Source organism: Halobaculum sp. XH14 (assembly GCF_032116555.1).
In the GTDB taxonomy this organism is placed as follows: Archaea; Halobacteriota; Halobacteria; order Halobacteriales; family Haloferacaceae; genus Halorarum; species Halorarum halobium.
The window spans coordinates 670,792-890,350 of the sequence record NZ_CP134949.1; the positions used below are offsets into that span (position 1 = coordinate 670,792).

Here is a 219,559-nt window from a genome sequence, read left to right on the forward strand (position 1 = left end):
GCGTTCCGGGTCGAGGAGTCGTGGTTCCGGCCGACGGGACGGCTCGCGTTCGGCCTCGTCCGCTCGGACACGTTCGGCCTAGGGGTGTACGAGGACGGCGAGCGCGTCTCATTCGAGGGCGTCACGACCGACGTGATGAGCGAACACGACAAGGGCGGCTACTCGCAGGCCCGGTTCGAACGGATCCGGGACGAACAGATCGACGAGCACCTCGACCGCTGTCGGGAACTGCTGGCCGACGTGGACGCGGAGCGGGTCGTCCTCGTCGGCGAGCGCACGGTGCTGACCGAGGTGCGCGAGCACGCCGACCACACCGCCGGGAGCGACGCGACCGGCGACCCCGAGGACGCGCTCGCGGACGCCTTCGAGGACTTCTGGACCGCGACGCTGCGGCTGCTCTGAGGCGATCGGGCGTCACGAACGGGCGTCGGGATCGGCCCAGGCCCCAACCGGATCGCCCCCACATTTACGGGGCGAAGCCGGGAGCGTCCACCATGGAGAAGACCGTGTTCAGGCGGGAAAACCGCGAGGACGACGCGGTGGCGGCGACGGCCGTCCGCACCTGCCACGCCGACCACGACCACGTCCAGTTCGACGGCTTCGTCGCGCCGGGCGAGACGCCGAGAGCCCAGGCGGACCGGGCGCTCTCGTTCGCGGATCGGTTCCTCCGCGAGTACTGCGACGGGAGCCTGGCGGACGTGACGATGATCCGCCACTACGTCCGCGAGGACCTGCTGCCCGAGGCGGAGTTCGAGATCGGCGAGGCCTGCCGCGAGCACTTCTCGCCGCCCGAACTCCCGGGGACCGTGATGGTCGGCGTGAGCGACGTGGTCGGCGGCGACCACGCGGTGAAGATCGAACTCGAGGCGCGGATCCCCCACGAGCGCGGCGAGACGGAGGTGGTGGAACTGCCGCCGCCGCCGGGCTACACGAACAGTGCCGAACGGATCGAGTGACGGCGGACGTCGTTCACGACGGCGCTGGGAGGACTCCTTGGTCCGCGCGCGTGACGCGAACTCGTGAAACTCCGTCCTCCAGATACGCTCACCGTGAGATCGTGTACAGCGACTGTGCCGACAGAACGAGCAGTATTACTGCGATTCCAAGTTCGACTCCGACACCGACGATTCCGGTGGAGAAGGCGGCCACGACGAGGAAAAGCCCGTACAACATCGCCGCCCCGGTCGCTAGAATCAGCAGGACTTCGCCCATCGCCTCCGCCGAGAACGTCGTGGTGTCGTCGGTCATCCGGTAGCTCTCCCGGATATCGACCCAAATATTTAGCGGCTCGTAACGGATACGAACCGACGTCACGTCGCCCGTCCCGCCCACGGCCACCTGATTCTCGCACCCGTGGTTGCTTCGAGGGGCCGGAACCATCGGGGCCCCTAGCAGGAGCAGTAGTACTCGCGGTCGGTGAACTCGGTCTCGACCAGCCGAGCAGCCGGGTCCGGGTCGGACGGCCGATACACGCCGGTCGTGAGGTCACTCCCGTCCTCGAAGGCGCCCGAAACCAGGCTCGCCCAGTCGTCGGTCGAGAGCACGTCCCAGAACGCCGGGTCGGTCGCACACAGTTCGAGGTAGTCGCGGAGGTACACCCAGCGCGCGTCGCCGACGCCGTCCCCGGCCTCGCCCGCGCGGGCGACGTCCAGTTCGTACTCGGCGTCCGTCACCGCGGCGTAGGCGGCCATCGGCAGGTTCGCGCCCGCGGCGACGGGCAGCGAGATCCACTTCCAGGGCCGGGTGTTGATGTCGAGGAGGACGTACTGCTCGCGCTCCGCGTCGTAGACGAACTCCGCCTCGCTGATGCCGTGATAGTCGGTTTCGGCGAGCACCGAGAGCGCGCGGTCGCGGACCGCGGGTTCCGCGACCGTCTCCACCAGACACGAGGTGCCGAACTGACGGGGGAAGCGGACCGCGGCGTTGCCGACGACCGCGAGCGCGTCGTCCACGCCCGAGGGCGGGACGTACGAGGCGAGCGACGTGTCAGCGCCGGTCTCCACGGGCACCTTCTCCTGGAGGAGCACCGTCGCGCCGGCGTCCTCGGCGGCGGCGACGGTCTCGTCGAGTTCGGCGCGCGAGTCGACCTCGACGACGTTCGTGCCGAACGCCTCCTCGAACTTCCGCTTGTGCGCGGGTTTGACGACGAGCGGGAACCCGAGCGCCTCGACGACCGCCTCGGCGGGCGTCTCGGAGAGCCGGTACGTCTCGGGGTAGGGGACGCCGAGTTCCTCACAGAGGCGGTAGAGGTTGTCCTTGTCCAGCACGCGCTCGATGCCCTCGTGGTCCGAGAACGGGAGCCTGACGCCCTCGGGTTCGGTCCGGGCGAACCCGCGGACCCAGTCGTCCATGCACGCGAACGCGACGCAGTCGATTCCCGCAGCTTCGACGACGCGCTCGACGTCCTCGCGGAACCCGTCCATGTCGTCGAGCGGGTAGGTTACCTCGCCCGCGAAGTCGATCGTCCCGGAGGGCCAGGCGACGCCCGAGCCGGTGCGGTCGAGCGCGATCACGGGGACGCCGTGGGCGTCGAGCGCGCGGGCGACGCTCACGCCGGTGACGTGGGCGTTGGCGACGAGCGCGGGCGGCCCGTCGAACGACGCCGATTCGAGGGCTTCGATCAGCGCGTCGGTGTCGTGGAACGCGTCTGCCATCGATTGCTCTATTGTGGTTACGGGGAAAGACCCACGCTAGTCGGTCGTCTCTGCCGTCGCCGATGACGCCGTGTTCTCTAATTTCTTCGTGCGTGATTCTCCGTGGACTACCGTTATGGTGGCCGCGAAAGCCCCCGCTGCTCTCGGCTCGCGCGCCTCGCTGCGCTCCTCGTCGCTCACTGCGTTCGCTCCTGCGGTGCTTGCGTCGTCGTGCTTCCCCGAGAGCAGCGGCCCCTTTCAGTCCCACCCGCCGATTAGTCGACCGAGCGTCGTTCCCCCGACTACCGCACGTACCGCCGTCGGTAGTCCGTCGAGGCGTCCGCCCGTCCGGCCGACGGTGACGCTGGCAGCAGGGGTGCGGTCGGCGCCTGCTTGCGGCTGGCGGTCACGCGAGCGGAGCGAGGGTGACGTCACGGGACCGGAGGTCCCGGGTAACGCGTGACGCGAGCCCCCCTTGTGGGGCGAGCACTCGCGCGCGAGGGATGAGCACCGGAGCGAGCTTGCGAGCGAGGAGCGCAAGCGGTTGGGGAGGGCGAGGCCCTCCTCGGTCAAGCAGTGGTGGTCAGCCTGACCGGACAAGCAACGGCTGTGATCTGGAGTCGATATCAGAGCGCGTCGCTTAACCCGACCCGACCCCTGAGGAACCCACATGAGCGAACTCCCCGGGCGAGTCGGCCGCGCCCTCCGGGACCACGACGCGTTCGTCGACGACCCGGACGAGCACGGGGCCGACGAGGTTCCGAACACGAGCACCCCGTTCGACGCCAGCGTCGCCGTCGCGGAGCGCGAGGACGGTCGCGTCGAGTTCGACGTCACCGTGGGCGTCCCGACCATCGACGCCGTCGCCGAGGAGCACGTCGCCGACGTGGTCGCGGACGGCTGGTACGAGACGTTCGAGCGTCGGATCCACGACGTCGGCGACGTCACGGCCGCCGGCCACGAGCTCTCCCCGAGCGTCGTCCGCGAGGACGGCGTCGTCGTCGTCTCGGCCGCCTTCGCGGATCTGAACGAGCGCCGGAGCGTGAACGACGCCGCCGCAGTCGTCGACTTCGTTGAGGGAACCTACGTCCAGGGCGTCATCCCCGGCTACGAGTACGGCGAGCCGGTGACGAGCCTCATCGGCAGGGCGCGGGCCGCGGCCGGCAGCGACGGGGCCTGATCAGTCGTCCATCGCGTCCGCGAGCGTTCGTTCGATGAACGCCGCCTTCCGGCGGGTGTACGCCTCGCGGTCGTCGGGGAACTCGTCCGCGAGGTCGCGCTTCAGCGACTCGTAGGCGGCTGCGACGTGGGGATGCTCGCGGAGGTGATCGCGGAACGCCAGTTTCTCCCGCCGGTACTCGCTGCCGGCCTCCGTCAACGAGAGGTAGTGCGTCCGGTCCTCGGGCGGTCCCTTCGCCAGGAACACCCGCCCCGCGACGTCGTCCGGGCGGCGCTCGTAGCCGTTCGCCTCCAGGGTCGCCACGAGTTCTGCGACGGCCCCGACGTCGGGCACCGTGGCGAGCACGTCCACGACCGGTTTCGCCGCCAGCCCCTCGACCGCCGTGCTGCCGACGTGGTCGAACCGGATCACCGACTCCCCGACGAGGTCGCGGAGCCTCGCGACCTCACGTTCGTAGGCGCGACGCCACGCCGGCGTCCACTCGCGGAGTTCGACCGTGCCGCGCGCGAGTCCGACCATGTCCCCGAAACCCGGCTCGTGAGGAAAAGCGGTTCGACGCGTCAGCCCATGGCGATGTACGTCTTCGTGTCCTCGACGCCCGCGATCTGGAGGACGCCGTCGGCGGTGACGGCCTTCACCTGGCTCGGGCCGTCCACGCGGACCTTGACGACGAAGTCCACGTCGCCCGCGACGATGTGTGCCGCCTCGACGCCCTCGAGCGATTCGATCGCCTCCTTCACCCGGTCGGCGTCGCCCGTGTTCGCCTTCACCATGACGTAGGCCGTGACGCTCACGGCTCGGCCCCCGCCGCCGTCGTGATCGCGTCGGCGGCGTCCTCGCCGACGAGCAGCTGGCGAACGTCGTCGAGCACCGCGAAGTCCGCGAGGACGGCCAGGCGGTCACCCTCCTCCAGCGAGTCGTCCGCGAGCGGGATGCCCATCGGCTCGTCCTTCTTGCCGAACGCGAGGACGCGGGCCTCCGAGGGGAGCGCCACCTCGCTGAGCGAGTACCCCTTCATCGGCGATTCCGCCGTCACGGTGACCAGGAGCACCTGGAGGTGCTCGGCGATGTCGGCGATGGCCTGGATGTTGCCACCCAGCAGGGCGTTCTTCGCGCCGATGGCCCCCAGCCGCTCGGGGTAGACGATCTCGTCCACCTCGTCGGCGTACTTCTGGTAGATCTCCTCGCGGTAGTCCTCGTCGATGCGCATGACCGTCCGACAGCCGTGGTGTTTGGCGATCATGCAGGCCGCGAAGTTCGCGTTCAGATCGCCCGTGAGCGCGCCGACCGCGTCGGCGGCCGCCACGCCGGCCTCGACGAGCGTCCCCTCCCGCGACCCGTCGCCCTCGTACACCTCGAAGCCGTCCGTCCGGGCCCGTGCCGCCCGGTCCGCGTCGCGTTCGACGATCACCACCTCGTGGCCCTCCTCGCGCAGCACGCGCGCCGTGCGCAACCCGACCCGTCCCGAGCCGATGACGATGAAGCGCATGACACGTGTTATGACGGCACAGGGGATAACTGTACCCCCGAGCCGGGGGAAGGTTTTTAGCCATGTCAACCGATGTCACACCATGGTCCACGCGTTCGTGATGGTGAAAGCCGGGGCCGGCGAGGCCGAGTCCGTCGCGGGGCAGGTCCGGGGGCTCGCGTCCGTCGCCGAGGCCCACGTCGTCGCCGGCGAGTACGACGTCATCGCCGAGGTCGACGCCGAGGAGGTGTACGGCGTGCTCGACGCGGTCGCCAGCGGCGTCCAGAGCCTCGCGGGCGTCAGCGACACGAAGACGTACGTCTCGATGGACGAGTAGCGGTCGGTTCGAGGAGCATGGCGGCCGGTTCGATGGACGAGTAGCCGACGCCCGATCGAGGAATCGGGATCGTCCCGGTCGGGGCTACCGGTCCAGCTCGTACGGGTCGTGCTCGTCCACGAACGCCCGGAGCTCCGCCCGCTGCCGTTCGAGTTCGGGCGGGAGCTCCTCGTAGGCCGCATCGAACACGTCCTCCGGCTCGGGTCGCGGCACCGATTCGGCCAGGTCGACCGCGTCGGCGAGCTCCTCGTTCGCCTCGTCGATCGTCTCGTCGACGAACGACTGGCCGACGATTCCCTGCTCCCGGCACCACTCCGCGAAGCGCTCGACGGGATCGCGCTTTCGCCACTCGGGCAGGTCCGGGTCCTCCTCCCGGTAGGCCGAGGGGTCGTCCGCGGTCGTGTGTGCGCCGCGGCGGTACGTGAGCGCTTCCACCAGCACCGGCTCGCCGTCACGGGCCGTCTCCAGCGCGTCGGCGACGGTCTCCCGAACGGCCAGCGGGTCGTTGCCGTCCACCTGGATGCCGTCGAAGCCGTACGCCCCGGCCTTGACGGCGATGGACTCGCTGGCCGTCTGTTTCTCGCGCGGGAGCGAGATGGCCCACGCGTTGTTCTCACAGAAGAACACCGTCGGCGCGTCGAACACGCCCGCGAAGTTCAGCCCCTCGTGGAAGTCGCCCTCGGAGGTCGCGCCGTCGCCGAAACAGACGAGCGAGGCGTAGTCCTCGTCCTCGTAGTTGGCCGCCATGCCCGCGCCGGCGGCGTGGGGGATCTGGGAGGCGATGGGGACCGCCTGCGGGAAGACGGGAATCTCGTGGTCCGAGTGGTACTCGGGGAAGCCGCGCCGGAACAGCAGGATGTCGCTCATCGGCACGCCGCGGGCGATCTGGAGCGCGTTCGAGCGGTAGGTGGGGAACAGCCAGTCGTCCTCGGCCATCGCGTGTGCCGCGCCGATCTGTGCGGCCTCCTGGCCGGTGAACGGCGGGTAGCCGCTCATCCACCCGCGGCGCTGGAGCGCCAGCGCCCGCTCGTCGAAGCGGCGCGTCCGCAGCATGTCGGTCAGCGCCGCGCGGGCGTCCTCGGCGTCGAACGGCGTCTCGGCGAGTCCCCGCTCGCCGATGATTCGGTTCATATCGAGCCGTGTTCGGCCTCCATGATAAAGTGGGGCGGAAAGGCTCGCTACGGGGGCGGGACTCGGTCCCGACTCCGACAGGTCGAAGTCCGCGACCCGCCAAGCGGGGGTATGGCAACGGTCCTCGCGCTCGCGCTGACGCTCGTGGTGGTCGCGCTCCACACGCTGCTCACGGCGGTCATGGCGCGGTTCTTCCGCATCCGGCTCCACACCGAGTGGGGGTGGGTGCTCTACACGCTGGTCGTCATCCCGTTCGTGCTCACGGCGACGACGCTCGTCTCCGGCATCGTCATCCCGCAGGTGTTCTCCTCCGTGGCGGTGCTGCTGGCGGTGATGGTCGGCCTGCCGCTCTCGCTCGGGTTCACCGTCGAACTGCTGTACGTCCCGCCGCCCGAGGAGTACGAACTGCCGGACTCGACCGACTAATCCGCCGGGGCCGCCGTCGCTGTCGGTGACGGGGCCGCCGTCCGCGTCGGCGACGACGGGGTCCCCGCCGCGGACCCGCTCCGGTTCCCGCCCGCCCGGGTCGCCCACGCCGGCCGCGGCGCCGTCGTGTTCCCGACGTCGGTCACGCGGAACGTCAGGACCTGCCGGGCCGTCCCCTCGCCCACGGTCACCTCGGAGACGATGACGTAGGAGCGAACGACGCCCGAGGGCGCGACAGAGACGACGGCGGTCGCGTTCCGGCCCGCCGTCAGCCCGGTCCCGTTCGCCGGCGGACCCGTGCCGTCGAGCACGGTCACCAGTTCGGTCCCCCGGCGCTCCTGCCCGGTGACCGAGAGGTTCCAGCCGTCGAGTCGCGGGAACAGCAGGCTCTCGCCGGTCTCGTCGGTCGGCGCGAACACGGGCGGTCCGCTCGCCGCGTACGAGTACCGGACCGTCCCGTTCGCCCGGGCCCGGCGGACCGCGGTCTCGTCGCCGTTCGTCCACAGGGTGAGCGTCCGGGGAGCCGCGTCGCCGTCGAACCGCTCGCCGGTCGTCCGGAAGGAGTAGCGGAGTCGAGGGCCGGAACTCCGGGTCACCGTCCGCGAGGTCGCGAGGACGGTCCCGTCGGCCGCCCGCACCGTCCGGTTCGTCCGGACCGTGACCGAGTCGTCCCGGAGCGCGCCCTCGTGGGCGGCCGCCAGCGTCTCCACGTTCACGCCGTCGCCCGACACGCCCGGGGGGTAGTCCCGGGTCGGCGTGGGCGACGCCGTCGGCGACGGCGTCCCCTGCAGGGCGGGCGCGACGGTTCGCGCGCCGCCGTCGTCCGGGCCGACGACGCCGCTACAGCCCGACAGAACCAGCAGCAACGCGACCGCGACCGCGGGCGTGCGGCCCATGTCTCCCCGTTTCGGGGCGCTCACCATAAGGTTCGTCCGGCGGCACGACCGGCCGCTCGTCCCGGTTACCGCTCGGCGAGCAGGTCGCCGACGACGCGTTCGACGGAGTCGAGCACCCGTTCCGGCGAGCGTGAGGCGTCGATGCGGACGAACCGCTCCGGCTCGGAGTCGATGAGCCGCTCGTAGTTCTCCCGGACGCTCTCGAGGAACTCGGCGCGCTCGAACTTGTTCGTCGCCCCGGCGCGGGCGGCGGCGGTCTCGGGGTCGAGATCGAAGTACAGCGTCGCGTCCGGCTCGCGGGTAAACGCCTGATGGACGCCGCGGACGTACTCCAGCGGGCGCTGGACGTCGGTGTCGGCGAGGCTCGCGCCCTGGTAGGCGTATCGGGAGTCGGTGAAGCGATCCGAGATCACGACGCCGCCGTCGGCGAGTGCGGGCCGCACGACCCGCGAGAGGTGGTCCGCGTGATCGGCCGTAAAGAGGAACAGTTCCGCGAGCGGGTCGGCCCGGTCCTCGCTCTCGGAGCGGCGGACGGCCTCCCCGTACCACGAGTCGGTCGGCTCGTGCGTGAACGTCACCTCGGGGCGAACGTCGTGGAGCGCCTCCCACGCGGTCGTCTTGCCGCTCCCGTCGAGCCCCTCGAGCGTGATGAGCATTCGTGTTCGGGGGTGTCGGCCACGGGCTTTACCGTTTGCGTGTCGCCCGTGCCGGAGCTTGCGTGTCCGAACGGCCGGGAATCCGGACGCGTCGTCCCCGGCGGTTCGACCGGCGGCGGTGGCGGGTCAGCGGGCGGCGGTGGCGGGTCAGCGGGCGTCGCCGGTCGAAACCGCGGCTCCCTCGTTCCGCGCGCGGACGACCGACACGTCGCCGCCGACGCCGGCGGCGTCCAGCGCGCGGTGGCCGGCCTCGCGGGCCGGCTCCGCGTGCTCGGCGTCGGTGACGCCGTAGACGGTCGGGCCCCACGAGGACTGGCCGGCCCCGAAGACGGCGGTGGCGTCGCGGAGCGCCGCGACCACGTCGCCGACCGGCGGGCGGTAGACGCCGCCCTGCTCGTCCGCGAACCACGCGCCGTTGAGCCGGCCGATTTCGCCGACCGCGCTTCCGAACCGCTCGGCCGAGCCCTCCGCGAGCGCGGGGAGCAGCCGCCGCTGCACGACGCCGGCGACGCGATCGGCCACGTCGGGGTCGGCGTTCTCGATCACGGCCCGCATCGAGTCGTCCTCCCTGCCGTCCGCCCGGCCCGGGTCGGCCTCGGGAACCACGAGCAGGAAACGCCAGTCGTCGGGGACCGCGTGGCGCGCGGCGACCGCCGGAACGGTCCAGTCCCCGTCGTCGGGACGGTCGGTGGTGAACCGCTCGGTCGGGTGGCCGGCGTCGAGGACGAACCCGCCGGACTCGAAGGCGGCGACGCCGACGCCCGAGCGGCCACCGCGGCCCAGCGCCGGGGAACGCTCGCGGACCCTCGCGTCGCGGCCGTACACCCCGGCGACGGCCGACAGGACCGCGAGCGAGAGCTGCGTCCCGCTCCCGAGGCCCATGTGGCGCGGGAGCGTCTCCGCGACGTCGACGTCGACGCCGGGCAGGTCGAGGAGGTCACAGACCCGGGCGGCACACCGGCGGGCGACCGGGTGCTCACAGCGGACCGCGTCGGCGGGCCGCGCGGTGAGGCGGACGCCCGGCTCGTCGAGCGCGACCCCGGCCGCGCCGTACAGCCGCTCGCCGGCGAGGCTGAGGTTGCCGAACCCGAAGTGGAGGCGGGCACCCGTCTCGACGTCGACGCCCTCGTCCGGTGCCATCGCCGGGGAGTCGGCCCCGTACCCGCCTGTCGGTTTCGACACCGGCGGAATCGGACGCTACCGCGGCCAGCCGAGGGCCCGGCGACCGCAAAGCCCTTTCAGGGTGGCCACCGGATCGTAACCAGATGGTGTACGATGCGGTCGTGTTCGACAACGACGGCGTGCTCGTCGGGCGGACGAGCTACGACGTGCTCCACGAGGCCGCGTGGGACGCCTTCGACGCCCTCTCGGTCGCGGACCCGGACCCCGACCACGTCGAGTCGATGGTCGTCGGCGTCACCCCCGAGGGGGTCGAGTCCGTCTGTTCGGCCTACGACCTCTCGCCCGCGGAGTTCTGGACGGCCCGCGACCGCACCGCGTTCGAGGCCCAGCGCCGCGAGGTCCGGGCGGGCCGGAAGTCGCTGTACGACGACGTCGACGTGCTCCGCGACATCGCCGCGCCGCTGGGCATCGTCTCGTCGAACCAGCAGGAGACGGTCGATTTCATGCTGGACCACTTCGGCGTCTCGGACCTGTTCGGTGCGGCCTACGGCCGTGAGCCGACCCTGGAGAGCCTGACCCGCAAGAAGCCGAACAGCCACTACATCGACCGCGCGCTGGGGGACCTGGACGCGGAGACGGCCCTGTTCGTCGGCGACAACGAGTCGGACCTGCGGGCGGCCGACAACGCCGGGATCGACTCGGCGTTCATCCGCCGCCCGCACCGCGAGGAGTACGACCTGTCGGTCACGCCGACCTACGACGTGCAGGACCTCCACGACGTCGCCGCGCTCTGTCGGTGAGCCGGGACGGGGGTCGGCGCAGGCGCGGAGCGGCGAGCACCACGGTGCGAGCGTAAGTAGCGCGAGTGTAACGAGCGCGAGCAGCGCGGAGGGGGGCACCGAGTCGAGCGCCGCGCGGCCGTTCGGGGCGTGCGTCACGCCGGCCGAGACGATGCCGACGGAACCGGGTCCCGATGGGGGACAAGCGTTTCACCCGGCGCCGCCTACACCCGAGCATGAGCGAACAGGAGCCGAAACCCGACCTCCCGAACACCGACAAGGAGTGGCGAGAGCGACTGACCGACGCGGAGTACAAGATCCTCCGCGAGCGCGGGACCGAGGCGCGCTTCTCCGGCGAGCACGTCGACCGCGACGACGAGGGCGTCTACACCTGTGCGGCCTGCGGGACGGTGCTGTTCGACTCGTCCACCAAGTACGACGCCGGCTGTGGCTGGCCGAGCTTCTACGCGGCCGAGGACTCGGCGGTGACGTTCGAGGAGGACGACCGCCACGGGATGACCCGCGTCGAGGTCAGCTGTGGCACCTGCGACGGCCACCTCGGGCACGTGTTCGAGGACGGTCCGGAGCCGACCGGCGAGCGCTTCTGCATCAACTCGGTCGCGCTGGACTTCGAACCGGACGGGAGCGAGGAGTAGCGGGCTCGGTCGGTCCGGGCCGAATCAGTGCGTCAACACGAGCAGCCGCTCGGCCGTCCGCGCGAGACAGATGGGCCCGCCCGGCGCGCCCTCGAACGTCACCTCGTCGTCGTCGGTGACGAACAGGCGCTCGAACGGCCGGTCGCAGGCGGGACACGCCAGCCCGTCCCGGTTGTCGAGCGTCATCGACCCGGCGTCCTGCCGCCGCAGTTTCAGCTTCGCGCGGTAGTCGTGGACGTCGAAGCCGTCCGAGAGGTCGAGCCGGTCCATACCGGTCGCTGCCGGGCGGCGTTGAAATACGTGGCGGGCCGGGAGTCAGCGGTGAGAACGAGCGACCGAGCGCCGGGAACCGAACCGCGATACGACCCGGATCAGGCCGGTCGAGCGAACGCGAGCGTGCCCGAGACGTTGTGGACGTAGGCGTTCACCACGTCGCCCTCCTGTGCGCCCGAGACGAACACGGTGAACTTCCCCTTCTCCGCGACGCCGTCGCCCTTCCGCCCGGTGCCGGTGATCTTCAGTTCGTACGTCTTCCCCTCCTCGATGTCGGGGCCGGCCGCCTGGCGCGACGCCGACCCGGAGCGCTTCTCGACCGGCCGGAACGCGCCACAGGCCTGACAGCGGAGCATGTCGATGCCGTCCTCGGTCTTGAGCACGGTGTCGGGCAGGCCACACTCCGAGCAGGTGACGAACTCGGCGACGTACTCGTCGATGGCGGCCTCGAAGTCGGCGACCGAGAACGAGCCGTTGTAGCGGGCGACGCCGTTCTCGAACTGGCCGTTCGTCCCCAGGTCGCGCTGGATGGAGCGGTGGACGTGCTCGGCGTCACGCGAGAGCGCGTCGGCGATGGCGTCGAGGTTGGTGAGGCGGGTGAACGCCCCGTCCGTCTGGCCCTCGGGATCCGGCACGTCGAGCCGGTCCCCGCCCTCGGCGGGCGATTCGGGCAGCGACTCGTAGGCTCGGTCGAGCGCAGAATCGTAGTTCATGCACGGGGTAAGGGAGTTCCCGCGTAAATGGATTCCGAGACAGGCGTCAACATGGTCCGAGCGGTTCCGGGACCGTCCGTATCCACGAGCCGAAGCCGACGGCCGGAACCGGCGGCAGAAGCCGACGACCAGCGGTCGAAGCCGACGCTCGAATCCGGCAGCCGGACAGATCGCTCGAATCGAGCGCCAGTGTCGAGCGGTGTGTCACCGACGACCACGCCGCGGTCGGGTAGAAATCCTTTCCACAGACGGCCGCCGAGTGCGGTCAATGAGCTACAAGGTCGGCCTCGTGGGGAAGCCCTCGGTGGGGAAATCCAGCTTCTTCAACGCGGCCACGATGAACGACGTGCCCGAGGGGGCCTACCCGTTCACGACCATCGACCCGAGCGTGGGGGAAGCGTACGTCGGCATCGACTGTGCGGCCCCGGAGTTCGACGAGGAGTGCGAGCCGAACCACGGCTTCTGTACCGGCGACACGCGGTTCGTGCCCGTCAAACTCGTCGACGTCGCCGGGCTCATCCCCGGCGCACACGAGGGGAAGGGGCTGGGCAACCAGTTCCTCACCGACCTGAACGAGGCGGACGTGCTCGTCCACGTCGTCGACTTCTCGGGCACGACGGACATCGAGGGCGAGCCGACCGAGGGCCACGACCCGCGCGAAGACGTCGACTTCCTCGCGGACGAACTCGACCAGTGGTACCTGGGAATCCTGGAGAAGGGTATCGAGAAGTACGGCTCCATGTACGAGGGGCCGAACCCGGGGGACGAGATCAAACTCGAGGAGGTGCTCGCGGAGCAGTTGAGCGCGTTCAGGACGAACAAGGACGAGATCAAGCAGGTCGTGCTCTCGCTCGGTCTCGAACTCGACCCCGAAGGCTGGGACGACGACGACCGGTTCGAGCTCGCGCGGGAGCTGCGAACGCGGACGAAACCGATGATCGTCGCGGCGAACAAGATGGACACGCCCGAGGCGCGGGCGAACTACGAGGCGATCACCGCCGACCCCGAGTACGACCACCTCACGGTGATTCCGACCAGCGCCCACGCCGAGCGGTCGCTGAAGAACGCGGCCGAGTCCGGCGTCGTGGAGTACACCCAGGGAGAAAGCGAGTTCGACGTCGTCGGCGACGTCTCCGAGGAGCAGGCCGCCGGCCTGGAGGCCATCCGCGAGTTCGTGACCGAGTTCGGCGGCACGGGCGTCCAGGCGGCCATCGAGACCGCGCTGTTCGAGGAGCTCGACGCGAAGGCCGTCTTCCCGGGCACCGCGAACGGCGACTGGTCGAAGGGACCGTTCCGCGACTGCTTCATCCTTCCCGGCCACGCGACCGCCGAGGAGTTCGCGTACCACCTCCACTCGGACATCGGGGACGGCTTCCTCCACGGCATCGACTGCCGGAGCCGGCGGCAGGTCGGCGCGGACGCGGAGCTCGATCACCGTGCCGTCCTCGAGGTCGTGACGACCGGGTGAGCCCGGCCGTGTGGGGCCGGAAGCCGTGTCCCGGCCACGGGCTTCATTACACAGTGAGCCGTAGTCGCCTCCAGTGGGTCACTCGCTAGCGACGCGATAGGACGGTCGCTGGCACGCTTCCAGGAATGACAGGTTCGATCCGGGTGCTCTACGTCGACGGCGATGGGGACGCGGCCGAGACGGCGTCCGAGTCTCTCGAACGCGAGTCCGGGGAGTGTTCCGTCCGGACGCGGGCAACGGCCGCGGACGCGCTCGCCGCCGCCCTCGAGCGGCCGCCCGACTGTCTCGTCACGGACGCCGAACTGCCCGACTGCGACGGGCTGTCGTTGCTCGAACGGGTTCGGCGCGAGGTCGGCGACGTGCCGGGCATCCTCTTCACGGACGATGCCCCCGAGGCCGTCGTCCGGACGGCGCTCGGGGCGGAGGGAACGGATTTCGTCTCGCGGTCCGGGCCCGCGGCGATGCCAGCCCTGGCGGACCGGATCGAGGGGCTGGGGGAAACTCGGCGGACGATGGCGGGGTTACAGCAACGGGAGGCACACGCTCGGGCGCTGACCGAGGCCGCCTCGGACGTGATCGTCACGATCGACGAGGGGAGCGAGATCACGTCCGTCAACCGGGCCGGGCCGTCGAGGACGTGTTCGGCTACGAGCCGGCGGAGCTGGTCGGAAGCCAGCTCACCCGACTGATGTCGGACGAACTCGCCGAGCGACACCTCGAGGCGGTCGGTCGCTACCTCCTCACGGGCCAGCGGACGGTCGACTGGGAGTACGTCGAGCTTCCCGGCCAGCACAGGGACGGCCACGGGGTGCCCCTGGCCGTCTCCTTCGGCGAGTTCGAACACGGGGGCGAGCCGTCGCGCCGATCAGTCCGTCGGTGCGACCGGCACCAAGTACTCGAATTCGGTGTCGGGCTCGCCGTCGTACCCCTCGCCGTATCGCTCGAACTCCGGCCCCTCCGCCCGGTCGTACGCCGCGCCGGGCAGCCACTCCCCGTGGATCTCGTCGATCCGTGCCCGGAGGTCGGCGAGGGTGATCGAAAACACGGCGTACCGGCGCGCCGGCAGGTCCACCGACGCCATCCCGTCGGGGACCTCGGCGTCGGCATCGGCGGCCACGCCGGCCAGATACGTCACCCTCCCCGACGACTCCTCGAACGCGGTACAGACGCCGAAGAACTCCTCCGCGTCGGCCAGCGCCGCGAACTCGCCGGTCCACCCGTCGAGCGCGTCCCAGAGCTCCCCGATCTCGCCGTCCTCGACGGCTCCCTCGTACTGGTGTCCGACGACGGTGAACGCGTCCTTCGACTCGATCGCTGGGTCGTCCATGTGGACGAGTCGCGCGGGGGGGACAAGAGCCTCCGCCAGCCGGGGTGAAACTGAACGCGGCGACCTGGCCGCCCGGTTCGGTCGACCGTGAACCGTCATTCGTCGCGGGTCCCGCCGGCCAGGTAGTGCCGGGTCCGGTCCCGCGTGGACTCGGCGACCTTGACGAATTCGACGACGCGGGACCCGCCCTCGCCACGGTCGACCGCCGTCTCGAGCGTCAGCGACTGCCCCTCGAGGTGCTCGAGCAGCGCGTCGACGGTGAGCGGCGTCCGATCAGCCTTTACGCGTCACGGACGTGAGTGCACCCGTGAATTCTCACGAGGTCCGTCGCCAGTGGGCCGACCGGTCCGGCGAGTACTCGCCGGCGTACTACGCTCACTACGGGCCGGACGGCTCGAGCGAGTCGGTTCGGGCGACGCTCGCTCGGTTCCTGGACCGGGACGCGTCGATCCTCGAACTCGGCTGCAGTTCCGGCCGTCACCTCTCGCACCTGTACGACCACGGGTTCGAGAACCTGACCGGAATCGAGGTCAACGACGCCGCCTTCGAGGTGATGCGGGAGACCTACCCGGAGGTCGCCGCGGCGGGGACGTTCTTCCCGGAAGCCATCGAGGACGTCGTCGGCGAGTTCGAGGACGGGCGGTTCGACGCCGTCTACTCCGTGGAGACGCTCCAGCACATCCACCCGGACGCCGAGTGGGTGTTCGCGGAACTGGCCCGGATCACCGACGACCTCGTCGTCACGGTCGAAAACGAGGGCGACCGCGAGCGAGACGGGAACGGCGACCCCGAGGTGAACTACGTCAACGACGAGTTCCCCCTGTACTACCGCGACTGGAACCGCGTCTTCACCGACCTGGGCCTCGTCGAGGTCGACGTCTCGCAGGGGTCGAGAGACACCGCCCGGACGTTCCGGCAGTCGCGGGACTGATTCGGTCGCCGATTGTCACGGCCGCTGGGGCGTCTCGATCGTCCTCGAAAACTTGGCCCTTCGTCTTTCGGTTGGAACGTGGCCTCGGTGCTTTCGGCGACTCCGGCCGGCACGAAGGAAGTTCACGGCGCTGCTGGGAACTCGGGGGATGAAACAGTTCGTCCGCCGGTACAGCCGTGGGGACGTACCGAGCGAGCCGATGGACGTCTCACCGACGTCGAACGGAGCCCAGCGGGAGGAACCCGCGGACTGCATGTGGCCACTGGCTCGTACGAGCACACGCCTCCGGGCCGTCAGATCACCGATGCAGCAACTGCGTGGACATCGTGAGGGTGAACGTCCTCCACTGTCTCTTTCAGTAGTTCTATTGACGTCGAATTGTAACCGATCTGTTACTGATGAGACGGCGAAATTTCCTTCGGACCGGGTTCGCTGTCGGGTTGGCAGCGACGTTGGCGGGCTGTTCGAACAACTCAGGAGACGGTGCTGGAACAGGTACGCCAACCGGGACGGAACATGATGGTGCCACGGAGATAGATTCACCGGACGACGACACAACGACTGCAGAGGAAACAGAGGGCGACCCGGAAGTCGACAGACCGGCCAACTACCGATGGGATATGAACCCGGCCCGGAACGAGGAGATCCGAAGCCGACTGGGTCAGTACGTCGAGGGAAGCGTTGGCAGCGTCGTACAGGATCATCCGGCTTTCGAGTTTTCCACTGATAGAGAAGCAGATGACCAGGCTGTCGACTTTGAAGGCTTGAAACTGTACCGAGACGCCACGTTCGACCTGATGGCAGAAGAGGGACTTAATAGAATCATTGACGATGATGGCGGTAGGCCTGTCCCTCTTGAAGAAAGGGTGCAAGCCTTCGTCGATGAAGATCTATTCACAGATGCCAAAACAGGTCAATACTTCGTACAGCACGATTTAGAAGCACCTTCGCAGTATGATGCGGAGGGATGGTTGAATGCGGAAACAGTAGCGGACTCACTTGACTACGGACACAACCTTCTAGTGACCGTTGTAGATGAACCTGGTAAGCGGACTCCTGATACTGTGCAAAATAACGCGGTTGCGATAAGAGAAGCGTACAAGCGGCATCACGACTTCGATGTTCTCGCCTGGGGCACAATGATGGGTAGCGCTACTAGAGAAGGCATCGTCGACCCTACGGGGCTTCTGTATTCTCCCGATGACGATACTCTCAGGAACTTCAACTTCGATACATTCGAAGGTAATGGAGAAGACTCCCTACAGATGCATGCACCTATCGAGGAGTGGGAGGTCTTAAACGGTGAAAGTCGCTGGTCTGAGAGTCCTGGCGGCGATCAACGGTACCATCCCTTACTCTTCCATCAGGGATGGGCTGTAAGCGGTCAGGCATCAGACTTTGGGGAGGCAAAAGGCGTAGCTGCAGGAGCAATAAGAAGTATAGCAACTGGCCCTACCAGAGAAAGTCTTATAGAAGGTGAAGGAAGTAATTATTCGATGACGACCGGGATGACTGAGCAGTTAAGTCGGACTTTGTTCGAGTACAATAGTAATGATGCTGAGTTTGAATATGTGTGGAATCTTGCAAGCGTAATTGAAACTGTAAACCGGAAGGATGGGAACTACATCTTCGATACCGCTGATCAGGATGATGATTACAGCGGCTTCTTTGATGGTGGCTTCGCAGTCTACGAAGTAGAAGACGACTCACTGGTCAACGAGGTCTGGCAAGACGAAGCAGGTCAGTACGACAACTTCGGCCAGGTCTATGACAAAGTCGAGGCTGCCTGAAGGGCCCGGTCACTGCGACAGTATTGGACATTCAACCGGAAAATAATATTGCAGACACCTCTAATTCGATTACCGGACGTTATAGGACGAATAGTGGTCCTATAGTCGTCGGCCTCGGCACTCATACAGTGTCGAAGTATCACCAAACGAATAAAAGGTTTTGAGCCGGTTATAGATACATGGCGGTGCGGAGGCGATGAATCATGACGGACAATGACGAGTATGCGAAACTTTCTGAAGACCGGTGCGCGGTAAAGATCTACCCCGAGAAAGAGGTCGCGGAGCAGTGGAGTGACGAGGCAGACAACCAGGATATCTCCCTATCCCGTTACCTGCAGAACCTGATCCACGAGGCACGGTCCTACCGACAACACGGACTGGTGCAGACTGACGGAAGCCAGAGGCGTGTTCAGGAACTGGAGGAAGAGGTCGAAGCTCTTCGCAACCGGTTGGAGCAGAAGGAAGCTGAATCTGCGGAAGCAGTCAGCTTTGACCCGGAGACGTTGAAGCGGGAAGTCCTGACGGACCAGTACCAGTCCTTAGAGGAGGTTCTACAGACGATCGTAGAGTCCGGGATCCTGAATGATGTTTTGCTGGGGCCTGTGGAAAACCAGCTGTACTTCCTCGCGGCTCAAAACGAGGTACAGTACGAGCGTGGCTGGGGATGGAAACTCTCTGAAGAAGAATCCGGGGGTGCTGCATAGATGGCCTCTGGCAAGTACGATGTCCTGCTGGACGCAGATGAGTGGGAGAGGAGGGTCTTCGAGAACAAGCACAAGTGCATCAATGACTGGCTTCGCAGCAAAGACTCTACGAACAAGTCGAGTTCACGTCGAACGCTGAACTCGTATAGCAGGACTGCGGCCAGGTTCTTCCACGAGTTCTTCCCGGAGGTGCATCCTTCCGATGTGACGGTTGGGGACGTCGAGGAATACGTTCTGGACTTGAACGATAGGGATGTAGCGCAGAACACGAAGAGGAGGTACATCGAATCGTTGTCTGCGTTCTATACCTGGGCGATGAAGCGGCCACGGTTCGAAGATATCACAGGTAATCCTGCAGCTGTGGTGTTAGAGGAGATTCCGAAGAAGAAACGGCCTCGTCCGGAGACCGCGACATGGGAGAACGGCCGTGAGATTATCCGGAATATCCCTGATCCCAGGGACAAGGCTGCGGCTATCCTGATGGCGAAGACCGGTGCCCGTGTCCGTGAAGTCCTGACTGTGAAGGAAGAGGACTTGATGCTTGAAGACGGGTTCATACGGTTCACCGACAGGAAGGGCGGTCATGAAACCGTAAATCCGTTAGACGGTGAAAGCATTCAGGCCATCCGCCGGTTGCAAGCGGTCTCCTCGGATGACTCGGTGTACCTGTTCACAGGTATCCACGGAGGCAGGGTGAAACGAGAACGGATTAGACGTGAGATACGCCGAGCAGCAGTGAAAGCGGGAGTCATGGAGCATGAGGAGGAGGATCGGTGGCACCACAAGTTCACGCCGCACTACTACAGGACGATCTTCACGTCCTTAATGCGGAATAACGGGATGCCGGACCATTTCACCCGGTATCTCCGTGGCGACGGTGACCGGGAAGTCATGGATCTGTATACGAAGATTCCCAGGGACCAAGTCCGGGACGAATACTTGGATCTCATCAAACCACTCAACCTGTACGCCAGGACTGACGGAGGTGAGAATCACAGCTGACGAAGCACGAGATCTCAGAATTTACGGATCAAACCGGGGAACTGGTAGGAGCTACACTTCTGCTTTCCCCGGAAGAGACTCGGGAGCTGAAGGAAGAAGGCACGGTAGAGATCGAGTTGGATCAGTGAAGCCCTGGTTTAGATGATTTTGGGGCCGGTGTGACCGTCGACGTGAAGCCGTCCGTCCTTGATTCCGAAGGTATGCTCACCTGGTTCAGAGATATCGTAAGGGAAGACGGCGAACCGGATTCTGTAAAGTTGGACATCCTCGGTGTCGCCGAAGATGTGTGTATCGAGGTCGGGCTTGATGTACGGGTTGCGGACCGGTAGAAGCCGGGCCTCTGCAGATCTTCTTGCTGCGTTGATGGTGAGGCTTTGGATCAGTATGAGATCCAGGTTCAGGTAGTCGCCGGGATTTTCTCTTAGTTCCTTCAGCGTCAGGTGGTAGTAGGTATCGTCGCCAGCGGCCAGGAAGCTGTGGGTTCCGACGACCGCTACGTTGTATTGAAGCGGGTCTTCTCTTGTCTCCAGTTGGCTGGATGCTCCTCGAAGGGTGCTGCGGATCTTGTTCTGGATCAGTTCCTGGCCGTAGAAATCTGGGCTGAACTGGATGCGTGCGGCGCTGCCGGGTGCAGATGGTAGACGGGTGACCTCTGCCCGCATGTCTTGAGGAGACTTGTAGAGGATGTCGTAGGCGGCATTGTGGGAACTGTCCTTGATGGATTCGTAGAACTCCTCGACCTTGTCGTGGGCTGTTGGGAAGAATCCGTCTGAGTCGTAGAAGTTCTTGGCCTTGACCTGGAGTTGGTAGGTCTTTTCCTCGTACTCTACGAGGATGTCGACGTCGCCACTGTCGACGTCTGGTTCGATCTCGATATCCCCTGGGTCTACGACTCCTTGGTCGACGATGGCCTTCGCTGTCCTTAGCTGGGACTCGAAACCGACCTTCTGCCCTCTGTCGCCGTGTTCGATTGCGTGGTTGATTAGGCCTTGACCCTGTTCGGAGAACTGGACTCCCCTCTCCTCGAGAGTGCTTTTCAACCGCTGGATTTCGAGGGAAGAGGGGATCACTGATTCTCTCTATTACCTTCGGTCAAATAAGAGAACTGCAGATAGGGTAGACGAACAGGCAACGTTTGAAGGAGACGGCCTGAGTTGGCCAGTGATATGAGAGTCCGAGAGTTCTACTGCGATACCTGTGATTTCTGGATGCCTGGTGGTTTCGGGGAGTATCGGTATGTCATCACGGACGACGGGGAGCGGGAGAAGCTGCTGCATCCCGGTGAGGGTTTGCAGATCCGGAAGGTGTTGGGAGAGGACGCCTCTGACGAGTTGATTGAGGAGCGGACGGGTTACATGGTGTACTATGCTTGCAGGGATTGTGCTGCTGTCTTCGAGCTGGAGCGGGAGGAAGATGAGGAGCTCTGCCCGGAGTGTGGCAGTGGGGACGTGACCTCGGAAAACGACCTGGTTGGCGAGTCTTGTCCAAGCTGTGGAGAGGGAACCTTTGTCGACGAGACTACCGGTATAGCTTGAGGAGTAGGATTGCTGGTCGTGCTCGAATCTGGAAAACCGTGGAGCCAGCCTCGGAACTGGACGCCTTATGACAACTGTTTTACAACCGGAGAAACTCGATTCTTTATAAAGGGTTTAATCTGGTTCAAGACGGTCGTAATGAAGGGAGATACCTGGCCGTACGTAGAGAGATGTCCTCGAACCGTATTGATTCCGGAAGTTCGGGTCTGGCGATCTCTCGCTTCAGAGGGGTTTCGTTATATTCTGTGTGAAGTTAGCGGTGTTTGTGCCGCGCGACCCTAGGGGTGAAGCTGGAAATTCCCCTCCGCTACATTTGTCAAACGGGTTAAACTTTATCGTCCTCCAGGCCCTGTACCTTTCTCGGCATGACCGCCAACTACCGAACGGAGGCAGTCGGTGATAGCTTCGTAGAAGCGTATGCAGATGCATCTGACCTGTGGCTCCGGCACCGGCCACAATCCCTGACAGTGCGAGTAACCGACCCTGTTTCAGAATGGAGTGCTGTTCCCAGCGACCGAGATACCCAGCTCGATACCTGGCGGCAGGCACTCCGACTCGGTGACCAGTTCAGCACTATCGAGGATGTCTCACTCAGCAAGACGTCGCCGCTTACCGGCGGTGACACCGTAGCCCACTGGGTCGAGGATCGTGTGATCGAGCAACTGGACGGAGGATACTGGGGGCAGAGCGGGGAAGCGATCGAAGAGTGCATCGACCAGGGCCTGAAGGGATATCCCGGTAATCGAAGGAACGCTCTAATCGCCAATCTGTTCGATGAAAGCGACCGGCAGAAAGCGATGAAGGCACCGAAGGTGAAGGGACTGCCCTGCGTCAGCCACCTACAGTTCACGACGGACTTCGGGACGCTCGGCCTCTGCACGACACTCCGCAGCCAGTACTTCGGCCTGAAAGGGCTGGGGAACCTCGTGGCATCAGGTGCTCTCCTGGCATACGCTGCACGGCAGGCTGACTACGAGGTAGGCGAGGTACGCGAAGAGATCCACAACGTCACGACTCACGACGAGGAGAACGTCCGGAAGATCTACCGAAAGCTCCAGGATGCTGAGCAGGAGGATGAACTTGTCGAGGCTTGACCTTGAAAAAGGTCGCCTCCCTCAATAGAAGGTAGGAATGGAACTGGGCCTGATCTCGGACGTTCACGCGAACCTGCCGGCGTTGGAAGCAGTATTCGAGGATATGCCGGAGAGTGTAGACGAAGTCGCTTGTCTCGGTGACGTCGTCGGATACAATCCCTACCCTGTGGAGTGCGTGGACCAGGTCCAGGAAGAATGTAGCTACGTGCTGCAGGGGAACCATGACCGAGAGATCAGGAACCCAAGTTACGGCAGTAATCAGCAAGCGGTGAAAGGTTTGCAGCTGGCCGAGGATAGGATGGAAGAAGAGGATATCGAGTATCTATTGGAGTTGCCGGAGACGCAAGAACTCGCGGACGGGGATATCTTGGCGGCTCACAGCCACCCAGAGAACACTGACGAGTACGTGTTCCCCAGCGGTTTCTCCGATATCGAGAGATATCTGGACAGCTACGATGCTGTGGTCCTTGGGCATACCCATCTACAAGCCGTGGAACAGTTCGAGGAAGGCGTGGTCTTGAATCCGGGTAGTGTCGGGCAGCCACGGGACGAGGCCACGGCGGCCTACGCTGTATTGGATACTGAGTCGTGGGAGACTGAGCTTGGCCGGACGAGTTACGATATCTGGAGGGTAGTCGAGGAGATCGAGAAGACTGGTTTGCCGCCGGGGACTGGTGACAGGCTTCTTCCTGAGAGCCGTGGACAGTCCCAGGGCCGAGGCGGCGGTAATCCTTGGAGTACTGGTGGACGTCGACGCTGAACCCTGGTACTTCTACACCTTGTCGGGCATCGGGTTCCCGGTTTCTCGACACCAGCGGACGCGGCATTCCAGGCTGCAGAAGAAGAGCTGTTCCCCACTGACGATTGCATAATACCAGTGAGCTTTGTCCAAGTCTCGTCTCTGGCCGCACCACTGGCAGTCACTAATTGTCTCGTCCTTCACATCGCAGTAAACGGTTTATTGGAGCAAAAGGTTAACTACAGGCTATGAGTGATGCTGAGGCACTGGAGGAGTTGGCGGCAGCGATATATCATGTTCAGAAAGCAGAGAGCAAGGCTGAGACAGAGTTAGTGGCTAATATGCTGGAGAACTCGCTGGATGACCTGGATGATCAGGCCCGAGAGATCCTAACGGTAATCGGTGAACAGGAGTACCAGAAAGGGAGGCTGTAAGGATGGGTCGTTTAGCTTGTAAAGTCGTGGAGGCTGTACTCGAGGAGTGTGAGAGGCGGGGAATCGAACTGAGCGATCTGCCTCTTTCTGAAGATGTTGAGGATGATTTGGATTCTTCTTAAAAAGTTCTGAGCCGCATTACAGCTCGCGGTGGTAGCTGAATCGATTTACGAGAAGCTCAACGACTCCAATATTGCTGTAGTACGGGTCGCGTCCCATTTGCTGTAGAAGCGTTCGAGGCTGGGTTTCTTCCGGGAAATCGTGAGGACAGCAGTTACCAGCTTACGGAGGAGCATACGAACGTCGACCTGCCCTCTGGATTCATGGATAATGATTACGAGGACCCGGATCTGGACAGGTTGCTTGAGAAGTTCCATGAACGGGAGCCACGAGTCGCGGTGATCGGAGACGCCTACACCAGGGAAGAGGCGGAGAAGTACCAAGATACCATCGACGACCTCGCTGACGAGTACCCGTACCGGCGTTTCATCGTTGCGCCAAAGTGCGAGGCAGCTTTCGAGGTCCTGGATGCCGAGACTACGACTCTGGGTTATGCGAACGGGAAGAGTTCGGTGCAGGCAGAAGACTTGGGGCCAGTGAAGTTCCGTGGATGGAACGTACATATCCTGGGCGGCAATCCTATCGACGCTTATGAGGCTATGCAGTCATTGACTCAGCCAACTCTGGACGGTCGAGAGCCGGCGAACATCGTTGGATATGACTGGAATGGGCCGCTGCGGATGGCCTACTGGGAGTATTGGACGCCAGATGGTTGGCAGGACAACGGGCACTTGACACCTCGGGAAACAGCCCGTAGATCGTACCAGGAAATCAAGCAGTACCTGCAGGAGAAAGATGTGTGGCCGGAGACTGAGCCTCGGGAACTGTACGGTGAGGCTGTAGAGGAACCGGACTTTGACATCTTCATGGACAAGGGTGGAGACCCGATTCCGTCGCGTGAAGCCTTGGAGACTTCGTACGTCCGTGAGTACGAGGAGAAAGGCACGCTGGCGTTTGAGTCAGAGTCGCAGATGAAGTTTATCGAGTACCGGGAAGGCTTGACACCGGTCGGCTGAACTGTTTTAAACACGGGATTCGGATATTTTCTACAATGGCGCTGAACGAGTTCGACCAAGACCAAATGGAACACTTCGAGTGGATCAGCGACGAGCTGTATGATTCACTGGAGTCAGGGGAGGATGTGGAGATCCGTGTCCGCCCTGGTTACGATGATGCGCCGCGTCAGTACGACCTGCAGAGGATTCTCGATCCGAGGATGGAACGGTTCCAGGAGTCCAGCAGTGAAGCTGTCGACGACCTGTACGAGTTTGTCGACGACTTCTTTGGCGAGACTCAGTACGTGGACTGGACGACTGTAGCGTTCGATGAGTTGGAGCAGAGAGGCGAGGAGTTTTTCGAGTACGATGACGGCAGCGAGCTACATATTGAGGTATATGAGCCAAGAGAAGACGGCCATGATATTCTACGTCTCTAGTTTCTTTTCTGCGTGGATTTTCATGAGATCCCAGTTGTTCTTCAGGTAGTCGTAGAGTTCGTCGTCGCCATCGTTCAGTGCTTGATGGGTTGCTTCTTCGATGTTCCGCCAGACCTCGTAGAAATACTCAGTGTCATCTCTCTGGTGCTGTGCTTCCGCGATCTCCTCAAGGATCTGTTTCCGGGCTTCTTTGATTTCGTCTTCACTGGATTCAGGGGCGAAGATTGTGGTATACGGGGGACGCATTTTTCTCCGTGTCTGCTTATCGAGCCTATTGACCAAAATAGTTATTGTAGTATATGGTTTACTGTGCTATTGGCGATACTGGTATGAACGGTAGTTTGCCTGAGGCCGGTCGAGAAGGTATCGAGCAACTGGAGAACGGGAACGTGGTTCAGGCGCGGAATGAGTTTGCCCGTCTCCACGTCAAGGCAGGGATGAAGAAGCAGGGTGTACTGAAGACGGATACTGATGAGAGTTACTGGGAACGAGTGGAGGACTTGGCGGAGGAGGCTACACAGATTCTCCACAACGTGGGAGACGCTGCGGAGGCGTTGAAACGGTTGGAGGAGTTGTTTGAGGGCCGTGTTTTCGACAGTTCTGCGATCACCTACCAGGGCGGTGTCGGTGAGGCGGAGAAGACTGTCTCGGAGTCTGATACGGATGAGGTGGTGCAGGATCGTATCGAGTTCTTGGAGGAGGAGATTAAGCGGTCGCAGGAGGACTTGATGGAGTTGAAGGAGGAGCTCGACGAACTCCGTGACGAGTGAGTGATGCGGGGTTCTTCGCCTGAGCCGCTGCGTAGTGCTGTGGAGAAACTGGAGGAAGGTGATTTTCAAGGGGCGAAGGAGGAGTTTGAGCAGGTCCGGCAGCAAGCTGAATTGAAAAACGAGGGAGTGTTGGAGAGAAGGTCGGGGGAGGAGTACTGGAGAGGTATTGGTGAAGCAGCTGAGGAAGCTGTCCGTGTCATCGAGGTCTTAGGAAGCTCTGAGGAGGCGTTGAACCGGTTAGAGAATGTTGTTAGGAGTGCGGACCCTGATTCCGGTGTTTCCTACAAGCCAGGTGTAGGTGAGGAGGAGAGGACGTTGGATCATCAGTCTACGGACGAGGTTATCCAGAATCGTATCGAGTTCCTCGAGGAGGAGATTGAGAACTCTGACGAGGAATTACCGGGGTTACGCCGGGAGTTAGATGAGCTTCGAGACTACCAAGAAGAGTGAAATCGACGGGTTCTATTCGGTCTCCAGTAGTTCATCGATCTCCCAGAAGTCCATTGTCTCGTCCTGTTCTTCGTCGTAGAGTGCGACTGCTTTCACGCCTTCTTCCGGCTTCGTGTAGAGCAGGTCATATCGTTCATCGTTGCCGGTGTCGATGGAGAAGTAGGGCATGGTGCTGCCTTTGACTTCGTGACTGTAATCGCCGGCTTGGTCTTCAAGGATGGATCTGACTTTTTCGAGCGGCAGATTCACGGGGAAGATGTAGTCGCCGTCGTTGAGTTTGATAGAGCCGCCGAGTGGCTCGCTCAGGGTTTTGTCGTATTCTACACGTCCTATACACAGTCACCTATCCGGGTTCTTCTCAATGGTATTTTTATTCAATTTGGTCGAAGTCGCGGTTTCCGCATTTGGGACAGATACCCATGTCGTCCGGTTCTTTGTTGCCGCATTCGCTGCACTCCTTCATCTGAAATCATCTCCCTCCACGAAGTCGATAAACCTGGCTCGTTCACCTGGACCGGATCAGGTCGTCTCCCCTGCAGGAGTTGCACAAGCCGAACATTGTAACGTTGTCACAGCCTTTCCGGACGCATTCCCGCATCTCTAACCACCTTCCAGCCAGTCGTTCCAGTCTGATTGTCCGTCGACGTCCGGTACATCCAGGTCCGGTTCTCTGTAGGAACGTACTGAGGATTGCCGTGACTCAGTATCTTGGTTCCGGGTTTCTTCGTAGAACTCGGCCTCTTCCTTCAACCAGGCCATTTGCTCCCCGATTCCGGAGAAGTCCTGCTCCTGGAATGGGAACCGGGTTTCCCAGGGAAACGGTTCGAACACATCGTTCTCTTTGAGAGGGTCGACGTAGTCGTCGCCGGCGAGTACGATTAATCGGCGGCAGTGCGGATTCTCTTCGGGAAACCCTGATTTCATGCCGAGCCAGGAAGCGAGTCCGTAGTGAACGCGGCGGGTCCAGAAGTCGAGCCGGTCGTTGTAGAGTGGTTCGTCCCAGGGATAGCTGGTGTGTTGGTAGGCTTCTGGTTCGACTGGTGCTGGTTCTCCTTCCAGGTCTCCTATGGTGGTGTTGTAGGGTTCTGTTTCGAGGCTGGGCCAGAGTACGTCGTGTTCGGCGGAGAGTATCGCCCAAGGCGTGGTCCCTTCCGGGGCGTCTTCCCCGATTTGTGACCGGGCCTCTGCGTATCGCTTCTTCAGCTGGAAGTACGTCGACGTGTAGAGATCCTCGGCAGGTACGGGTTCATTCTGTTTCTGCTGGCCGCAGCCAACCAAGACGTAGGTGCCGTCCTCGATCTACGAATCACCTTCTCCGGGTTCGAGTGCTTCCCCAGCTTCTTCGATCGTGGCCGGGAAGATCATCAGATCCGGGTTTTCCTCCAAGGCGGTGTCGATACAGTCCTCGTGGCTTTGGATGTAGTCGGGGACTCCAGAGTAGACGAATTTCAGGACTGGTTCTTCAAGATCTGTACCGGTGTAGAGTTCTGCGATGTAGTAGCCGTCGACCTCTCTGCCGTCTACTATGACCGGTGATTCTCACCTTGATTGAGTAAATGTAACCCGAAGAGAGTCGCCGCGACTCCTCCAAAATATGCCAGTAAAACCACATCCATACAGCTGAACGTCACTCTGTATCACCTTCCAGTATCTCCGACACTGGCTCCAGGTCGGCCTCTTCCCGTGCCCGGTCGACGTTTTCCAAACTCGTTGACGGTCCGGCGGAGAGGAAGACTGCTTTCTTCGCTTCGAAGTACAGATCCTCCGGGATGTCGTAGTCGTCGAGGATGTCCTCGATCAGTTCTTCCTGCTTGTCCTCGTGGAGATAATGCCGTAGGTAGGTTGGCGGATCGTCTCTGACTGCGTCACCTGGGTCCAGGCTGCTGTAGTCGAGGCCGGGAGTGGCTTCTTCGTAGAGTGTGTCGAGTATTTCAAAGTAGGCGTCTTCCCATTCATCCTGTACGTCGTCGAGGTTCACAGGGAAGGATCACCTTCGCCTTTCTGGGGTATGTAGTAGGGTTCGTTGCCGCTGAACTTCTCGACACGCTCCAGGTCAACCTCTTCCTCGACGTACTGGTCGATGGCTTCCTCCGCTGCTTCCAATGTGATCGCTCCTGATCTGCCGCCGAGTTGCTCTGGGTCCGTCCTGTAGAGTGCGTCGAGGCATGGCCCGTAGCCGTACTTGTTCATGATTCCGGCGCGGCTGCTCCACGGACCTTTCAGAGTGACTTCTTCTCCGTCGACGGTTTCGATCTCGTAGTGGCGTCCGTTGTACCCGTCTTGTTGGCCACCGTCCCAGGCGAAGAACTGGACGTAACCCGAGTCGTGTTCAGCGTACCATAGCCCCTGTTCCTCGCTGCCTTCAAACTCGAGGTCGCTGGTGTCGGGGATTTCGTCGACGTATAGTATGAGTCGTGGGTCGTTTCCGAAGTCTTCCTTCCAGTCGATTTCAGCGTCTTCTAACTCGATTGTGTATCACCTTAGAGAGTTTTTGGTTGCAGATTTGTCTCGTCAGCTTTTACGACAATCACTCCCGTTGCTATTCTGGGTGCTGTATAGTATGTGGGCAAAACCCGGAAATTTACCTGCTCTCCCTCTTCAAAGTCATCAGGGTTCTGAGTCAAGACTATATACACCTTAGAATAACCGAAAATCCAGTCTGGAGTGCCTCTGATAAGTCTCTTTTTCCAAAGTGAATCTGGTTCTGCATCTACTATAACCCTAATCGCAGACCAGTCAGTATCATGCAAGCACTGAGTAGCCGGATAGTGAATAACCTCCTTGTTTTCTATGACTTGGCCGATCTTACCTTCTATCTCTTTGATCCCAACTCCTTTAGTCAGATCTACCACCTTCTGATTCAAGTTCTTCCTGTAGGATTTGCCGTCCGTGTGTACCGAGGTTGAACGCGGCCTGCTCCACCAGCTTCCGAGCTCCCTCGTCCTCATCGCTATTGTCAAAGTCGAGTTCTTTCTTGAGGTCGGCCAGCCAGAGATGGAACTCCGGCTTGGTCACGAGGTCGGAGGTGCTGAGGATTTCTAGGTCTTCGTCGAGCTGGGTGTCGTCCTCGTTGTAGCTGAGAACGGTTTCTCTCCCGTTTGCAGGTGTGTAGACGGTGTGTTCGTAGGCCGTGACCTGCAGCCAGACTTCTTCTTCCGGCTCCGGTTCTTCCGTTGGGTCTGCCTGGATATCTTCCGGGACTGATAGTTTGATGTATTCGGTGACGTCGAAGTCGGACTTGTCTTGGAAGAACTGAATGTCTTCCCTGCACTCCTTGCAGAAGTCGTCGTCGGAGCAGGACTGGCACATATCCACCATCCTGGCTACGACTGATTTCGTCTCTTCCTCCATCGTCATCACTGGTCGTTCTCACCTGCGGTGACTTCCTCGGCTTTCTCAAGAATATCTTCGAGTTCTTCTCGATCTATACCGATGATATCGTCCGGTATGAACTCGTTGTCACCAGTCTTCGGTCCCTGGTGTATCTGGATGTTGCCGTCGCCATAGATCAGGGCTCTGGTGATCATAGGTTCCCCTTGGAAATTTCCCTCAAACGCTATCGCTTGCTCGTAGTCGTCGTAGTCGCCTTCGCTCACTCTGTATCACCTGTTGTCCTCCTCGTTCCCTACGACGTACATTATCCGTCCGAGTGCCTCGGGAAGTGGTGAGGAGGTGTCTTGGTTCAGCTGCCAGTGGTCTACTTCGGATTCTACCTCGGCTTTCTCTATGAGGCCGCCTTTGACCAGGGTATCCCACCGGTCGTAGAGTGCGTCTTTGGAGACTCCGGCTTTCTCTGCCAGCGTGGTCTTGTTGTACTTGATTTTCGGGTTTTCAAGCAGTAGTTTTGCGATTTTCAGCGTCACCGAGTCCAGTATGTCGTCGGCATCTACACGTTCTTGAGTCTCTTCTGTCATATACTACTACCTGCGAAAACGACTTTTTAATATCTAATCCACAACCGAATCCAGACGATAGAATCTGCCCAAAGCTTATGCGGGAACCCGGAAAACGTCAGCAGTAAGACCGGAAAGAATGTCTGGAAGCTTGCCCGAAGACCTCTGGCAAACCGGGAAGTTCGCTGTTGGATACTACCGAGGAGACAAAACCAGCCTGATCTCCCGGGGGATCGACGCCGTATCTCCCCTACTGCTAATCCTGGTTGTGGCCTTCGGTATAGGGCACTATCACGGGATTGTATCTGCAGCTGACCTCCTCCGTGTTCTCGGAGTCACCGCACTAATCGGGGCAATCGACCTGACCTTGATCCTCGATCTTTCGATCATTCTCGACTTCCTTATCGGCGACATCTTCGGCCTGGTCGGCCTTAGAAATCTGCTGACCGGTTTGGCGGCTCTAGGGCTTGGAGGTCCTGTGGTGAACTACTTCCGGGCTCTGCGTAACCAGTAACGCGGTCTTTTCTGACCCAAACAGTTTCACGGCTCTACACAAGGGATTAGCTGTATGCATAGGCGCACGTTCCTCAAGGGGGCATTATCGGCCTTTGCTATCCCGAGTCTTTCTCTCAGTGTTGCTGCCGAGCCCTCCACTCCGAGCATCAGTCAGACCGATCTCTCTCAGTATGGATGGAAAGTCACGGATCCGACCCCGACCATTCCTTCGTTCAGCGATAGTGGTCGCAAGGAGGATGTTCAGAAGACATCGTGGGGCCTGAATGCATTTCACGGAACCAATCTCCCCGGTAAGATAGAAGAGGCAACTCCGTTGGAAGATGTGGATCCTCTCAAGCACATCTGGACCACTCACGTTACAACAACGGATGAGGATACGAAGCAGGTGTGGACGGGAAGTGAATCAGGGGAAGCAGCCGCCAGTATCGACGGGACGACGGAAGCTGCATTCGAGAAGTACGTTACTGAGTCGGTTCTTCAGGGAGAGATGGAGTTCCGTGGAGAGTTCCACCGTAAAGCAGCTAAACAGGGAACGACGGGGCTCCTTGGTCAAATCCCGACCTTTGGCCCTCTAATCGCCCAGTTGACGTCCTGGGTTTGGGATATGAAGACTTCAGTAACGACAGCTACCGAGGATACAGCACATATCTCGCAGTACTACTTCAGTGTCCCACTAACTGCGATCTCATCTGATGCGGAGAGCAAAGTTGACGAGGAGGTTTCACTGGATTACCGAGGAATCTACATCGACTGGTTCACAGATGATAACGAGTTCTACGCAGCTGGCGGAGTCTATCCTCAGAGCATGGAACACATGAACGTGCGATTGTCTGAGGCATTCGATTCTGGCATGGTCGATATCGATCTCGGGATTGACCCGGAAATCCAGATGGAGACGAGTAGAGGATTTGAGAAGGAGGTTCTTGATCTTCTAAGGAAGGTTGGTTGATCAGGATAAGACCAGCTAAGGGAGATACACTGAGTGGTCCTCCGGGTCGGTTGATTCGAGATCGTAGGATGGGAGACCGTCGAAAAACTCTTCGATAACTGGGATTAGGTGGTGGAAGTCAGTTATCAGAGTGTGCATCATTTCGTTCGGATCCTGGTTCTCGACTTCGTATCCCCAGAAGTCCTCAGGCGGGATATCGAATTTGCCCACTGACTGGTGGGTGATCGTCATGTCGAAGTCGCTGATGTAGTTGTCTTCGACCTCGAACGTGTAGCTTCGGTGGCTGCTAATCCCGGTAGAAAATTTGAAATCAGGGGTGTCGTCCGTTGTCCGGTAGTCTATGCAGCTCCATCTGTTGATATCGGAGCTGTCGTCAATCTTGAACGTGACTCTCAACCCGTTACTGTCTTCCTCTGAGTTTCCGCTGGCAGCCTTCACAGTTTGAACCTTCCACGGATGATCCTCGTATTCCTGCAGACGAGCCTTCAGATCAGGTACAGAATCCAGTGCTTCTCGGTACTCGGAATGCGTGGTATAGTACTGGCTGAAGAACCCGTCATCTTCGTCCGGGTCGTAGTCGTCTGGTTTGAGACCGTCGGGCTGCCAGTCCTCCAGTAACTGCTCTACTTCGTCGTCAAAACTGGGCTCATCCGACATCTCCTCAAGAAGTTTTTCTACCGACGGTACAGTTCCGCCGCCCGATTCAGGCGTGGTAGATCCGCCGGTATCGTCGCTGAACTCTTCTCGAAGCTCTTTGACCCGGGACTGATACTGACCCCTGTAGTCCTCCGTAAGATCGAGGATTGTCTCAATGTCATCCGTTGTGAGATCCGGACCTGCGACCTCTCGGAGATCATCGAAGTCAAGGTCTGAAGCATCTCCTTGAGGCCCGGAGTTTTCTGTCCAGTGCAGATCGACGTCGAAGAGCGTCCAAGTCAGGTGCTTGGGAACATTGACACCGCCGTCATCCCCTGGTTTTATCGGTTCATATCCCAGTTCTCGATAGATCTCTTCCGTCACTTCGGGTGTCTGTAACGGGAGAGGGTGACTTAAGCCGGAGACGTGTGCATGGACGTAGTAACCGTCTTTGTCGTTGGAATCAGCATATTCCTTTAGAACCGGCATAAGAAGCTGTTGTCAGGACCCATCATATAGTCCTCGTTCTCATCAAACAGAGATTGAGATTTTAGGGAGGACGGGTATCTTATATCGGCTAAACCGGTTCCACAGCAGGTTTCTATAGGTCCAGGGTTTCTTCGAGGAGCCTGATGCAGTAGATCACGGCGACATCAGACGCCCAGTTCACCTCGTTGAAGATGCTGTGAACGAGTTGACGGCCCTTCTCTAATTCAGATGCTGGACGCCGCTCCGTATACCTGACTCCGTCAATCGTCGTGCAGCTGGGAAGACTGGGCGAGGTCTTGGGAACCTGGTAGGCCGGTGCCTCCTCCATCTCGAACTCGCCCATGTTCTCGGTTTCCTGTGTCGTCGTGATTTCTTCTCTCTGCCGGACCTCGTCGATCCGGTCGTACAGGTCCAGGATGTAGTCTTCGCTGCTGTCGTTGAACATGACGACGCTCTCGGCGTTGTGGAACTGCAGTAGGTTCAGGTCGTCAATGACCTCCTCGTCTTTGATCAGGACTTGCCTCTTGGAGTTGTGGTCGAACCTGTAGACATCCCAGTCGTAGAGGAGCAGGATATGGTTCTGGTCGATAGGGCAGTAGATCTGGAGGCCGCGGTTGCCCATGCCTGCAGGAACCAGACCGAGTTGGTGTTTGTACTGGGGGATGTCGAGGACCATCGGGGCGTCGGAGATGATGAACTCCTGGTCGGTGACGTTGCACAGCATCACTCCATGGAGGTCTTTGATCCCGATGTAGCCGAAGATACCCTGGGCGATTAGGAAGTGGTGTACGCCGAGGAGCTGATGTTCAACCAGTTTCTCTTTCTTCTCTTCCTCATTGAACTCGTCTTCCCACTCGATCCGGTCCTCGTACCTGCCGGCTTCCATGTCGTCTTCGACGGCGTCTTTCAGGAAGTCGTAGCCCTGTTTGATATCCTCCTTTGTCGCCCGGCTTCTGGTTCTTTGAGTGGTGATGAAGGAGAGCAAGAGGTCGATACGTTGCTGGGAGAGATCAGTCAAGTCGTCTCCATCTCGGAGCTCGTTGAATGGATGTGCGTGGTGGCCGTCGAGGTTTGCCAGCTCGTCTTCTACGACGGGAGGGTTTCCGTAGAAGTAGTTTCGGGAGCAGACGTTGTCAGTGGTATCTGGAAATATATTTCCGGCAGATAGCGGTAGAACGTTGAGTTTTCCGTCTGTGGCCCAGGCACGGAGGTAGTGCTTGGGGACGTAGTGCTGGTTTTTCCTCTCCGGCATCCTCTTACGTCCCAGGTAGCGATTCGGGCGTTAAAGAGGTTTCAACGGGAGACGAAGTCGTTCGGTTCGAGATCCGTCATCCCGTGTAGGCTTTCGGTGTTGCCTTCAAGCAGGATTTCTCGTAGAAGTCGTTGGAGGAGTATGAGGAGGGCGTTGTAGTCCCGGCTGATCTCTGTAGTGGTGACGCTGGATCCTCCGTGGATGACGTGGTTCCGGGCAGGGCACCAGAAGTATTCTGGGGTGATGTCGTCGCGTCCGTAGATGTCGTCTCCATATTTGGTTATGAGGCTGCCGTTTTCCGGGATCAGGTCCTGGTACTCTACTCCGACTCCATTAACCAGGCCGCTTATCATGTCGGCAGTAGCGCCTGGGTCTTGCTCTAGGTACCTGTCGGCAAGCATCTCGACTGCTATACAGAGGTTTGTGAACTTGACGTCGACCGGCCGGTTCGGATCGAGTGAGTCGGCGTAGAAGCCGTGGATTTTCTTGAGTTCGAGGGATTCCTGTTTTTCTCGGAAGTGGTCGTAGGCCCGGTCCAGGAATAAGGGGAGTTCTTGCCCCACCATGAGCAGAAGATTCCCTGATTTGCAGCATCCTCCGACGTTGCCGTGTAGGCTGCGGATCCTGACGTAGCCCGGCTGATTTGAGTTTTCTTCCCTGATTTCGAGCTTCGAGTGGGAGGGCAGCGTTCCCTGTATGTAGGTGGAAAGCCAGGTGACTTCGTTCAGTAGCCCTTCGGTGACCGTGCCAACTCGGTCCAGGCCTCCGTAGATTCCGCTGATAGATACATCAAGTTGAACGGTGCGGACCAGGTTCTGGTAGTTCTGGATAGAGTTGACCCGAGTAGTATAGTCGGGTAGGGGTCTAACGGAAATGCTCCAGTCTGCTGTGTTTCCGCTTCCGGCCCGCCATCCCGTTCTTTCGATGAGGTCAACTCTGTCGTCAGGATCGGAAAAGCGAGGAGTACCCTTGTACTGGAATCCGAGGACGTCAGCTGTAAGATTTACTTCTTCCCCTTCGATGACCCGGTCTTCACTACTGCAGATTTCGACGACAGAGGGGTTCAGGGAGAGTAGTTCGTCTGCGAAGCAGAACAGGTCGCTGACGATTACTTGTTCGCCTTGTTCAGTGGTTCCCGTGACCTCTGGGTAGATTCCTGTTTCCAGTCCTTCCGTTTCTAAGCCCATTCTGGAGGTTTCGAGGTTGAGTTGGCCACCTTCGGATAGGGAGATCTCAACAGGCAGGGTCTCGTCTTCAACCTCTAATTCGGCCTGTCGTTGGAAGATTATCGCATGGTTGTCGACGAAATCCTGGGACGGTTCCATTCTATATACTGGTGCGATAGATGGACATGGGTGAAGACTCTTCGGTAGATTAGGCTTCGATGGTCATTTGTCTCCGAACCATTCTTCGTTGTTTTCGTGGATGCGGTCGTTGACCTCTCGGATTTCCTCGTTGTGGTCCTCAATTTGCTCAGCTGCGTTCATCATCTCCTCGAACGCTTTCCTTGGGTCGTCGCGGATCTCCTCGGGGTCGTGGAACACCCAGTCTCCAAACTCGGAGAAATCCTCGGCGCTCAACTCCTCCAAGTCTCTTTGACTGGGTTCTATGCTCTCGAGAAATTCCTCGATGTCGACTGTGGGCAGCGGCCCGTCTCCTCCTGGTGACTGGATTTCTTGCCGGAGTTCGAGGACGGTTTTCTCAGATTCTTCGAGCTCCTGCTGGAGGAACTGGATGCGGTCATGCAGGTAGTCAATGTACTCCTTGGTTTCCTGGTCGAGATCTTCTTCACTCATTCTCTGAGTTGGCTGTGTAGTTCTTCGAGGCCGCCGTCTTCCTCTTGGAGCCGTTTGATCATGTCCAGTAATTCGGTACGGGAGTACATTTCATCGCGCTCCCCTTCGAACTGGTATTCCATGCCGTGACCGGTCAACTGGACGTATCGAAGTTCTTTGTCTTCCTGTTTTTCCACGTCGGCTGCTGGTTCCAGCTTTGAGTCGGAGCCCATATATTCGCCATATGGTACACTGTTCTAAAGGGTTTATCCTCGCTTACCCTGAGGGTTTCCTTAGGGTGTCGAAGGCTTCTACTGGCAGGCTTTTTCTGGAGACCATGTCAATCGCCGAGTATGGCTAAGTGTCCGTATTGCGGGGAAGATGCTGATAGAGGTGATTTCTTCCAACCGGTTAATGCGTGGGACGTCGATGAACGGTATGACACGGATGCTGGAAGCTTTTTCCTGGTGTGTTGCCCCAGTTGTGACTCTGTTCTCGGTGGCTCCCACGACGCAGTGGACGACAGCTACCTCTGATCTTGGAGTTCTTCCCAGGCTTCTGCTCGGAGCTTGTTCTCCAGTTCTTTGGTGTCCACGCCGGCATCTTCCATCCGCTGCAAGGTTTCCTCTTCTTCCTCTTCCAGTTCGGCCAGTCGGTCCTGGAAGTCTTCAAGAACCTGGTCCACGTGCTGCTTCTCCTCGCGGACTTCGTTGACGAAGAACTCCCCCAGGACAGTCAGTTCGTAGGTTTGATCGGAGTCGGTAGGCCGGTAGACGAGTCCGGCGTCGATCAACCGTTCAATGTTTTTCTGGAGGCCGGACCGTGTCATCCCGAGTTCGTCGGTGAGCTGGGAGACAGACTCGCCTTCGTCAAGTTGTAGAATAACAGCTAACCGTGCCTCGTTGCCGAGGGATTTGTAGACTTCAGCTAAGTCCTCCCAGGTAGCCTTGTCGCGTTCGCTCACTGCCTCGAAACTATCCACGACTCCTATTTATAAAGTAGGGCTCTGAGAGTGGTTGAGTAGATAGTTAACTACGCCAAAACGCTTATTGTATCGTGGAGTAAATAACCGGGTTAGAGGCGACTGGAAAAGCCATGCTCGAAAAAATTGGCCACGCCCTCGGCCTGTCCCACGAGAAGCGGCACGGCGAGAACGAAGTGGAGAAATGGAAACGCCTGAAGGATGAAGAATCCGACTTCTTCGACGCCCACTGGGACTCGGAAATGCTGGACACCCAGTACGAACGAGAAACAGTCAAAGAAGACATCAGGCACCGTAAACACGACCTGAAAAAACTGAAAACCCAGATCCGGAACCACTGGCGGACCTACCAGGACCGGTTGGAAACAGCCCGTGACAGCGACGAAGGTATCGACGAGCTGGAGGCGAAGACGAAGGCAAAACAGGCGAAGAAAGCTGCCAAGGACAAGGAACAGCTGTACAAACTGCTGTGGATGGAGCTGTCGGCGTTGAAGAACGCACTGCGGAAGGACGGCCAGATCCGTATCCTTGGTGGGGACACCTACAAGGTCGCGTTCTCCGACGTCGACAACGCAGCGGTTGAGCAGATGGCGGAGGAGCATCGTTCCCTTCTTCGTCGGCGGAGGATGAAGGTGGAAGAGTTCAAGGAAGGTATCGACCGGACTGAAGCTGAAGACGTGCACATCGACTTCAGCGACATCGAGAAGGATGCTGCTGAACTCGAGATGGAGGACATGGACGTGGATATCTTCGTCGAGTCCGAGACCCCGGAGATAGAAGCAGGAGAAACCGAGTGGGATTGAAGCAAAGCCATGAGTGATGACGTGAGCGAGTTATCTGAGGCGGAGTTGGCGGAGAAGATCCTGGAGTCAGCTGAGGCATCGGATGAGATGACTGCCCGTGTTCCGTGCCGGGAGTGCGGCCATACATTCGAGTTCGACATGGAGAACGTGTTCGAGTACGTCCTACGGAAGAAGTACGGGATGCGATCGAAGGACCTGGAGAAGAGGAGGGAGTGATGGACCGGGTTCGAGACAACCTGTTTTTCGGAGATATCTACGACGCGGCTGACCACGAGTACTATCGGGAGAACGAGATCGACGCGGTGGTGAAGCTTTGTGGCATTAACCCTGTTCCAGAGTATCCGGACCATGTCGAGGTCGTGGATATGCGGATGCCGGACAGTGAGGAGAACGAGTTGGAGGAGGTTGCCAAGGCGGTTGATCTTATCGTGAAGAAGTTGGAGCGTGGGCAGACGGTTTTCGTTCACTGTGCTGCAGGTCAGAGTCGTTCAGTCACCGTTGCGGCTGCTGTTCATGCTATCTTGGAGAAAACTGGTTTTGACCAGGGTTTGGATAGGATTCGGGAGCTCCGGGATGTGCAGCCCCACCCGAAACTGCAGGAAAATGGCGTCAGCATTGTCCAGGTCTTCAACGGGGAAACGGATTCTTAGATGTATTCTGCGAGGCTGGAGTCGCCGGAGCTGCTACTGGAATTGCTGAAATCCTTGCCTTGGCTCAACGTGTAGTCCAGGCTCTTCCATTTCTCGGATTGGTGCTTCTTCAGGTCGTTGTCACTGACCTCTTTTTCGACGTCATAGTAGTTGAGGTCGACGGGCACTGGTTTCCGGTTGCCGTGCTGGACCACGGCTTGACCGACGTCCAGGTTCTGGATGTACCGTTTCTGGATCTCGGTCAGCTTCATCGACTCCGCTATCGATTTGAACTGCTTCCAGTCTTTCATCGGGAGCAGCATCTTGGTCCCAGTGTTGGCCTTCAGTGAGTCAGTGAGCTTGGTGGCTTCCTGGTCAGCGGCCATGATCCCGAGTCCGAACTCTCGTGCCCGCGCAGTCAGGTCGTCAATCTCCGGGATGCCAGCTGCGTCTGATTGTTCTTTCTTGTAACTGAACGCTTGCTTCGCCTCGTCCCAGATCAGGAGTAGCTGGAGCTGGCCGTTCCGAGACCCGTTTTGGAACATGTATTCGTAGAGCCAGGCGAACAGGATTTCCTGGATGAAGTTCTGGATATCACGGTTCAAGCCGCCGAACTCAAAGACGACCACGTTCCGCTTCATGAGTTCGGGAAGGCTGTATCCTTGGCTGCAGTCGAAGATCGGTCCGGTTACCGTGGTCATCGGCTCCAACCTGTTGAGGACGGTGTCGCGGTAGTTCGACTCTTTTCGTACGAAGTTGACCTTGTCTGATTTGATGAGGGCTTCCAGGTCGTGGAGACTTGGGTACGGCGGGGATCTGTCTCTGAATAGGTCGTATTCTTTGTAGAGTTCGGTGACATGGCTGAGGATGTAGTTCTTTGACCCTGAGAGTAGGTCTCCTGCGTGGCTGTAGATCTCGCTGAATACCATTGCCCACCGCAGCAGTCCGACGTTTTCCGGTGGCTGCAATGGGTTGAACCTGAGTTTGTTCCAGGGGATTACGAGGACGTCCGTGGTTTCGTGGATGAGGTGGCGGTAGTCTCTTTTCCGGTCGAAGATCCAGCAGGGGGTGGAGATCTGGTCGAGGATGTTGTAGTGGTTCGTGGTTTTCCCGGTTCCCGTGGCTCCTACTGTGAGCAGGTGCCGGGTGAGTTCGTCTTCCTTGATGGCGTACGTACGTCCTTCACCCACTGTCTCTCCAAGGATCACGGGGCGGTCAGTGTAGGAGACGTTGGGTGTCTCGCCGTTGAACGGGTATTCCTGGTAGCTCTGGATGAATACGTGAAGCCTCTGCTTGACCGCTTTCTTGACCCGGGGATTCTCTGCTACTGTGGCTTTCTGCAGCAGTTGCTTTGCCTTCGGATGATCCTGGATCCCAAGTCTTTCCAATTGCTGCTCAAGTGTTGAGAGGTCTTTCATCGAGAATCAGCTGCCGGGATAGAGTGGATTCTCGCAGGGAGATTTATCAATATAAGTTCAACAAGCTGCAGTGTGGAGCAGGGTTTCGATCGAGGCGACTACGGCAAGGTATTGAAGGCGATTAAGAAGAAGCACATCTGCCCGATATGCAGCAAGGCTTGGGACAGTCAGAAGAAGGCAGTGGAGAAGTTCTTTGAGAATCACAGTGTCGACGAACTCGAGTCCAGATAATCTTCTGAGAACCGATCGACAAGCGCGTCGTAGCCTTCGTCTTCCAGTATCTCTATGGCTGTCTCTTTGTGCCAGATCGGGTTGTAAGGCTCTTCTATCCTGTATTGTGGGCCGTAGTGGTCGCTGATGTAGAGGCCGAATGGGACGTCTTCGTGGTTGTCGAGGTATTCGTGGTCGCAGATGTACCTCTCGTGGATATTGTATTGGTCGCGGTCGATCCAGTCGTTCCAAACTATGTCATCGATCAGCTGTTCTTCGAGGGTGCGGCCGAACTCGTCGGTGTGGTCTTCCCCAATTCCAGGATCACCATTCTATCTGGTCGGCTGACTCCGCGAGTTCGGTCATGTCGTGGCTGTACCCCTCGGGTAGAGTGTATCCTCCGTCAGGAGCGAATTGATCAAGGCCAGACTGCTCTGTTTTGACTTCGACCCCTTCCATCTCCTTTGCGTCGAGTTTGATCTTGTACAGGCCGGCGCTTTCGTATCGGTCCTGTTCTTCGGGATTGCTCTCCATGAGGTTCTCCATCATCCTCTCGGCTTCTTCCATGGAGTCGTGGGCGATGTCGGCGGAATCGCCGTTCACCATCTTGTCGGAGATATAGTTCCCGTTCTCGTCTCTCCAAGCCCAGAAGTATTTCCGCGGTCGGCCTCCGTCAGTCATCAGATCGGTTTCTTCGAGATCTCCAAGTTCATCTTCCAGTTCCTCTATCCGGAGATCGTAGTGAGCGAGAGGAGCGTAGTTGAACAGGCCGTACTTCATCTCACCGTCTCGGGAAGCGTCGAGGAATAGCCAGTGTGGTTTCCTGAACTCGACGTATTCCTCGGTCTCGATTTTCTCCTGCTCCAGTTCTTGGATTTCCTGCTCGATTTCCAGTTCCTCAGTAAATGGTTCTGAAGCGTCTGAAATCTATGAGATCACCCTACGCCTCGATCTCGTATTCCTGCATGAGTTCTCGGACGGTTTCGCGTTCTCCTTCCCAGTACTCCTCGGCGTCAGGATCCTCGATCAGTTCGTTGGCACGGCTACGTACTGCGTTTTCTCCGAGGATGTCTGGATGGGGTATGCCTTCTCCGTATTCCAGGATTCCAGCTGCCTGCTCAAATCCTGTATCCAGCTGGTACTGCGGGATGTCGTCTTCTGCGAGATGTGTTAGAGCGTAGGTTGCTGCGTTGTAGGTCTCGTACAGGGACGGATTCTCTGGGTCGTCGACTTCCTCCTGGACAGCAGTAATCAGGTCCGGTGTCGGGTTCTCCAGGTAACGATCTATCCCGGTGTCTTGCAGAACCAGCAGGGCTTCATCCTGGTTCATCAGGGTCCGGTCCTGTGCCTGTTCGAGCCTATTTTCGACTTCATCGATTCCCTCGATCGCAGAATCTACTGCGTGTATTGCCAGTCCTGGTTGGAACTCCTCCTCGTGAGTCTGTTCGTAGGTCTGATCAGCTACGAACGCCATCATACCGTTGCTGCAGACCTGCCGCATCGCCCCGTTCTCGTACTTGACGCCGTGGAAACCACTGTGACCGGACCGTACTCGGAGATCTGTTTCGATTACGTCGCCGGGCTGTGGCTCTACAGTCTGGTCGAGCCCAATCCGGGCGCTCATCTTGTGAACGGTCGGGGATAGGTTGACTCTGCCGCTGGGTTCGATATCTTCCTCCCTTTGTTCGATCCCGGTTCTGACGGCGTCGAGTATGTCGCCGTACTGGATTACGTTGTAGAAGTCTTCGTTGCTGGAGACGATGCCTGTTAGTCGGCCGTCGTCGGTCCAGAGACTGTCTCGGTAGGATGCTTCTTGCCATTCATCGAGGTCTTCGTGGTGTCCGAAGACTTTCTGGCGTTCTACTTCGGGTATTTCGTCTTCTATGAGTTTTTCAAGTTCGTAGGAGTCGTCAAATCTGAGTGTGTCGCCTCTTGGAATAGAGATTCACCTGCTAACTCCTGTTTTCTCTGTGTCATTTTTATAAGTAGGTTTTCCACAATGCGTGTTATGGTCCACCGGAGGATACTGGATTTTCTAAGCGATCACAAGTACCTGTCCGCAGGAGGCGGATTTCTCATTGTTCTACTGGTTCTCGCCGGACTCTCTGTATTCTACACTCAAGGAAGCGTAGTCGGATCTACTCCTCTGGTATTCGATGAGTGCCCGGTCAACCAGGAATACGATATTTCTGGTTGCTCTGCTTCTACCACCAACTGGCTTGACGACTCCAAGATAAACGATCCTACGCAGGTGTTCTGGGTCAAAGTCGATGACGTGGACTACAAAGGCGAATTGATGACGCCGTACGTCCCTCTTCTCTACTACAATGGTTTCAGGACGGAGACTGAGGACAGGATAAGCGATATCGGGATTGATGAAGTCGACAGCTCTCCTGCAGTGCTCTCGGGTTTGAGGAAAGGCTCTACCTGTGAATTAACAGCTGACCTTGCCCCGAGTGATGGAGGGAATGTCAAGTACCGTAGTCCGTCCGGCGAAGTGACTTGGGCAGAATATCAGGAGGACTACGAGGACATGGATTCCGACGATGTTCATACGAGCAAGATGATGAGCCGTGCCACTGTTTCAGCTGAAGCAATCAAAGTCACTGAAGGCGATGTCTTCTGCGCCTTCAACGCCAGTGAACTAATCGAATCAGGGTTGAACGTGGACGGAGAGTTCCTCGAGTACGGCGGCGATCCACTGGACTGGCATCACGCCAGTATCGCCGTAGATTTCGAGGTCGACAAAGATGGAGACGGCGTAATCCAGGATCAATGTCCGAACACACCAGGATTGAAGTCGAAGAACGGTTGTCCGAACGAGGAAGTCGTCGTTGATTCTATTGAGGGTCCTCGAAACATTACAGTCGGAAAATCAGTCAACTACACTGTCAACTTGGTGAACCCGGATAACGACGACCTCAGTATATCTTGGAGCAACGGCGAATCCGGGAGATATGCAATTTACCGGTTCAATTCTACCGGTGAGAGAACTGTCACGGTTTCGGTCAGCGACGGCTTCACATCTGTCTCTGAATCAGTCCAGGTCAACGTGAGGAAGAAGTCAATCATCGAGTCGATTCTCGGGTTCTTCGATGGTCTATGGAGCATCCTTCTCTACGGAGGTTGAAGGAACAGTGATTGAGGTTTTCCAGCAGCACCAGGCTTTCTGGCTACTGGTTTTCTTTGTCCTGTTTCTCGTCACCGCGTTCTACGTCGTACAGGGATTGAAGAAGATAGGAGCGGCTCTGTTCGGTTAAACCGGGCTGTAGACCTGGCTCTCATTCCCGTAACGCTCCACAGTCTCTTTCTGCAGAATGTTTGTCTCCAGTAGTTGGTCGAGGACGCGCTGGGTCTTACTGGATCCAAACGGTGCGTCATCTTCCCGGTAGCATTTCGACTTGGATGGTCTCTCGTCGTTTTCCTCTATGTACCGGCGGATGAACTCCAGTAACTGCTGCTCGTCACTGGACAAATCGCTGCCCTGGTCCTCTGTTTCTGGCTCGGAGTTTTCTTCGACTGTATCGACTTCTTTGAGATCTGGTGTGGAGGCGGTAAATCGGTCCTGTAACCGGTCGATCTGGTTCTGTGTCGGCGCGGTTGGCAGGGTGAATGCTTGACGGACTTCGACGCGGAGCTTCGGATAGTCTCGGGACTGGATGATTGCCTCGCCGGTAGCCAGGTCCTGGATCTCTCTTCCGTCGTCGAGGAACTTGGAGGCGTAGTCGAAGTACTCGCCGTGAAGGAACACGGACACCGTGTTTTCCCGGACGTGCTTGTGGTTCCGGTTGAAGTCCATCGGGCTCTGGGAGACGATGACGACGTGGACTCCGAACTTCCGGGCTTCGCGTACCAGGTCTTGGATGGCGTCGGCGGCAGCTCCTTTTGTGAAATTGTGTGCCTCTTCCAGGAAGACGAACAAGGGGGTATCTCGTCGGTCGATCTTGGCGAGCTCGGTGAACACCTTGTTGACGAACTCTTGCTTCTCATCGTCGTCCAGGTCTTTCAGCGTGGCTGCGTTCACCCCGGAGAACAATTCGTGGATGTCGTCCGGCTTGTCGAGCAGCTGGTCGCCGCCGATCCAGTACTGGTCAGCTGCAAGTCCTACGCCTTCGTCGTGATCCGGGTTCGGCAGGGAAACACCGACTTCCTCAGTGTCTGATGGCGAGATCGAGAGGACGTCGTAACCGAGTGACGCGATATTTTCCAGGAGAACCCGCTTCAGGTAGCTCTTTCCAGAACCAGTTTCTCCGGTGATGTAGTAGTGCGGCAGCTCTGCCGGATCGAATCCGACGACCTGGTTAGTCCCGGTCAGGGTGCCGATCATCGGCCCTGTGTTCGGAACCTCTTCTGCGTACGCCACGGTCTCGGCTTTCAATCCTTGAAGCACGGAGCTGACCGCGCGTGCCGGAGTCGCCTTCGACCGTTCAACCGTGGACTCCCCGACCTCGACGTCCCGCAACGCAACCGCCATGTACTGCTCGGCAGAACTCCGGCGAAGATCCTTCAACGACTCCCCGAGGTCGTCGTCGACCTGATCCAATAGTTGCTCGAAGCCATCCGGGTTCAACAAGCCGGTATGCTCTAACCGGTTGAAGACTCGTGGCTCCTCGAGTTCCTCGACGTGCAACTTGAACTTCGGACCCTGCAGGACTTGCTTCACCTTCCTCCGATGCAGGTCGAAGACTTCGTCGACGTGCCTCTCCGCTGCCTCACCGACCCGGTCTTCCGGGATGACTTCGGGATCGGTGGAGAACTGGAACAGGTAGGCCAGTGAGACACCGTTAGCCCGCCACTGCTCCACGGCCTGTTTCTTCTCCTCCAGCGTCTCCAGGATCTGCTGAAGCCGGCTCTCGGCCTGCTGAAGCTCTCCTCGGACCTCGTCCTGTTCTGCTGCATCACCGCTTCCAAACTACTTACAGAGTTCCTGACCGCGACCGAGACCGACTCCTGCCGGTCCCGAAGCTCCTGTGCCTGTCGCTGCAGACGTCCGGCCTCTGCCAGGAGTTCAGCTACTTCGTCGTGCTCGTCGAGGACTTGGACCGAGGTCGTGTCGCAGTAGTCGACGCTGAGGGAGAAGCTGGGGAACGTGTTGGCGAGGTACTTGTTGAGTTTGCCGAGGTTGCGGTCCCACATCTCCTGGCCTTCCTCGTCCTGCTTCACCAAGCGGTACGTCTTCGATGCCCGGACCAGGAACCGGTCCTCTACCAGGTGCGTGACCTCTACCGTGGCCTGGTTGTCCGTATCCCAGAAAAACTCGGTGCAGGGTTCGACCTCTGTACTGCCGATTTTAACAAGTTCCATGGCTTTTCACAGGTCGTCTCTCTGGAACCGGCGGGGACTGTATGGACAGCCATCCCGAGGAACGCCACCAGGCTTCCACGTCCTCTTCCCGCTACTCCACTCCTTGATGCCTTTAATCGGACCGCTGCACACCGGTTTCTGCTTGCCGTCCTCCGGGTCAGGCCGCTTGAACAGGACACACGCATAGTGGACGACCTGGTCGCCCAGCATAGCGTGTTTCGAGCACGGGCACTTGATCGCCGCCCGGTCCTCATCGAGAAGGAACTGGCCTTCCTTGATGGCTTTCTTTGCCACGTCCTTCTTCGACATGTCCGAAACGTCTACTTCGTTGACGTCGCTGTCCGTGTCATCGTCGCTGATCAGGTCTTCGAGGTCGATGTCGATTTCTTCAAGTCCCATAGTTCCGAGTCACTCCTTGAGTTGGTCGTCAATCTCGTTCTCTGTCTCTTCCAACCAGTCAGGGCCGCTGACCGAGCCGCTGCTGTCGCTGAAGGTGCTGCCTTCATCCAGCAAGCCCTCGCCGCCGAAGAACCCGTCCTGGTCGTTGTCTTCGTCGCTGTCGTCACTGCTTTGCAGCGTATCCAGCAGCTGGATTACTACCTTCCAGTCCTGCCGGATCTGGTCGCGTTGCTGCTTCGCCTCCTGGAGCTGCAGCTTCTTCTCCTGCTTCTCCTCCTTCAACTCGTACTCCAGTTCATCCATTTCCTCGCTGTGCCGGAGCTCCCGCTTCTCGATCCCCCGATCGAACTCCACGTCTTCATCGACGTCGACGAGGCAGTCCCCGCAGTACGTGCCGTCCTTCAATCCGTGGCCGGTCGTACAACTGGGGCAGAGCAGCGTGCCGCAGGCATCACACCGTGACTGGCAGCGGTGACACGTCTCCGTTCCGCAGACGGAGCACGTTCCTGAGAGCTGGTTGGGTTCGTCAGCTTCAGCAAGTACGTGCTGGCATGACGGGCATTCCGGGCGTTTCTGGACTGTGACGGAGAACTGGCTGCCGTCTTCCAGGACGAAGTTGTGCGTCTCGTCTTTTACGAAGCCGTCGCCGGGTTTGAACGGTTTGACGACGGTCGCTTCCTTCGTCTCCATGTCGAGACGGGAGCCGTCGCTGGCTTCCAGGTCTGGTTCGACTGGCTCCAGATCTATGTCGAGGTCGACGCCGAACTCGTCGGCCAGGTCTTCGAGGTTCGAGCTCACAGAGCATCACCTCCTGCGCTTCCGCCGATGCCGCCGTCACCGGCACCGCCGCTGCTTCCTCCGCTGCCAGACCCGCCGGAGCCTCCTGCATCTCCACCGGAGCTGCCGCCGTCCATGCCGTAGCCGGAGGGACCGGTAGGTCCGAGATCACCGGCATCTGCCGTAGAGACGTCACCGCTGTACGCTGCGGCGTCGGAAGCTGCTTCAGCCGCAGAACTACCTGAAGCACCGTTACCGTCTCCACTGTCGCCGGCAGGAGAGACGTTCCCGTCAGCGTCGGCCTCTAAGCCGTGGGCTTCCACAGCGTCACTCATTTTCGCCCAGCCAGGGTTCTGCTCCGCAATCTTGGCAACGGCCTCAGTCTCTCCGCTGGCGTCGACCAGACCCGGGTCGTTGAGGACGTCGGAGAAGATGTAGGGATTGTCTGAGGACCTGTTTGCGATCTTCTCCGGTGACTGGCCTTTGTACGAGGACTGTCGGGCAAGCTTCGACACGTCGTCCCCACGCGCCAATTTTCTCTTCCGGTGACTGAACTTCCGCTCCTCTTTCTCCTCTTCCGGCAACCCGTCGAAGTCGACGAGTTCGGGTCCGTCGCCGGTCAGCAGGAGGTATCGTTCTCCGACCGCTCGGACTAGGTTCTTCCCGGCGTCCATCAGCTGCCGCAGAGCGTCGATGACGCCGTCGACCTCCAGGTCGTCACGGGTTTCAGGGTGTTCTGGGTTCACCATGGTTTCACATACTTTCGGCTATCGCGTCAGCAACCTCATCCAGCTGGTCGAAGAACCCCTTCTTCCGCCTACGGCTCGAAGATGACTTTGAACTCGCCGTCTTCTTTTTCTGGACGGAGAAGCCCTGGCTATGGCTGGTCTTGGAATCCACCATCCACTTTTCCATGATGTTGTGCCAGCTCCAGCCGCTGCTGGTCTCCTTGATGTAGTCACCGGTCAAACTGGAGCGATCCCCGACGTAACTGCTCCACTCTGCATCCGCGATAAGGTACGGATCTCCGTTGATCCGTGTCCATGCCATCTTGCCAGGTCGCCAGCCAAACAATTCGTCGTATGCTTCCCGGAGCCGGTCTGTTCCTGTGTCAGTGTCTTCGGGGATCCGGACCTGGGGGAGCAGATGGCAATTCTTGTCGCCCATGTGTTCAACGAGGATGATCCTGACGTCGAACCCAGCTGCTACGAACAGGTTGGAGAGGAGAACGGTCTGATCTTCACAGTCGCCGCTTAGACGGTCCAGCATCTCCGACGCCAGAGGCACCGAACTCCCGCTTCTGTGGTAGTCGACTTCGTCGGCTACGAGCTTGTGTAGGACAGCGACGTATTTCGTCCAGTTTGGCTGGGTGGTGGAGAAGCGGTTGTCGATGTCCTCGGTGATGTACTGGTATTCGCCTTTCCTGATTTTCCGGGTATAGTCCTTCATCGTGCTGGGTTCGTTGGTTTCGCGGTTGGTTCGCCTGTGGCTGGACGGTCTGTTGTTGTCGACGTTGTCGAGCAGTTGCGTCAATTTTCTTCGGTCGTTGGGCACGGGTTGATCCACCTCTCGGATTGTCGGTTGCTACGTGGCTTCGTCGGTTAACTTTTTGGTTAACTGTACCTATAGGTTAATGGAGCAGTGTCTATCTGTCTTGTAGCGAAACTTTATCGCCGAGACGGTGATAATCGCTGTCAGGAGCCAGCTAAGGAATAAAGACAGATTTCCTATATGAAACAGAAACGAGTCTCTCCAACCCGTGTAGAAGTCCGGGAACCTGAGAAACGATCCGGCGGTGAATACTACCCCTTGCCACTGCCTGATGAAATCGAGTTACTGGAAATCGACCAAGGGGACACGGTTGTACTGGAACTGGTCGAAGAAGAGGTCCAGGGCAAATCCATCCGGTACATCCAAGGACACAGTGGGGAGGCTCCTCGGAACCAAATGACTGTTAGACGGCAGTCTGGATGTTCTCCGGAGCTGTTCATACAGTGTCCTGCCGCTTTCTCCGGTGAACACGGGTCACCGCCGTTCAACGAACTAGGGAAAGGTGATCGGCTTGTTGTCGAGGTCCTTGTCGATGAGGGAGAGTTCCGGATTTACGGCTACGACGATTACCGATATCGGTTCCAACAGCTTTCAGAGGATGATGGTCCGCCACCGGAGCTGCCGCTGGCAATTCCTTTGATCGCCTCTAACAACGACGGATACACGGATTTGTCCGGTGAGAAAGAGGGCCAGGAGTTCGAGATCGTGCCTTTCCACGGCCAAGATGAGGTTTTTGTGGAGCTTGGGGAGGAGATGGGTAAACAGGATTTGATGCGCGGCAATCGGTTTCGCGGTATCCCTAATCTGCTTCGGGCAGCTGGAGAACGGACGGGAATACCTGAAAGATCTGTCGACAAGATCGAGATATACTGGGACTCAGAAGACGTTTCGATGAATCCTGACGGCGAGAAAATCTACGAGGAACATGACACAGATTCTGCGAAAGTGGTGCTTCCGGAGCAGGGTTCGTATTTGATTATAGTTGAAGCCGGTGAGGACTCAGGGAGTCATTGGCTTGCAGCGGACCCAAATATTGCGCTGACTGATCCAATCAGAGACAAATGGAGTGCTTTCCTGTTCGAGGACTCGGAAGAGTTGCAGGCTCCGAAGATCTACATCCCAGTTCCGAGAACGGGTAAAGGTCACTGGGATACTTACTGAATTAGTCTTCCCCAGTGGAAATCAGAGGGTGTTCTATCTCTGGTTCACCTGGGCAGAACACCCCGTGGTTCACCCCTGTATCAGTCCGGGCAGCATACCGTGCGTGAATCACGGGACGGCGGCAGGTTTCAGGTTAGAGCACCCCCACGGGAAAATTGGGTCAGGCAGGGGAGAAAAGGTAGGTCGTAACTGAGAGAAAAGAGCAGCTGAGTTGAAGAAAAAAGAGAGGGAAAATGTGGGCGCGGAGAAAGTCAGCGGTGCGGCTGACGATACATCTCTAATTTCCGCTGGTACTCATCCCAGTCGCTTTCCTGAATCAATTCCTCGTCCTCATCCTCGTACTCCACATCTTCCTCGTAGCTTCCCCATCCGAAACTGGAGTAGACTGAGTCGCTTCGGTCGGTGACTATCTGAGGTTCCATGTGGAACTGGTCGGCTTTCTTGATTTTCTGGTCGATCTGGTAGACGGTTTCTTCCTCGGGTTCGCTGTATCTGAGGTTCTCCCATCCAAATGCTGAGTCCAGGCGGTGTCCTACAGTTGCTCCCGCGAGTTCTCCTGTGTCTTTGATCCGGGCAAATTGGAATCTGCTGCCATCTCTGAAGTAGTAGAGGTCGCCTTTGTAGTCGTATAGGAAGACTGAGACGCTGCCAGAGGTGTTCTTCAAGGAGTTTTGAACCGCGTTCACTGTATCGCGGTCTTTCCGTTTGTAGATGTCTCTCAGGAGTTGGTAGCTGTCGGCTCTCCCATCCTTGAAGTGGTTTTCCGGTGTGACTGAGCCGTTATGGACGAGAACGTTCTCCCGGTGCTTGAACGGGTGACTGTTCTTGAAGCAGACCGCGCCTTGAGTCGCTAAACGAAGGTGTAGGACGATAAAACGGCTGTCCTTGTATCTCTCCACGATTTCTTCGATGTCCTCGAAGCCGAGTTGTTCTTCGCTCTTGTAGACTTCTCTGTCTTCATTGAATACTCCGAATCCGTCGCTGTTTCTCGGCGCGGCTTCATGGACGGCGACGTGGAGCAGTCGGATTAGGTTGGAGGTTTTGATTGTTCCTGTGGGGTTGTGTAGGAAGAAGATTTCACACATTGTAGTTCACCTGTTCTTGAATTGTAGAGTTGTAGCTGGTTTCTGAGCTGTTTTGAATTGATTCTGCTGTAAGTTCGGCTTCTAAAGTGTCGTTGTAGAGTCCTTGACGTAGGTATGAGTTGATCGATGTCGTCACTATATTGACCGCGTTCATCACGTCTTCTGCTGACTGCATGGCGGGGAATAGCCGGAACTCGATGGTGTCGTATTTCCCTTTCATAAACGTGATTCTCCGGTATTTCTGCCTCCGGCTCTTTAGCTGACTGTCTATCATCCAGCTATTCTCTAACGGGCGGCAGTAGTACCCGTAAGTGGAATCCGGGTCAAATGGATGGAGGTCTTCGTTTCTCACCCGTTTTCTGAGTCGTGGACAGGTGTCCCAGAGGTCTGAGTCCTTGAGGCGGTCGATAAACCAGTTATGGAACTTGAGGGATGCGAGTCGGTAGTAATCTCGGTCGTTGTTCAATGAGACGTGGATATGCAGTCCCATTGAGGCGTTTATCTCCGAGATTATCTCGTATAACTGGTTTAGAGAGCCTTCGAGCCTGTTTTGCCCGTCTGGGTAACTGAGCGGTTCGGAGACGTATTCGATGCGTTTTGCGTGGGGTTTTTCGGTTCTTAGAGAGCCGTCGTGTACGGAGTTGAAGTAGGGTATTGCCCGTTCTGTCGGGGTTGTGCGGTCGTCAATGCCGCACTCTACTTCTACTCCTATTTGGTCTATCCATAGTCCTGAAATCGTTTGTCACCTATACCAACACTGTGATGTTATCTTTAAAAAAGTATAATCATAGTGACTATTTGAGGTGAAACAACCGTACAATGCCCGACACACTACAACAATACCGGGAAACTGAGATGGATGAGGACGGGATATTCCGCGCCCTTGTCCAGCGACAAAAATCAGGGAAACTCAAACTCTACATAGAAGGATCAGAAGAACTCGAAGACTTCTTCCAGACCGAAGAAACCGAGCAATCCAGTCAATGGAAGAGCGGAGACAGTTACCACGATTATTACCTTCGACAGTACGAGAGAAACGGTGAATCCGACCTTGCCGAGTATTTCAGCGACAAGCACGACAAGTTCGGCAGTGACTACGTGCAGAGCGGGAAGATAAACGTTGGACTGCTACGCACCGTTGGACTGAGCGAAGGAGTTGTTTTCCAGATTCCAGAAACGTACTCCGAGGAGACCCTCAAGGAGTCGGTAGAATCCTTGAAGACTGTTATCGAAGAGATTTATGAGGAGTTCATCAGACCGATGAACGTCACCACTCAGATTTCCATTCAGGAGTTCTAACTGCACCCCTTCCCATTTTCCCCTCTTTCTTTCTCTTTTTCGCGCCCTATTTTTTCTGAACCGCCGTACTTGTTGCCGCCCCTGTTTTCCCCGGAGAGTTTGTTCCTGTTTGAGCCTTTGCGCGTATCCGCGTACACGCACCCGTGAGAAGGTCGCCGGAATCACGCACCGCATCAGCATAATGCATATAAAGATAATTCGGTCAACCCTTTCCCAGGTGAACTACCAATTACATCCGAACAAGAACGCGAGATCGAATCTATACTCAAGAAATTCCCATTCCACGGCAGAGACACAGACCGCCAAGTCACCGTGCTATCCTCATACCTGGTAGAGGCACTCGGCAACAACAAGACCGACACAGCCGAAGAACTCGAGGTGGATAGGAACACGGTGAACAAGATCGAAAAATCTTGGAACAGTCTGTCCCTATCTGAGAAATTGAAGCTGATCGACTTCCTCCGCAGGGAGGTTGCCGAGAGACACTTCACAGATCTAGAGGCAGTGTCCGTTGATTCGGGGACCGGCGGCCAGACCGCATAACTATCATTATTAATTATGTGGTAATATAGACAACACTTATTTAAAAGAAAGTTGTCATATATACCACTGTGGAAACCATGAGTACAACAAGCTCAGACGCAACTGGAGTGGCGAACCGAAGCGCCGTAGACGAATCTAAAGGAAAACCAGAAGTAGAACCTGGCAACCGGGATATTCAACCAGTAATAGACGAAAACCAGGACAACCACGTCAACGAGGAAGCCGTCATCCAAAAAGCCAGCAGAACACTCGGATTCATCCGATACCCTCGTAGGTGAGAATCAGTAGTGGATGAGGTCAACGAGATACTGGAAGGCCCAGCTAAACACGAGGACAAAGGAATCGCGGCACGGCTAACCTACGACCAGGAGACAGACTCCTACAGAGTCGAATACAGCCCGCTTCTGGAGAACGGAGAAATCACCGAGGAGTGGATCGTATTCGGCGGCACTGTCGGATACAACGACTCTGTCTACAGTAGTGAAGAAGCGGCCCACGAGTTCTATGATCAGCTGGAAAACCTGGGACAAGACGAGATCCTGGACGAGCTCGCAGTAGGTGAAGAGTAGATGGAAGCAGTACGCGAGATTCTCGAAGCCGAAGGCACCAGCGTAGAGGAAATGGACATCAACGAGTCCTACAGCTACGACGGCGGAGAAGCCTTCAACGACCTGGCCATCGAGAAAGTCTACGACAACGTTCTCAGCGTCGAACAGCACTACACGCAGCGGATGGACCGTATGAGCGACCCAGAAGTCAGGTTCGACGTATCCGATCCGGAGGACTGGACGCCGATAGAATATACTCAGCACCCGGCAATTTACCAGAGAGACGAGGACGGGCTCGAGATGGACGACTTCCTACGGAAGTGGGACAAGAATCTACAAAACCAATTCCCAGCTGACGAAGTCACAGAAGGAGGCGGTAGACAGTGAGTGAAGACGGCTATCTAAGAGTTGGATGCAAGAACCACGGAATCATAGACACAGAGATCAGGGATGAGGAGAAGGCCAAAAAAATCCGAGAAGAACACGTCGAGGAAAACGACTGCTTTGATTCGGAGGTACAGATACAGGATTTAGGATTCTACGACCACTCAAAGAGAAAACCGGATGATGGCAGTGCTGAAGAAGCAGAGGAAAGACTAAACGAGATTCTTGGAGAAGGTGAGAATCGGTAGTGGGAGAAGCTACTGTAGATTATCTTGGCTGGCATCTTGAGGACCGTGGCCCGGCTACCGAATTGTTCCACGACCTCCACGGATTCGACAACGATATCCCCGACCTTGATGCGACAGAGTTCGAGGATCTGTACCGTGAAGTCCGGGAGCTGGAGGAAGAGCCGGAGGATTTGGAGCAGCTCTGGGCGGAGTGGAATCGTGGCAGCGGCCAGGAATCACAGGAGTTCCTGGAGATGCGGTACTGCGAGCCCTGCGACACCTACCAGATCGGCAGCGACCAAGCAATTCAGCACGCCGCAGATAACCACGGATACGATCCGTTCAACGAGGTAGGTGAACCGGACTACGTCCACGGTATCCGGTCGATGTCAGTCGGTGACGTCGTCGAGATGGGCGACACGTACTACATGGCCGCCTCGATCGGCTGGGAAGAACTCGAAGTAGGAGGTGAGAATCCGGAGTGAACCTGACAGAGAAGGAGTGGCTATTGGACTACATAGCTGGAGTCATGGTTTTACTCGGGATTATTTACGCTGCTATTCAGAAGGATTGGACGGTTACGCTCACCTGCGTGAATCTCCTTATGTGGATTGTAATCGCTCATCTACGTCTGCAGGAGGTGCAGCTCTATCGATGATAAGTGGTGAGGAGCAGAAAGCCGTGGAGAAGATGTTTGACCCAGATAAGTTGTTCCAGGAGCAACTGTTCTTCAAGTCATTTAGAGTCCGGACTATCAACACCCGTCACCTGGTCAAGGAGAAGCACAGAGAGGAACGGAAGTACCCGGAAGATTCGAGCGATAAAACTGTGTACACGTCGTTATGCGGCCAGGAAACCTCTACCGGGTCTATACATTCTCTGAAGGAGTTGGCGGGCTGTGAAAACTCCACGATACGTAACCCGCAGTTCGTGAAGGTCTGCAACCGATGCAAGGAGATATTCGAGTCCAAGACGGACAGAGATCCGAGGGAAGACATAGAGAAATACAATGGAGGTGAGTCTCCGCAGTGAGTCTTGTAGACGACATCCTCTCGGAGTATTCGTTGACTCGGGAGATTGCGGAGGACTACGTTGACGCGATCGTTCGGATGAATCAGAAGGATACTGCAGAAGCAGCTGGTGTGTCGAAGGAGACGATTCGGAAGTACAAGAACAAGTTCAAGGAGATGAAGGCGACTGAGAGAGCTTTTCTGATCTCCAAGTTGATGCGGGAGCGATCCCAGAAGGAGTTCGTTCGTTAGAGGGGGTAACACCCCTTGGAGATTCTTTGATGGTTAGTTCTGGGTAGGGATTTAGGAGGCCCTACCCTTTCGACTGGAAAACGGGATCTGGCGAGAGTTCCTGGATATTACGCCGCTATAATTTTGACTGAGTTCGATGATGTGGGAATTGACTGATATGACCTATGTACTATACTACAATTCACTGTTATACTGAGTATGTTAGTATATTATAGAGTTCCACTCGAAAGGGTAGGGGGCTTCCTCTTCCACTCGAACGATTCTCCACTTGAAGCACGGGAAGGGATGGGATATAAAAAAGATATTACATAAACCACAACCAAGGTGAAGAAAAGTGGGAGAAGACTCGAAAACAGAACTGAAACAGGAAGACTTCGGACTCTTCCAAGACAACAACGACAGCAAAATCTTCGCAGACATCGATATCCTCGACCCTGATAGGATTCCTGGTCCCGACGAGTTCGTAGAGAGAAAAGAGGAGATGCAGACCATAGCGTCCGGCCTGCGTCACATGATTAACGGGAACTCCGGGAGGAACATGATGATAACCGGGGACACCGGGCTCGGGAAAACGATGTGTGCCCGGATAACCGTCAACGAACTCTCCCGGAATATGGACGAGCACCAGAACTTCCGGCACGAATACTTCAACGACCTCGAGTCGGAGAGAGACACGTTACAGAAGCTATCCCGTGCCTTGGAACTTGTTCCCGAGAAGAAGACGGAGCCATACCAAGGGACAAATCTCTCCTTCTACTACGACCTACTCGTTGAGAAATTGAAGCAGGAGGAGATCTACCTCGTCATTACTTTCGACGAAGTCGACCGGTTGATGTCGAACAAGAAGGAGGGGAAGCCGGCGAGTCACGGGAACTCAATGCTAAAACAGCTGTTAGAGGTGAGGAAGAAATTGAAGAACTCCGATGCAGAGGCAGGGTTAACTCTGATCTGTATCACCAACGATTCCAGCGTTCCCGGAGATCTCTCGTCCAAAGTCAAGGACCGCTTCGGGAGAGAGGGACTTCACTTCTCAAGCTACAACGCCCTCCAGCTGAGGAACATCCTTGAGAAAAGGGCGGAGAAGGCTTTCCAGCCTGGTGTAGTTGATAGCGGGGCAATCTTCGCCACGGCTTCCCTGGTGGCTCGTGATAGTGCTTCAGCCAGAAGAGCGATTGAACTCTTGCGGAAAGCAGGTGAACTGGCTGATGAGAACGGAGACGGTGAAATAAGGAAAGAGGATCACGTCGATCCGGCACACGAGGCCCTGGAAACGAACGAAATTCTGGAGGCGATCAAAAGTCTGCCGAAGCACAACAAGATCACTCTGTACGCCATTATAGCGAATTACTCTGGAGGCAAGCTCGCAACCGGCGATGTCTACGAGAATTACAAGGAGATCTGCAGGAAGCGGGCTGACCTTTCAGAGAGTGAGATGCTGTCTCAGAGATCGATCAGTGAACACATCAAGAAGATGGATATGCAAGGTATCATCCAGGCCAAGACGGTGTCCAAGGGAAGGTATGGCCGGACGCGTGAGATAACTATCAATTTCAGTGAGTCCACACGCCAAGATTTGATGGAGCATCTCCATGAGGAAAACCTGTACCTGGCTCCGGACTCGATGGCTGCAGAGCCCACCTGAAACAGGGGTGGGTCGGCCTTGATTTCAATTGAATCTTTAAAATCGAGTATTCCTCAACACGATTCCATGATTAGACACGGGGTGGTATCGAATCGCAAATCTGTCGGAGGTATCTGACCGACCCCACCGTGTAGATTCTATCCAGTCCTGGTTTCTGAAAGCAGTTGCAAATCGATGGTCTGCCGAGAAGATGGCCGACCATCTCACCGAATATACTGACGACGACTTCTCACCTCGAACTGTTAGACGAGCCTTGAAAGGACTCTCCGGGCAGAAACAGAACGTCCCGAAGAAGTACCACTCCGAGCAACGCTTCCTGAAGCCGATCCAGGAACACCCGGACAACGCAGTCAACTACGCCCTGACCGACGAAGGACGGGCGGTGGTCCGGGAAGTTGACGTGCCCCTGAATCTGTCGACGGTCGGGGATGATGTCGGTGGGTTCGGTGAGGTGGAGTCGCCAGAGGTTCGTCCGCATAAGTGCTGGTGGCGTGAGGAGGTTCGCCGGAAGGAGGGGGATGCGCCTGGTGACTTGGATTGGGGTGATCGGAAGGCGATTCTCGCTGAGAAGGATATCGGCTGGGAGTCGGTGGAGAAGGAGTTGCCGCATCGGGAGCAGTCGGAGCGGGGTCAATTGGTTCACTTCAAGTCGGTGCGGTTGATCTTGTTCGAGAACTCGGTTCTGGTTCGGTACAGCTTGCCGTCAAGCGAGAGGGATGTTTTCGATGTCCTGGATGAGTGGTGGAATACTCGGCAGGAGGCGGTGGATTGGCTGGAGTCCGTGTTCCCGGTGAAGGTCAGGAGTTCTCCGTTGGATGTGTCGATGCCGTTGTCGACGCAGGAGTGGGGTGATGTCCGGAACGAGTTTGCGGAGTGGATCCAGGAGAATCCCGAGTTCCAGGACGACTCACCAAACTCCCTTTTTGAGGTGAAGAACGACGAAGGGGAGCGAGTCTTCCACGTCGACACCAGTCCAGAAGACGGCCTGGGTAACGACGTAGCGGAGGGGGAGTTTCCGCATAGCCAGTTCGGTGCCGGGCACATCACGAATATGAAGCAGGCGGTGAAGTGGCTGGCCTGTCTCGGTGTGAAGCCCCAGGATTTTACTGCGGCTCAGTGGACCCGAAGCAACAGGGATGAACTGCAGAAGGTTGTTGAACTGGATGCAGAAGAACTTGAGAGCCGGGTCGAAGACGTCGAGGATTCTGTCGATGGTCTCCAGGACGACATCAGTTCGTTGGAGAGTCAGGTGACTCGGCTGGACGGGAAGGTCGACGGGGTATCGGAGGGTTTGCAGCAGAACCGGGAGTGGATCAGCGATGTCGAAGAACGTGTGGATGATGCTGTAGGCCGTGTCGACGGCACTCGGAGAGAGTTCTCCCAGTTGAAGGATGACGTCAACACGGACATCGAATCCCTGGAGGACAAGATCGGTGAGGAGGTTGAGTCGACACGGCAACTGGTCCGGGAGGAAGTCGGCGGTGTGGAGTCACAGGTCGAAAGTATGGAGGACGAGTTGGGGACGGTCAGAGGCACGGTCACGGATTTGACGTTGACGACGTCGGAGCTTCAGTCGGCGATTGAGAAGCGGGGAGAGCGGCTGGACAGGCAGAACCAGAAAATGATTGAAGAATTGCAGCGGCTTCGACGGCTTCAGGAGAGATCCGTTGTCGACAGGGTTCGGGATACAGCTGAAGACCTGGCAGAAGTAGGTAGATCTGCAGTCAAGTCCGCGAAGGAAGCATTGACTTCTGTTCTGTGAGCTACGATAGACTGTCGATTATCTTGTCCCGCATTTCTGTCGTCCGTGTGGGTGCGTCCGGGTACTTTGCCCGGTAGTCCTCGACGTCGTCTACTTCGCCGGTGCAGTTCTGGCTCTGGAGGTGGCCTTTCTCGATCGTTTCGAGTTCTTCGCCGCACTCTCGACACTTGATGGGGCTGGGAGCGTATTTCGTGTCGGTCATCGTTCTTCTCTGGTTCTCGTGCGGGAATGATGATAAATACGCGGGTGACTCGAAGGGCTGAGAGATGGATTAGTCCTGTTCTTGGTCTATAGGAATCTCTTCGTCAATCTCGGGATCCTGGTGGGCGAACTTATTTTTCAGGTAGACGAGGGTCAACCGGGTTATCGGCTCCAGTTTGTCCTTGTTGGAGATCATATCTCCTTTATCTCCGGTTACGACAGTGTCGATGAGGTACCTATCTTTCAGGTCCATTGCGTCGGTTAGGACCTCTGCGTCAGGGGAATATTCATCTTCATCGCCGTCGATTATCCTGCTCATCTGGGAGCAGGGCGTGGAGTAGTCCTTGTCGTCTCGGCGGCGACGGATTTTGACCCGTTGCCGTACCTCGTCTTTCCGGTCGATAGCGGTGCTGTTGATCCGGTTGATGAGTTTGTTTAGAGAGTCTTCGACGTCGTCTAAGGTGCAGCTTTGATCGAGTTCTTTCTCGAAGTAGTTCTCGACCTTGTGCTTGATTTGGTCCTCTACATCGAATTTGTCGATGAAGACTTCGGAAACCGAGTCTGGATCCAGGTCCTCCTCATCCTTGGTCTTGAGCTCGAGGTAGGTGAAGCGTTTCCGTTTCCGGAGCTTCCGCTTTTCCTTGCCGATGACGCCGTCTTCCTTTGACCAGTCGAGGGGTTCGCCGTCTCTCGGTCCGTGGCCGACGTTGACGCAGTATTCGTAGAGAACAGTGTTGCCGGCGTACAGAGTGTTTTCTGACGCCATGAGGCGGCGGGTATGGTCTTGCCACCGGTTGTGCAGAAAGGTGTATCCGACAAGGACGTTCGTGTCTACGTAGTAGCTCGCCATTCCTCAGTCTGCGTTAACCTCTGTAAAGTCCAGTTGAGACGTCATCACTGTATCTGCTGCTTCGACTAAGTGGTCGCTCTCGTCCTCGATGTATAAGTGTTCGCGCTCCTGCTCATGGAGCTCGTTTCTAAAGTACTGCTTCCGGTTCTCCAGGTCGCCTATCCCCAGTTCTCGCTGGATTTCTTCCTTGGAGAGGCCGGTGTCGATATCGACTGCAAGTTCCAGGGTGAAGAGGGACCAGAAGATTTCGACCAGTTCTTCGATGTCTCCGAGAGTGGTTTCTGGGTCGTTGAGGCGGTTGCTGAGGAGGTCGTACCAGAGGTAGAGGTCGTTTACGTACTGCGGGTATTCGTCTTCGGGGAAGGCGTCGATGAACTCGTTGACGTATCGGTGGATTTCGTCCCGTTCAAAGCTTGTCTCGTCGTCGTCTTTCTTGTAGAGCTGCCACTGGACGAAGTCATCCAGTTTCCGGTATTTTCTCTGGGCGTCGTATGGTGCGTCCTCCTCGTACATTCTGTCCGTGAGTCCCTCCGTCCCGATATCATCGTGGTCCTCGAGTACGTATCTGGTGGCGTCTCTGATGATGTTTTCTTGCCGTGTAGTCAGTGAGAGGTCGTCTGTTCTCTTGGAGCAGAGGACTTCTGACTCCTCCTCGTCGTATTGGATCGTGACAGGACTATTCTGGGTGACGGTCATCGTCCCGAATTTGTACCAGAAGTAGGGGAGGTCGAAGTCACATCCGAGGTCGTTGATTTTCTTCTCGATGAAGTACGTGGTTTTGTGGAACGTCTTTGCGTCCATCGAACTGGATCTTCCAAATTCGTCGAAAAGGATGGCGGCGACGTCTCCCAGGTCAATATCACTGGGATCCTCTAAGCTCATTACTGACCGCTCTGAGCGCAAATTACTTGTAGTTTGCCTACATGAGGCGGCGTTCTCTTAAAAGACCCAAACGAACTTATCACTTCGACGCCGTTCTACGGTCAACTTCAGTAATGTTTCGCAACCACGAGGGCGGGCGTGAGGCAAGCCACCATCACGGCGAACTCTACAAGGATCTTGTCCGCAGGTACTGGGAGGCCCGTGAATACAATGTTGTCGCGGACTCGAAGGACGACAGCATCACGTCCGACCTGATTATCAGGCGGGCTCATGAACACGGGAACCAAGATCTGTGGATCGAGACGAAGGACACGAAGCTGACTCGGACCAATCCGGATTTCCTGGCCGAGTTTGCCCGGTACATGATCGAGTATCAGGAAATTTCTGCGGAACACCGGTTCGACCTGCATATTTTCGTCCGGTATCTCCGGGCTCCGGAGAAGTGGGAGCGGATTTTCAAGGTGGTCAAGCAGAAGGATGAGGCTGTAAAGGACTTCTATCAGCGGGTCCAGGATGATGCGGATCTGGACGAGGCTGAGGAAGACAAGTTCAACAGCTACCCTTACGAGGATTTTGACCACTTCGTTACAGAGGTCACAACTGTCCATCAGATGTCGCCTGCGAAGGTCCAGCAGGCTACGGAGGAGTTGGAACGCAGTGACCGGTACGAGCACGACACCTTCACCGAGGAAAGGGAACCGATCAACAAGCGAGAGGAGCTGAGACCGAACTTCGCGGAGATAAACAGTCCGCCAGAGAACATCTATATCGGGGACGTGGACGTTCCGAACTTCTTCCAGGGAGTTACGAACCTGATTGAGGATACGGAGGCAGTCCGGTTCCGGTCGAACAAGGTATTCAGCTTGCTGCCTCCCGAGGATTTCCCGGATTACGTGGAGTCGGTCGTGGAGATGGATACGGTTTCAGCTGAGTCTTTCGAGGACTGGGCTAAGGACGAAGAGAACACAGATCTGGCTTCGTCCTTGCTGACTCGGGAGATCTGCAGGCAGACCGTGGAGAACCACGAGTTGGACGACTGTGTGGCGTTCCGGTACCGTGGCGACTACTACCTGATGTTCGAGCACGGACCTCTAGAGAAAGAGGTCGAGAAAGTTCGGGGTCAGCAGGTTTCCCGGGTTTTCAGTGATGCCTCTTCCAGGTTTGTTCGTCACCGGACTGCCCAGCTGAACGTCCGGCGTTTGAACGACGACTACTTCCTCTTCGTATTGATCAAGGACCACTTTACGGACAACGGAGAGCACATGACCTTGATCAGAGGTGAGAGAAAGGGAAGTCTCCACGATAATTTCCCGCAGCACCGGTACAACAACAGTCAGACGTACAGCAGGTATAACCACTGGCGGAAGATCCTGGGAATCCACAACCGGGCGAAGGATACCAGTGGTCAGATAATCGGGTTCCGACGTATCACTGAGATCTCGATCGGGAAGCGTCCCGCCGGGACACGGGAGGCAATCGATACTCGGGACACTGATTCGGTTCAGCAGAAACTGGGTGATCACAATGACTGATTTCGATGCACGGTGGCTGGGCGAGCCGTCTCTGAAGTTCGGAGATGGTGAAGCGAAGGATCCTCGCGCCGGCCTGCTGAAACACGGGCCGTGGTCGCCTGGGGAAGGCAACAACCACAACGATATCTATGTCGGGTTCATCGGGACCAGTCACTCCATCAGCGCGGTCAAGCGGTTGTTCACTGAGATGGAGACGGTGATCCCCCGGGAGGAGGAAGAACCTCAAAGGCACAAGCCTCCGTTCCCGGCCCTGGGCACCGACTCTGCCTTCCGTGCCAGCTTCACGATGCTGGACAGGTGGACGTGGGAGATGCCGCCGAGCGACGTCAAACTCGTTACTGACGAGCCCACGACTGACCAGAGCGTAGAGACTCTGCTTGACTTAATGGAGATCTATATCAAGGATCTTTCCGGGGATGACCCGCCTCCGAACGTACTTGTTATTTCGCTGCCGGAGGAGATCGAGGAAGCCTGTACTCACCCGGACAAGAGCAAGGAGAAGATGAAAGCGGGGGACACTGACTTCCACGACCGGATTAAGACGTTCGGCCTCGAGTATGACGTCCCCACCCAGCTGATTCGACCGAGTTCTCTCCGGTTCGATGACGATGAGGGACAGGAGAAGGCCGAGGTTGCCTGGAATCTCGCCGTGGCGATGCTCTACAAGTCACGTGAGGGCCATCCCTGGAAGCTGGGGCACCTGGAGAACGACACCTGCTACGCCGGGATCTCATTCTACCGTGTGCGGCACGGCGATAAGAGCCAGACACGGGCTTCACTCGCCCAGGTTTTCCTGGGCACCGGGGAGAGCTTCGTGCTTCGCGGCGGCCAAGCAATTAGAGACGAGTCAACAGGAAACAACCACTTGACCGAGGACAGTGCGGAGGAGATTGTCGGGCAGATCCTTGACCAGTACAAGAGGAAGCGTCGAGGAGCCGAGCCCAGCAGGTTCGTGCTTCACAAGACTTCCCGGTTCAAGCCCGGTGAACGAGAAGGGTTCAAACGAGGGGCTGGAGACATCGACAAACTGGACTTCGTCACGGTGCGCGACGGCGACCCAGTCAGGCTGTACAGTTCAGGGAATTACCCGCCGCTTCGTGGGACAGTAGTCACTCCGAAAGGCGAGGACAAACACTACCTCTACACACAGGGCTACACTCCGGCCATTCAGACGTATCCAGGTCCTCGCATCCCGGCCCCGATCACCGTTGAGCCAGATCCGGAGGAATGCCACAGCTCGTACGACGAGATATGTGAGGAGATTCTCTCGTTCACGAAGCTGGACTGGAACACGTCCGACTTTTCGAAAAAGAAGCCGGTCACGATCCGTGTGGCGCAGGCTGTCGGCGCGATCCTTGCAGAGGCCGACAAACGGGGAATCACGGTCAAACCGCAGTACTACTATTATATGTAACGTCCCGGGCGGTTACTGTGCATGAACCTTTACCACGTCTACCTGTCTCAGAGCAGTTATGCAACTGACGCCGGATAATGTTCAGAAGTTCGTTGATGGTGTGATGGAGTATTACGGTGAGAAGACGCTTCTTGGAGACGCCACGTATGTCGACGATTACGGTTCTGCGAATATCCCTTTGGAGAGACGCCGCGTGAGTCCTAAGCTGAAGGTGAAGCAGTTCGATCGGGGCATCGCAGCTGAGCAGGTGAAGAGGGATGTCGACGATATCACTTCCTTCGAGCAGGACAAACTGCTGAACTGGTTGGAAGCCGAGGCGGATGTGAAGGAGCAGGTGGATGGCTCAGAGTTCTCGAAGGACTTGATGAAGAAGACGTTGAAGCCGTTGAGCAGTCCTGTCCATGTGCTTCTACCTGATGAGATGGAGTACAGGTTGCGAGTGAACAACGATTCGTATATCCGAGGGAATGATAAGATCCCGATTACCTGGTTCACGTCAAGCCAGTTCGACCAGACCGGGTTCGTGTTGGATCGTGGTGCCCGGGTCCTGCAGAAAAGGCAGGGTGACGACCCAATCGTCGACAGTTCGCTGAATGTAGGTGCACTGCCGAAGGACAACAGCGGAAACGGATTGACCCTCAAGCTGCTGGACGACAAGAAAGGTGACCTGGAGGCAGTGATCCAGTCTGAGTTCACCGAGCTTCGGAAATCCGACCGGTACGATTCGGTGTGTCTCTTGGATCTTCCTTCGCTCAGTCTCCCGTAACCGGGAAGCACTGAGGCTAGAAGTCAGTGAGGCCGATCTGCTCCGTTTCTTCGCCGTCCTCGTCTTCCTGTTCGTCTTCTTCGAGTCCGTATTCTTTTTTGACTCGTTCCGGCATCTGCAGGACCCCAGAGTCAGGGCTGTGCTCGTTCCTGTAGACTCCGGCTTTCTGAAGTTCTTCGAATAGGCTGTGAGCGTCGATGTCCCACGTGTTCTCGAGATGGGTGACGTCGCTGGTCGTGGCCCAGGAGATCGTTCTCAAGTTGGTGTATTCGTCGATCAAGAGTTCAGCAAGAGATGAATCGACGCCGTCGACCTCGGAAAGCCGTTCGATGAAGTGGTCCTCGGCCAGGTCGTCTACGTGGAAGGTGTCGTAGACCTCTTCGCTGCCCCGGTCCAGTACGTGGATCTCGTTCAGGATCTTCGTCCCGGTTATCTCGTTGGTGCCGCGTAGCTCGGCGGTCAATTGGTATTTCTCCAGAGCGGCTTCTGGTGTGAGTTCGAGGAAGTCGGGTCGGTAGTCGACGTAGATGTCGTTCGAGTCCTCGGTTTTTGATTCGAGTATGTCCGCTGCGGTGGAGAACGGTGCCCGGAACGGAAGCACGTAGTCGCCGTCGTCGAGTAGGATGGAGCCGCCGAGTGCGTCATTCAGTCCTGGGTCGAACTCCGGGTCGGGCAGTGAGCGGTAGCCGTGGTTCTCCAGATTATCGATGACGTCTTCCCAGGGCTGCTGGTAAACGTAGTCTTGAAGCCGTGCTTTGGGGTCGCCGTGGTCCAGTCTCCAGGCATCGTCTTGCTGGAGCTGGCCTTCCTGGTCGGGGCTGGCGAGTATGACTTCTGCGTGTTCGGGTGTGTATCGGTAGAAGTGTAGGTAGCCTTGTTCTGCGTCTTTTCCAAGGAACTGGTACTCTGCGTCGTGGAACTCGACTGTTTCCGGAGCGCCAGTGTCGATTTGATGTCCACCCTGAAGCAGTATGCGGGTTTACTTTTTAAATCAGTTTGAGAAATTGATGTCTAAGTGGTATTATCGGTGGTACACAACGCTGAAGGCGACGATCTCGTACAATATCTTGAAAATCGGCTAAAGAAGCTTCTTGGAGAGAGGCCAGACGGCTCTCGTCTGAAGACAGACGATTACAGCAAGCTCTGGTTTCTACCGGTCTACCATCTGAATACCAAGAAACATCGAGAAAACGGATGGTGGACTAGTAACAGCATCTCTGTTTCGACATACAGGACTGCTCGTGAACTGGAGAAGATGATTGATCGCCTGACGGAAGGATTTCGCAACGAGGGATAATCGGTGAAAGACTACGAACTGGCGCAGAAACTCTACATCTTGCTCATCGGTCTTTCAGTCGGTGCAGGGAGATACATTCCATGGACCATAGAGATCCCGGTATCGTTCAGTGATTACGCGGAAGTCCCTATTGCCGAGTTCATAGGGCATCCCCTTGTACTGGTTTCCCTGGTGATCATGTACATAGTAATCGAGGCCAGAGAGCCTACCTTCGAGGAGAAACTGAGTGAGGTGATACAGGAATCTGACCTGAAGATTTGAAATAAGTGATGATACAATTCTGTGGGGGTAGGGATTCGCTTTTTAAATCACTTTCACACATTAGAAGGTAGATTGTGATGATGAGATGTGCAGCGTGAGTGTGCCCGGAGAAGGACACGTGGAGGCAGAAAACCCGTCCAAGCTTCCTCTGGAGGAAGCCGAAGAAGGCAGCTTCTACCTGTGAGGTGAGGAACTGAGGTGATGACGGAGCCGGTCGACGCTGCAAGAAGTCTTCTCAGGATTACTCGTCCCTCGGTGGAGGAACTAAGACAGCAGCGGGAGTTACGGGAGTATTCGAGTTCGGAGGTAGATGTTCCAGATCCTCAGAAGGTTTTACTGGAGAACTTGGACCATCTCACTGGTTCGGAGCACGTAATAGAGGAGAATGTGGAGGACGCTATTCAACTGGTTCTGGAGTGGCCTGAGGACCAGCTGGATGAGGTCAAGGAGCGTGTCCGGGAACTGGCGAAGCCTGTAGTCACTGGAGGTGAGGAATCTGAGGAAGGAATTTAACGGTCAGACTTACAGTGTGTCGAACCACGCTGATTTCCGGCATACGATGCGGATTGACCCTGAAAATGGTATCTCCTACGAAGTATTGAGAGAGGCGGTCCCCTACACCTTGTCCAAGGGCTACAAGCGTGGCTTCGTGAACTTTGAGGAGGAGGTCGTGTTTCTCGTGGCCGGCGATAAGATTACTACGACGATCCCGTTGGAGGGCTTGGAGTTTTCTGAGGACGACCCGGAGTGCCCTGAGTGTGGGACACGGATTCAGAAAACCTGTAGGAAGCCGCGGAAGTGCCGGTTCTGCAGTACGAGGATACAGACGGAGGTGGAGTATCCGAGTGCCTCCTGAGTGTGAGGACTGCGGCAACGACCTCCAGGTGAACTCGGTAGACAAGCCAAATATTGACTGGGTTAAGGTGGTCTGCAGTGACTGCGGCCATATCACCGAGGTATCGATGATTCGTGTCGTAGCTAAGTCGAAGACCGGAGGTGATACTGCGAGTGGCAGGTAGAGAAGATCTGGATAACTTCCAGGTGTACGTGACGGTGGCTCTGTACTTCATCGCCGTGGTGACCGTTGTCCTTTCTATCGGTTACCGGGTTCCCGCAGGCGGTGTTGCTGGTTTCTCGTTGATGATCAGCTCTTACCTGTACGAACGGGTATCGATCTTCATAGAGCAAGTTGACGAGGGTGGTGCGTGATTTCGGAGAGCTCTCCTTTCGCGGTCAACGCCGTCCAGAGAGTCGACCACTACATGGAACTGATGGACGTCGACGAGGAGGACCTGGGCCTGATTTTGGCACCGTGGCTTCGAGAGTACGATGATATCAGGACCGGCGAGCTCCTGGACAAGGAGGACCGGTACTTCGAAATGCACGTCCACGGACGCGACGTCGACGCTCTACGAGATCCTGACGTTGACGCCAGCTACGAATTTGACGCGGTAATCGAGTTCGACTACGACGACCTGGATGTGGAGGAGTTCCTTGACGTGGAGTATCGGACGTGGATTAACGTGTTCGAGGAGGAGTTCCCGGATGCAGAGCTGTGTTATCCGGAGCCGGACGACCACTTCTGAGGGAATACGTATCTTTGGCTATCTGTACTGGTTGATGAGTTCGCGGATGTCGTCGGAGTCTACGTAGAGACCTTGCAGACGGGTGGTTCTGTCTGCTTCTTTCAGCAGCATGTCGCCGTCGCCACCGAGTTCCTCGGCTCCGCCCTCGTCGATCAGGATCCGTGAGTCGGACTGCTTCGGGAGGCGGAAGGCTACCCGGGTGTCCAGGTTGGCACGGAGATCCGTGTCGATGGCCTCGTGCGAAGGCCGCTGGGTCGAGATAACGAGGTGGACGCCTTGCGCCCGTGCGATCTGGGCGATACGCCGCACGTTGTCCTCGGTGTCGTCAGCGTCTTCTCCCAGCTGCTGGAGCAGGTCGCTGTATTCGTCGATGATGACGACGATTGGCTTCATCTGGTCGTCCGGGTTCTGCTCGTTGTACTCTCCGATGTCCCGGCAGACGCTTTCCCGCAGCAATTGTTTTCTACGCGGGATTTCTTCGTCGACCAGCCACTCGAACAGGTCGGCTGCGTCCTCCGAGTCGGTGATCACCTCACCATTGGCAAGGTTCGGCAGGGCGTCGAAGAAGATGAAGTCGGTCTCCTTCGGATCGACCAGGGCGAACTCGACGTTGTCCTCGCCTTTCTGCTCGATGAAGTTGAAGATCAGCGAGTACAGGAAGACGGTTTTCCCGCCGCCAGTGGCACCTCCGACCAGCATGTGAGGGGCTTCGGAAAGATCGGACCGGTAAACCTCCCCGTCGGGTGTGACTCCTGCGAGGTAGGGCAGTGAGGCAGTGTCGATCTCGTTGGAAGGCAGGTACTGGTCTCTGTAGTCGCGGAGGGGTACGGCGACGTTGTTCTCACGTGGGACGTCCAGGGCTACGTACTCTGTGCCTGGTAGTCGCTGGACGATGGGTTCTTTCTCGAACGCCATTTCCCGGGCGATGTCCTCTGTTCGTTGTTCCAGAGGACTCTGTTTTTCGCCAGCTGCTAACCGGATTTTGAACCGGACGACGTTTGGTCCGACCTCGATGTCATCTGGGTCGATATCCCGGATGTTGATTTTGAAGTCGTTGAGCACCCGTTTCAGGGTCTCGACTAGCTCTGAGTACTCTTCTGGGTCGCCGAACCGCTTAGTGGGCTTCGCTTCGACTTCCGTTTCTTCCTCGTCTTCTTCGTCTGTCTCCTCGTCTTCTCCAACTTCGTCTTCGGATTCGTCGGGTTCAGTTTCTTCCTCTATTTCTTCTTCGACGTCTTCTTCGACGTCTGGCTCTTCCGTGTCCTGGTCTTGTTGCTTCTCCTCCCGGTCTTCGATTCCGCTGACGATGAGGCGTTTGATGGACTGCCGTGGAAGCCTGTCGAGTCGGATGGACTGTGCGTTCGGCGTGACTCCGTCGATGCGTTCGTCCGATGTCCCTTCATCGGTGACTTCAACGGAGATGATTCGGGGATTGATCTCGATCTGAGCGTCTCCCTTGAACACGTCGTTGATGCGGTCAGCCCATTCCTGCTTGCCCTCCATCGCTTCAGCGGACGTGAGTTCGTAGTACAGCTGTTCCCGGAGTGCTTCTTTCCGGGGCGAAGTAGTGATGTTGCTGTCGCCGGTGAACAAGCCGCGGATGGTGTCCGTCGTTTCGAATACCTGGTCGACGGCACTTCCCTTGATTACCGGTGTGTCCTCGTCTCGTGAGATTGTGTACGCGCTGCTGGTCTCCTCGAGTGTTTTTATCTCGATTATATCGAGGATGAGGCCGCCATCGTCATCGAATTGGACGGTAAGGATGTCTGCCCGGCTCTCGCTGTCGCCCAGGTTCAACCATTCTCTGGTCCGCGGGTTGTCGATGGAGAAGATTAGCTTGGGATCTGCCAGTGTCTGTTGCAACCACTGGACTGCGATGATCGAGCCAAGCAGCCCTTTCGTGTTACGGGATTTTCCGCTGCCGAGGGTTTCCCGCGTGATGAGCCGGAGAAGTCCGCTTTGCTGCAGATCTGCGATTCTTTCAGCGATTTCTTCGAGGTCGGTGTCGTCGGGAGCGAGCCGGTATTCGTTGATGATGCGGCGGAGTACCCGTCGGAAGTAGTCGATGTCTTCCGAGTACGTGGCGAAGTCACGGTCACCGCGTCGTTCCCTGGAGATCAGGTTTTCCTTCCAGAACGGGTTGCCGTTCATCGGCGGGGAGGAGATCGATACCCAGATCCCGGAGTCGAGAAGTTTGTCGATGGTCTCCTTGTCGACGTTCAGTTCGTTGATCTCAGCGTTGTGGATAGCTTGACGCTGATTGTATAGTTGGTTGATCAGGTCCTGGTACTCTGAGAAGAGCACGCCTTCCTTCGACGGCGAGATGTTGATCTTGTCTTCGAGGAGGTCGTAGTCGAACTCCTTCGGGACGTACAGTGGATGGATGTTGGTGTCGGCGTCTCGTTCGAAGGTTTGGATGCTGAAGTTGCTCTGGTCGTTGAGCAGGATGAAGTGCTTGGGGTCGCCGGTCAGGTCCTCGGCGTACGAGTCGTAGCTGGTGTGTTCGGTCGTGACGATTTCGAAGTTCCCGGAGTCGTTGTCCGGGCCGAACAGGTTGATGATGTCCTCTGAGGTTTGGGGTGAGACAGTTCCGTTGAGGACTGGCTTCTCCTCGTCCTCGATGAACACGAACTCGACAGTGGCACCTTGGATCTTCTCTTTGTCGGCCAGGTCAACGATGTCTTCCAGCAGGTCGATCGGGTCAAGCGGGTCGATAACGCTGATCCGCAGCTGGCGTTGGGATGGCGGGTATGCCGATACGAACTTGTTCAGGACGTAGTCGTAGAACTTGGAGTTCGTGCCTTCTGCAGCGTTGTCTATACGGGTGTAGACTGGCAGCCGGTCGAGTTCGGCGGACTGTACGAGGTAGGTTTCTTCGCCAAGTCGGTAGTTTCCGCCGACGTGGATGCTACGGAGTACGTGGGGTTGTTCCTCGACGCTGTCGATCAGGAAGTTCCGTTCCTCTTCTGTGAGCGACTCGTGTTCGTCGTTCACTCCCCGTGCCAGTTCGGAGTATTTCCAGAGGTGAAGGGGGTGGAGCGGTGACAGGACGAGTTCACGGTCGTCTTCGTATTCGAAGATGATCGTGTCGAAGAGGAGGAAGTCGGAGAGGAGTTTCGAGGATCCTTCGGAGCTTACGTTCTGGATTTCACGGTACTGCTTGTCCAGTTTGTCCTGGACTTCTCGGTATGCCTCGATGTACTCTTCTGCAGACTCAAGCAGGTCTTCGTCACCGAGTAGCCGGATCAGCGGTGCTGACAGGAGGCCGGGTAGTGCGTCGACGAGTTCGGTCCGTGCTTCTACGTACCGGTTGATTGAGTCGACGAGGTCCTCGAATTTCCCGGTGTTTTCAGCTACCTTTCGGAGTTTTTCGAAGGCGCTGTCCTCTTCACGCGGGTTGAACTGTTCTGTTTCGAGGGCTTGGAAGTTCTTGATGGCGTCTTGCTTGTCTTCGGGGTTGTGGATGATTCCGCCGAAGGATTCCTCTGTGACGAAGTGGTCGACGAAGTAGTACAGGTCGTCGTTGACGTCGAAGGCGAGCTGTTCGTCGCCTGTGAACTCGATGTCGATCCTGTTCTCTTCGTCTTCTATGGCTTCCCGGTATTTCTCGTCGAACTCGCTGGAAACTCGTTCCAGTTCTTCGTCCTCTCCGTCGAACACGGCTTCGACTCCGGCGGATTCACTGTCTCGACGGGTGCTGGTTGTGGATCGGCGGGAAGAGGAGGAGCCGGATGTAGAGAAGATCTCGTCGACCTCGTTGTAGGTGAGGTCGGCCAGGATATCGGAGTCTCCAGTCCGTTCGAATCTTCGGAGTTTGGCGACGGCTTCTTCTCGTTCTTCCCTGTTTGCGTCGTCGACCTTGGTGACGCTGTTTGTCAGGCGTCGTCGGTCCGTGTTCGACATGTGGGAGACCCGGAGTACGAGGTCGAGGTTGTCGGAGAGCCGGTCAGGGATTTGGTCTGGGTTGTTCAGCCCGGGGTCGTTGAAGAGTCGAAGCCGATGGAGTTCGGTTCCAAGGGCGTCGAGGGATGCCTGTTCGTTGTCCTGTAGGGTGGCGTTTGCGTAGTCTGCTATGGCAGGGATTTCGAACCTGTCGTAGAGGCTGGATCCGAGGGTTTCCCAGATTGCTTGGGCTGGGGGACTGTCGGTGAACTGGTCGTGTGCCTGCATCCGGTCAGTGATTTCCCGGGTGATCTCTGCCAGCGGCAGATCAACCATGCCCTCGAAGTCTTTCATCGAGTTCAGCCGGGCGTGGTCGCCACGGACCAGGATTACCAGCTTCTCGGGTTCTATCCTCCCGTCCCAATCGAAATCGGTCTGCGTGCCGTTACGCCAGTTGACAGCGACACTGACCTTGTCGGTTATTCGGACTGAGGAACCGTCGGCTTGGGACTGAAGGGAGTTAACATCGGCTTCATCAATGCTCACCATTGCCAGGCCGACATCGTACCTGGTGCTACTGCAGAGTGTTTCGACGAATGCCTCGGCGTCGAACCGGGGCGGAGACTCGATGATGACACCGATGTTCTCCTCGGTCAATTGGTCGACCGTCTCGCTGCCGATCGCTTCTCCGATTAGCTCCTCGTTGGTTTGATACGAGCCGTTCTGGGATTGGGATTCACTCATTGTTCCACCTCGGGGACAGAGACAATCGTGACGCCGTCCGCGTATTCCTCAGCGTATCCGAGGCTGGACACGGCTTCTTTGAAGCCCTCGTAGTTTTGGTTGTTCAGGGGGTCGCTTTCTGAAGCACTGGCACCGAGCCTGATGTCCCATTCGGCCAGGTGGCTTCGGTCTTCTTCGGTGCCGCCAACGATGATTCCGTACCGCTGACGGAGTTCCTCGGACAGTTCCTGGAGAGACATCCGTTTTCCAGGTTCAATGACCGAGAGGATGATAGGTTCAAGCATCTCGGGATCGGGCTGATAGCGGCGCTTGTTTGCCCGGTTTCCACGTGGCTTGAGAAGCCCTGCACGCCAGGCGTACGCTTGCGCAGTGGCCTGCGGGGTGTAGGTGTCGAACCGGTTCGAGAAGTCGTGGATAACGTTACTGACCGCGTCCACTAACCTGTTGAACGTGGTGTCCTCCTCGGGGTCGCGGGATGCCCGGAATACCTGCTCAAACTTTTCGTAGTCCTCGTCGATTTTATCATCCTTCTTCCGGTTGAGATCCAGGAAGTTTTGGTTCTCGATTTCGCGCAGGACGTCGTCTTCGCTGTAGTCTTTGTAGCCGTCTCGGTCGAGGACCTTTTTGACGCCGAGCCGGGTAGCTAACTGGACTTCTGACCCGACGACGCGGAAGGATTCGAGGCTGGCGTCGGCAACCGGGTTGTTCCTGTTTCCGGTGTAGTTGAAGACGAGTGGGACAGGCTCATCTTTGCCTTCGTCTTCCCGGATCTCGTTGTGCCGGTTGGCCATGTAGACGTACATCAGGAATCCGCCGAACTTGACGACTCGGCGGAGATCTCGGGCATAGTTCAGGTCGTAGTCGCCGTTGGAATCCTTGAGGTGTTTCGACAGGGTTTCGAATCCGTCTACGAACTCTTCCGCGATTTGGCCGTCGTCGAATGCGTCACCGAGGACAGGTTCATCCCAAGGTGAGACGGTGACGGTGTCCGTCTCTCCGTCCTTTGCGAGGGGGCGGAAGAGTAGGGAGATGGCGTCGTGGTGATCGCGGAGCTGGTCCGTGAGTTTCTGCTCGATGTCGCTGTTAGACTCCTGCATCACCGTGTAGATGAATCGAGATGGAGAGACACCGATGGTCCTGTATGCGATGAACCAGTCGCTCATCGAGGTCATGGCGGACCAATGCGGTGTGCTGGTGTACAGGGCGTTGTCGTTGTCCAGGACCTTCCGCATCCGGCGACGGAGATTGTCCAGTTGCTCGTCGCTCAGGTCACGCGATGATTCGAACAGGTCGTGGTATTTCTCGTCGAGTTCGCTGGAAGGAGAGCTTCCAGGTTTGTCGACGAACGTGATGAGGTCTTCCGACTGGTGGGTTGATCCTAAGACGTTGCTGAAGATTACCTGGGCCAGGTGAACCGGCTTTGTGGAGGTGGATGTGGCTTTGAAGCCGAAGGCGGCTATCGATGCGTCACCGTTCACGTCGTTGAGTCTCATTGGCATCGGTGGTCACCTCCGCTCCATCTGGTACCGGTCATCGTTGACTGTCAAGATCTCGAGGTCGCCGGTTTCAGCATCCATGATGTGAACGGTGCCGTAGTCCTCGTCGTGGCTTTCTCTGTACTCGATTTCCTCCATGAACTCCAGGAGTTGCTGTTCTTCCTCCCTGCCACGGAGGACGTAGGGAATGTTTCCTTCGAGTGCGCCCAGTGTTTCGGAGAGATCTGGGTCGATCCGGAGTCTGACCGTGGAGTTCCGGCCTTCGTATTCCAGGACGTGGTGGTCGTGGTTGTAGTCCATCGCTTCCCTGATTTCAGGGTGTAGCTCCGGGACCCGCCGGTTGAGTTCCCGTTTGGGGATCTCGGTGCGGGAGATGAGTGAGAGGGAGCTCTTCGACCGGTAGTTGTGGGAGAGCCAGACGCGGAGATCTGAGCCTTTCGAGGAGTCTGGCATGAAGTAGCCGTTGATCATCTCTATGACGTCCTCTTTCACGCTTTCATCTGGGCGTTCCCGGTTGCGTTGCTCGTGGAAGGAGTAGTTGGTTTCGTGGTAGAGATCGCGTGCGTCGAACTTCTCGATATGGGTGTCTTCGAAGTAGAACTGGCGTTTCTTCTGGATGAAGTGCTGGTCGACTTCATCTGCGGCGTCGTCGGTGTCTCCTTGTGGGATCTCTTCTTCTGCGTCGGCCCACAGCTTGCTGTCGATGAATGGGTGAGTTAGGTCGCGGGGATGGAAGTTCTCGTTGAGTAGTGTGAAGATTTTCCCGCTGCCGCTGAACGCCAGGTTGTAGTACTTCAGTTCTTCGTTGAAGTCGGTGACGCTCCGGTCTTTTGCGCCTGTGATGCAGTACGCGAGGAAGTTGAGTAGGTCTCGGACGGTTACGTGGGCATCGAGCTTGCCGACGGACTGTAGGAGACGGACGATGTTGTCCCTGACCCGGTCGTTTCGGATCTTGTCCATGTTGTAGGAGATGTGTCCGTCAATGTCGTCGCCGTTGGGCTCTTTCAGGAACTTGGATGAGGTCAGGTTCTCGATAGCCTGGACGATGACTTTCCGGGTGAGGATGTTCCGGTTGTTGAGGTCAATGACGGTGATGGAGTCAAAGTCTGCTTCGTCTGCTTGGCTATCGTCGTAGATAATCTGGTTCTGGAACTGGTCCCTGACTTCTTCGAGGAAGTCGTACTGGTCCGAGTGCCGGGTCGTCATCTCGTACAAGGGACCGTCGTTGATAGCGAGCACTCCGGGCCGGCCCGCGTCAAGCGCGTCTTGCCACTTGTCGAGAAGGATGGTGTAGTCGTCGTATTCAGAGGCGTCGGAGAGGTAGAAGTAGTCTGGTTCGGGATAGTCCGGTTCCATCTGAAGGATGTACTGGGTTTTCCCGTCCCCTGGGTTTCCGGTGAGTACGACCTGCTTGCCGTCGTCCAGGGCGTCTTCCAGGTATCCGTCGAGGCGTGTGGTGATGTGTATCTCGCGGCGTTGTTCTTCAGTCAGCTTCTCTGCGAATCCTCCCTGAGCGAGTTGGGAGAGGAATCGCAGATCAAGTGTCGATGCTTCGATACCCATATTTATCTTGGATGTGGTGACCGAGTATTTCCGACCTGTTAACTGTTGCTTATAATGAACTCCCCAAGGCTGGTCTGACGCTTGTCGAAGTCGATTTCACTGCTTAACTTGAAGTCCTGTTTGTCAAATTCATGGATGTTTTCGAGGATGTCTGTTTTCTGGGCTCGCATACTGGCCCACCGGTCGATCCAGTGCTGGTAGATTGATTGCTGCTCCTGTTCCGGATCTTCGAACGGCCAGTAGTACTCGGGGTCGTCGTCTATTCCCAATAGGTAGTCCTGGGCGTTTTCGGCGAGATCGATGCCGTAGACGATACGCCGTGATTCGTGCTTGAGCAGGTCGGTTTCCAGTCCGCAGTTCTTCAATCCTCGCCGGATCTTGCGGATGCGGGGGGAGACGCCTTCTCCAAATCTACCTCGGACGACTTTCCGACCTTCCTCAAATTGGGTGACTTGACTTAGTCGCTTCCTGGTCTTCGGCCCAAATTGGATTGAGCCGTATCCCTCAGTGTATCCGATCTGGTCGTACTCGATCCGGCCTCTCTCGGTCGGGACTCTCACCCGGTCATACTGGGCGCTTCCAATCTCGAATAGTCCGGTTGTGTCGAGGAAGACCAGCTCATTCGGCTTCGTCAACGCTTCTCCTTTCATCGAGCTGGCGATCTCGCTCTGGTTATCGCCGTATTTGTCCTGGTACATGTTGATGACCTTTGGACCGGTCAAGGCCATCGCCACGAGTTTGCCACCCAGGATACGATTGTAGGGCGGGATAGCACCGCAGACCATGATGTTCATCATACCGGCCCCGACGCGCTCCTTCTTGAGCTCTTTCAGAGCGGTTTTGATAGCCCGGCGTCCGGACTCGTTGTTCAATCCGGTGTGGATGAACTCCTCGTCGTCCTGGTCGCTGTGTTCTTGGAAGTACTTCCTGTCTCGCAGGAGTTTCTGAAGTGCGCGTGCCCGCTTCTTCCTGAACAGGGCTGTCTCGCTGCGGTCCTCCCAGGAGTCCATCTTCTCCGGGTTTTCGTCTTCCCCGTCTTCGATGGTCTGCTCGGCTTGCTGCTCGATTTCTTCCAGGATTTCGATAACCTGTTCATCAGGGTTAACGAAGCTTTCGTCGGACAGTTCCGGATGCTCCTCGACGAAGTCGTCGTACCGGATGTTGGCGATCGCGTTCCTGATGGAGTCCACTAGAGCTTCACGTATATCGGAGCAGAACTGGCTGACCCGTTCCTCGTACTCTTCCTCTGTTTCCAGCCACTCAGTCTGCGTGACGGTCCGGGTTTTCTTGTCTGGAGTCCGCTTCTCCTCCGGCAGTTGTTCTTCGTACTCGTGGACCCGCTTCTTCCGCTGAAGCTGTTCCTCAACAGCTTCAATCCTCCACCCGATATAGTTATCCCTAACTGACAAATTCATCATCGGGCTTGCCAGTGAGGCGATCCCCATGATGGGGTCATTCCGCTTGGCTCCGTTTCGGATGAGGAAGTTGATATTCCGGCCAGGAACGGTGTTATACGGCGTTAGCCAGGTGTATCGGAAGTACCGCCAGATATCCATCAGGTCTAACCCCGTGTGTGGGCACTTTTCTCCTTTCACTACTTCCTGGATGTAGGGTTGGACGACGTCGCCCAGATCTTCCGCGATTTCTTCTTGGCTCTGGTCTTGGAGCGGCGCTAAGTCCTGGTATAGTTCTGGGCCGTCGGTAATGAGGTCCAGGATACTGCCTCCGTTACCGCTGTGCGTGTTGTCCCGCTCCATTTTCCGGACGAACTCGCGGACGCTTTCTTCCTTGAACTGCGCCCGGCGTTCTTTCTGGAGGATGGTTCTTTCCTGTTCCTTGAACGCCTCTGGGTCGTCCTTGTAACGGTCAGGGTCGGGTCTGACTACGTGGAGTTCCGAGTTTTTCCGGATGTCGTAGTCTATCTCGATGAGGTCGAGGAGAACTTCTAATGCCGCAAGGTATCGGATGCGTCCTTCTGAGACTTCTTCGTTCAGTGCCTGTTCTACTGATCGGATTTCGTCCCTGATTGCTACTTCTCTATCCAGTTCCTCCTGAAATTCGATAAGTTCGTCTGTTAGAGCGTCGAACCTGCGTTGATACTCTTCAGGTAGAGTGGGCGAAAAATCTACTTCTCGGTCAAAGGTCTCACCCATAGTTATCTGGTTGATGTGAGAAATCCTTCTCTGCTGAAATCCAAAAGAGTACCGAATCGGTTACCTCAGGTCCGGTAACGTTCCTGACCATTATCGCCTGACGGGGAAGCGACGCTTAGGTTGCTTATTCTCCCTTGTTGAGTCCGTGGAAGCCTTTAGAGATGAGGAGGTTTAGGGCGGATCCGACTGTGATGACGTAAGAGAGTCCCTCGACGACTCTTCCGAGTCCTGTAGTTGGCGGGTAGAATTGGTAGTATAGCCAGAAGAGGAGGAACGGGATACCCATCGAGATCGCGGTATAGATACTTTGTTTGAGGTATTTGAGTTCTCTTAGGTCGACTTGCCGGTAGATCGGTACGAGTCCGATTAGTAGCGTCCAGTAAGCGGAGACCGGAATGAGATTTCCCAGGATCCATTGGTTGACGTAGGAGAACCCGTTTAACAGTCCTTGGACGAGGTATGTGAGTAGGAAGAGTAGTGTCCCGACTCCGATTGCGCCGAGTTGAATCTTCTGGGTAAGTGATATATTCAGAAGTCCTCTGTCCTCGTCGTCCGCCATAGGGCTGTATGTGTACCGATGATTTATAAATAATCAATCATATTTCAGTGTTAGGCGTCTACCGTGGAAACCCGCGATGATTCTGGCGAGCTTAAGTCCCTGAGTAATTCCGTGGATCAAGGACTGAAAGAGGACTTCGACAGGGCAGCAGCCGGCAGCGATTACTCGAAGAAGACACTGATGTCGGCCTTTGTAGATAGCTGCCTCACAGAGGATGATCGGGGCCGGGTAGTCGTTGACGAAAATCTGGAGGACGAACTCGAGGAGTGGAGTGATCGTTATTCGTAAAGCACTGGTCCCGGCACTGGCGCTGGTCTTGTTCTCGACTCTGTCAGCGGCTCAAGTACCTCAGATTAACGTGGTGCCGGACGAGGTCGACCGGAACGTCTCCGCCTACAACCAGCACGAGTTCGAGTTCTCGTTCACGAACCAGGACTCCAGCAGGAAGATCTACAACGTGACTCTGGAGAACACGTCTTACCTGACGTGGGAACAGAATAAATTCAATCTGAATGCGTCTCAGACCCGGACGGTGAATGCCTTATTCTATATTGAGAACATCACCACGATAAACGATACTCTGGAGTCGAGCTACAAGTACAGCGGCTCTGATAACGACTTCTCCGGGCCGAACATTTCGATAGAGGTGTCCACCTTCTACAGGAATACGTCGATCAGCGTGGAGCCATTCGAGACGAGTTTCGAACTCCCGTTCGGCGAGAGCGACTCTTCCGTCTTCCGCGTCGAGAACACCGGCACTAAGACGGCGTTCAACGTAACGGTGGAAGGCGAGGACGTCGAGTTCTCCAGGAATAGTTTCGATGTTGCGCCGGGAGAGGATGTCCTAGTTCAGTACAACGTCAGTATCCCGAAACCGGACAGTAATGCTACAGCCGCCACGAACCAGACCTACAGTCGGACGGTCCAGGTTTCCGGTGAAAACTTCAACCAGACCGAGTTCACCGCTTCTGTTTTCGTCCCGTTCAAGCAGTACGACACGGAAGAAGCAGAGGAAGAAGCCATAGATACCTTAGTCCAGTTCTGCAGCGATAATCCAGAAGCTACAATCTGTAGTGGAGAGCAGATCGTGAAATGGCGGAACAACACGAAGTACGTCAATAACACGTCTATCTATCGGGCGAACTTCACCGAGGAGCAGCTGACGGCGTTGCAGGTTTTAGCTAATACCAGGGCCGAGGATTACCAGGATATTCTCCAGAGGGTCCGGCTTCAGCAGAACACGTTTAGAAGCGAGCTACAGAAGACGCGGAGCAACTTCTCTGAGAACCTGGGAGAGGTCGAAAACGAGACGCAGCAGAACACTCGGATGATCCGGTCTCTGAACGAGACTATCAACGAGTACGGTGAGAGGCAATTGCAGGAGGCCCGAAACCGGACGTTCTACGTGCAGCTTGGAGTCGGGATTATCGTGTTCTACCTTGTAGGTAGAGGCTGCTGGTGGATCTACGTAAATCGGAATGAACTGACTCAGGACGAGGGGTGGAGTTAGTGGTTGAATGGAACAAGAGTCAGAAGATTGCAGCAGGTGTCCTCGGTGAAATCGTGTTCTGGGGCCTGGTTCTGGGTTTGTCGTACTGGCTGGGTTTCCCTGGAGGAGGATTGTTTGTGGCCGCTCTCTTCGCGTTGAACGTTATCGTAGTTCTGGGAGGATATTTTGTCTCCCGTGAAAATGTCCGGTTCGCTGGTTATCAGACTAAGACAGAGGAGCAATTGTCTGGGAAAGAGGCGTTTGAGCTGGCGGAGTACTTGTTGGCTTATGGCGATAGGTACGGGTACCGTATTGACCGGACTGTTGACCGGGGAATCGACCCTGCTGTAGCGCCGTCGGATGATAAGGAGGACTCGGTGCGGCTGTTCAAACTGGAGTTCGAGCCGTTAAATCTGCAGGGCAGGGCCACGCTGTATATTGATTTAGAGCAGGAGCTCTCGGTCGATCTTGACGACACGCGCACTTTACAGAATGCTATGAGCAAAATCCAGAACTCACGGATTCAGAAGTCCTGGTTGTCTGTCGACTACGAGGAGCGAGTAGCTGATACGAAGGAGTCTCTGGGGCGTTCGGTTGACCCGACGATTACGAAGATTGTCGAGACTGACGAAGGCCGGGAGATCCGTGAGAGACCGGTTATCACTCAAAACCCGGATACTGATGAATCGGATTCCAAGGAGACAGAGTCTTAGGCAGGTGAAAATTGTACTATGAGCTTATTTGGCGGAAAATATCAGAATGACCCGTTGGTCATTAACATGAGTCAAAAACTGAAGTTCCACAAGAATCATCACGCCGGGATATTCCGGAACTCGCACGAGATCGGTGATGAGGTTGCCCGTAGAGTTGTTGAGTGGCAGCCGAAGGACGCTGTTGATAGCGAGGAGTCTGAAAGGCTTTGCCGGTCAAGTGTCCGGAAGGATCGTGTCGTCGAGTTTGCGCCTGGGGTGATTGCTCCGAGAGGTGTGATCTGGTTGATGCCGGATAAGGCGGATCAGCTTCCGGAGCAGGTGAAGAGCCATCCTCAGGTAGGGCCGTTCTTCAACGGCTGGTACCGGCACAAGGAGGTTATCCGGGGCTTGGAGTACAAGGCCAGGACTGAGTCCGAGGTCATGGACAAACTGAAGTTTGCTACCACGCCCTCGGAGCTTGATGACCGTGTTGCCCGTGTTATGAACCGCTACGTAGATAATCTACAGGAACAGGCAAAAGCCATGAACTCCAGCAACGGCAGCGGCAACGAGAGCTGAGGACTGATTTTAAATGGAGGAAGAAGACGAGGTTAGGGAAGCTACGACTTCTGAGAAACGCCATATGATTATCGGGGTCGCTTTCGGGTTAACTATTGGACTTTTCCTATTTTTGGTCTCACTAGGTGCTGATGCAGGCTCTCAGACCCAGGTCTCCTTTGACCAGTTGAATCTGAGTTACAGAGAAATCGGTATGAAGACAGCGAGCGGGGACAGGTTGAGGTGCACTGTTTCCCGCCTCAACGAGGTGCAGATCTCAGAGAACAGCTACGTCTACAGGAACAGTACATGCACCTCCTGGGTCACTGTGAACGGTAGTGCAGTAACGGCTCCAGTGAAGGGAGTGGTCCTATTCGATGCTGAGGAGCTTCGTATCGGCTTTGACTTCGAAGAAGAGTACGTGGTCTGCGACGTTTCTGCAGAAAGGCAAGAGAAGACTGGCAAAGGCAGTTACGTCTACAACGGTGCTGACTGCACCGGGTTTTCAGGTAGTCTATACAGCAAGTGGGACGACCCTGGGTTCGAGGACTTCAACGTCCATGAACGCGGGCAGGAACTCTTGCAGAATCAGACAGGGAGTTAGGGACCGATCTGGTCTTCGGGCGGTAGTTCGACATCGACTTCACCGGTATCGATATCGTCTCTGAGCTGCCGCCAGTCCTCCTCGGACATCTTCACAGCTACTTGATCGTCGACCTCGCCGAGTTTCTCCACGTTGTACTCGGTGGAGTTATCGATGAGCGTGAAATCGATGTCGGAGAAAATCTTGATCCGGGAGTTACCTTCCATCGTAAGGCCGATCGTCAGGCCAGGAATGTCCTTGACGAACTTGAGGAACTGGATGACTCCTTCCGGGTTGGAGATGACCAGGATGGCGATGCTGGTCCACCAGATATCGGATTGCCTGGTGTAGCCGCGGATCTCTTTATCGATGACGTTGCCGTCTTCGTCCACCTGCTTGGAGTAGCGTGTTGTAACGTCGTCACCAGTCTCCTCGAGGAATTGCTTCACCAGATCTCTGGCCTCCTCTTTGCTGCCTTCGTACTCGCCGTCGATGGTAACGGCTTCAAGGCGTATCTCTTCCATGTATGAGAGATTAGTTGCTGCTGACAAAGTGTTTGGTCCGGTATTTCTTTCCTGTTGGACGGGTTAGGCTCCAGTAATATGAGTGAGGTGGAGCTTCCGCCAGAGAGGGTGGAGCAGAAGTTCGAGAAGTGGGGGGAGACGTACGCTGTCGACAAGCTTGAGGAGTTGCCGGAGAACAAGCTGAGGTCGCAGAAGCACTTGTTTGAGGCCGAGGTCAAGGAGTTCAAAGCAGAGTACAACCCTGGGCGGTTGGTGACACCGGAGATGGCGCAGATCGCGGGGAAGGAGCCATTAACTCAGAACCAGTTTCGCCAGGTCCGCCGCTTGATCGATGACGAGGCGGATAAGGTCAGGATGAATTTTGAGCGGGCTATCGGTCGTCGGAGAGAGAAGGAGACGGAGCGTCGGAATAGTTTCTTCGTTGACTTGGCTGGCCGGGTGTCGGATTCCTTGACGAATATCTCGGTGTCTTTCGAATTGCCGAAGCTTCGATAACCACTCTTCGGATTAGTTTTTTAACTGGTTTTGAGTAATTCGTGGGTAGAAGGTGTTGGCCGTCTTCCGCCGGGGGAAATTCAGCGTACCAGGCCTTGTTCCATGGGCTTGTGAGCGTCAGACCGGCAAAGGTTCCGACACGATCACCGTCTAACGGGCGGGATGCGTGGTAGACACTTATCAGCCTACCGGGGAAGCGACGGCCAACCAGATTCACCCTCCACTCCCCATATTCTTAAAAACGACTTTGAGAAGTTACTACCTATGCAACTCGGAGCTCTCTCCTACTTTTCCACGAACCTGTTCTGGTTCGCAACGTCTCTTTCCTTGCTCGGTACTTTCTATGTCGGGTACAAGTTCACAGGATCCAGCGGAGGGACAATCGGCCAGAATATCAACTTCTCTAATAACGAGAATAGGTTGAAGCTGCTTTCGGCGTTCCTGGTACTGGAGGTCGCCCTGAATCTGGCGTTCATCTTCGGTTCTTCTCTTCTTCTGTAGTGCAGTGGCATAGTTGTGGAATACCTTTATAATTGTCATTCTCCCTAACTGTTGTAGAGGTTTGATAGTATGGACGATGTAGATTTCCAGATCGGACTTAACATGGCCGAGAAAGGGCCAAAACCTGCGGAAGACACTGACAACGGTGAAAACCGGTAGTGCCGATTGAGCCGAAAGGAGACCAGTCAAAGGTCAAGGTTGCAGCGGTAGACGTGAAGGATCTCCGGGTCGAGAACCGTGGAGGTTCCGAAATCGTAGTTCTCGAAGCAGCCGATGGAGCAGAGTACTCCAACTTCAAAAACAAACTGGAGGCCGAGTTTGAGAACAGAGACAAATACCTCGGCAGCTACTGGCTGATCCAGTTCACGACGCGGGAGAAAGGAGGTAAGACCTATAAGAACTTGATAGGATTTGAAGAAGAGCTTGACGCGGTCCACGGGCATGATACCAGTAGGGACTCTGATCGAGACGACAGTATAATTCGACAGAGTGCAGCTCATGACGCTTCCCGATTAGTCGAGGGAATGCTCGCCGGCGGCTACTTCATGAAGACGAGAGGTGGTCGAGAAGATATAGAAGACGAGATCCAGGAAGAGCTTGAGAAATGGACGGAGCGGTTCAAGACTCATCATCGTACAGGTGAGTGGGGATGAGCGACGACGTCGACGTAGCGGAGTTTCTGGTTAACCAGAAGCCGTGCCGTCTCCTGATAGAGGTGAACCGTACCGAGGAGCCGTTTGGTCGCCAAGTTGCATCGGAGATCGACTCTACGTACTCTCACACCATCAGGGTCTGCGAGAAACTGGAGGACCACGGTCTATTGACTCGTGAGAAAGATGGCCGCAAGATGATTATGTCCTTGACCGAGGACGGGAAGCAAGTCGCGGAAGCACTGGAAAATCTGTACGGTACGTTCCGTGCAGCAGGTGAGAATCCGGAGTGAGTATCGACAACGCAGCTTACGGCTTCGGATACACCTTCGGTCGATTCTATTTTGAAACACGGTACTACGCGAACAAGATTCAGAGGTTTCTACCATGACAGACGATGCACTGAACGTACAAATCCTCTCCAGCGAAGGAGGGATGCAAAACGAACTCAAAATCTCAGACGGAGAAGATCTGCAGGTAGCCATCGAAGCACTGCAGCTCGCCGCCCGCTTCGAGTTCGGTGAAGACTACACGGTTGACACCGGTTCCGACCAGGATCCTGTTGTCGATGAAATTCGAGAGCTAAGTGACAAGGTCGAGAGCCTGGACGACGTCGACGACGAACGGTTCCAGGAGATAGAAGACCGGCTCGATAAGCTCCGAGATTTCCTCGGGAAGGGTTTCTCCGAGTTCCAGGAGATGAAGGACAAGGTCGAAGACCTACAGGAAGCCAGTGCTGTAGTTACTGAGGACAAGGAATCTACTGGTGATTCTCGGTTAGATAGCTTCGAGGAGAACGGGTCCGAGGAACAGGAAGATTCTGAACCTACAGAGCAGGAAGAAGACAGCTCTGACGAGGAGGACGATAGCCCGGATCTGAGTCGGATGTCAGCCCGGGATATTGTCGAGGAGGATCTTGTTGACATCGACGTGCCGTATAGCTACGATGACTTCAAGGACCTTTCCGAGGCCAAGCAGAGGGCGGTGCTATACAGCATGGTTCTGTCTGTTCAGCCCGCTACCAAGGTCGAGGTTGCAGACACCACCCTTGAATCCGATGTGACGGATAGTAACGATAAGCGAGCTCAGTACATCGGTTACCGATTGGAGAACAAAGTTTCGTACATCACGCAGAGAAGACGGCCTACAGACCAGGGTAAGGATCCGTACGAGTTCGCTGAGGAAGACTTCGATTTCGAGGAATATGATAGTCAAGAGGAAGGCGCAGAGGACGGTTCTGAAGAAGTTGAAGACGAGGAAGACACGGTGACCTCTGATGAAGAGAAGTCATCTGTTGAGAGAACTGCTGAGGCGATGGCCGAAGATGCTCCGCCTCCATCAGAAGACACGGATGAAGGGGCATACGGCTTGGAGTGGCAGACTGTCGAGCAGGCGATTGCCGATTATAAGGAAGATGACGATAAGAACTACCTGCTCTGTATTCGGTCGATGAAGTCGTTTGCGGCACCAATATCTGCTAAAACCCATTCAGAAGAGGACGAGGGAGAGGTCTGGGCTGCGGCTGAGGAGCTCCCAGACGAGTTCCTGCAGTAATGGTGGTTCTGAGTGAGCGAGTGGAAGTACGTTAGGAAGAAGAATCTCCGGAATTTTGAGGGCTACAATCTGGCCGCTGGGATTCTCGTAGGTCTTGGAGTAGGTGCGTTGCTGGACGTAATTGGCGGCTATGGATCCATCGGTCCAGTTCTCTTCATATTTGCTATGTCTATCGGTTTCTGGTATGTCCACAGGGACGAGTTCACCCGTATCAGGAAGGCCATCGACGATGCTGGAGGTGATAATCAGTCGTGAGCGAGGACAGGAATTGGGCATTTGGTATCTCGGTAGTCGCATTGGTGTTGGCGGTAGCGGCTCTCGGTACTCCGTCGAGGGGAGAGAAGAAGGTGATCGAGGCCAGGGAGGTGACTGTTTCTCCTGGCAATGGCTATGAAGTGCCTCCGAGTATGGAGGATCTCAAATCTCAGGTGTGGTTTGAGAACAAGTCTAAGCTTGGGATCGCTTGTACCGAGAACGTAGGTATTGCTAAGGTCAATCTCTATGGAGAGACACATTACGTCACTTACCCTAAGACTTCGGATGAATCGGGTAGTTGCACCTACTACGATAGAGTCTCCAAGACCTACGTAGAGATCTACGGGTTGGAACGGGTTCTTCCAAAGTATGTAACACCCGTGTTCAGTATCTCCTGGAATACTGGAGGTGATGCCTGATTCAGGTACCGGAGACGTCGGTCGATGCGTACCAAGAGTTGAGGGAGGAAGGTGTCATCGAGGAGCGGCAGCACCTCGCCTTGGAGACCGTTCAGAAGTTCTATGAGGAGCACGGGTACTGGCCGACGCAGCGCGAGGCCCACGTTTTCCTTGTCGAAGACCTTGATATCCTCAGTAAACGGCAGCGGACCGAGGCGATCACCGATGGGTACCGGTTCCTGGGTCGAAGGATGGGCGAGCTCGTTGACGACGCAGAGAATGAGTACCCGAGTCTCTTGGAGAAGCAGGAGAAACGGGAACACGACTACCTGCAGGAGGAGCATCCTGGTGCTGATTCCGGGAGGAAAGGCGAGCCTCACCGCATCATCGCTGACGTAGCCGAGAAAGAGAAGCAGGTGGACGACACTGGTTCTGAAGCAGAGCCGGAGCAGGGGACCGAGGAACCCGACGAGATAGAGATTCCGTACAGCGTCGGGGACGGAGATGAGGTGTGCATGGGACCACCGAGTGAAGCGATCAAGGAGACCTCGGATCTGGAGTCGGTGAAGCAGCTGTTAGAGTCGAAAGGACTTCTCGAAGAGTACCAGGAAGAACTCGCTGCACAGGAAGACGACGTCGAGGAATCATATGATGACTCTGAAGAAGACGTGGAGTACTTGCTCGACCCAGACAAGGATCCAGAAAATACCGATAGTTCTGACTCTGATCAGGTTGAGGATGCTTCCGATGACGGGAACGGTTCCGATTCGGAGGAAAAGCAGGGGAAACTGATCTACGATAAAGGCAAGGTCGTCGGGTGACTTCTCGTGAAATCCGCCGAGGACATTCTGAAGAAGATTGACGAGGAGAAAGCCGTCGTAATCAGAGACAGTGATCTCCCAAACAAGTACCTCGTCGAGGAAAACGGTGTAGTCATCCGTGTTTCCCAGTATCCCGATTCAGGAGAGTGGCTTCGCTGTATCTACTCCAATCTCGTCGGAAGTGTTCAGGAGAGATGGATTGACCAGGCTCTGAATGATGAGTGGAGCACTTTCGAAGATGTAGAGATAATCTCCAGAAACGAGGTTCCAGATGTCGACGGAACGACGTGCATAGCGAAGTACTGCCAGGGCGACAGCCTGTACACCTGCAGTATGTGCGGTGAAGAAATCGAGGACGGAATGTCATTTGCTATCCATGCTTGGGACGAGCATGGTGTCACGGAGGATCCTCGAGAGATTCGTGATCCGGCACGTGGTCAGATGAGTATCGGTAAGAGGTGGACGGTATGAATCGGAGGCAGTTGCAGCGGCAGGCAGATAAGGAGAAGCGACTCCGCGAACTGGAGAGGACTGTTGACAGGGTGAAGCGCCGCCGGAAATGGGAGACTATTGCCACGGTTGTTCTCTACGGTACTCTGTTCGTTCTTGCCGGGATTTTTGCTGTGAGGGTCACCCTGTCCAGATGGACGGCGGCACTTCGACACAGCCATCCAAGATCTCCTTCACGGAATCGCATATCCAGTGGCTTGACGAGAACTACAATCAGTCAGTCGAGAACGGGTTCTGTCTCTTCGGTACCGTAGAGGAGGACAAGGTGGTTGTGGAGCAGGTGGAGTTCATCGATAACCCGTTCAGGCAGAGCTCCGGTACGATGTTGTTCACCTGTATCCCGCAGATCCTGGCTCGGTGGAAGCGTTTGGTGTTCTAGGAAGAGTATGAGCTGGTCGGTGCGATTCACACGCATCCAGTGTATGCGGATTTGAGTCGTCAAGACCGGGGGACTTTCCGATCCTTCGAACCAGTTCTCTCTGTGTTCGGTGTCTACAACGGAGAGGAACTGACCATGTATTCGAGTCCTGGTCAGGAAGAGGCGATGAGGAATGTTCTCCGAGTCAGTTGAAGAAGAGGGAGAAGGGATGTGGTGGTTTCTGAAAATTGTGGGCGTTGGAACGCTGCGAATTGCCGTGAGAAGGCTTTGAGTTGTTTAGTCCATTTTGCGTTGTAGTCGTAGAAGGTCGACACAGGTCACCTCCGGCATAGGGAATACTGGTGAACTTCTGCATTTAAAACTGACACCAGGACAGGTTTCCTGGGGAGGACTTTTCATACTGCATTTTGTCTCTCCTGGTTATGGACATTCCTGACGAGTTTGATGAGGAGGTGGGGGAGACACGGACGCGGGACATGACGGATGAGGGAAAGAATGCAATGTCGTTGGCGTTCCTGGACGGTTTCCATATCCAAGTTCAGCGGTTGCACGACGAGTTAGTAGAAGCAAGAGAGGAAGCCGAAGGAGACGATCTTCCTATGGAGATCAGCTTCGGCGGTGTCGGGATGAAGACGTACGAAATCCACAGCTTGACCGTGAGTTATTTCGAGGCCGGTGTCCCATTGCTCTGCTTCTACCATTTCCGAAACCAGACTGATGCTGGGTACAGGATCCTCGAATGGTTCGAGGAGAACCGGGATTTCGTCTTGGATGAGGACAGTGACGAGATGCTGGGTACTCAGATGATGGACTGGTTGAACAGCAGGAGATCATCTATCTCAGACATAGCAAGTCTGATGAAGGAAACAGGACTGCTAAGCCATGATAAGGTAAAGCGGGTTAGGACTGACCGCCACCAGTTCCTACACTCTCCTCTGCAGATGCTCTACCTCTCTGAATGGGAGGATATCAACACGAAAGCAGATAGATGTGTTCGAGTGGCCGACGATCTGGATGATCGCCTGTTTGAGGATCTGGAACTACACGCCGTCTACGATGTTCTAACCGACAAGGATCGTACGCGAAGCAGGTTCTGACACGTACCCTATCCCTGTCGCTCTTGGATCTGGACTCGATCACCGACTGCTGGTTCGCCGTTTCCGTATGTGAGTTCGTAAATTTCTCCGTTTTTCTTTTCTCCGACAGGGATAGAGTTCGATCCTTCGAGTAGGTGTGCAACCCGTTCAAATCCGTCGTCCAGTAGCGGGCTCCACTGGGATTCCTCGATGATCTCGTTCACATCCTGGACCAGGACGTCTTTCTCCACGCCGCCACGGTCACGGTGATAGAAGGCGGTGAACTCATCTGGTTCCTCATCAGGTTCCAGCCCTGCTTCTTGCTGGGCAATTCGTTCGTTGGTTGCGAAGGTGTAGTCATAGAGTTGTTTCAGGGAGAGTTGTTCCGGCATAGTATGAAGTACCCTGGATAGCCGTATTGAAAACATCGTTCTCCCGCTAATGGTACCCCGTTTGCTGGGAAGAGGGGGAGTTTATACGGGCTCACTCGTTAGTGGCCGATAACGGAGACATGGGTCGAGAGATCAAGAGGCAGCACTTCGTCCCCCGGTTTTACCTGAATACGTTCTCCGAGGACACGGAGGAGCCGTACTACCTGTACTGCTATGATCTGCCGGAAGACAGGGTGTTCGGCTCTAACACGATGGATATCGCGCAGAGCGAGTATTTCTACGATCTCTCTGACGAGCAGTTTATCGAGAACAAGTTCGCGGATTTTGAAGGGATCTTCTCCCAAGCTTACGACAAACTGGTGGACAGCGCCGACGTCACCGCTCTAACCCATGAGGAACGACACGTTATCTCCCTCTTCCTCTCCCACCAGCATATCCGGACCAGGAAGTTCCGGGAAGTCGTGAAACAGGCGTCCGAACACACCTTGGACATCGTCGACGAGGATGAGGTCGACGATAAGGAGGGGCGGAAGGCCGTGGAAGCAGGTACGACAGAGGAAGGTGCGAAGCAGTGGCAGGCACAGCTGACAGCGAACGCTCTCGAAGGCTTCGCAGATATCCTGTACCGGATGGACTGGTTCCTATTCGTGAATAAGACGGAGTACCCGCTGTGGACCTCTGATCATCCGATAGCGATCTTCAACCCGGTTAATCCGGAGCCGGATCCGGAGAGAGGGATTGAACGGCCAGGGTCGAAGGTCCACGTTCCATTGAGTACCGATCTTGTTCTGGCTCTATACGATCCTGGACAGTATTTCGTGAAGTCGAAGCGTGAAGAGTTGACGGAGAAGGAGCACGTCGATTTCCAGAACAAGCTGCAGGTCGAGCACTCACATCGGCAGGTCTTCTCCCCTGTGGAGGATTTCGAGTTCGCCAGAGAGGTTATTGAGGAGAACCCAGAATACGCCGAACTGGATTACTCGGACAGCTTCGTGGGGTAACGGTTGGTCAGTCGATGTACGGATACGGATTTTCCGGCTGCCCTTTCTCCAGGAGGGAGTCGAGGATCTCGGTGAGCCGTTCGTTGGACGAACTGTACTTATCTCGCAGGGCTTCTACGTATTCTTCCCAGTCCAGGTGATGTATTTGGTACCAGCCTTCCGGGTATAGGACGTCGACGAACATGTGGCCGTAGTCCTCGTAGTGCTCGTTGCAGAGCGGTGCGAGATTCACCATGTCTCTCGAGCCACCGTACCTAGGCGGGACCATTCTTTTCACGTACTCTGCTTTCGAGCTGCAGGTAACGCAGGTGTGATCGGTTTTCTCCAAGGCGGCTTCTCTCTGGGACTGCGTTACTGACTTGATCTCGGATTTGGGCGTGGGTTCGTATCCTCTCGCTCGGATGTGTTGTTCTCGGTCGATAGAGGGGTACTCGTCGCATTCGGGGCATTTCTTCTTACCTCCGTTACTCCAGGACTTGCAGTTGGGCCAGGATGCTTTGGACTCGTCTCCTCGGTCGAGTACTTCCGGTGTCAGAGTTGTTCCGCAGTCACAGGTGTAGGGTTCTGGTTCGATCCGGTTCAGTCCGTGCTTTTCTGCCTTCAGAAGAACGAAGATGAGATGGTTGGACCGGTTGTGATGATGTTTTCCCGGCTCCACAAGGGCGTTGACCAACATGTCCGCGGATTCTCTTCTTCCCGTAATAGTTTCTCGGATACCCACTCTAACAAGATTCTCTACATTGGTGGGGATCTCGACCAGTGTTCAGTTCCTGCTTGCTCGGAATGTTAATGATTGACACTGCGTTGTGGGAGGTGGTACATGAGCTATCCACGAACCCATGTCGACCACCGAGATCCAGATCACCACGAAGCAATCCACCCAACTCGGAACATCGTCAATGCACACGTCGTCGCCGGCGAGTTCCTAACTTCGCGGTATCACGAGGCACTCCAGACTGTACTCCATCCACTTGGAGAATCTCTCGACACCCACGACCAACACGCACTCAACGACCTCGGTATCGTCCACGCCGACGGCAGCCTGAACGACCTATCTCCGATTGTCCAGACCTACGTCAGGCTCGATGACTACTGGACCCGTACTCACCGTACCGCGCTCAATGAGCTATTCGATGAAGGACGTGCCCATGTAATCGGTTGCTGTACACGCAACTTCCTCTCCGAGTTCTCCCGGCGAACACTCGAAGTCGAATCAGGACGAACCGGTGTTGCGCTCGATGCTACCCTCGCCCCTCTCCTCGAACACGAGTTCCTTTCCAAGCCAGAGGACGAGGAGGATGACTACGTCGTTGTTGAGCACCACGCACTGTATCGGCCTACTGAACAGCTGTTTGACGCGCTCCTTGACCAAGCTCCTGTCCTCTGCGATCTCATCCCGCCGACCGATCTCTAAACTCTTGGAGAACAGTCGAATTTGACTTCCGAGGGAACGCCTATTACGCTCTCGTATCACACCTCTGTTAACGATGCGTATCTCACGGGATTTTCCCTCTGACCAGTATCCCTCTGAGCAAGCTGTAGAAGACGAGGACCCCAGTTTCCGGATTGAGACGATCCTGAAGCTGGATAGTGACGAGAAGGTGTTCGACATCAGTACCCACGAAAACCATCCAGGAGACAGTACGCCGACTCAATCTTTTGGAGGCTCCTTCGTTTTCTCAGACTGGTCTGACCTTCAGGACGTAGCTGATTTGCTGAAGCGTTACATCCGGGAGCAGGACGATCAAACACGGTCGATAACTGTCCCACTGGATTCTGGAACCGGCTTCAACAGCAGGCTTGGAAGGCATATAGAGGATATTGAGGAGGCCAGATTCACAGTAGATGACTACCGGCTTGAGGTGGATGCAAAAGGGCATCGAGGCGAGATACGTCACTACAGCAAGTCCGTGGATCACACGCAGCAGGATCGACGGAACGCAATGGCGTTTCTCGACATGGTCGATGAACTCTTCCATGACTTGGATGAGGAACCGATTCTCCACCTGGAACATCCCGACCTACGCAGTGACGCAGTCCCTGAGTACATCGACGGTCATTACCAGAGTTCCGTACGAACGGCGTTCCGAGTTCTCGAAGAGCGGATCAGGGAGGAGGGAGGGTTTTCTCAGGACGACACTGGGATGGGAATGGCAGAAGATGCGTTCAATCCAGAGCACGGTCCTCTCACCTTTTCGGAAGTAGGTGCGGAGAGGAAGGGCTGGATGTTTCTCTACGCTGGTGGTTTCGGTGCACTACGTAACCCGCCCAGCCATAGAGATGAGGAATCTATCGATCAACAGCGTGCCATGCAGATCCTCCACTACGTCGACCTGCTTCTCGATGTCCTCGAGACAGAGGCTGCGGAAGACTGAACTCTATTAGCAGAACCGATAAATCAGGACAACTCAGATACCTTCTCCTGTGATTCTTCTTGAACCTCTTCCAGCATAGGATCCAGTTCATGTTCGATGTCGGCCAGATCCTTCCCCGAGTCGAGCTGTGTCAACGCTAGGCTGAGATCGGCGGATGCCTGCTCCAGTTTACTAACGATTTCGTAGTCGACGTTCAGTGATTGTCCGACCGCGGCGTGCCTCCGGAGTTCCTCTCTCCGCGTGTCGAACTTACCTGTGGCGTCGACATCGTGAGGTACTTCGCCGCTCGTCATTACGTCGTACCAGTCTGAGAGTGTGAGTTCAGCGAGTTCGTTCGCCCGTTTGTACCAGTCGCGTCTTTCTCTCTTGTTCTGGAGAGAGTACTGGGCCTTGATCTGGTCCCTTGCGACCTTCCCTGAGACGAAGTAAGATACGATGCCACCTGCTATGGCACCGAGCAAGGTGGTCGCTATAGACGTTGCCAATGACATAGCTGGGTAGTTATAGCGCAGAACAAAATTTGTGGGGAAAGCCCGGCCAAGACCATATTCTACAACAGCAGGGGTGCCGACCCCCCTTTCGAAATTTTATTTCGGGAAAAATCCCCTCCGTGTTCGAGCTGATTTCCGTGGTCCTGACTTTTCTCTCAGAAGGTTGTTGGCTGACTCGTCTCGGTACAGGTTGAAAGCAAGTTGTGGAGGATGCCCTGGATGAAGCCCGAGATCTTCCTGGGAAAACACGACTTCCGCTATCCAGTTGGTTTTCTCAAGTGTGGAGGACGTCGTCTGTGAGGGTACACGTGGAGGGCCATGTTTTGATAAACGAGTTTTCACCACTGTTTTCCAGGGCCTGCGAACGGGTCTGCGAAAACCTGCTTAGGTGATGTATTTGAAAGCTTTAGACCGGATACTGTGGATTGCATACGGAAACCATACTCAAACCTCTGAATATCGGGAACTGGCCGAGGTGATTATCCAGCGTCTTCGGAGGGACGATCTTGTGAAGAAGCAGGAGCTGATGGAGGAAGTCGACCTCGACCCTGGCTCAGAGAACGATGACCAGAAGTTCAAGCGCGTGATGAGGCCGTTGAAAGGCCAGAAATCCAGCAACCCACTGGACGTTCAGTTTGTGGTTCAGAGACGGATGGACAACGGCAGTTTCTACGCCTTGTCTCGTGATGCGTTCGATGCTTCGAGCAGGAACTTGGTGCAGAACCTCCGCCGCTTCATAGACACAGAGCCGCACCGGGAGACGAGAGAGTTGAAGCAGGAGAACCGAGAGCTACGAGAGGAGAATGAGAAGCTTCGGGAACAGTTGGACAGCGAAGGGCGGTAATCTGTGGCCGATCCGAGGAATGTAACGGCGTCGTTTCTGGCCGCTCCTCTGTTCGCTGTCTCTCTTCTGTTCTACGAACATCCGTACTGTGGTGCTCCTGGACTGGGCTGCACCGGTGTAGAGGGTATTCCTTGGCCGATTGAGAACCTGCTCGGGTCGTTGCTGTTTATTCTCTCAGCGATTGTCTTCGTGACTGTGAGCAGTGATTAGACGCCGAGTTCTTCTCTCAGTTGGAAGTAGTACGGCAGTGCATAGTATGTAGAACTGTTCTGACGTGGATTCTTAGCTCTGGACTTTTTCCACCAGTTGACGACTTTACCGTTCTCCAGGCGGAGTACGAAGAGCCAGGTGATGGGGTTGTTCCCTCCTTGGCCGAATGTCGTGGTGTAGAGGCCGTTCGGTAGATCTCCGAACCTGTCCTCGAAGTACTGCTTGAAGTCGTCCTGGTCGCGGAGATCGTAGATGCTGGTGCCTTTGACAGGGCTTCGCGGCAGGTGAATCGTCCGTATAGGCTTGTACTTGGTTTTGTTCCAGAGTGTGCCGCCGTTCTTCCCGTCAATCTCTTGGATTCGTTCGAGCTCGTATTTCTGACCGGGTTTGAAGTTGTACTTGTCTATTAGTTCCTGTACTGCTTGTTCTGCGTCCACTGAGTGGTTTTCACCTGGTATTCGCTGAGTGTTGACTGGTTTCGAACACTCACTCCTGTTTTTGGGGAGAGGGCAGAGGGTGCGAACACCCCCCTCTTGTCACGTGTCCGTGGTGACGCGATTTCACGCCCACTATGTAATATAATAGAAGTGTACGAAACAGAGGTTTAAAATTACCCTGCAGATGGCATGCGTCTTCGCGGCCCTCTCCCCCTCCCGGCGCTTGATTCTGAATTTTTCTTCGAGAGGTAGAGCGGGACAATTCATTTAAAAGACGGATGGCCATACTTCGATATCGGATACTTCCATTGAGGGAGAGAAGGACTCTTTTCCATCTCCTCTCTCTTCAAGTGGGATTACCTGATGTCGGGATAGCTCAGTGATTTAGAGCGGGCCAGCGTTCCGGGATGCTAAATCCCCCTCCCCTCCCCCTTACATCGTGCATACGTAGCTCGTGAAAGCCAGCAGGCTGTGAGTTGCATATGTACCGAGAACGGAGCGGTGGCCGTCAGTCCCCGGTTCAAATCCGGGTCCCGACGGTTCACATTTCACTGCCTCAGTAGCTCAGCTTGGTAGAAAGCGGCCTGAAGCACGGGGTGTACGTTCGTACGTGGCCCAACGCACAGGCGAAACCCGGAACCACGCAGGTTCAAATCCTGTCTGAGGCCATCCACGGATGAAGCGATTACCCAGAAAGAGATGCACAGTATGCGGAGACTTGGTGATGAAGGGAAGATGCAGCCTCAGGTGCAGTCTCACGCTGATGCTTCGCCGTGGATTCAACATCCAGGTGAACTACAATCGCTGACGAGTACAACCGACTGAAGGACGTCGAAGAAGAGGTAAACTCCATCAAGAATGCCGCCGACGGCATCGAATCTGTTCTCAAGGACATCGCCGACGAACGCAACAGGGAGGTCGAGGAGACGGCTATTCTGTTCCCTGCTCGCAGGGAGATAGTCATCCAGCATCCAGAAGAGGAGACGAAGGAGTTACTGGGGCAGCTTGCCCACCTCGTTGATTCTACGGACGATGCTTTCATGTACAAGATACGCCGCGAGGATGTCTGGCAGAGTCCGTACGAGTTCCTCGACGAACTGATTGATGATCTACGGTCGGTGCTGCCGAGGAGGTCCCCTAATCTTGAGGAGTGGATTGAGAGGCGGTGGAAGCAGGCTCACCAGTTCACTCTCTATACGCACGAGGACGGGTTCACCGTCTTGGAGGCCGAGGACGCCGAGGTCATGGAGGATGTTGCCCGTCGGAAGCTGGAACACAACACGCATTATACGAAGCATCTGTCGGATACTGAGACTCGAATCACGGAGGGCAAGGAGGCAGATGTCAAGAAGGTTCTCTACGAGGCTAACTACCCTGTTCAGGACCGGCGTGACTTGGAGCGAGGAGAAAGCCTCGACATTGAACTGGACCAGGACCTGAAGCTGCGTCCGTACCAGGAGGAGTGGATCCGCAGGTTCACCGATATAGGGTCCGGCGTCTTCGTCGGTCCAAGCGGTTCAGGAAAAACAGTGGCTGGAATAGGCACGATGGAAGAAATCGGTGGTGAGACACTGATCCTTGTGCCGAAGCGTGAGTTGGCGACTCAATGGAAGCAGGAATTGATTAAGAAGACCAGCTTGAGTCCGCATCAGATCGGAGAGTATCACGGGGGGAAGAAGCAGATTCGTCCGGTTACGATCGCCACGTACGATACTGCTGGTGCGAGCCGTCACAGGAAGCTGTTCAACGAGCGGGAGTGGGGCCTAATCATATATGACGAGTGCCAGCACATTCCTGCGAAGATCCACCGTAGGACGGCTAACTTGCAGTCTAAGCACCGTTTGGGACTCAGTGCTTCGCCAGTACGGGAAGATAAAAAGGAGAAGGAGATCTTCACGTTGATCGGCCAGCCGATCGGTACGGACTGGAACTCGCTTTTCGAGGATGGTTTCGTCCAGGAACCGGACGTCGAGATCCACAACGTGCCGTGGTCCTCAGACAATCAGAGACAAAAGTACAGGAATGCCGAAGGCCACGAGAAGAGGCAAGTCTCAGCGATGAACCCGGCCAAACTGGACCACCTGAAGGACGTCCTAGAGAAGCATGAGTCGGAGAAGACGTTGATCTTCGTGGACTGGATTGATCAGGGTGAGCACTACAGCAAGGAACTCGATATCCCGTTCTACAGTGGAGAAACAACTCACAATCAGAGAGAAGAGTACATCCAGGAGTTCAAGGACGGAGACCTGTCCACACTGATCGTCTCGCGAGTAGCGGACGAGGGAATCGATCTTCCCAACGCCGAGGTAGCAATCATCGCTTCAGGGCTCGGCGGTTCCCGCCGGCAGGGTACTCAGAGAGCAGGTAGGACCATGAGGCCAGAAGGAAGCTCTCAGGTGTATGTCCTCGGCACGAAGGGATCGAACGAGCAGGACTTTGTCCAGAGACAGATGCAGCACCTGCAGGAGAAGGGTGTGAACGTGACAGAGACGGAGGTTTAAGCCACAGGACGCACGATAGTCGAGTAATAGATGGCGTGGAACGCTCTTGCGGACAGGATTCTCGCCGGCAGTAAGCGGAAGAAGGAGATCGAGGTCGAGAACCAGTCGGACTACGACCGGTGGCTGTCCGAGCTATACTCTGAGATCGAAGTCTTCGTGAAGCGAGTCAGCGCCCTGGACTTAGAGGAGGCAGAACAGCGGGACAAGTTCTACGAGTTCGTCGGGAGGTTATCTGATCGTCTCGAGAATCTTCGTGAACGTAGTGAGGCTTCTGCCGCACCTGCTGAGGCATTGATCCGGTTGGAGGAGTTGATTGAGGTGATGAACGAGTCGTCTTCCAAGGTACATGTCTCGGTAGCGTACATCGGGGATGACCCGTTTGAGAAGGCGAAGCGGGAGAAGAAGAGGGAGAAACGCAGGCAGGAGAAGATAGGGCAGTTGCGTGAGAAGCGGGACGAGATCGCGGATCAGATCCAGGAGGTTACTGAAGCCTTTGAGGAAGACGATTCTTAGTCCACTGGTAGATGTCGATCCTCTGCATCAGTGATATCCTGTGGGAGACTCAGGACAAGGATATCCTGGAAACGCTGAAAAGTGAGATAAGCGGCAAAGATCCCTCGTTGGTTCTCTTCGCAGGCGACGTGATCAACGACGGGATGAACAGCGATGAGCACACCGCCGAATTTCTCGAACTGCTTGAATACTTGGAGGAGTTGGAGATCACGTCGTTCACGATAGAGGGAAACCACGACGAGTATTCTGATTACGACGCGGTGGTAGAGCGAACGGAGGATTTAGAGTATGCTCGGGAGATCTCAGGGGAAGTAGCTGAGTTCAATGGACTCCAGATTTTGGGGATTCCATTTTCCGATACTCATCGTCTCGGGAAGGCACGGCAGATCAGCGAGGAGTTCCCGGGAAGCTATGATATTGTTTTAGCGCATGCAGAAACTTCCCGCAGGATCTGGCTCCTTGAACTTGATGCCGGAATCATCGTTACAGGTCATGTTGCTGCGGAACTCTGCCGGATCCACGACCATGTCTTTGTGTCGATGGGGTCGTATCCCGGTCAGAGGGCTGTGATCAGTACGGGGTTGGATGAACTGCTGTATCAGCGGCGTGCGGACTCGTTCTTTGCCAGTCAGGACGAGTATGAGGCTGAGGTGAAAATAGAGGACGGTGAACTGACTTGGATACGTGATGAAGAGGAGTCTGATAGGGTTGGTTTGAGGGGGTTGAAGGATTCTAATTACCCTGACCGCTTTGAGAGACTTATTTCTGCGAAGAAGCGGGTCCAGGATGTGAATGAAGATGAGGAAAGAAGGATTATCGAGGATTTGCTGGATAGCGGGGTTCCCAAAACCCATATCCGGGAGTATATCAATCGTTATGACTTTCTGTAGATGCTTGACGAAGCTGCCACTTTTATAAATAATATTTCACTAATGAGGGACTATGAAGCTGCGTCTCCTCACACTTTCCCTGATACTCTTTACTAGCCTTTCAGCGGCTCAAAGCTCTAACAACACGACTATCGACTCGAGTCCTGGGCTGGTGAAGGCTGATTCTCCGATCTACAGCTTGGACGTAGCCTTCGATAACATGCTTCAGACGGCGGGCATGGTATCTGCCGGCGATGTGGCGGTCGAACGTGCGTCGGAGGTAGCCGTAGCTCACCGGAGAAACCACTCCGCTGCTGCAAGTGAAGCTCTGGATCAGCTGCAGGTCGTCGCCCAGGAAGCGAATAACCGGAACCGAGAGAAACTGCAGAGGGCAGGGGAGATCCTGAACCAGGTGAAGAAACAAGTTCCCGAGCAAGCGCAGAAGGGAATTAAGACGGCTCTCCAGAACGTGGAACGGGCGAAGAACCGTGTTCCGCAAGAGTTCACCGCTGACAGTGGCGGAGCACTTCCTGATATCGAGGTGCCTGGCGGAGCCGGTGACCGAGATCTCGATGTGCCCGGCGGAAACACGAGTGGGAGGTGACTCTCTAGTCGGTGGGACTGCGAGCGATACTCAGTAAGATTGTTAGCAGCAGGTTGTTCCCGCCGTATCTCCTCTACAAGCTATTGGAGAAGCTGAATCTACTGTATATCGCGTGGTTCCTTGTCCTGGTACTGCCGTCGCTGATCGGCACCTACGCCAACCTGATCGACAAAGGCGTACACCCACTGATTTCGGTATTCGCTACGGTCGGCATCCAGTTCGGTGGCCAGGCGATTGAGGTGTGGAACGCTTTCTGGCAGATACAGGGAGCTTCTGTCGGTGAAGCATTAGTGATTTTCTTCGGGTCGGCAGCGTCGATTCTCCGCTTTCTCTGGTACTACTACGTGTTCAACTGGATTGCGGATAACATGGAGCCGACGGTCAGCAACTTCTCGAAATTTATCGTCGGCACGTTCCTGCTGGCGATGTCGACGATTATCGCGTTGATGGTCGACTTGTATGCTCTCCCGGCTGGAACTCACTTATCCGGGTATACCTACGTCTTGGCGAATCCGGGGATCGTCCTTGATCCGTTAAGTCAGATCGTAGTTCAGTCGCCTGCCGAGCCTGCTGAGGCTTTAAATAGAACACTGAACAATTCCAGTGTAGGTGGATAGTTTTTGCCGGAAGACGATGTCCTTGAGCAGCAGGTATTCAGGATAGACGACGACTGGAGTAGGAGTGACGAAAAACAGAAGGAAGACGTGATGAACGCTGTCCTGAGAAAGCGGGAACGCGCTTTGCGGAAAGCCCGTGAAGCAATGGACCAACGGTACAGTCGGGGAACGAACGCCGGCACGGAGATCGGCTGGCTATACTTCTTTGCCTACGAAAATCTGAATGCTGCCGTCAACCAGGCCAACCTGAATGGCGACGGCGTCTCCGAGAAACTGGAGGACCTGGTTCACGAGTTCCACGAAGCGGTGAAGATCTACGACCGAGAAGGCGAGGAAGTCGTGAAGGAATACACGCCGCATGATATGCTAAAATGGAGCCAGGAAGCCGAGGAAATCCGGCGTATGCCTGCTCCAATGAGGAAGGTGATGGATGAGAATGGGGAGAAGATCCACCAGTTGATCGGGTTCGCTTACAGCGGAACTGAGGCTGTCACCGAAGGCAGCAGCGAGGACGAAAATCGGGGACCTGAAGGGTGACTAATCGCTGGCCTTAGCCACTCCGTTCAAGTTCCTGAATGACCTCGAAGACGTTCTCACCAGCTACAATGAGGGACAGAAGGAGAACTCTGAGAACAACAATCTCGTCGTACCTGGCATCCCTCGATCGGGGAAAGGACAGGTCACGGGCTGGGCGAAGGAGCACGGACTGGCTGGTGACCACATCAAATTATTCGAAACACATGCTACCAAGATATCGCACCTGGCGGAGATCTTCCAGTTTCTCTTGCCGAACGGGTTCTTCCTGAACCGGGATTCCCGGGACATCGTCGAGTCGATTCAGGAGCAACTGGAGCGAGGTTCGTATCGAGAGCCAGTCCTCGACACCAGTGACTTGGACGAATTATTGGAGTTGCATGAGTTGGCTCCTCCGCCGCAGCGTATCGAGAAAATCGACGAGTTCCTCGAGAAAGAGTCGAACCATAGTCTCTGCCAGAGACTGGAAGAAGCGAAGGAGAAGCAGGTGGGGATCAAGAACCGGCTGGAGCAGATCCATAGTCAATGCTATACTAATCCGAACGTCCCGGACACCTTCAGGAAGAACTACACGGACGGCTTGAACCGGAGCTTCGACATCCAGGTCTTCACACCGATCTCCCGGAATATGCCGACTGGAGAGGTCCCAGACTTTTTCGAGCCGTTCGGAGTACCGGTCGACGCCTTTGAGCGGTACGAGAACCTGAAGTGGGGCTTGCAGATCGTCCACGGGGATTCCAGCTACGGCGACTACAAATACATCTATAGAAGGGTCGTCGACGTCGGGGACTCCAGCTTCGAGGACCTGAAGAACGTCGGAGAGCTCAAGGACAGCAAGCACTCCGTGGAAAGAGAGTACGGCGACGGCCAGACCTTCACCGTCAGCCGTGTAGTCAACGAGGAGAACGCCCGGAAAGCGTTTGAGAGAGACTGGGAGGACACGTTCGGTACTCAGGGCGTAGTCTGCTCTTCCGGCTTCGACCACACATTACGGGAACGCTTGAAGGAGGCGATGCTTTCAGACGAGCCGGATATCATCTGTCTCTACACCGGTTTTCTCAGCGATGAGACGGTGCGGAAGTTCGTCATGGTGTATTTCATGGAGACGATGTTCGATATCGTCCGCAACCTTTCCGGCAGTGAGCTCAAGAAATTGGACCGGCAGTTCATCGCGTCGATGATCGAGGCCCAAGAAGTGGTGAAGAAGTCGACGAAGGACACCAAACTCAGTACAGCGGACAAGGTGTTCAACCGGTTCGTGAAGGAGGCGATGAACGACTCCGGGCACTACAACTTCAACTTCTGGGTTGACTCCAAGCCCAGTGAGACGCATCAGATCCTGTTGTCGAAGGCGTCGAAGCGTATCATCACCCGGATGAACAAGGAGGACGTCGAGTCCTGGTACAACGGCGACACTCGGAAGAAGCTGAAGAAGGCTTTCAGCGACGAACGGAACTACGCCTCGCTCGACGGCAGGTATCCGGAGTTCGGGTACGGTTTCATCTACATGAGTGACGGCATCGTCGAGTGGGATACCACGAGTGGTTTGAAGACGTACGGTCACCGGTTGCCGTGTCCGCGGATGTGTGTTCAAGATCCATTGGACGAGATTTCGAACAGTGACTGGAGTTTCTTCACCGAGGAACTCGGCATGGATTCGATGCGTTTCCAGGAGTACCAGGACGCACTTTTCAAGGAGGACTGGGAAGCCAGCGCCGAAGCGTACATTGAAGAACGGGAGCGCAAGGAGCGTGAGAAGCAGAAGGAGAAGGAGGAAGAGGAGAAGACGAAGAAGGAGATGCGGAAGTCCGTGGCCTGCTCCAAGCTCGAGGCCAAGGTCTCCGACATGGATGAACTGCCGTCGAAGTGGAAGCCGACTCACGAGGAGATCCTTGCGGAGATGAAGGAGGAAGACCTGGTGCCGGACGATTTCGAGCGCCGGACCATCGAGAACTACACAAAGGAACGCCGTAGCGACTTGGAGGAGAATTTCAACAAGGGCAGCGACGAGGATATCGATGTCGAGCAGGTAGCGAATGAACTGAAAACCTTGGAGAGGAACGGGAAGCCCGCCTTTGTCTACGGACCGAAGTCAAAATCAGATAAGGAGATCTTGGCGAAGCAGTACATCCTGAAGAACCACGATGTCGACGAGAGTGTTGCCGAGGATAAAGCGGAGGAGGCGACGAGTATCGCTCTCATGGACTTGAAACTGGAGGGCATCATCGACGGAAATTATCGGGTCAAAGACGAGTACGAGGATCCGGAGGAGTACAAGGCGATTATGGGTATGGGCCGGGGTGAAGCATCGGAGCAGGAATCACAGGAAGAAGAGCAGTCAGAGACAGAGGATTCTGAGGACAACGAAACGGAGTATGTGGAGGTCCGGATAACTTCTGAAGTTCCAGAGGTCAGAGGCACTGACTTGGATGTCTACGGCCCATTTGAGAAGGACGAGGTTGTGGAAGTTCCGGAGGACAACGCGGATATTCTCGTCAATAGAGGAAAGGCAGAGTTCGTAGAGAACGGAGAATCAGAGAATGAGACTTCTGAAGACGATGCTGAGGAGTTACAGGAAGCTCCGGGTGAAGAATGGCTGTGTACGTGTGGATCCTTCAACGAGGAAGACCGGGCCGTATGCCGGAACCCGAAGTGTACGAAGACCTTTGAAGAAGTCGAGGAAGAACAGAGTTCAGAGTAGTTCTTTACCCTCTCCGTGCTTCAGTCCTAACACGATGAAGGGCCGAGCCTCTTGGAATTTCTCGGTTGGCTCGATCTCTTCGCCCAGTTTTTTCTTCCAGTTGTGGGTGAAGACGAAGATGTCCGTGCCGTCGCGTTTTCCTACGTGCTCTAGTATTCCTTCGTCCTCAAGGCTGTCCAGGAATCTGTATTCCCAGTCCCCGCCTTTTGTGCCGATGATGTCGGTGAGTTCGTATTTGCTGTAGACTCTGTCGCTGTCCGAGAAGTCTTGGTTATTCCTTACAGGTTCAGTGAACGGGAGTTTATCTTTGGCCCAGGTGATCCCCCCGGTCCATAGCTTCCAGCTCTCAGGGTCGTGTTCGACCAGATTTTTAATATATTGGTATGCCTTCGGGTTTTCCCCGTCGATCTCCATGATATTCTACTGTAGTCTTGTTCTTTTTAAGTATAACACGGGCTTTTAGAGTCCGGTAGAATAGACCTTTATAAACACATTCTGTCATTTGTGTGGTATGACGTTTGATAGTATCCCTGCTACGAGCCTCCCCGGGCGAGTAGGGGGAGGTGGTTATTATGGGACATGGTAAGAAAATTGCAATTGCAGCTGGAGGACTCGGAGGTACAGCAGCTCTTCTCTTCGTACTGGCGATGATATTCGCTCCAGGTACAGTTACACCAGATCAGGGAAACGGAGATCAAGTCACACCGCCTGCACAGAACGGGACCGATACAACTGGTCCTTGGGATAACCGTGCAGTGAAGAAGACCATCAAGCTGGAGGATCTGAATAGCAACGCAGTCAGCAGCGGTACAATCCACGTCTTTGCGGACAAGCCGACAGACAGCAGCGGAAACGTAGTCTGGGGCAACGAACGTGCGATCGAACCGTACTTCGGAACAAGTCAGGAGAAGGATCAGGTCAGTGTCTCCAGTTCGGAGACCACGCTGCAGTACGAACCAGGAACATACTTCCTGGCGATCGAGTCCAGCGGCCACTACACGGAGTTCGTGAAGCTGGAGATTCCAGACGGATCCAGCTACGGCGACACCTCGCTTTCCGAGTACAATCAGGCACCAGAGATGGTGAACTTTGAACTGGCTCAGACCTACAGTCCGGCGCTTGAAGCTCTGGATGTAGGGGTCGACAGTAACTCCACATCAATCGAGACGTGGAACGACGACTACACAGTCAAGCCTTCTGAAGGAAGCGAGTACCGTGCCTGGAAGATGGTTGTGCACACCGGAGACGTTGATCCGACAACTGACAGTGACAGTGACGGCAACCACGATGAAGGAATCAGGAAGGCGTACTTCGAGCTCTCCGGAGCAGCAAGTACCAAGAGTGTCGTGTTCAACCCGTCTAACGGGATTGACAAGCTGGGAAGCAACGACAAGGCAACCGTCAACATCGACGACGTCGTTGTAACGCCGGATAATCCGCTGACAATCAGCTCATACCTGGTCACCTTTGAGACAAGCACTTCGGGTGCTTCGGACGGTGACGAGGTTCTGACGGACGGCGAGAATCCGTTTGACTTCCAGCTGTTCAGTGACACTGGAACTGGTACGTCCAAGACGGACGTGACAGCGTGATGCTGGCTATTTAGCGCCCTTTTGTGGCGTGGCTGATGGCTTGTGGCGAGGTGGCCTCGGAACCCGGAGCCTTGCCGAGTGCCCTCCGCAGAATCGGGGGGCGGGAGTCTTCCTCCCTCTCATTTAAAAACAATATTCTACCAGTTCTTTCCCATGGAGACCGAGGATGGACTGGAGCTGCTATCTGGAGTCCTGATGTTCTTCTTCCTGACAATCGCTTTACCAGCCTTCCTGCTGTACGGCCTCGGAGCAGCTTCTGAACAGGCAAATCTAGTGAAGTACTTTTTCTACGGCGTCCTCGGGTTCTCCCCTTTACTGGTCAACTTCGCTACGGTGTTCCTCGAGAATCGAGGCTTCTTCGAGAAGCATCCTTCTCTCAAGGGCTTCCAGTACATCACGTTCCACAGCCCGGAGCAGACACCGCTCGGTCAAAAGTTTCCGAAGCTGGTTCAGGCGAAGGTGATGATCCCGCTGTTCATTGTTATCGCGTTGTTTTTCGGGATGCTGGTCAGCGTCAGTGGAACGTTTTCAGTCGGTACTCCGGACCTGGTCACCGGCAGCATCTCGCCAGGCGCAGAACTTGGACTCGCCGTGGAGCCAGCGGTCTCCGCTGAAACCTTCTTCTTCAACGTCGGAATGTTACTCGGGCAGATCGGCTTCATCTACCTGTTCCTGTTCAGTCGAGGTGTTTCGCCGCGTTGGAGCTATATCTGGAGCCACGTATTGTCGTGGATCTTGACGTCGATTGAGTTCCTGTTCTACCACAGCTTCAGGTACGGGACTCAGGAAACCAGTCAAGCCTCCGTGTTCCTGCTGGGCTTGATTACCAACGGGTTCACGGCGTTGACGCATTCGATTATCCCGGCGTACCTGATTCACGGCTCCGGGAACTTCTTTGACAAAGCCTCAGAGGCCGGGATATTTACTTCGGACGTAGCGGTGCTGATAGCAGTGGTTGGAACCCTGATTTCCGGTGTCGTCCTCGTGCATTTCCTTTTCAAGGAGTTGGGAGGTGAGTAAGACTCAGAGATGGATCTTAAACGGGTAGTAGCTGTTGCGGTCGCTGTAATCTTCTTATCCGTGTTTTTCTTCGTCGCCACGTTGTACGTTCTGCAGTACTTGAGTTTCGGGACTCGTGGCCTGGTCCAGGACGTGAGGATCGAGGCTGGGATGGGTCCACGGAGAACTGTCGACACCGTCTACATCCAGAAGAGTGACCTAGAAACGCTGCAGGAGGCGTACACCCCGGAACGAGAGAAGCAGTGGATAGCCAATATCAACGAATCAGAGGTGATGACGGACCTGACGCTGACCGGAGTAGGGAATCTGACTCACGTCACCGGTAGTTACGACAGTAGTAAGGAACCGGAGGTCCTGATTCACAGTCATAGGCCGAACGCTACGGGCCGTCTCTCTGGTTTCGACAAGGAGTGGCTGCGGAACGCTTCTCGTAAGGCGTTGAATCGGGGAGAAGAGAGGGAGGACTTGTACCGGATGAGCTGTATTCTTCACCGGAAGTGGCGATTCACTAAGCCACAGCTGTACTGCTACGCCAACCCGTTCATCTACAGGGATACGGAGGTTTCCGAGGGAGGATTTTTCAACCGGGTCAGCGTGACGGTTCTGGATTAGTATTTTAAATAGCTCTGAGCAGTTCTACGTATGGTGTCTCGAAAACATTTTTTCCTGTTAGCCTCGGCTCTACTCCTCCTCGCAAACGGTTCTGCTGCTAATATCCAGGTTGTTGGTCTTGAGGAAGATGGAATCAACACGACGTACACAGAGAACGGTATCCGGTTCACCACGGACTATCTGAACAAGACAGTCTCCTACAGAAAAGTCGTCAAACCAGATAATTTGGCTACGAAAGACGGTGTACAGGTCAAGTCCAAGAGTAAGGGAGACGGAGATCTCCAGATCCAGTTCAGTTTCCAGGTTGCACAGGATTCGAACTACACGTACCTACAGGGGAAGACGTTCTCAGGGGAGATCTCGTTGAAGAAGGGTGTTCTGAAGACAAACTTCGTCAATGGGTCTGTGACCAGTGACAAGGACGAGCGAATTAACATCAGCTCCGAGGCCCACTACGAGCACCTGATCTTAGATTATGAATTGATTGATGCTGGGACGCCGAAGAACATGACCCAAAATGTATACTCCGGAGAGGAGACCAGGAAAATCCCAGTCTCCGGCAGTGTAGAACAGATCTCCGCTTCCAAAGTCCAGCAGGCGATTACGAAAGACAATCTGTACGAGAACCGGACGACAGAGAAACTGGTGATCGCATACGACCCACGTACTAACATCTCAGGTGTCGACTGGAACGGTTTGAACCACTCGCCTGCTTCAGCAAGTTACAACGAAGATATCGACCCGGAGCTGGTGGACGCAGGGATCACAACAGGCAGGCTCGACAATGCTTCTCAGTACGAGTTCAAGGTATACAACGTCACATACCCTGCTGACAGTGAGAGAACTGTCAAGGTGAACTTCACACAGCCAGAATACAATCCCTTGACGGATAACCCGGAGAACTTCGAGTTCCAGTACTACAGCTACATCATAGGTTCTGTAGCGACTTTTAAAACCAACACATCAGAAGATTTCCAAAAAGGAAACTTTCAAGGAACTATTTTAAGTAATGGTAAATTATTCTCTCAGAACAGAACCAATTTCTATAATACAACCGGTACGGCTCAGGAATTTTCTGCGAACTTGCCTAATACGGTCTATACCGTGAAGATCAACGGGCCGGGAGGAGGAGGGCCGAGCGGAACTTATGACAGATATGATCCCGGAGGTTCTGGAGGATACGTTAAAGGAAATATCACAATCTCCAACGATCAAAATTGGGATATCTACGTTGGTGGTGCAGGAGGAGAATCAGAACACGGAGGCTATGGAGGATGGGGATACTACAACGGAGGTTATGGAGGAGGAGTCGGAAACACCCCAGCGACCGGCGCAGGGGGCGGAGGAGGTCTTTCAGCGATTGTATCCCCTCAAAGTCATATTATGGCAGCCGCAGGAGGTGGAGGGGGTGCAGGTGCTCAGTACCAAGTTTATGATATGTACGCAGGAGGTGGAGGAGGCGCAGGAGGCGGCCTCGGAGGAAACGCAGATAACTGTTGTAGTCAATCAGAAGACGGTTCCGGAGCTGGAGGAGGCAACTGGGGAGGAGATGGAGGAGATTCGCCCGCTGGCGGTGTAGGAGAAGCGGGAGGAGACGGACAAGGATTCTTCAATACGAGTTTCGGCTCATCAATAAACACCGTTACGGGCGGAGGAGCTGGAGAAGCAACTAAAGGAAACATTACAATAAGTTTCGATTCCAGTAAAAAGAATTATATATCTAAAGTTTACTCAGTCCCCGAGAAAAAGATTTGGGATAATATAACAGTCTCAAATTTCAAGAAGAATGGTGGAACGATCACGATTTGGGTTAAAACCAGCAACGATGGTTTCTCCACGACTCTGGAGGAAGAGAAGATGAGTAGTTCGGAGCTTACAAGTTCGGGAACTCAAACGATCGACCTCGGGCTTACGCAGGGTGCTACGGACGTAAAATACAATATATCATACAGTAAAGGATCTTCGAGTCCTTCAATCGACAGTATCTCCTTGGACGGGAAAACTGCGAATAAGCCTCCAGAGATCACCGGTGTAAAATTCGTAGATAATCATAGAAAAGACGACACCCGGCTGAACTTCTCTCTCGACGATAAGGGCGAAAGCGATATCTCCGAGTTCACAGGCATTGGCTCCGCATTATCCTTCACGAACTCGACTCTCCGTTCCAGTATTTCTATCCCGTTCAGTTCCACGGTCTCGATCTCTGATGTGAAGGGTGCGTCGGACAGCTTCGAGATTGATGTCTCTGAATCAGATACTGGAGTGCGTGAGGATGACTTCGGCCACTCGCTTTCGACACAGAGAGTCAACCGGACGGTTACCATCTTCAACGACGCGGCCTCCAGTATTGACTATCAGCTTGTACTTGATCTCGCTGGAACAGTGGTACAGGGACAGTCTTGGAACGGTTCAATTCCTGGAACGGGTAGTGTCACGCATTCTGCAGTCGCTGAGTCGGACTGGATAACCGGAGAGACTCTGGGAACCTACAACAAGTACAGCGACGGCGACTTCAGCCACGGTGAGGATACGCAGAGAATCCACAACAGAACCGAGTTAATCGTCGATAATCCACGCAGTTTCACGTTCCATGATGTCGACGTCTCCAGTACCTGCACTCAGGTCTCGACCACAGATATCGACTCTGGAAGTAACGTCCGAGCGACGATGGACTGCACCAGACCTGTTCACGTAATTGACGTAATCAATGAGTCAACCAGTTCCCTGTACGCAGACATCGGCTACAGTCACGACTTAGGTAAGCAAGGGTTGGCGAAGAACAAGACTCTGGCCGAAACGGAGGGATACGTCTTTACAGGTGTCAATGTTTCCGCGCCTTCCCTTCCGGGCTCTACGGTGAATGGTGGGATGCGAGAGGTCAACCTTTCCAGCAAAGAGTCGACGACGGAGATCTACAACGCGACCGGTGACTGGATACAGGATGAACAAGAGAAGCAGGAAGCGTTTGGACAAGACGTTTCCAGGGTCCACGACATCGATCAGCAGTACCTCTACAATCAGACGCGGCTTGTCGTGAATAATACACGCAGCTTCAGCTTCTCTTCCGTAGATATCAGCAATTCCTGCTCGGTTACTACCTCCGCAGACGTACCTGCAGGAGAGTCAATCGTCACCTCGTCCTGCAACAACGGGACAACCAGCGGAGACTGGGTCAGGAACGAGGCAAACCAGTCAACGGAGTACGCCTCCGGCCCCGTGACAGTTGGGAAAGGCATCAACAAGTCGTTCACGGCATCCCAGTATGTCGAGGCGGCGAACGTCCGAACCAGTACAGATCTACGGGTCGACGTCGACTCATTGGTTTCGGAAGTTTCGGGTTGCTCTGTCGTGAACTCGACCCAGCAGACGTTCCCTGCAGATAGTGTCTCCAGCTTCACGTTCCACAAATCCTGCAGCCCAGGAAACCACTTGAACAGGACTCCGGTGACGAAGACTGAGGCGTCGGATTACTACAAGTACAGTATCGAGTTCGGCTTCCACGTTAACTCCAATCTTACTGAGGAGCAGGAGTTCCGGTACGCGGTGAAGACGAAGTGGGCTGATAACTGGAACAGCCGTGACCCGACCGAGACAGAAGCAACCATCGACGGCAGCAGCAAGGACATCCAGGTCGAAGAACAGGTGATCGACGGAACCGAGTACATCGTATTCGTCATCGGAGAAAACCATACGAACTCCTCGATTCACGCCGGAACCCACTCGGCCACGTTGACTTACTACGAGTCGAAGAGTCAGGGAACGACTTCCGGTGGAGGATCCAGTGGCGGCAGCACAACGGTCGTAGTCGGCTCCAACAGCAAAACCACTGTAGAGAATGTGACCAGCCCAGAGTACAACTGGACGGTCTCAGCCATCACCTCGGAGGACGACAGGACCTTCCAGCTCTCAGGCTACCCTGGATCCAGCTTCGAGAAGTACGTAGTCGTCAGGAACACGGGGGACAGCAACGTCACCTTGAACATTGACTGCGTCTCCAGAGGCGACTCGTGTAGATGGGTGAATCTCTCCGTCGACCGGGTCATCCTGAACAGGAACTCGTTCAGCAAGAAGACAGTGACAGTGAACGGGACGATCCCGGAGACCTTCGACGGAGAGGAGTCGCCGGCGCGTTTCAGTATCCGTGTCTCCGATCCCCGGTTCAATGGAAGCCAGTCCACGGCGAAGGGCGTAGCCTATGTCGATTTCACCGTGAACTACAGTCCGGTTCTCGGCCCGGCACTGGATGTTGCTAAGAAAATCTTTGAGTGGAGGGAACTGGAGTCTCCGGTTCCGTGGGGTCACTCTGTTCCGTACCCGTTCTTCATCGTGCCGCCCCTGTTCTCGCTCCTTGTTGTGGCGGCTGGTTCGTTCGTGGAGTGGCTCGGGCCGTGGGACAGAACCTACCCGACTGTGAAGTGGTCAGCAGCGGTGCTCGTGTTCCTGATAGTCTTCATTTTCGGGTGAGATAGCAGGAATGGTGTTCAGCGGGCACAAAGACGAGCAGATTCTGAAACTGCTGCTTTTCACTCTGTTCACGGTACTGCTGGTGCTGACGGTTATCGGTTACTTCGTTGACCGGTATTCCGAGTACAGGTGCGGGCCTGATGAGTTCCTTGCACTGGATTTCGAGTGCCACAGCGAGTTCGACGCGATCCAGGTCCCGGCGACCGCGTCAACGGCTTGTGGAGAAGGTCAAGTGTTGACCGGTGGAAATCGGTGTGTCTCTATCAGCGAACCTCCAGATTAAAGACGCTCTCTTGGCTCGTCTACTGTAACGAGGAGTCCGATGCCGAGGATACTGACCAAAGGCTCCAGATCCGGCGTAGAAGATGATTACGCTGGCTGGAGCGACGAGGAAAACCTCAAACACTACAATATCGCGTTCTACGACCTGCTGGACTTGGAGAACCGGAAATACGAAGTCGTTCATCCTTGGTTTGATCTCGAGGATGCAGTGCATTTCCCGAGTCGGGACGACGTGGTCCAGTTCCTGTTCGGCGGCAACGACCTCGTGATACGGTTGCCAGAGCATCAAGAAGTAGAGCTTCGAGGAGAGGACCGAGAAGGGAATACCGAGAGGTACAGTTGCGACCTGTTTGAGTGGCTTCCTTTCTACGTCGGCCTGAACGACGGAGAGGAAGGATCGGATTTAATCGAGGTACGTGACGGGTTTGAGGACTGGGAACCGTGCTTTGCCAACGACTTCGAGTGGGAGGTCGTCCTTCAAAGAATTGCACAGCGAAGCAGGTACCGTTCAACCCCGTATTCCGATCCGCGTCCTCGTCCCTCGAAACCGGGGATGAGCCAGCAGGTACAGTCACGGGCAGCCCCGAGATCCAGTGATTACGGCCCGAACGTGGAAGTTGAGGTTATTGCCGAGGAGAACGTTGGCCGGACGATTGCTGCAGAAGTCGGTCTTGTTGCGGATGACGATGATGGAGATCCTGTTCATTCGGATGGGTCGGTTTACCTGATTCCGGCGAACTCCTCGAAGAAGTTCGACGAGTTCACACAGGACATCCTTGTGGAGGTTTTCGATGTCGACGTCGAGCAGGTCCCGGAATGGCTGGATGACTACCAGGTGCCGGGAGAGGAAGATATACTGAGCGAGATAGAGAGCTTGGAGAGCCAGGTCTCCGAGTTGGAGCAGCAGGTGGAGAGGGCGGAGTGGTTCCGCCAGCTGTTGTTTGCGAACGACGAGGATTACAGCGATTACGGGTTAGAGAAGCCTGTCAGGGAGGCGTTCCGGGAGATGGGTCTCACCGTTGAAGGTGAGAAGCCTGGTTTCCGGGACGGCGGGATAGTGCTTGACGACCAGACGATTATACTGGAGGTCACGGGGCGGAAGAGAGGTGTGAGGTTGGGGAAGGTCCAGAAGCTAGAGCGCCATGTGGAAGATGCTGAGGAGGAAGGCTACGGTCAGGACCGGTCTGGGCTTCTGGTTTACAACCCGTTCCGGAATGAGGATCCGGAGAGCCGGTCGTTGAATCCGAACAATTTCCGGGAGGAATTGGAGGATCGAGGCTTCAAGTTCATCACCACCTATCAGCTGTACCAGATGCTATGTGCGTACGAGAGGGGAGAGATCGACACGGATGACGTGGTTGAGAAGTTAACCGGTGAGGATACTATCATCGAGTTCTCCGGCTCCGTGGGTCATGGCGGTGATACGCTTCGGGGCAGGATTGATTCGGTCCGGCAGCGCCTGGACAGGCTGTTCTGATTACTGTTCAGAGAGTTCGTCGACGTCCATATCGAAGTGCAGTGAACCGTCCTCCAGCCTTCCCAAGTCCTCTTTCTCGATGTTGGTGCCTGGGATTTCGCAGAAGCAGGGGGCGCAGAACGCGGCTCCGGTCGACGGGTCCTCATACCAGGTCCGTTCCGCGTTCAGCAAGAGTTGGGTGTTCACTTCTTCGCCGGCGTCGATCTCAGCTACCGGGAAGTAGAGACGTGCCCCGCCGTCTTCCCACTGGAGTTTATCTTGGAGTTCGACTTCTTCGGTGTCGCCGCATTCCGAGCAGGTGAGCTGGCTGGGCATGGAGTGACTGTAGCAGGCTGGTAAGATAAACCCGGTTCCCGCCCATCGATTTTAAAAATACATCTTGGTAATTCTTGAGTATGGATTTTCCCGAGTTCGTCAAGGAGCATCCAGCGATATCTGTAACTCTGTTTCTCGCCCTGATATTAGTTCTCGGCTTTGCTGCGGTTATCTACAGTCAGGGCACAGTTATCGGAGGCTCCAGCAGCCCATGTAGCTGGCAGGAAGCAGTCTACCCAGGAAACGATACCCCGATAGAGACGAAGGAGGACTTCCGGGACTACGTAGAGGATAAAGGAGCGACTGTTCCTGACGGTCTCCAGCTTGAGTACAGGGACGGAGGAAATCTGTACTACAAGGCTCCGTGTGGATCAGTTGGAGGAGGTGGTACTTCGCAGTGAAACGTGCCGCCTCACTGATTCTCTGCCTGGTTCTCTTCACAGGTGTTTCCTCGGCCACGGTGACCAGCGTCGACTCAATCACCTACACTCAGACAAGCACCTTATTCGACGGGACATTATTCGCAATCTCGGTGGCATCGGATCAGGCCACCGATAAAATCGACATCCGCCTAGACAAGGACCAGATGAGTCAGTCGGTTGAAGGCGATGTTCAGCAGGACTTGACCATTGACATAACATCTCAGAACAACCATCTGCGCTATTCTACGACGCCGAGTTCCGAGCTCCGTAAAATCCAGACAGTGGTCCCGTACCACGAGACAGGATTCTATTCTAAGGAGGAAGCGATTCAGGCTATCAAAAACCGGTGCTATGACCTGAACGGGAACGGTGAGGGAAGCGGCCATTATGCCTGGAAAGCAGGTTCTTGGAGTTACGAGATCTACTGTTTCCAGCAGTCAACGTACCTGGGAACGCCAGCGTATCTGGATAATCCTGAGGAGCATTTCCAGACTCGGTTTGAGCTACAGGCAGGCGGCAAAACGGTTCAGTCTGCGACCTTGTCCAATGGAGATGCCGGTACAGGAGTGATCTCTAATCTCGGTAGTCATGCTAAGGTTCGATGGAACGGAAACCTGGATACTGGAGCTCCGCAGCCGAATGTTGGCAGAGTCTACGCACTCCACGCGAACAGGTACAGCGGCAGCTGGAGGATTATCAGCCAGCAGGGTTACAATGATTACAAGAACTACTTGGAGAACTCGGCGCACGATACCATTCAGGACTGGGCAGCCGGGATGAATACTGGTTGGCAGGCCGCGGAGTGGTTGAATGACCGTGCCTGGAGTGCTGCTGAAGTCGATACGTCGAGCGACCTGGCCTATACTACTGTTGCGGATACTTCGTTCAAGTCGGGGGCGTTCACCTACGATACAGAGGATCTTCTGGTCTATCCGATGTTCACGGTGTACGTCGATGTCGGGGAGAACGGTTACATCGAGATCTCCAAGCCAACCGGCGAACCAGAAATCGTGTCGAAAAGCTCAACGCGAATCGAGGAGCTTTCGACCGGTACAATCTCTTCCGTAGTGAAGAACGTTGGAGATGGTCAGGGTAGCTTCTCAGCTCGTATCACGGACTGCAGTAACGGCTTCACGTTCACGGATAGTCAGAGGACGAAGACGGTGTACCCTGGTCAGACTGTTTCCTATAGCTTCGATGTCTCCTTCCAGTCAACCAGTACCGATAAGCAGGAGATCTCCGGAAGTTGTACCGTCCAAGTTGAGGATACTGGAAGCGGAGCAAGCACGTCGACGACGATAGATGTCACCGGTGTCCAGGCTTCGCAGTGTGAGGCAGGGACTCAGTCGATCAAGGTGAACAGCGATGGCCTCTACGAGATTTACGAGTGCAAGCAGAACGAGCAAGGCAAGTTCCTGGTCAAGACCTGTGCCGAAGGTGAGAAAGCCTACGCTCAGGGCGATGGCACCTTTGCCTGTGAGAAACCAGACAACGGAGGCGGCGGAACAGGTCCTGGAGTATCGAATCCGCTTGGCTTCCTTTCTGGATTGTTCGGAGGATCTGACTCAGGTGGAATCCTGGAACAGATCCACTTCGCGCTCTCACTGATAGCCGGAGTCCTGTCGGCAGTCGTCGGTTACAAAGGAGTCCGGTGGGTTGACGGGGAATACCTGGTCAGAGGCAGTTTCAAGCCGTTGAAGAACAGGAATCTCTCCCGAGTCAAGAAAGGAAGAAAGCCGATCGGAGTACTCGGTGGACTTCTGGCCCTGGTCATGGGTACGTGGCTGGCGTTGCAGGTGCCGCTACTTGTCCAGTTGATCGTTATACTTGGGACCGGCTTCGTGATGTGGAAGACTCCACTTTAGAGGTGATCTCAAGGTTGAAGAAGCAGATCTGGTTTCTGGGAGTCGTGGTTTCACTGGTTTCTCCTGTCGTCGGGGTTGGGTACAGGAAGGCAGTGAACCGTACGTTGAATCCAGGCAGCGTAGAGCAGGTCCGAGTCTTGTATGAGGCGATGGGTTGGCACGTCGCCGGGTTTCTCGCCCTGCCCTTACTCGGTTTGCTGGCTTACGGATGGAAGCTGGGTGAATGGAAACGTGAGAATTACTGGCTCCTCATGATTTTGGGGATAGTCCTCAGTGTAATAGTACTACTAGGATTTCCGTTCGTATTCCTGCATCTCTGAAGCTGTAGAGCTCGTCTCGGCAGTAAGTTTTTCTGACTGTTAAACGATGTTACTGTATGCAGGCCACGGAACGCGCAGTAGAAAGATTCCGAGACCGGTTCACGAGGCTTTTCGCCTGGTTCTATCATAGCCCTGTGGAGTCAGTCGGCAGCTTCAACGGGTACAGTGATGAGGAAGATGTGTACTGGTGTTCCAGTGATTCAGCGGCGTTCGGTCAGGCTACGCCGGTCGGCACGATTATCCTGAACAAGCAGCGGATGGAGGACCTGTCCGAGGAAGCTTCTGAACTTGTGTATCGGCATGAGCAGGGGCATCTCAATCGCCTCCCGGTTTTCAGAGGCTTGTTCTGGGGGATGGTGATCAACGGAGCAGTCGGGATCTACTACTTCCTACAGAGTCTCGGATACTCGCTTCTGATCCCGTTCGGTGTCCCTGTGGAGCCGGTGGCGATGCTGGCAGGAGTCTCCCTGATGCTCGTCCTGCTTATGGCGGTTGCTGCCCGTCTTGAGGAGGTGGCAGCTGATCTCCACGCACTCCAGAGTCTTGGTGAGGAAGCGTTCCTTGATGCTTACGACGAGATCTCTGACGAAGGCAGTGATTCGCTTCACGTCCGGATTGTGAACCGGATTCAGTACTCTGACCCGGAGGACGTGGTCAAGGTCCATCGTTTCCTGGTCTGGGCGAAGTCTCTCTATCCAGCATAGCTCATATAATTCTCCTCGCCGGTTTCTTTTCGTGGAGAGGTGTAACCCGGTATTTCTGCTGATGATATCGATGAGGAGTTGAGGAAGATCGAGGAAAGAGAGAAGCAACGGCTGGAAGACCAGATCGAAGAGATAGAGGATATTCTTGAGAATCGGAAGAAGATCCACAAGGAAGCTAAGTCGGAGCTCAATGAGGAGATCCGGCGTCAGAAGAACAGGTTGAGTAGAGCGGAGTCTTCCAGCAGTTTGGAGGAGCGGCCTATCCGTGATGACCTCCGGGACCTGTATCAGGAGCGCCGGCAGGAGTCCTTAGCAAAGTGGCGTGACCGAGAGTCCTGGTTAGAACGGAAGCTAGATCTGGAGGATGAGTTAGCTTCGATAGGCGGGTTGGATGACCTCGACTTGTGAGGCTCCGGTTTCTGGATTACTGGTTTAAGATTTGGCGTCGAAACGCTTACTAGGCTGACGTACGTGCGCCTTTCCGCCTATGCTTGGCACCAAAGGTGTGGCCTCGGCACTCATAGGGCTCGTCATCGCAGGGAGCCACCCCGGCTCGGAGCGGTCGCCTCGTCATCGGCCACCGCCACCTACGGCGACCCGACCAAAAACGGTTCTCGTCGCCGTCGCCAATCGAAACCGTCAGGTGACCCCCCGCACCTTCCCGAACGTGGATCACGCAGTCGCCGCCCGGCGCGTCGTCGAGCAGGGGCCGGCAGCGCCCATCTTCGCCGACGTGGACCGGGACCTCCGCGCGGCCGACACGACGCTCCGACTCGAACTCGCGGAGGAGACGGTCGCCGCGCTGTACGACGGCCTGTTCGACCCCGCCGCCCACACCGACGTGACCGTCTGGGTCGGCGGGTCGCTCCTCGACGCCGCCGACGCCGTCCCGGACTCGTACTTCACGGAGTTCGCCGCCGACGAGGGCCGGTACGACGCCTACGAGGTCGTCGACGAGGACGCGACGCTCGCGTTCGTCTTCGGCCGCCATCACGAGGAGACCATCGAGGTCGAGACCGGGTACGACCGGCTTACCGTGGGGTTTCCCACCCCCGGCGCGTTCCACGACGCCGGGGCGACCCCCGAAACGAACGTCAGTCGAAGCAACTGACCGCGCCGGCCGTGGCTCGCCGTGAACTCGATTCTCCGGACCGCTTCCGAACAGCCGGTCGAAAAGGCGCGTCTCAGGCGAGGTAGGCCGGGCGGTCGCCGCCGTCGTCGGACGCGTCCTCGTCGGCAGTGATGGCGATCTCGCGGACCGGCTTCAGGTAGGTGACCCTGACCACTCCCGGCCGGTTCAGCGGTTCGATCGTGACGTCGTGCGCGTCGGTGGGAACGTCGAGGAGGTCGCCGTTCGAACGAACCTCGGAGACGATACGGTAGTTTCGATCACTCATAGATTGGCGCGAAGCCCCGTGGTACGAGAGGGCTACTCATGGTACGGCCGAATTACCGCACGCATCTGTAAGAAGGTTCGGGTCCGTCACGGTTCCCGTCGACCCGCTGAAAAATCGCCCCCCGAGGGCGGCGACGGCTCCCGGCCGCGATCAGTGGAAGCCGATCTCCCGCCGGTCCGTCCCGTCCTTCGGGATGGTGACGGTGCAGACGCCGTTCTCGTGGGTCGCGCTCGCGTCGTCGACGTTCCCGGTGGTGGGAAGCTGGATGAGATGTTCGAGCCGGTGGGGGCGCTCGGCGCGCACGCTCCGGTACTCCTCGCCGGTCTCCTCCTCGGCTCGCTCGGCGACGATCACGAGCGTGCTATCGTCGGCCTGGATGGTGATCTCCTCCTCCTCGTACCCGGGGACGTCCACGATGATGATCACCTCGTCCGGCGTCTCCATGACGTCGACGAGCGGCTGTGCCGCGGGCTCGGCCGGTGCTCGCTCGGGCCCCGTGGTCGCCTGGGGGCCGGTGACCGGCGGCCGTGCGGGAGCCGGGCCAGCCGGTGGGCCCCCGCCGACCGCCGCGGGGTTCCCCGCCTCCGCAACGTCCATCCGGGTCGGCCCCGGCGGTCCCGCTCCCGGCGGTAGCTGTGCCGGGGGCTGTGGGGGTCCGGACGCTGCGAGCGGCGGCGGTCCCTGCGGCTGCTGTGGCTGCGGCACGGGCTGGGCCTGCTGTGGACGCTGAGGCTTGCCGCCCGAGGTCGGCCCCGCCGGACCGACCGGCTGACCGGGCGTCCCGGACTGCCCCGGGACCCCTCCGGACGGGACGGTCCCCATCGGTTGCGAGTACGGGTCGTAGTACCCGTACTGGACGTACTGGCTCATCGGCCAGTCGTCACTGGATTCCCTGCTGGGAAAACCCGGCCGACGGCTGCTGTTGCATTTCGCCACCCGGCGCGCCCGTCGGCTGCTGGATGGATTCGGCCCCGTACTGCCGGACTGGCTGTCCCAGTGGTTGCTGGGTCGACGGCTGCTCCTGCTGGACCGACTTGTCCTGCTGGGGTCCCTGTGGCTGCTGGCTCGTCGGCTGGACCGGAAGGCTCGCGCCCCCCATCGGTGACTGCCCGAGTTGCTGTGACGCCATCGACTCGGGGGATCGCTGGCCCTGCTGGGACATCCCCTGCTGGGGGACCTGCTGGCTCGCTCCCTGCTGTGGTGTCTGCTGCGGGATCTGCTGCCCTTGCGGAATCTGCTGGCCCTGCGGGATCTGTTGACTCTGCGGGACCTGCCCACCCGTCTGTTGTGGTACCTGCTGGCCGAACGGCTGTGGGAGCTGCTGTGGCTGCTGGCCCATCCGCTGTTGGGAACCCTGGGTGAGCTGGCTTCCCTGCGGCTGCTGAATTCCCTCCCTCGCGATCGGCTGTTGCTGAGTCTGGTGCCCCTGGTGGGGCTGGGTCTCGAACGACTGCTGTGAGGGCTGGACCTGTGCGGGCTGTTGAAGCTGCCGTGGTTGCTGGGCTCCCTGACCCTGCTGTGGCTGCTGCAGGTGCTGGCTTCCCTGGGGTTGCTGGAACTGTTGTCCCTGCTGGGGTTGCTGGAACTGTTGTCCCTGCTGGGGTTGCTGGAACTGTTGTCCCGGAAGGCTCTGCTGTGGTGGCCGTTGCATCGGCTGCTGCTGGACTCCCTGCGGCGGCTGGTACCCCTGCGACTGGTGGCTCGGTTGCTGTTGTTCCTGATACTGTGGCTGCTGGTGACGTCCCTGCTGTGTCTGGTGAAGCTGTGTCCCCTCGGCCGACTGCTCCGGTCGTTGTGACTGTTGTGTCATGGGTTCGTCCCTCGCCTGCCGCCGCGAGCGGGACGGTCAGGCGATACGCAGATGGATGCAGGAAGGGCATAAACGCGCCAGACAGTTCACGAGAGTTCAGGTCAGTCGGCGGATCGTACTCCGGACGGGCCGTTCCACAGGGCGCGGTTGTGGCGACGTAAGCAGCGACGCCGTCTCGGGTTCTCCCCGGGTCGGTCCTCGTCCGGCCGACGAGCACCCCCGGGAGGTGCGGGCTCACGCCGGACCGTCGCCATCTCCACGAAAGCCGACCGTACCCTGTGGAACGACGTGGAAAGCCCGACTTACGACCCGATCCGCTCGCGGGTCGCCGCGACCAGCAGCGGCAGGAACACCGTCGCGTCGCCGTAGACCGAGGCGTTCCGGGCGTCCGTCTCCAGTTTTCCCCACGAGCGCGCCTCCTCCAGCGTCGCGCCCGAGAGCCCCCCGGTCGCCTCGGGGTCCATCGTGATCTGGACGGCGTAGTCGTACGCGCGCGGCGTGACGAGCATCGTCTGGAGCGTGAAGTTCTTCGGGACGCCGCCGCCGACGAGCAGACAGCCCGCCTCGTCGGCCTCGAACGCGAGGTCGGTGAGCGGCGTCATGTCCGCGAGCGCGTCGAGCGTCAGGTTCGAGGTCTGTGCGTACATCCACGCTTGCAGCCCGAGCACCGAGTCCTGGACCGCCGGGCAGTAGATCGGCACGTCGTGTTCGTGGGCCGCGGCCGCGACGCCCGGGCCCTCCTCGATATCTTCACGCTCGTTGACCGCGGCGTTCGCACGACCGAGTTCCGCACAGAGGTCGGCGATGCTGACCGCGCCGTCGCGCTCGGCCAGCGGCTCGAACACCTCCGCGCGGAGGTGGGACTCGAACTCGGCGAAGTGCTCCTGCGGGAGGTAGACGTTGTAGATGCGGTCGACCTCCTCGTCCCGGAGCTGCTCGTCGTGCTCGCGGAGCGACATGCCCTCCTGGTGGGTCTCGCCGTGGTGGTGCTTGCCGCCGATGGCCTCGATGGCGTCGTGGGTGAGGTTCGCGCCGGTCGTCACCAGCGCGTCGACGTGCCCGTCGCGGATGAGGTCCGCGACGACGCGGCGCATCCCGGTCGGCACCATCGCGCCCGCCAGCGAGAGGAACACCGTGCAGTCGTCGCTGCCCAGCATCTCGGCCAGCACGTCGGCGGCCTCGTGGACGGACTCGGCGCCGATGCCGGCGTGGCCGTACTGCTCGACGAGTTCGGCGACCGTCATGCCACCGTGGACCTCGGCGTGCCCGAGCGGGTCGTGCGAGAACGCCTCGCGGCGGGAACCGTGGCCCGCGTGGCCGTCGTGACCATCCCGCCCGTCGTGGTCGGCGTGGCCGTCGGCGCCACCCCCCTCGAGATCCTCGTCGTGGTCGGTCATGTCCCGACGTGTGACGCGCGGGGGTTAGAATGGCGTGGTTCGGAACCGGTCGAGTTCGGGCGGGTCACAGTCGCTCCGGACCCGTCCGGACGGGGGCTCGCTACAACCCGGTCGGGTGGTCGACGTACGTCGTCTCCAGCCCCCACTCCTCGGCGAGCGCCCGGAGGCTTCGAACGCCGAACGTCTCGGTCGCGTAGTGGCCCGCCAGGAACACGGTGAGTCCCGCCTCGCGCGCCTCGTGATACACCTTCCCCTTCCCCTCGCCGGTGACGAGCGCGTCCGCGCCGACCTCGACCGCCTCGCCCAGCCAGTCCGTTCCGCTGCCGGTGAGGACGGCGACGTCCTCGACGCGGTTGGGGCCGAACTCGAGCACCTGCACGCCCTCCCCCGCGTGGTCCAGACTCTCGTCGAGCGTCGCGGCGACGTCGTCAGCCGTTCTCGGCTCGGGCAACGTGCCGCGCTGACCGACGTACTCGGGACCGAGTTCGCCGAACGGCTCCCGGTCCGCCAGGTCGAGCAGGTCCGCCACGCCCGCGGCGTTGCCGAGGTCCTGGTGGCCGTCGAGCGGGAGGTGCGAGACGTACAGCGCGACGTCCTCGCGGACCAGCGGCGCGATCCGATCGTAGGCGCGCCCAGTCACCCGATCCAGCCCGCCCCAGACGACGCCGTGGTGGGTCACGAGCGCGTCCGCGCCGGCCTCGATTGCGGCCTCGGCGGTCGCCACCGAGGCGTCGACGGCGAACGCGACGTGGTCGATCTCCCCGTCCGCGGACCCGACCTGGAGCCCGTTCGGGCTGGCGTCGAGGTCGGCGTACGCGTCGGTGTCCAGTTCCGCGTCGAGTCGGGCGAGGAACTCCGAGCGGTCCATGTCGGCCGCTGGAGCGCCGGGGGCAAGTAGTCTGTGCGTCGGGGCGGCCGCGGCGGCCGCCCGAGACGACCCCTCGAACGCCGCGGGTTCCGACGAGACCGAAGTTGTCTTGGTCCCGGTCGAAGACCCCCAACGCATGAGCACCGACGACGCCGGCGCGGCATCCGGCCCCGCGGGCGAGACGGAGCCGGACCACGAAAACGCCCTCCAGGACGTCATCGCGGTCGATCCGGACGACGAGCCGGAAGGGCTGGTGAACCGACTCGACGCCCACACCGGCGACGGCATCCGCCACCGGGCGTTCACCTGCCTCGTGTTCGACGGCGACGGGCGGCTCCTGCTCGGCCAGCGCGCGCCGGGCAAGCGCCTCTGGGCGACCTACTGGGACGGCACGGTCGCCTCCCACCCCGTCGAGGGCCAGACCCAGGAGGAGGCGACCCGCCAGCGCCTCGCGGAGGAGCTCGGCGTCACGCCGGACCAGTACGACGACCTGCGGGTGACGGACAAGTTCGAGTACAAGCGCTACTTCGAGAACGCCGGGCTGGAGTGGGAGGTCTGCTCGGTGCTGAAGGTGACCCTGGAGGACGACGCGCTCGACCCCGACGAGGAGGAGATCGCCGGCCTGCTCTGGGCCGACTACGAGCACCTCCACGACCACCCCGAGTGGTACCGTCAGCTACGCCTCTGCCCGTGGTTCGAGATCGCCATGCGCCGTGACTTCGAGTAGCGACGCCGGCCCCGAATCGAGGCTCCTTCTCCCCGATCCCGTCCGCGAGACGCTCCACGAGCGCGCCGCCGCCGGCGCGCCCGAGGAGGTCTGTGGCGTCCTCGTCGGCGAGCGCGCACCGTCCGATGCTCGGCGCGAGCGGGCCGACCGCGTCGCCGCGGCCGTCGCCGTCCCGAACGTCGCCGACGAGCCCGAATCGCGGTACGAACTCGACCCGGCCGAAACCCTCGGAGTCATCGAGGACGCGGAGTCGGCCGGCGACGACATCGTCGGCTTCTATCACAGCCACCCGCGCGGGCCGGCCGAGCCGTCCGCCATCGACCGCGAGCGAGCGACGTGGCCCGGCCACGTCTACTGCATCCTCACGCGGGACGGCCTGGCCGCCTACCGCTGGACCGGCGACGAATTCCGACGGCTCCGGGTCGAGTCGTCGTAGCGTCACCCGGTCCACCCGTCGCCGCGACGACGGGTCGAAACGCCGTAGTCCCCCCGGCCCCGACCGGGTGACATGAGCGACGACGCCGACGCAGTCGAGGACGGCAGCGCTGGCGACCCCGCAGGAGCCGGGTCGCAGACGACCGAGCCGGTGCTGTACGACGACCTCTCGGGACAGGTGGCGCTCGTGACGGGCGCGAACCGCGGCATCGGCCGCGAGATCGCCACGAACCTCCGCGACCTGGGCGCGACGGTGTACGCAGGCGTGCGGAGCGTCACCTACGACCTGCCGGACGGCGTCCGCCGCGCGACGCTGGACGTGAGCCAGGAGGGCGACGTGCAGGACGCGCTGAACACCGTCGGCGAGGAGGCGGGGCGGCTGGACGTCCTCGTCAACAACGCCGCAGTTGGGGGGTCCGGGGAGCCGCTTCACGAGACGCGGACGGCCGACCTCGACCACGCCATCTCGGTGAACCTCCGCGGGCCGACGCTGCTGTGCAAGTACGCGCTGCCGCCGCTGTTGAGACAGGAAACGCCGCGCATCGTGAACGTCTCCTCGGGCATGGGCGCGCTCGACGAGCCACAGTCGGGCGGGTCGCCGGACTATCGCATCACGAAGACCGGGTTGAACGGGTTGACGCGCTATCTCGACGGCGAGTACGGGGATCAGGGCCTGATCGCCAACTCGGTCTGTCCGGGCTGGGTCCGGACGGAGATGGGCGGCGAGGAGGCCGACCGGAGCCCGGCGGAGGGCGCGGCGACGCCGACGTGGCTGGCCCGGTTTCGGGACGGGCCGGGCGGGCTGTTCTGGCGCGACAGGTCCGTCATCGAGTGGTAGGGGGAGGAGTCGAGTGCTGGCTCGGTGTTCGAGGGACCGTGGTGACGACCACGTACGGCCGCGCGACCGTCTGCTTGCGCATCGATCCGGTCGAAGCGGTGACCGATCAACCGGACGCGTCGAGCGCCGCGACGGCTTCCGGGGCGATCGAAGCCGCATGGGGGGAAACTGCTTCGACGCTGCGGCTCCGCCTCCGACCCCACCGCATTCCGGAGACACCGCCCCACAGCCCGGACAGTTAACACGGTTCCCGCAGTGGGACCGGCAATGAGCACGTGGCGTCGTCGAACGATCGCCTACCTCGGGGGGCTCGCGGTGGTCATCGTGATTTACACCGTCGCCTACCACGAGGGGATGCGGATCTACGAGGGCGAACGGCAGATGTTCGCCCACTCGCTCCAGGTCGTCGTCGAGACGTTCACGACGACGGGGTTCGGCTCGGACGCGCCGTGGGACACGACCGAGATGAACCTGCTCGTCGTGGCGATGGACCTCACCGGGGTGCTGCTCATCTTCATGGCGCTGCCGGCGTTCGTGTTCCCGCTGTTCGAGGAGACGCTCTCGACGACGCCGCCATCCTCCATCGAGGACGTCTCCGACCACGTCGTCGTCTGTGCACACACCGCCCGCGGGCGCGTCCTCCGGAACGAACTCGTCGCGTTCGACGTCCCGTACGTGTTCGTCGTCGCCGACGAGAACGAGGCGAGCGACCTCCACGACGACGGCGAGCCGGTCGTCCACGGCGACCCCGAGCAGGTGGAGACGCTTCGGGCGGCCGGGGTGGACGAGGCCGCCGCGCTCGTCGCCGACGCCGACGACGAGACGAACGCGAGCATCGTGCTCTCGGCCCGCGAGGTGTCCGAGGACCTCCAGGTCCTCAGCCTCGTGGAGGACGAGGACGTGGCAGACTACCACCGCTACGCCGGAGCCGACGAGGTCGTCTCCCCGCGCCGCGCGCTCGGTCGGAGCCTCGGCGCGAAAGCGACCCAGACGGTCTCGGACGAACTCGGCGAGGCGATCGAGATCGGCGAGGAGTTCGAGATGGCCGAACTGCTGGTCCACCGCGACAGCCCGCTGGCCGGCAAGACGGTCACGGAGTCACGGATCGGCGAGCGAACGGGCGCGAACATCGTCGGCGCGTGGGTGCGCGGCGAGTTCGAGTCGCCGCCGGCCCCGGACCGCGTCCTCGACGAGCACACGGTCATCCTCGTCGCCGGGCGCAACGAGCAACTGGAGGAACTGAAGCGGCTCACCCTCTCGGAGACGCGCCGTCACCGGCGCGGGCCGATCATCGTGGCCGGCTACGGCGTCGTCGGCCGGTCCGTCGCCGAGACGCTCGCCTCGACCGACGACGTGGTCGTCGTCGACCTGGAGGACAGGCCCGGCGTGGACGTGGTCGGCGACGCCACCGAGCGCTCGACCCTCGAGGAGGCGGGCATCGAGGAGGCCCGCGGCGTCGTCATCGCGCTCGGGTCGGATACGACGACGGTGTTCACCGCGCTCGCCGTCCAGCAGGTCGCGCCCGAGGTCGAGGTCATCGCCCGCGCGAACGACGACGAGAGCGTTCCCAAACTGTATCGTGCGGGCGCCGGCTACGTCCTCGCGCTCTCGACGGTCTCCGGCCGGATGCTCGCCTCACACCTCCTCGACGAGGACGTGCTCCGCCCGGAGTCCCAGATCGAACTCGTCCGCGTCACCGCGCCGAAGCTCCGCGGCCAGTCGCTCGCGGACGCGGACGTCCGCGCCCGGACCGGCTGTACGGTCGTCGCCATCGAGCGCGACGGCCGGGTCGTCGGCGACGTGGGGCCCGACACGGTCGTCCGGATGGACGACACGGTGGTCGTGACCGGCACGGACGAGGCGGTGGCGCGCTTCGGCGAGCAGTTCGGCTAACCGTGACGGAGCCACGGTCGTTCAGTCGTCTCCCGGGGCCGGCTCCAGGTGACATCGCTCCGCGGAGGGGCCGTCGGGTTCTTCACCCGGCTCGATCAGGAAGGCGAGTCGTTCTCCCTCCCAGCCGTCGTAGAGGACGTGGACGAGGACGTGTTCGGGACTCCCATCGACCCCCTCGTCGACGGACTGGGACACCCACTCGCCGCCTTCGAGCCTGGCGGCGACGACGTACGACCCGGACGTGTCCATCCAGGGACAGGCTCCCTGGGTTCCGGAAACGGACTCCCCGTCTCCCCCGAGGTCGTGTGCGGACTCGTGGACGACCGTCCCGTCCCGGTGGACGCGGATCTCGAACCGATGGGACGAGTCACCGAGGTTCGTGAGACCGAGCCGGACCAGTTTCGTCCCCGGATCCGGATACTCGACGGGGAAGCCAGTACACCCGACCGTCGGGATGGTCACCGCACAGCCCAGAGTGCCCAGGATCGAGCGGCGAGTTCGCATGGGAGGAGCACGGGAGCGGACGAACGCCGCGCTGATAACGGTACTCCATTCCGGCCGAGAGGGGACAGATCCGGCCCGTTCGGGGACGCCAACGGGACCGAACGGGACGGGCGGTCGCGACCGGGGACCCTGCCGGGGCAGCGGCCGGCGCGAGAACGTGGTCAGCGGCCAATCCGAGGACGTGGGCCGCGGCGCACCCGAGGACGTGGACCGTGGCCCATCCGGGGACGTGGCCTGCGGTCGACGCGAGCGGTTCGGGTCGAATCCATCGGCTGCCGGCGTCAGTCGGGACCGGAGGCGACGCTGGAACGCCGGAACCGGGTGTCCAGCCGTCCGGCCACTCGCGGGAGCACTCCGTGAGCCGGGGAGTCCCGTCGGTTCCGCCTCCCGCACGTTTTTGCGCGCTCCGCTCACAGGTGGCCCATGACGCTCTCGCTGCCCGAACTCGGCCTCGGCACGTCCGGCAACGACGACCCCGAACGCTGTGCCGAGACGGTCGCGCGCGCCCTCGAGGCCGGCTACCGACACGTCGACACGGCACAGATGTACGACAACGAAGCCGCCGTCGGCGCGGGCATCGCCCGCGCTGACGTGCCCCGCGAGGAGGTCGTGCTGGCGACGAAGATCCACCCGGACGACCTCGCGTACGAGGACGCCAAACGCACGGCCCGGGAGTCGCTCGACCGCCTCGGCGTCGACTCGGTCGACATGCTGTACGTCCACTGGCCGACCTCGGCGTACGACCCCGAGGCGACGCTGCGCGCCATGGACGAACTCCACGACGAGGGCGTCTGTGACCACGTCTGCCTCTCGAACTTCACCCCGGCGCTGCTCGACGAGGCCCGCGGCCTGCTCGACGCCCCGGTCGCCGCCCACCAGGTCGAGTGCCACCCGCGCCTCCGGCAGGACGACCTGCGCGAGTACGCTCGGGAACACGGCCACTACCTCGTCGGCTACTCCCCGCTCGGGAAGGGCGAACTGCTCGAGGACCCGGTCCTCACCGATATCGCCGGGAAGCACGACACGACGACCGCGGCGGTCTGTCTCGCCTGGGCGCTCGCGGGGGACGTGCTCGTCCCCATCCCGAAGGGCACCGGCGACCACGTCGAGGCGAACCTGGCGGCGCGGGACCTCGAACTCGACGATGCGGACCTCGAGCGAATCGAGGAACTGGAGGAGAAGCGCTTCATCGACCCGGACTCGGCCGCCTGGAACCGGTAACTCGTCGGGCGTCCCACGGCCGCTTTCAGCACCGTGGGAGGGCGGGACCTACCGATTCGAGTCGCCCCCGAGCGTGGCCCGCCCGGAGGGCGACCCGTCGGCGGACCGGGCCGCTCCCGCAGTTCCGGGCTCCCGAACGGTGACGTCCCGTTGCGGGAACGGGATCTCGATGGCGGCCTCCCGGAGCGCGTCGTAGATGCCGCGGTTCAGCCGGTGTGTCGCCTTCGCGCTGCGGGTCGGCGAGGCGACCCAGCAGAGCAGTTCGTACTCCAGGGCCGAGTCGCCGAACGCGCGGAGGCGCATCCGCGGCCGCGGCGAGTCGAGCACGAGCGACTCCCCCGTCGCCACGTCGAGCACGACCGCCTCGAACTCGTCGAGGTCGGTGCCGTAGGCGATCCCGATCGGGACTCGGATGCGCCGACGGCGGCCGGGCGCGGACTGGTTGATTACCTTCGCGGAGTTGAGCACGGAGTTGGGGACCGTCACGAGCACCTCGTCGCGGGTCTGGAGCGTCGTCGAGCGCACGCCGACCTTCACGACCGTCCCGGCCTCGCCCGAGTCGAGTTCGACGTAGTCGCCGACGCGGTACGTGTCGTCGAAGTAGAGCGCGTGCCGCCGAAGAAGTTGGCGACGGTGTCCTTCGCGGCGAACCCGACCGCGATGCCGGCGATGCCCGCGCCCGCGAGCAGCGGCGAGACGTCGATCTCCCAGATCGAGAGGACGAGCGCCAGCGCGCCGACGATGACGACCAGCGTCCAGACGTTCGAGATGACGGGCGCGAAGTCGTACCGGGCGCCGGCGTCCCGGAGGTGGTCGACCGTGCGGTTGACGACGTCGTTGAGCGCCCAGGCCCACAGCAGCACGACGGTCGTGAGCGCCGGGCGGCCGAAGTAGAACTCCAGCGACTCGGCCGTCACCGGCACGGCGGCGACGATGGTCGGGAGCCTGGTGAGCGCGAACACCCCGACGAGCGCGAAGGTGAGCACGAGCGGGAGCCTGAGCGAGTCGAGGACGAGTTCGTCGAGTTCCGTCTCCGTCCGGACGACGAGTCGCCGGGCGGCCCGGACGACGACGAACTCGGTGAGCACGGCAGCGCCGAGCGAGGCGACGAGCACGGCGGCGGCCGCCTGCCACGGCGGAAGCGCGGCCAGCGTCGAGACGAGATTCATGCCGCTCGGAGGCCGGCTACGGACATATACCTTCCCGGTCGCCCGCCCGTCACTTTATCCGGGAGAGCGACGAACGTCGCGGGGTGCATCGCACGGGACACCTCGGCGTCGCGCTGCTGCTGTTCGGACCGATCGGCCACGCGCTCGTCGCCGGCGGCTACCACGCGCTGGCGCTGCTCGTCGCCGCGGCGATGGTCCCGCTCGCGACGCTGCCCGATCTGGATCTCCTCGTTCCCGGGCTGACCCACCGGACGGTGACCCACTCGCTCGCCTTCGCGGTGTTCGTGGGCGGTCTCGTCGCCGCGGCCGCCTCGGTCGTGGTGCCGCTGCCGTCGGTGGCGGCGCCGGCGACGCTCCCGCCGGCGACGGCCGGGTTCCTGCTCGGGTTCGGGACGGTGCTGGCCCACCTGCTCGCGGACGTGATCACCCCGCTCGGGGTACCGTTCCTCTGGCCGTACCCGCGCCGGTGGTCGCTGAACGTCGTCCCGTCGAGCGATCCGACCTGGAACGTCGGGTTGCTCGCGGTCGGCATCGTCGTCGCGGGCGGTTCGATCTGGTCGGCGCTCGGGGTCACCTGATCACGGGTTCGGTCGCGTCCGTGAACGGCGAGTGCCGGCTTCGGTGGACGAACCGAGGCCGACACTTTTTGCCACGTCTCACCGAACCCACGAACAGCAGCCATGAGCGACCAGAGCGCGGCCGAGCCCACCCTGAACGAGGACGCACAGCGACGGTTCCCGGTGCCGGCCTACGGGGACCTGCCCGAGGACCTCCGGGAGCGGATCGACGAGGAGACCGAACGCGCCGGATTCACCCCGAACGTGTTCGCCGCGCTGGGGTACAAACCGAGCCACTTCCGGGCGTTCATGGCGTTCCACGACGCGCTGGTCGAGGACACCGACCTCGACCGCGAGGAGGTCGAGATGATCATCGTCGCGGTCTCGGGCCGGAACCACTGTCTCTACTGCAACGTCGCCCACGGCGCGCTGGTCCGCATCTACGCGAAGGACCCCCACCTGGCCGACCAGCTCGTCTCGAACTACCGGACCGCCGACGTGAGCGACGCGCGGATGGCGATGCTCGAGGTGGCAGTCAAACTGACCGAGGAGCCCGACGGCGTCACCGGGGCGGACCTCGACATGCTGCTGGAAGCGGGGTACAGCCGGGAGGAGGTGTGGGACGTCGGCGCGGTCGCGGCGTTCTTCAACTTCAGCAACCGGATGGCGACGTTCGCGGACTGGCGGCCGAACGAGGAGTTCTACGCGCTCGGCCGCGGCGGGGAGTAGGGACGCTCGCGGGCGTCGGACGGGTCCGTTTCACGGCCGCCACGCCGGGAGTCAGTCGGGCCCGCGACGGGCAGGGTCGGCTACTCCGCTTGCGAACCGGCGGTGCCGGGGTCGTCGTGGGGCACCAGGCCGGTCGCCATCAGCCGGCGCACGATGACGACGAGCCCGTTGTCGAACCCGCGCCCGAACACCGCCTGCTCGCGTCCCTCTCCGTCGGTCCCGGTCCGGTGGCCCGAGCTCACGAGGATGGTGGACCGGTCCACGAGGAGCAGCCGCGTGATCTCCGTGTCGTCGTCGGTGCCCGCCGCGGCACTGAGCCAGTCCAGCCCGGAGACGAACACCTCCGCGCCCGGGACGACGTCCCTGATCCGCTCGCGGAGCGCCTCGTCGACGGTCCCGAGGACGACGTCGACGCCCCGCTCTTGGGCCTCCCTGAGGCGCTCGGCGAGTTCGTCGGTCAACACCGCATCGTCGCCGACGACCATGACGAGTTCCCCCTCGGCCTCGTCGATCAGCCCTTGGGTCCGGTTCGTGATCGTGTTCTCGCCCGAGAGCGCCCACACCTCGTGGGAGACTTCGGCGTCGTCGTCGTTGGTCGCCGGGTCGACCCCGCGGAGCGCCTCCACGAGGACGTCGGTCCGCGACTCGTACTCGCGCCGGAGCGTCGCCGCCGCCTCGTCGATCGAGACCGCGCGGAACCGCTGCGGGCTGGAGTGCTGGACGTCGACGAGCCCCTTCGTTTCGAGCACCCGGACCGCGTCGTAGACGCGCGTCCGGGGCACGTCGGAGATCTCGCTGATCTCCTTTGCCGTCCCCCCGGACAGCCGCGAGAGCGCCACGAACGCCTTCGCCTCGTACTCCTTGAGCCCGAGCTGCTGGAGCAGTTCGATCGCCTGCTGTTGATTCGTGAGTTCTTCCATGGGTCCCAACCATCGCCACCGGCGACCGGTAGCACGTCTGGACACTGCGGCTCCCAGCGGAAAGGGGTTTCCGCTCGTTTAGTGCAGTGACGAGTGACAGCTGGCTCCTCCAGAGCGACCTTTCAGACCGGCACGACTGTTGGCGTCGTGGCGTCGACAGGTATTGTGACTGCAGGAGTGACAGAACAGAAAGACGATTGTAGGCCCGTCAACCGTCCGAAATCGATTGAAAGAACATTCACTCAGTTACTCACAATACAAATATACGCCGGGCGACGAAACGGTCCGCTGGCGCACGGCTCCGGGACGGGTCCCAACCTCTCCAGTGCTGTGCGTCGTGCCTCCCCGACGGGGAGGTTTCACACACGAGAGGAGGAAGTGGACACATGGCTCCCGATTCCACGGACGAACCGCGGTCGGTCGTGCTGGAGCAACTCGAGGCGTTCGGGCTGAGCGCCTACGCCGTGCGGACGTTCGCCGCGCTGGTCAGCCTCGGCGACGGAACGGCCCAGGACGTGAGCGACGTGGCTGACGTGCCGCGGACCCGGGTGTACGACGCGGTCGAGGAGCTTCGGACGCGGCGACTGGTCGACGTCCAGCAGTCGACGCCCAAGCGGTTCTGGCCCATCTCTTCGGAGACCGCCGGCAGGCAGTTCGACCGGGAGTACTCGTATCGCGTCGACGCGCTGGTGGCGGCACTCGACGAACTCGAGCCGATCACCCGGTCGGAGGAACAGCGCGGCGTCTGGACGGTCACCGGTCGCCGGACCGTCTCCGATCGGGTCGTCGAGTTCATCGAGTCGGCCGAGGAGTAGGTCGTGTTCATGACCGTGACGGAGCTGTTGACAGAGGACGTCATCGAGGCGCTAGCCTCGGCGAGCGCGCGCGGCGTCCCCATCAAGGTGGGCGAGATGTCCGACTCCGTCGAGAACGAGATCGGCGAGGAGCTGCTGGACGCGGAACTGTTCGACTCGCTGTGGGAGTGGTCGGACACCCCCGCCGGGCGGCTCCTGATGATCGACACGCGAAAGACGCTCGCGAGCGTCCTCGCCGAGAGCGACTCGGGTCCGTCGGCGGAAGCGGTGGAGGAAACGGCCATCTGGAGGTCCGGCACGAAAAACAGCCTGGTCACCGTCCTCAGGGCCGTGTTCACCTGGAAACTCGATGGCACGCGGGCAGGGGAGTGATGTTACCCGGATTCTCACAAAACCTCTTTACCCGTTCATACCCTGCAATGTACTCAGGTGGGACCCGCACGGACGGTGGTGGCCGATTATCCCGGATGCCATGGCCGTCTCCTTACCGGAAGATCACAATCATGGACGATCACGAACTACCCGTCGACACTGACGTATCGGAGCCGATCTCGCCCCCTGGACCGGATACTGCCGACGACACCTACCGGAGCCAGTGCCCCGAGGACGCGACGGTCGGCGTGGGCGTCGTCGAGGCCGTGGCGTCCGCGACCGGCCGGGACCCCCTGGACCTGCCGTCGCTCGAGCACCACGTCGACAGCGAGGCCCTGGACGCGCTCGTCGAATCGGCGGCGGCCGGGAGCGACCTTCGCGTCTCGTTCGACTACGCCGGGGTCGACGTCGTCGTCCGTGCGGGCGGCGAGATCGTGGCCTCGTTCCGACGAGTCGGTCCCGCGTGACGCGGGTCGACCGATCGGTCACGGGACGACGTGCTCGTCCGTGAAGACGGTCAAGAGCGCGTCGAGCGCGTCCCCGCCCTGATACCGGATCGTCCCGCTCCGGGCGTCGAACTCGACGACGCCGGCGCCCCTCAATTTCGGGAGATGAACGTGGTGTAACTCGACCCGTAGCCGTTCGCCCGGCGCGTTCACGGCCGGTTCACCCGGGCCGTCCAGCGCCATCCGATCGACGAGTTCCCGGACCGAGATCGCCCCGTCCTCCTTTTCGACCAGGTGGCGGAGGATCCGTCGTCTCGTTCGGTCGGCCAGCAGTTCCAGAGCGACGTCGGTCGAGAGGTCCGGTTCGGTGGTCGTCATGGGGTGTACGACCATGCCCACCCTCAACCGTGCTATTTGTGAACATGGGTGGTCGAAAGGTGCCCCTCCGCAGGGAAGACACCCACGTTCACCCGAATCGTCACCACAGCGTGGGTGACCCCCCGAGGCCGCGGCGGCTCAGAACACGCCGAGCAGGAAGCCCACACCCATGACCCCGAGCACCGCCGCCGAGACGGTCGGGAAGTGCTCGGCGTAGCGCTCCATCCGCTCCTCGAAGCGCTCGTAGCCCGCGACGAGCGCGAGCGTCAGGGCGGTGATGACCCCGACGACCGTGAGCGCGTACGCGAGCATCAGGCCGAGACAGTGGTCCGACCCGGCGCAGATGGCGATGATCTCGAACTCCTCCTCGTGGGCGAACCCGAGGACGAACGCCGAGACGGCGATGCCGGAGAGCCCCTCGTCGGCCGAGAGCGACCCGTGGCCGTGCGAGCGCCCCTCGTCCGGGGTCGCCTGCTCGGACGGACCGTCGTCGCCCTCGACGGCCGTGACGCTCACGGCGTCGTGAAGTCGACCGGGCCCGGTCGCGTCCCCGTCGTGTTCGTGGGTGCGTTTCGTCTCGTCGTGGGAGTGGCCGCCGCCGTGCCCGTGACCGTCCCCGTGGGAGTGCCCGTCGCCGCCGTGCGAGTGGCCGCCCCCGCGGTACTCGCGGACCGCGAGCAGGAGCAGGAGGACGCCGGCGACGACGCCGACGGGCGAGCCGATCTGGACGCCCGCGACCCGCAGCGATTCGTTCAGCCCCTCCGGGTTCAACTGCGCCTTCAGCAGGAAGAAGGCGAGGACGACGGCCAGGCTGGAAATCAGGTGGCCGACGCCGATGACGAGGCCCGCGACGAGCCCCGACAGCCAGGCGTTCGTCCGGTCGAACGCGTACGCCGCCGCGATGGGCCAGCCGTGGCCGGGTTCCGCGCCGTGGACCGCGCCGAGCGCGAGCGCCCCGAGCAGCAGCCCCGGGGCGACGTCGTGGAGCATGGACGGTGCTCGGCGTCGCCCGGGCAAGAGGGCTGTTATGACCCGATCGCGGGGTGCGTAATACCGAAACGCCGAACCGCCGGGAGGACGGAGTTGCGGGCATGCGAACGAGCCTGAACGTCCCGGACGGGGCGCTCGCGGAGTTCGACGCCGTCGCGGAGGCCGAGGGGTTCGACTCCCGCTCGCGGGCGGTCCGGGAGGCGATGGCCGAGTACGTCGAGCGACACAGCAGGCTGGAGGACGCGACGGGCGAGGTCGCCGCAGTCGTCGCGTTCGATTACGTCCACGATGAGGTGATCCACGACCTGCACGACGTCCAGCACGAGTACGGGGACGTGATCACGACGACCTCGCACGTCCACCAGGAGGGCTGGTGTCTGGAGTCGGTGTTCTGTCGGGGCGACGTCGACCGGGTCCGCGAACTGGTGTATCGCCTGCGCGACTTCGACGCCGTCCGGCGGGTCCGCGTCCTCTCGCTCGTCGACGGCGACGACCGGTAGCCCGGCGGAGTCCTCGGCCGAGTGTCCTGGGGGAGTCCGGCGTGGTCGTCGGTCGAGCGTCCCGGTTCCTGGTCCCCGGCGGGCATCCCGTGGCCGCCACGGCTCGGGCGGTCGGGGACCCGCCACCACCCCTTTGCCCGCGCGGACTCGTGTTGGCGTATGGTCACGGCGACCGTCGCGTCCATCCACCGCGTGACGCCGAACGTCAAACAGTTCCGCCTCCGCGCACCCGGCCACACCTTCGAGTACGAACCCGGCCAGCACACGACCGTCCACTTCGAGCGGGACGGCGAGGAGGTCGTCCGGCCGTACACCCCGACGAGTCGGCCCGGGACCGACGAACTGACGCTGGCGATCAAACGCTACGACGACGGGACCGCGTCGGTCTGGATGCACGAGCGCGAACGCGGCGACGAGGTCGAACTCGGCGACATCGAGGGGAACCTCCACCTGCGGGACACAGGCCGCGACGTCGCCCTCGTCGCCACCGGGACGGGAATCACGCCGATGATGGCGATGCTGAAGGAGTACGTCGACCGCGGGGCGGGCGAGGCCCGCTTCTACTTCGGAGAGACGGACCAGGAGCACGTCATCTACCGCGAGACGCTCGACCAGTTCGACGCCGACTACGGCGACGTCCACGTGACCTACTCGCTCTCCCGGGAGGACTGGAACGGGCCGACGGGGCACGTCCAGGAGCACGTCGTCGACGACGTCGGCGACGAACTCGACCCCGGGACCACGGATTTCTACGTCTGTGGCGTCCCGGGGATGGTCGTCGAGACGACGGACGACCTCGCGGACGCCGGCGTCCCCGACGAGAACGTCTACACCGAGGGCTGGGAGCGCGACGAGGTCGCGGAGGAGTGACGTGAATCACCCGGGAGGCCAGGCCGTGCGACGACGTCGGGTGGCCCCCGGCCGCGACTATGGTCGGTCCTCCCGGTCCCGCCGCGCCGCCCGTTCCGCGGACGAGCGGTCGGTGACGGTCGCGGCGTCCCGCTTCCGCTCGCCCCGAACGAGGGCGGAGAGGACCAGCGACGCGGCGACGGCGAACGCCAGGAACACCACCAGGAAGGCGGCCTCGGCGGCCATCTACCCGAAGAACACGTCCACGAGGTCGCTCCCCGAGGAGCCGACGTCGCGGTAGAGTTCCGAGTATCCGCAACTGGTGCAGGAGACGACCCTGAACTTGTTCGTCTGGATGTCGAACATCTTCGACAGGCCGCCGCCGGTGGTCGAGATGCTCCCGACCTCGGCGTCGGTGTGTCCACACTTGGGGCAGCCGTCGTCGTTCGTGGAGGGCTCGGACGCCATGGGTGCGGATTGTCTGTGGGGTGGAATGAATTTACCGCTTCACCCGCCGAGCGAGTTGTTCGCGACCCGGTTCCCCGACGACCTCACGAGCGAGACGCCGCGGGCGTTGTTCAACCCGACGTTGCCGACGACCTCGTTGCCGTCGCTCGAAATCAGGAGGATGGCAGTGTCGCCGCTCCCCCGAACGGCGTTGTCGGCGATCCGGTTGTCGTCGCTGGAGCGGAGGCGGACGCCGACCTCGTTCGACGCGGCGACGGTGTTCGAGACGACGTTCCCGTTCGAGCGGTCGGCGAGAAAGATCCCGTAGAACCGGTTCGACACGCGGTTGCGATGGAGGCGGTTCCCGGTCGATGCGGAGAGCCAGACTCCGGCGATTCGGTTCCCGCTTGCGACGTTCCGGGTCACGGCGTTGTCGTGGACGCCGATCAGGACGATCCCGAACTCGTTGTTCGAGGCGACGTTGTTCACGAGCGTGTTGTCCCGCACGCCGCCCTCGACGAGGTGGATGCCGTACAGCGCGTTGTCGGTCGCGGTGTTGTTCGCCAGCGTGTTGTTCGCGCCGGATTCGAGCAGCGAGATGCCGCGGAGGCGGTTCCCGCGGGCGACGTTGTCCGCGACGTGGACGTCGCGGGCGTTCAACAGCGAGAGCCCGACTCGATTGGTCGCGGTCGTCGCGTCGACGACGGCGCCGCCGTCGACCCCGATGTAGCGTATCCCGTCGTCCCAGTCGGTAACCGTCACGTTTCGCACGGTCACGTTCGACGCGGGTTCGTCCCCGTCCGCCCGGACGACGACCCCGGCGGTCCCGAACGTCCCTCTCCCGTCGACGCGGTGGCCGCCGCCGGCAAGGACGACGTCGTCCGCCTGGATGCGGATGCAGGTGTCGGCCCCCCTGTCGGTGAGGTTCCGGTCGAGCACGTACCTGCCGGACTCGGTGATCTCCGTACACGAGTCGATCGTCGTCGCCGGCCGGGCGTCGCCGGTCGACCCATCGGGACGGAGCGTGGACGCGCCGTAGACGGCGCTCGCGACCGCGAGTGTCAACAGCAGGAGGACCGCTCCAGCCCGTACGGGGTCCTCAGGGAGCGACATTCCGTCCCGATTCGACGCGAACGTCAATAGATGTGACGCGGCCCGCGTGCGAGCCGACGGCGAGGAGACGCTTCCCGATTCAGCCCGCTGGTCGGTCCGCTACTCCCCGAACTTCTCGACCTCGCGCTCGCGCAGTTCGATGCGGCGCGTCTTCCCCGAGGACGTCTTGGGCAGTTCGTCAACGTACTCGACCCGCCGGGGGTACTTGTACGGCGCCGTCTCGGCTTTCATGTACTCCTGCAGCTCGTCGGTCAGCCCCTCGCTCCCCACGTGGCCGTCGGCGAGCACGACGTACGCCTTCACGACGTTGCCCCGCTCGTCGTGCGGGGAGGCGACGGCCGCCGCCTCCGCGACCGCCTCGTGGCTCACCAGCGCGTCCTCCACCTCGAACGGGCCGATGCGGTAGCCCGCCGAGAGGATGATGTCGTCCGCGCGCCCCTCGAAGAAGAAGTAGCCGTCCTCGTCGCGGCTGGCGAGATCGCCCGTCCGGTAGTAGTCGCCCGAGAACGTCTTCTCGTCCAGTTCCGGCTTGTCGTAGTAGCCGTCGAAGATGCCCGGGTTGCCGACCGGGACGGCGATCTCGCCGATCTCGCCCGTCCCGACCTCGGTCTCCTCCTGGGTGTCGATGATGGTCGTCTCCAGGCCCGGCGTCGGCTTGCCCATCGAGCCCTCCTTCACGTCGATGCCGGGGTAGTTGGAGACGAGACACACCGTCTCGGTCTGCCCGTAGCCGTCGCGGGGCGTGATGCCGTAGGCGTCCTGGAGCGCCTCGATGGGCTCCCGGTTGAGCGGTTCGCCCGCCGAGAGCGCCTCTGTCAGGTCCAGGTCGTACGCCGAGAGGTCCGTCTGGGTGAACATCCGGTACTGGGTCGGCACCGCACACAGGCGGGTGACGCCCTCCTCTTCCATCACCGAGAGGAACTCGTCGGCCTCGAACTCGCCCTCGTAGAGCAACTGCGAGGCCCCGACCGTGATGCCGACGCCGACCGGTGACCAGAACCACTTCGCCCAGCCGGTGCCCGTCGTGGCCCACAGCAGTTCCTCGTCGAGGTCGACCGGGTCCGAGCCATGCTCGCCCGGCGCCGTCGTCCCCTCGGCGGTCACGCCCCACCAGTAGGGCGCGTTCACGAGTTCGAACGCGCGCATCCAGCGGTGGCGGTGGAGGACGGGCTTCGGTTGCCCCGTGGTGCCGGAGGTGTAGTTGATGCTCATCGGGTCCGACGCGCCGACGTCCGGGCCGTCGTGGTCGTCGGACCGGCCCGCGAGCAGCTCCGCGAACGACTCCCGGCCGTCCGCCGAGCCGTCGCCCTCGACCACGACGACGGTGTCGACGGGCGTCTCGTCGACGACCGGCTCGACCATGTCGGTCAGGTCGTCGTGGACGACGACCGTCGTCGCCTCGCAGTCGTTCGCGCGGAACGCCAGATCCTTCGGCTTCAACATCGCCGAGCAGGGGACGAGCAGCGCGCCGCGCTTGAGCGCGCCGAGCTGGATGGCGAACACGTCGGGGTGGCGCGGCAGCAGGTGCATCACGCGGTCGCCCTTGCCGACGCCAAGATCCGCGAGCGCGTTCGCGAAGCGGTTCGTATCGCGCGCCAGGTCGGCGTACGTCCGCTCCTCGCGGCTCCCCTCGTCGTCGAGGAACGTCACCGCCGTCCGGTCGCCGTGGGCCTCGGCGTGGCCCTCCACGACCGAGGGGAGCGTGTAGTCCTCCGGGACGTCCCAGTCGAACTCCGAGACCGCCTGCTCGTAGGAGACTGACATACGAGTGTGGAGGAAACTGTCCGGGTTAATCGTTTGGGTGACGGTGACACGAGGCGGGGCAGCCCCCGCCGGCGTTTTCGACGTCGACCGGCCCCGACTGACGGCACGAACCGGCCCCGACTGGCGGCTTTTTGGTGCCGCGGGGCGACCCGCCACGCATGGAGTACACGACGCTCGGCGACACCGGGATGGAGGTCTCGAAGGTGTGTCTCGGCTGCATGAGTTTCGGCGACACCGACTGGCGCGACTGGGTGCTCGACGAGGAGGAGGGGATCGAACTCGTCGAGCGGGCCATCGACCTCGGGATCAACTTCTTCGACACCGCCAACATGTACTCCGAGGGCGGGTCCGAGCGCGTGCTGGGGAACGCGCTCTCGGAGTACGACCGGGACCGGTTCGTCGTCGCCACCAAGGGCTACTTTCGGATGGACGAGGACGACCCGAACTCGGGCGGGCTCTCCCGCAAGGCCATCGAGCAGGAACTCGACGCCTCGCTCGACCGGCTCGGGATGGAGACGGTCGACCTCTACCAGACGCACCGCTGGGACGAGACCGTCCCCATCGAGACGACGATGCGGGCGCTCGACGACGCGGTCCGGCGCGGGAAGACGCACTACGTGGGCACCTCCTCGATGTGGGCCCACCAGTTCGCCGAGGCGCTCCACACGAGCGAGCGGCTCGACCTGGACCGGTTTCAGACGATGCAGAACCACTACAACCTGCTGTACCGCGAGGAGGAGCGGGAGATGCTCCCGCTGTGTGAACGGGAGAACGTCGGCGTCATCCCGTGGTCGCCGCTGGCGCGCGGATGGCTCGCCAGGCCCCACGGGGAGGCCCGGTCGACGACGCGCGGGGAGTCGGACACGCACGCCCATGGGCACCCGTATCTGGAGGGGGGCGGGCGCGAGATCAACGAGCGCGTGGGGGAACTGGCCGCCGAGAAGGGCGTGAAGATGGCCCAGATCGCGCTGGCCTGGCTGTTCTCGAAGGAGGAGGTCGACGCGCCCATCGTCGGGACGACGAGCGTCGAGCACCTGGAGGACGCCGTGGAGGCGCTCGATGTGAGCCTCTCGGCCGGCGACGTCGCCTACCTGGAGGAGCCGTACGAGCCGGTTCGCGTCTCGGGCCACGACTGAGGCTCCCGCCTCCCGTCTCCCGTCTCCCGTTTCCTGTCTCCAGTCTCCCCGCCTCCGAACGCGCTAGCGACCGATTAACGACCAGTTTCGTGCACGTCGGGTTCGGTATGGATGGCATTACTATCCCAATGGGGACCCGTTCACGACCATGGGGTTCGTCTGGGTGTCCCAGTTCGAGTGTGCATCGTGCGGTGCGCGTGAGGCCACGACGCGGCTCCGGTACGACGACCTCGGCTACCCGGTGTGTCCGGGCTGTGGTCGGGGGCAGAACCCGGCACCCGACCGGGCGGCCGGTCACTGAGCCGGGGGCCGCCGGTCCGGATCGGGACCGGCCGATTGACGGTGCCGCGTCGCCTCCGGTCGAGCATGACCTGGGAGGAAGCGGGAGCCGTAGGGGCCTACACGGAGTACGAGCGGACGGACGGGCACGCGACGGTCAGGCTCCGCGAGCGGGCGAGCGGCGGGTTCGTCGTCCGGCTCGACCGTCTGGAACAGGCCGCCGACGGCCCGGAGTACCGACGCGAGACGCGCGGGGACCGCGAGTCCGCCGTGGCGCTCGCCGAGGCGTGGATGGACGAGTTTTCGGTCGAGAAGTGATGGCGACGCTGGATGAATCAACCGGCAGGCGCGCGTGACGCTCGCCCCCTCGTGGGGCGAGCACTCGCGCGCGAGGGATGAGACGCGCAGCGAGCCTGCGAGCGAGCATCGCAATCGGTTGGGGAGGGTGTGGCATCTAATCACCGCCAGCAGTAGTGGTCGGCGTGTTCATCTTGCCACTGCAGGTAACCCCCAGGAGTCCCACGCATTGACTCGAATCCCAACCAGCTAGTTCTGAAACCGCTTCGTCGTCTCGACCAGCGGGTGGCGCGCGTAGTCGACGACCTCGATGTCGCCGATCGAGGCGAGCCCCTCCTTTCGCGCGGTCTTTTGCATCCCCAGCTCCACCGGCTCGTCGATGCAGATGACGTAGGCGTCCATCTCGTCGATGTCGGCCCGGTCGGCGGCCATCACGCGGTGGTGGCCGTCCGCGAGCACGAGCGAGCCGTCGTTGTCGATGACGACGAGCGGCTCCGCGAGGCCGCGCTCCAGTTCGTAGTGTCGCCCCTCCAGTTCGTCGGCGTACACCCGGCCCTGCGTCGGGGTGAGCGACCCGAGGTCGACGGTCCGGCGCTCCTCGTCCGTGCTGACGCCGTGGATCTCCTCCAGGGTCCGCATCAGCTTCCCGACCTTCTCGGGCGTCGCGCGCTCGATGTGGCTGCGCACCACGTCCGTGTTCGAGATGATGCCGACGAGGTTGCCCGCGTCGTCGACGACCGGGAGCTTCTGGATGCCCGACCGGAGGATGACCCGCGCGGCGTCGGTGACGTTCATCTCCGGGTGCGCAACGATGATGTCGTCGGTCATCACGGTGAAAAGCGGCGCGTCGGGGTCCGCGAGCAGCAGGTCGCTCGCGCTGACGAACCCCACGACGGTCCGGCCGTCGGTCACCGGGAAGCCGTTGTGGCCGTCGCTCTCGGCGACCTTCTGGGCGACCTCGCGGACCGAGTCGTCGGGCGAGACGGTCGCCACGTCGCGGGTCATGTACTCCTTGACCTTGGCGCGGCGCGTGCCGAGCGTCAGGTCGGAGCCGCCGTTCATCGAACTCATGCTATCAGCGCCCGCGGGGCGGACGCGGTCGCTTCCGACTCCGGCGGTTCCGCCGGCCCCGTGGGCGTGCCCGACCGGAGTCGGGGTCGCTGGCCTGGATCCCGCATCTGCTCGCACGTCGCGCCCCAGGGGCATGAACGCTTAGGGTCACGTCGGAGCGGTCGCGGGCCGTCGAAGCCGTCTCAGTCGTCCTCCTCGGGGAACGAGACGGATCGCTCGGTGTCGTGGGTGGGCGCCGAGGGCGCGTCGGCCAGCGTCTCGAAGAACCGGCCGGCGATGACGTCGCGGACGATCTCGGCCACCGACTCCGCCTCGTCCTTCTCGACCTCGGCGAGGATGCCGAGCGGGACCTGCGCGCCGGCCATGTCGGCGTGGCCGCCGGCGCTGCCGATCTGACCGAGCGCGTCCCGAAGCGTCTCGCCAAGGTCGAGGTCGGCACCGCGGGTGCGGCCAGAAACGTACACCGTTCCCTCGGAAAAGCCGTACACGAGCGTCGTCGTGACGCCCTCCATGTCCAGCAGTTGCTCGGCGGCCTGGGCCAGCGCGTCGCGGTCCGAGAGCTCCCCGACGCAGGAAGCGACCGTCTCGCCCCGCGTCTCGCGGTTCCTGATGGCCCGCGCGATGACGTCGAGCACCTCCGAGCTGACGCTGGGCTCCTCGACGCGGGAGAGCACGTCCTGGTCGGTGTACGGCAGGAGGAACTCGGCGGCGTCGAAGTCCGCCCTGGCGGTCTCGCGGGTGAAGTCCTTCGTGTCGACGCGGATGCCGTACAGGAGCGCCGTCGCCACCTGCTCGTCGGGCTCCAGCCCGAACCGGTCCAGATACTCGGCGAGCAGCGTCGACGTCGCGCCCACGTCCGACCGGACGTCGATGAACTCCGCCTCGACGGGCACGCGCGGGGGGTGGTGGTCGACGACGATCGTCGGCCGGACGTCCCCGGGCAGGCCGTCGTTGATCCCGGGCCGCGAGTGGTCGACGAGCGCGAACGCGTCGTACGTCTCGCGCGGGTCGTCCTCGGGGTCCAGCTTCCGCATGTCGAGTTCGAGCAGGTTCACGAGCGCCCGGTTCTCCTGGTGGGAGATCTCGCCGTAGTAGCACGCCTCGGCTTCGATCCCGGCGAACTCCGCGATGCGGACGAGCGCGATCGCGGAGGCGATGGCGTCCGGGTCGGGGTTGTCGTGTGCCACCACCGCGAGCGTGCCCTCGACGCCCCGGAGCGCTCGCAACAGGTTCCACATCCGTTCTGCCGGCTCGTCGCGGGCCGCCGCCAGCACCCGATCCGTGGCGACTTGGATCGGGTCGATGACGTGATCCGAGAGCTCCGCGAGCGCCTGCAGGTCGGCCTCGTCGGCGTCGTCGCCGGCGTACGAGAGGATGAACGCGTCCGGGAACGCCGAGCGGGCCCGGTCGGCGACGGTGAGGTTCCTGGTCGCCACGTCGCCGGCGACGACGATCATCTCGGCCCGGTCCGGGTACGTCGAGGGGTCGGTCGGGTCCGCCTCCAGGGCGTCGACGTTCTCCTCGCGGAGCGCCGTCGCTCGGCCGCTGTCGTCGGTGACGACGTGGAGTTTGCCGGGCCGGTCGGCGAGCGACGCGACGATGTCGCGGCCGACCGCGCCACAGCCGAGGACCAGCCGACACATCACAGGGAATCGTCGCGGGCGTCCCGGAAAACCCTACCGTACTGGTCGCTTCAGCGGACGGGAGAAAAACTGGTGCCGGACCGACCGTCAGGGGATCAGCGCCGCCGCGGCGGCCTGGGCCGTCTCGATGACCGGCCCGAAGCCGGGCAGCAACAGCAGCGTCGCCACGGCCGCGAACAGCACCGCGGCGTACAGCGCCGTCGGCGTCGCGCCGAGTTCGAACTCCGTCTCGGGGTCGTCGAACCAGAGCGCCTTCACGACGCGGCTGTAGTAGAACAGCGACAGCGCGCTGTTGACCGCACCGACGGCGGCGAGCCACCAGTAGCCCGCGCCCACGGCGGCCGCGAACAGGAAGTACTTCGAGAAGAAGCCCCCGAACGGCGGCAGCCCCGCGAGCGAGAACATGAACACGGACATGGCGACCGACGCCATCGGCGCCCGCGTGCCGAGCCCCGCGTAGTCCTCGAACGTCCGGCCGATCTCCCAGTGCTCGGCGAGCGCGACGAACAGGAACGCGCCGGTGTTCATGAAGCCGTAGACGAGCAGGTGGGCCATCGCCGCACCCATCACGTCGCCGCCGGCGGAACCGGTCCAGGCGGCGAGGCCGATGAGCGCGTAGCCGGCGTGCCCGATGGAGGAGTACGCCAGCATGCGCTTGACGGTCTCCTGGGTCGCCGCGGCGAAGTTACCCAGCGTCATCGTCACGACCGCGAGGATCTGGAACAGGAGCACCCAGTCGACGGAGGCGACGACGTCGCCGCCCGCGAGCGGGAAGCCGACGACGAACACGCGGAACGCGAGCGCGAACCCGGCGGCCTTCGAGGCCGACGAGAGGAAGCCACTGATGGGTGCGGGCGCGCCCTCGTACGCCTCGGGCGCCCAGAAGTGGAACGGCACGGAGGCGGTCTTGAACGCGAACCCGCCGGCGATCATCAGGATGCCGATGGCGGCGACGCCCGCGAGCCCCTCGTCCGCCTCGGTCAGCGCGGCGGCGACGTCGGGCAGCAGGAGGCTGCCGGTCGCCGCGTACACCAGCGAGATGCCGAAGACGAACACTGCCGAGGAGAGCGCGCCGATGAGGAAGTACTTCAGCCCCGCCTCGACGCTCCCGCGGTTGCCCTTCAGGAACGAGACGAGCGCGTACGAGGGGAGCGAGGCCAGTTCGAGCGCGACGAACGCCACCGCGAGCGAGTTCGCCGAGGCCATCAGCGCCATCCCGGTCGCGGCAAACAGCGTGAGGCTGTAGAACTCCGCGCGGTGCGGGTCGTCGGCGAGGTAGTCGTAGCTCGCGACGACGACCAGCGCCGTCACCGAGGCGAACACCGCGGCGAAGAACAGCGACATGCCGTCGACGACGAGCGCCTCGCCGTACAGCGCGACGCTGTCCTCGGGACCCGAGAGCACGCCGGCAGCGCCCGTCAGCAGCGCGCCCGCCGCGCCGAGCGCCGCGAGCGAGCCGACCGTCGAGACGGCCGCGAGCAGCGTCGGCCTGTCCTCGGTCGGATACACCGCGTTGATGATCAACAGCAGCAGTCCGGTGGCCGCGAGCAGGACGGCGGGACCGAGCGCGACGAGGCCCGAGACGAGCGTCGCCATCTACGCACCACCCCCCAGCAGCGGGACGACCGCGTCGGTGATCATGCCGAAGAACGCCTCCGGGGCGACCCCCAGCGCGATGGTACACAGCAGGAGCACCGCGAGCGGCGCGGTGTCGTGGAACTTCGCGCGGGTCACCTCGTAGTCGGTTTCGAGGCGGAACGGGCCGAACAGCGTGCGCTGCATCGCCCAGAGCAGGTAGCCCGCGACGATGACGATGCCGAACATCGCCGCCGCGGTGAAAAGCGGCGCGGCCGGCAGGACCGTCGAGGCGAACGCGCCCTGGAAGATGAAGAACTCGGCGGCGAAGCCGGCCATCAGGGGCAGGCCCATGTAGCCGAATGCGCCGGCGACGAAGATGCCCGCGGTGACGGGCATCCGGTCTGCCATGCCGCCCATGTCGCCGAGCATGCGCGTGTGGGTGACGTTGTAGATGACGCCGACCGCCATGAACATCAGCCCCGAGATGAGCCCGTGGGCGACCATCTGGAACGTCGCGCCGCCGATGCCGAACTCGGTGTAGGCGACGAGTCCGAGGATGACGTAGCCCATCGAGGACACCGACGAGTAGGCGACGATGCGCTTGAGGTCCTGCTGGGCCAGCGCGAGCATCGCGCCGTAGATGACCGAGAGGACGGCGATGGCCGCGATTGGCACCGCGAGCGTCGCCGCGACGTCGGGTAGCATCGTGAAGTTGAACCGGAGCAGGGCGTACGTCCCCATCTTCAGGAGGACGCCCGCCAGCATCACCGAGGCGGGCGTCGGGGCCTCGACGTGGGCGTCGGGCAGCCACGTGTGGACCGGGACGACGGGAACCTTCACCGCGAAGCCGAAGAACATCGCGGCGAACGCGACGGTGGCGAGCGTGCCGGCGCCCATCCCGAGGAAGCCAGAGAGTTCACCCCCGCGGAGCGCCTGCGCGATGGCCGGCAGCCCGAAGCTGTCGACGGGGAGGTTGAACACGAGCGCCATGAAGCCGATGAACATGATCAGCGAGGCGACGTTCGTGTACACGAAGAACTTGATCGCCGCGTACTCGCGGCGCGGGCCGCCCCAGACCCCGATGAGGAAGTACATCGGGACGAGCACGGCCTCCCAGAAGACGAACCAGACGAAGAAGTCCAGCGCCGCGAACACGCCGAGCAGGTTCGCCTCCATGAACAGCATCAGCCCGTAGAACTGGCTCTGGCGCTCGTCGATGGGCGTCCACGCCGACAGGATCGCCAGCGAGGTGAGCACCGTCGAGAGGACGATCAGCGGGAGGCTGATCCCGTCGAGGCCGACGAACCACTGGAGCGTGTAGCCGCCGACGGTGAGCCAGTCGATCTGCGTCTCGAAGGCGAGCGATCCGCCCGACAGCAGGGCGTTGCCGGTCGCGTCGAACGCCGACCACATGTACAGGCTCCCGACGACCGGGAGCAGGCTGAGGCCGAAGCCGACGCGGCCGGCGTACTCGTCCGGCGAGAGGAACGTTGCCAGCGCGGCCAGGAACGTGAATCCGATGAGTGCTTCGAGTATCACAGCAACCACCCTCCGTAGATGCCGAAGGCGATGAGAAGGACCGTCAGGCCCAGCGTGACCAGCGCCGCGTAGTTACTGACGACGCCGGTCTGGATGCGGCGGATCCGCGAGCCCGAAAAGAGGCTCACGGAGGAGACGGCGTTGACCGCGCCGTCGACGACGCCCTGATCGAAGGTGTCCGCGGCCCGCGAGAGCGGGGCGACGACCCGGGTCGCCAGGAACACCTGGTACTCGTCCTGGTAGTAGTTGTTGTACAGCAGGTCCTGGACGGAGCCGAGCCGTGCGGTGTGCTCGTCGGGCTCCGGGACCGCGTACAGCGAGTATGCGAGTCCGGCCCCGACCAGCGCGAGCCCGAGCGAGACGACCGCGCCGCCGAGCACCGTGGCGAGTTTACTGCCGGCGACCGTGCCCGTGGAGTAGCCCGCGAAGTCGTGGACGAGGTCCCCGTAGTAGTGTGCGGTCAGTCCCTCGAAGCCCCCGTCGAGCCACGAGTGCAGGAAGTCGATGGGTGCGCCCGTGAGCACCTGGACCGGCACCATGTTGATGAAGCCGGCCGTCGCGGCGAGGACGCCGAGCACGACGAGCGGGGCCTTCACGTTCCAGCCGACCGCCTCGGGCGACTCGGCCTGTCCGGTCCGGGCGTCGCCGTGGAACGTGAGGAACACCATCCGGAACGTGTAGAACGCGGTCACCGGGACGGCGAGCAGGCCCATCGCGTAGCCCAGGAACAGCAGCGGCGTGCCGCCCAGGCCATGGGCGAGCGCCTCGTAGAGGATCTCGTCCTTCGACCAGAAGCCGGCGAACGGGAAGATGCCCGCGAGCGCCAGCGAGCCGGCGAGGAACGTGTAGTAGGTGACGGGCATCCTGTCCTTCAGCCCGCCCATGTCCCACATGTTCTCGTTGTGGTGCATCGCGATGATGACCGAGCCGGCACCGAGGAACAGCAGCGCCTTGAAGAACGCGTGGGTGAGCAGGTGGAACGTCGCCGCGACGTAGCCGCCCGCGCCCAGCGCGAGCATCATGTAGCCGTACTGTGAGATGGTCGAGTACGCGAGCACCTGCTTCAGTTCGCGCTTCACGATGCCCATCGACCCGGCGAACAGGGCGGTGAAGCCGCCGACCAGCGTGATGACGCCCAGCGCCGTCGGCGACACCGCGTAGAAGCCGTACATCCGGGCGACGAGGTAGACCCCGGCCGCGACCATCGTCGCCGCGTGGATGAGCGCGGACACCGGGGTCGGGCCCTCCATCGCGTCGGGCAGCCAGGTGTGGAGCGGGAACTGGGCGGACTTGCCGATCACGCCGCCCAGCACGAGCAGGCCGACGACCGTGAACCACGCCTCGGGACCGAGCCCCAGGAACGTGCTCACGGCTTCGGGCATCGCGGTCTCCGCATTCAGCGCGGCCGCAGCGAGCGCCGGGAACGAGTTCTCGCCCGCGAACTGCGCGGTGCCGAAGGTGGCGAAGACGGCGACGACGCCGACGAGGAAGAAGTAGTCCCCGAAGCGCGTCACCAGGAACGCCTTCTTCGCGGCCGAGGGCGGGCCGGCCTCCCGGAAGTGGAAGCCGATGAGCAGGAACGAGCAGAGCCCGACCAGCTCGAAGAACATGAACGCCATGAGCAGGTTGTCGGCGACGACGAACCCGAGCATGGACGCGGTGAACAGGCCGAGGCCGGCGTAGTAGCGCGGTAGGCCGGTCTCGCCCTCGTCGTTCATGTAGCCGAGCGAGAACACGTGGACCAGCAGCGCGACGAGCGAGACGATGACGAGCATCAGCGCCGCGAGCGGGTCGAGCAGCAGGCCGAAGGAGAGTTCGAGGTCGCCCGCGGCGGCCCACGTGTACAGCGTCTCGTCGTAGGCGTTCCCGCCGCCCACGGTCAGTGCGACCCACGCCGAGAGCAGCAGTGATCCGGCGGTCGCGGCGATGCCGGCGAACGCGCCGCCCTTCGGGAGGACGTCCGAGTCCTCGCCGGAGAGCGCGCCGCCGAGCGAGATGAGGAACGACAGGAACGGCAGCAGGACGATGGCCGGCGCGTAGTCGAATGCTCCCGCCATCTCACCACCTCATGGTCGTCGCGTCGGTGACGTCGACGCCCTCGAAGTTCCGGTACAGCACCAGGATGATACCGAGCCCGACCGCGACTTCCGCCGCGGCGAGCGCCATCGTGAACAGCCCGAACGTCTGGCCCGTGACGTTCCCCCAGTACTGGGAGAACGCGACGAGGTTGATGTTCGCGGCGTTGAGCATGAGTTCCACGGACATGAGGAACAGGAGCGCGTTCCGTCGGGTGAGCAGGCCGAACACGCCGATACAGAAGACGGCGGCGGCCAGCAGCAGGTAGTACTGCGGGGGGACCATCAGTCGCTCCCCCCGTCGGTGCGTTCGCTCGAATCACGGGACAGCGCGGTCTCGAGGACGCCCTCGTCGCCGCGCTTGGCGAGGAAGATGGCGCCGTCGATGGCGATGTCTAGCACGACGGCGATGACGAGGAACGCCACGAGGAACCCCTCGGCGGGGACGGGACCGCCGGTGATGTTGAACATCGCGTAGCCGATGCTCGCGGTGATCGACGCGCCCTCGGGGAAGCCGGCCGCCTCCTCGAGCGGGAACGACGAGGTGAGGAACACGAGCGCCATCACCACGAACAGCGCCACCGCCGCGAGGCCCGGTACGAGATGCGACCCGAGTTTCAGTTCGGGTTTCGACCCGCGTGCACCGTCCTGGCTCACGTGCGCGTCACCTCGGGTTCGGTCCCGGCTTCGTCGGTCCGCACGAGCATCACGGCGAACGTGATGAGCACGAGCACCCCGCCCACGTAGACGAGTATCTGCATGGCGGCGAGGAACTCCGCCTGCAGCATCACGTAGTGGACCGCGACGCTCAACAGGGCGACTCCCAGCAGGAGTGCGGAGTGCCACACGTCCCTGACCAGGACGACGCCCAGGCTGGCGCCCACCGTGACGAGGGCGAACAGCGCGAACGCGATAGTCTCTGCTACAACCATTACGCGACACTCCCGTCGGAGGGCGTTTGAAGGTTTCGAGAACGTTCCGCGCGTATGCGTGTGTGCGTGGCGATTACCGGTGGTGAGTTCCGGAGGGTTTTCCTCTCCGGTAGGCGTCTGTTACCGTTGGATTCCGTGTTGGAATTCAGTCGGTTGCGCGCGATTCTTTTGCCTGGAAATGGCGCGTGCGGGAGTCTTTGCCTCATATAGGCAGATTACTGCTGCTTGACCTAGGAGAGCCTCGCCCTCCCCAGCCGCTTGCGATGCTCGCTCGCAGGCTCGCTACGCTTCTCACCCCTCGCGCGCGAGTGCTCGCGCCACAGGGGCGCTCGCGTCACGCGCGCCGACCGCCAGCACGCGCTCGACCGCACCCCTGCTGCCAACGTACCCGCCGGCCAGCCGGACGAAAGTCAGGCCGGACTACCCACGGCGTGTACCTGCGGTAGTCGGGCCCGCGACGCTCGACCGACTTCCCGGCGGGTGGGAATGGAAGGGACCGCGGGGGCTTCCGAGGCGGTCCGAACGGGACGAGTGACCGAGTCGAGGGGTCAAACGTAGACGGGAGCTTTCGCGGCCATCACTACGGTAGTAGGGACTCAGCACCACACCATACCGAAAACTGCTCCAGAAAAACGCCGGAATCAGAAAACTACTGGTAGTCCAGTTCGCCCTCGCCCTCGCCGATCCAGGCGCCGCGATCCGGCTCGCGAGACGCGAGCGGGTCGATGCCCTTGTACCAGGGCACGTTCTTCAGTTCCTCCTTGTTGTACACGAAGTCGTCCTTCGTGTCCGCGGTGAACTCGAAGTTCTGCGTGAGCAGGATGGCGTCCACCGGGCAGACCTCCTCACACAGTCGGCAGTAGATGCACTGCCCGATGTGGAGGTTGTACTGCTCGCCGTTCCGCTGTTCGTCCATCACGATCTGGATCGTGTCGTTCGGACAGACGTTCTCACACTGGCGACACCAGATGCACCGCTCCTGTGAGAACTTGTGGACCCCGCGGAACCGGGGGCTGACTTCGGGCGCGACGTCCGGGTACTCCACCGTGAACGTCGTGCCGTCCAGTGCGTGCTTCATCGTGGTCGCCATGCCTTTGAGGATTCCAATCATGATTACGCGAGCACCCCCACGAGCACCGCGGTGAGGACGAGGTTAGCGAAGGACAGCACGAGCATGCCCTTCCAGCCGATCTCGATGAACTGGTCGACGCGGAGCCGCGGGATCGCCGAGCGCGCCCACTGGGTGAACAGGTAGAACGCCCAGATCTTCGCGGTGAACCAGACGATCCCCAGCGCCGCCGGGCCGGGCCCGGCCGGGCCGCCGAGGAACAGCGTCGCCGCGAGCGCGCCACCCAGGAAGATGTGGATGAACTCGCCCAGATAGATCAGCACGAAGTACACCGAACTGTACTCCGTCTGGTAGCCGGCGACGATCTCGGTCGGCGCCTCGGGGACGTCGAACGGGTTGCGCCCGACCTCCGCGAGGTTCGCTGCGATGAACAGCGCGAACGCGAACGGGTTCACGAACGCGAACCACATCGGGATCGAGACTCCGGCGATCGTGACGAACGGCTCGGCCTGCTGGGCGACGATCTGGCTCGTCTGGAGCGTCCCCGTGAACAGCACGACCGAGAGCGCCGTGATGACGAGCGGGATCTCGTAGGCGATGTTCGAGGCAACCGCGCGCAGCCCCCCAAGCAGCGAGTACTTGTTGTTCGACGCGTACCCCATCATCATCAGCCCGAGCGACGCGATCGAGGAGGCGGCGAACGCGAACGCGAGCCCCGTCTCGGGGTCCGCGAGCTGGATGCCGCTCCCCATCGGGATGACCGCGAAGCCGAGCAGCGCCGAGAAGGGGATGAGTATCGGTCCGAGGTCGTAGGCCGGCCGGTCAGCCCCGTCGGGGATGATGAGCTCCTTCGAGAGCAGGCGGACCGCGTCGGCGACGATGATGAACAGCCCGAACGGGCCGATACGGTTCACCGCGATGCGGTCCGTGAACGCCGCCGTGATCTTCCGTTTCGCCCACGGGCCGGCGACGGCCGTGTTGATGAGCAGGAAGTTGGCGACGAGGAACGCGCCGACGAGCGCGCCCACGATGTCCGCCGCCAGCCCGCCGAACGGGAGCAGTCCGGCGATGGTGTCGGGCAGCATCTGCTGGAGCACGACCCCCGCCATCAGCGGTCCACCTCCGCGAAAGCCCTCGCGGCCGCTCCGCGGCCGCTCGCCCTTTTCATGTCCACCAGGGCGTGGCCAGTGATGGCATCGAAGGTCCGGATCGTCATCGATCCACCTCACCGAGCACGATGTCGAGGCTCCCGAGCGCGGCCACGAGGTCGGGCACGTACTCGCCCTCGGCCATCTCCGGGAGCGTCTGGAGGTTCGAGAAACACGGCGAGCGGATCTTGAACCGCGCCGGCTTGTCCGTGCCGTCCGACCGGATGTAGATGCCGAGTTCGCCCTTCGCGCCCTCGACCGCGCGGTACACCTCGGTGTCGTCCGCCGGCTTCAGCGTCCGGGGAACGTTCGCCTGGATCTCCCGATCCTCCTCGGGCCAGTCCTCGAGGAGGTCGATACACTGTTCGATGATCTTCGCGGACTCCTCGACCTCGCGCATGCGCACGAGGAGGCGGCTGTAGTTGTCACAGCCGTCCTCGGTGACGACGTCCCAGTCGAGTTCGTCGTAGTAGCCGTACGGGTCGTCCCGCCGGAGGTCGTAGTCGATGCCGGAGCCGCGGGCGACCGGCCCGGTCGCACCGTAGCTCTTGGCGACCTCGGGCGGCAGCACGCCCGTGCCGACGGTCCGCATCTGCAGCACCTCGTTCGAGGAGATGAGGTCGTGGTACTCCTCGAGCGCCTGGGGGAGCTCCTCCAGGAAGTCGCGGGTCTTCTCGAAGAACTCCTCGCGGGGCTCGGGCAGGTCCCAGACGACCCCGCCGAGCCGGAAGTAGTTGAACATGAGCCGCTGGCCGGTCAGGTCCTCCAAGATGTTCTGGGCCTTCTCGCGGTCCCGGATCGCGTACATGAAGATGGCGGTGAAGTCGCCGTACACGTCCAGCGCGAACGTCCCCACGGCGAGCATGTGTGCGGCGATGCGGCACAGCTCCGCGCCCATCGTCCGGATCACCTGCGCGTACTCGGGCACCTCGATGTCGGCGAGATCCTCGGCGACCCGCGCGTACGCCCACTCGTTCAACAGCCCCGCCGAGATGTAGTCCCAGCGGTCGGGGTAGGGCATGATCTGGTGGCGGTAGGTGCCGTTCTGGCACATCTGCTCCTCACAGCGGTGGAGGTAGCCGATGTCCGATTTCACGTCGGCGACCTGCTCGCCGTCGAGCGTCGTCTCCAGGTGGAGCACGCCGTGGGTCGCGGGGTGGTGGGGACCGATGTTGAGGAACATCGTGTCCGCGTCCGTTCCCCCTTCCTCGCGCGTGTCCTCCTGCAGCGGGTTCGCGTGTTCGCGCAACGGGACGACCTGCGGTCGGTTCTGGTCGTACGACTGCGAGAGCGGGTGTCCCTGCCAGGTTTCGGGGAGCAGGATGCGGCGGAGGTCGGGGTGGTCGTCGTACTCGATGCCGACGAGGTCGTACGCCTCCCGCTCGTGCCAGTCCGCGGTGCGGAACACCGCCTCGCCCGACTCGGAAACCGGGTTTTCGCGATCCGTGGGGACGACGACGCTGACCTCCTGGGTCGGGTCGTCGTACTTCCTCAGGTGGTAGATCGACTCGAACCGGTCCTCGTACTCCTGGGCGGTCACACACGAGAGGTGGTCGAAACCGGCCTCCGTGCGGAGCGTCGAGAGCACGTCCTGCACCTCGTCGGGCCGCACGACGTAGCCCGGCGCGTTCAGATGCTCCTCGCGTCCGATGACGTGCTCACCCAGCAGGGCCGCGAGTTCGTCCGGCGTCTGTTCCGCGAGCGCCCCGTCGGCCGCACGCGGATCGGGTTCTTCGAGGCTCATTAGGGTGAATCAGCCCAGTTGTACCGCATGACGAGGTCCTCCTCGTCGATGTCGTCGGCGAGCTGGTCGATGATCTCGTCCCGGTCGAGGTCGCCGAACTGTTCGAGCTCGTACGGCTTGACCGTCACCGGCGAGGACTCGCCGTTGGCGATGCGCTCCTGCAGCTTCACGACCCCGTAGACGAGCGCCTCGGGACGGGGCGGGCAGCCGGGGACGTGGATGTCCACCGGGATGACCTCCTCGGCGCCCTTGATGACGTTGTACCCCTCCTGGAACGGGCCGCCGGAGATGGTACACGAGCCCATGCCGACGACGAACTTCGGCTCGGGCATCTGGTCGTACACGCGCTTCATCCGCGGGGCGAACTTCGAGACGATGGTGCCCGGCACGATGATGACGTCCGCCTGGCGCGGCGAGGCGCGCGGCACGCCCGAGCCGAAGCGGTCGAGGTCGTGTTTCACCCCGTAGGTGTGCATCATCTCGATGCTGCAGCAGGCGATGCCGAACTGCAGCATGAACATCGACGAGCCCCGGACCCAGTTCATGAACTTGTCGAACTTGGTGAGGATGAACGGGGAGGAGCCGAACGCCTCCCGGAGCTTCGAGTTGAAGCGGTCGTCCTGCCCGGCCATCCGCGCGTCGCGGGTCTCTGTCAGTACCTCGGAGTCGTCCGTGATGAACGGTCTGTTGTCGCTACTCATGATTGACGCTCCGTCTTCCGTCGGGCCGCCCGCGGGCTCTGTGCCCAGCTGACTGCCCCCTGCCGCCACGCCCACACGAGCCCGACGACCAGCACCGCGATGAACACCAGCATGGGGAGGAGCACGTCCGCCAGCGGGACGCCCGCCTCCAGCGCGGAGCCGTAGATGACCGCCCACGGGAACACGAGGACGGTCTCGATGTCGAAGACGACGAACAGCAACGCGACCATGTAGTACTGGATGTTGAACTGGATGCCGATCGCCGACTCGGTGGGAATCTCGCCGGACTCGTACGTGGCGCTTTTCCCCTGTTCCGGCACGGTCGGGCGAAGGATCGCGGACGCGGCCATCATCCCGAGAGGGATGCCCACGCCCATCAACGCCAACGCGCCGATAGCTATCCATGGATTCATTCCGGGTTCTCCTATCGTTCGTGGCTAGTCGGGGGGCGCTAATAAGCGTTGATAAGCGCCGCCCGCGGGTGGACGGACGCCCGGCCGAAGCGCACGAACCGCCAACCGACTCGTCAGGGCGTCACGACGGCCCGGAACCGGACGTCGCCGTCGGTCATGCGGCGGTAGGCCGCCCCGACGTCCGGAAGGTCGAACGTCTCGACCGCCGGCACGACGCCGCGGCGGACGCCGAACGCGAGCGTGTCCTCGGCGTCCCGTGGGGCGCCGGACGGCCACCCCGAGACGCCCGCGCGGTTCGTGGCGAGGTGCCCCACCGCGACCGAAACCGGCTCCTCGGGAACGCCGACGGCGACGACCTCGCCGTCGGTTCCCAGCCCCTCCACGACCTCGGCCACCGGCTCCCCGGCCGGCGCGGTCGTCAGGACGAGGTCCGCACCGCCGAGGTCCCGCAGCGCAGCGGCGGGGTCCTCCGCCTCGCTGTCGACGAAGTGGTCCGCGCCGCGCTCCAGCGCCGCCGACCGCTTGTCGGTCCCGCGGGAGACGGCGACCGTCTCGAAGCCGGCCTCGTGGGCGTAGCTGATCCCGAGGTGACCGAGGCCGCCGACGCCGACCACCGCGACCAGGTCCCCGACGCGAGCGTCGCCGTTCCGGAGGGCGTTGAACGACGTGAGCCCGGCACAGAGCAGCGGCGCCGCCTCGACGCTGGAGAGGTCAGCCGGAACCGCGACCAGCGCCTCCGCCCGGGCCAGCGTGTACTCGGCGTACCGCCGTCACGGTGGAGTCCGGTGATCGGCTTGTCCGCACAGCGGACGAAGTCGCCGCGTCGGCACGCCTCGCAGGTGAAACAGTGCCCGCCGTGCCAGCCGACGCCCACGCGCTCGCCCGCGGTCCACGCCGACACCCCCTCACCCACGGCGTCGACCGTCCCCACGATCTCGTGGCCGGGCACGCGCGGGTACTCGACCGCGGGGTTCCCGTCGAGCACCGCGTCGTCCCCGCGGCACATGCCACAGGCCTCGACCGCGATCCGGACCTCCTCCGGTCCTGGCTCGGGCACCGGACGCTCGACGAGCTCGAACGAGCCGCCGGGTTCGGACACCGCCGCCGCACGCATCGTCTCCTCGGGCATACGTCGAGCCGCTGGCTCGCGTGACTTAGCGGTTCCCTGAATCCGGCTTGTGTACCGGGACTGGCAGTTTCCGTGACGGTCCCGAAGTCGGCGACGACCGACTGACCGCCTAGTGGACGATTGGCCGCCTGAGGGGGGAATGCTCTGCTACCGCCGCCGCTCCCTGAAGCCGTCGACGCCAAGGTCGTGCAGTTCGCGCGACGTTTCGGCGACGTCCCCGACCAGGGAATCGTGGTACGCGAGCAGTTCCTCGCGTAGTTCCTCGTGTTCGCGCGCGAGAATCTGTGCCGCCGACAGGCCCGCGTTGAACGACTTGCCGGCGTCGACGGCGACGATGGGCGCGCCGGTCGGCATCCCGATGACCGAGTCGACGGACTTCTCCTGAACTGGAACTCCCACCACGGGAATCGGGTACGCGATGCTCGCGGTCATGTTCGGCAGGTCCGCGGACTTGCCGCCCGCGCCCGCGACGATGACGTCGAGCCCCCGGGGGGCCGCCGTCTCGCCGTAGGCGTACATCAGTTCGGGGGTCCGATGGGCCGAGACGACGTACGTCTCGTAGGTGAAGCGCGCGGCGGGCGCGTCGTGGAAGTCGGTCTGCTCGGCGAAGCCGAGTTCGGAGAGCGCGTCGAACGCCCCCTGCATGACGTCGAGGTCCGAGTCCGACCCCATGATGATCCCCACGTCGGGGGTGGCCGCGGGGTCGGCGTCGCTCCCAGCCTCCGATTCGAGCCGGTCGATGAGGTCCTGGACGGTCGTCATTGGTTGGCGTGGTCGGTGAACGTGAGTCGTTCTCGGAGGTCGCGCGCCGCCGCGAGCAGGTCGTCGGTGTCCGAGTCGGCGTCGGTCAGCGTCACGTGACCCATCTTGCGCAGCGGGCGCACTTCGTGTTTACCGTACCAGTGCAGGTGGGCGTTCGGCACGGAGAGGGCACGTTCGACGCCGCGGAGCCGTGCCGGCTCGGGCTCGTCGACGTCGCCGAGCACGTTCGTCGTCACGGTCGGCGCGCGCGCCTCGGCCGGCGCGAGCGGCCACCCGAGCACGGCGCGGACGTGCTGTTCGAACTGCGAGGCGGTCGCGCCCTCGATGGTCCAGTGGCCCGAGTTGTGCGGGCGCGGGGCGACCTCGTTGAGCAGCACGTCGCCGCCGGCGGTTTCGAACAGTTCGATGCCGAAGACGCCGCGCCCCTCGAGCGTGTCCAGCGCGTCGAGCGCGACCTCGCGGGCGCGCTCGGCGACCGCGTCGCTCGTCCGCGCGGGAACGACCGTCTCGCGGAGAATTTCCGCCTCGTGGACGGTCTCCGTGAGGGGGAACGCGCGCACCTCGTCGTCGCCGCGGACGCCGATCACCGCAACCTCGCGCTCGAAGCCGATCAGTTCCTCGGCGAGCGCGCCGCCGGTTTCGGCACCGACCTCCGCCAGCGCCGCCCCGTAGTCGTCGCCGCGTTCGACGGGGCGGTTGCCGCGACCGTCGTAGCCGCCGGTCCGGGCCTTGAGCATGACGCCCTCACCGGGCAGTCCCTCGACCGCGTCCGCGAGGTCGTCGGCGTCGTCGACGCGGACGAACTCCGGCACCGGCACCCCGGCGTCGGCGAACGCCCGGTTCTGCACGAGTTTGTCCTGGATCGTCCGGAGTGCGTCGGGCGAGGGATGGACCGGCACGTCCGACTCCTCGTGGACCGCAGCGAGCACGTCGGGGTCGGCGAGTTCGATCTCCAGGGTCAGCGCGTCGGCCCGTTCCGCGAGCGCCCGCACCGCCTTCGGGTCGTCGAACGCGCCTGCGACCTGGTCGGCGACGCCCGCCGCCGGGCAGTCCGGCGTCGGGTCGAGCACGACCACGTCGACGCCGAGCGGCGAGGCGGCCTCCGCGAGCATCCGGCCGAGCTGCCCGCCGCCGACGACGCCGAGCGTCGGGCCGGGACACGTCGGGTTCACGGCCGCTGCTTCGGCATCTCCGCGAATAAATCTTACCAACTGTACCTGAATGTGTGCGCGTTCGTGTGTACTCCGTGCGGTCGGAAGCGCCGGGCGTCGCTCGCGGCCACGGTCCTCGCCCGCGGCCTCAGGCTTCGCCCGCGGCAGCGCGCGCGTCGGCCAGCGCCTCCTCGTCGAACAGGAACACGATGTCCTCGCCCCAGAGCTTGAACGGATGCTGGCGCGCCTCGTAGCCCTCGTAGCGCTCCGTGAGGTCCTCGCGGTCCCGGGGCATCGCGATGATGACGGGCGGCGGGTCCTGCGGGAGGTCGTCGTAGCGGGCCGAGGGCGGCGTCGACTCGATCTCGGCCTCGGAGAGCTCCAGATACCACGGGAGCGGCAGCCGCGAGTGCCACGCCGGACCGCCGGCCGGCATCCGCTCGTCGCTCGACTCGTTGGCGACGTACAGCTCCTCCTCGCCACCAGCGGTCTCGGAGCCGACGAACAGCACGTCCGTCCCCTCGTTGTACTCGGCGACGAGCCGCGCGTCCGCGAGCGTCGACTCGATCTCGTTTGCCGGCTGGGACCACTGGAGCACCTCCTTGTCCTCCTCGGTCGAGGCGTTCCAGTAGTCGGCGTTCGCGGCCGCGACGCCGCCCGCGGCGGCGAAGATGACCAGCCCGGCGAGCGCGACCCCCGCGACGTCCTCGAACGCGAGCGACCGGTCGAACGAGTCGAGCACGCTCGTCACGCCGACGGCGGCCGGAACTGAGAGCGGGAGCACGATGTGAACCGCGGCCCAGGGCGCCTCGATGTCGGTCGCCACCGGGTAGCCGACGAGCGACGCGACCGCCCAGTAGGCCGCGAACGCGACGACCGGCCGGTTCCGGCCGCCGTAGCCGTCCGCCAGGAAGCCCAGCGCGGCGAACACGACGACGACGCCCGAGCCGTACACCAGCGTCACCCCCAGATCGTGCAGGTATGGGACGTAGTTGTGGCCCGAGTGGGTGCCGGATGCCCACGTTCCGTAGAAGCGCTCGGCGGGGGGTACGGTCGCCTCGTAGAGGAGTTCGCCGGGCGGCACGGTCCCGGAGAGGGCGTTCCAGAGCTCCGGCCGGGGCGCGTAGAAGAACGTCACGACGGCGAGGAACGTGCCGACGACGCCGACCGCGACGAGCGGGACCCAGATCGCCACGTGGCCGAGGAAGCCGGCTTCGGGCGCGAACGGGCCGATTCGGCCGCCGCGCTCCCCGACCCGGGATTCGATGGCGTCGCGGGTTCGTCGCCCCGCCGTCCAGTCGCGGGCGAACCGGACGAGGGAGACGGCACTGCCGGCGGCGGCATCGAGCAGGGTGTCGGCGTTCCGGGACGAGCGGACGAGGTAGTGGTCCGCCAGCAGGAACGCGCCGCCGGCGAAACACAGCAGGTAGAGGAGCGCGTTCTCCTTGGCCGCGAAGCCGAGCGCGATCAGGACCGCCGCGGGGAACAGCGGACGGACCCGCCGGCTGTCGTAGGCGTGGACGGCCAGCGCGAACGCGCCGAACGAGAACGCGCCCACCAGCACGTCGCCGCGCATGAACCGCGAGTAGTAGAGCAGCAGCGGGTCGAGCGCGAGGACGGCCGCGAGCGCGACCTGCTCGCGCCCGGAGAGCCGCGAGTGGAAACAGAGCGCCGCGAGCGGGAGCAGCCCTCCCACGACCGCGACGGGGAGCCGCGCCGCGAAGTCCGAAGCGCCGACGAGATCGAACAGGACGTTGTTGACGACGGGGAGAAACGGGCCGTGGATGATGGGACGGTAGAAGAACTCGCCCGTCGCGTCGAAGCGGAGGATCCAGTAGCCGACGCGGCCCTCGTCCCAGTGGAACACCCGGCCGCCGAGGTCGACGACCCGGAGCAGCAACGAGAGCAGGGTGACGAGGACGACCCCCTGCGTGGCAGGCGAGCCCGGGAGTCGGTCGGTCAGTCGCGTGGCGGCGGAACGATCGGGGCTGTGGCGGTCGGCGGGGGCTGACGTGTCGCCGTGTTCGCCGGAGGGCGCGTCGCCGGCCGCCTCGCTCATTGCCGCTTCCTCGCGCGCCCCCGGTAACAACTCTTGTGATTGCTGCTGTTCGGTGATCTCGTGGGTGGAATCGCGAATGGAGGACTGATGGTACACTGAGTGTATTTCCGCGTCGCTAGACCGGCTGTTCGGTGGCAGACCACTACTGCTGGCGGTGATTTCGGCCTCGCCCTCCCTTACCTCGGAGCGAGCTCCTCGGAACTCACCCTCGTGGTTCGAAAGACGCCAGGGCGTCTTTCGTCAGTACGGGAAACCGACGGTTCCCCGTCAGCGGTCGGATTCCGTCGGAATCCGACAGCATCACGAAAATCTTCGATTTTCGAACGACTGCGCTCGCGTGAGCAGCCGCTTGCGATGCTCGCTCGCAGGCTCGCTCCGGTGCTCACCCCTCGCGCGCATCCGGCGGGCACTCACCGAGACCTGCGGTCTCGTGAGATCACCCTCGCTCGCAGGCTCGCTCGCGTGAACGGAGGCCCGTCAGCACGCGCCGACCGCACTTGACCGGACGAGCCGCGTGGCGCGCGGCGGTCAAGCGCCAGCGAGACCGCTCGTGCGAGGGACGAGCACCGCAGCGACTGAGCGAAGCGAAGGAGCGAGGAGCGCAGGAGGCTGGGGAGGGTGAGGCGCGGTGCCGTGCGGTGGGTGGGACTGAAAGGGGCCGCGGCTGTCGGCGACGCCCGGTGCCTCAAGCACCGCAGGGAGCGAACGGAGTGAGCGACCGAGGAGCGCAGAGCGTACCACGCGAGCCGACAGCCGCGGGGGCTTTCGAGGCGTGCGTCATCCCCATAGACCAAGCGTGTGAGCTGGCAGCCGCGGGGGCTTTCGAGACGTACGACACAGTAGCCAAACGTCCACAGAAGCTGACAACCGCCGGGACGTTCGAGGCGGCCCACGCCGAGTTCGGAACGACACCGAGCGCGACACCCCGTACCCGACAGCAACGGGCCAGTCGAGAAGCCCGATAAGCCAGCTTCGGAACCCTTACGCCCGAAACCCCCACACGTCCTACAATGAGCGACGAACCGGTCGTGCGCGCGGACTCCCTCCACAAGTCCTACGACGACACCGTCGCGCTCGCTGACGTCTCCCTCGCCATCCCCGCGGGCGAGGTGTTCGGCCTCATCGGTCCGAACGGGGCCGGGAAGACGACCCTCGTCAGGGCGCTGACCGGCACCACGAGCGTCGACGGCGAGGTCCGGACGTTCGGCGTCGCGCCGACCGACGCCGACCGCGGGCGGGTCGGCCTGCTCCCGCAGGAGTTCTCACCGCCCGAGCGCCTCACGGCGCGCGAACTCGTCGCGTACTACGGCGGCCTGTACGACGACGACCGCAACCCCGATTCGGTGCTCGCTGACGTCGGCCTCGCCGACGCGGCCGACACCTGGTACGAGGACCTCTCGGGCGGGCAGAAGCGCCGCGCCTGCGTCGGCATCGCGCTCGTCAACGACCCCGACCTGCTGTTCCTCGACGAGCCGACCACCGGAATCGACCCAGCCGGGCGGCGCGCGCTCTGGGACCTGCTCGACGGGCTCGCGGCGGGCGGCACCACGGTCGTGCTGACCAGCCACTCGATGGACGAGGTCGAACGGCTCGCCGACCGCGTCGGCCTCCTCCGGGACGGACGGCTCGTCGCCGTGGGCTCTCCCGGCGAACTCGTCGCGGAGCACGGCGGCCCCGCGCGGCTGGTCGTCGGCATCGGCGAGCCGGCCAACGCGACCGACACGAACGGGGCGGCCGGTTCGAGCCCCGCCGGCGACGTCGGCGCGGACGCGCTCCGCGGGGCCGGCTTCGACGTGGAGGCCGGCGCCGACGAACTCGTGGTCGAGGGCGTCACGCCCGCCGACCTCGGACGGGCGGTCGCCGCGCTCGACGGGACCGGCGTCACCTTCGAGTCGCTGACCTGGACCGAGCCGTCCCTGGAGGACGTCTACCTCCGCCTCACGGGCGAGCAGTTCGAGGGGGCGGTCACCCCCGGCGCGAGCGTCGTGGACGGCGGTGCCGACGCCGGCGCGAGCGAACCGGACCCGGCGACCACGCCCGGGACGGAGGTGGGCGAGTGAGTCGCCTCCGCCGGGTCCGGGCCGAGGCGACGGCCGCGTACCGCTCGTTCCTCCGCCGGAAGACGGCCGTCTTCTTCACGTTCTTCTTCCCGGTCATCCTCGTCGTCATCTTCGGCGCGCTGGTGACGACGCGGCCCGGCGGCGGTGGGCTGTTCGCGGAGCCGGCCGCCTACTACGTGCCGGGCTACCTGGCGACGGTCGTGCTGTTCACGCCGCTCTCGCGGGTCGGCTCCGAGATCGCCCGCCACCGCGACGGCAACCGGTTCGAGAAGCTAGCGACGACGCCGCTGTCCCGCGGCGAGTGGCTGCTCGCCCACACCGCGGTCAACGTCCTCATCATCGGCGTCGCGTCGGCGCTCATCCTCGCGCTGACGCTGCTGCTCACGGGCGCGAGGATTCCGGTCACGCCGGCGCTCGCGCTGCTCGTCCCGCTCGTCGTCGTCGGCGTCGTCCTCTTTTGCGGGTTCGGTGCGGTGCTCGGCAGCCTCGCGGACTCCCAGGACGGCGTCATCGCCGCCTCGAACACCATCGCGCTCCCGCTATTGTTCCTCTCGGACACGTTCGTCACGGGAGACCTGCTGCCCGCGTGGTTCGCGCCGGCAGTGAACCTCTCCCCGCTCACCTACTTCGCGCGCGGGGTCCGGGGCGTCACGTACGCCGTCGACGGGACGCCCTACGCGCCGCCGCTGGGCGTCGCCGGCAACCTCGCGGTGCTGACCGCGCTGGCGGCCGTGTTCTTCGTCGCCGGCGCGTACGCGATTCCGCGGACGGACTGACGCCGACCCCGCGTCCGCCGTTCGGCCGGTCCCACGCCGTTCCGGCTCCTTCGTCCCGTTCCGGCTCGACCGCGTCGTTCCGGTTCCTTCGCCCCGTTCGGACCCTTCCGCCCGGCGAGCACGGCGTAGCTTCTTGTCGACTCCCGTCCACCAGTCCCCATGAGCGGGCGCGAACCGGACGCCGAGGTGCTCGTCGTCGGTGCGGGGCCGGGCGGCGCGACCCTGTCGTACCTCCTCGCGCGCAGCGGCGTCGACGTGACGCTCGTCGAGCGCGAGCGCACCTTCGAGCGGGAGTTCCGCGGGTTCGGCTGGAGCCCCGGCGTCATCGAGCTGTTCGACCGGATGGACCTGCTGGCGGACCTGCGGGAACTCGACCACGACGTCGTCACCGCCGGCGCGGGGTCGCTGTACGGCGAGCGCGTCGAACTGTTCGACGTCGATTCGCTGGACGCCGAGCATCCGTACATCATGATGATGGAGCAGCCGACGCTGCTCGAACTGATCGTCTCGCGGGCGAGCGAGTACGACGGCTTCACGTTCCGGCCGGCGACGACGGTCACCGGACTCGTCGCCGAACGGGAACAGGTCACCGGCGTCGAGGCCCACGACCGCGCGGCCGACGAGGACGTGACGCTCCGGGGACGGCTGGTCGTCGGCGCGGACGGCCGCTACTCCCGGGTCCGCTCGGCCGTCGGCATCGACGCGGGGCTGTTCGATCCGATCCTCGACCTCGTCTGGTTCAAACTCCCCGTCGAGGACGCCGACCCGGCGAGCGACACCCAGGCCCACGTCGCTCGGGACGGCATCCTCGTCTCGTTCGGCACCGGCGGCGGCGAGTACCAGATCGGACTGCCGATCCTCGCCGGCACGTACCCGGACCTCAAGCGCGCCGGCATCGGGGCGTTTCACGACCGGGTCGCCGCCATCGCCCCGGAGCTCCGACCCGCGCTGGAGGAACACGTGTCGAACTACGGCGACTGCTCGCTGCTCGAGGTCGCACCCGGCATCGGCCCCGACTGGGTGCGGGACGGCCTCCTGCTGCTCGGCGACGCCGCACACGTCGCATCGCCCATCGGCGCGCAGGGGAACCCGCTGGCCGTCGCGGACGCGGTCGCCGCGCACGCGACGATCACGGAGGCGCTGGAGCGGTCCGAGACGCCCCTCCCGGCCGGCGCGCTCGCCCGGTACGAGACGAGGCGTCGACCCGCCGTCGAGGAAACCATCGGGCTCCAGCGCCGCGCCGAGCGCGCGATGGGGCTGTTCCTCCGGTACGGCCACCACGTCCCGCCGTCGCTGGCGCTCCGGGGAGCGAAGGCGGGCGCGGGGCTGCTCTCCCGCTCGCGGCTGCTCCGCAGTGGCATCGAGCGAATGGCGCTGGGGGCCGCGGACGAACCGGTGGACACGACGCGGTTCGTCGACTGAGCCACCCAGGAGGCCCGTTCGTCCGAACCGGTGGCGACCGGCCCCGCGGATCAGCGGATCGGAACGCCGTCGGCGGTGTCGGGCCGCTCGCGGAGTTCGACCGGGACGGTGACCTCGCCGCCGACGCCCTCCCGGAGCACCGTCACGTCCACGGATTCGCCCGGCTCGGTGTCGACGATGAGTCGCCGGATGAGCTCCTCGCCGGACCGCACCGGTTCGTCGTCGAGCGCGACGACGACGTCGCCGCCGACGGGCACCTCGCGGCCGCGGACGCGGGTCGTCCGGTCACAGCCCCGGAGCCCCTCGTCGCCGGCCTCGACCACCAGCACGCCGCCCGGTTCGGGGAGCCCGTTCGCCTCGGCGACGGCGGGCGTCGCGTCCAGGGTTCTCGCCCGGAGGTACGAGTGCCGGTAGATGCCGTCGGCGACGAGGCCGGGCACGACCCGGTTCACCAGCCGCGCGGAGACGGCGAAGCCGATGTTGTCCCCGCCCGTCGCGCGGTTGACGCCGACCACCTCGTACGCCGCGTCCGAACCCGCCGCGTCCGGGTCGTCGGGATCGACCGCCTCCCGGGACGCGAGTGCGACGAGCGGCCCGCCGCTGTTGCCGGGGTTGATGGGGGCGTCGGTCTGAACGACGTCGGGGATGGCGAAGCCGCCGCGGGTCGACATCGACCGGTTCACGCCCGAGACGATGCCGGCCGAGACGGAGCCGTCGAGCCCCATCGGGTTGCCGAGCGCGGCGACTGGTCGGCCGGGTTCGGGCACGTCCTCGGCGACGGCCAGCGGCGGCGCGTCGGCGGGGAGGTCGGGAACCCGGACGACGGCGAGGTCGGTGTAGGCGTCGCTGCCGACGACGCGCCCCGCGCGCCAGCGGCCGTCGGCGAGACGGACGTGGACGTCGTGCTCGTCGCGCACGACGTGGTCGTTGGTCACCACGTGGCGCCGGTCGTAGACGAACCCGGAGCCCGCGCCGCGCGAGCCCGCCGATGAGCCGACGTAGATGGAGACGACCGAGGGGGCGACCGCGTCGTAGAGCCGCTCGAAATCGAGTGACTTGGAGGTCATCCGCTAGTGTATGCGCCCGACTCGCATACCCCGCTCGCGGTCTGGGTGATGTGGCGCACGACCGAACTGTCAGTGGGGGTCAGGTTGAGTTCGGATTTTGGTTCGTCTGTACCGCCTCGAAAGCCCCCGCGGCTGTCGGCTCGCGCGGTACGCTCTGCGCTCCTCGGTCGCTCACTCCGTTCGCTCCCTGCGGTGCTTGAGGCACCGGGCGTCGCCGACTTACGGGAGAGCACGCTCTCCCGAATTCACGGGCGCAAGCGCCCGTGAACGCCGCGGCCTCCTTCAGTCCCACCCACCGCACCGCAGCCACGGCCTCCCCAGCCGACGAGGCCCCTCCCTTCGGTCGGGACCTCGCCTTCCCTCGGAGCACGCTCCTCGGAACTCACCCTCGTGGTTCGAAAGACGCCAGGGCGTCTTTCGTCAGTACGGGAAACCGACGGGTTCCCGTACTGACGAACGGCGCGAGCGCCTTTCGAGCCACGCTCCTCGCGCTCCCGACGGTCGCGCTGTGGTGCTTGTCAGCCGCGCCTCGGCGCGGCCGCCGCGCGCCATCTGGATCGCCCAATAGATGCGGTTGGCGCGTGCCGGCGGGCCTCCGTGCCCGCCGGGCGCGCGCGTGGGATGAGTGAGGGGAGCGACCAGAGGGAGCGAGCCGAGCGAATCGGCTGGGGAGGCGTGTGGCTGTGCTTGGCGGTCGCGGTGGGTGGGACTGAAAGGGGCCGGCTGGCTCCGCGACCCCCGGAACCCGCAAGCCGAGTGACGAGGAGCGCAGCGCGGTCCGCGGGAGCGGAGCCAGCCGGGGGCTTTCGAGGTGGTCGCCGCGATACCCGAAACGAGACTGAACGCGACCTACTTGGGGACTTTCGAGGCGGTCGTTACGACAACTGAAACAGACCGAAGACGACCCAAAGCAGGGGTTTTCGAGACAGCCCTCACGAACACCGAGACGATCCCGGGGACGGTCCACCAAACGCGCCGACAGTGAGTTTATCCCGACCGGTCACGTCCACCCACCAAGATGCGCCGGATCTACGACTCGGAGGCGCTCCGGCGGGACGACGACGACCCGTTCGTCCCGAACGGCGACGAGGGCGGGTCCGGGGGCCACGTTCACTGGGGGAACGTGAGCCACGCGCTGCTCCCGCGGTCGCTCCGCACGCGCTCGGTGGCGGTGACGGTCGAGACCGACGGGGCGATCTACGCCCCCGACGAGCCGATCCGGTTCCGGGTCGGCTTCCGCAACCGGCTCCCGTTTCCCGTCACGCTCGTGACCGCCTCGCCGAAGCACTGGTCGTGGTCCATCGACGGCAACCCCGAGGCCTCCCTCGTCCCGGACGAGGTGCCCGAGGAGCGCGCCCGCTTCCAGTTCGACCGCGCGGAGACGAAGCTGTTCCACCGTCGCTGGGACCAGCGCGTGCGCGAGTCCGACCGGGAGTGGCGCGCCGCGGAGCCGGGCGAGCACACCCTCGCGGTCGGCATCGACGCCGTCCGCGGCGCCGACCGACTGCGCGCGGAGACGACGTTCCGCATCGAGTGAGGCGGGCGAGCCGCGACGGATGGCCGCCACGGACGGCCCGTCGTCGCGCCCGTCGGTCGGCGGGCATAAGCCGCTCCGGGCCGCCCGGTCGGTATGCGACAGTTCGTCGTCTGCGGGCACGAGGCACCGACGACGCCCGAGTTCACGCTGGAGGACCTCCCCGGCGCGGCGGGGCGACTCGACCTGCTGGCCCGCTGTGTCAACGCGGGACTGTTCGTCTCCCACGGCATCCGCGAGGATGCGCGCGTCCACCTCGTGCTCGGCGACGAGTTCACGGTGCGGTTCGACGGCGCGGACGCCCGCGGCATCCACCCGGACGAGCGCAGCACCGCGGCGCGGGTCCGCGAGGCGCTGGAGAACCGCGAGGACGCCATCGGCCACATGCCGGCCGAGGTCAGCCCCGGCGTGGAGCTCTACCGGATGGGGCTGGCCGAGACGCTCGACTCGCTGGAGGGAACGCTCGTCCAGTTGCACGAGGACGGCGACCCCGCGGCCGAGCGCGAGCCCCCGACCGATCCGGTGTTCGTGCTCTCGGATCACTCGGATTTCACCGACGACGAGGCGGCGCTGCTGGACGAGCGCGGCGCCGAACGGCTCCGGCTCGGCCCGGCCGCGGTCCACGCGGACCACGCCATCGCGGTGGCGCACAACTGGCTCGACACGGCCGGATTCGAGCGGTACTGAGTCCGCGTTCGGGTCGCAGAGTCCCCGAGGGCGACGCTTTCGGAAGCGTTAAAGGAATCCGTGGCGTCGATTCACCTGCGGGCCGGTGGGGTAGCTTGGTATCCTTCGGCCTTCGGGTGGCCGTAACCGCGATTCGAATTCGCGCCGGCCCACTTCTCCCGCATTTCCCGCCCGCTAGCGACCGCTCACGGGATGATCCAGGGAGTCGAGCGTCGTTCGGTGGCCGGTCGTACCGCGAAGCACTCGGGTGGTCTCCCCGTCGGGTCTGTCCCGAGTGGTTCAGGTGGCGCCGAACACGACGGGGTTCCCGCGTGATCGCGCCGAAGTCGAGCGGTCGTTATGGTCGTCCGGGTCCGCCATCAGTAGCCGTACCACCTCGGCGTTCGTCGACTGGGATCGGTGCCGGCGCTCCGAAACTCGCTCCGGGTGTCGCTGAGGCTGACGCAGGCCGGTCGATCGCGCGTGGGAAGCGGGATACGCACCGAGAGACGGCGACACCGGCGCTACCCGCTGAAACTTTCGATACGATGGACGATCCGTGTGACGGATCGAGCGCCCGTTTCGTACGTCAAAGATTCAGAACCAGCAGCCACCCCTGCCCCAGCGCGAGCATCCCGAGCACGAGATGCGCCAGAATCTCGAAGAGCCGGACGTCCACGTCCTCCGTGACGTCGAGGACGAACCGCGCGACGCGAAACACGACGTACAGCGCGACCGTGACCGCGGGGATGGCGACCAGCCCGAGGAGTCGCGGGCCGCGCGTGAGCGAGACCCGACCGTCGAGTCCAAGGTGCCAGCCGACGATCATCCGCTCCGGGAGCGCCGGGGCGACGAGGAGGCCGGCGGTGACCGTCCCCAGGACCAGCGCGAGCGACGTCAGTTCCGGCAGGACGCGCCGGATGGAGCTCACGATTCGCCCACCCCCGACTGCTCGGTGGCCCGACGCCGTGCCGGGTCCGCGCCCGTCCAGGTCGGCGTCCGGGCGTCGCGGGCCGAGAGCGTCTCGGCGCCGTAGCGGCCCACGAGCGCGAGCGCCACGAGACCGAAGCCGAGCGCGAGCAGGCCGGTGAAGGGAACCGGAAGCACCGACTGGCCGCCGACGACCTGCAGCGGGACGTTCACGCTCGCGTTGATCGTGCCGTGCATCAGCACCGCGGCGGGCACACAGCCCCGCGACCCGTTGTACAGCCAGGTGAGGATGACGGAGAACGCGACCACCGAAACCGCATACAGGAGCGGCGAGAGGGCGTAGACGTCGAGGACGAACAGCGGGGCGTGCCACAGCGCCCACACCAGCCCGACGAGCACGCTCGCGCTCAGCGCGTCGTACCGGGCCTGGAGTCGCGGGAGCGCGAACCCGCGCCAGCCGAACTCCTCCTGGCCGCCGCCCAGCAGCGTCGCGAAGACCATGTTGAGCGCGAACGCCGCTGCCGCGGGCCGGAGCGTTCCCTCGCCGACGCCGCCGGCGAGCGCGATCATCCCGGCACCGAGGGCGACGCTGACGCCGACAGGGACGGCCAGGGCGGCGGCGTACCACCGCGGCGATCGCCGCCAGTCCAGCGTCGAGGCGAGCCAGTCCCGGACGGCGTTCCCGCGCAGCCGTGTCACGATGGCAGCCGCGGCCAGCGGGCCGAACGCACCCGGGATCGTCGCGAACGTGGCGACCGGTCCGTGGACGGTCGAGAGGAGCGGTATCCAGACTGCCCAAGAGAGGGCGACTGCGAGGGCGAAAAACGCCGCGACGGGGTGACGCTCGACGGGGTCGAGTGATGTTCCCATGTACGGTGCCGACTACCGACGGGTGAACCATAGGAGGGGAGCCAGCGCTTCACGCGCTGAAGCATCCGGTACCCCTTTAGGTGGTTTTCCTGTGTCCTCTCCCACGGTGAGTGAGGAGCCCGACATCGAGACCGTCGCGGGCCTGCTGGCGGACGAGACAGCGCGGGCCATCCTCACTCGAACGAGCCAGGAACCTATGTCAGCGAGCACGCTCAAACGACGGTGTGACGCGTCGGGGCCGACGATCTACCGGCGGCTCGAACGCCTCCAGGACTGTGACCTGATCGTCGAACGCACCCGTCCGGACCCCGAGCGGGGCCACCACAGGAAGGTGTACGCGCCGAACCTCCGGACGCTGACCGTCGAACTCGTGGGCGGCGAACTGCGCCTCGAACTCGACCGCCGGGAGGACATGGCCGACCGGTTCACCCGCCTGGTCGAGGGGATCTGAGATGCTCGTCCCGGCACAGATCGTCAGCGTGGCACGGCCGTTCCTCCAGGCGTACGAGATGGTCGGCGCGGCGCTCGGCCTGTTCATCGCGTACCTCGCCTACAGGGGCTACCGCCGGAACGACAGCCGTCCGATGCTGTACCTGGCGATCGGCTTCGGCATCATCCTCGGCCTGCCGATACCGGTCGTCGCGCTGTCGCTCGCGTTCCCGACGATCCCCGGCCCGCCGAGTCAGGCGCTCATCCAGACGCTGGAGATCGTCGGGCTGCTCTGTATCATCTACGCCCTCCGGATGGACCCGTAGCGGTCCGGCGTCGTCGCTCGCCCGTTCGAGGACGGTTCGACTCGGCCCAGCAGTTCGTCGGCCGTGATGCTCGGCCACGCCCACCGTCTCCGGGCCGAACGATGTCGGTCCACCGGGTCGACACCGCGTCGCCCCCGCCGCGAGTGTCGCAACCCGATCGTGGGGCACCGGCCGCATCGGTCGCCCCGCTACCGACCGAACACGTTCGTGGAACCGTCCACCTACGTGCCAACTTGCTCCCGGTAACGAACGAAACAGTCGCGGTAAGCGGTCACAAACGATCGTAACACGGCACTGTGTTGATGCCGGTCGACGCGAAACCCTTCGGTTCATGAGCGCGGACCATCGTGACGTGGAGTCGGTCCTCGTCCCGACCCAGCACGACCCCTCCCGAAGCTATCCGACGATGCGCTCGCTCGCCAGCAAGGGTATCAACACCGTCGTCGCCTCCGAGAACGCTCACCCTCCCGTGTTCGCCTCGCGCTTCTGTGACGAGCGGCACCGCGTCCCGGCCGCCGAGGACGACCTGGCGGCCTACAGGGACGGGCTCCTCGAACTGGCCGCCCGCGAGGACGTCCGCACGGCCGTGCCGCTCCGCGAGGAGGACGCCTACGTGTTCTCCCGCTACTACGACGCCTTCGACGAGCACCTCGACCTCGTCGTCCCGCCCCTCGACGCGCTCGAACGCGTCCACGACCGGATGCTGCTCGCGGAGGCGGCCGAGGCCGCCGGGGTGCCCGCCCCGGAGACGCGCCCGCTCGACGAGGTGGACGACTGGAGCGGCGGCAACATCGTCAAGTCGCGGTACAACCTGCTCACCGACGCGTACGTCGACTCCTACCCCGGAGGCGAGGCCGGCAAGGAGAAGGACGTGATCCACCTGCGCCCCGGCGAGACGCCCGACGTGGACGAACTCTGCGACGGGATGTCCCACGTCCCCATCGTGCAGGAGTGCGTTCCCAAGGACGACGAGTACATGTTCGCCGGGCTGTACGACCACGGCGAACCGCTGGCGACGTTCCAGCACCGCCAGATCCGCGGCGACTCCTACGTCGGCGGCGGCGGCGTCTACCGCAAGTCCGTCTCCATCCCGGAGCTCGAACGCGTCGCCCGCGACCTGCTTTCGGAACTCGACTGGCACGGGCTCGCCTGCATCGAGTACATGGAGCACGCCGAGACCGGCGAGTTCGTCCTCACCGAGATCAACCCGCGGATGTGGCAGTCGCTCCCGGCGACGATCCACGCCGGCGCCGACTTCCCCCACTACTACTGGCTCCAGGCGACGGGGCGGGCCGACGAGATCGACCCCGGCTACGATCTCGGCACCGGCAGCCACTCGCCCCGCGGCGAACTCGTCTACCTGGCGAGCCTCCTCACGGACGAGTCGCCCTACGTCGACCGGCCGGGGTTCCTACGGACCGTCGGCGAGATGCTCGCCTCGTTCTACCGGCAGCCCCACTTCGATTACACCCACATCGACGACCCCGTGGTGTTCGTCAGCGGCTTCGGTCGGATGATCCGCAACCGGCTGAAGTGATCGCCCGGTCGACCGCGACCGGCCGAGCGCGGTACCCGGAGCGTCCCGACCGACGAGTCGGCGGAACGGGCCGGTGGGAAGCGATTTAAGCCGCCCGCCCGCCACCCGCGCACATGAGCGAACGGGTCGCCATCCTCGCCCACGAGAAGTTCCCCGACCGGTCCAAGACCGCGAACGGCCTCCTCCGCTACGGCGACCGCGAGGTCGTCGCCGTGCTCGACCGGGACCGCGCCGGCGACGGCGTCGCCGACCACCTCCCGGGCGTCGGTGACGCGCCCATCGTCGGCTCCTTCGCCGACGTCCCGGGGGCCGTCGACCGCCTCGTCGTCGGCATCGCGCCCATCGGCGGCGGCTTCGACGAGTCGTGGCGGCCGGACGTCCGCGCCGCCATCGAGGCCGGCTGTGACGTGAGCGCCGGCCTCCACTACTTCCTCTCCGAGGACGAGGAGTTCGCCGCGCTCGCGGCCGAGCACGGCGTCGACCTCCACGACGTCCGCCGGCCCCACGATGAGCTCACCGTCAGCGGCGCGCGCGCGGCCGACGTCGACGCCGCGGTCGTGCTGACGGTCGGCACCGACTGCTCGGTCGGGAAGATGACCGCGACGATGGAACTGGCCGCCGCGGCCGAGGACGCCGGAGTCGACGCCCGCGTCGTCCCGACCGGCCAGACGGGGATCATGATCGAGGGGTGGGGGAACCCGATCGACCGCGTCGTCTCCGACTTCACCGCCGGGGCCGTCGAGGAGATGGTCCTCGAGGTCGGCGACGACCACGATCTGCTGATCGTCGAGGGCCAGGGGAGCATCGTCCACCCCGCCTACTCGGCCGTGACGTGCGGGATCCTCCACGGGGCGATGCCCGACCGACTCGTCCTCTGTCACGAGGTGGGCCGCGAGGCGGTCCACGGCTACGAGTCGTTCGACCTGCCGCCCGTCGCCGACTACGTCGACCTGTACGAGTCGCTCGCGGCACCCGTCTCGGGGGCCGATGTCGTCGCCGGCGCGCTGAACACGTCCGGCGTCGGGAGCGACGCGGACGCCGAGGCTGCCGTCGACGGGTTCTCCCGGACGCTCGACGCGCCCGCGACCGACCCCGTTCGCTTCGACGCCGGGGAGATCGTGGGGGCGATCCGGTGATGCTCACGACCGCGACCGAACGGGTGTCGCTCCCGCTGGAGCACGCGTTCACCATCTCGCGTGGCACCACCACCGAGGCCGAGAACGTCGTCGTCCGGATCACCGACGACGGCGACATGACCGGCGTCGGCGCGGCGGCGCCCTCCGCCCACTACGGCGAGACGGCCGACACCGTCGAGGCCGTGCTGCCGGACCTGTTCGCGGTCGTCGAGTCGGTCGGCGACCCCCACGCGCTCGCCGAGATCGAGGCCCGGATGCGCGAGGCGGTCGAGGGGAACCCGGCCGCCCGCTGTGCGGTGAGCATCGCGCTCCACGACCTCGCGGCGAAACGCCTCGGCGTGCCGCTGTACCGACTCTGGGGGCTGAACCCCGGGACCGCGCCGGACACGTCGTTCACGGTCGGCCTGGACGACCTCGACACGATGCGGGAGAAGACCGGCGAGGCGGTCGAGGCTGGCTACGGCACGCTGAAGCTGAAACTCGGGACCGACCGGGACCGCGAGGTCGTCGAGGCGGTCCGCGAGGAGGCGCCCGACGCGACGATCCGCGTCGACGCCAACGAGGCGTGGACGCCCCGCGAGACGGTCGAGAAGAGCCGGTGGCTCGCGGAGTCGGGCGTGGAGTTCATCGAACAGCCGGTTCCGGCCTCGGACCCGGAGGGGCTGAAGTTCGCCTACGAGCGGTCCGAACTCCCCGTCGCGGCCGACGAGTCCTGCGTCACGCTCGCGGACGTTCCCCGGATCGCGGACCGCTGTGACGTGGCGAACCTGAAGCTCATGAAGTGTGGCGGGCTGCTGGAGGCGAGACGGATGATCCACGCGGCCCGCGCCCACGGGCTGGAGGTGATGCTCGGCTGCATGGTCGAGACGAACGCCGCCATCGCCGCCGGCTGTCACCTCGCGCCGTCGCTCGATTACGCCGACCTCGACGGAAGCCTGCTGCTCGCGGATGACCCCTACGAGGGCGTTCCGATGCCCGACGGGGAAATCGACCTCGCGGGCGTCTCCAGGAACGGGACGGGCGCGGTCGAGCGTTGACCGCGGGCGGACTCAGAGCAGGTCGGGCAGGTCGGCAAGCGAGTCCAGGCGGTGGTCCGGTTCCGGATCGCTCCCGTCCCGCGAGCCCGTCCCGTTGGGGATCCAGACCGACGTCAGTCCGAGTTCGTTCGCGCCGCGGACGTCCTTCCGGAGCGAGTCGCCGACCTTCAGCGTCCGCTCGGGTGCCGCGTCGAGCTCGGCGAGCGCCAGTTCGAACGGCTCCGGGTGGGGCTTCACGTGGTCGGCGTCGTCGCCGTACACGACCGCGTCGAAGGCGTCGGCGAGCCCCGCGGCCGAGAGCTTCACGGCGTGGGTCCGCTCCCGTCCGTTCGTGATCGCCCCGAGCGCGTAGTCGGCTCCGAGTTCGTGGACGACCTCCGCGCCCGGCACCGTCGACACTCCGGCGTGGTCGAGCGCGGCGTCGTACGCACGCGCGAGCGCCGTCGCGTCCACGCCGCCCTCCGCGTCCCCGGCGCCCCCCGCCGTCGCTCCGACTTCCCGGTCCACGTCGCCGTCGTCGTCGGCCGCCGCGACCCGGAAGACGCGCGCGAGGTAGTCGAACCGGCCCACGGATTCGGTGCCCGAGCGCGCGACGGTTTCGGCGGCGTCCTCGAACTCGTCGGCCGAACAGGCGCGCTCGACCCCGACCGACTCGAACGCCCCGTCGAGGACCGTCTCGGTCGACTGCTCGGAGCACAGCAGCGTCCGGTCCACGTCGAAGAGGAGCGCGTCGTAGCCGGCGTCCTCACCGTCTGCTCCCGTCGGGGAGCCGCGCCGTCGGGACGAGTCAGTCGTGACGCCGGCCGACGCGCGGGCCTGCCGTAAAGCGGTTCCGGACCGCGAACTACTCCCACTCGACCTCGTCGACGTCGTCCGTGTCACGGAGGATGAACGGGCCGATCGAGAGCGTGCGCTTCGTCACCGTGGCGATGCGGAGCACGTAGGCGAGCAGCACCAGGAACGGGACGGTCGCGACGGTCGCCGTCAGCACGATGACGAGCGGGAGGAGGTTCACGCCGCCGACGATGACCGTGATCGCGGACGGGTCGAAGAAGCCGACCATCGATCCGGAGACGACGAGCGCGGGGATCGCGGCCGTGAGCACCGCGCGCGAGAGGCCGATGAGCTCCCACTGGAAGTAGAGCGTCTTGAAGTGTTCGCGCGCGGGGCCGAACAGCTCCAGGGTCTCGATCACCCCTTCGAGCGCGTCCCGTGCGTCCCCGGAGAGGTCGTCCCCGTGGCGCTCCCGGATGCGTCTCGCCGCGAACAGCTTCCAGGAGTAGTTGAAATCGAGCGCCGCCGAGATGACGTCGAACTCGCCGAACGTCGCGCCGTCGAGCTCCCCGGCGACCTCCTCGGCGTTGTCGGTGATGCTGTCGGTGAGTTCGTCCACGTCGCTCGCGACCGACTCGTCAACCGACCCGTGAACGGCCGCCCGGAACGCCTCGGCCCGCTGACCGGTGACCTGGACGAGCGCGCGGAGGAACTGGGCCGGCCGGGCCGGACTCACCGGGGCGTCGATGACGCCGGCGACGTCCTCCCGGAACGCCATCGCGCCCGACATCCGTTCGCGCTGGTCGCCGACGGCGCCGAGCTCCTGTGAGAGGACGAGCTGGTTCAGCGTGAGCACGAGCGTGACGCCGGTGATCGTCGCCGTCGTGAACGCCTGGAACAGCGTTTCGACGGGGTCGCTCGACCGCATGAACGGGACGACGCCCGGCAGGCCGTAGGCGGCGACGAGAAAGCCCGCGAACACGACCGCCACGAACGCGCCAGAAACCAGCCGGCGGTCGGCATCCAGCAGGAACCAGAGCTTCCACCGCGATTCGTCGGCGCGTCCGCGGAGGCTGTCGCTTGGCGCGTCGTCGTCGGCCATGGCTCACCAATCGGGAGCCGCCGGCAAAAGCCCGTGGGCGGCCGATTCTCGCCGGCGGGGCTCAGTTGTCGTTCTCCTCCTCGCTTCTAAGCTCCTCGAGCTCCGCCTCGACCTCCTCGTCGGACGGCTCGACGTCGGCCGCCTCGGCCGCGTCGGCGTCGGGTTCGGTCGCCGACCCGCTCTCCGCGGCCGCGTCGGCGGTCTCCGTGGCCCCTTCGCCGTCCGCGTCGGCCTTGCCGAACTCGGCTTTCAGCGTCTCCAGCTCCGCGTCGACCTCGCGGTCGGTCCGCCCGCCCTCGAGTTCGCGGTCGATGGCGTCCTCGTCCGAGAGCGCGTCCTCGAACGCGCCGCTCGCCTCGAGTTCGTCCATCGCCTGCGAGCGTGCCTCCATCTCCTCGGTGCGCTCCTCGGCGCGCTCGATGGAGCGGCCGACGTCCTCCATCTCGTCGCCGACGCCGGTCATCGCCTCGGAGACGCGGGTCGAGGCCTCGGCGGCCTCGTAGCGCGCCTTCATCGTCTCCTTTTTCGTCTTGAACTCGTCGATGCGGTTCTGGAGCTCGTCCTTCTTGTCGACGAGCTGGTCCTGCGTGTTCTGCAGGTCGGCGATCTGGCCCTCCAGGTCGTCGATCTGGTTCATCTTCGACTTCTTCTTCTCCAGCGCGCGGCGGGCCAGGTCCTCGCGGTCCTGCTGGACGGCCTCGCGGGCCTGTTCGTTGTGTTTCTCGACGTTCTCCTCCAGCCGACGCTTCTGGATCTCCAGTCGCTTCTTCTGGGTCGTCAGGTCCGCGATGCCCTGTTTGACCTCCTGGAGCTCGTCGCGCATCTGCTCGTAGCTGTAATCGAGCGTCTCCGTCGGGTCCTCCGCCCGGTTGAGGATGGCGTTCACCTTCGACCGGACGACGTAGGACGCACGAGAGAGGATTCCCATACTCCGTTTTGGCGAGTGCCCCGTATAAATCTCACCCGAACTACTGATTGCCCGCCAGCGTTTTCGCCCGTCGACCCGCAGTCGAGATCATGACCGACGAGGACGCCGCGGGCGGACGGGCCGACGACGCCGACCGAGAACCCGGCGGGGACGACCCCATCGGTGACGACCCGGAGGACGGCGACGCCGTGCTGATTCCGGGCGGGCGCGACGTGCGGGCGACGATCGACGTCGCCGGTGCCTGGGACGGGGCCGAGCCCCGCGACGACGACTGGTCACGGGCCGGCGACGGGGAGCGTGGCGACGACGCCCGATCCTGCGTCGTCGCGTGCCCGCCCCACCCCCAGCACCGCGGTCATCGCGGCGACGGACGGCTCGTGGCGGCCAGCGACGCGCTGACCGAGCGCGGCGTGGACTGTCTCCGGTTCGACTACGGCGACTGGGACGGGGGCCGGGGCGAACTCGCGGACGCGCGTAACGCGGTCGAGTGGGCGCACGAGCGCTACGACCGGGTCGGCCTGTTCGGCTTCAGTTTCGGCGGCTGCATCGCGCTGAACGCCGCGGCGAACGGGGACGCCGACGTGACCGCGGTCAGCGTGCTCTCGCCCGCGCGCCGACTCGCCGAGGGGATCGACTCGCTCGACGCGCTCGACCGGATCTCGTGTCCGGTGCAGGTGGTGTACGGCACCCGGGACGACACGGTGGACTGGGAGCCGACGGTCGAGCGCGCCCGCGAACTGGACCACGAGGTCGTCGAGTTCGCGGCCGACCACTTCTACGTCGGGCAGACCGGGAAGGTTGGCGAGGCGGTCGGCGCGTGGCTGGCCGAGCGGGTCTGAGTCGACCGGGTGCTCCCTCAGCCGAGCGGTTCGGCGTCGCCGGCGTCGCGGTACCCCACTGCCAGCCAGACGACCAGCGAGACCACGGCGGCGGCGACGACGAACGCCCAGAAGGCGGTCCACGCCGCCGCGCCGAGCGAGTTCGTCGCGACGAGCACCGTCGCGGCCGAGCCTGCGGCGACGACGAACGGCACGAGGAACGGGGCGTCGCTCCACGCCCCGCCCGCGTTGCGGTACTCGACGGCGTACGCCCAGACGTTGCCGACGGTGAACTGGAAGACGACGAGCGCGAGCAGACCGTAGAGAACGGCGGTGACTCCGGACCCGTACGTGAGGACGCCTTCCCGCGCGAGGAAGCCGCCTGCGGCGACGAGGAAGACGGCGAACATCAGCCCGTGCCACGGTCGGACTCGATCCTGGAGGGACATGGCGGGGCCAACTCGGGGCTGGTGTAAAGTCGTGTCGTCGTGGGAGTTCGGTTCATCGTGGTCACGAACTGCGACGTCGAGGTGTGGGAGCGGTTCAGACCGAGACGTTCTGTGTGAACCACGCCAGGATGTACAGTATCGTTAGCACGCCGGCCACGGCCTCGATGTACTGGACGTATTTTCTGCGAACCTCCCAGGTGGCCTGCCGTGATTGGGAATCCCCGGCCGGCGTCTCCGAGGGGGGTTGCTCGGCCACCTCGGTTCGGTTCCGGGTTCCCCGTGGTTCGGTGCGTTCGGTCCCCGTTCGCGGCCGGGGGTGCTGGAGGAAGATCGACTTCACGGTCGAAACGGCGGCGAGAAGGGCCTTCTTGTGGGACTGGACTGCGAGCCGGACCCCCGACCGCGGGAGCGATTTCAGGTGCATGAGGACCACCGTCGGATCCTCGGAGACGGTATCGATCCCCTCCCCGAGGGGGACGTGCCAGTCCTTGTGAAAGAACTCGGGGAGAAACAGGAGTAGCGCGACGGCAACGGAGGGGGCGAACGTCGGGGCGAACAGGAGCACTGACAGGGTCACCCCCGAGACGACGAGGATCAGGTACAGGATCTCGTGGCCGTACATCCCGGGAACGGAAAACAGGACGAACTCGAGGAGCAGCGGGAACGGGAGGAGCACGATGAACGAGTGGGGAGTCAGGAGGCTCGCCGCCCCTGCGACGAACACCGACACGGTCACCCTCACCGCGAGTTCGACGAGGTGTGTCGAGATGGGCGCCTCCGAGTCCCAGCTCGGACCGACATCGGATGTCACGATAGTACGAACGTGTAGTGTACACTAACACATCAAAGAGGTATCGCTTACACGGGTTCTCGCGTGATGAAGGAACGGTCGCCGGAGCCTCCGCGAACCCGCACACTTCGGAGTTGCACATGAAAGGTCGCAGCCGCAGGGTGCTGGTCGGCCCGGGCGGCCGATGGATCGAGCCGCGATCAGCGAGACCGCCGTCAGTTGTACTCGCGCCACCGATAGCCGCACTCCTTACATTTGCAAGAGTGTGGCTCAGCGGGGTTCACTTATAAAGGTTGCCCAAGCCTTTAGTAGTGGATGCTTTTCGAGCCTTACCTCATGTAATCTATCCCGACGCCATCTTGCGGTTTCGGTATCGCAGAGGGTAGGCAACTACACTCTTAGCAGAGCCTTGGTATTTCTTGCACCATTGGTGCAAGGAGAACTAAGTCAATCTGCGAGAAATGTAGATACAGAGCCTAAGACGCGGATACGAGGGTTCCGACCCATGAGTAAGGCAAACGATACATCGGACAGTAGTGGCAACGCTGACTTAAAAGAGAATCAGGCGCAACAGGACTTGTGCGATTTCCTGTCTGAGCGAAGCGAGCTTGTCGTCTCCTACGAGGAGCCAGACGACGGGCGGGACCGTCGCCACGACTGCCTACCTGTCGCCCGAACGACGGACGGAGACAAGGCAGACGTGAGCGATTTCCCCAGTGGCAAGAACGACGGTCGGGGCAACTTCAGTAAGTCCACCTACACCCGATACCGGGATACGATGAACGACTTCATCCAAACGCAAGACGTGAGCGACTTGATGGACGTGACGCCCCGAGAGATTAACCGCTACAATCAGGTGACGCAACGCCGGGACTATGCCCGGACCACTCGTGACGGATTGCTCGAAACTCTCGAAGTGTTCTTCAAGTGGGCAGAAACGGAGTGGCGTGCGCCACGAGGGGACGATAAGCTCAGTGAGACAATCGCCCGAAAGCGTGAGGATTTGGACGTAGGTGGCGACGAGAAATCACGGGCAGGCGACGACAATCACCGTATCTCGACTGAGCGAGCAGAGGAGATAGTCGGACACTTGGCGAAACACCAGTACGCCTCTCGCCAGATGATTGAGTTTCTGCTAATCTATCACGTCGGTATGCGGAAATCCGCGCTACTGTCTATCAATTGCGACGACGTGATGCCACGGAAGGGAATCATCCAGATTCGCAATCGCCCGGAGCAGACAGGGGTTCGACTCAAGCGAGGGAACAAGGGTGAGCGAGACGTGAATATCGCCAGTGGCGTCATGGGTGTCGTCACTGACTACATAGACGAGAATCGGACAGAACCGCAAGACAGCAGTGACGCGCTACTCACGTCATGGGCGGGACGGATAGACGACTCCACTCTATACCGGGACATTACGGGATTGACGAAGTGCGGAGAGTGTACCGACGACGACGGCGAGCCTCTCGTCAACCAGAATGCCTCAGACTGTCCCGAGTCTATCGGTTGCCACGACTTGCGACGAGTGGCAATCACCCGAATGCGGGACGAAGGAGTGTCGTGGGATACGATTAGTGGACGAGTGAATGCGACTGTCCAAATGCTCAAGGACCACTACGATTCCCCGACTCACTCACAGGCGGCAGAACGCCGGAAGGAGGAGATATTGAACGCACTGTAGCCTTTCTCTCGCCCGACACTCGAACCGCCTCACAAGCCTCATACGTCGTCTCACAGCATTCGTAGCAGGGGACCGAGGGTTCCTTGCGTCCCGCAGGTTCCCCTCCTCGTGACTGCGGTTGCGGTGTGCTATCCGTATAGTTTTATGATGGTCCGACGATGTGTGTCAAATAATGGCAGTGCCCGAGTTTACGGTTCGAGGAAATAAAGTGCGAATAGAAGGAAATACGAACGAAAAAACCAATTGTGGTAAGATAGAAGTTTACAAAGACCGGATGAAGATACAGCAAAAAGGGACAGTAATGTGTAAAGGCTGGATAACTGTCCAATTCGACAATATCGTTGACGTTCAAGTATCCTCATTAGGGAAAATGCGATTCCAGACACGCCGTCAAGACGTTTCCGTCACTGGGCTTGGTGGACCGCCCGGTACGAAATTACTTGAACATATCCGCGACTATCTGCAATAATAGAGACTGGGTTACTTGCCGTTACCGTGCATCCATTCCCGAATCTCGTCTTGAGCTTCGGAAACTTCTTTCTCTTTCTCTACCGAATTGTTTTCCGATAGGCTGGAAGATTGTTCGTTTTGCAAATATTCTCTTGCCAATGCCGCAATAACCGAATCAATATCGTTATGGTCCGAATTTCGCTTGATTTTATTAAGGAGACTCTTGGTGCTTTCGGACAATTGTTCACTATTCCGTGGAGAAAGGGCGAAATCTTCACTCATCAACTACCGCCTCACAGAATACTTTGAGCATATGCCGAACCTGTTGGGCAAGCTTGCCATTCCGGCGATAGGCATTCCGGGGACCTGTCGTCTCAATCCCGTGGTTGTCCATGAGTGCCATTTCTCGCGGAGTGACGGCAATCTCAAGCGGCAGATAGACCGACTCGGATACGTCCGTAGGCTCGGAGGCAGATACGTCGTATGGGGTTACGTCGCCCCGAATGACGGCACGACACCAATCACCGAATGCCGAATTGTGGTGAAGGGTAGAAGCACTATCAGGCTCCGGTTCTCCCATGCTGGCGTAAGCTTCTCGAAGAATCTGTACCTCTCTATCGGGAATCTTACACGTAGTGGTCCGTGAATCCGACTCTCGCGGATTCGGGAAGGTCGCGCTACTCATGTCCCTCAAGGTAGTCTTCCGCAAGCAGTCGTACCATGACACCGCGAGGAACCTGTCGGTTCTCTCCAAAGCGTACCTCTGTCGCTTCGGCAAGGGTGTCAAGCTCATCCTCAGTCAATCGTAGCATTGTGTGATTCGCAGTCATAGATTTAAACAAGTGTCTTAAGAGTCAACTTGTGAGACTCGAAAAAGCAAGTTTGGACGGTGGCACTTACTTAAGCCACAGGTATCCACCATGAGCATAGTGAAACCGAAAGCAGAAGCCCAGTACGTTGAACAGTACGGGAACTACCACTACAGTGGGCGAAAGGGCAGAAACCTTTCTACCCATTAGCACATACGTACTCCACGTACTTAAATCTTTCGGTTTTTTGATATATCATTTGCTATCAATCGCATATTGCCTGATGAGATTTGCCTATATTTTTGCGATTCGGCAGGCGAAGGCCCGAGACTGATAACATATAAACTATATAAAAAAACTGACCTATCAAATTATCAAACTCATATATTCAAACCGACATATTGGGGAAGATTTCTATTCAATCAGACATATTAAAGAGATTGAAGTTTCGAAAGATTTAAGTGTCCAGAGCACGTACATATTATCAGGCAGTTTAGATATAACGACTGATACATCTACGCGGAATTAGAGTAAGTAGAGCAGAGGGGAAAGCGGCACAAACCCCAACTACCCAAAGACATATATTAGTTGGGTCTACAGGCACTTAAAGCTTTCGGCTACTTCCCCTCTGCTTGCATCCGTTTTCTGCCTATGATTCAGTATGCAAGCAAACGAAACAAACCAAACTAACAGCAACGCGACAGAAACATCTCTCGAAGTATCGGGGACCGTGGTTTTCCAAGTCCTTTGGTTCACTCTCGTAGTGGCGGTGATTCTCCTATGAGTGCGACAGAGTGCCTTCGAGGGATGGCAGAGATACTTGATGAGACGGACGTGACGATAGAATGGCCTGTCACTGAATTACCCAATGCTAACTCCACACGCATTGATACATTCTTGACATGGCTTGAGGAACGTAGGGACAAGGCTCACCCGTATCCCCTTCAACACACATGGTCCCACCGAAACGCCCGCAAGCGATTTGCTCGCTCGAAGGATGTGGACCGCTACTATTGGGACACCTACGACAAGTTCACGACAGTATTGCTCACTCGTACTGCCGACGAGAGTACCGCCGGACTGATTGAGCAATCGGAGTCATTCAACCCACGGGCATACAAGGCGAAACGTCGCAGAATGCTCAAGAGCCTGTCTGACGACTATGCAGGAGTCTCGTGCATCGCTCCAAAGTACAACCTACCCATGGCTAACTCCACAGTCTTGAGCCATGTGCATGAAGCCTACTGGGTCCCCGGACACTACTCGGCAGAGGATTTTGAACCCCTCTTAGACAAGCACCGTGAGACGGTCCCCGGAGCGACGACGGCACACGTCTCAGTGCAACGGCACTCTGCCGACAGCTACCCATGCCTAACTCCACAGAGTGAGACGGACGCAATCCGTGGGGCGACGACGGCACTCCCGTATGAGCTTGCGGAGAACCTACCACTGATGAACGTAGCGACGGACGCAAGCGACTTGCACGATAGTCGTGCGCTCGAATGGTGCGCCCGCCTCTCGGCAGGCTCAGACGGGGACCACTCCACCAAGGGTGTACGTCGATGGCAACCGTTCGGGCAATTCCGTGAGTGCGCGGATACGGTGAAGGATGGCCTACGCTACAAGGTGGAGAGAGACTATAGGAGAACCGTCAGAGACGAGAAACTGAATAACCCATGGCTAAGTCCACAGCCATTGGATGAATCGAAGGCTTCCCCTCGTACAATCTCGCAACCCGCCAGAGACGCACTGATTCAAGCGGTGGCTCAGTATGCCCGAATGCCCTCTCCCGACCCCATGGAGGTATTCTGAAACCCTCGTAATCAGGGGTTTGAGTGCGCTCCATAGACAGTCTCAACATTCACAATATTTCAGAAAATTTTAACAATGAACTCGGAAATCGACCTAACAATTCCAGAAACTCACGACAGAATCGTAGAAATCGTAACCGCCTCTCTCGAATCCGAGGGAATCGACTATGAAACCGAACGGTGGCTTGACGACAAGTCACGGGTTGATGTATTCTACGATGAGATAGTTCTTGAAATCAAGTCATCGGTAGGAGTAGTGAATCACGACAAGCTTGCCCGATACGAGGCACACCCGGAAGTGGCGGAAGTGGTGTTAGTCATGCCCGAACCCCATGCTTCGAGGGTCGAGACAGGGGACTATCGGACCCTCACGATTCCGCGAGAGAAATTCACCGTGACATTCTGAAGGTGTTGTGGCTCTGTATGTGCAACAAATTTATTAGTTGATACATACAAATAGTATGTATGTCCAGTCCTCTCAAATACATCGCGGCGGCATGTGGGGTCATCGCAGTACTACTGGCTTACTCGTCTGCCATGACCATCATGCAAGGTAATCTTGAGCAGGGTTTGACTCCGTGGTGGATTGACTTCGCCACCGCCAACCCGATGCTTTTCGCCCTCGTTCTGGTTGGCGGCACTGCCCTGATTGGTGCCCCGTTCAGAGCAATATTCGGATAGCAGATATTCTCGGTATCGTGGAAGTAGCGGCAATATTCTCTCCTACTATCGCAGATTAGGTAGTTTGAAGTGCCCGGCGACCGTGGTTTCATCTGGACGGATTACGATGCAATCGTTGCAAGGATTAAGGCTCACGCGAAAAACCTATTCTGCCACTAACGGCAGTTTTGGGCCTTCTATCGCTGGATTTAGTTATACTCTCTCCAGCGGTTATGACAATCTTTGCACTTGAAAAAGCGCGTCGGCGGTTCGTCCGCGGCGCCGGTCTGCTTGATGGTGTACCACGCGACGCCGTGCCCGCAGTCGTCGCAGGTCACGTCGTCGGAGGTTGGCTTCCCCTCGAAGTTCGCGCCCTCCTCCGTCTCGATGACGTCGTCGTCGCTCTGTTCCTCGGTGGAGACGAACCGGGCGGCGCGCTCCTCGTCGCGCGCCTCGCTGTGGCCACATGAGGTACAGACCATCCGGCCGTCCTCGCTCACCATCATCGAGCCGCACTCCTCGCAGAACTGCATTACGCGATAGTAGCCGCCCCGGTCGGATAAATCAGCGGTTCCCGTCGCTGGGGGTCCCCTCCTCGGCCACCATCGGACAGCCGCGGACTCGGAACTGCGCCGAGTCCACCGCCTCCACGATGTCGGTCCCCTCGTGCTCGCACGACACCGCCGGCGGCTCCGAGAGGTGGGGACAGCGCTGGCAGTACTCCCGCTTGTTCACGACGTGTTCGGGCCGGTCGTCCGACTCGTCGACGCGCTCCCCGTCGGCGGTTCGCTCCCCCCGGACGGGCTCCGCCTCGCCGCCCGCACCCACCGCCCGCTCGGCGTCGTCGTCCGCGAGCGACTCCCAGAGGTCCTCGCGCTCGACGGCCGAGACGTCCATCTCCTCGAACGGGTCGCCGTCGTCCGGTCCGTCCTGCTCCCGTCTGTCCCGCCGGGCCCGGCGCTCGCGCGTCTCCGCGGCCAGGCCGGCGAACGGGACGCCGTCCTCGACGGATGCGTCCCCACCGTCCGCGCCGTCGGCCGGCTCCGTCGATCCGTCAGCCGACTCCCCGAAGGGGTTTCGAACGGCCGGTCGCTCCCCGGTCCCGGACTCTCCTCGGTCGTCGTCCGACGAGTCGTCCTCACCCATCCTCGAAGATGTCCTCCGGGTCGAGTTCCTCGACGGTCTCGCCCTCCAGCGCGGGCCGGGTCCCGACCGGCAGCGTCGCGGAGCCGAAAAAGCCCGACGAGGGCTCGACCGACTCGAACGTGCCGCCGCAGTTCGGGCACTCCGGGGCCGACAACAGCCCGAGACGGACGGTCGACCCGCACGCCCCGCAGGTCGCCGTCTCGACGCCGATCCGGTTCGCCTCGTTCTGCAGTTCCGCCCCCGCGCGGGCACGAGCCTCGCGCGCCTCCAGTTTGCCGAGTCGGGTCCGGACGCCGGCGGCGACCGAGGCCAGCGTGTCCGCCTTCCCCTCCAGGTCATCGACCGTTTCGGTGAGGCACTCGAGCACCTCCTCGTAGTTTCCGAATCCCGCCTCGAACGTCGATTCGAGGGCCGCGAGGTCCGCCCGGAGTTCGTCCACCTCGTCGGCGAGCGTCGCGGCCGATTCGGCCGTCCGTTCGAGCTCGGGGTGGTCGTGATCCGCCTCGGCCTTCGCGTCGGTCTCGCGTTTCACCTGCACGACGCGGCTCCGCACGTCGTCGATCTTCTGGTCAAGGTCGTCCTCGACGGCACCGACCCGCGCGTCGAGGTCCGCGACCGCGTCCGCCAGGCCGAGGTACCCCTCGCCGTCCCCGTTCGGGCTCGAGTCGCCGTCGAACGCGGGGAGGTCGCCGTCGTGGTCCGAGAGGAGCCGGTAGGCGGCGGTCGCCCGTTCCAGCACCTGCTCGGGGGACCTGTCGGTCTCGGCCGCGCGGGAGCGAACCCACTCGCGGAGCCCGTCCGGCAGTCCCTCGACCTGCTCTCCGGCCATCTATCGAAGTCCAGCGGTGACCGACACTTAAGAATATGGTCGCGGTTCGCAGTCAGCGAATCTTGCGCACGTCGCTGATGTCCAGCCCGCCGTCGTGGATCTCCGTCTCGAAGCGCACGATGTTCTCGGCCTCGAGCTGTGAGAGCACGCCCCGGAACTCCCGGACGACCATCGTCCGGGCGCGCTGGGAGCCGCCCGACTCCCAGCTGAACTGGAACGTGCCGCCGCTGCCGTCGACGAGCTGGCCGAGCTGCCGGTCGTCGATGGTGTCGGTGTTGGCGACGACGAGCAGCAGGCCGCCCCACGAGTGGGCCGCCTTGCCCAGCCCGCGCACGAGCATCGCCACGTCCTCCCACCCGATCTCGCCGCCGCCGGCACCGATGAGGTCTGTCACCGAGTCGATGACCACGAGGTTCCCGGGGGCGTTGTCGGTGAGGTACTCGCCAAGCGCCGTGAGCACCCCGTCGCGGTTCTGGCCCCGACCCAGGTCGCGCAGGGAGGTGGTCTCGCCCAGGTACCACTCGGGCGGGATCGAGGAGAGCTGGAAGTATTCGGGCGCGAAGTCCGTGAACTCGACGGCCTCGACCGCCGAGTCGACGATCTCGTCGGCCATCGTGAACCGGAGCTCCCGCTCGACGTACTCCCCGCCGGCGGTAAAGGAGATGTAGTGGACCTCCTCGGGGGGGACGGCGTCCCCATCGAGGTCGCCGTAGTAGAGGTCGAACAGGTCGGCGTCGGTCGTCGCCAGCGCGTTCATCGCCGCGCTGGTGTAGGCGAACTCCCGGGCGCCCGCGCCCGACTCGCCGGCGACGAGGACGGCGTTGCCCTTCGGCGAGCCGCCGCCGAGCACCGAGTCGAGCTGGGCCACGCCGAACGGCATCCGGGCCATACCCCGCCTGTCGGGCGCGGGCGCTTAGTCGTTGTGCTGACGAGTCAATCGGTGGGATTCGGTGGGTGTAGGGGTCGACGCGGCAGCGGTGTGGTCGGTGCTGTTTTCGCGGTGCGGTGGCGCGCGTGACGCGGGGCCCCCTCGTGGGGCTCGCAACCGCGTGCGAGGGATGAGCACCGCAGCGAGCCTGCGAGCGAGGAGCGCAGTCGGCTGGGGAGGGTGTGGCTGTAATCACCGCCAGGAGTAGTGATTCGCTTGTCGGACCGACAGCCGTGATCCCCCTGATCGACCCACTTTCAGCCGCCCGGTCCCCAACCGAGGAACCCGCAACACGAAACCTACCAAAACAATTTGTCACACGTCAACAAACCACTCACGACCATGTCGACCGAACCGTGTGGCGTCTGCGGGGCCACCGTCCCGTTCGCGCAGGCCGTCCACGTCGTCGTCCACACGCGCACCGAGGCGGGCGTGGTCGACCACTACCTCTGTCGCGACTGCTACGAGGGGGAACTCGCGTCGCTGCTAGAGTGATCGGCTCGGAAAACCGGGGACGCTACGGGGTGGCTCGCTTCAGCGGTCGACGTCGACCGACTCCAGCACGACCTCCTCGCGGGGTTCGTCGTTGCGACCGGTCGGGACCGAGCCGATCTCCTCGACGACGTCCATGCCGTCGACGACCTTTCCGAACACCGCGTGGCGGTCGTCGAGGTGGGGCTGTGCGCCCAGCGTGATGAAGAACTGGGAGCCGTTCGTGTTCGGGCCGGAGTTCGCCATCGAGAGGACGCCGGCGTCGTCGTGGCGCAGGTCGTCGTGGAACTCGTCGTGGAACTCGTAGCCGGGGCCGCCGCGGCCGGTTCCGGTCGGGTCACCGCCCTGGATCATGAAGTCCGAGATGATCCGGTGGAACTGGACGCCCTCGTACAGCGGGTCGACCCGCTTCTCGCCCGTCTCGGGGTCCTCCCACGCGCCGGTGCCGCGGCCCGGCGTCGCCGAGTCGTAGTCGTCCGCGCCCTCCGCGAGGCCGACGAAGTTCTCGACCGTCTTGGGCGCTCGGTCGGCGTACAGTTCGGCCGTGATGTCGCCGTGGTTCGTGTGCAGCGTCGCCGTCGGCAGATCGTCGCTCATGGCACCGAGTGGGAGCGCGAGGGGGAAAAGTCGTGCCATCGGCGGCGGGTGGACGGGAAGGCGAAAGCGGGAGCCCGAACCGGTCGCGTGATGTGGGACAGCCGGATGGCGCGCGTGACGGCGAGCCCCGGAGGGGCGAGCGGACGCGCGCGAGGGACGAGCACCGCAGGCCGAAGTTCTCGTGAGCGACGCAGGAGCGAACGAGAGCACGCGGGTCGAGCGAAGCGAGTCCCACGAAGGCCGAGGAGCGCAGGAGGCTGGGGAGGGTGAGGTGCGGTTGCGGTGCAGTGGGTGGGACTGAAAGGGGCCGCGGGGGCTTTCGAGGTGTCGTCACTGAACCCGGAACTGTCCCACCAACGCTACACTGCGAGGAGCAAGTGGTTACAAGCCCGTCCGCGCCCTCGAACCCCCAATGACCGAGTACGAACGCGAGCGCGTCACGCTCGCCAGGCTCCCCTCCGGAGTCGCCGTCGAGACGACCGTCCACGTCTACGGCGAGGGCGACCCGACGGTGTACGCCCAGGCGGCCCAGCACGGCCGCGAGATCAACGGCTCCGCCGTGCTCCGGCGGCTGCACGAGGAACTGCTGGACCGCGACTCGCTGGACGGCACGCTCGTCGCGGTCCCCGTGGCGGACCCGCTCACGTTCGACCGGGTCTCCTACACCACGCCGGAGGCGTACGACGCCGTGAACCCCAACATGAACCGGTGCTGGCCGGGCGATCCGGAGGGGAGCCTGCACGAGCGCATGGCCGCCGCGCTCTGGGAGTACGCCGGCGAGGCCGAGTTCATCGTGGACCTCCACACCGGGAGCCGGGACATGCTCACCCACACGGTGTACCTGAAAGGCGACGAGGGCTGCCGGGAACTCGCGGAGGCGTTCGGCACCGACCTCCTGCTCGCGGAGGCCGCGGGCGAGGACGCCGCCGACGAGTGGGAACAGCGGGACTTCGGCGGGAAGCTCCGCGTGGCGGCGACGCGGGAGGGGATTCCCACCATCACGCCCGAACTCGCGCACAATAAGGAGCTCGTCGCGGGCGCCATCGACGCGGGCCTCGACGGACTGTACGGCGTCCTCCGCCACACGGGCCTGCTCGATGACGCGCCCGTCCCCGACTGGAACGGCATCCGGGCCCGGAACCACCTCGGTCGCGTGACTGCGAGCGAGTCGGGCCTGTTTCGGGCCGCCGAGGGGCTCGAAACCGGCGACGAGGTCGCGGCGGGCGAGTACGTCGGCGAGGTGTTCGACCCGACGACCTACGAGACGCTCCAGTCGGCCCGCGCCGACCGCTCCGGGATCGTCTACTCGGTCGCGCGGGAGGCGACGGTGACGGCGGGCCAGACGCTCGTGGGCGTGGCCATCGGGCTGGAGTGAGCTGCGGTTCGACTGAATTCTGGCTGAAGTGAGTCCGGAGCGAGTCAGGCCGAGCGCGCCGCCGGGGCCGAGCCGTCCGTGCGAGTCCGTGCGAGCAGCGCCAGGGTCGCCCCGCCCGCGACGAGTCCCACGACCGCCATGTAGGTGAGGAACCCCGCGTACCACTCCAGCCCGAACAGCGTCGGCCCCCAGGAGATGACGGCGTCGAGGGAGGCGCCGGCCGCCTGGGTCACCAGCGCGAACACGAGCGCGGCCATCCAGCCGCCGAGCAGCACGCGACACACCTCGCGCCAGCGCTCCTCGCTGAGTCCCTTCGCCACCGCGGCGCCGACCGCGGGGGGAACGTAGAGGAAGGCGACGCCCAGCAGGAGCGGGATGCGCGCCGCCGCGAGTCCGAGCCCGCCGACCCCGCCGACGACCGTGAACGCGGCGACGAGTCCCAGCACGCCGACGAGTGCGAGGTCGTGGCCGACCTGCCTGCCGATGACGTACGTCGTGAGCGCGAGGAGCACCACCGCGGCGCTGGCCGCGAGAAAGAACAGGCCGTAGACGTGCGCGGTGGCGACCCCGCTCATGCGTGCGGGTGCTCGACCGTTCTAGATAAACCCTCGCCGCCGAATATCAGCCGTTAGAACGCGCGCAGGTCCGAGAGCACCGCTGCGGCGCTTCCGTCGTCGATGGCCTCGCGTGCGGCCGCCAGCCCCTCCTCGATGGAATCGACGTCCTCGCGGGCGTAGATGCGGAACGCGGCGTTGAGCGCGACCGCGTCGCGCCAGTGGTCCGTCCGGTCGCCGGAGACGACCTCCTCGGCGATGCGGGCCGAGTCGACCGCGACGTCGTCGACTTCCAGGTCTGCCTCCTCGAAGTCCATGCCGTACTCGGGCGTCTCGATCTCGTAGTCGGCGAACTCGGCGTCGCCGTCCCCGCCCGCGGTCCACTCGGCGACCTTCGTGTAGCCCGGCCGGACGTCGTCGTACCCCTCCATCCCCTGGAACATGATGACGCGGCCGAGGTCGTGGAACTCCGAGCGCTCGAACGTGTCGACGACCTTCCTGGCGAACGCGAGGTGGTAGAAGGAGCCGAGGTGGACCGACGCGCCCGACGGGTTCGCCAGCGTCTCGACGGTGTTCACGAACGTCCGGACGCCCATCGCGTCCCGGCGCTCCCAGAGCGCGTGGACGTCGGGGTTGAACGACGGCTGGTAGTAGAAGCCGAACCCGGCGTCGTCGACCATGTCCGCCGACTCGTCCGGCGAAAGTTCGGTTCGGACGTCGAGTTCGTCGAGGACGTGCTTGTAGGCGTCCTGCTTCTGTGTCGGCACGCGGTCGCCCGAGTGGACGACGACCGGCGTGCCCGCGCCCGCGGCCACGACGCCGGCGGCGACGCCGAGGAGGGCCGTCTCGCCCTTGCCGTCGTAGTTCGCGCCGCAGTCGACGGGGTCGGCGTCGGGTTCGGCGTACTCGACGCGCGAGCACATCTCGTCGACGTAGGCCGCCAGTTCCTCCGGGGTGTTGCGCTTCCAGCGGTTCGCCAGCCAGAACGCGCCGAGCGTGGTGTCGTCGGGTTCGCCGGCGAAGATGCGCCGCATCGCCTCGGTCGCCTGCGCGCGGGTCATGTCGTCGGCGGACTTCGGGCCCGAACCGCAGACCGCCGTCATGAGCCGCTTGAGGGGCCACTCCCCGAACGTCTCGGTCGCTTGTGCCATGCCGCCGGCTTGGGGGCGTCGCCGCAAAAGCGTCCCGTTCGTTCCCGAGACGTGGACGGTCGTCCACCCGACTCGGGAGCGCCCGCGAGGTCGTGACGTCGGACGGACGGACTCCGAAACCGGTAGGTAGGCCGACACCCTAGGCCGGGCAATGAGCGCGCTGGAGGACGACGACTGGCGCGAGGGCCTCGACGCGGTCGACGCCCGCCTCGTCGACGACTACCAGAGCGGCTTCCCGGTCGCCGAGCGGCCGTTCCGCGTCGTCGCCGCCGACCTCGGCGTCGACGAGTCCGAGGCGGTCGAACGGGTCCGAACGCTACGCGAGCGGGGCGTCTTCCGACGTTTCGGCGCGGTGTTGAACCCGCCCGTCATCGGCTCCTCTACGCTCGCTGCGGTGCAGGCACCCGAGGGCCGGTTCTCCGAGATCGCGGCGGTGATCAACGGCTACCGGCAGGTGAACCACAACTACCGGCGCGACCACGAGTGGAACATGTGGTTCGTCGTCACCGCCGGCGACCGGGCGCGACGCGACGAGATCCTCGCGGAGATCGAGGCGGAAACCGGCTGTGAGGTACTGAACCTCCCGATGTTGACCGACTTCTACATCGACCTGGAGTTCCCGGTGTTCAACGACGACGCGTTCGCACGGGAGGGCGCGGCGCGCGGTGCCACGGAATCCGCTCGCGGCGACGAGCCACGGGCGTCCGTCGAACGGACCGAGGCATCGGCGACGCGCATCTCCGAGGACGCGGCCGGGGACCTCTCGGCCCTCGACGCGCGACTCCTGCTCGAGATCCAGGACGGCTTCCCGCTCTCTGCGACCCCGTACCGAGACGTCGCCGACGCCGTGGACGCCGACGTGGCCGACGTGCTCGCGGCGGTCGAACGCCTGCGCGACGAGGGGTGTATCAAGCGCATCGGCTGCGTGGTGAACCACGTCGTCACGGGGTTCCGGAACAACTGCATGGTCGTCTGGGACGTGCCCGACGACCGGCTGGACGACCTCGGCGAGCGCGTGGGCGAACTGCCGTACGTGACGCTGTGTTACCACCGGCCGCGCCGGCCCGAGCAGGGCTGGCAGTACAGCCTGTTCACGATGGTCCACGGCAGGGAGGCAGAGGCGGTGGACGCGAAGATCGACGAACTGGCGTCCGAGTACCTGCCGTTCGAGCACGAGCGGCTCTACTCGACCGAGACGCTGAAGCAGACCGGCGCGCGGTACGAGGACCTGGTCGGCTCCGGGTAGGTGGCCCGACCCTTCCACCCCGGGTCGTCGTCCCGAACGGGTGACCGAGCCCGTCCGTGTCGACGCTCCTCGATCCGGCTCGGGCCGTCGTCACCCCGGAAAACCACCCCGGCCGGGAGGTTATCCGACTGGGCGACCTACGATCGGGGATGGCAGACGACAAACGAGGCCGAGACAAGCAAGCACGAGACGCCGAGCGACGCCAGCGGGAGCGCGCCATCGCGGCGGAACTCGAACGCGGGGACGAGACGGAGCCGCCGACCGACGAATCGGCGCTCGACGAGTTCGAGGCGGAACTCGACTCCCTTGCGTTCCCGGCCACGGGGGCCGAGGTCGTCGCCGCGGTCGGCGATCGGCAGGTCGAGTCGGTCGGGGGGACCTACGCCGTCGAGGAACTCGTTCCGGACACGGCCGAGGAGCGGTTCGACTCCCCGGCCGCCGTCCGCGTGCGGGTACGGCGGCCGACGATCGCCGCGGCCATGAAACGGGTCGTCGAGGCGAGCGAGACGCTCCCGAACGAGGAGCTCGGGAGGTCACGGCGGGAGGCCTACGAGAAGACGCTCAGGGAACTCAAGGCGATCGACGCCGACGACGAGGACGAGGGGATCAGTGCCATCACCGACTGGATCGTGGAGCGCATCCGCGACGAGGAGGCGCTCCCGGGGTCCCGGGCGGTGCGCCGGCAAGCGGCGAAGTTCTGCCGGGCGAACGGGTACGAGGTCCGGAACGACGACTGGATCGGCGTCTGATTCGACGGCCCGCCGCGGGCCGTCCCACGCCGTCACGGCGACCGTGCGACGGAGGCGCTCGTCCCGCCGAATCCGACGGGGAGCGACCGACAGACGAAAGACGACCCGCCGACAACGCCAACCAAGATGAGCGACTTGGACGCGGAGGTCCAGACCGCGAGCGACTTCGGGGGGGAGGGGCCGCCGGTCGAGGAGAAGCCGTACAAGATCATCTTCGAGGCGAACGCCTGCTTCGGGGCGGGCAAGTGCGCGGAGGTCGCGGACAACTGGGAGATGGACATCACCTCCGGCATGGCGAAACCGACGTCGTACTACGTCGCCGAGGACGAACTCGACGAGAACCTCCGCGCCGCGGAGGTGTGTCCGGCCAAGAAGGACGTCGGCTGCATCCACGTCGTCGACCGCCGGACCGACGAGGAGCTCGCCCCGGACCCGCACGGCGACGGGACGCTGAGCGTCGACTGGTAACCGAAACCGACAAGCGGGCGACCGAGCAACGGTGTGATCGCGCGAGGGTGGCTGAGCTTGGCCAAAGGCGGCGGACTTAAGATCCGCTCTCTCAGGAGTTCAAGGGTTCGAATCCCTTCCCTCGCAGTCTCCATCGACCCGTTCGCTTCGCCGTTCGCACGTTCCTTGCCCGCGGAGCGCCGGCGAGAGCGACCCAAAGATACTCAAGGTCCGTAATGATATGTAATTACAGTGCTTCCGACGAACGCCCCGACCCGCGCGGACGCCCTCCTCGCGGTCATCGGCACGGCGCTGGCGGCGGCCGCGGCCGCGGCTCACGTCACCGCGCTCCCGTTCGCGCTCGCCGGCGGCCTCTGTCTCGCGCTCGCCGGGACCGCGATGGTCGACGGCCTGCTCGTCCACCCGCCGGGCGACGGGTGAGCCGTCGAACGCGTCCGGCCGTCCGGAGCGACGTGGCCGCGGAGCGACATGGCCGTCGCTGGAACGTGTTGAAACGAAGGTCGGCACGCACCGCGAAAGAGTGGTGCGGTGCGGTGCCGACCCGAATTGGTCCCCGCTGACGCTTCGGCCCTCCAGACGAAGCGTCGCCTGTGACTCGTGGCCGGACGTACTTAACGATGGCGCAGGCGGCGGGAGTTCCCGGAGCAAACTCACCGCCGGTTGTGTGTTTTCGACGCGCGAGCGTCCCCGTCGGATCGCCCGGCTCGATCGGTCGTCCTCGATCACGGACGGGGAGGTCCCGGGGCGGCCGTGGCGTCGATTCCGCCGAACGGCCCGGTCAGCTTCTCGCCGGGTGGTCGGCCGCCAGGCGTGGCCCGTCTCCGAGCAGGCGCTCGCGGAGGGTCCCCGCGGTCGGCTCCTGGGGCAGCAGGCCCCGCTCGCGCAACACGGGGCAGACGAGGTCGACGAAATCGTCGAGGCTCCCGGTCCGGACGACCTCCTTGACGTTGAACCCGTCAATGCCGACCTCGCGGTACCAGCGTTCGAGTTCGTCCGCGACCGCTTCGGGCGTGCCGACGACGACCGGCGAGGTCGTGCCCAGTCCCGAGAACTCGGCCACCTCGCGGACGGTCCAGTCGCGGTCCGGGTCCGACCTCGTGAACGCGTTCATCGTCCCCTGGATGGCGTCGGTCTCGATGTGCTCGATGCGCCGATCGGGGTCGAGTTCCGAGAGGTCCACGTCGAGAAAGCCCGAGAGGAGCGCGAGCGACGCCTCGACGTCGACGTGCTCGACGAGCGCCTCGTGTTTCGCCTCGGCCGCCGCCGCGGTCTCGCCCACGACGGGGACGATGCCGGGGAAGAACGCCAGCGAGTCCGAGTCGCGCCCGAGCGCAGCGGCCCGTTCCCGCAGGTCCTCCACGTACTCGACCACGCTGCCCTCGGTCGGCTGTGAGCAGAACACCGCCTCGGCGTTCGCGGCGGCGAACTCGCGCCCGCGGTCCGAGGAGCCGGCCTGGAAGACGACGGGCGTGCGCTGGGGCGACGGCTCGCAGCCGTGCGGCCCCGGGACGTCGAAGTGCTCGCCCTCGTGGTCGATGGTGCGGACGCCGTCGGGGTCGGCGTAGAGTCCCCGTTCGGCGTCGCGGACGACCGCGTCCTCGTCCCACGACTCCTCCCAGAGCGCGTAGCAGACGTCCATGAACTCGTCCGCGCGGTCGTACCTGGTCGCCTTGTCCATCCGCTCGTCGAGCCCCAGGTTCGTCGCCGCGGAGTCGAGATACGAGGTGACGACGTTGAACGCGATCCGGCCGTCCGTGAGGTGATCCAGCGTGGAGAACTCCCGCGCGAGCTGGTACGGATGGGTGTACGTCGTCGAGCGCGTGAGCGCGAACCCGAGGTCGTCGGTGACCTCAGCCATCGCCGGGACGAGGTAGCTCGGGTCGTTCGCGGGCGTCTGGACCCCCTTCCGGATCGCCGTCTCGCGGTCGCCGCCGTACACGTCGTACACGCCGCGCACGTCGGCGAAGAACACCGAACTGAACCCGCCGCGCTCTGCGGTCCGGGCGACGTCGGTCCAGTAGTCGCGGTCGGTGTACCGATGGGACTGGTCGCCCGGGTGGGTCCACGACCCCGGCGAGACGTGATCGACCGAGTTCATGGTGAAGAGGTTGAGCCGGAGGTGGTCGTCGCCGCTCATGCCCCTGCCTCCGGGACACCGCCGGTAAGCCCCGGCGGAATCGGCCGTCCGTGCCGGGTTCTCGGACGCGCCGGGCGATCGCTCCGCCGCGGCCGGCGCGTTCGTCCTCCCCTCGCTTCCGACGCGTCACCTCCGCCGCTCGCGGCGCGCGAAGCGCAACCGTCTAAACCCCGCCCGAACACCGTCCAGCCGACCCATCGATGTCAGGAGGGGATCGACTCGTCGTGGTGTGCGGGCTGCCGGGGGCCGGGAAGACGACCGTCGCGGCCGAGATCGCCGAGCGCATCGACGCCGAACTGCTCCGGACCGACGTGGTCCGCAAGGACGTCGTCCCCGAACCGGAGTACACCCCCGAGGAGACCCGCCGGTCGTACGACGAACTGTTCGACCGCGCGGCCGCGGCCGTCGCCGAGCACGGCGCGGTCGTCCTCGACGGGACGTTCCGTCAGGCGCGCTACCGGGCGGAGGTCCGGGCGGTCGCGGGTGACGTCGGCGCGTCGTTCGACCTCGTGAAAGTCGAGTGCGACGAGGAGACCGTCCGCGAGCGAATCACCGCCCGGGAGGGCGACGAGAGCGACGCCGACTTCGGGGTCCACGAACTGATCCGCGAGGAGTTCGAGGCCGTGTCGGCCCCCGACCTCACCGTCGACAACTCGGGCGACCTCCCCGAGACCCGCCGACAGGTCGACGCGATGTACTGATCCCGGGTCCCTCCCGGGGCATTCGCCCCGTTTCTCCGGACCGCCGTGTGGTTCTCCGAGTCGAGCGTCCGTCGAACCTTTCCGCGCTCGCTCCGGCCGCCGGCGTCCAGGCCGCCGCGTCATCAGCAGCCAGGTCACCCCGCCACCGGGCCGCACGCCCGCGACAGGCTTATGCTGATGCACACATTCGTACATCACAAGACGGATTCATTCATCCATGTCCACAATACAGACGCTCGTCGAGCGCGTGACCGAGGGCGATGACCTCACCGTCGCCGAGTCGCGCGAGGCGGCGACGCTCGTGTTCGAGGAGGCGACGGAGGCACAGATCGGCGCGCTGCTCGCGGCGCTGCGCGCGAAAGGCGAGACGGAGGCCGAGATCGCGGGCTTCGCGCAGGGGATGCGCGACGCGGCCCGGACCATCGACCCGGCGGGCGACCCGCTCGTCGACACCTGCGGCACCGGCGGCGACGACTACGACACGATCAACGTCTCGACCACCTCGGCCATCGTCGCGGCCGGCGCGGGCGTGACGGTGGCGAAACACGGCAACTACTCCGTCTCCTCCTCCTCCGGGAGCGCGGACGTGCTGGAGGTCGCTGGCGTCGAGATCGACGCCGAACCGCCGGCCGTCGAGCGCGCCATCGAGCGCGACGGCATCGGATTCATGCTCGCGCCCGTGTTCCACCCTGCCATGAAGGCAGTCATCGGCCCGCGCAAGGAACTCGGGATGCGGACGCTGTTCAACGTGCTCGGCCCGCTGACGAACCCCGCCGGCGCGGAGGCGCAGGTGCTGGGCGTGTACGACCCCGACCTCGTCCCGCTGCTGGCCGACGCGCTGACGCACATGCCGACCGACCGCGCGCTGGTCGTCCACGGCGACGGCGCCGACGAGATCGCGCTCCACGGCCCGACCACGGTGGCGGAGGTCGACGGCGACGACGTGACGGAGTTCACGCTGACGCCCGAGGACTTCGGCCTCGAGGGCGCGCCCGTCGCCGACATCGCGGGCGGGACGCCCGAGGGCAACGCCCGGGACCTGGAGGGAATCGTAACCGGCGAGGTGACCGGGCCCAAGCGGGACGTCATCCTCGCCAACGCCGGGGCGGCGATCTACGTCGCCGGCGAGGCAGACAGCATCGAGGACGGGGTCGACCGCGCCGCGAGCGCCATCGACGTGGGGGACGCCGCCGACACCCTGGCGGCGATGCGCCAGTGACCCGCGTGAAGGTCTGTGGCGTCACGAACGCCACCGACCTCCGGGCGGTCGCGGAGGCGGGCGCCGACGCGGTCGGCGTCATCGCCGACGTGCCGGTGGACACGCCCCGCGAGGTGAACCTCGCCACCGCGGCCGACCTGGCGGCCGCCGCGCCGCCGTTCCTCACGACGACGCTCGTCACGATGCCGGTCGAGGCCCAGGACGCCGTCGACGCCGCGCGACTGGTCGACCCCGACGTGCTCCAGTTGCACGGCGATGATCTGGGCCCGACCGACATCGGCTACGTCCGCGCCGAGGCGGGCGTCAAGGTCGTCCCCGTCGTCGACCACGCGGACGCCGACCGCGCCCGGGAGCTCGACGAGGCCGCCGACGCCATCGTGGTCGACTCCACGAGCGAGGAGGGCGCGGGCGGCACCGGCGAGACGCACGACTGGGGGGCGACCGCCGAACTCGCCCGGGAGCTCGTCTCGCCGGTTATCCTCGCCGGCGGGCTCACCCCGGAGAACGTCGCCGCGGCCATCTCGACGGTCGAGCCGTTCGCCGTCGACGTCGCCTCCGGCGTCGAACAGTCCGGCGGTGCGAAGGACCACACGGCGGTCGCGCGGTTCGTCCGCAACGCCGGCCGGTCGCTCGGCGAGGCCGAGGAGGTCCACGGCTGATGGGGGAGGACGCCGAACTCGATCGCACGCGCGAGGCGTTCGTCGAACTCGCCGAGTCGGCCGACGGTCCCGCGGTCGTCCACCTCACCGCCGGCGTCGACGCGGACGTGGAGCCGCTGACCGCCTACGCCGCGCTCTCGGACCGGTCGGACCACTCGTTCCTGCTGGAGAGCGCGCGGAAGGTCGCCTCCAGCGACCCGGCCGGCGCGTTCGCGCCAAGCGCCGGCGGCGATCCGACGGCGGAGGGCGGGGCGGGAACCGACGGCGACACCCCGGCGGGCCCCGCGGACGCCGGCGCGGAGCGACACGCCCGCTTCTCGTTCGTCGGCTACGACCCCGAGGCGGTCGTCTCCGTCTACCCCGACCGGACCGAACTCGCGGCGCTCGGCCCGGCGGCCGAGTACGTCGAAACCGGCGGCGACGACGTGGTCGACCGCGTCCGCGCCGCGCTGCCCGACGCCGAGCGCGTCGGCTTCCCGGACTCGGACCGGCAGACGCTCGACGGCGGCCTCGTGGGCTTTCTCGCATACGACGCGGTCTACGACCTGCGGCTCGGGGCGGTCGGGGTCGAGCGTCCCGACCCGATCGTCCCGGACGCGGAGTTCGTGCTGACGACGCGGACGCTCGCGTTCGACGACCGCGAGGGCACCGTCCGGCTGGTGTTCACGCCCGTCGTCGGTCCGGACGCGGACCCGGGCGCCGTGTACGACGAGCTCGCCGCGGAGGCGAGCGACGTCGAGGCGACGCTCCGGTCGGCCGACCCGCCCGAGACGCGGGGAATCAGGCGGACCGGCGGGACGGCGGGCCCGCGGGATGCCTACGAGGCGGCGGTGGAGACCGCGAAGGAGCACGTCCTCGACGGCGACATCTACCAGGGCGTGATCTCCCGGACCCGGACCGTCGAGGGGGCGGTCGACGACCTCTCGCTGTACGAGTCGCTGCGGGCGGTGAACCCGTCGCCGTACATGTACCTGCTCCGGCACGGCGACCGGTCGGTCGTGGGCGCGTCGCCGGAGACGCTCGTCTCGGTGCAGGGCGACCGGGTCGTCTCGAACCCCATCGCGGGGACGTGCGAGCGCGGCTCCTCGCCGGTCGAGGACCGCCGGCTCGCGGGCGAGATGCTCGCGGACGGGAAGGAGCGCGCCGAACACACGATGCTCGTGGATCTTGCGCGCAACGACGTCCGGCGCGTCTCCGCCCCCGGCTCCGTCCGGGTCGAGGAGTTCATGAACGTCCTGAAGTACAGCCACGTCCAGCACATCGAGTCCACGGTGACCGGGACGCTCGCGGCCGACGCGGACGCGTTCGACGCGACGCGCGCGACGTTCCCCGCCGGCACCCTGACCGGCGCGCCGAAGGTGCGCGCGATGGAGCTCATCGACGAACTCGAGCTCGCACCGCGCGGCGTCTACGGCGGCGGCGTCGGCTACTACTCCTGGAGCGGCGACGCCGATTTCGCCATCGTCATCCGGACCGCGACCGTCGAGCACGGCGCGCTCGGCAGTTCCGGGGACGGTCGCCGGGTCGGCGGCGAGGCGGAGGACGAACTCACCGTCCGCGCGGGCGCGGGAATCGTCGCCGACTCCGACCCCGCGAGCGAGTACGAGGAGACCGAGCAGAAGATGGGCGGCGTGCTCGACGCCGTCGAGCGCGTGCTCGTCGGCGAGGGTTCGGGGCGGCTGGACGACGATTCGGCAGGGCGGGTCGGCGACGAGGAGGGCTCCGATTCGGGCTGTCCCGCCGGCGAGTCCGGGCCGCTCGCCGGGTCGGAGGCCGACCGATGAACGTCACCGTCCTCGACAACTACGACTCGTTCACGTACAACCTCGTCGAGTACGTCAGCGACCTCGACCTCCCCGACGGCCGGCCGTCCATCGAGGTGCTGACGAACGACGTCCCGCTGGCGGCGGTCCGGGACGCCGACCCGGACGCGCTGGTCATCAGTCCCGGCCCCGGCCACCCGAAGAACGACCGCGACGTCGGCGTAACGATGCCGGTCCTGCGGGAGCTTTCCCCCACGGTCCCGACGCTGGGCGTCTGTCTCGGCCTGGAGGCGGCGGTGTACGAGTACGGCGGGACGGTCGGGCACGCGCCGGAACCGATCCACGGGAAGGCGTTCCCGGTCGAGCACGACGGCGCGGGCGTGTTCGCGGGCCTGGACCAGGGGTTCAGGGCGGGCCGGTACCACTCGCTCGTCGCCACCGCGGTGCCGGACTGTTTCGACGTGACGGCGACGACAGACCACGGCGGGGAGTCGCTCGTGATGGGCGTCAGACACCGCGAGCACCCGATCGAGGCCGTGCAGTTCCACCCGGAGTCGGTGCTCACGGCGGTGGGACACGACGTCGTGGCGAACTTCCTGACCGAGTGCGTCTGAGGCCGTGCGGAACGGCGATTCGGTCGTCGGCCCTCGACCGTCGGCGGACCCCGCTCAGATGAGGTACGTCGTGACGAGCAGGAACGCGCCGACGCCGACGGCCGCGATGAGCGCGATCTTCCAGGCGATCTTCATCACGATCCGCCCGACGAGCAGGACCGCGAGGAACGCCACGGTGGCGAGGAAGACCTGTCCGAGGGTGCCGTCGAAGGGGGCCGGAAGCTGCTGTAGCGCGGTGCCGACGAGCGGGGCGAGTTCCACGACCATGCTCGCTCCGTAGACGGGCCTCCTACATACCGCTTGTCCCTCGATTAGGCACACCGTATCCGGCGGTACTCCGGGGATACTAACCACGTATGCACAATACTGCATCCCGTTCCCGTCGTCACGTTTCCACTCGAACCGCACGACTGAACAACTTTCGCTCCGCTCTACACACTCTTATACTTCCGGAGGACGTATCAGCACACATCCGGAAGCGATTCACCCCGGCAGGGCCGTCGCCGCGAAGCGACGGTGCCCAACCGTGGTTGAATTAATGAAACTACGTTCGGACCCACAACGGTTATGAGCGTGGGTCCGGAAGCGAACTTCCGTCCGAACCACCCATGGAACACCACCACGCAATCACCGAATTCGCTCGCAAGCGGGCCCGCTCGGGGGAGGGGCACGAGGAATGAGCCGCGCGGACCTCGGCGCGGACGAACTCGACCTCCCGATCAAACGTACCGAGGGGAACACCCTCCGGGAGCGACTCACCGGTAACGCCTACGACAACATCCTGCCCGCGCGCTACCTCCGCAAGGACGCCGACGGCAACCTCACCGAGACCCAGGAGGAGCTGTTCGTCCGCGTCGCGGAGAACATCGCGCTCGCCGAGGCCGTCTACGAGGCCGACAAGCGCGGCGTCGAGGTGACGGTCACGCCAGACCAGCTCAAGCCCGACCACCCGCGCCGCGACGAACTCGCTGCGGAGGTCTTCGGCAAGGGGGTCTCCCCGGAGGACGACGCCGAGACGACGCTTTCGGTCCACAACGTCAACAAGTTCGCCTACGACACGGTCGTTCCCGACCTCCCCGACGACGTCGCCGCCCACGTCGAGGACGTGGCCGACGAGTTCCGTGAGCTGATGGAGCAGCTCTCCTTCATGCCGAACTCGCCGACGCTGATGAACGCCGGCGACGAGCTCCAGCAGCTGTCGGCCTGCTTCGTCGACTCGCCGGGCGACGACATCGACGACATCCACCAGACGGCCAAGGAGGCCGCCCAGGTGTTCCAGTCGGGCGGCGGCATGGGCTACGCGTTCTGGAAGCTCCGCCCGTACGGCGACGCGGTCGGCTCCACCGGCGGCATCGCCTCCGGACCGATCACGTTCATGCGGACGTTCGACCAGATGTGCGAGACGATCGCACAGGGCGGGGCCCGCCGCGGCGCCCAGATGGGCGTCATGCGCGTCTCCCACCCCGACGTCATCCAGTTCATCCACGCGAAGAACAAGGACGTCTCGCTGGCGAACACGCTGAAGCTGAACGACCCCGACGACTACACCCACACCTCCTTCGCGGACGCGCTGGAGGAGGCCCGCGAGCTCATCGGCGAGGACGGCAAGGTGCCAAAGCACCTCCGCAACGCCGTCGAGGGCCACCTCTCGAACTTCAACATCTCCGTCGGCGTCACCGACGACTTCATGGACGCGCTGGAGGCCGGCGAGGAGTTCACGTTCACCAACCCGCGCACGGAGGAGCCCCACGTCGCCACGCCCGAGACGAAGGAGCTGTACGACATGTTCGGGCTCGGCGAGCACGTCGAGGTCGGCGAGACCCTCTCGGTGCCCGCCGAGGCGCTCTGGGAGCACATCGTCGCCGGCGCCCACGAGAACGGCGAGCCGGGGATCGTCTACCTCGAGCGCATCAACAAGCTCCACAGCTTCGACGTGGAGGAGCACCCCGAGCACCGCATCCTCGCGACGAACCCCTGCGGCGAGCAGCCCCTCGAGGAGTACGAGGCCTGCAACCTCGGCCACATCAACCTCTCGACGCTCGCGGCGACCGACGCGCCCGACTGGCGCGTCTGGAGCGAGGAGCACGCCGGCGAGTTCGACTCGCAGGCGGACGCAGTCGAGGTGTTCCTGGAGGACGCGATGGACTGGGAGGCGTTCGACCACCGGATCGCCTACGGCACCCGGTTCCTGGAGAACGTCGTCACGATGTCGGACTTCCCGGTCGAGGAGATCGAGCGGAAGGTCCGCGAGATGCGCAAGATCGGGCTCGGCGTCATGGGGCTAGCACAGCTGTACATCCAGCTGGGCGTCCGCTACGGCAGCGACGTCGGCAACGAGATCGCCGACCAGCTCATGACCCACATCAACCACGGGTCGAAGTGGACCTCCCACGTGCTCGCCGAACAGCGCGGCTCGTTCGACGACTGGGACGACTCGAAGTACGCGAACCCGACCGAACACGCCGAGTGGTTCGAGCAGTACGTCGGCGAGGACCCCGAGCAGTGGGCCGACGGCTTCCCGATCCGCAACCACAACACGACGACCATCGCCCCGACGGGGACGACCTCGATGGTCGGCAACACGACGGGCGGCTGTGAGCCCATCTACAACGTCGCCTACTACAAGAACGTCTCCGACGACGTGCAGGGCGACGAGATGCTCGTCGAGTTCGACGACTACTTCCTCCGCACGCTGGAGGCGAACGGCATCGACGTCGAGGCCGTCAAGCGCGAGGCCCAGGAGCAGATGGCCGCGAACGAGTTCGACGGCGTCGACGGGCTCGACACCGTCCCGGACGCCATCGGCGAGCTGTTCGTCGTCACCGGCGACCTCACCGCGAAGGACCACGCGGGCGTGCAGGTGGCCTGCCAGGCCGGCGTCGACTCGGCCATCTCGAAGACGGTGAACGCGCCCAACGACTCCACCGTCGAGGACGCCGACGAGGTGTTCCGCTACATCTACGAGCACGGCGGCAAGGGCGTCACCTACTACCGCGACGGCACCCGCTCGAAGCAGGTGCTCACGACCCGCGCGGACAACGCGGAGTTCGCCGACGAGAGCGAGGCCGCCGAGGCGCTCGTCGACCAGATCTCGGAGGTGTTCGGCGGCATCGAGGGGTTCCTCGAGAACGAGGACGTGCGCGCGGCCGTCGACGCGGAGGTCGAGGGGCTGCTCGAGGCGGCGGACGGCGAGCAACCGACCGTCGACTACACCGAGAAGCGCCCGCGCCCCGACTCGCTGCGCGGCATCACCCAGCTCATCCAGACGGGCTACGGGAAGGTGTACGTCACCATCAACGAGGACCCGAGCACCGGCGAGCCGTTCGAGCTGTTCGCCAACATCGGCCACTCGGGCGGGTTCACCAACTCCTTCACCGAGTCGCTGGCGAAGGTCATCTCCACGGCGCTGCGCTCGGGCGTCGACCCGAGCGAGATCGTCGACGAACTGCAGGGCACACGCAGCCCGAAGGTCGCCTGGGACAAGGGCGAGCAGATCCAGTCCATCCCGGACGCCATCGGCACCGCGCTCCGGCGCTACCTCGACGACGAGGTGGACAAGGGCTACCCGGACCAGCAGACGCTCGACGAGGTCGAGGAGGACGCGGGCGGGCCGGAGATCCCCGAGGCGGACGGCGGCTCCGCGACGGCCGAATCACCCAACGACGACGGGCCGATGGCCGACGCGGTGGACGAACTCATCGCCAACGGCGAGTCGCCCGAGTGTCCCGACTGCGGCAGCATGACGCTGTACTACTCGGAGGGCTGCAAGACGTGCGAGTCCTGCGGCTGGTCCGAGTGCTAGCTCGTCGGTGAGTTCGGGTCGCTGATCGGTTCGTCTTCTTTTGGCGTGTCTCCTGCTGTGGGCAGCACCACAGCCACCGTGGTCACGACCGCGGAAGCCCCCGCGGCTCTCGGCTCGGGGGCCTCGCTGCGCTTCTCGTCGCTCGCTACACTCGCTCCTGCGGTGCTTGCGTCGTCCGCCGTTCACGAGAGCTCTGCTCTCGTGAGATCGCGGGAGTGTCCCGCGAACGATGCAAGCACCGCAGCGACCGCAGGGAACGAGGAGCGCAGGGAGGCGCGCGAGCGCAGAAGCCGGGGGCTTTCGACCCAGACGCGATCGTACCGCATACCTCGACAAAACTGGCACGGACGGCAGGACTACCGAGGACGACGAGCGAGCGAATCGCCAGCCGTAAATCCACGACCGCCCCAACCACGGACGATGACCGAGACGCTCGACGACGACCTCTACGAGCGGACGAAGGCGCTGCTGGAACCCGGCGACATCGAGCTGGAGGGCCTCATCGTCCACACCGACCTCGGGGGCGAGGACGACCTGGAGCTCCACGAACTCACCGTCGAGCTCAACGACGTCGTCGCGGACCACGCGGGCAAGGGCGAGACGTACATCCACGCCGGCAACGACGACCCCGACTTCGCCTCGAACCAGTTCCAGGGCCGCACGCTGGAGGACGAGTCGTTCGTCTGGGAGTGCCAGCAACTGCTCCGCGAGGGCTCGTTCGCCATCGTCTGCTACTTCGAGGCCACGGCCGACACCGAGGCCATCGCCGCCGACGTGGAGGCGCTCGGCCACCGGACGACGGTCGTTCGCTGAGGCGAGTTCCCGTACACCGGGCGGTGACTCCCGGTTCTCGACCGGAACCGATCCGGGAGCGCGAGCCTTATGCCCCGCCCGTCCCGACCCCGACACATGACCCAGGTCGAGTCCGACGCCGACCTCTCGACGCTCGACCGCGCCGTCGTCAACGCCTTCCAGGGTGGGTTCCCCGTCGTCGCAGAGCCGTGGGAGCCGGCCGCAACGGCGCTCCGCGAGCGCGGCGTGGACGTGACCGGCCCGGAGCTGCTCGCGGCCGTGCGGGACCTCGACGAGCGCGGCGTCCTCTCGCGGTTCGGCGCGCTCGTGAACGCCGAGGAGATCGGCGGCACCGCGACGCTCGTCGCCATGCACGCCCCGCCCGAGCGGTTCGAGGCGGTCGCGGAGACGGTGAACGGCTACCGCGAGGTGGCCCACAACTACGAGCGCGAGCACCCCCACCTCAACATGTGGTTCGTGCTAAGCGTCGCCAGCGAGCCGCAGGGGGCCTCGGACGGCCGCGGTGGAACCGCGAGCGAGCGCGTCGAGGAGGTGCTCGCGAGCATCGAGGCCGACACGGGCCAGGAGACGTACAACCTTCCCAAGCAGCGGGAGTTCCACGTCGGCGCGAAGTTCCTGCTGGACGGCCCCGTGTCGGCGGGCGATCTGGACCTCTCCGGGCTCGGACCTGACGTGACTCCCACCGACGGCGGAACGATCACCCCGGACGAGCGCGACCTCGTCGTGGAGATCCAGGGCGGCCTCCCGATCACCGAGACGCCGTACGCCGACGTGGCCGCCGAACTCGACCAGCCGACCGAGTGGGTCGTGGAGACGATCAAGCGGTTCGACCTCGAGGGGAAGGTGCGCCGCGTCGGCGTCATCCCGAACCACTACGCGCTCGGCTACACCGAGAACGGCATGACCGTCTGGGACGTCCCCGACGACGTGCTGGACGAGGTGGGCGAGACGGTCGCGGAGCTGGGCTTCGTCACCCACTGCTATCACCGCCCGCGCCACGAGGGCGTCTGGCCGTACAACTTCTTCGCGATGACCCACGGCCGGGACGAGGCCGAGAGCGAGCGCCGGGTCGAGCAGGTGCGCGAGACGATGACCGAGTTCTGGGACGTCGCTGACGGGGACTGGGACACGCTGTTCTCGACGCGCATCCTGAAGAAGACCGGAATCAGGCTGGCCGAGCGCGCCGACGTGGAACCCGAGGAGTGATCCGTTCGATGTGTGGAATGGGTCGTCGGTACGGGGGGTCGAGTGGTTCGAGACGGGGCGGTTGGAAACACGAAGTACGGTTCGAAAGCCCCCGCGGCGCTCGGCTCCCGCGAACCGCGCTGTGCTCCTCGTCGCTCGGCCTCCGGCCTCCCTCCTGCGGTGCTTACGGGTTCGGGGTTCGCCGACCGCCGCGGCCCCTTTCAGTCCCGCCCGACAGCACCCGCCCCGCACAGCCACACGCCTCCCCAGCCGATTCGCTCGCTGCGCTCACTCATCCCTCGAGTGCGTCCGGCGCGGCTCCGTCCGCGCCGGCACGCGCCCCGCCGGATGATTCCTCATCGTGGTGGCATTCATGATCCCGTTGCTCCACGACTTCACCGACGAGACGGTCGTCGTCTTCGGCGGCGGGCCGGTCGGCGCGCGGAAGGCCCGGCGGTTCGCCCCCGAGGCGCGCACGGTCGTCGTCAGCCCCGCGTTCTGTGACTCGTCGTTCGGCGACGCGGACCTCGTCCGCGCGGAGCCGACGCCGGCCGACGTCGGCGAGTTCGTCGCCAGCCTCGATCCGGCGCTCGTCGTCGCGGCGACCGACGACGGGGCGGTCAACGACGCCGCGGAGTCGGCCGCCCGCGAGGCCGGCGCGCTGGTGAACCGGGCCGACGCCTCGGGAGGCCGCGACGCGGGCAGCGTCGTCGTGCCGGCGACCGTCCGCGAGGACCCGGTCGTCGTCGCGCTGGCGACCGGCGGCACCGCGCCGGCGCTCTCGCGCTACCTCCGGGAACGGGTCGAGGAGGAGGTCGAACACGCAGGCGAGATGGCGACGCTCGTCGGCGAGATCAGGGACGAGTTGCGCGAGGGAGACGCGTCCCCATCGGAGCGCCGTGACGCGGTTCGGGCGGTCGTGCGGTCGTCCGCGGTTTGGAAGGGTTTACAAGACGGGGTCGCCAACGCTCGCCAAGAGGCAGACCGGGTAATGCAGGGGGTACTCGATGACTGAGGCGGGCGTGGTACGCGGCGTCAGCGTTAGCCACGCGCGGGCCGACGTCGAGGATATCGGGTCGGTCGGCGGCGACGCGGCGGCCGACACCGTCTCGGGCCTGCTCGCCCGCGATGGCGTCACCGAGGCGTTCGCCATCCGGACCTGCAACCGGGCGGAGGCGTACGTCGTCGCCGACGACGGGGAGGCGGGCGAGGCCGCGCTCGCCGACTTCGCCGCGGCCGTCCCCGAGGAGGTCGTCGTCAGCCTGGACCACGAGTCCTCGCTCCGGCACCTGATGCGGGTCGCCGCCGGCCTGGAGTCGCTCGTGCTGGGCGAGGACCAGATCATCGGCCAGGTGAAGCGGGCGTTCGCCGAGTCCCGGCGGGCGGGCGGCATCGACGCGATGCTCGACGGCGTGCTCACGAAGGCCATCCACGTCGGCGAGCGCGCCCGCGCCGAGACGGCGATCAACGAGGGCTCGGTGTCGCTCGGCTCCGCCGCGGTCGAACTCGCGGCCGAGGAACTCGACCTCACGGGCTCGACGGCCGCCGTGCTCGGCGCCGGCGAGATGGGGACGCTCGCGGCCCGCGCGCTCGACGACGCCGGGGTCGACCGGGTCGTCGTCGCCAACCGGACGGTTCCCCACGCCGAACACGTCGCCTGCGAACTCGACGTCTCCGCCGAGGCGGTCCCGCTCGCGGACGCGCCCGCGGCGGCCCACGAGGCGGACGTGCTCATCAGCGCCACCGGTGCCGACGGCTACGTGCTCGAGGCCGACGACCTGGCCGACGCCGGCGACGTCGTCTGTATCGACCTGGCCCAGCCGCGCGACGTCGACCCCGACGCGGCGGTCGGCGACGCGGCGGCCGGCACCGCGTCGACCGGCGACGAGAGCGGCGTGACGGTTCACGACCTCGACGCGCTGAAGGCGGTGACCGCCGAGACCCAGGCGAGCCGACGGAGCGAGGCCGAGCGGGTCGAGGCGATGATCGACGAGGAGATGGACAGGCTGCTCGCGTCGTTCAAGCGCAGGCGGGCCGACGAGGCCATCTCCGCGATGTACGAGGGCGCCGAACGGACGAAAGCGCGCGAACTCGACCGGGCGCTGACGAAGCTTGAGGCGCAGGGCGAACTGCCCGACGAACAGCGCGAGACCGTCGAGTCGCTCGCCGACGCGCTCGTCGGGCAGTTGCTCGCGGCACCCACGAAGAGCCTCCGCGAGGCGGCGATGGAGGACGACTGGGACACGATCCACGCGGCGATGGAGCTGTTCGACCCCGAGTTCGAGACGCCGGCCGTGGAGTCGGACGACGGCGTTGCGGGTCCCCCGGAGCGGGTCTCCGAGCAGTTCACGGACGACTGAATCGCGGGACTGCCGGGCCGTGAGTGCGTTCGTCGCCGGCTCGCCGGGTCGCCTTCGACGCGCGTCGGTCAGCCGTCAGACCTGTTCCCGTCCTGTGGGAAAACGTGATGTGTGATGACACCACAGCTAGTCCCATGACTCAGATGGGCGGTGGCGTCGGCAGGCTCCCCACCTCCTCGGTCGAGGAGAGCGTGGAGTCCGCCTGTTACGTCGCCGACTGTGGGCACCCCGAACTCGTCGCCGCGGTGACGGTGCTGTGTCTCACCGCCGCGTTCCTCCTGCTCTCCGGCATCGTTCTCGACAGGATCTTCGAGGCGCGGGACGCCCTGGAGGTCGAACGGACGCGGACGCGGGCCGAGCGGGACGCGTTCGATCGCTTCAGGCGGCGCGTCACGACGCTCGACCCGACCGAACTCGGGCCACCGGACCCGCAACCCGGCGGTGGGGGGGTGTTGGCCGTCGCCGGCGGCTCGGTCAGGGACGACACGGCGCTTTCTGCGGCCCGGGACGCGTACCGCGAGACGGTCATGGCGACGGCCCACTACGAGGAGGAGTACGACGAGTCGCTCGCGGAGAACGTGAGCGAGGAGTTCTCCGACACGGTCGCGTCCGCGCTGACGGGCGGGGACGCGCTCACCCCGCAACTCCACCTCGCGCTCGCCGACGGGGCCGACCGCGCGCGCCGCGAGCGCGACGAACTGCTGGCCGAACTGGACCGCGAGGAGGCGGCGCTCAGCGAGTCCGAGGACGCGCTCACGCCGGCGGCCGAGGCCGCGGAGGGGATCCTCGAGTCCGACCTCGACCGCTCGGGCTACGCGGACCTCATCGCCGACTACGAGCGCGCCGAGTGGCACGAGCGGCAGGTCGAGTCGCTGCTCGCGGACCGGCAGGCGACGGTCCACGAGCGCGAGTCAGAGCGGCCGTACTGGTACGAGTACCTCTACGGGAGCCTCCGGTCGCCCTACCCGGTGCTGGCGGCGGGCACCGAGACGCTGGCGGCGCTGGCGGACGCGAAGGACGAACTGGCCGGCGCGGCGACGACGCGCTGACCGGGAAGCGCTTTTCCTTCTCGCGTGTGACCTCCTCGCATGGCCGAACTACTGACCGACGAGGAGGTTTCGGATCGACTGCCCGACGGCTGGGAGCGCGACGGCGACGAGATCGTCCGGACCTTCGAGTTCGACTCGTATCTCGAAGGCGTCGGCTTCGCTGCCGGCGCGGGCGGGCTGGCCGAGGAGGCGTTCCACCACCCGGAACTCACGATCGGGTGGCGCGAGGTGGAGGCCCGCCTCACGACCCACGACGCGGGTGGCATCACGGGCAAGGACGTCGAGCTCGCGGGCCGGTTCAACGAACTGGCCGACTGATGACCGGCGTCGCGGACGGGGTGCGAGCGCGGCCCGGACACGGCTGATGGACGCCGCGTACGTGTTCCGGGTCCGGTTCACCCTCTCGCCGCGGGAGGTCAGGCTCGACCCCGACGAGTTCGAGACGACCGCGCGGGTGCCCGCGCCGACGCCGGGCGAGGACGGCTGGCTGCTGTTCCGGGACGCGCTCTGGCGGGGCGAGGCGAACGATTCGAGCCACGTGCGGGACCTGCTGGCCGAACGGCTGCCGGCCGGCGTGACGGTGCTGTCGGCGACGTTCAGCGAGTTCGAGACCGACGAGGCGTACCTGGCCGCGCTGGAGAAGGAGATCGCCCGGAACCTGACGGCGTTCAGGGCCGATTCGGCCGGCGAGGCGAAACACAAGTACTTCGGCTCCTCGATCCGGGTCCGGTGATTCGGCGGCGTCGGCCGGTCGCCGGCAACTCACCGACCGCGGGAGACGGCCCCGCTCGCCGCTCCGGGGCTGTGACTTCCGCGGTTCGTCTCGCTTCGCTCGCCTGCCTCGTTCTCGCTCACTCATACCCTGCTTATCCCTCGTTCGTCCCTCGCTCGTTCCTCACGCGCGTCCGCTCGCCCTTCGGGCTCGCCGTCACGCGCGCCGACCGCACGGGGACGACGCGTGCCGGGGCGTGGACGACGGTCACCCCACCCGGCGGCGGACCCGATAGTGACCGATTTCGAGCGTATGAGCACTGTTAACAAAAGGTGATGAGCGCGTGCGTTCTACCGGACAATGATCATCCAGAGCACGTCGCTCCCGCTGCAAGTCGCGATCCGCGAGACGATCAATCGGACGATCGCGGAGGTGGTCGCGTACCTGCCGACGATCGTCGGCGCGCTGCTGATCCTCGTCGTCGGCTACGTCGTCGGCCGGATCCTGGGCGGGCTCGTGGCGCGGATCGTTCGACGGATCGGCATCGACCGGTACACGACCGGGACGGCCGTCGAGGACGTCGGTAGCGGCGACGACGTCGCCCGGACGCTCGGGAAGGTCGTCGCCTACTACGTCTACTTCGTCGCCATCGTCGCCGCCGCGGACGTGTTGAACATCGACCTCCTCACGGACCTGCTGGTCGAGCTCGGAGCGTACCTGCCGGTGATCCTCGGGGCGCTCGTCGTCCTCCTCGTCGGGTTCATCATCGGGCGGATCGTCGGCGACATCGTCGCCGGAATCGTCGGCAGCTTCGGCGTCGGCCCGTACCTCCGGGAGACGCCCCTGGAGTCGCTCGGCGACACCGAGGGCGAGTTCGGCCGGATCGTCGGGAAACTGGTCACCTACTACGTCTACCTGTTGACGCTGCTGGCGGTCGCGGACATCCTCCGGATCGACTCGCTCTCGATGGTGCTCAACGAGTTTGCCGACTACCTCCCCGCGCTGTTCGGCGGGCTGCTCGTGTTGCTGGTCGGCATCTGGGCGGCCGAACGGATCGGCGGGCTGGTCGACGACATCGACGACGGCCGGGCGATCCACGTCGCCAGCCTCGCCGTGAAGGTACTCGTCTACTACATCACGGTCACCGTCGCGCTGGGCGCGATCGGCTTCACCATCGCTCCGCTCACCAGCCTGTTCACGACGTTCATCGTCGCGTTCTTCGGCGCGCTGGCGCTTGCGCTTGCGCTCGGCATCGGGCTCGCGGTCGGGCTCGGCGGGCAGGACTACGTCGCCGAGAACATCGACGGCTGGGTCGAGTCGGCCAGGGAGACGGCCGGCAGCGAGGACATCACCGACAGGTGACTCCGTCGCCCGGGAATCCGCGAGGCTGATCGGTTCGGCCGGCGGTCGGGCTCCACACCGGCCTCCTCCGATCGAACGGACGCCGTCGATTCGACCCGCGCTGGCCGTGACCTGATCCCCGAAAGAATCAACGCCGAGAGTGTCACGGCAAGACACTTAACGGAGAACGCCCTACCAATCCTCCCCAGATGGTCCCCGACGCCTACGACTTCTGGCTGTTCGACCTCGACGGCACCGTGGTCGACGCCGACTGGGCGTACACCCGCGAGGTGTTCGACCGGGTCGGCGACCGCCTCGGCCGCGAGTTCACCGACCGGCAGGCAGAGGTGCTCTGGCACGGCCTGGAGGGCTCGCGCGACCCGAAGCTCCGCGAGTGGGGCATCGACCCCGCGGAGTTCTGGCCGGCGTTCCACGCCGTCGAGGACCCGGGAACGCGCGCCGAGGCGTCCTACGTCCACGAGGACGCCGCGCGCCTGCTCTCGTCGCTCCACGAGCGCGAGGTCCCGGTCGGCGTCGTCACCCACTGTGCCGAGTTCCTCGCGGACCCGGTCGTCGAGCACCTCGACCTGACCGACTGGTTCGACGTGTTCCTCTGCTGCTCGGAGGAGACCGGCTGGAAGCCCGACCCGACGCCCGTCACGAACGCGATGGACGCGCTCGGCGTCGACGCGGCCGTCCAGCGGGGCGTGTTGCTCGGCGACGGCGCGAGCGACGTGGGCGCGGCCTGGAACGCCGGCCTCGACGCGGTCCACGTCGAGCGACACGGCTACGGCGAACGCGGCCGCTGCGTCCGCGCGGACTACCGCGTGCGCTCCTTCGACGACCTCCCGCGCGGGAGCGACGCGGACCCGGACCTCGGCGTCGACTCCGCCGGCACGGGCGGCGTCGAGGTCGGCGACCTCGGCTCCTGAGCGCCGAGCGCGGGTGGCTCGGGGCGCGTCTCACTCGAACGTCGGGTGTGGCTCGTACGACTCGCCGACCGCGAACGAGATCGCCCGTTCCCGCGTCTCGATCGACAGTCGGTCGTGCTCGACCATCTCGCCGTCGAGCGAGAACTGCCGGGGCTCGGTCGCGTCGACGAGCACCGACGGCACCGTCAGCCTGGTGAGCCGCGAGTCGCCCCCGCGGAAGAAGCGGTCGACCGCACCGCTCGCCAGATAGTCGATGGCGGGCGCCCGCTCGACGACGAGCAGGTCGAGCTTCCCGTCCTCCATGTCGGCCTGCCGGCCCGGAAACCGCCGGGCGTTCCCGACCAGCAGGACCAGCGCCTCGCCCGACCAGACCGGGTCCGCCTCCGGGCCGGCGCGGATGTCCAGTTTCAGCCCCTCGAAGTCGCGCGTGTGCTGGAGCGTCGTCAGGACGTACGCCAGCGTGCCGACCCGCTTTTTCAGCTCCGACTCGGTCCTCGCGCTCGCCTCCGCCGTCAGCCCGCAGACGCACGAGTTGAGGAACGGGCGGCCCGTCGTCCCTTCCGGGCTCAGCACGCTGTTCCCCGGCGTGTCGGGGCCGTCGCCGAGCGACTCGACGACGCCCAGGTCGAGCCGTCGGACCTCGCCCCCGTCCAGCACCTCGAAGGCGTGTTCCACGCCCCGGATGCCGACGTTATCGGCGAAGCCGTTTCCCGTGCCCGCCGGCACGACGCCCAGCGTCACGTCGTCCAGCCGACTCGCCTCCTGGACGCCGCGAACGACGCCGTTGAGCGTGCCGTCGCCGCCGCAGGCGACGACCCGGTCGGCGCCCGATTCGGCCGCCTCGCGTGCGAGCGCGACCTCGTCGCCCGACTCCGAGGTGTTCCGGATCTCGTAGCCGCGTTCCTCGGCGAGGGCTGCCGCCTGCACGCTCGCCGCCTGATCGCCGCTTTCGGGGTTTCGAACGAGGACCGACCGCTGCATACGGACGCATCGGCCCACAACTGCAAAGCCGTACCGCCGCCTCCTAGCATCCGTGCCCGAGTTCGCCGTCGACCTGCACAACCACAGCCGGTTCTTCCACGGCTTCGTCGGTCGGCCGACCCCGTACGACCCGGTCGGGCTCCGACTGCACGCGCTCGTCGCCCGCCGTCGGGGGCTCGACGCGCTCACGGTGACGAACCACGACTACGCGTACGTGGGCGACGCGGACCTGCCCATTCTGCCGGGCATCGAGGTGTCGACGACCCGGGGGCACGTCCTCGTCGTCGGCCCGGACCCTCCCCGGCGGACGACGCCGGGCGAGTTGACGCCCGCGGAGGCCGTCGACCGCGCCCACGAGCGCGGCTGTGCGGCCATCGTCGCGCACCCGTTCCGGAACGGCTCCGTCCGGGAGTCGGACGCCGACTTCGACGCCGTCGAACTGAACGGAAAGAACCCGGAACACGACGCGCGGACGCTCCAGTTCGCCGACCGGCGGGGGCTCCCCGTCGTCGGCGGCAGCGACGCCCACTACCCGTTCGAGGTCGGGCGGGCCTACACGACCGTCGAGGCCGACAGCCTCGGGCCCCGCGACGTCGCCGACGCCATCCGCGCCGGCGACGTCTCCTCCGTCTCGAACCTCGGCCGGCTCCACCGGCTGCTCGACCGGGGGTACAGCGTCGTCCACGGGGGGCGGCGGTGGCTCCGGTCGCGGGCGGAATAGGTTGCGTGCGCGCCGCTCGGCGGGACGGCTATCCCAGTCGCTCGTCGAGAATCAGCCGCGTCTTCGTCCCCTCGACCTCCGGCAGTTCGCGCGCCCGGCTGATGAGTTCGTTCACCGCCCGGGTGTCGACACAGTCCACGATGAGGACGATGTCCTCCTCGCCCGACACCTGCCAGACGAAGTCGACCTCCTCCCACTCGGCGAGCGTCGACGACACCTCGCTCGTGTCCACGTTCATGTCGACGCTCGTCTCGACCATCGCCTTCACGTTCCCCGTCCGCGTGGTGACGGTGAAGCGCTCGATGATGCCGTCCTCGCTCATCCGATCGACCCGGTTGCGAACCGTTCCCTCGCTGGTGCCCACGCGGTCGGCGATCTCGGTGTAGGGCGTTCGCGCGTCCCGTCGGAGGACGTTCAGGATGGCCCGGTCGAGGTCGTCCATACACGCCCGTGAGGCCGGGACGCCTTACCGATTTCGAATTTCGTAACTCAGCTTCGAACGACGCACTTATTGCGGTGGCATCCATGCGTATCTCGTAATGGCGGACGCCTACGTCGCGCTGGCGGACGGCCGCGTGTTCGACGCACGCTGCCGCTCGCCCGGCCGCACACGTGGTGAACTGGTGTTCACGACCGCGTACACGGGGTACGAGGAGTCGTTGACGGACCCCTCCTACGAGGAGCAGGTCCTCACGTTCTCCTACCCCCTGATCGGCAACTACGGCGTCCGAGACGAGCGATTCGAGTCCGACCGCGTCCACCCCAACGCCGCGGTCGCACACGAACTGACCGAGGACGTGGCCGAGTGGCTCGACGGCGAGGACGTTCCCGCGGTCGACCACCTCGACACGCGCGAACTCGTCACGTCCGTCCGGGAGGAGGGCGCGATGAAGTGTGGCATCGCCGCCGGCCCGGACGCGACCCCCGAGGCCGCCCGCGAGGAGCTCGCGGCGTGCAAGGGGATGAGCGACCACGTCGACATCGGCGCGCAGGTCTCGACGACCGAGGCGTACACGGTGTCGGGCGGGGGCGAGTACGACGTCGCCCTCGTGGACTGTGGCGCGAAGGGCTCCATCGCCGCCTCGCTCGCCGAGCGCGGCGCGGACGTCCACGTCCTCCCGTACGACGTGGACGCGGCGACGGTGGCCGACCTGGACCCGGACGTGCTGTTCGTCTCGAACGGGCCGGGCGACCCGGCGAACTTCGAGGCAACGCAGGCGCTCGTCGGGGCGTTCGCGGGCGAACTTCCGCTGGCGGGCATCTGTCTCGGCCAGCAGATCGTCGCCCGCGCGTTCGGCGGCGAGACGGAGAAGATGGCGTTCGGCCACCGCGGCGTCAACCAGCCGGTGCGCGACCTCGAGTCGGGCAAGGTCGTGATGACGACCCAGAACCACGGCTACTCGGTCGCCGACCCCGGCTCGCTCGACGTGACGCAGGTGAACGTGAACGACGACACCGCCGAGGGGCTCGCCAGCGACCAGCACGACGTCGTCACCCGGCAGTACCACCCCGAGGCGAACCCCGGCCCGCACGACTCGCTCGGCTTCTTCGACGAGGTGCTCGAACTCGCCGGACGAACGCGCTCGCCCGTCGCCGCGGATTAGACCGCTACCTCTCGCACGAACCTCTTTTGCGGGGGTCCTCCTCACGCGGGCCGGCTCTGCCGGCCCACGTTCGTCGAACCCCCGCAAAACCCGTTCATGCTGTGGGATTCCTGTGGAATCCCACTGCTGACGGGAAATCTTCGATTTCCCGTAATGCCAAAATGCCGCGAGCAGCGGTCGGCGCGGCGAAGCCGCGCCTCCCTCGCTCGCGGTACTGATACTGGTGGGACCGTACCGCCGAGAGTTCCGGTCTCTACTCCCCCGCGTCGTGGAACTCCGCGAGCACGTCCTCGGGAACCGGATTCAGGTAATCCACGGATTCGTCAGCGCACAGCTGCTCGAAATCCCGGTCGGTCGTGAGGAGCGCGTCGGCGTCGGCCTCGCGTGCGAGCGAGAGGTAGAAGCAGTCGAAGACGTCGTGATTCTTCTCGGCGCTGATTTCGTACGCGTCCAGCAGCGTGTCGTCGTCTGCGTCGACGAACTCCATCGGGTACCCGAGCATCGACGAGACGGCGTTTCGCGCGTCCACCGTGTCGAAGCCGAGGTCCTGGAGGATCCACTGCACCCGGAGGGGGAGGTAACCGAACACCAGCAGCGTGTCCTCACCGGCGAGCGCCGGGACGAGTTCCTCCGCGACGTACGGGTGTCCCGGATGGTCGTCCACGAGTTGAATCGCGAGCGTGTTCACGTCCGCGAGGAGCCGACGACCCGTCATCGTCGATCGCCGAACGTCGCCTCGCCCGCGTCACGGAACGCCTCCTCGCCCCAGTCCTCCCCACGGGAGAGCGTCTCCAGTTCCGGCAACCTGCGGACGAGTCGGATGTCCCCGCCCTCGCGGACGACCGTGAACTCGGTTCCGTCGTCGAGGTTGAGTTCGTCTCGCAGCCGCTTGGGAATCGTCAGCCTCCCCCGGTGGTTGAGTTCTGCGGTCCCGTACGTCTCCTCACCGTCACCGTCGTCGGTCGAACTCATAAAATCACCTCAATCTCCTCGTACTTTCTCCATCACCCTAAAATATGGGGGTGGTTTTCATCTGACTTCCATTCAACAATGATACAAAAACGCCCTTCCGGGAACGTTCATGGGTCGTGGTGGCATAGGACAGTCCATGGCAGACGCCTTCCACGAAGCGGTCCCGCTGGCGGAGCTACAGGAGGACGGCCACGCGCTGATGCAGGCTGAGGGCACGCCCATCGCGCTGTTCCACCACGAGGGCGAGGTTCGCGCGGTCAACAACCGCTGTCCCCACATGGGCTTCCCGCTCACCGAGGGGAGCGTCGACGAGGGCGTGCTGACGTGCCACTGGCACCACGCGCGCTTCGAACTCTCCTGCGGGGACACGTTCGACCCCTGGGCCGACGACGTCGACACGTACCCGACCGAGGTGCGCGACGGCGTGGTGTACGTCAACCCGGAGCCGAGGCGGTCGGAGCCGCCGGGCGTCCACTGGCGCGACCGACTCGACGACGGCCTCGAGCAGAACCTGAGCCTCGTGCTCGCCAAGTCCGCCGTCGCGCTCCAGGACGCGGGCGTCGACCCGACAGAGACCGTCGAGACCGGCGTGCTGTTCGGGACGCGCTACCGCGAGGGCGGGTGGTCCTCGGGGCTCACCATCCTCGTCGCGCTCGCCAACCGGCTGGACGACCTCGAAGACGAGGACCGCAAGCGGGCGCTGTTCCAGGGGCTGACCGAGGTCGCGAGCGACTGTGCCGACCAGCCGCCGAAGTTCGACCAGGACGAGTTCGAGGCGAGCGACGTCCCCTTCGAGCGCCTGAAGTCCTGGTTCCGCGAGAACGTCGAGGTCCGGGACGCCGACGGCGCCGAGCACGTCCTCCGCACGGCGGTCGCGTCGGGCCGTGGGGAGGACCGGCTCACCGAACTGCTCGTCTCGGCCGCGACCGACCACCGCTACCTGAACACCGGCCACACGTTCGACTTCCTCAACAAGGCGACCGAGGCGCTCGACCTGATCGGCTGGGACCACGAGCACGCCGCCGACCTGCTCGCCTCGCTGGTCCGTGGGCTCGCGACCGCCGACCGGGCCGAGGAGCGCTCCTCGTGGCGACAGCCGGCCGACCTCGCGGCGATGTGCGCGGACAGCTTCGACCGGCTCGACGACATGGTCGCCGCGGGCGAGGGCGAGACGTGGGCAAAGCCCGACGACCTCACCGACCGCCTCCACTCCGAGGACCCCGAGGTCGTCTTCGACGCGCTCGACGACGCCGTCCGTGGAGGGGCCGCCGTCGAGGAGCTCGCGGCGGCCGTCACCCACGCCGCCGGCAAGCGCGTCGCGCAGTTCTCGACGGGCAACGAGTTCTCGGACTGGAACACGGTCCATCACACGTTCACGTACGCGAACGCGGTCCACCGAGCGGCCGGGCGCACGGACGCGACGGAGCTGTACCGCGGGGTGTACGACGCGGCGGTCAACGTGTTCCTCGACCGCTTCCTCAACATGCCGCCCGCGCCCCAGCCGTCCGTCGAGGCCGACGCCGAGCCCGCGGAGGCGCTCGACCAGCTGCTCCTCTGTTTCGAGCAGCAGGGCGAGGTGAACGCCGCGGGCGCCCACGCCGCCCACTTCCTCGACGGCGGCGGCGACCCGGCCGAGTTGAAGGCCGAACTCGGGCACGCGCTCCTCCGGGAGGACGCCGGGTTCCACACGTTCCAGGCGTACGAGGCGGCGTGTCGGCAGTTCGACGTCCGGTACGGAGGTGACGACGATGAAGCGCTCTCGCCCGGGGCCCGGGACATGCTCGTCGCCGCCGCGCGCTACATGGCCGCCCACTTCCCGACCCGGCGCGAGCGCGAGCAGACGTTCAGCATCGCCGCCCGCCTGCTGCGCGGCGAGAGACTCCACGGCGAGGAGTCCGACGCCGACCCGGACGTGGAGGTCACCGCCGACGACTAGGGCTGCGGCTTCGATCCGGTCCGATTCTCCGTGTCGACGCTTTCTGATGTGAGTCGTTTCGGCTAGACGGCCCGGAACCCCCGGCTTCTCGGCTCGGTGCGGCAGGACAACCGAACGGACACTGAAAACGAGCGCAGCGGGGGCGTTCGTGGCGGTCGAAGCGACGACCAAACCAGCCCTGAAACCGCGTTCCAGGAACGTTCGACGACGCTACCTCACCCGAAACATCGTCGAGGACGACCGACAGCAAACAGCTCCGAACGGGAAATCACAGGAACGAGGGAAGCGCGACCGACCAGAGCACGAGCGACTGGCAGTAGCCGAACAGGAACGAGAGCCGCCAGGCCGAGTCGGCCCTCAACAGCCGGGAAAGCACCGCCGTCCCGACGAGCGCCAGCGCGCTCACACCCAGCGGCGGCGGAGCCGTCCCGCCGGGCAACACGCCCTGTTTCCCGAGGCGGAGGTACACCGCGAGGTTGGCGAGGACGAACAGCCCGAAGCCGACCCAGGGCGGCGCGTCCCGGAGCCGGGTGCGGACCGTGCCGGCGCTCGCCTCGCCGCCGAAGCGCCCCAGGAGGACACTGGCGAGGCGTGCGACCGCCGAGAGCGCCGTCCGCGTGGTGAGCAGGAACCCCACGACGAGCGGACCGGCGACCCAGGGCAACAGCGGCACCGTCACCGTCGCGGCCAGCCCCGCCGCGAGCGCGACGAAGCCGAACCGCGTCGCCCCGGCGGTCAGGCGCTCGACCGGGCCGGTCGGTCCCGTGCCGGTGTAAGCCGACGCAAGCAGGCGGTTCGTGCCGCCGCGTTCGACCCACGCGACGGCGGGGTCGGGCGCGAACAGCGGCGCACCCTGGAGCGCGTTCGACGGGAGTCGGGAGACGCTGCCCGAGCCGGTGGCCCCCCCGCCCCGAATCACGTACGCCAGGTCGTTGGCGCTGGAGCGGTCGCGGACGACCTGCGTCGCCAGCCAGCGGTCCTCGCCGGCCGCGACGCGGGGCGTCCGACCCGAGCCGAGGCGCGTCGGTTCGGTCCCGACCGGGCCGGCGTGGACGACGCCCAGATCCGACCAGACGCCGACCACCCGGTCGCCGAACCCGACGTCGATCGCGGCCGGCGGGCCGCCGCCAATGCCGCCGGAGCCGCCGCGCGCGTCGCCCAGCCGTTCGGGGTCGAACGACCCGGTCGGGGGGCCGACCGCGACGGTGGCGTTCCCGTCGTCGTTCACCCAGGCGAGCGCGACCCGCTCGCCGGCGGGACCGGCCGCGATCGCCGGGGAGTTCCGCCCGGTGGCGACCGCGTCGAGCGTCCGGCGTTCGACGCCGTCGGGACCGACGAGGCCGAGCCGAACGCGGTAGCTCCCGTCCTCGTACGCCCGCCACGCGAGCACCGTCCGGTTCGGGAGCGTCGCCACGTCGACCGACGCGACCCGGGCCGTGTCGGGGGCCGAAACCGTCCGCGTTCCGGCCCCGTCGGTCCAGAGCCGGACGGCGTCGGCCTCGCGGTCGATCCACGTGACCGCGACCCGCTCGCCGGTTCGAGCGACGTCGACCTCGGGCGCTTCGGCCAGGGTGGCGACCGTCGCGGCGTCCTCGACCGCGAGTTGGCCGTTCTCGGCCGCGAGACGGGCGACTCTGAGGCGGTCGCCGTCGGTCGTCCGCTCGACCCACGCGACCGCGCCGCCGGGGGGAGCGACGCTCCCGCCGGCCGCGACGCTCCCGAAGGTGGTTCCGTCATCGAGCGTCGCGAGTTCGGTCGGCTCGCCCCAGTCGCCGCCGATCTCGCGGCCGACGTCCGTGAAGGCGAGCTGTGCGCCGACGGCTAACGCTACCAGTACCAGGACCGAGAGGGCGAGAGCGCGGGGACGCACGTCGACTACCCCATCCCGGATTCGACTTCCTCGTAGTACGGGCAGGCGATGCCGTGCTCGCCGTCGACGTCGATCAGGTCGGGGTGCTCGTCCCACTCGCTGCAGTCCTCGTGGGCGATCGGACAGCGCGTGTGGAACTTACAGCCCGACGGCGGGTCGATGGGCGAGGGGACGTTCCCCTCGAGGATGACCCGGTCGCCCTCCCACAGCGGATCCGGCTCCGGGATCGCCGAGAGCAGCGACCGCGTGTACGGGTGGTACGGCGGCGAGAAGATCTCCTCGGTCGTCCCGAACTCGACGACCTCGCCCAGATACATCACCGCGATCTTGTCGGCGATGTGCTCGACCACCGAGAGGTCGTGGGCGATGAACAGGTACGAGAGCCCGAACTCGTCCTGGAGGCCCTCCAGCAGGTTCAGGATCTGGGCCTGCACGCTCACGTCGAGTGCCGACACCGGCTCGTCACAGACGATGAACTCGGGGTCGACCGCGAGCGCCCGGGCGATGCCGATGCGCTGGCGCTGGCCGCCCGAGAACTCGTGCGGGTAGCGCGAGGCGTGGCTCGCCTGCAAGCCGACCGTCTCCAGCAGCTCCTCGACGCGGGCGCGTCGCTCCTGGCCCTCCGCGAGCCCGTGGATGTCGAGCGCCTCGCCGACGATGTCGCTGATGGTGAGCCGGGGGTTGAGCGAGGCGAACGGGTTCTGGAAGATGAACTGGAGCTCCGTCCGGTACTCGCGCATCTCGGACTCCGAGAGCTCGGTGAGGTCGACGCCGTCGTAGTAGACGGAGCCGTCGGTCGCCTCCTCCAGCCCGAGCAGCGTCCGCCCGAGCGAGGACTTCCCGCAGCCCGACTCGCCGACCAGCCCGACCGTCTCGCCGGGGCCGACCTCGATGTCGACCCCGTCGACCGCCTGGACGTACTCCTGCTCGCCGAGCAGGCGGTCGAGGAACCCGTCCTCGGTCGTGTAGTGTTTCGTGAGTCCCTCGGCGCGGATGAGCGAGTCGCCGCCCGCGGAGTCGGGTTCGCCCTCGACGCCCTGGCTCACGGGGACTCACCCCCGTCGGCCGAGGCGGTCGCCTCGTCCCGCACGACCACCTCGAAGTCGAGCCCCTCGGTCAGTTCGCCGACGTACTCCAGGCACGCCGCGCCGTGGACCGACGGGTCGGACTCGTCCGCGATGGTGCCGTCCGCGGTGTCGTACAGTTCGGGGTCACGTTTCGTGCAGACCTCCTCGGCGTACGGACAGCGCGGGTGGAAGTTACAGCCCGGGGGAAGCTGGACGAGGTCCGGCATCGTCCCCGGGATCGTGTCGAGCTTCTCGCGCTGGTCGCCCACGCGCGGGATCGACCCCATCAGCCCGACCGTGTACGGGTGTTTGGGCTCG

251 protein-coding genes, 3 tRNA genes and 5 pseudogenes (2 of these 259 running past the window's edge) are annotated in these 219,559 nt (G+C 62.4%); 145 read left to right on the plus strand and 114 right to left on the minus strand.

The window, feature by feature from the left end; all coding sequences use genetic code 11:
* Together RJT50_RS03290 and RJT50_RS03295 are read left to right on the plus strand one after the other, a co-directional pair.
* A protein-coding gene (locus RJT50_RS03290) for a Vms1/Ankzf1 family peptidyl-tRNA hydrolase (protein ID WP_313694059.1) crosses the window boundary here: on the plus strand, positions 1–402 show its end. It extends 486 nt beyond the left edge of the window; 402 of the gene's 888 nt are visible here — the last part of the coding sequence; the start codon falls outside the window, past its left edge; the stop codon is at positions 400–402.
* Positions 403–494: 92 nt separating this feature from the next.
* Positions 495–956, plus strand: coding sequence for a hypothetical protein (locus RJT50_RS03295; protein WP_313694061.1), 462 nt, complete (start codon positions 495–497; stop codon positions 954–956).
* A gap of 88 nt (positions 957–1,044) precedes the next feature.
* Here the strand turns inward: RJT50_RS03295 and RJT50_RS03300 are convergent, their stop codons facing one another.
* The 3 genes from RJT50_RS03300 to RJT50_RS03310 all read right to left on the minus strand — a co-directional run bounded on the left by RJT50_RS03300 (position 1,045) and on the right by RJT50_RS03310 (position 2,834).
* Entirely contained in the window at positions 1,045–1,248 is a 204-nt protein-coding gene (locus tag RJT50_RS03300; protein WP_313694063.1) for a hypothetical protein, read from the minus strand.
* 140 nt (positions 1,249–1,388) lie between these two features.
* Complete coding sequence (locus RJT50_RS03305) at positions 1,389–2,654, minus strand: carboxylate--amine ligase (RefSeq protein ID WP_313694066.1); 1,266 nt, start codon at positions 2,652–2,654, stop codon at positions 1,389–1,391.
* A 36-nt stretch (positions 2,655–2,690) separates the two neighbouring features.
* A complete protein-coding gene (locus tag RJT50_RS03310; protein ID WP_313694067.1) occupies positions 2,691–2,834 on the minus strand; it encodes a hypothetical protein in 144 nt (47 codons plus the stop codon).
* 469 nt (positions 2,835–3,303) lie between these two features.
* Between RJT50_RS03310 and RJT50_RS03315 the strand changes: the two genes are divergently transcribed.
* Positions 3,304–3,813 (plus strand): DUF5813 family protein, encoded by a 510-nt coding sequence (locus tag RJT50_RS03315; protein ID WP_313694069.1) that lies wholly within the window; start codon positions 3,304–3,306, stop codon positions 3,811–3,813.
* Here RJT50_RS03315 and RJT50_RS03320 read toward each other — a convergent pair whose 3' ends face one another.
* The 3 genes from RJT50_RS03320 to RJT50_RS03330 are packed head-to-tail and all read right to left on the minus strand — an operon-like array spanning position 3,814 to position 5,302.
* Positions 3,814–4,332 (minus strand): GrpB family protein, encoded by a 519-nt coding sequence (locus RJT50_RS03320; protein ID WP_313694070.1) that lies wholly within the window; start codon positions 4,330–4,332, stop codon positions 3,814–3,816. It abuts the gene before it with no gap.
* A 41-nt stretch (positions 4,333–4,373) separates the two neighbouring features.
* A complete protein-coding gene (locus RJT50_RS03325) occupies positions 4,374–4,586 on the minus strand; it encodes an Lrp/AsnC family transcriptional regulator (protein ID WP_313695910.1) in 213 nt (70 codons plus the stop codon).
* 17 nt (positions 4,587–4,603) lie between these two features.
* On the minus strand, positions 4,604–5,302 hold the full coding sequence (locus RJT50_RS03330; RefSeq protein ID WP_313694072.1) for a potassium channel family protein: 699 nt from the start codon (positions 5,300–5,302) through the stop codon (positions 4,604–4,606).
* Positions 5,303–5,384: 82 nt separating this feature from the next.
* Here RJT50_RS03330 and RJT50_RS03335 point away from each other — a divergent pair, with 82 nt between their 5' ends.
* A complete protein-coding gene (locus RJT50_RS03335; protein ID WP_313694074.1) occupies positions 5,385–5,618 on the plus strand; it encodes an Lrp/AsnC family transcriptional regulator in 234 nt (77 codons plus the stop codon).
* 84 nt (positions 5,619–5,702) lie between these two features.
* Here RJT50_RS03335 and RJT50_RS03340 read toward each other — a convergent pair whose 3' ends face one another.
* Positions 5,703–6,749, minus strand: coding sequence for a thiamine pyrophosphate-dependent enzyme (locus tag RJT50_RS03340; protein WP_313694077.1), 1,047 nt, complete (start codon positions 6,747–6,749; stop codon positions 5,703–5,705).
* 111 nt (positions 6,750–6,860) lie between these two features.
* Here RJT50_RS03340 and RJT50_RS03345 point away from each other — a divergent pair, with 111 nt between their 5' ends.
* Positions 6,861–7,175, plus strand: coding sequence for a DUF7991 family protein (locus RJT50_RS03345; protein WP_313694078.1), 315 nt, complete (start codon positions 6,861–6,863; stop codon positions 7,173–7,175).
* On the opposite strand, the gene RJT50_RS03350 is transcribed toward RJT50_RS03345, so the two are convergent.
* From RJT50_RS03350 to RJT50_RS03360, 3 genes are all read right to left on the minus strand, one after another.
* Positions 7,172–8,071: a DUF7537 family lipoprotein gene (locus RJT50_RS03350; protein ID WP_313694080.1), complete on the minus strand. Its 900-nt coding sequence runs from the start codon at positions 8,069–8,071 to the stop codon at positions 7,172–7,174. The two genes, RJT50_RS03345 and RJT50_RS03350, sit on opposite strands and share 4 nt — an antisense overlap.
* Before the next feature lie 65 nt (positions 8,072–8,136).
* Complete coding sequence (gene tmk / locus RJT50_RS03355) at positions 8,137–8,727, minus strand: dTMP kinase (RefSeq protein WP_313694082.1); 591 nt, start codon at positions 8,725–8,727, stop codon at positions 8,137–8,139.
* A 147-nt stretch (positions 8,728–8,874) separates the two neighbouring features.
* Positions 8,875–9,867, minus strand: coding sequence for a beta-ribofuranosylaminobenzene 5'-phosphate synthase family protein (locus RJT50_RS03360; protein ID WP_313694084.1), 993 nt, complete (start codon positions 9,865–9,867; stop codon positions 8,875–8,877).
* Between the two features lie 125 nt (positions 9,868–9,992).
* Between RJT50_RS03360 and RJT50_RS03365 the strand changes: the two genes are divergently transcribed.
* Positions 9,993–10,649, plus strand: a complete 657-nt coding sequence (locus RJT50_RS03365) for an HAD family hydrolase (RefSeq protein ID WP_425499702.1) — start codon at positions 9,993–9,995, stop codon at positions 10,647–10,649.
* A gap of 215 nt (positions 10,650–10,864) precedes the next feature.
* The gene (gene msrB, locus RJT50_RS03370; protein WP_313694086.1) at positions 10,865–11,284 is read left to right on the plus strand and encodes a peptide-methionine (R)-S-oxide reductase MsrB; all 420 of its coding nucleotides are present in this window, start codon (positions 10,865–10,867) and stop codon (positions 11,282–11,284) included.
* Between the two features lie 24 nt (positions 11,285–11,308).
* Here the strand turns inward: msrB and RJT50_RS03375 are convergent, their stop codons facing one another.
* A complete protein-coding gene (locus tag RJT50_RS03375) occupies positions 11,309–11,554 on the minus strand; it encodes a DUF7385 family protein (RefSeq protein WP_313694089.1) in 246 nt (81 codons plus the stop codon).
* A 101-nt stretch (positions 11,555–11,655) separates the two neighbouring features.
* Entirely contained in the window at positions 11,656–12,270 is a 615-nt protein-coding gene (locus RJT50_RS03380) for a translation initiation factor IF-2 subunit beta (RefSeq protein WP_313694091.1), read from the minus strand.
* 268 nt (positions 12,271–12,538) lie between these two features.
* On the opposite strand from RJT50_RS03380, the gene RJT50_RS03385 reads away from it, so the two are divergent.
* The 3 genes and pseudogenes from RJT50_RS03385 to RJT50_RS18640 form a co-directional block, all read left to right on the plus strand.
* Entirely contained in the window at positions 12,539–13,738 is a 1,200-nt protein-coding gene (locus RJT50_RS03385) for a redox-regulated ATPase YchF (protein ID WP_313694093.1), read from the plus strand.
* A gap of 125 nt (positions 13,739–13,863) precedes the next feature.
* Entirely contained in the window at positions 13,864–14,427 is a 564-nt protein-coding gene (locus tag RJT50_RS03390) for a response regulator (RefSeq protein WP_313694094.1), read from the plus strand.
* A pseudogene (locus RJT50_RS18640) lies at positions 14,376–14,531 on the plus strand (PAS domain S-box protein); the annotation flags it as partial. The gene RJT50_RS03390 and the pseudogene RJT50_RS18640, both read left to right, overlap by 52 nt.
* A 72-nt stretch (positions 14,532–14,603) precedes the next feature.
* On the opposite strand, the gene RJT50_RS03395 reads toward RJT50_RS18640, so the two are convergent.
* Together RJT50_RS03395 and RJT50_RS03400 are read right to left on the minus strand one after the other, a co-directional pair.
* On the minus strand, positions 14,604–15,065 hold the full coding sequence (locus RJT50_RS03395) for a GyrI-like domain-containing protein (protein ID WP_313694097.1): 462 nt from the start codon (positions 15,063–15,065) through the stop codon (positions 14,604–14,606).
* Positions 15,066–15,160: 95 nt separating this feature from the next.
* Positions 15,161–15,316: pseudogene (locus RJT50_RS03400) on the minus strand (RNA ligase); the annotation flags it as partial.
* Positions 15,317–15,372: 56 nt separating this feature from the next.
* Here RJT50_RS03400 and RJT50_RS03405 point away from each other — a divergent pair.
* The 4 genes from RJT50_RS03405 to RJT50_RS03420 all read left to right on the plus strand — a co-directional run bounded on the left by RJT50_RS03405 (position 15,373) and on the right by RJT50_RS03420 (position 19,492).
* Positions 15,373–15,996 (plus strand): class I SAM-dependent methyltransferase, encoded by a 624-nt coding sequence (locus RJT50_RS03405; RefSeq protein ID WP_313694099.1) that lies wholly within the window; start codon positions 15,373–15,375, stop codon positions 15,994–15,996.
* Positions 15,997–16,436: 440 nt separating this feature from the next.
* Positions 16,437–17,786 carry a hypothetical protein gene (locus RJT50_RS03410; RefSeq protein WP_313694101.1) on the plus strand — a complete coding sequence of 450 codons (1,350 nt, stop codon included), beginning with the start codon at positions 16,437–16,439 and terminating at the stop codon, positions 17,784–17,786.
* 203 nt (positions 17,787–17,989) lie between these two features.
* Positions 17,990–18,490, plus strand: coding sequence for a hypothetical protein (locus RJT50_RS03415; protein WP_313694103.1), 501 nt, complete (start codon positions 17,990–17,992; stop codon positions 18,488–18,490).
* Positions 18,491–19,492, plus strand: coding sequence for a tyrosine-type recombinase/integrase (locus RJT50_RS03420; RefSeq protein WP_313694105.1), 1,002 nt, complete (start codon positions 18,491–18,493; stop codon positions 19,490–19,492).
* Positions 19,493–19,629: 137 nt separating this feature from the next.
* Here the strand turns inward: RJT50_RS03420 and RJT50_RS03425 are convergent, their stop codons facing one another.
* Positions 19,630–20,562: a hypothetical protein gene (locus RJT50_RS03425; RefSeq protein WP_313694106.1), complete on the minus strand. Its 933-nt coding sequence runs from the start codon at positions 20,560–20,562 to the stop codon at positions 19,630–19,632.
* A gap of 96 nt (positions 20,563–20,658) precedes the next feature.
* Here RJT50_RS03425 and RJT50_RS03430 point away from each other — a divergent pair, with 96 nt between their 5' ends.
* The 6 genes from RJT50_RS03430 to RJT50_RS03455 all read left to right on the plus strand — a co-directional run bounded on the left by RJT50_RS03430 (position 20,659) and on the right by RJT50_RS03455 (position 24,789).
* Positions 20,659–21,027 (plus strand): hypothetical protein, encoded by a 369-nt coding sequence (locus RJT50_RS03430; RefSeq protein WP_313694108.1) that lies wholly within the window; start codon positions 20,659–20,661, stop codon positions 21,025–21,027.
* Between the two features lie 365 nt (positions 21,028–21,392).
* Positions 21,393–22,121: a thymidylate synthase family protein gene (locus tag RJT50_RS03435; RefSeq protein ID WP_313694110.1), complete on the plus strand. Its 729-nt coding sequence runs from the start codon at positions 21,393–21,395 to the stop codon at positions 22,119–22,121.
* Positions 22,122–22,158: 37 nt separating this feature from the next.
* Positions 22,159–22,881: a metallophosphoesterase family protein gene (locus RJT50_RS03440; protein ID WP_313694111.1), complete on the plus strand. Its 723-nt coding sequence runs from the start codon at positions 22,159–22,161 to the stop codon at positions 22,879–22,881.
* 227 nt (positions 22,882–23,108) lie between these two features.
* Positions 23,109–23,294 carry a hypothetical protein gene (locus RJT50_RS03445; RefSeq protein WP_313694112.1) on the plus strand — a complete coding sequence of 62 codons (186 nt, stop codon included), beginning with the start codon at positions 23,109–23,111 and terminating at the stop codon, positions 23,292–23,294.
* A 161-nt stretch (positions 23,295–23,455) separates the two neighbouring features.
* A complete protein-coding gene (locus tag RJT50_RS03450; RefSeq protein ID WP_313695912.1) occupies positions 23,456–24,370 on the plus strand; it encodes a DUF6610 family protein in 915 nt (304 codons plus the stop codon).
* A 35-nt stretch (positions 24,371–24,405) separates the two neighbouring features.
* Positions 24,406–24,789 (plus strand): hypothetical protein, encoded by a 384-nt coding sequence (locus tag RJT50_RS03455; protein ID WP_313694113.1) that lies wholly within the window; start codon positions 24,406–24,408, stop codon positions 24,787–24,789.
* On the opposite strand, the gene RJT50_RS03460 is transcribed toward RJT50_RS03455, so the two are convergent.
* Positions 24,778–25,035, minus strand: a complete 258-nt coding sequence (locus tag RJT50_RS03460; RefSeq protein ID WP_313694114.1) for a hypothetical protein — start codon at positions 25,033–25,035, stop codon at positions 24,778–24,780. The genes RJT50_RS03455 and RJT50_RS03460 overlap by 12 nt on opposite strands.
* A gap of 83 nt (positions 25,036–25,118) precedes the next feature.
* On the opposite strand from RJT50_RS03460, the gene RJT50_RS03465 reads away from it, so the two are divergent.
* Together RJT50_RS03465 and RJT50_RS03470 are read left to right on the plus strand one after the other, a co-directional pair.
* Positions 25,119–25,559 carry a hypothetical protein gene (locus tag RJT50_RS03465; protein WP_313694117.1) on the plus strand — a complete coding sequence of 147 codons (441 nt, stop codon included), beginning with the start codon at positions 25,119–25,121 and terminating at the stop codon, positions 25,557–25,559.
* Between the two features lie 39 nt (positions 25,560–25,598).
* Positions 25,599–26,009, plus strand: a complete 411-nt coding sequence (locus RJT50_RS03470) for a hypothetical protein (protein ID WP_313694118.1) — start codon at positions 25,599–25,601, stop codon at positions 26,007–26,009.
* A 12-nt stretch (positions 26,010–26,021) separates the two neighbouring features.
* Here RJT50_RS03470 and RJT50_RS03475 read toward each other — a convergent pair whose 3' ends face one another.
* The 9 genes from RJT50_RS03475 to RJT50_RS03510 form a co-directional block, all read right to left on the minus strand.
* Positions 26,022–26,258, minus strand: coding sequence for a hypothetical protein (locus RJT50_RS03475; protein WP_313694120.1), 237 nt, complete (start codon positions 26,256–26,258; stop codon positions 26,022–26,024).
* A gap of 121 nt (positions 26,259–26,379) precedes the next feature.
* Complete coding sequence (locus RJT50_RS18645; protein WP_425499703.1) at positions 26,380–26,472, minus strand: hypothetical protein; 93 nt, start codon at positions 26,470–26,472, stop codon at positions 26,380–26,382.
* Between the two features lie 137 nt (positions 26,473–26,609).
* Positions 26,610–27,287, minus strand: coding sequence for a DUF6884 domain-containing protein (locus tag RJT50_RS03480; RefSeq protein WP_313694121.1), 678 nt, complete (start codon positions 27,285–27,287; stop codon positions 26,610–26,612).
* Positions 27,288–27,636: 349 nt separating this feature from the next.
* Positions 27,637–27,987 carry a hypothetical protein gene (locus RJT50_RS03485; RefSeq protein WP_313694124.1) on the minus strand — a complete coding sequence of 117 codons (351 nt, stop codon included), beginning with the start codon at positions 27,985–27,987 and terminating at the stop codon, positions 27,637–27,639.
* Positions 27,984–28,199 carry a hypothetical protein gene (locus RJT50_RS03490; RefSeq protein WP_313694125.1) on the minus strand — a complete coding sequence of 72 codons (216 nt, stop codon included), beginning with the start codon at positions 28,197–28,199 and terminating at the stop codon, positions 27,984–27,986. Before RJT50_RS03490 ends, RJT50_RS03485 begins: the two co-directional genes overlap by 4 nt.
* Positions 28,200–28,489: 290 nt before the next feature.
* Positions 28,490–28,861, minus strand: a complete 372-nt coding sequence (locus tag RJT50_RS03495; RefSeq protein WP_313694127.1) for a hypothetical protein — start codon at positions 28,859–28,861, stop codon at positions 28,490–28,492.
* Positions 28,845–29,366 (minus strand): hypothetical protein, encoded by a 522-nt coding sequence (locus RJT50_RS03500; protein WP_313694130.1) that lies wholly within the window; start codon positions 29,364–29,366, stop codon positions 28,845–28,847. The genes RJT50_RS03495 and RJT50_RS03500 overlap by 17 nt, the downstream gene beginning before the upstream one ends.
* Positions 29,366–29,605: a hypothetical protein gene (locus tag RJT50_RS03505; protein WP_313694132.1), complete on the minus strand. Its 240-nt coding sequence runs from the start codon at positions 29,603–29,605 to the stop codon at positions 29,366–29,368. The genes RJT50_RS03500 and RJT50_RS03505 overlap by 1 nt, the downstream gene beginning before the upstream one ends.
* A gap of 6 nt (positions 29,606–29,611) precedes the next feature.
* Positions 29,612–29,923 (minus strand): hypothetical protein, encoded by a 312-nt coding sequence (locus tag RJT50_RS03510; RefSeq protein WP_313694133.1) that lies wholly within the window; start codon positions 29,921–29,923, stop codon positions 29,612–29,614.
* 118 nt (positions 29,924–30,041) lie between these two features.
* On the opposite strand from RJT50_RS03510, the gene RJT50_RS03515 reads away from it, so the two are divergent.
* Positions 30,042–30,416, plus strand: coding sequence for a hypothetical protein (locus RJT50_RS03515; protein ID WP_313694134.1), 375 nt, complete (start codon positions 30,042–30,044; stop codon positions 30,414–30,416).
* A 54-nt stretch (positions 30,417–30,470) separates the two neighbouring features.
* Entirely contained in the window at positions 30,471–31,367 is an 897-nt protein-coding gene (locus tag RJT50_RS03520) for a hypothetical protein (protein ID WP_313694136.1), read from the plus strand.
* Positions 31,368–31,382: 15 nt separating this feature from the next.
* On the opposite strand, the gene RJT50_RS03525 is transcribed toward RJT50_RS03520, so the two are convergent.
* The 6 genes from RJT50_RS03525 to RJT50_RS03550 all read right to left on the minus strand — a co-directional run bounded on the left by RJT50_RS03525 (position 31,383) and on the right by RJT50_RS03550 (position 36,483).
* Positions 31,383–32,492 (minus strand): hypothetical protein, encoded by a 1,110-nt coding sequence (locus RJT50_RS03525; protein ID WP_313694138.1) that lies wholly within the window; start codon positions 32,490–32,492, stop codon positions 31,383–31,385.
* A 112-nt stretch (positions 32,493–32,604) separates the two neighbouring features.
* On the minus strand, positions 32,605–33,744 hold the full coding sequence (locus RJT50_RS03530) for a DUF4238 domain-containing protein (protein ID WP_313694139.1): 1,140 nt from the start codon (positions 33,742–33,744) through the stop codon (positions 32,605–32,607).
* A 41-nt stretch (positions 33,745–33,785) separates the two neighbouring features.
* Positions 33,786–35,069 carry a hypothetical protein gene (locus RJT50_RS03535; RefSeq protein WP_313694140.1) on the minus strand — a complete coding sequence of 428 codons (1,284 nt, stop codon included), beginning with the start codon at positions 35,067–35,069 and terminating at the stop codon, positions 33,786–33,788.
* 63 nt (positions 35,070–35,132) lie between these two features.
* Positions 35,133–35,540 carry a hypothetical protein gene (locus RJT50_RS03540; RefSeq protein ID WP_313694141.1) on the minus strand — a complete coding sequence of 136 codons (408 nt, stop codon included), beginning with the start codon at positions 35,538–35,540 and terminating at the stop codon, positions 35,133–35,135.
* Positions 35,537–35,752 carry a hypothetical protein gene (locus RJT50_RS03545; RefSeq protein ID WP_313694142.1) on the minus strand — a complete coding sequence of 72 codons (216 nt, stop codon included), beginning with the start codon at positions 35,750–35,752 and terminating at the stop codon, positions 35,537–35,539. Before RJT50_RS03545 ends, RJT50_RS03540 begins: the two co-directional genes overlap by 4 nt.
* 293 nt (positions 35,753–36,045) lie before the next feature.
* Positions 36,046–36,483, minus strand: a complete 438-nt coding sequence (locus RJT50_RS03550) for an ArsR/SmtB family transcription factor (protein ID WP_313694143.1) — start codon at positions 36,481–36,483, stop codon at positions 36,046–36,048.
* A 131-nt stretch (positions 36,484–36,614) separates the two neighbouring features.
* Between RJT50_RS03550 and RJT50_RS03555 the strand changes: the two genes are divergently transcribed.
* The 3 genes from RJT50_RS03555 to RJT50_RS03565 are packed head-to-tail and all read left to right on the plus strand — an operon-like array spanning position 36,615 to position 37,954.
* Positions 36,615–37,304: a hypothetical protein gene (locus RJT50_RS03555; protein ID WP_313694144.1), complete on the plus strand. Its 690-nt coding sequence runs from the start codon at positions 36,615–36,617 to the stop codon at positions 37,302–37,304.
* A gap of 9 nt (positions 37,305–37,313) precedes the next feature.
* Positions 37,314–37,520 (plus strand): hypothetical protein, encoded by a 207-nt coding sequence (locus RJT50_RS03560; RefSeq protein WP_313694146.1) that lies wholly within the window; start codon positions 37,314–37,316, stop codon positions 37,518–37,520.
* Positions 37,520–37,954, plus strand: coding sequence for a dual specificity protein phosphatase family protein (locus tag RJT50_RS03565; protein ID WP_313694147.1), 435 nt, complete (start codon positions 37,520–37,522; stop codon positions 37,952–37,954). Before RJT50_RS03560 ends, RJT50_RS03565 begins: the two co-directional genes overlap by 1 nt.
* Here RJT50_RS03565 and RJT50_RS03570 read toward each other — a convergent pair.
* Entirely contained in the window at positions 37,951–39,351 is a 1,401-nt protein-coding gene (locus tag RJT50_RS03570; protein WP_313694148.1) for an ATP-binding protein, read from the minus strand. The two genes, RJT50_RS03565 and RJT50_RS03570, sit on opposite strands and share 4 nt — an antisense overlap.
* Positions 39,352–39,423: 72 nt before the next feature.
* Here RJT50_RS03570 and RJT50_RS03575 point away from each other — a divergent pair, with 72 nt between their 5' ends.
* A complete protein-coding gene (locus tag RJT50_RS03575; RefSeq protein ID WP_313694150.1) occupies positions 39,424–39,582 on the plus strand; it encodes a hypothetical protein in 159 nt (52 codons plus the stop codon).
* A gap of 303 nt (positions 39,583–39,885) precedes the next feature.
* On the opposite strand, the gene RJT50_RS03580 is transcribed toward RJT50_RS03575, so the two are convergent.
* Complete coding sequence (locus RJT50_RS03580; protein WP_313694151.1) at positions 39,886–40,341, minus strand: hypothetical protein; 456 nt, start codon at positions 40,339–40,341, stop codon at positions 39,886–39,888.
* Positions 40,342–40,501: 160 nt separating this feature from the next.
* The gene (locus RJT50_RS03585) at positions 40,502–41,506 is read right to left on the minus strand and encodes a DUF932 domain-containing protein (protein ID WP_313695914.1); all 1,005 of its coding nucleotides are present in this window, start codon (positions 41,504–41,506) and stop codon (positions 40,502–40,504) included.
* Between RJT50_RS03585 and RJT50_RS03590 the strand changes: the two genes are divergently transcribed.
* A complete protein-coding gene (locus RJT50_RS03590; RefSeq protein ID WP_313694154.1) occupies positions 41,396–42,691 on the plus strand; it encodes a hypothetical protein in 1,296 nt (431 codons plus the stop codon). The two genes, RJT50_RS03585 and RJT50_RS03590, sit on opposite strands and share 111 nt — an antisense overlap.
* A 126-nt stretch (positions 42,692–42,817) precedes the next feature.
* Here the strand turns inward: RJT50_RS03590 and RJT50_RS03595 are convergent, their stop codons facing one another.
* The 6 genes from RJT50_RS03595 to RJT50_RS03620 all read right to left on the minus strand — a co-directional run bounded on the left by RJT50_RS03595 (position 42,818) and on the right by RJT50_RS03620 (position 47,595).
* Positions 42,818–44,035 carry a helicase HerA domain-containing protein gene (locus RJT50_RS03595; RefSeq protein WP_313695916.1) on the minus strand — a complete coding sequence of 406 codons (1,218 nt, stop codon included), beginning with the start codon at positions 44,033–44,035 and terminating at the stop codon, positions 42,818–42,820.
* Between the two features lie 185 nt (positions 44,036–44,220).
* On the minus strand, positions 44,221–44,865 hold the full coding sequence (locus RJT50_RS03600) for a hypothetical protein (protein ID WP_313694157.1): 645 nt from the start codon (positions 44,863–44,865) through the stop codon (positions 44,221–44,223).
* A gap of 6 nt (positions 44,866–44,871) precedes the next feature.
* Complete coding sequence (locus tag RJT50_RS03605) at positions 44,872–45,264, minus strand: hypothetical protein (protein ID WP_313694158.1); 393 nt, start codon at positions 45,262–45,264, stop codon at positions 44,872–44,874.
* Between the two features lie 9 nt (positions 45,265–45,273).
* Entirely contained in the window at positions 45,274–46,062 is a 789-nt protein-coding gene (locus RJT50_RS03610; RefSeq protein ID WP_313694160.1) for a hypothetical protein, read from the minus strand.
* Complete coding sequence (locus tag RJT50_RS03615; RefSeq protein ID WP_313694163.1) at positions 46,059–46,790, minus strand: hypothetical protein; 732 nt, start codon at positions 46,788–46,790, stop codon at positions 46,059–46,061. The genes RJT50_RS03610 and RJT50_RS03615 overlap by 4 nt, the downstream gene beginning before the upstream one ends.
* Before the next feature lie 4 nt (positions 46,791–46,794).
* A complete protein-coding gene (locus RJT50_RS03620; RefSeq protein WP_313694166.1) occupies positions 46,795–47,595 on the minus strand; it encodes a hypothetical protein in 801 nt (266 codons plus the stop codon).
* 177 nt (positions 47,596–47,772) lie between these two features.
* On the opposite strand from RJT50_RS03620, the gene RJT50_RS03625 reads away from it, so the two are divergent.
* Positions 47,773–48,753 (plus strand): hypothetical protein, encoded by a 981-nt coding sequence (locus RJT50_RS03625; RefSeq protein ID WP_313694167.1) that lies wholly within the window; start codon positions 47,773–47,775, stop codon positions 48,751–48,753.
* 251 nt (positions 48,754–49,004) lie between these two features.
* Here RJT50_RS03625 and RJT50_RS03630 read toward each other — a convergent pair whose 3' ends face one another.
* Positions 49,005–49,838, minus strand: a complete 834-nt coding sequence (locus tag RJT50_RS03630; RefSeq protein ID WP_313694169.1) for a class II glutamine amidotransferase — start codon at positions 49,836–49,838, stop codon at positions 49,005–49,007.
* Complete coding sequence (locus RJT50_RS03635; protein ID WP_313695917.1) at positions 49,831–50,574, minus strand: amidoligase family protein; 744 nt, start codon at positions 50,572–50,574, stop codon at positions 49,831–49,833. Before RJT50_RS03635 ends, RJT50_RS03630 begins: the two co-directional genes overlap by 8 nt.
* A gap of 83 nt (positions 50,575–50,657) precedes the next feature.
* Here RJT50_RS03635 and RJT50_RS03640 point away from each other — a divergent pair, with 83 nt between their 5' ends.
* The 11 genes from RJT50_RS03640 to RJT50_RS03690 all read left to right on the plus strand — a co-directional run bounded on the left by RJT50_RS03640 (position 50,658) and on the right by RJT50_RS03690 (position 57,505).
* Positions 50,658–51,137 (plus strand): hypothetical protein, encoded by a 480-nt coding sequence (locus RJT50_RS03640; RefSeq protein ID WP_313694170.1) that lies wholly within the window; start codon positions 50,658–50,660, stop codon positions 51,135–51,137.
* A gap of 312 nt (positions 51,138–51,449) precedes the next feature.
* Positions 51,450–51,680: a hypothetical protein gene (locus tag RJT50_RS03645; protein WP_313694171.1), complete on the plus strand. Its 231-nt coding sequence runs from the start codon at positions 51,450–51,452 to the stop codon at positions 51,678–51,680.
* Positions 51,681–51,757: 77 nt separating this feature from the next.
* Positions 51,758–51,958, plus strand: a complete 201-nt coding sequence (locus RJT50_RS03650) for a hypothetical protein (RefSeq protein ID WP_313694173.1) — start codon at positions 51,758–51,760, stop codon at positions 51,956–51,958.
* A gap of 9 nt (positions 51,959–51,967) precedes the next feature.
* On the plus strand, positions 51,968–52,249 hold the full coding sequence (locus tag RJT50_RS03655; RefSeq protein WP_313694175.1) for a hypothetical protein: 282 nt from the start codon (positions 51,968–51,970) through the stop codon (positions 52,247–52,249).
* On the plus strand, positions 52,250–52,615 hold the full coding sequence (locus RJT50_RS03660; RefSeq protein WP_313694176.1) for a DUF6908 domain-containing protein: 366 nt from the start codon (positions 52,250–52,252) through the stop codon (positions 52,613–52,615).
* Positions 52,612–52,860: a hypothetical protein gene (locus tag RJT50_RS03665; protein WP_313694177.1), complete on the plus strand. Its 249-nt coding sequence runs from the start codon at positions 52,612–52,614 to the stop codon at positions 52,858–52,860. The genes RJT50_RS03660 and RJT50_RS03665 overlap by 4 nt, the downstream gene beginning before the upstream one ends.
* Positions 52,860–53,324: a hypothetical protein gene (locus RJT50_RS03670; protein ID WP_313694179.1), complete on the plus strand. Its 465-nt coding sequence runs from the start codon at positions 52,860–52,862 to the stop codon at positions 53,322–53,324. Before RJT50_RS03665 ends, RJT50_RS03670 begins: the two co-directional genes overlap by 1 nt.
* A 169-nt stretch (positions 53,325–53,493) precedes the next feature.
* Complete coding sequence (locus RJT50_RS03675) at positions 53,494–53,871, plus strand: hypothetical protein (protein ID WP_313694181.1); 378 nt, start codon at positions 53,494–53,496, stop codon at positions 53,869–53,871.
* Positions 53,868–54,101 carry a hypothetical protein gene (locus RJT50_RS03680; protein ID WP_313694183.1) on the plus strand — a complete coding sequence of 78 codons (234 nt, stop codon included), beginning with the start codon at positions 53,868–53,870 and terminating at the stop codon, positions 54,099–54,101. Before RJT50_RS03675 ends, RJT50_RS03680 begins: the two co-directional genes overlap by 4 nt.
* A 334-nt stretch (positions 54,102–54,435) precedes the next feature.
* Entirely contained in the window at positions 54,436–55,743 is a 1,308-nt protein-coding gene (locus RJT50_RS03685; RefSeq protein WP_313694185.1) for a Cdc6/Cdc18 family protein, read from the plus strand.
* A 190-nt stretch (positions 55,744–55,933) separates the two neighbouring features.
* Positions 55,934–57,505 carry a hypothetical protein gene (locus RJT50_RS03690; RefSeq protein WP_313694187.1) on the plus strand — a complete coding sequence of 524 codons (1,572 nt, stop codon included), beginning with the start codon at positions 55,934–55,936 and terminating at the stop codon, positions 57,503–57,505.
* A 1-nt stretch (position 57,506) separates the two neighbouring features.
* Here the strand turns inward: RJT50_RS03690 and RJT50_RS03695 are convergent, their stop codons facing one another.
* The 3 genes from RJT50_RS03695 to RJT50_RS03705 all read right to left on the minus strand — a co-directional run bounded on the left by RJT50_RS03695 (position 57,507) and on the right by RJT50_RS03705 (position 59,438).
* Positions 57,507–57,707, minus strand: a complete 201-nt coding sequence (locus RJT50_RS03695) for a hypothetical protein (protein ID WP_313694188.1) — start codon at positions 57,705–57,707, stop codon at positions 57,507–57,509.
* A gap of 69 nt (positions 57,708–57,776) precedes the next feature.
* Entirely contained in the window at positions 57,777–58,556 is a 780-nt protein-coding gene (locus RJT50_RS03700) for a hypothetical protein (RefSeq protein WP_313694190.1), read from the minus strand.
* A 3-nt stretch (positions 58,557–58,559) separates the two neighbouring features.
* Complete coding sequence (locus RJT50_RS03705; RefSeq protein ID WP_313694191.1) at positions 58,560–59,438, minus strand: hypothetical protein; 879 nt, start codon at positions 59,436–59,438, stop codon at positions 58,560–58,562.
* A 113-nt stretch (positions 59,439–59,551) separates the two neighbouring features.
* On the opposite strand from RJT50_RS03705, the gene RJT50_RS03710 reads away from it, so the two are divergent.
* The 3 genes from RJT50_RS03710 to RJT50_RS03720 are packed head-to-tail and all read left to right on the plus strand — an operon-like array spanning position 59,552 to position 63,150.
* Entirely contained in the window at positions 59,552–60,970 is a 1,419-nt protein-coding gene (locus RJT50_RS03710; protein WP_313694193.1) for a hypothetical protein, read from the plus strand.
* Positions 60,963–62,384, plus strand: coding sequence for an argonaute/piwi family protein (locus RJT50_RS03715; RefSeq protein WP_313694194.1), 1,422 nt, complete (start codon positions 60,963–60,965; stop codon positions 62,382–62,384). Before RJT50_RS03710 ends, RJT50_RS03715 begins: the two co-directional genes overlap by 8 nt.
* A gap of 58 nt (positions 62,385–62,442) precedes the next feature.
* Complete coding sequence (locus RJT50_RS03720) at positions 62,443–63,150, plus strand: hypothetical protein (protein WP_313694196.1); 708 nt, start codon at positions 62,443–62,445, stop codon at positions 63,148–63,150.
* A gap of 16 nt (positions 63,151–63,166) precedes the next feature.
* Here RJT50_RS03720 and RJT50_RS03725 read toward each other — a convergent pair whose 3' ends face one another.
* On the minus strand, positions 63,167–63,751 hold the full coding sequence (locus RJT50_RS03725; RefSeq protein WP_313694199.1) for a hypothetical protein: 585 nt from the start codon (positions 63,749–63,751) through the stop codon (positions 63,167–63,169).
* Positions 63,752–64,450: 699 nt separating this feature from the next.
* Here RJT50_RS03725 and RJT50_RS03730 point away from each other — a divergent pair.
* The 5 genes from RJT50_RS03730 (at position 64,451) to RJT50_RS03750 (ending at position 66,294) form a co-directional block, all read left to right on the plus strand.
* The gene (locus RJT50_RS03730; RefSeq protein WP_313694200.1) at positions 64,451–64,708 is read left to right on the plus strand and encodes a hypothetical protein; all 258 of its coding nucleotides are present in this window, start codon (positions 64,451–64,453) and stop codon (positions 64,706–64,708) included.
* Between the two features lie 201 nt (positions 64,709–64,909).
* Positions 64,910–65,221: a hypothetical protein gene (locus RJT50_RS03735; protein WP_313694202.1), complete on the plus strand. Its 312-nt coding sequence runs from the start codon at positions 64,910–64,912 to the stop codon at positions 65,219–65,221.
* 46 nt (positions 65,222–65,267) lie between these two features.
* Positions 65,268–65,564 carry a hypothetical protein gene (locus RJT50_RS03740; protein WP_313694203.1) on the plus strand — a complete coding sequence of 99 codons (297 nt, stop codon included), beginning with the start codon at positions 65,268–65,270 and terminating at the stop codon, positions 65,562–65,564.
* Between the two features lie 152 nt (positions 65,565–65,716).
* Complete coding sequence (locus RJT50_RS03745) at positions 65,717–65,917, plus strand: hypothetical protein (protein ID WP_313694206.1); 201 nt, start codon at positions 65,717–65,719, stop codon at positions 65,915–65,917.
* Positions 65,914–66,294, plus strand: a complete 381-nt coding sequence (locus tag RJT50_RS03750) for a hypothetical protein (RefSeq protein WP_313694207.1) — start codon at positions 65,914–65,916, stop codon at positions 66,292–66,294. Before RJT50_RS03745 ends, RJT50_RS03750 begins: the two co-directional genes overlap by 4 nt.
* 18 nt (positions 66,295–66,312) lie before the next feature.
* Here the strand turns inward: RJT50_RS03750 and RJT50_RS03755 are convergent, their stop codons facing one another.
* The 5 genes from RJT50_RS03755 to RJT50_RS03775 all read right to left on the minus strand — a co-directional run bounded on the left by RJT50_RS03755 (position 66,313) and on the right by RJT50_RS03775 (position 76,691).
* Positions 66,313–70,920 carry a DNA translocase FtsK gene (locus tag RJT50_RS03755; RefSeq protein WP_313694209.1) on the minus strand — a complete coding sequence of 1,536 codons (4,608 nt, stop codon included), beginning with the start codon at positions 70,918–70,920 and terminating at the stop codon, positions 66,313–66,315.
* Positions 70,917–72,413 (minus strand): hypothetical protein, encoded by a 1,497-nt coding sequence (locus RJT50_RS03760; protein ID WP_313694211.1) that lies wholly within the window; start codon positions 72,411–72,413, stop codon positions 70,917–70,919. The genes RJT50_RS03755 and RJT50_RS03760 overlap by 4 nt, the downstream gene beginning before the upstream one ends.
* A 12-nt stretch (positions 72,414–72,425) precedes the next feature.
* A complete protein-coding gene (locus RJT50_RS03765) occupies positions 72,426–73,979 on the minus strand; it encodes a hypothetical protein (RefSeq protein WP_313694213.1) in 1,554 nt (517 codons plus the stop codon).
* Between the two features lie 38 nt (positions 73,980–74,017).
* The gene (locus RJT50_RS03770; protein ID WP_313694215.1) at positions 74,018–76,132 is read right to left on the minus strand and encodes a Druantia anti-phage system protein DruA; all 2,115 of its coding nucleotides are present in this window, start codon (positions 76,130–76,132) and stop codon (positions 74,018–74,020) included.
* Between the two features lie 124 nt (positions 76,133–76,256).
* Positions 76,257–76,691 (minus strand): hypothetical protein, encoded by a 435-nt coding sequence (locus RJT50_RS03775; RefSeq protein WP_313694217.1) that lies wholly within the window; start codon positions 76,689–76,691, stop codon positions 76,257–76,259.
* 63 nt (positions 76,692–76,754) lie between these two features.
* Here RJT50_RS03775 and RJT50_RS03780 point away from each other — a divergent pair, with 63 nt between their 5' ends.
* The 5 genes from RJT50_RS03780 to RJT50_RS03800 all read left to right on the plus strand — a co-directional run bounded on the left by RJT50_RS03780 (position 76,755) and on the right by RJT50_RS03800 (position 80,034).
* A complete protein-coding gene (locus RJT50_RS03780) occupies positions 76,755–76,979 on the plus strand; it encodes a hypothetical protein (RefSeq protein ID WP_313694218.1) in 225 nt (74 codons plus the stop codon).
* Between the two features lie 70 nt (positions 76,980–77,049).
* Complete coding sequence (locus RJT50_RS03785; protein WP_313694219.1) at positions 77,050–78,201, plus strand: COG1470 family protein; 1,152 nt, start codon at positions 77,050–77,052, stop codon at positions 78,199–78,201.
* On the plus strand, positions 78,201–78,893 hold the full coding sequence (locus RJT50_RS03790) for a hypothetical protein (protein ID WP_313694220.1): 693 nt from the start codon (positions 78,201–78,203) through the stop codon (positions 78,891–78,893). The genes RJT50_RS03785 and RJT50_RS03790 overlap by 1 nt, the downstream gene beginning before the upstream one ends.
* A 66-nt stretch (positions 78,894–78,959) precedes the next feature.
* Complete coding sequence (locus tag RJT50_RS03795; protein WP_313694221.1) at positions 78,960–79,451, plus strand: hypothetical protein; 492 nt, start codon at positions 78,960–78,962, stop codon at positions 79,449–79,451.
* Positions 79,452–79,464: 13 nt separating this feature from the next.
* Complete coding sequence (locus RJT50_RS03800) at positions 79,465–80,034, plus strand: hypothetical protein (protein ID WP_313694223.1); 570 nt, start codon at positions 79,465–79,467, stop codon at positions 80,032–80,034.
* Here RJT50_RS03800 and RJT50_RS03805 read toward each other — a convergent pair.
* The gene (locus tag RJT50_RS03805; RefSeq protein ID WP_313694224.1) at positions 80,031–80,537 is read right to left on the minus strand and encodes a hypothetical protein; all 507 of its coding nucleotides are present in this window, start codon (positions 80,535–80,537) and stop codon (positions 80,031–80,033) included. The two genes, RJT50_RS03800 and RJT50_RS03805, sit on opposite strands and share 4 nt — an antisense overlap.
* 78 nt (positions 80,538–80,615) lie before the next feature.
* Between RJT50_RS03805 and RJT50_RS03810 the strand changes: the two genes are divergently transcribed.
* From RJT50_RS03810 to RJT50_RS03860, 11 genes are all read left to right on the plus strand, one after another.
* Positions 80,616–81,032, plus strand: coding sequence for a hypothetical protein (locus RJT50_RS03810; RefSeq protein ID WP_313694225.1), 417 nt, complete (start codon positions 80,616–80,618; stop codon positions 81,030–81,032).
* 264 nt (positions 81,033–81,296) lie between these two features.
* On the plus strand, positions 81,297–81,533 hold the full coding sequence (locus RJT50_RS03815; RefSeq protein ID WP_313694227.1) for a hypothetical protein: 237 nt from the start codon (positions 81,297–81,299) through the stop codon (positions 81,531–81,533).
* A 158-nt stretch (positions 81,534–81,691) separates the two neighbouring features.
* Positions 81,692–82,186 carry a hypothetical protein gene (locus RJT50_RS03820; RefSeq protein ID WP_313694229.1) on the plus strand — a complete coding sequence of 165 codons (495 nt, stop codon included), beginning with the start codon at positions 81,692–81,694 and terminating at the stop codon, positions 82,184–82,186.
* Positions 82,183–82,476 (plus strand): DUF6293 family protein, encoded by a 294-nt coding sequence (locus tag RJT50_RS03825; RefSeq protein ID WP_313694232.1) that lies wholly within the window; start codon positions 82,183–82,185, stop codon positions 82,474–82,476. Before RJT50_RS03820 ends, RJT50_RS03825 begins: the two co-directional genes overlap by 4 nt.
* Before the next feature lie 94 nt (positions 82,477–82,570).
* The gene (locus tag RJT50_RS03830) at positions 82,571–83,737 is read left to right on the plus strand and encodes a hypothetical protein (RefSeq protein WP_313694235.1); all 1,167 of its coding nucleotides are present in this window, start codon (positions 82,571–82,573) and stop codon (positions 83,735–83,737) included.
* 12 nt (positions 83,738–83,749) lie between these two features.
* Positions 83,750–83,992: a hypothetical protein gene (locus RJT50_RS03835; RefSeq protein WP_313694237.1), complete on the plus strand. Its 243-nt coding sequence runs from the start codon at positions 83,750–83,752 to the stop codon at positions 83,990–83,992.
* Positions 83,989–84,411 (plus strand): hypothetical protein, encoded by a 423-nt coding sequence (locus RJT50_RS03840; protein ID WP_313694238.1) that lies wholly within the window; start codon positions 83,989–83,991, stop codon positions 84,409–84,411. The genes RJT50_RS03835 and RJT50_RS03840 overlap by 4 nt, the downstream gene beginning before the upstream one ends.
* A 38-nt stretch (positions 84,412–84,449) precedes the next feature.
* Positions 84,450–85,211 (plus strand): hypothetical protein, encoded by a 762-nt coding sequence (locus RJT50_RS03845; RefSeq protein ID WP_313694240.1) that lies wholly within the window; start codon positions 84,450–84,452, stop codon positions 85,209–85,211.
* A 6-nt stretch (positions 85,212–85,217) separates the two neighbouring features.
* Complete coding sequence (locus RJT50_RS03850) at positions 85,218–85,682, plus strand: hypothetical protein (RefSeq protein ID WP_313694242.1); 465 nt, start codon at positions 85,218–85,220, stop codon at positions 85,680–85,682.
* Between the two features lie 172 nt (positions 85,683–85,854).
* Entirely contained in the window at positions 85,855–86,100 is a 246-nt protein-coding gene (locus RJT50_RS03855; RefSeq protein WP_313694245.1) for a hypothetical protein, read from the plus strand.
* Positions 86,101–86,522: 422 nt separating this feature from the next.
* The gene (locus tag RJT50_RS03860; RefSeq protein WP_313694246.1) at positions 86,523–87,197 is read left to right on the plus strand and encodes a hypothetical protein; all 675 of its coding nucleotides are present in this window, start codon (positions 86,523–86,525) and stop codon (positions 87,195–87,197) included.
* 8 nt (positions 87,198–87,205) lie between these two features.
* On the opposite strand, the gene RJT50_RS03865 is transcribed toward RJT50_RS03860, so the two are convergent.
* Complete coding sequence (locus RJT50_RS03865; RefSeq protein WP_313694247.1) at positions 87,206–87,568, minus strand: hypothetical protein; 363 nt, start codon at positions 87,566–87,568, stop codon at positions 87,206–87,208.
* A gap of 119 nt (positions 87,569–87,687) precedes the next feature.
* Between RJT50_RS03865 and RJT50_RS03870 the strand changes: the two genes are divergently transcribed.
* Entirely contained in the window at positions 87,688–88,569 is an 882-nt protein-coding gene (locus RJT50_RS03870; protein WP_313694249.1) for a DUF4238 domain-containing protein, read from the plus strand.
* Between the two features lie 7 nt (positions 88,570–88,576).
* Here RJT50_RS03870 and RJT50_RS03875 read toward each other — a convergent pair whose 3' ends face one another.
* On the minus strand, positions 88,577–89,245 hold the full coding sequence (locus RJT50_RS03875) for a hypothetical protein (protein WP_313694251.1): 669 nt from the start codon (positions 89,243–89,245) through the stop codon (positions 88,577–88,579).
* Positions 89,246–89,389: 144 nt separating this feature from the next.
* Between RJT50_RS03875 and RJT50_RS03880 the strand changes: the two genes are divergently transcribed.
* Entirely contained in the window at positions 89,390–89,983 is a 594-nt protein-coding gene (locus RJT50_RS03880) for a hypothetical protein (protein WP_313694252.1), read from the plus strand.
* Between the two features lie 73 nt (positions 89,984–90,056).
* A complete protein-coding gene (locus RJT50_RS03885; protein WP_313694253.1) occupies positions 90,057–90,944 on the plus strand; it encodes a TIGR02391 family protein in 888 nt (295 codons plus the stop codon).
* Positions 90,945–90,967: 23 nt separating this feature from the next.
* Here RJT50_RS03885 and RJT50_RS03890 read toward each other — a convergent pair whose 3' ends face one another.
* Positions 90,968–91,435, minus strand: a complete 468-nt coding sequence (locus RJT50_RS03890) for a hypothetical protein (protein ID WP_313694254.1) — start codon at positions 91,433–91,435, stop codon at positions 90,968–90,970.
* A gap of 508 nt (positions 91,436–91,943) precedes the next feature.
* Here RJT50_RS03890 and RJT50_RS03895 point away from each other — a divergent pair.
* Entirely contained in the window at positions 91,944–92,279 is a 336-nt protein-coding gene (locus RJT50_RS03895) for a hypothetical protein (RefSeq protein WP_313694256.1), read from the plus strand.
* Between the two features lie 206 nt (positions 92,280–92,485).
* On the opposite strand, the gene RJT50_RS03900 is transcribed toward RJT50_RS03895, so the two are convergent.
* Positions 92,486–92,926: a hypothetical protein gene (locus RJT50_RS03900; RefSeq protein WP_313694258.1), complete on the minus strand. Its 441-nt coding sequence runs from the start codon at positions 92,924–92,926 to the stop codon at positions 92,486–92,488.
* Between the two features lie 553 nt (positions 92,927–93,479).
* Between RJT50_RS03900 and RJT50_RS03905 the strand changes: the two genes are divergently transcribed.
* The 8 genes from RJT50_RS03905 to RJT50_RS03940 all read left to right on the plus strand — a co-directional run bounded on the left by RJT50_RS03905 (position 93,480) and on the right by RJT50_RS03940 (position 101,265).
* Positions 93,480–93,594: transfer RNA gene (locus RJT50_RS03905), tRNA-OTHER, on the plus strand.
* A gap of 372 nt (positions 93,595–93,966) precedes the next feature.
* The gene (locus tag RJT50_RS03910; protein WP_313694260.1) at positions 93,967–95,427 is read left to right on the plus strand and encodes a DEAD/DEAH box helicase; all 1,461 of its coding nucleotides are present in this window, start codon (positions 93,967–93,969) and stop codon (positions 95,425–95,427) included.
* A 30-nt stretch (positions 95,428–95,457) separates the two neighbouring features.
* Positions 95,458–95,940, plus strand: coding sequence for a hypothetical protein (locus RJT50_RS03915; RefSeq protein ID WP_313694262.1), 483 nt, complete (start codon positions 95,458–95,460; stop codon positions 95,938–95,940).
* Positions 95,941–95,951: 11 nt separating this feature from the next.
* Complete coding sequence (locus RJT50_RS03920) at positions 95,952–96,830, plus strand: metallophosphoesterase (RefSeq protein WP_313694264.1); 879 nt, start codon at positions 95,952–95,954, stop codon at positions 96,828–96,830.
* A 52-nt stretch (positions 96,831–96,882) separates the two neighbouring features.
* Complete coding sequence (locus tag RJT50_RS03925) at positions 96,883–97,413, plus strand: hypothetical protein (protein ID WP_313694267.1); 531 nt, start codon at positions 96,883–96,885, stop codon at positions 97,411–97,413.
* Positions 97,414–97,424: 11 nt separating this feature from the next.
* Entirely contained in the window at positions 97,425–98,030 is a 606-nt protein-coding gene (locus tag RJT50_RS03930; RefSeq protein ID WP_313694269.1) for a hypothetical protein, read from the plus strand.
* Between the two features lie 3 nt (positions 98,031–98,033).
* On the plus strand, positions 98,034–98,567 hold the full coding sequence (locus RJT50_RS03935; RefSeq protein WP_313694271.1) for a hypothetical protein: 534 nt from the start codon (positions 98,034–98,036) through the stop codon (positions 98,565–98,567).
* Between the two features lie 247 nt (positions 98,568–98,814).
* On the plus strand, positions 98,815–101,265 hold the full coding sequence (locus RJT50_RS03940; protein ID WP_313694273.1) for a DNA replication complex subunit Gins51: 2,451 nt from the start codon (positions 98,815–98,817) through the stop codon (positions 101,263–101,265).
* Here the strand turns inward: RJT50_RS03940 and RJT50_RS03945 are convergent.
* Positions 101,257–101,679 (minus strand): hypothetical protein, encoded by a 423-nt coding sequence (locus RJT50_RS03945; protein WP_313694275.1) that lies wholly within the window; start codon positions 101,677–101,679, stop codon positions 101,257–101,259. The two genes, RJT50_RS03940 and RJT50_RS03945, sit on opposite strands and share 9 nt — an antisense overlap.
* Positions 101,680–101,837: 158 nt before the next feature.
* On the opposite strand from RJT50_RS03945, the gene RJT50_RS03950 reads away from it, so the two are divergent.
* The 6 genes from RJT50_RS03950 (at position 101,838) to RJT50_RS03975 (ending at position 110,712) form a co-directional block, all read left to right on the plus strand.
* Positions 101,838–102,857, plus strand: a complete 1,020-nt coding sequence (locus RJT50_RS03950; protein ID WP_313694276.1) for a hypothetical protein — start codon at positions 101,838–101,840, stop codon at positions 102,855–102,857.
* Positions 102,858–103,010: 153 nt separating this feature from the next.
* Positions 103,011–103,877 carry a hypothetical protein gene (locus RJT50_RS03955; protein ID WP_313694278.1) on the plus strand — a complete coding sequence of 289 codons (867 nt, stop codon included), beginning with the start codon at positions 103,011–103,013 and terminating at the stop codon, positions 103,875–103,877.
* A 9-nt stretch (positions 103,878–103,886) separates the two neighbouring features.
* Positions 103,887–104,489 (plus strand): hypothetical protein, encoded by a 603-nt coding sequence (locus RJT50_RS03960; RefSeq protein WP_313694280.1) that lies wholly within the window; start codon positions 103,887–103,889, stop codon positions 104,487–104,489.
* A gap of 30 nt (positions 104,490–104,519) precedes the next feature.
* Complete coding sequence (locus RJT50_RS03965) at positions 104,520–108,953, plus strand: glycine-rich protein (protein WP_313694282.1); 4,434 nt, start codon at positions 104,520–104,522, stop codon at positions 108,951–108,953.
* Positions 108,954–108,963: 10 nt separating this feature from the next.
* Positions 108,964–109,236 carry a hypothetical protein gene (locus tag RJT50_RS03970; RefSeq protein ID WP_313694284.1) on the plus strand — a complete coding sequence of 91 codons (273 nt, stop codon included), beginning with the start codon at positions 108,964–108,966 and terminating at the stop codon, positions 109,234–109,236.
* Between the two features lie 39 nt (positions 109,237–109,275).
* Positions 109,276–110,712: a hypothetical protein gene (locus RJT50_RS03975; protein ID WP_313694286.1), complete on the plus strand. Its 1,437-nt coding sequence runs from the start codon at positions 109,276–109,278 to the stop codon at positions 110,710–110,712.
* On the opposite strand, the gene RJT50_RS03980 is transcribed toward RJT50_RS03975, so the two are convergent.
* A complete protein-coding gene (locus RJT50_RS03980) occupies positions 110,713–111,027 on the minus strand; it encodes a hypothetical protein (RefSeq protein ID WP_313694289.1) in 315 nt (104 codons plus the stop codon). It abuts the gene before it with no gap.
* 80 nt (positions 111,028–111,107) lie between these two features.
* Here RJT50_RS03980 and RJT50_RS03985 point away from each other — a divergent pair, with 80 nt between their 5' ends.
* From RJT50_RS03985 to RJT50_RS04010, 6 genes are all read left to right on the plus strand, one after another.
* Positions 111,108–111,428 (plus strand): hypothetical protein, encoded by a 321-nt coding sequence (locus RJT50_RS03985; RefSeq protein WP_313694292.1) that lies wholly within the window; start codon positions 111,108–111,110, stop codon positions 111,426–111,428.
* A complete protein-coding gene (gene fsx1, locus RJT50_RS03990; protein ID WP_313694294.1) occupies positions 111,425–113,314 on the plus strand; it encodes a fusexin 1 in 1,890 nt (629 codons plus the stop codon). Before RJT50_RS03985 ends, fsx1 begins: the two co-directional genes overlap by 4 nt.
* Positions 113,296–113,634: a hypothetical protein gene (locus RJT50_RS03995; protein WP_313694296.1), complete on the plus strand. Its 339-nt coding sequence runs from the start codon at positions 113,296–113,298 to the stop codon at positions 113,632–113,634. Before fsx1 ends, RJT50_RS03995 begins: the two co-directional genes overlap by 19 nt.
* A 56-nt stretch (positions 113,635–113,690) precedes the next feature.
* Positions 113,691–114,338 carry a M48 family metalloprotease gene (locus RJT50_RS04000; RefSeq protein WP_313694299.1) on the plus strand — a complete coding sequence of 216 codons (648 nt, stop codon included), beginning with the start codon at positions 113,691–113,693 and terminating at the stop codon, positions 114,336–114,338.
* Positions 114,339–114,404: 66 nt separating this feature from the next.
* Positions 114,405–114,746 (plus strand): DUF8104 domain-containing protein, encoded by a 342-nt coding sequence (locus tag RJT50_RS04005; RefSeq protein WP_484494639.1) that lies wholly within the window; start codon positions 114,405–114,407, stop codon positions 114,744–114,746.
* Positions 114,747–115,005: 259 nt separating this feature from the next.
* The gene (locus RJT50_RS04010; RefSeq protein WP_313694303.1) at positions 115,006–115,449 is read left to right on the plus strand and encodes a hypothetical protein; all 444 of its coding nucleotides are present in this window, start codon (positions 115,006–115,008) and stop codon (positions 115,447–115,449) included.
* Positions 115,450–115,522: 73 nt separating this feature from the next.
* Here RJT50_RS04010 and RJT50_RS04015 read toward each other — a convergent pair whose 3' ends face one another.
* The 3 genes from RJT50_RS04015 to RJT50_RS04025 form a co-directional block, all read right to left on the minus strand.
* On the minus strand, positions 115,523–115,735 hold the full coding sequence (locus RJT50_RS04015; protein WP_313694306.1) for a hypothetical protein: 213 nt from the start codon (positions 115,733–115,735) through the stop codon (positions 115,523–115,525).
* A 150-nt stretch (positions 115,736–115,885) separates the two neighbouring features.
* On the minus strand, positions 115,886–116,605 hold the full coding sequence (locus RJT50_RS04020) for an Hsp20/alpha crystallin family protein (RefSeq protein ID WP_313694308.1): 720 nt from the start codon (positions 116,603–116,605) through the stop codon (positions 115,886–115,888).
* A 10-nt stretch (positions 116,606–116,615) separates the two neighbouring features.
* A complete protein-coding gene (locus RJT50_RS04025; protein WP_313694310.1) occupies positions 116,616–117,074 on the minus strand; it encodes a hypothetical protein in 459 nt (152 codons plus the stop codon).
* Between the two features lie 141 nt (positions 117,075–117,215).
* Between RJT50_RS04025 and RJT50_RS04030 the strand changes: the two genes are divergently transcribed.
* Positions 117,216–117,533, plus strand: a complete 318-nt coding sequence (locus tag RJT50_RS04030; protein WP_313694311.1) for a hypothetical protein — start codon at positions 117,216–117,218, stop codon at positions 117,531–117,533.
* Between the two features lie 314 nt (positions 117,534–117,847).
* Here the strand turns inward: RJT50_RS04030 and RJT50_RS04035 are convergent, their stop codons facing one another.
* Both RJT50_RS04035 and RJT50_RS04040 read right to left on the minus strand, forming a co-directional pair.
* Positions 117,848–118,942, minus strand: a complete 1,095-nt coding sequence (locus RJT50_RS04035) for a deoxyhypusine synthase (RefSeq protein ID WP_313694314.1) — start codon at positions 118,940–118,942, stop codon at positions 117,848–117,850.
* Between the two features lie 100 nt (positions 118,943–119,042).
* Positions 119,043–119,810, minus strand: a complete 768-nt coding sequence (locus RJT50_RS04040) for a Nif3-like dinuclear metal center hexameric protein (protein ID WP_313694316.1) — start codon at positions 119,808–119,810, stop codon at positions 119,043–119,045.
* A 136-nt stretch (positions 119,811–119,946) separates the two neighbouring features.
* Between RJT50_RS04040 and RJT50_RS04045 the strand changes: the two genes are divergently transcribed.
* The 4 genes from RJT50_RS04045 (at position 119,947) to RJT50_RS04060 (ending at position 123,703) form a co-directional block, all read left to right on the plus strand.
* On the plus strand, positions 119,947–120,537 hold the full coding sequence (locus tag RJT50_RS04045) for an NUDIX hydrolase (protein ID WP_313694319.1): 591 nt from the start codon (positions 119,947–119,949) through the stop codon (positions 120,535–120,537).
* Positions 120,524–120,973, plus strand: coding sequence for a desampylase (locus RJT50_RS04050; RefSeq protein ID WP_313694321.1), 450 nt, complete (start codon positions 120,524–120,526; stop codon positions 120,971–120,973). Before RJT50_RS04045 ends, RJT50_RS04050 begins: the two co-directional genes overlap by 14 nt.
* A 72-nt stretch (positions 120,974–121,045) precedes the next feature.
* Positions 121,046–121,810, plus strand: a complete 765-nt coding sequence (locus RJT50_RS04055) for an SDR family NAD(P)-dependent oxidoreductase (RefSeq protein ID WP_313694322.1) — start codon at positions 121,046–121,048, stop codon at positions 121,808–121,810.
* A gap of 267 nt (positions 121,811–122,077) precedes the next feature.
* On the plus strand, positions 122,078–123,703 hold the full coding sequence (locus RJT50_RS04060) for a potassium channel family protein (protein ID WP_313694323.1): 1,626 nt from the start codon (positions 122,078–122,080) through the stop codon (positions 123,701–123,703).
* A 21-nt stretch (positions 123,704–123,724) separates the two neighbouring features.
* Here RJT50_RS04060 and RJT50_RS04065 read toward each other — a convergent pair whose 3' ends face one another.
* Positions 123,725–124,207 (minus strand): hypothetical protein, encoded by a 483-nt coding sequence (locus tag RJT50_RS04065; RefSeq protein ID WP_313694324.1) that lies wholly within the window; start codon positions 124,205–124,207, stop codon positions 123,725–123,727.
* Between the two features lie 423 nt (positions 124,208–124,630).
* On the opposite strand from RJT50_RS04065, the gene RJT50_RS04070 reads away from it, so the two are divergent.
* Positions 124,631–125,428, plus strand: coding sequence for an aldo/keto reductase (locus tag RJT50_RS04070; protein WP_313694325.1), 798 nt, complete (start codon positions 124,631–124,633; stop codon positions 125,426–125,428).
* A gap of 48 nt (positions 125,429–125,476) precedes the next feature.
* On the opposite strand, the pseudogene RJT50_RS04075 reads toward RJT50_RS04070, so the two are convergent.
* A pseudogene (locus RJT50_RS04075) lies at positions 125,477–126,597 on the minus strand (mechanosensitive ion channel family protein).
* 83 nt (positions 126,598–126,680) lie between these two features.
* Between RJT50_RS04075 and RJT50_RS04080 the strand changes: the two are divergent.
* Both RJT50_RS04080 and RJT50_RS04085 read left to right on the plus strand, forming a co-directional pair.
* Positions 126,681–127,175: a metal-dependent hydrolase gene (locus RJT50_RS04080; RefSeq protein WP_313694327.1), complete on the plus strand. Its 495-nt coding sequence runs from the start codon at positions 126,681–126,683 to the stop codon at positions 127,173–127,175.
* Positions 127,176–127,277: 102 nt separating this feature from the next.
* Positions 127,278–127,883, plus strand: coding sequence for a peroxidase-related enzyme (locus tag RJT50_RS04085; protein ID WP_425499704.1), 606 nt, complete (start codon positions 127,278–127,280; stop codon positions 127,881–127,883).
* A gap of 80 nt (positions 127,884–127,963) precedes the next feature.
* Here the strand turns inward: RJT50_RS04085 and RJT50_RS04090 are convergent, their stop codons facing one another.
* Positions 127,964–128,803, minus strand: coding sequence for a TrmB family transcriptional regulator (locus RJT50_RS04090; protein WP_313694329.1), 840 nt, complete (start codon positions 128,801–128,803; stop codon positions 127,964–127,966).
* A 386-nt stretch (positions 128,804–129,189) separates the two neighbouring features.
* Here RJT50_RS04090 and RJT50_RS04095 point away from each other — a divergent pair, with 386 nt between their 5' ends.
* From RJT50_RS04095 to RJT50_RS04105, 3 genes are all read left to right on the plus strand, one after another.
* Complete coding sequence (locus RJT50_RS04095) at positions 129,190–129,618, plus strand: TrmB family transcriptional regulator (protein ID WP_313694330.1); 429 nt, start codon at positions 129,190–129,192, stop codon at positions 129,616–129,618.
* 9 nt (positions 129,619–129,627) lie between these two features.
* Positions 129,628–129,990, plus strand: coding sequence for a hypothetical protein (locus tag RJT50_RS04100; RefSeq protein WP_313694332.1), 363 nt, complete (start codon positions 129,628–129,630; stop codon positions 129,988–129,990).
* Between the two features lie 131 nt (positions 129,991–130,121).
* Positions 130,122–130,457 carry a HalOD1 output domain-containing protein gene (locus tag RJT50_RS04105; protein ID WP_313694335.1) on the plus strand — a complete coding sequence of 112 codons (336 nt, stop codon included), beginning with the start codon at positions 130,122–130,124 and terminating at the stop codon, positions 130,455–130,457.
* A gap of 18 nt (positions 130,458–130,475) precedes the next feature.
* Here the strand turns inward: RJT50_RS04105 and RJT50_RS04110 are convergent, their stop codons facing one another.
* Both RJT50_RS04110 and RJT50_RS04115 read right to left on the minus strand, forming a co-directional pair.
* Positions 130,476–130,814, minus strand: a complete 339-nt coding sequence (locus RJT50_RS04110) for a winged helix-turn-helix domain-containing protein (protein ID WP_313694337.1) — start codon at positions 130,812–130,814, stop codon at positions 130,476–130,478.
* A gap of 138 nt (positions 130,815–130,952) precedes the next feature.
* Positions 130,953–131,804 (minus strand): hypothetical protein, encoded by an 852-nt coding sequence (locus RJT50_RS04115; RefSeq protein ID WP_313694340.1) that lies wholly within the window; start codon positions 131,802–131,804, stop codon positions 130,953–130,955.
* 101 nt (positions 131,805–131,905) lie between these two features.
* Here RJT50_RS04115 and RJT50_RS04120 point away from each other — a divergent pair, with 101 nt between their 5' ends.
* Together RJT50_RS04120 and RJT50_RS04125 are read left to right on the plus strand one after the other, a co-directional pair.
* Positions 131,906–132,304, plus strand: a complete 399-nt coding sequence (locus RJT50_RS04120; RefSeq protein ID WP_313694342.1) for a CopG family ribbon-helix-helix protein — start codon at positions 131,906–131,908, stop codon at positions 132,302–132,304.
* A gap of 159 nt (positions 132,305–132,463) precedes the next feature.
* Complete coding sequence (locus RJT50_RS04125; protein ID WP_313694343.1) at positions 132,464–133,174, plus strand: ferredoxin--NADP reductase; 711 nt, start codon at positions 132,464–132,466, stop codon at positions 133,172–133,174.
* A gap of 57 nt (positions 133,175–133,231) precedes the next feature.
* On the opposite strand, the gene RJT50_RS04130 is transcribed toward RJT50_RS04125, so the two are convergent.
* From RJT50_RS04130 to RJT50_RS04145, 4 genes are all read right to left on the minus strand, one after another.
* On the minus strand, positions 133,232–133,399 hold the full coding sequence (locus tag RJT50_RS04130) for a DUF8143 family protein (protein ID WP_313694345.1): 168 nt from the start codon (positions 133,397–133,399) through the stop codon (positions 133,232–133,234).
* Positions 133,400–133,621, minus strand: a complete 222-nt coding sequence (locus tag RJT50_RS04135) for a zinc ribbon domain-containing protein (protein WP_313694347.1) — start codon at positions 133,619–133,621, stop codon at positions 133,400–133,402. It abuts the gene before it with no gap.
* Between the two features lie 39 nt (positions 133,622–133,660).
* Positions 133,661–134,713, minus strand: coding sequence for a right-handed parallel beta-helix repeat-containing protein (locus RJT50_RS04140; RefSeq protein WP_313694349.1), 1,053 nt, complete (start codon positions 134,711–134,713; stop codon positions 133,661–133,663).
* Positions 134,714–134,812: 99 nt separating this feature from the next.
* Positions 134,813–136,477: an acetate--CoA ligase gene (locus RJT50_RS04145; protein ID WP_313694352.1), complete on the minus strand. Its 1,665-nt coding sequence runs from the start codon at positions 136,475–136,477 to the stop codon at positions 134,813–134,815.
* 158 nt (positions 136,478–136,635) lie between these two features.
* On the opposite strand from RJT50_RS04145, the gene RJT50_RS04150 reads away from it, so the two are divergent.
* Entirely contained in the window at positions 136,636–137,613 is a 978-nt protein-coding gene (locus tag RJT50_RS04150) for an aldo/keto reductase (RefSeq protein ID WP_313694353.1), read from the plus strand.
* A 366-nt stretch (positions 137,614–137,979) separates the two neighbouring features.
* Positions 137,980–138,210, plus strand: a complete 231-nt coding sequence (locus RJT50_RS04155) for a DUF7543 family protein (protein WP_313694355.1) — start codon at positions 137,980–137,982, stop codon at positions 138,208–138,210.
* 228 nt (positions 138,211–138,438) lie between these two features.
* On the opposite strand, the gene RJT50_RS04160 is transcribed toward RJT50_RS04155, so the two are convergent.
* The 17 genes and pseudogenes from RJT50_RS04160 to RJT50_RS04245 all read right to left on the minus strand — a co-directional run bounded on the left by RJT50_RS04160 (position 138,439) and on the right by RJT50_RS04245 (position 157,203).
* Positions 138,439–139,251, minus strand: coding sequence for a CBS pair associated ParBc domain-containing protein (locus tag RJT50_RS04160; protein WP_313695920.1), 813 nt, complete (start codon positions 139,249–139,251; stop codon positions 138,439–138,441).
* Between the two features lie 191 nt (positions 139,252–139,442).
* The gene (locus RJT50_RS04165) at positions 139,443–140,906 is read right to left on the minus strand and encodes a DHH family phosphoesterase (RefSeq protein WP_313694356.1); all 1,464 of its coding nucleotides are present in this window, start codon (positions 140,904–140,906) and stop codon (positions 139,443–139,445) included.
* Between the two features lie 84 nt (positions 140,907–140,990).
* Positions 140,991–142,499 carry an NADH-quinone oxidoreductase subunit N gene (locus tag RJT50_RS04170; RefSeq protein ID WP_313694357.1) on the minus strand — a complete coding sequence of 503 codons (1,509 nt, stop codon included), beginning with the start codon at positions 142,497–142,499 and terminating at the stop codon, positions 140,991–140,993.
* The gene (locus tag RJT50_RS04175; protein WP_313694358.1) at positions 142,500–144,020 is read right to left on the minus strand and encodes a complex I subunit 4 family protein; all 1,521 of its coding nucleotides are present in this window, start codon (positions 144,018–144,020) and stop codon (positions 142,500–142,502) included.
* On the minus strand, positions 144,017–146,077 hold the full coding sequence (nuoL, locus tag RJT50_RS04180) for an NADH-quinone oxidoreductase subunit L (RefSeq protein ID WP_313694359.1): 2,061 nt from the start codon (positions 146,075–146,077) through the stop codon (positions 144,017–144,019). Before nuoL ends, RJT50_RS04175 begins: the two co-directional genes overlap by 4 nt.
* Before the next feature lies 1 nt (position 146,078).
* Positions 146,079–146,381, minus strand: coding sequence for an NADH-quinone oxidoreductase subunit NuoK (nuoK, locus tag RJT50_RS04185; protein ID WP_313694360.1), 303 nt, complete (start codon positions 146,379–146,381; stop codon positions 146,079–146,081).
* Complete coding sequence (locus RJT50_RS04190; protein ID WP_313694361.1) at positions 146,381–146,752, minus strand: proton-conducting membrane transporter; 372 nt, start codon at positions 146,750–146,752, stop codon at positions 146,381–146,383. The genes nuoK and RJT50_RS04190 overlap by 1 nt, the downstream gene beginning before the upstream one ends.
* On the minus strand, positions 146,749–147,027 hold the full coding sequence (locus RJT50_RS04195) for an NADH-quinone oxidoreductase subunit J (RefSeq protein ID WP_313694363.1): 279 nt from the start codon (positions 147,025–147,027) through the stop codon (positions 146,749–146,751). The genes RJT50_RS04190 and RJT50_RS04195 overlap by 4 nt, the downstream gene beginning before the upstream one ends.
* A gap of 649 nt (positions 147,028–147,676) precedes the next feature.
* Positions 147,677–148,138, minus strand: a complete 462-nt coding sequence (locus tag RJT50_RS04200; protein WP_313694365.1) for a NuoI/complex I 23 kDa subunit family protein — start codon at positions 148,136–148,138, stop codon at positions 147,677–147,679.
* Between the two features lie 2 nt (positions 148,139–148,140).
* A complete protein-coding gene (locus tag RJT50_RS04205; RefSeq protein ID WP_313694368.1) occupies positions 148,141–149,205 on the minus strand; it encodes a complex I subunit 1/NuoH family protein in 1,065 nt (354 codons plus the stop codon).
* 103 nt (positions 149,206–149,308) lie between these two features.
* Positions 149,309–150,988 carry an NADH-quinone oxidoreductase subunit D gene (locus RJT50_RS04210; protein WP_313694369.1) on the minus strand — a complete coding sequence of 560 codons (1,680 nt, stop codon included), beginning with the start codon at positions 150,986–150,988 and terminating at the stop codon, positions 149,309–149,311.
* Positions 150,988–151,689 (minus strand): NADH-quinone oxidoreductase subunit B, encoded by a 702-nt coding sequence (locus RJT50_RS04215; protein WP_313694370.1) that lies wholly within the window; start codon positions 151,687–151,689, stop codon positions 150,988–150,990. The genes RJT50_RS04210 and RJT50_RS04215 overlap by 1 nt, the downstream gene beginning before the upstream one ends.
* Positions 151,686–152,102: an NADH-quinone oxidoreductase subunit A gene (locus tag RJT50_RS04220; protein ID WP_313694371.1), complete on the minus strand. Its 417-nt coding sequence runs from the start codon at positions 152,100–152,102 to the stop codon at positions 151,686–151,688. Before RJT50_RS04220 ends, RJT50_RS04215 begins: the two co-directional genes overlap by 4 nt.
* A 113-nt stretch (positions 152,103–152,215) precedes the next feature.
* A pseudogene (locus RJT50_RS18650) lies at positions 152,216–153,216 on the minus strand (alcohol dehydrogenase catalytic domain-containing protein).
* A 162-nt stretch (positions 153,217–153,378) separates the two neighbouring features.
* A complete protein-coding gene (gene purE / locus RJT50_RS04235) occupies positions 153,379–153,993 on the minus strand; it encodes a 5-(carboxyamino)imidazole ribonucleotide mutase (protein WP_313694374.1) in 615 nt (204 codons plus the stop codon).
* Positions 153,990–155,165 (minus strand): 5-(carboxyamino)imidazole ribonucleotide synthase, encoded by a 1,176-nt coding sequence (locus RJT50_RS04240; RefSeq protein ID WP_313694375.1) that lies wholly within the window; start codon positions 155,163–155,165, stop codon positions 153,990–153,992. The genes purE and RJT50_RS04240 overlap by 4 nt, the downstream gene beginning before the upstream one ends.
* Positions 155,166–155,292: 127 nt before the next feature.
* Positions 155,293–157,203 (minus strand): flippase activity-associated protein Agl23, encoded by a 1,911-nt coding sequence (locus RJT50_RS04245; protein WP_313694376.1) that lies wholly within the window; start codon positions 157,201–157,203, stop codon positions 155,293–155,295.
* Positions 157,204–158,213: 1,010 nt separating this feature from the next.
* Here RJT50_RS04245 and RJT50_RS04250 point away from each other — a divergent pair.
* The 3 genes from RJT50_RS04250 (at position 158,214) to RJT50_RS04260 (ending at position 161,461) form a co-directional block, all read left to right on the plus strand.
* On the plus strand, positions 158,214–159,263 hold the full coding sequence (locus RJT50_RS04250; protein ID WP_313694377.1) for an ABC transporter ATP-binding protein: 1,050 nt from the start codon (positions 158,214–158,216) through the stop codon (positions 159,261–159,263).
* Complete coding sequence (locus RJT50_RS04255; protein ID WP_313694378.1) at positions 159,260–160,039, plus strand: ABC transporter permease; 780 nt, start codon at positions 159,260–159,262, stop codon at positions 160,037–160,039. Before RJT50_RS04250 ends, RJT50_RS04255 begins: the two co-directional genes overlap by 4 nt.
* A 159-nt stretch (positions 160,040–160,198) precedes the next feature.
* Complete coding sequence (locus tag RJT50_RS04260; RefSeq protein ID WP_313694379.1) at positions 160,199–161,461, plus strand: FAD-dependent monooxygenase; 1,263 nt, start codon at positions 160,199–160,201, stop codon at positions 161,459–161,461.
* A 50-nt stretch (positions 161,462–161,511) separates the two neighbouring features.
* Here RJT50_RS04260 and RJT50_RS04265 read toward each other — a convergent pair whose 3' ends face one another.
* Positions 161,512–162,528: a S1C family serine protease gene (locus RJT50_RS04265; RefSeq protein ID WP_313694381.1), complete on the minus strand. Its 1,017-nt coding sequence runs from the start codon at positions 162,526–162,528 to the stop codon at positions 161,512–161,514.
* Between the two features lie 1,018 nt (positions 162,529–163,546).
* On the opposite strand from RJT50_RS04265, the gene RJT50_RS04270 reads away from it, so the two are divergent.
* From RJT50_RS04270 to RJT50_RS04280, 3 genes are all read left to right on the plus strand, one after another.
* The gene (locus RJT50_RS04270) at positions 163,547–164,065 is read left to right on the plus strand and encodes a DUF7974 family protein (protein ID WP_313694383.1); all 519 of its coding nucleotides are present in this window, start codon (positions 163,547–163,549) and stop codon (positions 164,063–164,065) included.
* Positions 164,066–164,158: 93 nt separating this feature from the next.
* The gene (trmY, locus tag RJT50_RS04275) at positions 164,159–164,749 is read left to right on the plus strand and encodes a tRNA (pseudouridine(54)-N(1))-methyltransferase TrmY (protein WP_313694384.1); all 591 of its coding nucleotides are present in this window, start codon (positions 164,159–164,161) and stop codon (positions 164,747–164,749) included.
* A 79-nt stretch (positions 164,750–164,828) separates the two neighbouring features.
* Positions 164,829–164,901, plus strand: a tRNA-Pro gene (locus tag RJT50_RS04280).
* A gap of 416 nt (positions 164,902–165,317) precedes the next feature.
* Here the strand turns inward: RJT50_RS04280 and RJT50_RS04285 are convergent.
* Together RJT50_RS04285 and RJT50_RS04290 are read right to left on the minus strand one after the other, a co-directional pair.
* Complete coding sequence (locus RJT50_RS04285; RefSeq protein WP_313694385.1) at positions 165,318–165,659, minus strand: hypothetical protein; 342 nt, start codon at positions 165,657–165,659, stop codon at positions 165,318–165,320.
* Entirely contained in the window at positions 165,656–166,528 is an 873-nt protein-coding gene (locus tag RJT50_RS04290; RefSeq protein ID WP_313694387.1) for a CPBP family glutamic-type intramembrane protease, read from the minus strand. The genes RJT50_RS04285 and RJT50_RS04290 overlap by 4 nt, the downstream gene beginning before the upstream one ends.
* A gap of 106 nt (positions 166,529–166,634) precedes the next feature.
* Here RJT50_RS04290 and RJT50_RS04295 point away from each other — a divergent pair, with 106 nt between their 5' ends.
* The 5 genes from RJT50_RS04295 (at position 166,635) to RJT50_RS04315 (ending at position 170,993) form a co-directional block, all read left to right on the plus strand.
* Positions 166,635–166,979 (plus strand): helix-turn-helix domain-containing protein, encoded by a 345-nt coding sequence (locus tag RJT50_RS04295; RefSeq protein WP_313694390.1) that lies wholly within the window; start codon positions 166,635–166,637, stop codon positions 166,977–166,979.
* 58 nt (positions 166,980–167,037) lie between these two features.
* Positions 167,038–167,283, plus strand: coding sequence for a DUF7521 family protein (locus RJT50_RS04300; RefSeq protein ID WP_425499719.1), 246 nt, complete (start codon positions 167,038–167,040; stop codon positions 167,281–167,283).
* Positions 167,284–167,614: 331 nt separating this feature from the next.
* Positions 167,615–168,820 (plus strand): carboxylate--amine ligase, encoded by a 1,206-nt coding sequence (locus RJT50_RS04305; RefSeq protein WP_313694393.1) that lies wholly within the window; start codon positions 167,615–167,617, stop codon positions 168,818–168,820.
* Positions 168,821–168,933: 113 nt separating this feature from the next.
* Positions 168,934–169,956 carry an N-acetyltransferase DgcN family protein gene (locus RJT50_RS04310; protein WP_313694395.1) on the plus strand — a complete coding sequence of 341 codons (1,023 nt, stop codon included), beginning with the start codon at positions 168,934–168,936 and terminating at the stop codon, positions 169,954–169,956.
* A complete protein-coding gene (locus RJT50_RS04315; protein ID WP_313694398.1) occupies positions 169,956–170,993 on the plus strand; it encodes a dipeptide epimerase in 1,038 nt (345 codons plus the stop codon). Before RJT50_RS04310 ends, RJT50_RS04315 begins: the two co-directional genes overlap by 1 nt.
* A 12-nt stretch (positions 170,994–171,005) precedes the next feature.
* On the opposite strand, the gene RJT50_RS04320 is transcribed toward RJT50_RS04315, so the two are convergent.
* The 3 genes from RJT50_RS04320 to RJT50_RS04330 form a co-directional block, all read right to left on the minus strand.
* Positions 171,006–171,875 carry an HAD family hydrolase gene (locus RJT50_RS04320; protein WP_313694400.1) on the minus strand — a complete coding sequence of 290 codons (870 nt, stop codon included), beginning with the start codon at positions 171,873–171,875 and terminating at the stop codon, positions 171,006–171,008.
* A complete protein-coding gene (locus tag RJT50_RS04325; RefSeq protein WP_313694402.1) occupies positions 171,838–172,869 on the minus strand; it encodes a DUF7972 family membrane protein in 1,032 nt (343 codons plus the stop codon). Before RJT50_RS04325 ends, RJT50_RS04320 begins: the two co-directional genes overlap by 38 nt.
* Before the next feature lie 61 nt (positions 172,870–172,930).
* Positions 172,931–173,797, minus strand: coding sequence for a PspA/IM30 family protein (locus RJT50_RS04330; protein ID WP_313694403.1), 867 nt, complete (start codon positions 173,795–173,797; stop codon positions 172,931–172,933).
* A gap of 89 nt (positions 173,798–173,886) precedes the next feature.
* Here RJT50_RS04330 and RJT50_RS04335 point away from each other — a divergent pair, with 89 nt between their 5' ends.
* Entirely contained in the window at positions 173,887–174,636 is a 750-nt protein-coding gene (locus RJT50_RS04335) for an alpha/beta hydrolase (protein WP_313694405.1), read from the plus strand.
* A 17-nt stretch (positions 174,637–174,653) separates the two neighbouring features.
* On the opposite strand, the gene RJT50_RS04340 is transcribed toward RJT50_RS04335, so the two are convergent.
* Entirely contained in the window at positions 174,654–175,064 is a 411-nt protein-coding gene (locus RJT50_RS04340) for a hypothetical protein (protein WP_313694406.1), read from the minus strand.
* A 94-nt stretch (positions 175,065–175,158) separates the two neighbouring features.
* Positions 175,159–175,875 carry a hypothetical protein gene (locus tag RJT50_RS04345; RefSeq protein ID WP_313694408.1) on the minus strand — a complete coding sequence of 239 codons (717 nt, stop codon included), beginning with the start codon at positions 175,873–175,875 and terminating at the stop codon, positions 175,159–175,161.
* A 484-nt stretch (positions 175,876–176,359) separates the two neighbouring features.
* On the opposite strand from RJT50_RS04345, the gene RJT50_RS04350 reads away from it, so the two are divergent.
* Both RJT50_RS04350 and RJT50_RS04355 read left to right on the plus strand, forming a co-directional pair.
* On the plus strand, positions 176,360–177,538 hold the full coding sequence (locus RJT50_RS04350) for a tyrosine-type recombinase/integrase (protein WP_313694409.1): 1,179 nt from the start codon (positions 176,360–176,362) through the stop codon (positions 177,536–177,538).
* 172 nt (positions 177,539–177,710) lie between these two features.
* On the plus strand, positions 177,711–178,007 hold the full coding sequence (locus tag RJT50_RS04355) for a hypothetical protein (protein WP_313694411.1): 297 nt from the start codon (positions 177,711–177,713) through the stop codon (positions 178,005–178,007).
* 11 nt (positions 178,008–178,018) lie between these two features.
* Here RJT50_RS04355 and RJT50_RS04360 read toward each other — a convergent pair whose 3' ends face one another.
* Positions 178,019–178,270, minus strand: coding sequence for a hypothetical protein (locus RJT50_RS04360; protein ID WP_313694413.1), 252 nt, complete (start codon positions 178,268–178,270; stop codon positions 178,019–178,021).
* Between the two features lie 2,414 nt (positions 178,271–180,684).
* On the opposite strand from RJT50_RS04360, the gene RJT50_RS04365 reads away from it, so the two are divergent.
* The gene (locus RJT50_RS04365; RefSeq protein WP_313694415.1) at positions 180,685–181,014 is read left to right on the plus strand and encodes a hypothetical protein; all 330 of its coding nucleotides are present in this window, start codon (positions 180,685–180,687) and stop codon (positions 181,012–181,014) included.
* A 59-nt stretch (positions 181,015–181,073) separates the two neighbouring features.
* Entirely contained in the window at positions 181,074–181,289 is a 216-nt protein-coding gene (locus RJT50_RS04370; protein WP_313694418.1) for a hypothetical protein, read from the plus strand.
* Positions 181,290–181,477: 188 nt separating this feature from the next.
* Here the strand turns inward: RJT50_RS04370 and RJT50_RS04375 are convergent, their stop codons facing one another.
* The 4 genes from RJT50_RS04375 to RJT50_RS04390 are packed head-to-tail and all read right to left on the minus strand — an operon-like array spanning position 181,478 to position 184,132.
* Complete coding sequence (locus tag RJT50_RS04375) at positions 181,478–181,801, minus strand: transcription factor S (RefSeq protein ID WP_313694420.1); 324 nt, start codon at positions 181,799–181,801, stop codon at positions 181,478–181,480.
* 31 nt (positions 181,802–181,832) lie between these two features.
* Complete coding sequence (locus tag RJT50_RS04380) at positions 181,833–182,414, minus strand: DUF8135 domain-containing protein (protein ID WP_313694422.1); 582 nt, start codon at positions 182,412–182,414, stop codon at positions 181,833–181,835.
* Positions 182,407–183,243: a CopG family transcriptional regulator gene (locus RJT50_RS04385; RefSeq protein ID WP_313694425.1), complete on the minus strand. Its 837-nt coding sequence runs from the start codon at positions 183,241–183,243 to the stop codon at positions 182,407–182,409. Before RJT50_RS04385 ends, RJT50_RS04380 begins: the two co-directional genes overlap by 8 nt.
* A 52-nt stretch (positions 183,244–183,295) precedes the next feature.
* A complete protein-coding gene (locus tag RJT50_RS04390; protein WP_313694427.1) occupies positions 183,296–184,132 on the minus strand; it encodes an RAD55 family ATPase in 837 nt (278 codons plus the stop codon).
* A gap of 381 nt (positions 184,133–184,513) precedes the next feature.
* Here RJT50_RS04390 and RJT50_RS04395 point away from each other — a divergent pair, with 381 nt between their 5' ends.
* Entirely contained in the window at positions 184,514–184,666 is a 153-nt protein-coding gene (locus RJT50_RS04395; RefSeq protein ID WP_313694429.1) for a hypothetical protein, read from the plus strand.
* Between the two features lie 39 nt (positions 184,667–184,705).
* Here RJT50_RS04395 and RJT50_RS04400 read toward each other — a convergent pair whose 3' ends face one another.
* A complete protein-coding gene (locus RJT50_RS04400) occupies positions 184,706–185,260 on the minus strand; it encodes a peptidylprolyl isomerase (RefSeq protein WP_313694431.1) in 555 nt (184 codons plus the stop codon).
* Positions 185,261–185,672: 412 nt separating this feature from the next.
* Here RJT50_RS04400 and RJT50_RS04405 point away from each other — a divergent pair, with 412 nt between their 5' ends.
* Complete coding sequence (locus RJT50_RS04405) at positions 185,673–186,635, plus strand: succinylglutamate desuccinylase/aspartoacylase family protein (protein WP_313694432.1); 963 nt, start codon at positions 185,673–185,675, stop codon at positions 186,633–186,635.
* 44 nt (positions 186,636–186,679) lie between these two features.
* Here the strand turns inward: RJT50_RS04405 and RJT50_RS04410 are convergent, their stop codons facing one another.
* Together RJT50_RS04410 and RJT50_RS04415 are read right to left on the minus strand one after the other, a co-directional pair.
* Complete coding sequence (locus tag RJT50_RS04410) at positions 186,680–187,210, minus strand: hypothetical protein (protein WP_313694435.1); 531 nt, start codon at positions 187,208–187,210, stop codon at positions 186,680–186,682.
* 53 nt (positions 187,211–187,263) lie between these two features.
* A complete protein-coding gene (locus tag RJT50_RS04415) occupies positions 187,264–188,340 on the minus strand; it encodes an anthranilate phosphoribosyltransferase (protein WP_313694437.1) in 1,077 nt (358 codons plus the stop codon).
* Between the two features lie 151 nt (positions 188,341–188,491).
* Between RJT50_RS04415 and ahbB (RJT50_RS04420) the strand changes: the two genes are divergently transcribed.
* From ahbB (RJT50_RS04420) to RJT50_RS04440, 5 genes are all read left to right on the plus strand, one after another.
* Positions 188,492–189,586, plus strand: a complete 1,095-nt coding sequence (gene ahbB / locus RJT50_RS04420) for a siroheme decarboxylase subunit beta (RefSeq protein ID WP_313694439.1) — start codon at positions 188,492–188,494, stop codon at positions 189,584–189,586.
* A 149-nt stretch (positions 189,587–189,735) separates the two neighbouring features.
* Positions 189,736–190,335, plus strand: a complete 600-nt coding sequence (locus RJT50_RS04425) for a DUF5789 family protein (RefSeq protein ID WP_313694440.1) — start codon at positions 189,736–189,738, stop codon at positions 190,333–190,335.
* Between the two features lie 126 nt (positions 190,336–190,461).
* Positions 190,462–190,803, plus strand: a complete 342-nt coding sequence (locus tag RJT50_RS04430; protein ID WP_313694442.1) for a ferredoxin — start codon at positions 190,462–190,464, stop codon at positions 190,801–190,803.
* 41 nt (positions 190,804–190,844) lie between these two features.
* Positions 190,845–190,929 (plus strand) — tRNA-Leu (locus tag RJT50_RS04435).
* Between the two features lie 105 nt (positions 190,930–191,034).
* Entirely contained in the window at positions 191,035–191,223 is a 189-nt protein-coding gene (locus RJT50_RS04440) for a DUF8015 family protein (protein ID WP_313694443.1), read from the plus strand.
* 358 nt (positions 191,224–191,581) lie between these two features.
* Here the strand turns inward: RJT50_RS04440 and RJT50_RS04445 are convergent, their stop codons facing one another.
* On the minus strand, positions 191,582–192,940 hold the full coding sequence (locus tag RJT50_RS04445) for an LLM class flavin-dependent oxidoreductase (protein WP_313694447.1): 1,359 nt from the start codon (positions 192,938–192,940) through the stop codon (positions 191,582–191,584).
* Positions 192,941–193,140: 200 nt separating this feature from the next.
* Between RJT50_RS04445 and RJT50_RS04450 the strand changes: the two genes are divergently transcribed.
* The 5 genes from RJT50_RS04450 (at position 193,141) to trpG (ending at position 197,896) form a co-directional block, all read left to right on the plus strand.
* Positions 193,141–193,641, plus strand: coding sequence for a P-loop nucleotide/nucleoside kinase family protein (locus RJT50_RS04450; protein WP_313694448.1), 501 nt, complete (start codon positions 193,141–193,143; stop codon positions 193,639–193,641).
* A 217-nt stretch (positions 193,642–193,858) separates the two neighbouring features.
* A complete protein-coding gene (gene trpD / locus RJT50_RS04455) occupies positions 193,859–194,860 on the plus strand; it encodes an anthranilate phosphoribosyltransferase (protein ID WP_313694450.1) in 1,002 nt (333 codons plus the stop codon).
* Complete coding sequence (locus tag RJT50_RS04460) at positions 194,857–195,519, plus strand: phosphoribosylanthranilate isomerase (protein ID WP_313694452.1); 663 nt, start codon at positions 194,857–194,859, stop codon at positions 195,517–195,519. Before trpD ends, RJT50_RS04460 begins: the two co-directional genes overlap by 4 nt.
* Positions 195,519–197,303 (plus strand): anthranilate synthase component I, encoded by a 1,785-nt coding sequence (gene trpE / locus RJT50_RS04465; protein ID WP_313694453.1) that lies wholly within the window; start codon positions 195,519–195,521, stop codon positions 197,301–197,303. Before RJT50_RS04460 ends, trpE begins: the two co-directional genes overlap by 1 nt.
* Complete coding sequence (gene trpG, locus RJT50_RS04470; protein WP_313694454.1) at positions 197,300–197,896, plus strand: anthranilate synthase component II; 597 nt, start codon at positions 197,300–197,302, stop codon at positions 197,894–197,896. Before trpE ends, trpG begins: the two co-directional genes overlap by 4 nt.
* A 54-nt stretch (positions 197,897–197,950) precedes the next feature.
* On the opposite strand, the gene RJT50_RS04475 is transcribed toward trpG, so the two are convergent.
* On the minus strand, positions 197,951–198,163 hold the full coding sequence (locus RJT50_RS04475; RefSeq protein WP_313694456.1) for a DUF8029 family protein: 213 nt from the start codon (positions 198,161–198,163) through the stop codon (positions 197,951–197,953).
* Between the two features lie 409 nt (positions 198,164–198,572).
* Between RJT50_RS04475 and RJT50_RS04480 the strand changes: the two genes are divergently transcribed.
* The 10 genes from RJT50_RS04480 (at position 198,573) to RJT50_RS04525 (ending at position 210,090) form a co-directional block, all read left to right on the plus strand.
* Positions 198,573–201,698 carry an adenosylcobalamin-dependent ribonucleoside-diphosphate reductase gene (locus RJT50_RS04480; protein ID WP_313694457.1) on the plus strand — a complete coding sequence of 1,042 codons (3,126 nt, stop codon included), beginning with the start codon at positions 198,573–198,575 and terminating at the stop codon, positions 201,696–201,698.
* 420 nt (positions 201,699–202,118) lie between these two features.
* Positions 202,119–202,511 (plus strand): DUF5778 family protein, encoded by a 393-nt coding sequence (locus RJT50_RS04485; RefSeq protein ID WP_313694460.1) that lies wholly within the window; start codon positions 202,119–202,121, stop codon positions 202,509–202,511.
* Between the two features lie 96 nt (positions 202,512–202,607).
* Positions 202,608–203,717: a siroheme decarboxylase subunit beta gene (ahbB, locus tag RJT50_RS04490; protein WP_313694462.1), complete on the plus strand. Its 1,110-nt coding sequence runs from the start codon at positions 202,608–202,610 to the stop codon at positions 203,715–203,717.
* 352 nt (positions 203,718–204,069) lie between these two features.
* The gene (locus tag RJT50_RS04495) at positions 204,070–204,711 is read left to right on the plus strand and encodes a precorrin-2 dehydrogenase/sirohydrochlorin ferrochelatase family protein (RefSeq protein WP_313694465.1); all 642 of its coding nucleotides are present in this window, start codon (positions 204,070–204,072) and stop codon (positions 204,709–204,711) included.
* Positions 204,704–206,056, plus strand: coding sequence for a glutamyl-tRNA reductase (hemA, locus tag RJT50_RS04500; RefSeq protein ID WP_313694466.1), 1,353 nt, complete (start codon positions 204,704–204,706; stop codon positions 206,054–206,056). The genes RJT50_RS04495 and hemA overlap by 8 nt, the downstream gene beginning before the upstream one ends.
* Positions 206,057–206,190: 134 nt before the next feature.
* Positions 206,191–207,105: a DUF7260 family protein gene (locus RJT50_RS04505; protein ID WP_313694468.1), complete on the plus strand. Its 915-nt coding sequence runs from the start codon at positions 206,191–206,193 to the stop codon at positions 207,103–207,105.
* Positions 207,106–207,144: 39 nt separating this feature from the next.
* Positions 207,145–207,423 carry a 4a-hydroxytetrahydrobiopterin dehydratase gene (locus tag RJT50_RS04510; RefSeq protein WP_313694470.1) on the plus strand — a complete coding sequence of 93 codons (279 nt, stop codon included), beginning with the start codon at positions 207,145–207,147 and terminating at the stop codon, positions 207,421–207,423.
* 46 nt (positions 207,424–207,469) lie between these two features.
* Positions 207,470–207,838: an LWR-salt protein gene (gene lwrS, locus RJT50_RS04515; protein WP_313694472.1), complete on the plus strand. Its 369-nt coding sequence runs from the start codon at positions 207,470–207,472 to the stop codon at positions 207,836–207,838.
* A gap of 339 nt (positions 207,839–208,177) precedes the next feature.
* The gene (locus RJT50_RS04520) at positions 208,178–209,179 is read left to right on the plus strand and encodes a mechanosensitive ion channel family protein (protein ID WP_313694473.1); all 1,002 of its coding nucleotides are present in this window, start codon (positions 208,178–208,180) and stop codon (positions 209,177–209,179) included.
* Positions 209,180–209,367: 188 nt separating this feature from the next.
* Positions 209,368–210,090, plus strand: a complete 723-nt coding sequence (locus tag RJT50_RS04525; protein ID WP_313694476.1) for an HAD family hydrolase — start codon at positions 209,368–209,370, stop codon at positions 210,088–210,090.
* Positions 210,091–210,120: 30 nt separating this feature from the next.
* Here RJT50_RS04525 and RJT50_RS04530 read toward each other — a convergent pair whose 3' ends face one another.
* Positions 210,121–211,071 carry a diacylglycerol/lipid kinase family protein gene (locus tag RJT50_RS04530; RefSeq protein ID WP_313694479.1) on the minus strand — a complete coding sequence of 317 codons (951 nt, stop codon included), beginning with the start codon at positions 211,069–211,071 and terminating at the stop codon, positions 210,121–210,123.
* Positions 211,072–211,123: 52 nt separating this feature from the next.
* On the opposite strand from RJT50_RS04530, the gene RJT50_RS04535 reads away from it, so the two are divergent.
* Complete coding sequence (locus tag RJT50_RS04535; protein WP_313694482.1) at positions 211,124–211,792, plus strand: PHP domain-containing protein; 669 nt, start codon at positions 211,124–211,126, stop codon at positions 211,790–211,792.
* A gap of 28 nt (positions 211,793–211,820) precedes the next feature.
* Here the strand turns inward: RJT50_RS04535 and RJT50_RS04540 are convergent, their stop codons facing one another.
* A complete protein-coding gene (locus RJT50_RS04540) occupies positions 211,821–212,234 on the minus strand; it encodes an Lrp/AsnC family transcriptional regulator (RefSeq protein ID WP_313694485.1) in 414 nt (137 codons plus the stop codon).
* 97 nt (positions 212,235–212,331) lie between these two features.
* Between RJT50_RS04540 and carA the strand changes: the two genes are divergently transcribed.
* Positions 212,332–213,396, plus strand: coding sequence for a glutamine-hydrolyzing carbamoyl-phosphate synthase small subunit (carA, locus tag RJT50_RS04545; protein ID WP_313694487.1), 1,065 nt, complete (start codon positions 212,332–212,334; stop codon positions 213,394–213,396).
* Between the two features lie 253 nt (positions 213,397–213,649).
* Here the strand turns inward: carA and RJT50_RS04550 are convergent, their stop codons facing one another.
* On the minus strand, positions 213,650–214,111 hold the full coding sequence (locus tag RJT50_RS04550) for a type II toxin-antitoxin system VapC family toxin (protein WP_313694489.1): 462 nt from the start codon (positions 214,109–214,111) through the stop codon (positions 213,650–213,652).
* On the minus strand, positions 214,108–214,368 hold the full coding sequence (locus RJT50_RS04555; RefSeq protein WP_313694491.1) for an AbrB/MazE/SpoVT family DNA-binding domain-containing protein: 261 nt from the start codon (positions 214,366–214,368) through the stop codon (positions 214,108–214,110). Before RJT50_RS04555 ends, RJT50_RS04550 begins: the two co-directional genes overlap by 4 nt.
* Before the next feature lie 136 nt (positions 214,369–214,504).
* On the opposite strand from RJT50_RS04555, the gene RJT50_RS04560 reads away from it, so the two are divergent.
* Positions 214,505–216,304: a Rieske (2Fe-2S) protein gene (locus RJT50_RS04560; protein ID WP_313694493.1), complete on the plus strand. Its 1,800-nt coding sequence runs from the start codon at positions 214,505–214,507 to the stop codon at positions 216,302–216,304.
* 268 nt (positions 216,305–216,572) lie between these two features.
* On the opposite strand, the gene RJT50_RS04565 is transcribed toward RJT50_RS04560, so the two are convergent.
* From RJT50_RS04565 to RJT50_RS04575, 3 genes and pseudogenes are all read right to left on the minus strand, one after another.
* Positions 216,573–218,174, minus strand: coding sequence for a hypothetical protein (locus RJT50_RS04565; protein ID WP_313694494.1), 1,602 nt, complete (start codon positions 218,172–218,174; stop codon positions 216,573–216,575).
* An 8-nt stretch (positions 218,175–218,182) separates the two neighbouring features.
* Positions 218,183–219,220 (minus strand): annotated as a pseudogene (locus tag RJT50_RS04570) (ABC transporter ATP-binding protein); the annotation flags it as partial.
* Positions 219,217–219,559, minus strand: partial view of an ABC transporter ATP-binding protein gene (locus RJT50_RS04575; protein WP_313694496.1) — the end only. 941 nt of this gene lie beyond the right edge of the window; the window shows 343 of its 1,284 coding nt (coding positions 942–1,284); its start codon lies beyond the right edge, outside the window; it ends in the stop codon at positions 219,217–219,219. The pseudogene RJT50_RS04570 and the gene RJT50_RS04575, both read right to left, overlap by 4 nt.

Excerpts from the sequence above, each read along its gene's own strand:
- RJT50_RS04430 (WP_313694442.1), top strand. The coding sequence starts at position 190,462 with ATGAGCGACTTGGACGCGGAGGTCCAGACCGCGAGCGACTTCGGGGGG.
- RJT50_RS03855 (WP_313694245.1), top strand. The coding sequence starts at position 85,855 with ATGGACGGCGGCACTTCGACACAGCCATCCAAGATCTCCTTCACGGAA.
- RJT50_RS03915 (WP_313694262.1), top strand. The coding sequence starts at position 95,458 with ATGGCGTGGAACGCTCTTGCGGACAGGATTCTCGCCGGCAGTAAGCGG.
- RJT50_RS03890 (WP_313694254.1), bottom strand. The coding sequence starts at position 91,435 with ATGTCATTGGCAACGTCTATAGCGACCACCTTGCTCGGTGCCATAGCA.
- nuoL (WP_313694359.1), bottom strand. The coding sequence starts at position 146,077 with ATGGCGGGAGCATTCGACTACGCGCCGGCCATCGTCCTGCTGCCGTTC.
- RJT50_RS04095 (WP_313694330.1), top strand. The coding sequence starts at position 129,190 with ATGGCTCCCGATTCCACGGACGAACCGCGGTCGGTCGTGCTGGAGCAA.
- tmk (WP_313694082.1), bottom strand. The coding sequence starts at position 8,727 with ATGCTCATCACGCTCGAGGGGCTCGACGGGAGCGGCAAGACGACCGCG.
- RJT50_RS03770 (WP_313694215.1), bottom strand. The coding sequence starts at position 76,132 with ATGGGTGAGACCTTTGACCGAGAAGTAGATTTTTCGCCCACTCTACCT.
- RJT50_RS03795 (WP_313694221.1), top strand. The coding sequence starts at position 78,960 with ATGAGTCAAAAACTGAAGTTCCACAAGAATCATCACGCCGGGATATTC.
- RJT50_RS03865 (WP_313694247.1), bottom strand. The coding sequence starts at position 87,568 with ATGCCGGAACAACTCTCCCTGAAACAACTCTATGACTACACCTTCGCA.
- RJT50_RS04560 (WP_313694493.1), top strand. The coding sequence starts at position 214,505 with ATGGCAGACGCCTTCCACGAAGCGGTCCCGCTGGCGGAGCTACAGGAG.
- RJT50_RS03875 (WP_313694251.1), bottom strand. The coding sequence starts at position 89,245 with ATGTTGGTCAACGCCCTTGTGGAGCCGGGAAAACATCATCACAACCGG.
- RJT50_RS03375 (WP_313694089.1), bottom strand. The coding sequence starts at position 11,554 with ATGGACCGGCTCGACCTCTCGGACGGCTTCGACGTCCACGACTACCGC.
- RJT50_RS04360 (WP_313694413.1), bottom strand. The coding sequence starts at position 178,270 with ATGAGTGAAGATTTCGCCCTTTCTCCACGGAATAGTGAACAATTGTCC.
- RJT50_RS03360 (WP_313694084.1), bottom strand. The coding sequence starts at position 9,867 with ATGGCACCGGACGAGGGCGTCGACGTCGAGACGGGTGCCCGCCTCCAC.
- RJT50_RS04410 (WP_313694435.1), bottom strand. The coding sequence starts at position 187,210 with ATGAGCGGGGTCGCCACCGCGCACGTCTACGGCCTGTTCTTTCTCGCG.
- RJT50_RS04305 (WP_313694393.1), top strand. The coding sequence starts at position 167,615 with ATGAGCGCGGACCATCGTGACGTGGAGTCGGTCCTCGTCCCGACCCAG.
- RJT50_RS03340 (WP_313694077.1), bottom strand. The coding sequence starts at position 6,749 with ATGAACCGAATCATCGGCGAGCGGGGACTCGCCGAGACGCCGTTCGAC.
- RJT50_RS03825 (WP_313694232.1), top strand. The coding sequence starts at position 82,183 with ATGAGCGACGACGTCGACGTAGCGGAGTTTCTGGTTAACCAGAAGCCG.
- RJT50_RS03455 (WP_313694113.1), top strand. The coding sequence starts at position 24,406 with ATGGCGCTGAACGAGTTCGACCAAGACCAAATGGAACACTTCGAGTGG.
- RJT50_RS04530 (WP_313694479.1), bottom strand. The coding sequence starts at position 211,071 with ATGCAGCGGTCGGTCCTCGTTCGAAACCCCGAAAGCGGCGATCAGGCG.
- RJT50_RS03535 (WP_313694140.1), bottom strand. The coding sequence starts at position 35,069 with ATGGAACCGTCCCAGGATTTCGTCGACAACCATGCGATAATCTTCCAA.
- RJT50_RS04290 (WP_313694387.1), bottom strand. The coding sequence starts at position 166,528 with ATGGGAACATCACTCGACCCCGTCGAGCGTCACCCCGTCGCGGCGTTT.
- RJT50_RS04550 (WP_313694489.1), bottom strand. The coding sequence starts at position 214,111 with ATGACGGGTCGTCGGCTCCTCGCGGACGTGAACACGCTCGCGATTCAA.
- msrB (WP_313694086.1), top strand. The coding sequence starts at position 10,865 with ATGAGCGAACAGGAGCCGAAACCCGACCTCCCGAACACCGACAAGGAG.
- RJT50_RS04480 (WP_313694457.1), top strand. The coding sequence starts at position 198,573 with ATGAGCCGCGCGGACCTCGGCGCGGACGAACTCGACCTCCCGATCAAA.
- RJT50_RS04055 (WP_313694322.1), top strand. The coding sequence starts at position 121,046 with ATGAGCGACGACGCCGACGCAGTCGAGGACGGCAGCGCTGGCGACCCC.
- RJT50_RS03600 (WP_313694157.1), bottom strand. The coding sequence starts at position 44,865 with ATGGAACTTGTTAAAATCGGCAGTACAGAGGTCGAACCCTGCACCGAG.
- RJT50_RS03605 (WP_313694158.1), bottom strand. The coding sequence starts at position 45,264 with ATGGGACTTGAAGAAATCGACATCGACCTCGAAGACCTGATCAGCGAC.
- RJT50_RS04300 (WP_425499719.1), top strand. The coding sequence starts at position 167,038 with ATGGTCGGCGCGGCGCTCGGCCTGTTCATCGCGTACCTCGCCTACAGG.
- RJT50_RS03295 (WP_313694061.1), top strand. The coding sequence starts at position 495 with ATGGAGAAGACCGTGTTCAGGCGGGAAAACCGCGAGGACGACGCGGTG.
- RJT50_RS04145 (WP_313694352.1), bottom strand. The coding sequence starts at position 136,477 with ATGTCAGTCTCCTACGAGCAGGCGGTCTCGGAGTTCGACTGGGACGTC.
- RJT50_RS04445 (WP_313694447.1), bottom strand. The coding sequence starts at position 192,940 with ATGAGCGGCGACGACCACCTCCGGCTCAACCTCTTCACCATGAACTCG.
- RJT50_RS03630 (WP_313694169.1), bottom strand. The coding sequence starts at position 49,838 with ATGTGTGAAATCTTCTTCCTACACAACCCCACAGGAACAATCAAAACC.
- RJT50_RS03330 (WP_313694072.1), bottom strand. The coding sequence starts at position 5,302 with ATGCGCTTCATCGTCATCGGCTCGGGACGGGTCGGGTTGCGCACGGCG.
- RJT50_RS03740 (WP_313694203.1), top strand. The coding sequence starts at position 65,268 with ATGCGGATTGACCCTGAAAATGGTATCTCCTACGAAGTATTGAGAGAG.
- RJT50_RS03435 (WP_313694110.1), top strand. The coding sequence starts at position 21,393 with ATGACCGCCAACTACCGAACGGAGGCAGTCGGTGATAGCTTCGTAGAA.
- RJT50_RS03695 (WP_313694188.1), bottom strand. The coding sequence starts at position 57,707 with ATGACCGACACGAAATACGCTCCCAGCCCCATCAAGTGTCGAGAGTGC.
- RJT50_RS03975 (WP_313694286.1), top strand. The coding sequence starts at position 109,276 with ATGCCGAGGATACTGACCAAAGGCTCCAGATCCGGCGTAGAAGATGAT.
- ahbB (WP_313694462.1), top strand. The coding sequence starts at position 202,608 with ATGACCCAGGTCGAGTCCGACGCCGACCTCTCGACGCTCGACCGCGCC.
- RJT50_RS03380 (WP_313694091.1), bottom strand. The coding sequence starts at position 12,270 with ATGAACTACGATTCTGCGCTCGACCGAGCCTACGAGTCGCTGCCCGAA.
- RJT50_RS03700 (WP_313694190.1), bottom strand. The coding sequence starts at position 58,556 with ATGGCGAGCTACTACGTAGACACGAACGTCCTTGTCGGATACACCTTT.
- RJT50_RS03885 (WP_313694253.1), top strand. The coding sequence starts at position 90,057 with ATGCGTATCTCACGGGATTTTCCCTCTGACCAGTATCCCTCTGAGCAA.
- RJT50_RS03690 (WP_313694187.1), top strand. The coding sequence starts at position 55,934 with ATGGCCGACCATCTCACCGAATATACTGACGACGACTTCTCACCTCGA.
- RJT50_RS03925 (WP_313694267.1), top strand. The coding sequence starts at position 96,883 with ATGAAGCTGCGTCTCCTCACACTTTCCCTGATACTCTTTACTAGCCTT.
- RJT50_RS03515 (WP_313694134.1), top strand. The coding sequence starts at position 30,042 with ATGTCTGGAAGCTTGCCCGAAGACCTCTGGCAAACCGGGAAGTTCGCT.
- RJT50_RS03625 (WP_313694167.1), top strand. The coding sequence starts at position 47,773 with ATGAAACAGAAACGAGTCTCTCCAACCCGTGTAGAAGTCCGGGAACCT.
- RJT50_RS03305 (WP_313694066.1), bottom strand. The coding sequence starts at position 2,654 with ATGGCAGACGCGTTCCACGACACCGACGCGCTGATCGAAGCCCTCGAA.
- RJT50_RS04375 (WP_313694420.1), bottom strand. The coding sequence starts at position 181,801 with ATGCAGTTCTGCGAGGAGTGCGGCTCGATGATGGTGAGCGAGGACGGC.
- RJT50_RS04025 (WP_313694310.1), bottom strand. The coding sequence starts at position 117,074 with ATGGGCCAGCAGCCACAGCAGCTCCCACAGCCGTTCGGCCAGCAGGTA.
- RJT50_RS04395 (WP_313694429.1), top strand. The coding sequence starts at position 184,514 with ATGTCGACCGAACCGTGTGGCGTCTGCGGGGCCACCGTCCCGTTCGCG.
- RJT50_RS04215 (WP_313694370.1), bottom strand. The coding sequence starts at position 151,689 with ATGAGTAGCGACAACAGACCGTTCATCACGGACGACTCCGAGGTACTG.
- RJT50_RS03325 (WP_313695910.1), bottom strand. The coding sequence starts at position 4,586 with ATGGTGAAGGCGAACACGGGCGACGCCGACCGGGTGAAGGAGGCGATC.
- RJT50_RS03540 (WP_313694141.1), bottom strand. The coding sequence starts at position 35,540 with ATGAGTGAAGAAGATCTCGACCAGGAAACCAAGGAGTACATTGACTAC.
- RJT50_RS03530 (WP_313694139.1), bottom strand. The coding sequence starts at position 33,744 with ATGCCGGAGAGGAAAAACCAGCACTACGTCCCCAAGCACTACCTCCGT.
- RJT50_RS04270 (WP_313694383.1), top strand. The coding sequence starts at position 163,547 with ATGCGCCGGATCTACGACTCGGAGGCGCTCCGGCGGGACGACGACGAC.
- RJT50_RS04200 (WP_313694365.1), bottom strand. The coding sequence starts at position 148,138 with ATGATTGGAATCCTCAAAGGCATGGCGACCACGATGAAGCACGCACTG.
- RJT50_RS03510 (WP_313694133.1), bottom strand. The coding sequence starts at position 29,923 with ATGACAGAAGAGACTCAAGAACGTGTAGATGCCGACGACATACTGGAC.
- RJT50_RS03760 (WP_313694211.1), bottom strand. The coding sequence starts at position 72,413 with ATGAGACTCAACGACGTGAACGGTGACGCATCGATAGCCGCCTTCGGC.
- RJT50_RS03830 (WP_313694235.1), top strand. The coding sequence starts at position 82,571 with ATGACAGACGATGCACTGAACGTACAAATCCTCTCCAGCGAAGGAGGG.
- RJT50_RS03560 (WP_313694146.1), top strand. The coding sequence starts at position 37,314 with ATGAGTGATGACGTGAGCGAGTTATCTGAGGCGGAGTTGGCGGAGAAG.
- RJT50_RS04195 (WP_313694363.1), bottom strand. The coding sequence starts at position 147,027 with ATGGTTGTAGCAGAGACTATCGCGTTCGCGCTGTTCGCCCTCGTCACG.
- RJT50_RS03675 (WP_313694181.1), top strand. The coding sequence starts at position 53,494 with ATGATAAGTGGTGAGGAGCAGAAAGCCGTGGAGAAGATGTTTGACCCA.
- RJT50_RS03765 (WP_313694213.1), bottom strand. The coding sequence starts at position 73,979 with ATGGGTATCGAAGCATCGACACTTGATCTGCGATTCCTCTCCCAACTC.
- RJT50_RS03950 (WP_313694276.1), top strand. The coding sequence starts at position 101,838 with ATGGGACATGGTAAGAAAATTGCAATTGCAGCTGGAGGACTCGGAGGT.
- RJT50_RS03800 (WP_313694223.1), top strand. The coding sequence starts at position 79,465 with ATGGAGGAAGAAGACGAGGTTAGGGAAGCTACGACTTCTGAGAAACGC.
- RJT50_RS04335 (WP_313694405.1), top strand. The coding sequence starts at position 173,887 with ATGACCGACGAGGACGCCGCGGGCGGACGGGCCGACGACGCCGACCGA.
- RJT50_RS03660 (WP_313694176.1), top strand. The coding sequence starts at position 52,250 with ATGGAAGCAGTACGCGAGATTCTCGAAGCCGAAGGCACCAGCGTAGAG.
- RJT50_RS04350 (WP_313694409.1), top strand. The coding sequence starts at position 176,360 with ATGAGTAAGGCAAACGATACATCGGACAGTAGTGGCAACGCTGACTTA.
- RJT50_RS03420 (WP_313694105.1), top strand. The coding sequence starts at position 18,491 with ATGGCCTCTGGCAAGTACGATGTCCTGCTGGACGCAGATGAGTGGGAG.
- RJT50_RS03415 (WP_313694103.1), top strand. The coding sequence starts at position 17,990 with ATGACGGACAATGACGAGTATGCGAAACTTTCTGAAGACCGGTGCGCG.
- RJT50_RS03860 (WP_313694246.1), top strand. The coding sequence starts at position 86,523 with ATGGACATTCCTGACGAGTTTGATGAGGAGGTGGGGGAGACACGGACG.
- RJT50_RS03595 (WP_313695916.1), bottom strand. The coding sequence starts at position 44,035 with ATGGCGGTTGCGTTGCGGGACGTCGAGGTCGGGGAGTCCACGGTTGAA.
- RJT50_RS04340 (WP_313694406.1), bottom strand. The coding sequence starts at position 175,064 with ATGTCCCTCCAGGATCGAGTCCGACCGTGGCACGGGCTGATGTTCGCC.
- RJT50_RS04325 (WP_313694402.1), bottom strand. The coding sequence starts at position 172,869 with ATGGCCGACGACGACGCGCCAAGCGACAGCCTCCGCGGACGCGCCGAC.
- RJT50_RS03910 (WP_313694260.1), top strand. The coding sequence starts at position 93,967 with ATGTACAAGATACGCCGCGAGGATGTCTGGCAGAGTCCGTACGAGTTC.
- RJT50_RS04065 (WP_313694324.1), bottom strand. The coding sequence starts at position 124,207 with ATGCGAACTCGCCGCTCGATCCTGGGCACTCTGGGCTGTGCGGTGACC.
- ahbB (WP_313694439.1), top strand. The coding sequence starts at position 188,492 with ATGAGCGCGCTGGAGGACGACGACTGGCGCGAGGGCCTCGACGCGGTC.
- RJT50_RS03440 (WP_313694111.1), top strand. The coding sequence starts at position 22,159 with ATGGAACTGGGCCTGATCTCGGACGTTCACGCGAACCTGCCGGCGTTG.
- RJT50_RS03920 (WP_313694264.1), top strand. The coding sequence starts at position 95,952 with ATGTCGATCCTCTGCATCAGTGATATCCTGTGGGAGACTCAGGACAAG.
- RJT50_RS03615 (WP_313694163.1), bottom strand. The coding sequence starts at position 46,790 with ATGGTGAACCCAGAACACCCTGAAACCCGTGACGACCTGGAGGTCGAC.
- RJT50_RS04070 (WP_313694325.1), top strand. The coding sequence starts at position 124,631 with ATGACGCTCTCGCTGCCCGAACTCGGCCTCGGCACGTCCGGCAACGAC.
- RJT50_RS04505 (WP_313694468.1), top strand. The coding sequence starts at position 206,191 with ATGACTCAGATGGGCGGTGGCGTCGGCAGGCTCCCCACCTCCTCGGTC.
- RJT50_RS04140 (WP_313694349.1), bottom strand. The coding sequence starts at position 134,713 with ATGTCGCTCCCTGAGGACCCCGTACGGGCTGGAGCGGTCCTCCTGCTG.
- RJT50_RS04310 (WP_313694395.1), top strand. The coding sequence starts at position 168,934 with ATGAGCGAACGGGTCGCCATCCTCGCCCACGAGAAGTTCCCCGACCGG.
- RJT50_RS03710 (WP_313694193.1), top strand. The coding sequence starts at position 59,552 with ATGTTTCGCAACCACGAGGGCGGGCGTGAGGCAAGCCACCATCACGGC.
- RJT50_RS03880 (WP_313694252.1), top strand. The coding sequence starts at position 89,390 with ATGAGCTATCCACGAACCCATGTCGACCACCGAGATCCAGATCACCAC.
- nuoK (WP_313694360.1), bottom strand. The coding sequence starts at position 146,381 with ATGGTCCCCCCGCAGTACTACCTGCTGCTGGCCGCCGCCGTCTTCTGT.
- RJT50_RS03815 (WP_313694227.1), top strand. The coding sequence starts at position 81,297 with ATGCAACTCGGAGCTCTCTCCTACTTTTCCACGAACCTGTTCTGGTTC.
- RJT50_RS03580 (WP_313694151.1), bottom strand. The coding sequence starts at position 40,341 with ATGAAGTACGGCCTGTTCAACTACGCTCCTCTCGCTCACTACGATCTC.
- RJT50_RS04555 (WP_313694491.1), bottom strand. The coding sequence starts at position 214,368 with ATGAGTTCGACCGACGACGGTGACGGTGAGGAGACGTACGGGACCGCA.
- purE (WP_313694374.1), bottom strand. The coding sequence starts at position 153,993 with ATGACGACCGTCCAGGACCTCATCGACCGGCTCGAATCGGAGGCTGGG.
- RJT50_RS03445 (WP_313694112.1), top strand. The coding sequence starts at position 23,109 with ATGAGTGATGCTGAGGCACTGGAGGAGTTGGCGGCAGCGATATATCAT.
- RJT50_RS04105 (WP_313694335.1), top strand. The coding sequence starts at position 130,122 with ATGGACGATCACGAACTACCCGTCGACACTGACGTATCGGAGCCGATC.
- RJT50_RS03320 (WP_313694070.1), bottom strand. The coding sequence starts at position 4,332 with ATGGTCGGACTCGCGCGCGGCACGGTCGAACTCCGCGAGTGGACGCCG.
- RJT50_RS03955 (WP_313694278.1), top strand. The coding sequence starts at position 103,011 with ATGGAGACCGAGGATGGACTGGAGCTGCTATCTGGAGTCCTGATGTTC.
- RJT50_RS04540 (WP_313694485.1), bottom strand. The coding sequence starts at position 212,234 with ATGGACGACCTCGACCGGGCCATCCTGAACGTCCTCCGACGGGACGCG.
- RJT50_RS04385 (WP_313694425.1), bottom strand. The coding sequence starts at position 183,243 with ATGGCCGGAGAGCAGGTCGAGGGACTGCCGGACGGGCTCCGCGAGTGG.
- RJT50_RS03555 (WP_313694144.1), top strand. The coding sequence starts at position 36,615 with ATGCTCGAAAAAATTGGCCACGCCCTCGGCCTGTCCCACGAGAAGCGG.
- RJT50_RS03500 (WP_313694130.1), bottom strand. The coding sequence starts at position 29,366 with ATGACGATGGAGGAAGAGACGAAATCAGTCGTAGCCAGGATGGTGGAT.
- RJT50_RS03805 (WP_313694224.1), bottom strand. The coding sequence starts at position 80,537 with ATGGAAGAGATACGCCTTGAAGCCGTTACCATCGACGGCGAGTACGAA.
- RJT50_RS03345 (WP_313694078.1), top strand. The coding sequence starts at position 6,861 with ATGGCAACGGTCCTCGCGCTCGCGCTGACGCTCGTGGTGGTCGCGCTC.
- RJT50_RS03775 (WP_313694217.1), bottom strand. The coding sequence starts at position 76,691 with ATGGCGGACGACGAGGACAGAGGACTTCTGAATATATCACTTACCCAG.
- RJT50_RS04150 (WP_313694353.1), top strand. The coding sequence starts at position 136,636 with ATGGAGTACACGACGCTCGGCGACACCGGGATGGAGGTCTCGAAGGTG.
- RJT50_RS04115 (WP_313694340.1), bottom strand. The coding sequence starts at position 131,804 with ATGCTCCACGACGTCGCCCCGGGGCTGCTGCTCGGGGCGCTCGCGCTC.
- RJT50_RS04390 (WP_313694427.1), bottom strand. The coding sequence starts at position 184,132 with ATGGCCCGGATGCCGTTCGGCGTGGCCCAGCTCGACTCGGTGCTCGGC.
- RJT50_RS04090 (WP_313694329.1), bottom strand. The coding sequence starts at position 128,803 with ATGGAAGAACTCACGAATCAACAGCAGGCGATCGAACTGCTCCAGCAG.
- RJT50_RS03315 (WP_313694069.1), top strand. The coding sequence starts at position 3,304 with ATGAGCGAACTCCCCGGGCGAGTCGGCCGCGCCCTCCGGGACCACGAC.
- RJT50_RS03545 (WP_313694142.1), bottom strand. The coding sequence starts at position 35,752 with ATGGGCTCCGACTCAAAGCTGGAACCAGCAGCCGACGTGGAAAAACAG.
- RJT50_RS03525 (WP_313694138.1), bottom strand. The coding sequence starts at position 32,492 with ATGCCGGTTCTAAAGGAATATGCTGATTCCAACGACAAAGACGGTTAC.
- RJT50_RS03390 (WP_313694094.1), top strand. The coding sequence starts at position 13,864 with ATGACAGGTTCGATCCGGGTGCTCTACGTCGACGGCGATGGGGACGCG.
- RJT50_RS03335 (WP_313694074.1), top strand. The coding sequence starts at position 5,385 with ATGGTCCACGCGTTCGTGATGGTGAAAGCCGGGGCCGGCGAGGCCGAG.
- RJT50_RS03970 (WP_313694284.1), top strand. The coding sequence starts at position 108,964 with ATGGTGTTCAGCGGGCACAAAGACGAGCAGATTCTGAAACTGCTGCTT.
- RJT50_RS04485 (WP_313694460.1), top strand. The coding sequence starts at position 202,119 with ATGACCGAGACGCTCGACGACGACCTCTACGAGCGGACGAAGGCGCTG.
- hemA (WP_313694466.1), top strand. The coding sequence starts at position 204,704 with ATGACTGAGGCGGGCGTGGTACGCGGCGTCAGCGTTAGCCACGCGCGG.
- RJT50_RS03980 (WP_313694289.1), bottom strand. The coding sequence starts at position 111,027 with ATGCCCAGCCAGCTCACCTGCTCGGAATGCGGCGACACCGAAGAAGTC.
- RJT50_RS03985 (WP_313694292.1), top strand. The coding sequence starts at position 111,108 with ATGGATTTTCCCGAGTTCGTCAAGGAGCATCCAGCGATATCTGTAACT.
- RJT50_RS04035 (WP_313694314.1), bottom strand. The coding sequence starts at position 118,942 with ATGACCGACCACGACGAGGATCTCGAGGGGGGTGGCGCCGACGGCCAC.
- RJT50_RS04405 (WP_313694432.1), top strand. The coding sequence starts at position 185,673 with ATGACCGAGTACGAACGCGAGCGCGTCACGCTCGCCAGGCTCCCCTCC.
- RJT50_RS03945 (WP_313694275.1), bottom strand. The coding sequence starts at position 101,679 with ATGGAGATCGACGGGGAAAACCCGAAGGCATACCAATATATTAAAAAT.
- RJT50_RS04260 (WP_313694379.1), top strand. The coding sequence starts at position 160,199 with ATGAGCGGGCGCGAACCGGACGCCGAGGTGCTCGTCGTCGGTGCGGGG.
- RJT50_RS03755 (WP_313694209.1), bottom strand. The coding sequence starts at position 70,920 with ATGAGTGAATCCCAATCCCAGAACGGCTCGTATCAAACCAACGAGGAG.
- RJT50_RS04520 (WP_313694473.1), top strand. The coding sequence starts at position 208,178 with ATGATCATCCAGAGCACGTCGCTCCCGCTGCAAGTCGCGATCCGCGAG.
- RJT50_RS04210 (WP_313694369.1), bottom strand. The coding sequence starts at position 150,988 with ATGAGCCTCGAAGAACCCGATCCGCGTGCGGCCGACGGGGCGCTCGCG.
- RJT50_RS04155 (WP_313694355.1), top strand. The coding sequence starts at position 137,980 with ATGACCTGGGAGGAAGCGGGAGCCGTAGGGGCCTACACGGAGTACGAG.
- RJT50_RS04450 (WP_313694448.1), top strand. The coding sequence starts at position 193,141 with ATGTCAGGAGGGGATCGACTCGTCGTGGTGTGCGGGCTGCCGGGGGCC.
- RJT50_RS03570 (WP_313694148.1), bottom strand. The coding sequence starts at position 39,351 with ATGAAAGACCTCTCAACACTTGAGCAGCAATTGGAAAGACTTGGGATC.
- trpG (WP_313694454.1), top strand. The coding sequence starts at position 197,300 with ATGAACGTCACCGTCCTCGACAACTACGACTCGTTCACGTACAACCTC.
- RJT50_RS04220 (WP_313694371.1), bottom strand. The coding sequence starts at position 152,102 with ATGAATCCATGGATAGCTATCGGCGCGTTGGCGTTGATGGGCGTGGGC.
- RJT50_RS03870 (WP_313694249.1), top strand. The coding sequence starts at position 87,688 with ATGGGTCGAGAGATCAAGAGGCAGCACTTCGTCCCCCGGTTTTACCTG.
- RJT50_RS03965 (WP_313694282.1), top strand. The coding sequence starts at position 104,520 with ATGGTGTCTCGAAAACATTTTTTCCTGTTAGCCTCGGCTCTACTCCTC.
- RJT50_RS04265 (WP_313694381.1), bottom strand. The coding sequence starts at position 162,528 with ATGACCTCCAAGTCACTCGATTTCGAGCGGCTCTACGACGCGGTCGCC.
- RJT50_RS03715 (WP_313694194.1), top strand. The coding sequence starts at position 60,963 with ATGACTGATTTCGATGCACGGTGGCTGGGCGAGCCGTCTCTGAAGTTC.
- RJT50_RS04510 (WP_313694470.1), top strand. The coding sequence starts at position 207,145 with ATGGCCGAACTACTGACCGACGAGGAGGTTTCGGATCGACTGCCCGAC.
- RJT50_RS03520 (WP_313694136.1), top strand. The coding sequence starts at position 30,471 with ATGCATAGGCGCACGTTCCTCAAGGGGGCATTATCGGCCTTTGCTATC.
- RJT50_RS04015 (WP_313694306.1), bottom strand. The coding sequence starts at position 115,735 with ATGAGTGATCGAAACTACCGTATCGTCTCCGAGGTTCGTTCGAACGGC.
- RJT50_RS04495 (WP_313694465.1), top strand. The coding sequence starts at position 204,070 with ATGATCCCGTTGCTCCACGACTTCACCGACGAGACGGTCGTCGTCTTC.
- RJT50_RS04060 (WP_313694323.1), top strand. The coding sequence starts at position 122,078 with ATGAGCACGTGGCGTCGTCGAACGATCGCCTACCTCGGGGGGCTCGCG.
- RJT50_RS04120 (WP_313694342.1), top strand. The coding sequence starts at position 131,906 with ATGCGAACGAGCCTGAACGTCCCGGACGGGGCGCTCGCGGAGTTCGAC.
- RJT50_RS04380 (WP_313694422.1), bottom strand. The coding sequence starts at position 182,414 with ATGGGTGAGGACGACTCGTCGGACGACGACCGAGGAGAGTCCGGGACC.
- RJT50_RS04250 (WP_313694377.1), top strand. The coding sequence starts at position 158,214 with ATGAGCGACGAACCGGTCGTGCGCGCGGACTCCCTCCACAAGTCCTAC.
- RJT50_RS03430 (WP_313694108.1), top strand. The coding sequence starts at position 20,659 with ATGAGAGTCCGAGAGTTCTACTGCGATACCTGTGATTTCTGGATGCCT.
- RJT50_RS04045 (WP_313694319.1), top strand. The coding sequence starts at position 119,947 with ATGAGCACCGACGACGCCGGCGCGGCATCCGGCCCCGCGGGCGAGACG.
- RJT50_RS03705 (WP_313694191.1), bottom strand. The coding sequence starts at position 59,438 with ATGAGCTTAGAGGATCCCAGTGATATTGACCTGGGAGACGTCGCCGCC.
- RJT50_RS04355 (WP_313694411.1), top strand. The coding sequence starts at position 177,711 with ATGGCAGTGCCCGAGTTTACGGTTCGAGGAAATAAAGTGCGAATAGAA.
- RJT50_RS04040 (WP_313694316.1), bottom strand. The coding sequence starts at position 119,810 with ATGGACCGCTCGGAGTTCCTCGCCCGACTCGACGCGGAACTGGACACC.
- RJT50_RS04525 (WP_313694476.1), top strand. The coding sequence starts at position 209,368 with ATGGTCCCCGACGCCTACGACTTCTGGCTGTTCGACCTCGACGGCACC.
- RJT50_RS03460 (WP_313694114.1), bottom strand. The coding sequence starts at position 25,035 with ATGCGTCCCCCGTATACCACAATCTTCGCCCCTGAATCCAGTGAAGAC.
- RJT50_RS03720 (WP_313694196.1), top strand. The coding sequence starts at position 62,443 with ATGCAACTGACGCCGGATAATGTTCAGAAGTTCGTTGATGGTGTGATG.
- RJT50_RS04110 (WP_313694337.1), bottom strand. The coding sequence starts at position 130,814 with ATGACGACCACCGAACCGGACCTCTCGACCGACGTCGCTCTGGAACTG.
- RJT50_RS03735 (WP_313694202.1), top strand. The coding sequence starts at position 64,910 with ATGACGGAGCCGGTCGACGCTGCAAGAAGTCTTCTCAGGATTACTCGT.
- trmY (WP_313694384.1), top strand. The coding sequence starts at position 164,159 with ATGCGACAGTTCGTCGTCTGCGGGCACGAGGCACCGACGACGCCCGAG.
- RJT50_RS04170 (WP_313694357.1), bottom strand. The coding sequence starts at position 142,499 with ATGGCGACGCTCGTCTCGGGCCTCGTCGCGCTCGGTCCCGCCGTCCTG.
- RJT50_RS03810 (WP_313694225.1), top strand. The coding sequence starts at position 80,616 with ATGAGTGAGGTGGAGCTTCCGCCAGAGAGGGTGGAGCAGAAGTTCGAG.
- lwrS (WP_313694472.1), top strand. The coding sequence starts at position 207,470 with ATGGACGCCGCGTACGTGTTCCGGGTCCGGTTCACCCTCTCGCCGCGG.
- RJT50_RS04135 (WP_313694347.1), bottom strand. The coding sequence starts at position 133,621 with ATGGCGTCCGAGCCCTCCACGAACGACGACGGCTGCCCCAAGTGTGGA.
- RJT50_RS04205 (WP_313694368.1), bottom strand. The coding sequence starts at position 149,205 with ATGGCGGGGGTCGTGCTCCAGCAGATGCTGCCCGACACCATCGCCGGA.
- RJT50_RS04125 (WP_313694343.1), top strand. The coding sequence starts at position 132,464 with ATGGTCACGGCGACCGTCGCGTCCATCCACCGCGTGACGCCGAACGTC.
- RJT50_RS04400 (WP_313694431.1), bottom strand. The coding sequence starts at position 185,260 with ATGAGCGACGATCTGCCGACGGCGACGCTGCACACGAACCACGGCGAC.
- RJT50_RS04475 (WP_313694456.1), bottom strand. The coding sequence starts at position 198,163 with ATGGTCGTGGAACTCGCCCCGCTCGTCGGCACCGCGCTACAGCAGCTT.
- RJT50_RS03385 (WP_313694093.1), top strand. The coding sequence starts at position 12,539 with ATGAGCTACAAGGTCGGCCTCGTGGGGAAGCCCTCGGTGGGGAAATCC.
- carA (WP_313694487.1), top strand. The coding sequence starts at position 212,332 with ATGGCGGACGCCTACGTCGCGCTGGCGGACGGCCGCGTGTTCGACGCA.
- RJT50_RS04020 (WP_313694308.1), bottom strand. The coding sequence starts at position 116,605 with ATGAGCCAGTACGTCCAGTACGGGTACTACGACCCGTACTCGCAACCG.
- RJT50_RS04425 (WP_313694440.1), top strand. The coding sequence starts at position 189,736 with ATGGCAGACGACAAACGAGGCCGAGACAAGCAAGCACGAGACGCCGAG.
- RJT50_RS04000 (WP_313694299.1), top strand. The coding sequence starts at position 113,691 with ATGCAGGCCACGGAACGCGCAGTAGAAAGATTCCGAGACCGGTTCACG.
- RJT50_RS03640 (WP_313694170.1), top strand. The coding sequence starts at position 50,658 with ATGCCCGACACACTACAACAATACCGGGAAACTGAGATGGATGAGGAC.
- RJT50_RS03490 (WP_313694125.1), bottom strand. The coding sequence starts at position 28,199 with ATGAACAAGTACGGCTACGGGCCATGCCTCGACGCACTCTACAGGACG.
- RJT50_RS04365 (WP_313694415.1), top strand. The coding sequence starts at position 180,685 with ATGAACTCGGAAATCGACCTAACAATTCCAGAAACTCACGACAGAATC.
- RJT50_RS03395 (WP_313694097.1), bottom strand. The coding sequence starts at position 15,065 with ATGGACGACCCAGCGATCGAGTCGAAGGACGCGTTCACCGTCGTCGGA.
- trpD (WP_313694450.1), top strand. The coding sequence starts at position 193,859 with ATGTCCACAATACAGACGCTCGTCGAGCGCGTGACCGAGGGCGATGAC.
- RJT50_RS04130 (WP_313694345.1), bottom strand. The coding sequence starts at position 133,399 with ATGGCCGCCGAGGCCGCCTTCCTGGTGGTGTTCCTGGCGTTCGCCGTC.
- RJT50_RS04085 (WP_425499704.1), top strand. The coding sequence starts at position 127,278 with ATGAGCGACCAGAGCGCGGCCGAGCCCACCCTGAACGAGGACGCACAG.
- RJT50_RS03300 (WP_313694063.1), bottom strand. The coding sequence starts at position 1,248 with ATGACCGACGACACCACGACGTTCTCGGCGGAGGCGATGGGCGAAGTC.
- RJT50_RS03650 (WP_313694173.1), top strand. The coding sequence starts at position 51,758 with ATGAGTACAACAAGCTCAGACGCAACTGGAGTGGCGAACCGAAGCGCC.
- RJT50_RS03365 (WP_425499702.1), top strand. The coding sequence starts at position 9,993 with ATGGTGTACGATGCGGTCGTGTTCGACAACGACGGCGTGCTCGTCGGG.
- RJT50_RS04330 (WP_313694403.1), bottom strand. The coding sequence starts at position 173,797 with ATGGGAATCCTCTCTCGTGCGTCCTACGTCGTCCGGTCGAAGGTGAAC.
- RJT50_RS04315 (WP_313694398.1), top strand. The coding sequence starts at position 169,956 with ATGCTCACGACCGCGACCGAACGGGTGTCGCTCCCGCTGGAGCACGCG.
- RJT50_RS03465 (WP_313694117.1), top strand. The coding sequence starts at position 25,119 with ATGAACGGTAGTTTGCCTGAGGCCGGTCGAGAAGGTATCGAGCAACTG.
- RJT50_RS03565 (WP_313694147.1), top strand. The coding sequence starts at position 37,520 with ATGGACCGGGTTCGAGACAACCTGTTTTTCGGAGATATCTACGACGCG.
- RJT50_RS04245 (WP_313694376.1), bottom strand. The coding sequence starts at position 157,203 with ATGAGCGAGGCGGCCGGCGACGCGCCCTCCGGCGAACACGGCGACACG.
- RJT50_RS04160 (WP_313695920.1), bottom strand. The coding sequence starts at position 139,251 with ATGAACGGCGGCTCCGACCTGACGCTCGGCACGCGCCGCGCCAAGGTC.
- RJT50_RS03350 (WP_313694080.1), bottom strand. The coding sequence starts at position 8,071 with ATGGGCCGCACGCCCGCGGTCGCGGTCGCGTTGCTGCTGGTTCTGTCG.
- trpE (WP_313694453.1), top strand. The coding sequence starts at position 195,519 with ATGGGGGAGGACGCCGAACTCGATCGCACGCGCGAGGCGTTCGTCGAA.
- RJT50_RS03960 (WP_313694280.1), top strand. The coding sequence starts at position 103,887 with ATGGATCTTAAACGGGTAGTAGCTGTTGCGGTCGCTGTAATCTTCTTA.
- RJT50_RS04100 (WP_313694332.1), top strand. The coding sequence starts at position 129,628 with ATGACCGTGACGGAGCTGTTGACAGAGGACGTCATCGAGGCGCTAGCC.
- RJT50_RS04370 (WP_313694418.1), top strand. The coding sequence starts at position 181,074 with ATGTCCAGTCCTCTCAAATACATCGCGGCGGCATGTGGGGTCATCGCA.
- RJT50_RS18645 (WP_425499703.1), bottom strand. The coding sequence starts at position 26,472 with ATGAAGGAGTGCAGCGAATGCGGCAACAAAGAACCGGACGACATGGGT.
- RJT50_RS04415 (WP_313694437.1), bottom strand. The coding sequence starts at position 188,340 with ATGGCACAAGCGACCGAGACGTTCGGGGAGTGGCCCCTCAAGCGGCTC.